General features: G+C 67.1%; 200 protein-coding genes (1 of these 200 running past the window's edge). 65 read left to right on the top strand and 135 right to left on the bottom strand.

Annotated elements, in window-relative coordinates:
• The 3 genes from G154_RS11595 to cynS form a co-directional block, all read right to left on the bottom strand.
• Positions 1 to 1296: HNH endonuclease signature motif containing protein (locus tag G154_RS11595; protein WP_036479499.1), on the bottom strand; the 1296-nt coding region annotated here is incomplete at its 3' end.
• 90 nt (positions 1297 to 1386) lie between these two features.
• Complete coding sequence (locus tag G154_RS11590; protein ID WP_019510226.1) at positions 1387 to 2238, bottom strand: formate/nitrite transporter family protein; 852 nt, start codon at positions 2236 to 2238, stop codon at positions 1387 to 1389.
• Between the two features lie 13 nt (positions 2239 to 2251).
• On the bottom strand, positions 2252 to 2698 hold the full coding sequence (cynS, locus tag G154_RS11585; protein WP_019510227.1) for a cyanase: 447 nt from the start codon (positions 2696 to 2698) through the stop codon (positions 2252 to 2254).
• A 220-nt stretch (positions 2699 to 2918) separates the two neighbouring features.
• Between cynS and G154_RS11580 the strand changes: the two genes are divergently transcribed.
• Positions 2919 to 3656, top strand: a complete 738-nt coding sequence (locus tag G154_RS11580) for a helix-turn-helix domain-containing protein (RefSeq protein ID WP_162181521.1) — start codon at positions 2919 to 2921, stop codon at positions 3654 to 3656.
• A gap of 15 nt (positions 3657 to 3671) precedes the next feature.
• Here G154_RS11580 and G154_RS11575 read toward each other — a convergent pair whose 3' ends face one another.
• Positions 3672 to 4802, bottom strand: coding sequence for an MFS transporter (locus tag G154_RS11575; protein ID WP_045546445.1), 1131 nt, complete (start codon positions 4800 to 4802; stop codon positions 3672 to 3674).
• Positions 4803 to 4918: 116 nt separating this feature from the next.
• Between G154_RS11575 and G154_RS11570 the strand changes: the two genes are divergently transcribed.
• Positions 4919 to 5374, top strand: coding sequence for a helix-turn-helix domain-containing protein (locus G154_RS11570; protein ID WP_019510230.1), 456 nt, complete (start codon positions 4919 to 4921; stop codon positions 5372 to 5374).
• Between the two features lie 22 nt (positions 5375 to 5396).
• Here G154_RS11570 and G154_RS11565 read toward each other — a convergent pair whose 3' ends face one another.
• Both G154_RS11565 and glmS read right to left on the bottom strand, forming a co-directional pair.
• Entirely contained in the window at positions 5397 to 6275 is an 879-nt protein-coding gene (locus G154_RS11565) for an alpha/beta fold hydrolase (protein WP_019510231.1), read from the bottom strand.
• Between the two features lie 4 nt (positions 6276 to 6279).
• Positions 6280 to 8142: a glutamine--fructose-6-phosphate transaminase (isomerizing) gene (glmS, locus tag G154_RS11560; protein WP_023985368.1), complete on the bottom strand. Its 1863-nt coding sequence runs from the start codon at positions 8140 to 8142 to the stop codon at positions 6280 to 6282.
• A 64-nt stretch (positions 8143 to 8206) separates the two neighbouring features.
• Between glmS and G154_RS11555 the strand changes: the two genes are divergently transcribed.
• The 3 genes from G154_RS11555 (at position 8207) to G154_RS11545 (ending at position 11693) form a co-directional block, all read left to right on the top strand.
• A complete protein-coding gene (locus tag G154_RS11555) occupies positions 8207 to 9049 on the top strand; it encodes a dienelactone hydrolase family protein (RefSeq protein WP_019511344.1) in 843 nt (280 codons plus the stop codon).
• A gap of 59 nt (positions 9050 to 9108) precedes the next feature.
• A complete protein-coding gene (locus tag G154_RS11550; protein ID WP_019511343.1) occupies positions 9109 to 10155 on the top strand; it encodes an LLM class F420-dependent oxidoreductase in 1047 nt (348 codons plus the stop codon).
• Between the two features lie 194 nt (positions 10156 to 10349).
• Positions 10350 to 11693: a DEAD/DEAH box helicase gene (locus tag G154_RS11545; RefSeq protein ID WP_019511342.1), complete on the top strand. Its 1344-nt coding sequence runs from the start codon at positions 10350 to 10352 to the stop codon at positions 11691 to 11693.
• Positions 11694 to 11799: 106 nt separating this feature from the next.
• Here the strand turns inward: G154_RS11545 and G154_RS11540 are convergent, their stop codons facing one another.
• From G154_RS11540 to G154_RS11465, 16 genes are all read right to left on the bottom strand, one after another.
• Positions 11800 to 13098, bottom strand: a complete 1299-nt coding sequence (locus G154_RS11540) for a hypothetical protein (protein ID WP_019511341.1) — start codon at positions 13096 to 13098, stop codon at positions 11800 to 11802.
• Between the two features lie 19 nt (positions 13099 to 13117).
• The gene (locus tag G154_RS11535; RefSeq protein WP_019511340.1) at positions 13118 to 13417 is read right to left on the bottom strand and encodes a type VII secretion target; all 300 of its coding nucleotides are present in this window, start codon (positions 13415 to 13417) and stop codon (positions 13118 to 13120) included.
• A gap of 48 nt (positions 13418 to 13465) precedes the next feature.
• On the bottom strand, positions 13466 to 14803 hold the full coding sequence (glmM, locus tag G154_RS11530; protein ID WP_019511339.1) for a phosphoglucosamine mutase: 1338 nt from the start codon (positions 14801 to 14803) through the stop codon (positions 13466 to 13468).
• A gap of 151 nt (positions 14804 to 14954) precedes the next feature.
• Entirely contained in the window at positions 14955 to 15440 is a 486-nt protein-coding gene (locus G154_RS11525) for a hypothetical protein (protein WP_019511338.1), read from the bottom strand.
• A 301-nt stretch (positions 15441 to 15741) separates the two neighbouring features.
• The gene (gene rpsI, locus G154_RS11520) at positions 15742 to 16257 is read right to left on the bottom strand and encodes a 30S ribosomal protein S9 (protein ID WP_019511337.1); all 516 of its coding nucleotides are present in this window, start codon (positions 16255 to 16257) and stop codon (positions 15742 to 15744) included.
• The gene (gene rplM / locus G154_RS11515) at positions 16254 to 16697 is read right to left on the bottom strand and encodes a 50S ribosomal protein L13 (protein WP_019511336.1); all 444 of its coding nucleotides are present in this window, start codon (positions 16695 to 16697) and stop codon (positions 16254 to 16256) included. The genes rpsI and rplM overlap by 4 nt, the downstream gene beginning before the upstream one ends.
• Positions 16698 to 16876: 179 nt before the next feature.
• Positions 16877 to 18217: an HAD family phosphatase gene (locus G154_RS11510; protein ID WP_019511335.1), complete on the bottom strand. Its 1341-nt coding sequence runs from the start codon at positions 18215 to 18217 to the stop codon at positions 16877 to 16879.
• Positions 18218 to 18242: 25 nt separating this feature from the next.
• Positions 18243 to 19028 (bottom strand): ethanolamine ammonia-lyase subunit EutC, encoded by a 786-nt coding sequence (eutC, locus tag G154_RS11505; RefSeq protein WP_235215552.1) that lies wholly within the window; start codon positions 19026 to 19028, stop codon positions 18243 to 18245.
• Complete coding sequence (locus tag G154_RS11500) at positions 19025 to 20434, bottom strand: ethanolamine ammonia-lyase subunit EutB (RefSeq protein WP_019512316.1); 1410 nt, start codon at positions 20432 to 20434, stop codon at positions 19025 to 19027. Before G154_RS11500 ends, eutC begins: the two co-directional genes overlap by 4 nt.
• Positions 20431 to 21843, bottom strand: a complete 1413-nt coding sequence (gene eat, locus G154_RS11495) for an ethanolamine permease (protein WP_019512317.1) — start codon at positions 21841 to 21843, stop codon at positions 20431 to 20433. The genes G154_RS11500 and eat overlap by 4 nt, the downstream gene beginning before the upstream one ends.
• Before the next feature lie 220 nt (positions 21844 to 22063).
• Entirely contained in the window at positions 22064 to 22522 is a 459-nt protein-coding gene (locus G154_RS11490) for a hypothetical protein (RefSeq protein WP_019512318.1), read from the bottom strand.
• Positions 22519 to 22881 (bottom strand): glycerol dehydratase reactivase beta/small subunit family protein, encoded by a 363-nt coding sequence (locus G154_RS11485; protein ID WP_019512319.1) that lies wholly within the window; start codon positions 22879 to 22881, stop codon positions 22519 to 22521. Before G154_RS11485 ends, G154_RS11490 begins: the two co-directional genes overlap by 4 nt.
• Positions 22874 to 24745 carry a diol dehydratase reactivase subunit alpha gene (locus G154_RS11480; RefSeq protein WP_019512320.1) on the bottom strand — a complete coding sequence of 624 codons (1872 nt, stop codon included), beginning with the start codon at positions 24743 to 24745 and terminating at the stop codon, positions 22874 to 22876. Before G154_RS11480 ends, G154_RS11485 begins: the two co-directional genes overlap by 8 nt.
• A gap of 38 nt (positions 24746 to 24783) precedes the next feature.
• Positions 24784 to 25374: a propanediol/glycerol family dehydratase medium subunit gene (locus G154_RS11475; protein WP_031601356.1), complete on the bottom strand. Its 591-nt coding sequence runs from the start codon at positions 25372 to 25374 to the stop codon at positions 24784 to 24786.
• A 2-nt stretch (positions 25375 to 25376) separates the two neighbouring features.
• Complete coding sequence (locus tag G154_RS11470; protein ID WP_019512322.1) at positions 25377 to 27104, bottom strand: propanediol/glycerol family dehydratase large subunit; 1728 nt, start codon at positions 27102 to 27104, stop codon at positions 25377 to 25379.
• Between the two features lie 13 nt (positions 27105 to 27117).
• Positions 27118 to 27546 carry a diol dehydratase small subunit gene (locus G154_RS11465; protein ID WP_019512323.1) on the bottom strand — a complete coding sequence of 143 codons (429 nt, stop codon included), beginning with the start codon at positions 27544 to 27546 and terminating at the stop codon, positions 27118 to 27120.
• A 215-nt stretch (positions 27547 to 27761) separates the two neighbouring features.
• Here G154_RS11465 and G154_RS11460 point away from each other — a divergent pair, with 215 nt between their 5' ends.
• The 3 genes from G154_RS11460 (at position 27762) to cobA (ending at position 30499) form a co-directional block, all read left to right on the top strand.
• Positions 27762 to 28478 carry a (2Fe-2S)-binding protein gene (locus tag G154_RS11460; protein ID WP_019512324.1) on the top strand — a complete coding sequence of 239 codons (717 nt, stop codon included), beginning with the start codon at positions 27762 to 27764 and terminating at the stop codon, positions 28476 to 28478.
• A 182-nt stretch (positions 28479 to 28660) separates the two neighbouring features.
• Complete coding sequence (locus G154_RS25530; RefSeq protein WP_019512325.1) at positions 28661 to 29311, top strand: response regulator transcription factor; 651 nt, start codon at positions 28661 to 28663, stop codon at positions 29309 to 29311.
• Between the two features lie 51 nt (positions 29312 to 29362).
• Entirely contained in the window at positions 29363 to 30499 is a 1137-nt protein-coding gene (cobA, locus tag G154_RS11450; RefSeq protein WP_045546375.1) for a uroporphyrinogen-III C-methyltransferase, read from the top strand.
• 14 nt (positions 30500 to 30513) lie between these two features.
• Here the strand turns inward: cobA and G154_RS11445 are convergent, their stop codons facing one another.
• Genes G154_RS11445 through G154_RS11435 form a run of 3 tightly spaced genes read right to left on the bottom strand, consistent with a single transcriptional unit; the run spans position 30514 to position 32300 of the window.
• The gene (locus G154_RS11445) at positions 30514 to 30948 is read right to left on the bottom strand and encodes an OsmC family peroxiredoxin (protein WP_019512327.1); all 435 of its coding nucleotides are present in this window, start codon (positions 30946 to 30948) and stop codon (positions 30514 to 30516) included.
• 1 nt (position 30949) lies between these two features.
• Positions 30950 to 31546 (bottom strand): cob(I)yrinic acid a,c-diamide adenosyltransferase, encoded by a 597-nt coding sequence (locus G154_RS11440; protein WP_019512328.1) that lies wholly within the window; start codon positions 31544 to 31546, stop codon positions 30950 to 30952.
• 40 nt (positions 31547 to 31586) lie between these two features.
• Entirely contained in the window at positions 31587 to 32300 is a 714-nt protein-coding gene (locus tag G154_RS11435; RefSeq protein WP_019512329.1) for an MIP/aquaporin family protein, read from the bottom strand.
• Positions 32301 to 32561: 261 nt separating this feature from the next.
• Between G154_RS11435 and G154_RS11430 the strand changes: the two genes are divergently transcribed.
• Positions 32562 to 32960 (top strand): heme-binding protein, encoded by a 399-nt coding sequence (locus G154_RS11430; protein WP_019512330.1) that lies wholly within the window; start codon positions 32562 to 32564, stop codon positions 32958 to 32960.
• 79 nt (positions 32961 to 33039) lie between these two features.
• Here G154_RS11430 and glpK read toward each other — a convergent pair whose 3' ends face one another.
• The 7 genes from glpK to eccCb form a co-directional block, all read right to left on the bottom strand.
• Positions 33040 to 34557 carry a glycerol kinase GlpK gene (glpK, locus tag G154_RS11425; protein ID WP_019512331.1) on the bottom strand — a complete coding sequence of 506 codons (1518 nt, stop codon included), beginning with the start codon at positions 34555 to 34557 and terminating at the stop codon, positions 33040 to 33042.
• Positions 34558 to 34685: 128 nt separating this feature from the next.
• The gene (locus tag G154_RS11420) at positions 34686 to 36209 is read right to left on the bottom strand and encodes an aldehyde dehydrogenase family protein (RefSeq protein WP_023985363.1); all 1524 of its coding nucleotides are present in this window, start codon (positions 36207 to 36209) and stop codon (positions 34686 to 34688) included.
• 100 nt (positions 36210 to 36309) lie between these two features.
• Positions 36310 to 37587: a GAF domain-containing protein gene (locus tag G154_RS11415; RefSeq protein ID WP_023985362.1), complete on the bottom strand. Its 1278-nt coding sequence runs from the start codon at positions 37585 to 37587 to the stop codon at positions 36310 to 36312.
• A 138-nt stretch (positions 37588 to 37725) separates the two neighbouring features.
• Complete coding sequence (locus tag G154_RS11410; RefSeq protein WP_019512334.1) at positions 37726 to 38019, bottom strand: WXG100 family type VII secretion target; 294 nt, start codon at positions 38017 to 38019, stop codon at positions 37726 to 37728.
• 10 nt (positions 38020 to 38029) lie between these two features.
• Positions 38030 to 38338 (bottom strand): WXG100 family type VII secretion target, encoded by a 309-nt coding sequence (locus G154_RS11405; RefSeq protein ID WP_019512335.1) that lies wholly within the window; start codon positions 38336 to 38338, stop codon positions 38030 to 38032.
• A 70-nt stretch (positions 38339 to 38408) separates the two neighbouring features.
• Entirely contained in the window at positions 38409 to 39509 is a 1101-nt protein-coding gene (locus G154_RS11400) for a type VII secretion-associated protein (RefSeq protein ID WP_019512336.1), read from the bottom strand.
• Positions 39506 to 43042 carry a type VII secretion protein EccCb gene (gene eccCb / locus G154_RS11395; RefSeq protein ID WP_019512337.1) on the bottom strand — a complete coding sequence of 1179 codons (3537 nt, stop codon included), beginning with the start codon at positions 43040 to 43042 and terminating at the stop codon, positions 39506 to 39508. The genes G154_RS11400 and eccCb overlap by 4 nt, the downstream gene beginning before the upstream one ends.
• A 97-nt stretch (positions 43043 to 43139) precedes the next feature.
• Between eccCb and eccD the strand changes: the two genes are divergently transcribed.
• Both eccD and mycP read left to right on the top strand, forming a co-directional pair.
• Positions 43140 to 44414 (top strand): type VII secretion integral membrane protein EccD, encoded by a 1275-nt coding sequence (eccD, locus tag G154_RS11390; protein WP_157884741.1) that lies wholly within the window; start codon positions 43140 to 43142, stop codon positions 44412 to 44414.
• 14 nt (positions 44415 to 44428) lie between these two features.
• Complete coding sequence (gene mycP, locus G154_RS11385) at positions 44429 to 45778, top strand: type VII secretion-associated serine protease mycosin (protein ID WP_019512339.1); 1350 nt, start codon at positions 44429 to 44431, stop codon at positions 45776 to 45778.
• On the opposite strand, the gene eccB is transcribed toward mycP, so the two are convergent.
• Genes eccB through G154_RS11370 form a run of 3 tightly spaced genes read right to left on the bottom strand, consistent with a single transcriptional unit; the run spans position 45710 to position 48630 of the window.
• Positions 45710 to 46846, bottom strand: a complete 1137-nt coding sequence (gene eccB / locus G154_RS11380) for a type VII secretion protein EccB (RefSeq protein WP_019512340.1) — start codon at positions 46844 to 46846, stop codon at positions 45710 to 45712. The two genes, mycP and eccB, sit on opposite strands and share 69 nt — an antisense overlap.
• 54 nt (positions 46847 to 46900) lie before the next feature.
• Entirely contained in the window at positions 46901 to 47953 is a 1053-nt protein-coding gene (locus tag G154_RS11375; RefSeq protein ID WP_019512341.1) for a polyprenyl synthetase family protein, read from the bottom strand.
• Positions 47950 to 48630, bottom strand: coding sequence for a hypothetical protein (locus G154_RS11370; RefSeq protein ID WP_019512342.1), 681 nt, complete (start codon positions 48628 to 48630; stop codon positions 47950 to 47952). The genes G154_RS11375 and G154_RS11370 overlap by 4 nt, the downstream gene beginning before the upstream one ends.
• A gap of 82 nt (positions 48631 to 48712) precedes the next feature.
• On the opposite strand from G154_RS11370, the gene G154_RS11365 reads away from it, so the two are divergent.
• The 4 genes from G154_RS11365 to G154_RS11350 are packed head-to-tail and all read left to right on the top strand — an operon-like array spanning position 48713 to position 55841.
• Entirely contained in the window at positions 48713 to 50080 is a 1368-nt protein-coding gene (locus tag G154_RS11365) for a hypothetical protein (protein ID WP_131701296.1), read from the top strand.
• Positions 50081 to 50599 (top strand): hypothetical protein, encoded by a 519-nt coding sequence (locus G154_RS11360; RefSeq protein ID WP_019512344.1) that lies wholly within the window; start codon positions 50081 to 50083, stop codon positions 50597 to 50599. It abuts the gene before it with no gap.
• Positions 50596 to 53790 carry an adenylate/guanylate cyclase domain-containing protein gene (locus G154_RS11355; RefSeq protein ID WP_019512345.1) on the top strand — a complete coding sequence of 1065 codons (3195 nt, stop codon included), beginning with the start codon at positions 50596 to 50598 and terminating at the stop codon, positions 53788 to 53790. Before G154_RS11360 ends, G154_RS11355 begins: the two co-directional genes overlap by 4 nt.
• The gene (locus G154_RS11350; RefSeq protein ID WP_019512346.1) at positions 53790 to 55841 is read left to right on the top strand and encodes an FAD-dependent oxidoreductase; all 2052 of its coding nucleotides are present in this window, start codon (positions 53790 to 53792) and stop codon (positions 55839 to 55841) included. Before G154_RS11355 ends, G154_RS11350 begins: the two co-directional genes overlap by 1 nt.
• On the opposite strand, the gene G154_RS11345 is transcribed toward G154_RS11350, so the two are convergent.
• Entirely contained in the window at positions 55829 to 57088 is a 1260-nt protein-coding gene (locus G154_RS11345; protein WP_019512347.1) for a trans-acting enoyl reductase family protein, read from the bottom strand. The two genes, G154_RS11350 and G154_RS11345, sit on opposite strands and share 13 nt — an antisense overlap.
• Before the next feature lie 11 nt (positions 57089 to 57099).
• Complete coding sequence (locus tag G154_RS11340) at positions 57100 to 57654, bottom strand: CGNR zinc finger domain-containing protein (RefSeq protein WP_023985360.1); 555 nt, start codon at positions 57652 to 57654, stop codon at positions 57100 to 57102.
• Between the two features lie 73 nt (positions 57655 to 57727).
• On the opposite strand from G154_RS11340, the gene G154_RS11335 reads away from it, so the two are divergent.
• From G154_RS11335 to G154_RS11315, 5 genes are all read left to right on the top strand, one after another.
• Entirely contained in the window at positions 57728 to 58729 is a 1002-nt protein-coding gene (locus tag G154_RS11335) for a DMT family transporter (RefSeq protein ID WP_019512349.1), read from the top strand.
• Between the two features lie 59 nt (positions 58730 to 58788).
• Positions 58789 to 59424, top strand: a complete 636-nt coding sequence (locus G154_RS11330) for a cutinase family protein (protein ID WP_045546443.1) — start codon at positions 58789 to 58791, stop codon at positions 59422 to 59424.
• Between the two features lie 39 nt (positions 59425 to 59463).
• The gene (locus G154_RS11325; protein ID WP_019512351.1) at positions 59464 to 60111 is read left to right on the top strand and encodes a cutinase family protein; all 648 of its coding nucleotides are present in this window, start codon (positions 59464 to 59466) and stop codon (positions 60109 to 60111) included.
• A gap of 23 nt (positions 60112 to 60134) precedes the next feature.
• Positions 60135 to 60845, top strand: a complete 711-nt coding sequence (locus tag G154_RS11320) for a cutinase family protein (protein WP_019512352.1) — start codon at positions 60135 to 60137, stop codon at positions 60843 to 60845.
• A gap of 91 nt (positions 60846 to 60936) precedes the next feature.
• Entirely contained in the window at positions 60937 to 61584 is a 648-nt protein-coding gene (locus tag G154_RS11315; protein ID WP_045546442.1) for a cutinase family protein, read from the top strand.
• Between the two features lie 75 nt (positions 61585 to 61659).
• On the opposite strand, the gene truA is transcribed toward G154_RS11315, so the two are convergent.
• From truA to infA, 8 genes are all read right to left on the bottom strand, one after another.
• Positions 61660 to 62529 (bottom strand): tRNA pseudouridine(38-40) synthase TruA, encoded by an 870-nt coding sequence (gene truA, locus G154_RS11310; RefSeq protein ID WP_019512354.1) that lies wholly within the window; start codon positions 62527 to 62529, stop codon positions 61660 to 61662.
• A gap of 7 nt (positions 62530 to 62536) precedes the next feature.
• Positions 62537 to 63094, bottom strand: coding sequence for a 50S ribosomal protein L17 (gene rplQ / locus G154_RS11305; RefSeq protein WP_019512355.1), 558 nt, complete (start codon positions 63092 to 63094; stop codon positions 62537 to 62539).
• Between the two features lie 89 nt (positions 63095 to 63183).
• A complete protein-coding gene (locus G154_RS11300) occupies positions 63184 to 64260 on the bottom strand; it encodes a DNA-directed RNA polymerase subunit alpha (protein WP_267885067.1) in 1077 nt (358 codons plus the stop codon).
• 61 nt (positions 64261 to 64321) lie between these two features.
• A complete protein-coding gene (gene rpsD / locus G154_RS11295; RefSeq protein WP_019512357.1) occupies positions 64322 to 64927 on the bottom strand; it encodes a 30S ribosomal protein S4 in 606 nt (201 codons plus the stop codon).
• Between the two features lie 14 nt (positions 64928 to 64941).
• Complete coding sequence (rpsK, locus tag G154_RS11290; protein WP_019512358.1) at positions 64942 to 65358, bottom strand: 30S ribosomal protein S11; 417 nt, start codon at positions 65356 to 65358, stop codon at positions 64942 to 64944.
• Positions 65359 to 65364: 6 nt separating this feature from the next.
• Positions 65365 to 65739 (bottom strand): 30S ribosomal protein S13, encoded by a 375-nt coding sequence (rpsM, locus tag G154_RS11285; protein WP_019512359.1) that lies wholly within the window; start codon positions 65737 to 65739, stop codon positions 65365 to 65367.
• 143 nt (positions 65740 to 65882) lie between these two features.
• A complete protein-coding gene (rpmJ, locus tag G154_RS25990) occupies positions 65883 to 65996 on the bottom strand; it encodes a 50S ribosomal protein L36 (protein ID WP_079925868.1) in 114 nt (37 codons plus the stop codon).
• Positions 65997 to 66040: 44 nt separating this feature from the next.
• Positions 66041 to 66262, bottom strand: coding sequence for a translation initiation factor IF-1 (gene infA / locus G154_RS11280; RefSeq protein ID WP_003418601.1), 222 nt, complete (start codon positions 66260 to 66262; stop codon positions 66041 to 66043).
• Between the two features lie 314 nt (positions 66263 to 66576).
• Here infA and G154_RS25525 point away from each other — a divergent pair, with 314 nt between their 5' ends.
• The gene (locus G154_RS25525) at positions 66577 to 67770 is read left to right on the top strand and encodes a WS/DGAT domain-containing protein (protein ID WP_019512360.1); all 1194 of its coding nucleotides are present in this window, start codon (positions 66577 to 66579) and stop codon (positions 67768 to 67770) included.
• Positions 67754 to 68623 carry a universal stress protein gene (locus tag G154_RS11265; protein WP_019512361.1) on the top strand — a complete coding sequence of 290 codons (870 nt, stop codon included), beginning with the start codon at positions 67754 to 67756 and terminating at the stop codon, positions 68621 to 68623. The genes G154_RS25525 and G154_RS11265 overlap by 17 nt, the downstream gene beginning before the upstream one ends.
• A gap of 25 nt (positions 68624 to 68648) precedes the next feature.
• Here G154_RS11265 and G154_RS11260 read toward each other — a convergent pair whose 3' ends face one another.
• Entirely contained in the window at positions 68649 to 69122 is a 474-nt protein-coding gene (locus G154_RS11260) for an SRPBCC family protein (RefSeq protein ID WP_019512362.1), read from the bottom strand.
• A gap of 90 nt (positions 69123 to 69212) precedes the next feature.
• On the opposite strand from G154_RS11260, the gene G154_RS11255 reads away from it, so the two are divergent.
• The 9 genes from G154_RS11255 to mmsB all read left to right on the top strand — a co-directional run bounded on the left by G154_RS11255 (position 69213) and on the right by mmsB (position 79562).
• Entirely contained in the window at positions 69213 to 70928 is a 1716-nt protein-coding gene (locus G154_RS11255) for an FAD-dependent oxidoreductase (RefSeq protein WP_019512363.1), read from the top strand.
• A 15-nt stretch (positions 70929 to 70943) separates the two neighbouring features.
• Entirely contained in the window at positions 70944 to 72437 is a 1494-nt protein-coding gene (locus tag G154_RS11250; RefSeq protein WP_019512364.1) for an ATP-binding protein, read from the top strand.
• 55 nt (positions 72438 to 72492) lie between these two features.
• The gene (locus tag G154_RS11245; RefSeq protein WP_023985355.1) at positions 72493 to 73338 is read left to right on the top strand and encodes an LLM class F420-dependent oxidoreductase; all 846 of its coding nucleotides are present in this window, start codon (positions 72493 to 72495) and stop codon (positions 73336 to 73338) included.
• A 66-nt stretch (positions 73339 to 73404) separates the two neighbouring features.
• Complete coding sequence (locus G154_RS11240; protein ID WP_023985354.1) at positions 73405 to 74253, top strand: LLM class F420-dependent oxidoreductase; 849 nt, start codon at positions 73405 to 73407, stop codon at positions 74251 to 74253.
• Positions 74254 to 74286: 33 nt separating this feature from the next.
• Positions 74287 to 75282: a dTDP-glucose 4,6-dehydratase gene (gene rfbB, locus G154_RS11235; RefSeq protein ID WP_019512367.1), complete on the top strand. Its 996-nt coding sequence runs from the start codon at positions 74287 to 74289 to the stop codon at positions 75280 to 75282.
• The gene (gene rfbC, locus G154_RS11230) at positions 75279 to 75881 is read left to right on the top strand and encodes a dTDP-4-dehydrorhamnose 3,5-epimerase (protein WP_019512368.1); all 603 of its coding nucleotides are present in this window, start codon (positions 75279 to 75281) and stop codon (positions 75879 to 75881) included. Before rfbB ends, rfbC begins: the two co-directional genes overlap by 4 nt.
• A gap of 95 nt (positions 75882 to 75976) precedes the next feature.
• Entirely contained in the window at positions 75977 to 77497 is a 1521-nt protein-coding gene (locus tag G154_RS11225) for a CoA-acylating methylmalonate-semialdehyde dehydrogenase (RefSeq protein ID WP_019512369.1), read from the top strand.
• Positions 77498 to 77510: 13 nt separating this feature from the next.
• Positions 77511 to 78671 carry an acyl-CoA dehydrogenase family protein gene (locus G154_RS11220; protein ID WP_192817332.1) on the top strand — a complete coding sequence of 387 codons (1161 nt, stop codon included), beginning with the start codon at positions 77511 to 77513 and terminating at the stop codon, positions 78669 to 78671.
• Between the two features lie 15 nt (positions 78672 to 78686).
• On the top strand, positions 78687 to 79562 hold the full coding sequence (gene mmsB / locus G154_RS11215; RefSeq protein ID WP_019512371.1) for a 3-hydroxyisobutyrate dehydrogenase: 876 nt from the start codon (positions 78687 to 78689) through the stop codon (positions 79560 to 79562).
• 99 nt (positions 79563 to 79661) lie between these two features.
• Here the strand turns inward: mmsB and G154_RS11210 are convergent, their stop codons facing one another.
• Positions 79662 to 80456 carry an HAD family hydrolase gene (locus G154_RS11210; protein WP_019512372.1) on the bottom strand — a complete coding sequence of 265 codons (795 nt, stop codon included), beginning with the start codon at positions 80454 to 80456 and terminating at the stop codon, positions 79662 to 79664.
• 105 nt (positions 80457 to 80561) lie between these two features.
• On the opposite strand from G154_RS11210, the gene G154_RS11205 reads away from it, so the two are divergent.
• Together G154_RS11205 and G154_RS11200 are read left to right on the top strand one after the other, a co-directional pair.
• Positions 80562 to 81224, top strand: a complete 663-nt coding sequence (locus G154_RS11205) for a response regulator transcription factor (protein WP_019512373.1) — start codon at positions 80562 to 80564, stop codon at positions 81222 to 81224.
• The gene (locus tag G154_RS11200) at positions 81221 to 82456 is read left to right on the top strand and encodes a GAF domain-containing sensor histidine kinase (protein WP_019512374.1); all 1236 of its coding nucleotides are present in this window, start codon (positions 81221 to 81223) and stop codon (positions 82454 to 82456) included. Before G154_RS11205 ends, G154_RS11200 begins: the two co-directional genes overlap by 4 nt.
• A 12-nt stretch (positions 82457 to 82468) precedes the next feature.
• Here G154_RS11200 and G154_RS11195 read toward each other — a convergent pair whose 3' ends face one another.
• Positions 82469 to 82972: a MarR family winged helix-turn-helix transcriptional regulator gene (locus tag G154_RS11195; protein WP_019512375.1), complete on the bottom strand. Its 504-nt coding sequence runs from the start codon at positions 82970 to 82972 to the stop codon at positions 82469 to 82471.
• Positions 82973 to 83092: 120 nt separating this feature from the next.
• Between G154_RS11195 and G154_RS11190 the strand changes: the two genes are divergently transcribed.
• Both G154_RS11190 and G154_RS11185 read left to right on the top strand, forming a co-directional pair.
• On the top strand, positions 83093 to 84688 hold the full coding sequence (locus G154_RS11190) for a GMC family oxidoreductase (protein WP_019512376.1): 1596 nt from the start codon (positions 83093 to 83095) through the stop codon (positions 84686 to 84688).
• A gap of 10 nt (positions 84689 to 84698) precedes the next feature.
• Positions 84699 to 85364: a GntR family transcriptional regulator gene (locus G154_RS11185; protein ID WP_019512377.1), complete on the top strand. Its 666-nt coding sequence runs from the start codon at positions 84699 to 84701 to the stop codon at positions 85362 to 85364.
• 3 nt (positions 85365 to 85367) lie between these two features.
• On the opposite strand, the gene map is transcribed toward G154_RS11185, so the two are convergent.
• The 6 genes from map to G154_RS11155 all read right to left on the bottom strand — a co-directional run bounded on the left by map (position 85368) and on the right by G154_RS11155 (position 90365).
• Complete coding sequence (gene map, locus G154_RS11180; protein ID WP_019512378.1) at positions 85368 to 86162, bottom strand: type I methionyl aminopeptidase; 795 nt, start codon at positions 86160 to 86162, stop codon at positions 85368 to 85370.
• Between the two features lie 10 nt (positions 86163 to 86172).
• Entirely contained in the window at positions 86173 to 86718 is a 546-nt protein-coding gene (locus G154_RS11175) for an adenylate kinase (protein WP_023985352.1), read from the bottom strand.
• Positions 86715 to 88043: a preprotein translocase subunit SecY gene (secY, locus tag G154_RS11170; RefSeq protein WP_019512380.1), complete on the bottom strand. Its 1329-nt coding sequence runs from the start codon at positions 88041 to 88043 to the stop codon at positions 86715 to 86717. Before secY ends, G154_RS11175 begins: the two co-directional genes overlap by 4 nt.
• A gap of 301 nt (positions 88044 to 88344) precedes the next feature.
• Positions 88345 to 88938, bottom strand: a complete 594-nt coding sequence (locus tag G154_RS26425; protein WP_023985351.1) for a hypothetical protein — start codon at positions 88936 to 88938, stop codon at positions 88345 to 88347.
• Positions 88938 to 89639 carry an MspA family porin gene (locus G154_RS11160; RefSeq protein ID WP_019510979.1) on the bottom strand — a complete coding sequence of 234 codons (702 nt, stop codon included), beginning with the start codon at positions 89637 to 89639 and terminating at the stop codon, positions 88938 to 88940. The genes G154_RS26425 and G154_RS11160 overlap by 1 nt, the downstream gene beginning before the upstream one ends.
• Positions 89640 to 89675: 36 nt before the next feature.
• The gene (locus tag G154_RS11155) at positions 89676 to 90365 is read right to left on the bottom strand and encodes an MspA family porin (protein WP_036479549.1); all 690 of its coding nucleotides are present in this window, start codon (positions 90363 to 90365) and stop codon (positions 89676 to 89678) included.
• Positions 90366 to 90858: 493 nt separating this feature from the next.
• Here G154_RS11155 and G154_RS11150 point away from each other — a divergent pair, with 493 nt between their 5' ends.
• From G154_RS11150 to G154_RS11140, 3 genes are all read left to right on the top strand, one after another.
• Positions 90859 to 91359, top strand: coding sequence for a hypothetical protein (locus G154_RS11150; RefSeq protein ID WP_019510981.1), 501 nt, complete (start codon positions 90859 to 90861; stop codon positions 91357 to 91359).
• Positions 91360 to 91476: 117 nt separating this feature from the next.
• On the top strand, positions 91477 to 92394 hold the full coding sequence (locus G154_RS11145) for a class I SAM-dependent methyltransferase (protein ID WP_019510982.1): 918 nt from the start codon (positions 91477 to 91479) through the stop codon (positions 92392 to 92394).
• Positions 92395 to 92402: 8 nt separating this feature from the next.
• The gene (locus G154_RS11140; RefSeq protein WP_019510983.1) at positions 92403 to 93314 is read left to right on the top strand and encodes an SAM-dependent methyltransferase; all 912 of its coding nucleotides are present in this window, start codon (positions 92403 to 92405) and stop codon (positions 93312 to 93314) included.
• On the opposite strand, the gene G154_RS11135 is transcribed toward G154_RS11140, so the two are convergent.
• From G154_RS11135 to G154_RS11000, 28 genes are all read right to left on the bottom strand, one after another.
• Complete coding sequence (locus tag G154_RS11135; protein WP_031601349.1) at positions 93295 to 94674, bottom strand: MFS transporter; 1380 nt, start codon at positions 94672 to 94674, stop codon at positions 93295 to 93297. The genes G154_RS11140 and G154_RS11135 overlap by 20 nt on opposite strands.
• A gap of 66 nt (positions 94675 to 94740) precedes the next feature.
• The gene (locus G154_RS11130; protein ID WP_019510985.1) at positions 94741 to 95103 is read right to left on the bottom strand and encodes an STAS domain-containing protein; all 363 of its coding nucleotides are present in this window, start codon (positions 95101 to 95103) and stop codon (positions 94741 to 94743) included.
• Positions 95096 to 96214, bottom strand: coding sequence for a glycosyltransferase (locus tag G154_RS11125; protein ID WP_019510986.1), 1119 nt, complete (start codon positions 96212 to 96214; stop codon positions 95096 to 95098). Before G154_RS11125 ends, G154_RS11130 begins: the two co-directional genes overlap by 8 nt.
• Positions 96214 to 96930 carry a glycosyltransferase family 2 protein gene (locus tag G154_RS11120; RefSeq protein WP_019510987.1) on the bottom strand — a complete coding sequence of 239 codons (717 nt, stop codon included), beginning with the start codon at positions 96928 to 96930 and terminating at the stop codon, positions 96214 to 96216. Before G154_RS11120 ends, G154_RS11125 begins: the two co-directional genes overlap by 1 nt.
• The gene (locus G154_RS11115) at positions 96927 to 98285 is read right to left on the bottom strand and encodes a PIG-L family deacetylase (RefSeq protein WP_019510988.1); all 1359 of its coding nucleotides are present in this window, start codon (positions 98283 to 98285) and stop codon (positions 96927 to 96929) included. The genes G154_RS11120 and G154_RS11115 overlap by 4 nt, the downstream gene beginning before the upstream one ends.
• Positions 98278 to 99273 carry a hypothetical protein gene (locus tag G154_RS11110; protein WP_019510989.1) on the bottom strand — a complete coding sequence of 332 codons (996 nt, stop codon included), beginning with the start codon at positions 99271 to 99273 and terminating at the stop codon, positions 98278 to 98280. Before G154_RS11110 ends, G154_RS11115 begins: the two co-directional genes overlap by 8 nt.
• A 42-nt stretch (positions 99274 to 99315) precedes the next feature.
• Complete coding sequence (locus tag G154_RS11105; RefSeq protein WP_019510990.1) at positions 99316 to 99954, bottom strand: response regulator transcription factor; 639 nt, start codon at positions 99952 to 99954, stop codon at positions 99316 to 99318.
• A gap of 83 nt (positions 99955 to 100037) precedes the next feature.
• Positions 100038 to 101816 (bottom strand): signal peptide peptidase SppA, encoded by a 1779-nt coding sequence (gene sppA, locus G154_RS11100; RefSeq protein WP_019510991.1) that lies wholly within the window; start codon positions 101814 to 101816, stop codon positions 100038 to 100040.
• A gap of 255 nt (positions 101817 to 102071) precedes the next feature.
• Positions 102072 to 102515, bottom strand: a complete 444-nt coding sequence (gene rplO / locus G154_RS11095) for a 50S ribosomal protein L15 (RefSeq protein WP_019510992.1) — start codon at positions 102513 to 102515, stop codon at positions 102072 to 102074.
• A 4-nt stretch (positions 102516 to 102519) separates the two neighbouring features.
• Complete coding sequence (rpmD, locus tag G154_RS11090) at positions 102520 to 102699, bottom strand: 50S ribosomal protein L30 (RefSeq protein ID WP_019510993.1); 180 nt, start codon at positions 102697 to 102699, stop codon at positions 102520 to 102522.
• A 2-nt stretch (positions 102700 to 102701) separates the two neighbouring features.
• A complete protein-coding gene (gene rpsE, locus G154_RS11085; protein WP_023985345.1) occupies positions 102702 to 103367 on the bottom strand; it encodes a 30S ribosomal protein S5 in 666 nt (221 codons plus the stop codon).
• Positions 103368 to 103392: 25 nt separating this feature from the next.
• Positions 103393 to 103761, bottom strand: a complete 369-nt coding sequence (gene rplR / locus G154_RS11080) for a 50S ribosomal protein L18 (protein ID WP_019510995.1) — start codon at positions 103759 to 103761, stop codon at positions 103393 to 103395.
• Between the two features lie 42 nt (positions 103762 to 103803).
• Positions 103804 to 104343 carry a 50S ribosomal protein L6 gene (rplF, locus tag G154_RS11075; RefSeq protein ID WP_019510996.1) on the bottom strand — a complete coding sequence of 180 codons (540 nt, stop codon included), beginning with the start codon at positions 104341 to 104343 and terminating at the stop codon, positions 103804 to 103806.
• 12 nt (positions 104344 to 104355) lie between these two features.
• The gene (rpsH, locus tag G154_RS11070; protein ID WP_019510997.1) at positions 104356 to 104754 is read right to left on the bottom strand and encodes a 30S ribosomal protein S8; all 399 of its coding nucleotides are present in this window, start codon (positions 104752 to 104754) and stop codon (positions 104356 to 104358) included.
• 71 nt (positions 104755 to 104825) lie between these two features.
• Positions 104826 to 105011 carry a type Z 30S ribosomal protein S14 gene (locus G154_RS11065; RefSeq protein ID WP_019510998.1) on the bottom strand — a complete coding sequence of 62 codons (186 nt, stop codon included), beginning with the start codon at positions 105009 to 105011 and terminating at the stop codon, positions 104826 to 104828.
• A 3-nt stretch (positions 105012 to 105014) separates the two neighbouring features.
• The gene (gene rplE, locus G154_RS11060; protein WP_019510999.1) at positions 105015 to 105587 is read right to left on the bottom strand and encodes a 50S ribosomal protein L5; all 573 of its coding nucleotides are present in this window, start codon (positions 105585 to 105587) and stop codon (positions 105015 to 105017) included.
• Positions 105588 to 105589: 2 nt separating this feature from the next.
• Positions 105590 to 105907 carry a 50S ribosomal protein L24 gene (gene rplX / locus G154_RS11055; protein WP_019511000.1) on the bottom strand — a complete coding sequence of 106 codons (318 nt, stop codon included), beginning with the start codon at positions 105905 to 105907 and terminating at the stop codon, positions 105590 to 105592.
• Entirely contained in the window at positions 105907 to 106275 is a 369-nt protein-coding gene (rplN, locus tag G154_RS11050) for a 50S ribosomal protein L14 (protein WP_018601827.1), read from the bottom strand. Before rplN ends, rplX begins: the two co-directional genes overlap by 1 nt.
• Before the next feature lie 237 nt (positions 106276 to 106512).
• On the bottom strand, positions 106513 to 107877 hold the full coding sequence (locus tag G154_RS11045; protein ID WP_019511001.1) for an amidase: 1365 nt from the start codon (positions 107875 to 107877) through the stop codon (positions 106513 to 106515).
• A 32-nt stretch (positions 107878 to 107909) separates the two neighbouring features.
• Complete coding sequence (locus G154_RS11040) at positions 107910 to 109388, bottom strand: hypothetical protein (protein WP_031601347.1); 1479 nt, start codon at positions 109386 to 109388, stop codon at positions 107910 to 107912.
• Between the two features lie 292 nt (positions 109389 to 109680).
• The gene (locus tag G154_RS11035) at positions 109681 to 110109 is read right to left on the bottom strand and encodes a RidA family protein (protein ID WP_023985342.1); all 429 of its coding nucleotides are present in this window, start codon (positions 110107 to 110109) and stop codon (positions 109681 to 109683) included.
• Positions 110099 to 111697: a gamma-glutamyltransferase family protein gene (locus tag G154_RS11030; RefSeq protein ID WP_023985341.1), complete on the bottom strand. Its 1599-nt coding sequence runs from the start codon at positions 111695 to 111697 to the stop codon at positions 110099 to 110101. The genes G154_RS11035 and G154_RS11030 overlap by 11 nt, the downstream gene beginning before the upstream one ends.
• Positions 111697 to 112080, bottom strand: a complete 384-nt coding sequence (locus G154_RS11025) for a non-heme iron oxygenase ferredoxin subunit (RefSeq protein ID WP_019514070.1) — start codon at positions 112078 to 112080, stop codon at positions 111697 to 111699. The genes G154_RS11030 and G154_RS11025 overlap by 1 nt, the downstream gene beginning before the upstream one ends.
• Positions 112081 to 112092: 12 nt before the next feature.
• The gene (locus G154_RS11020; RefSeq protein WP_019514069.1) at positions 112093 to 113547 is read right to left on the bottom strand and encodes an aldehyde dehydrogenase; all 1455 of its coding nucleotides are present in this window, start codon (positions 113545 to 113547) and stop codon (positions 112093 to 112095) included.
• The gene (locus G154_RS11015) at positions 113544 to 114788 is read right to left on the bottom strand and encodes an NAD(P)/FAD-dependent oxidoreductase (RefSeq protein WP_019514068.1); all 1245 of its coding nucleotides are present in this window, start codon (positions 114786 to 114788) and stop codon (positions 113544 to 113546) included. The genes G154_RS11020 and G154_RS11015 overlap by 4 nt, the downstream gene beginning before the upstream one ends.
• Entirely contained in the window at positions 114785 to 115132 is a 348-nt protein-coding gene (locus G154_RS11010; protein ID WP_031601345.1) for a Rieske 2Fe-2S domain-containing protein, read from the bottom strand. The genes G154_RS11015 and G154_RS11010 overlap by 4 nt, the downstream gene beginning before the upstream one ends.
• A gap of 60 nt (positions 115133 to 115192) precedes the next feature.
• Complete coding sequence (locus tag G154_RS11005; RefSeq protein WP_023985340.1) at positions 115193 to 115912, bottom strand: TenA family transcriptional regulator; 720 nt, start codon at positions 115910 to 115912, stop codon at positions 115193 to 115195.
• Between the two features lie 198 nt (positions 115913 to 116110).
• Positions 116111 to 116563: a heme-binding protein gene (locus tag G154_RS11000; RefSeq protein ID WP_019514065.1), complete on the bottom strand. Its 453-nt coding sequence runs from the start codon at positions 116561 to 116563 to the stop codon at positions 116111 to 116113.
• Between the two features lie 209 nt (positions 116564 to 116772).
• Here G154_RS11000 and G154_RS10995 point away from each other — a divergent pair, with 209 nt between their 5' ends.
• Positions 116773 to 118443 carry a helix-turn-helix domain-containing protein gene (locus tag G154_RS10995; protein WP_023985339.1) on the top strand — a complete coding sequence of 557 codons (1671 nt, stop codon included), beginning with the start codon at positions 116773 to 116775 and terminating at the stop codon, positions 118441 to 118443.
• 2 nt (positions 118444 to 118445) lie between these two features.
• Here the strand turns inward: G154_RS10995 and G154_RS10990 are convergent, their stop codons facing one another.
• Positions 118446 to 119840, bottom strand: coding sequence for an MFS transporter (locus G154_RS10990; protein ID WP_019514063.1), 1395 nt, complete (start codon positions 119838 to 119840; stop codon positions 118446 to 118448).
• A gap of 334 nt (positions 119841 to 120174) precedes the next feature.
• On the opposite strand from G154_RS10990, the gene G154_RS10985 reads away from it, so the two are divergent.
• Positions 120175 to 121743, top strand: coding sequence for a membrane protein (locus G154_RS10985; protein ID WP_019514062.1), 1569 nt, complete (start codon positions 120175 to 120177; stop codon positions 121741 to 121743).
• The gene (locus G154_RS10980) at positions 121743 to 122447 is read left to right on the top strand and encodes a YoaK family protein (protein WP_019514061.1); all 705 of its coding nucleotides are present in this window, start codon (positions 121743 to 121745) and stop codon (positions 122445 to 122447) included. The genes G154_RS10985 and G154_RS10980 overlap by 1 nt, the downstream gene beginning before the upstream one ends.
• On the opposite strand, the gene G154_RS10975 is transcribed toward G154_RS10980, so the two are convergent.
• Positions 122434 to 122883, bottom strand: coding sequence for a hypothetical protein (locus G154_RS10975; RefSeq protein ID WP_023985338.1), 450 nt, complete (start codon positions 122881 to 122883; stop codon positions 122434 to 122436). The genes G154_RS10980 and G154_RS10975 overlap by 14 nt on opposite strands.
• Before the next feature lie 55 nt (positions 122884 to 122938).
• On the opposite strand from G154_RS10975, the gene G154_RS26420 reads away from it, so the two are divergent.
• Positions 122939 to 123142 (top strand): hypothetical protein, encoded by a 204-nt coding sequence (locus tag G154_RS26420; protein ID WP_023985337.1) that lies wholly within the window; start codon positions 122939 to 122941, stop codon positions 123140 to 123142.
• Here the strand turns inward: G154_RS26420 and G154_RS10965 are convergent.
• The 16 genes from G154_RS10965 to rpsJ form a co-directional block, all read right to left on the bottom strand.
• A complete protein-coding gene (locus G154_RS10965) occupies positions 123139 to 125490 on the bottom strand; it encodes an arylsulfatase (RefSeq protein ID WP_019514058.1) in 2352 nt (783 codons plus the stop codon). The two genes, G154_RS26420 and G154_RS10965, sit on opposite strands and share 4 nt — an antisense overlap.
• A gap of 69 nt (positions 125491 to 125559) precedes the next feature.
• A complete protein-coding gene (locus tag G154_RS10960; protein WP_019514057.1) occupies positions 125560 to 127221 on the bottom strand; it encodes a hypothetical protein in 1662 nt (553 codons plus the stop codon).
• The gene (locus G154_RS10955; RefSeq protein ID WP_023985335.1) at positions 127218 to 128711 is read right to left on the bottom strand and encodes a glycosyltransferase; all 1494 of its coding nucleotides are present in this window, start codon (positions 128709 to 128711) and stop codon (positions 127218 to 127220) included. Before G154_RS10955 ends, G154_RS10960 begins: the two co-directional genes overlap by 4 nt.
• A 34-nt stretch (positions 128712 to 128745) precedes the next feature.
• A complete protein-coding gene (locus G154_RS10950) occupies positions 128746 to 130749 on the bottom strand; it encodes a hypothetical protein (protein ID WP_131701294.1) in 2004 nt (667 codons plus the stop codon).
• Positions 130750 to 130805: 56 nt separating this feature from the next.
• Entirely contained in the window at positions 130806 to 132323 is a 1518-nt protein-coding gene (locus G154_RS10945; protein ID WP_019514054.1) for a hypothetical protein, read from the bottom strand.
• Between the two features lie 356 nt (positions 132324 to 132679).
• Positions 132680 to 132976: a 30S ribosomal protein S17 gene (rpsQ, locus tag G154_RS10940; RefSeq protein ID WP_019514053.1), complete on the bottom strand. Its 297-nt coding sequence runs from the start codon at positions 132974 to 132976 to the stop codon at positions 132680 to 132682.
• 3 nt (positions 132977 to 132979) lie between these two features.
• Positions 132980 to 133213: a 50S ribosomal protein L29 gene (gene rpmC, locus G154_RS10935; RefSeq protein ID WP_023985334.1), complete on the bottom strand. Its 234-nt coding sequence runs from the start codon at positions 133211 to 133213 to the stop codon at positions 132980 to 132982.
• On the bottom strand, positions 133213 to 133629 hold the full coding sequence (gene rplP / locus G154_RS10930) for a 50S ribosomal protein L16 (RefSeq protein ID WP_019514051.1): 417 nt from the start codon (positions 133627 to 133629) through the stop codon (positions 133213 to 133215). The genes rpmC and rplP overlap by 1 nt, the downstream gene beginning before the upstream one ends.
• A gap of 1 nt (position 133630) precedes the next feature.
• Positions 133631 to 134464, bottom strand: coding sequence for a 30S ribosomal protein S3 (rpsC, locus tag G154_RS10925; RefSeq protein WP_019514050.1), 834 nt, complete (start codon positions 134462 to 134464; stop codon positions 133631 to 133633).
• Positions 134464 to 134925: a 50S ribosomal protein L22 gene (gene rplV, locus G154_RS10920; protein ID WP_019514049.1), complete on the bottom strand. Its 462-nt coding sequence runs from the start codon at positions 134923 to 134925 to the stop codon at positions 134464 to 134466. Before rplV ends, rpsC begins: the two co-directional genes overlap by 1 nt.
• A complete protein-coding gene (gene rpsS, locus G154_RS10915; protein WP_019514048.1) occupies positions 134925 to 135206 on the bottom strand; it encodes a 30S ribosomal protein S19 in 282 nt (93 codons plus the stop codon). Before rpsS ends, rplV begins: the two co-directional genes overlap by 1 nt.
• 12 nt (positions 135207 to 135218) lie before the next feature.
• A complete protein-coding gene (gene rplB / locus G154_RS10910; RefSeq protein ID WP_019514047.1) occupies positions 135219 to 136055 on the bottom strand; it encodes a 50S ribosomal protein L2 in 837 nt (278 codons plus the stop codon).
• Between the two features lie 30 nt (positions 136056 to 136085).
• Positions 136086 to 136388 (bottom strand): 50S ribosomal protein L23, encoded by a 303-nt coding sequence (rplW, locus tag G154_RS10905; RefSeq protein WP_019514046.1) that lies wholly within the window; start codon positions 136386 to 136388, stop codon positions 136086 to 136088.
• Positions 136388 to 137038: a 50S ribosomal protein L4 gene (gene rplD, locus G154_RS10900; RefSeq protein WP_019514045.1), complete on the bottom strand. Its 651-nt coding sequence runs from the start codon at positions 137036 to 137038 to the stop codon at positions 136388 to 136390. Before rplD ends, rplW begins: the two co-directional genes overlap by 1 nt.
• Positions 137038 to 137691: a 50S ribosomal protein L3 gene (gene rplC, locus G154_RS10895; RefSeq protein ID WP_019514044.1), complete on the bottom strand. Its 654-nt coding sequence runs from the start codon at positions 137689 to 137691 to the stop codon at positions 137038 to 137040. Before rplC ends, rplD begins: the two co-directional genes overlap by 1 nt.
• 15 nt (positions 137692 to 137706) lie before the next feature.
• Positions 137707 to 138012 (bottom strand): 30S ribosomal protein S10, encoded by a 306-nt coding sequence (gene rpsJ / locus G154_RS10890; RefSeq protein WP_003883485.1) that lies wholly within the window; start codon positions 138010 to 138012, stop codon positions 137707 to 137709.
• A 402-nt stretch (positions 138013 to 138414) separates the two neighbouring features.
• On the opposite strand from rpsJ, the gene G154_RS10885 reads away from it, so the two are divergent.
• Entirely contained in the window at positions 138415 to 138894 is a 480-nt protein-coding gene (locus G154_RS10885; RefSeq protein ID WP_019514043.1) for a hotdog fold domain-containing protein, read from the top strand.
• 22 nt (positions 138895 to 138916) lie between these two features.
• On the opposite strand, the gene G154_RS10880 is transcribed toward G154_RS10885, so the two are convergent.
• On the bottom strand, positions 138917 to 140461 hold the full coding sequence (locus G154_RS10880; RefSeq protein ID WP_045546439.1) for a carboxylesterase/lipase family protein: 1545 nt from the start codon (positions 140459 to 140461) through the stop codon (positions 138917 to 138919).
• A gap of 160 nt (positions 140462 to 140621) precedes the next feature.
• Between G154_RS10880 and G154_RS10875 the strand changes: the two genes are divergently transcribed.
• Positions 140622 to 141887 (top strand): cytochrome P450, encoded by a 1266-nt coding sequence (locus G154_RS10875; RefSeq protein WP_019514041.1) that lies wholly within the window; start codon positions 140622 to 140624, stop codon positions 141885 to 141887.
• Here G154_RS10875 and G154_RS10870 read toward each other — a convergent pair.
• Positions 141853 to 142512 carry a TetR/AcrR family transcriptional regulator gene (locus G154_RS10870; RefSeq protein ID WP_019514040.1) on the bottom strand — a complete coding sequence of 220 codons (660 nt, stop codon included), beginning with the start codon at positions 142510 to 142512 and terminating at the stop codon, positions 141853 to 141855. The genes G154_RS10875 and G154_RS10870 overlap by 35 nt on opposite strands.
• Before the next feature lie 92 nt (positions 142513 to 142604).
• Here G154_RS10870 and G154_RS10865 point away from each other — a divergent pair, with 92 nt between their 5' ends.
• Positions 142605 to 144194 carry an MFS transporter gene (locus G154_RS10865; RefSeq protein ID WP_019514039.1) on the top strand — a complete coding sequence of 530 codons (1590 nt, stop codon included), beginning with the start codon at positions 142605 to 142607 and terminating at the stop codon, positions 144192 to 144194.
• Here the strand turns inward: G154_RS10865 and mftG are convergent.
• From mftG to mftA, 7 genes are all read right to left on the bottom strand, one after another.
• A complete protein-coding gene (gene mftG / locus G154_RS10860; RefSeq protein WP_019514038.1) occupies positions 144191 to 145558 on the bottom strand; it encodes a mycofactocin system GMC family oxidoreductase MftG in 1368 nt (455 codons plus the stop codon). The genes G154_RS10865 and mftG overlap by 4 nt on opposite strands.
• Positions 145559 to 145565: 7 nt before the next feature.
• The gene (gene mftF, locus G154_RS10855; protein WP_019514037.1) at positions 145566 to 146978 is read right to left on the bottom strand and encodes a mycofactocin biosynthesis glycosyltransferase MftF; all 1413 of its coding nucleotides are present in this window, start codon (positions 146976 to 146978) and stop codon (positions 145566 to 145568) included.
• On the bottom strand, positions 146975 to 147718 hold the full coding sequence (gene mftE / locus G154_RS10850; RefSeq protein ID WP_019514036.1) for a mycofactocin biosynthesis peptidyl-dipeptidase MftE: 744 nt from the start codon (positions 147716 to 147718) through the stop codon (positions 146975 to 146977). Before mftE ends, mftF begins: the two co-directional genes overlap by 4 nt.
• A 120-nt stretch (positions 147719 to 147838) precedes the next feature.
• Positions 147839 to 149014, bottom strand: coding sequence for a pre-mycofactocin synthase MftD (gene mftD / locus G154_RS10845; RefSeq protein ID WP_019514035.1), 1176 nt, complete (start codon positions 149012 to 149014; stop codon positions 147839 to 147841).
• A gap of 5 nt (positions 149015 to 149019) precedes the next feature.
• Complete coding sequence (mftC, locus tag G154_RS10840; RefSeq protein ID WP_019514034.1) at positions 149020 to 150240, bottom strand: mycofactocin radical SAM maturase; 1221 nt, start codon at positions 150238 to 150240, stop codon at positions 149020 to 149022.
• Positions 150241 to 150555, bottom strand: a complete 315-nt coding sequence (gene mftB, locus G154_RS10835) for a mycofactocin biosynthesis chaperone MftB (protein ID WP_023985333.1) — start codon at positions 150553 to 150555, stop codon at positions 150241 to 150243.
• On the bottom strand, positions 150540 to 150635 hold the full coding sequence (gene mftA / locus G154_RS25980) for a mycofactocin precursor MftA (protein ID WP_019514032.1): 96 nt from the start codon (positions 150633 to 150635) through the stop codon (positions 150540 to 150542). Before mftA ends, mftB begins: the two co-directional genes overlap by 16 nt.
• Positions 150636 to 150701: 66 nt before the next feature.
• On the opposite strand from mftA, the gene mftR reads away from it, so the two are divergent.
• The 3 genes from mftR to G154_RS10820 all read left to right on the top strand — a co-directional run bounded on the left by mftR (position 150702) and on the right by G154_RS10820 (position 153215).
• Positions 150702 to 151316, top strand: a complete 615-nt coding sequence (mftR, locus tag G154_RS10830) for a mycofactocin system transcriptional regulator (protein WP_019514031.1) — start codon at positions 150702 to 150704, stop codon at positions 151314 to 151316.
• A gap of 91 nt (positions 151317 to 151407) precedes the next feature.
• The gene (locus tag G154_RS10825; RefSeq protein WP_019514030.1) at positions 151408 to 151935 is read left to right on the top strand and encodes an RNA polymerase sigma factor; all 528 of its coding nucleotides are present in this window, start codon (positions 151408 to 151410) and stop codon (positions 151933 to 151935) included.
• Complete coding sequence (locus tag G154_RS10820; RefSeq protein WP_019514029.1) at positions 151932 to 153215, top strand: VOC family protein; 1284 nt, start codon at positions 151932 to 151934, stop codon at positions 153213 to 153215. Before G154_RS10825 ends, G154_RS10820 begins: the two co-directional genes overlap by 4 nt.
• 4 nt (positions 153216 to 153219) lie before the next feature.
• On the opposite strand, the gene G154_RS10815 is transcribed toward G154_RS10820, so the two are convergent.
• Positions 153220 to 154410, bottom strand: a complete 1191-nt coding sequence (locus G154_RS10815; protein ID WP_019514028.1) for an NAD(P)/FAD-dependent oxidoreductase — start codon at positions 154408 to 154410, stop codon at positions 153220 to 153222.
• 35 nt (positions 154411 to 154445) lie between these two features.
• Positions 154446 to 154889 carry an Lrp/AsnC family transcriptional regulator gene (locus tag G154_RS10810; RefSeq protein WP_031601337.1) on the bottom strand — a complete coding sequence of 148 codons (444 nt, stop codon included), beginning with the start codon at positions 154887 to 154889 and terminating at the stop codon, positions 154446 to 154448.
• Positions 154890 to 155003: 114 nt separating this feature from the next.
• Here G154_RS10810 and ddaH point away from each other — a divergent pair, with 114 nt between their 5' ends.
• Positions 155004 to 155846: a dimethylargininase gene (gene ddaH / locus G154_RS10805; protein ID WP_031601336.1), complete on the top strand. Its 843-nt coding sequence runs from the start codon at positions 155004 to 155006 to the stop codon at positions 155844 to 155846.
• Positions 155843 to 157063, top strand: coding sequence for an ornithine--oxo-acid transaminase (gene rocD, locus G154_RS10800; RefSeq protein WP_019514025.1), 1221 nt, complete (start codon positions 155843 to 155845; stop codon positions 157061 to 157063). The genes ddaH and rocD overlap by 4 nt, the downstream gene beginning before the upstream one ends.
• Here the strand turns inward: rocD and G154_RS10795 are convergent.
• A complete protein-coding gene (locus G154_RS10795; protein ID WP_023985328.1) occupies positions 157050 to 157901 on the bottom strand; it encodes a mycofactocin-coupled SDR family oxidoreductase in 852 nt (283 codons plus the stop codon). The two genes, rocD and G154_RS10795, sit on opposite strands and share 14 nt — an antisense overlap.
• Positions 157902 to 157982: 81 nt before the next feature.
• Positions 157983 to 158801 carry an SHOCT domain-containing protein gene (locus tag G154_RS10790; RefSeq protein WP_019514023.1) on the bottom strand — a complete coding sequence of 273 codons (819 nt, stop codon included), beginning with the start codon at positions 158799 to 158801 and terminating at the stop codon, positions 157983 to 157985.
• Between the two features lie 145 nt (positions 158802 to 158946).
• On the opposite strand from G154_RS10790, the gene G154_RS10785 reads away from it, so the two are divergent.
• The gene (locus G154_RS10785) at positions 158947 to 161235 is read left to right on the top strand and encodes a sensor histidine kinase (RefSeq protein WP_023985327.1); all 2289 of its coding nucleotides are present in this window, start codon (positions 158947 to 158949) and stop codon (positions 161233 to 161235) included.
• A gap of 175 nt (positions 161236 to 161410) precedes the next feature.
• A complete protein-coding gene (locus G154_RS10780; protein ID WP_019514021.1) occupies positions 161411 to 162070 on the top strand; it encodes a response regulator transcription factor in 660 nt (219 codons plus the stop codon).
• 84 nt (positions 162071 to 162154) lie between these two features.
• On the opposite strand, the gene tuf is transcribed toward G154_RS10780, so the two are convergent.
• From tuf to G154_RS10755, 5 genes are all read right to left on the bottom strand, one after another.
• Entirely contained in the window at positions 162155 to 163345 is a 1191-nt protein-coding gene (gene tuf, locus G154_RS10775; protein WP_019514020.1) for an elongation factor Tu, read from the bottom strand.
• A 171-nt stretch (positions 163346 to 163516) separates the two neighbouring features.
• Complete coding sequence (gene fusA / locus G154_RS10770; protein WP_019514019.1) at positions 163517 to 165619, bottom strand: elongation factor G; 2103 nt, start codon at positions 165617 to 165619, stop codon at positions 163517 to 163519.
• 77 nt (positions 165620 to 165696) lie between these two features.
• A complete protein-coding gene (rpsG, locus tag G154_RS10765) occupies positions 165697 to 166167 on the bottom strand; it encodes a 30S ribosomal protein S7 (protein WP_018601866.1) in 471 nt (156 codons plus the stop codon).
• Entirely contained in the window at positions 166167 to 166541 is a 375-nt protein-coding gene (gene rpsL / locus G154_RS10760) for a 30S ribosomal protein S12 (protein WP_019514018.1), read from the bottom strand. The genes rpsG and rpsL overlap by 1 nt, the downstream gene beginning before the upstream one ends.
• A gap of 316 nt (positions 166542 to 166857) precedes the next feature.
• Complete coding sequence (locus G154_RS10755) at positions 166858 to 167445, bottom strand: TetR/AcrR family transcriptional regulator (RefSeq protein WP_019514017.1); 588 nt, start codon at positions 167443 to 167445, stop codon at positions 166858 to 166860.
• 161 nt (positions 167446 to 167606) lie between these two features.
• Between G154_RS10755 and G154_RS10750 the strand changes: the two genes are divergently transcribed.
• Genes G154_RS10750 through G154_RS10740 form a run of 3 tightly spaced genes read left to right on the top strand, consistent with a single transcriptional unit; the run spans position 167607 to position 169084 of the window.
• Positions 167607 to 167984 carry a DUF3060 domain-containing protein gene (locus G154_RS10750; RefSeq protein WP_023985325.1) on the top strand — a complete coding sequence of 126 codons (378 nt, stop codon included), beginning with the start codon at positions 167607 to 167609 and terminating at the stop codon, positions 167982 to 167984.
• Positions 167985 to 168041: 57 nt separating this feature from the next.
• Complete coding sequence (locus G154_RS10745; RefSeq protein WP_234713036.1) at positions 168042 to 168656, top strand: M15 family metallopeptidase; 615 nt, start codon at positions 168042 to 168044, stop codon at positions 168654 to 168656.
• A 29-nt stretch (positions 168657 to 168685) separates the two neighbouring features.
• Positions 168686 to 169084, top strand: a complete 399-nt coding sequence (locus G154_RS10740) for a DUF3060 domain-containing protein (protein WP_019514014.1) — start codon at positions 168686 to 168688, stop codon at positions 169082 to 169084.
• An 8-nt stretch (positions 169085 to 169092) separates the two neighbouring features.
• Here the strand turns inward: G154_RS10740 and G154_RS10735 are convergent, their stop codons facing one another.
• From G154_RS10735 to G154_RS10720, 4 genes are read right to left on the bottom strand one after another with little or no spacing between them, the layout of a single operon-like run.
• Positions 169093 to 169866: a crotonase/enoyl-CoA hydratase family protein gene (locus G154_RS10735; protein ID WP_019514013.1), complete on the bottom strand. Its 774-nt coding sequence runs from the start codon at positions 169864 to 169866 to the stop codon at positions 169093 to 169095.
• The gene (locus tag G154_RS10730) at positions 169863 to 170576 is read right to left on the bottom strand and encodes a PaaX family transcriptional regulator C-terminal domain-containing protein (RefSeq protein ID WP_019514012.1); all 714 of its coding nucleotides are present in this window, start codon (positions 170574 to 170576) and stop codon (positions 169863 to 169865) included. Before G154_RS10730 ends, G154_RS10735 begins: the two co-directional genes overlap by 4 nt.
• On the bottom strand, positions 170576 to 171502 hold the full coding sequence (locus G154_RS10725; protein ID WP_023985323.1) for a crotonase/enoyl-CoA hydratase family protein: 927 nt from the start codon (positions 171500 to 171502) through the stop codon (positions 170576 to 170578). The genes G154_RS10730 and G154_RS10725 overlap by 1 nt, the downstream gene beginning before the upstream one ends.
• Positions 171499 to 173118 carry an acyl-CoA dehydrogenase family protein gene (locus G154_RS10720; RefSeq protein WP_019514010.1) on the bottom strand — a complete coding sequence of 540 codons (1620 nt, stop codon included), beginning with the start codon at positions 173116 to 173118 and terminating at the stop codon, positions 171499 to 171501. Before G154_RS10720 ends, G154_RS10725 begins: the two co-directional genes overlap by 4 nt.
• Before the next feature lie 62 nt (positions 173119 to 173180).
• On the opposite strand from G154_RS10720, the gene G154_RS10715 reads away from it, so the two are divergent.
• Entirely contained in the window at positions 173181 to 173516 is a 336-nt protein-coding gene (locus tag G154_RS10715) for a cupin domain-containing protein (protein WP_023985322.1), read from the top strand.
• A gap of 2 nt (positions 173517 to 173518) precedes the next feature.
• Entirely contained in the window at positions 173519 to 174115 is a 597-nt protein-coding gene (locus G154_RS10710; protein WP_019514008.1) for a TetR/AcrR family transcriptional regulator, read from the top strand.
• A 7-nt stretch (positions 174116 to 174122) separates the two neighbouring features.
• On the opposite strand, the gene G154_RS10705 is transcribed toward G154_RS10710, so the two are convergent.
• The 11 genes from G154_RS10705 to G154_RS10655 all read right to left on the bottom strand — a co-directional run bounded on the left by G154_RS10705 (position 174123) and on the right by G154_RS10655 (position 193182).
• The gene (locus tag G154_RS10705) at positions 174123 to 175184 is read right to left on the bottom strand and encodes a phosphatase PAP2 family protein (protein ID WP_019514007.1); all 1062 of its coding nucleotides are present in this window, start codon (positions 175182 to 175184) and stop codon (positions 174123 to 174125) included.
• Between the two features lie 61 nt (positions 175185 to 175245).
• Positions 175246 to 175995: a deoxyribonuclease IV gene (locus G154_RS10700; RefSeq protein ID WP_023985321.1), complete on the bottom strand. Its 750-nt coding sequence runs from the start codon at positions 175993 to 175995 to the stop codon at positions 175246 to 175248.
• A gap of 276 nt (positions 175996 to 176271) precedes the next feature.
• On the bottom strand, positions 176272 to 180225 hold the full coding sequence (locus G154_RS10695) for a DNA-directed RNA polymerase subunit beta' (RefSeq protein ID WP_019514005.1): 3954 nt from the start codon (positions 180223 to 180225) through the stop codon (positions 176272 to 176274).
• Between the two features lie 37 nt (positions 180226 to 180262).
• A complete protein-coding gene (locus tag G154_RS10690) occupies positions 180263 to 183757 on the bottom strand; it encodes a DNA-directed RNA polymerase subunit beta (protein WP_110806929.1) in 3495 nt (1164 codons plus the stop codon).
• A gap of 453 nt (positions 183758 to 184210) precedes the next feature.
• Complete coding sequence (locus G154_RS10685) at positions 184211 to 185287, bottom strand: ABC transporter ATP-binding protein (protein ID WP_019514003.1); 1077 nt, start codon at positions 185285 to 185287, stop codon at positions 184211 to 184213.
• 170 nt (positions 185288 to 185457) lie between these two features.
• Complete coding sequence (gene rplL, locus G154_RS10680) at positions 185458 to 185844, bottom strand: 50S ribosomal protein L7/L12 (protein WP_019514002.1); 387 nt, start codon at positions 185842 to 185844, stop codon at positions 185458 to 185460.
• Positions 185845 to 185877: 33 nt separating this feature from the next.
• A complete protein-coding gene (rplJ, locus tag G154_RS10675; protein WP_019514001.1) occupies positions 185878 to 186414 on the bottom strand; it encodes a 50S ribosomal protein L10 in 537 nt (178 codons plus the stop codon).
• 238 nt (positions 186415 to 186652) lie between these two features.
• Positions 186653 to 187543 (bottom strand): ROK family protein, encoded by an 891-nt coding sequence (locus tag G154_RS10670; RefSeq protein WP_019514000.1) that lies wholly within the window; start codon positions 187541 to 187543, stop codon positions 186653 to 186655.
• Positions 187543 to 188109, bottom strand: coding sequence for a hypothetical protein (locus tag G154_RS10665; protein ID WP_019513999.1), 567 nt, complete (start codon positions 188107 to 188109; stop codon positions 187543 to 187545). Before G154_RS10665 ends, G154_RS10670 begins: the two co-directional genes overlap by 1 nt.
• Positions 188106 to 192218, bottom strand: coding sequence for an NEW3 domain-containing protein (locus G154_RS10660; protein ID WP_023985320.1), 4113 nt, complete (start codon positions 192216 to 192218; stop codon positions 188106 to 188108). The genes G154_RS10665 and G154_RS10660 overlap by 4 nt, the downstream gene beginning before the upstream one ends.
• A gap of 10 nt (positions 192219 to 192228) precedes the next feature.
• Positions 192229 to 193182 carry a YafY family protein gene (locus tag G154_RS10655; RefSeq protein WP_019513997.1) on the bottom strand — a complete coding sequence of 318 codons (954 nt, stop codon included), beginning with the start codon at positions 193180 to 193182 and terminating at the stop codon, positions 192229 to 192231.
• 63 nt (positions 193183 to 193245) lie between these two features.
• Between G154_RS10655 and G154_RS10650 the strand changes: the two genes are divergently transcribed.
• A complete protein-coding gene (locus tag G154_RS10650; protein WP_019513996.1) occupies positions 193246 to 193764 on the top strand; it encodes a DinB family protein in 519 nt (172 codons plus the stop codon).
• Position 193765: 1 nt separating this feature from the next.
• The gene (locus tag G154_RS10645) at positions 193766 to 194368 is read left to right on the top strand and encodes a DinB family protein (protein ID WP_023985319.1); all 603 of its coding nucleotides are present in this window, start codon (positions 193766 to 193768) and stop codon (positions 194366 to 194368) included.
• 54 nt (positions 194369 to 194422) lie between these two features.
• Here the strand turns inward: G154_RS10645 and G154_RS10640 are convergent, their stop codons facing one another.
• The gene (locus G154_RS10640; RefSeq protein ID WP_023985318.1) at positions 194423 to 195280 is read right to left on the bottom strand and encodes a hypothetical protein; all 858 of its coding nucleotides are present in this window, start codon (positions 195278 to 195280) and stop codon (positions 194423 to 194425) included.
• A gap of 116 nt (positions 195281 to 195396) precedes the next feature.
• The gene (locus tag G154_RS10635) at positions 195397 to 195978 is read right to left on the bottom strand and encodes a TetR/AcrR family transcriptional regulator (protein ID WP_019513993.1); all 582 of its coding nucleotides are present in this window, start codon (positions 195976 to 195978) and stop codon (positions 195397 to 195399) included.
• A gap of 77 nt (positions 195979 to 196055) precedes the next feature.
• Between G154_RS10635 and G154_RS10630 the strand changes: the two genes are divergently transcribed.
• The 6 genes from G154_RS10630 to G154_RS10605 form a co-directional block, all read left to right on the top strand.
• Positions 196056 to 197045 (top strand): oxygenase MpaB family protein, encoded by a 990-nt coding sequence (locus tag G154_RS10630; RefSeq protein WP_019513992.1) that lies wholly within the window; start codon positions 196056 to 196058, stop codon positions 197043 to 197045.
• 52 nt (positions 197046 to 197097) lie between these two features.
• Positions 197098 to 198441 (top strand): AarF/ABC1/UbiB kinase family protein, encoded by a 1344-nt coding sequence (locus G154_RS10625; RefSeq protein ID WP_023985317.1) that lies wholly within the window; start codon positions 197098 to 197100, stop codon positions 198439 to 198441.
• Between the two features lie 71 nt (positions 198442 to 198512).
• The gene (locus G154_RS10620; protein WP_019513990.1) at positions 198513 to 199409 is read left to right on the top strand and encodes an alpha/beta fold hydrolase; all 897 of its coding nucleotides are present in this window, start codon (positions 198513 to 198515) and stop codon (positions 199407 to 199409) included.
• A gap of 95 nt (positions 199410 to 199504) precedes the next feature.
• Positions 199505 to 200374 (top strand): cyclopropane mycolic acid synthase family methyltransferase, encoded by an 870-nt coding sequence (locus tag G154_RS10615; RefSeq protein WP_019513989.1) that lies wholly within the window; start codon positions 199505 to 199507, stop codon positions 200372 to 200374.
• A 496-nt stretch (positions 200375 to 200870) separates the two neighbouring features.
• On the top strand, positions 200871 to 201755 hold the full coding sequence (locus G154_RS10610) for a cyclopropane mycolic acid synthase family methyltransferase (RefSeq protein WP_019513988.1): 885 nt from the start codon (positions 200871 to 200873) through the stop codon (positions 201753 to 201755).
• A gap of 39 nt (positions 201756 to 201794) precedes the next feature.
• Positions 201795 to 202433, top strand: the 5' portion of a protein-coding gene (locus G154_RS10605; RefSeq protein WP_019513987.1) for an endonuclease/exonuclease/phosphatase family protein. It continues 297 nt past the right edge of the window; only the first 639 of its 936 coding nucleotides appear in the window; it begins with the start codon at positions 201795 to 201797; its stop codon lies beyond the right edge, outside the window.

Raw genomic sequence — 202433 nt, 5'->3', positions numbered from 1 at the left:
GGTGCCATCGAGATGCTGCTGGTCGGTCCAGCCGCCGGGCCCGCAGTGAAATGTCTTGATCAGATGGTGAATGCGGCAGTACAGCTTGGTGTTCGACGGATGCGTTGGACCGTAGGGCCAGGGTGTGGTGTGGTCGATATCGCAGCGCGCCACCGCCACGGTGCAGCCCGGCCAGCGACACGTCAGGTCGCGGCAGCGGATGAAGTCAGTCAGCCCCCGCGACGGGTGATAGCCGCGCTCGGTGCCCAGATCGGTCGCCGCGGGGACGGGCCGGATTGTGGCCTGCGGGATCAGGTCGACCAGAGCTTCGCCCGTGATCACACCGTATCCGGGGATCAGCGCGGGCGGGGTCGGTCGCGCCGGCTGGATTGCTTTAACCGGGTCCACGGTATCGCGGTCTGCATTGTCACCGTGCCGGGCGTCGGGGGTGGTGTCGGTGCGCTGCTCGTCATCAGAGGGTTCGTCAGCATGTCCGGTGTGCGCTTCGATAACGGAGTCCCGTTCGCCCAGCAGGTGAATCACGAATTGTCCTTTGGCGACCTCATTGTCGGCCGCTGGGCATTCCGGACGTCCGCACAGGCACGGGATGCTTTTCGCACCCGCTGTCAGGGCGTCCACCGAATCTGCGCGCCGCTCTTGGAAGGTGCGCGGGTCCGCTGGGCACGTGGTGCGGGCCAGCGCGTCCAACCCCTGATCGAAAACCGCGCCCTTGGCGGCATCGACGCGGCCGTAGATCTCGACCATGCCGTCCCCGACGGGCTCCACCGTGATACGCCGACCGCGCCGCGCCTCTCGGGCCCGACGGACCGCCTCGGGGTCCACATCGACCACCATCCAGTCGACCAAGTCACCGATCCGTTCATCGGACAGGGCGTTCCACGAGGTGGCCTGTTCGGCGAGCTGGGTGTCGATGACCGACATGACGTCGGGGTCCACGATCAATGCGACGCGATGGAGGATGACCCGCAGCACCCGCAGATCCACCGCCCCCTGAGCGAACACGTCGGCCAATGCCGGGAGCCGAACGATCAGGTCGCGGCCCTGGGTGATCAGCGTGCAGGCCCGACCCCGACTGATCCCTAGCTCGGCGCCCAGTTCGGCGGCAGCCAGTTCCCAGTCATCGACGATCATGTCCTCGAAGGCGTGGCCCAACTCGGCCATCCGCGCCAGCGCGAACCGGCCCGCCGCCAGAATCTTGGCCGCCACGGCGACCCGTTCGGTGCGCAGCTGATCGCGCGCGGCATCGAGGTGGTCAGCCACCACCATTCCCCGATCTTCGAACTGGTGTTCGATCATGTCTCCGAGGTTACTCCGCACCTCTGACAACAGAATCCTGTCCTACCCATCAGCGTGCGGCCGATGATGCCGGCCACCTCGGCCAACCGGTCAGGCCTTGGTCACAGCCTTGTCGACCGAGACGAGCTCGTTCGGCCGCGGACGCAACGGTCCGGTCTTGCCATGCGTGGCGTAGATGACCAATCCGACGAAGGCAAGCCCGCCGACGAGATTGCCCAGCACGGTGGGGATCTCGTTCCAGATCAGGTAATCCATGATGGTGAACTCCCCACCCAGCATCAGCCCTGACGGGAACAGGAACATGTTGACGATGGAGTGCTCGAAACCGAGGTAGAAGAACACCATGATCGGCATCCACATGGCGATCACCTTGCCGGGCAGGCTGTCCGACATCATGGCACCCACCACACCCATCGACACCATCCAGTTGCACATCACCCCGCGCAGGAACAACGTCAGCATGCCCGCGGCGCCGTGATCGGCGTAACCGACCGTCCGGCCTGCGCCGATCTCACCGATCGCCTGCCCGACGGCATCGGGGGCCACGCTGAACCCGTAGGTGAAGTACACCGCCATGAACACCGCGACCGTCAGTGCGCCGAGGAGGTTTCCGAGGAACACCAGACCCCAGTTGCGCAGCATCGGTGCGAGCGTCACGCCCGGCCGTTTGTCCAGCCAGGCCAGCGGCACCAAGGTGAATACCGCTGTCAGCAGATCGAATCCGAGCAGGTGCAGCATGCAGAAGCCGACCGGGAACAGCACCGCCCCGAGTAGCGGCTCCCCCGTCTTCGTCGAGATGGTGATCGCAAAAGCTGCCGCGAGTGCCAGGATGGCACCGGCCATGAAAGACCGGATTAGGGTGTCGCGAGTCGACATGAACACCTTCGACTCGCCGGCGTCGATGATGCGGGTCGCGAGTTCGGCTGGTTTGACGTAGGACATGTCCGGTCTCCTCCTACCAGTGGTACGGCAGGAATTTGCCGTCGATCGTCAGGACAACTCGGTCACCGTCGGGATCGGACCGACGCGCGAAGGACACACTGCAGTTGATGGCACTCATGATGCCGTCCCCGAACTCCTCGTGGATGAGGGCCTTGAACGTCGGGCCATACACGTTGACCAACTCGACGAAACGGTAGATGGTCGGATCGGTGAGCAGGGCGGGGTCTGCGGTCCGATAGGGCTGACGCTGAAGCGCAGCAACGGTTTCCGCGCTGAGACCGAGTAGCTCGCCGACCTGGCCGGCCTGCTCGGCGGGCATCGGGTGGCTGCCCAGCAGGGCCGCCACGGTCCACACCAGCGGGCGGTCGATGTGGTCGGCGATGTTCTGCCAGCTGATCCCGGTTTCGAAACGTCGTTGTTCGATCTCGGTGATGACGGGCGAGGCAACGTCGTATGCCATGCGTGGTCTCCTCACATGCGGTTGGCGGTCCCAAAAGGCTCATGTCCATATCAGCGTGTTGACACCCCACTGCCCATGGCAGAAGGCGAAGGAAATCCGGCATTTCGCGAACGCCCATGACGGCGGATGTCGTTTAACCGCAACGTAACGCCCGGCGAAACACACCCGAAACGCACGCAACCTAGTGTCGTCGCCACAATCGGAATCCAGGTGGGATGTGGTGAACGAGATTGCCCTCGATGCCGGCACGCTGTCGGCGGTCATCGACGTGGCCCCGACCCCGCTGTGGGTCATCGGGCCGGACGGCGCGGTAGCTCTGGCGAACCAGGCCGCGCTGACCATGCTGGGGTACCGATCCGTCGATGACGTGATCGGGGCGCCCAGCCACGACACCCTGCACGAATGGCATCCCGATGGATCGCGCTACCCGTCGCACGCCTGCCCGATCCTCGACGGCTGCGGCTCGACGAGTGTGACCGCCCACGAGTGGTTCATCACCCGGGCCGGTCAGCCCATCCCGGTGACATGGTCGGCAAAACCTCTGGGCACCAGCGGCGCTCGGCTACTGACCTTCGTCGACGCGACCGAACGTATCGCAGCGACAACCCGTCCGCCCGATCACCACGACCTCGCCCCGACACGTTCCGAGCTGCGCGCCCGGCTGCTCGGGTACATCCGCACGCACTTCCACGACCCGGATTTCACGGCGGCCCGGTTGGCCGCACAGTTCCATCTGTCGTTGCGTTCGGTTCAGCAGTTGCTTGCCGAGGACGGCCGGTCGCCCGCGAGTGAGATCCGGCGCCACCGACTGGAACACGCGGACAGCCTGATCGCCCGAGGTTCATCGGTCAGCCACGCGTGCCGGGTGAGCGGCTTCACCGACCAGGGAACGTTCAATCGGGCCTTCCGCCGCCAGTACGGTGTCCCGCCGAGTGAACGCGCACGCCGAGCCGGCTGACCACACCGCAGCGGATCAACGCGGCGCCGCCACCGTACGCCGGCCGAGCGCCCAGGCGAGCAGGCCGCAGAGCGCGAAGCTCGCACCGAGCACGGTAGATCCTGTCCATCCGCGGACTGCGTACGTCGTGGTGGTGGCGGTCGCGCCAAGTGCGGAGCCCAGTGAATAGAAGATCATGTAACCGCCGATGGCGCTGCTGGTCTGGTGCGGGTAGGCAGCAGTGAGAAGGGCTTGGTTGCTGACGTGCGCGGCCTGGACCGCGAAGTCCAAGACGATGACACCGACGATCACCAGCCAAAGCGACCAGCTCGCCTGCCCAGCTGCCATCCAGGACAGCGCCAACAGGGCCAGCGCTGCCCCGGTCACGATGTCGGCCCTACCGGCGTCTGCCCATCGGCCTGCCCGCGCAGCTCCCAGCGCACCGGCAAGCCCGGCGATCCCGAACACGCCGATCTGAGCCGGGCTCAGCTGCCACGGCTCGGCGGCGAGAGGTAGGGCGAGTCCGCTCCAGAGCGTGCCGAACGACGCGAAGAGGAAGAACGCAATCAGCCCGCGCGAGACGAATAGCGGTTCGCCGAAGAGGCTCCCGAGCGACACCACGACGTCGCGGTAGGACCTGCGACGCGACGGGTGCTCTGCCGGAAGCTGTGCGAGCACCGTGATCGAGAGCACGACGAGTAGCAGCATGAGCGCGGCATAGACGCTTCGCCATCCCCACTGGTCGGCGAGAATCCCCGCCAGGATGCGCGCACCCAGGATCCCGATGATGACACCGGACGTGACCATCCCGAGTGTGCGACCCCGCTGCGCGGGCGTCGACACGTCGGCGGCGAAGGCGACGGTGGTCTGCACGACCACGGCGAAGAACCCGGTCACGGCCAGACCGGTGAGCAGGACCCACAGACCGGGTGCGAGCGCGGCCACCAGCATCCCGACCGCGGCGAGGAAGAGTTGGCCGCCGATGAGCGCGCGCCGGTCCGACATGTCGCCCAACGGAACCAGGACGGCCAGGCCGACCAGGTAGCCGATCTGCCCTGCCGCCACGATCCATCCCAGGTCAGATTCGGACACACCCAACTCTCGCCCGATCTGTGCGAGCACCGGCTGGGCGACGTAGACCGTCGCGACAGCGACGGCGCAGACCATCGCGAGCAAGATCCGCCGCCTGTCGGTGAGTAGCACACCTTCCCCAATCAGTAGCAATTTGCAACCATTCCAACTATGGCAGAATAGTTTCAGATCGCAACTCATTGGGAGGCGTGATGAAGCCCGTCGTTCACGTCGACGATGTGACGTGGACCGACCCCACGTGTCCCGTCGCGCGCACACTCGACCTCGTCGGAGACCGGTGGAGCCTGCTGATCATTCGCGACGCGATGGACAACGCACGGTCCTTCACCGACTTTCAGCACCGCACCGGCGTCGCACGCAACATCCTCACCGACAGGCTTCGCCGACTCGTCGAGCACGGCATCCTCACCCGAGAGACCGCGGCATCGGGGCGCCGCCAGATCTATGTACTCACCGACGCAGGCCGCGACCTGTTCACCGTCATCGTGGCCATGCGCCAATGGGGCGAGCGACATACCTTCGCCGACGAGGAACCGCGGTCCGTCCTCGTCGACGAAAACGGCGGCACGCTGGACGAACTGCACCCGACCGACTCGCACGGTCACCGGATCGACATCGACGCCACCACCGTCCGGCGGCCCACCTGAACGGGCCGACCTCGCGAAGCAGCTACCGGTCGACGCCTGCCCAGAACTCGCTTGTCCGCGCCGCGATCTCGTCGGGAAACTCACCGGTCACCGCGTGTGACGCCCGCGGCCAGACCTCGACCTGACCCGCGGACAGCACCGAGCGGGCCGTGGCGGCCGCCCGGCTGGCGTCATGAATCACGCTGCGCCCCGCGATGATCGCCAGAACGGGAACCCGCAGCGCACGCAACTTCTCCGGGCTGAACCTGGCGGGCGTGGGCTGTTGCAGCGCGAAGTCGGCGGTACCCGCGTCGATGAGCATCAGCGCGGGATCGGATTCGTCGACATCGGCTCCCCCGGATATCCACCGCAAGATGCGGCGCCGCACCCTATCCGGGACGCCCGGCAGCCCCATCGGAAGGAATGCCAGCATGGTCCGAAGTGGGATCGGCGCGAAGGTCAGCACCGGGTCGATCAACACAAGCGAGGCCACCTTCTGCGGTCGGCGCAACGCGTAGTTCATCGCGCTCCACCCACCGAACGACACGCCCAGCACGTGGACCGACTCCTCCCCGATACCGGTCAGCACATCGTCCAGCCAGCGCGCCTGGTCATCGGCTCCGGTGATCGGCTTGCGCTGCACCGACATTCCCGGCTCACCGAGCAGGTCGATGCAGTACACCGGGCGATGCGCGAGCAGGCCGGACAGATTGTCGGCCCACATCGGTGTCGAGGCGTTACGGCCGGGCAGCAACACCACCGGCCGCCCAGGCCCGCCGGCGAACCGATACACCCGCACGGTGCCGAATGCCGTGTCCACATCCCATATCCGGTCGACAGCCGGAAGCCGCGCCAACGCCGTGGCATAGACGGCCGCGAAGTGGGCACGCGCCGCGTCGCTGCGCCAATGCCCGACTCCCACAGCGCTACTCGACGGTGACCGACTTGGCCAGGTTGCGCGGCTTGTCGACGTCATAACCACGCGCTTGCGCGACACCCGCGGCGAACACCTGCATCGGGATCGTCGACAACAACGGCTGGAACAGCGTCGATACCGCCGGGATCTCGACCAGGTGATCGGCGTACGGGGCCACCGTGTCATCACCCTCCTCGGCGATGACGATCGTGATCGCGCCGCGGGCCTGGATCTCCCGGATGTTGCTGAGCAGCTTTGCGTGCAACGTTGCCGCGCTCTTCGGCGACGGCATCACGATGATGACCGGCAGATCGTCCTCGATGAGGGCGATCGGCCCGTGCTTGAGTTCACCGGCGGCGAAACCCTCGGCGTGCATGTAGGCGAGTTCCTTGAGCTTGAGCGCACCTTCCAGCGCCACCGGATAGCCGACATGGCGGCCCAGGAACAGCACCGCCGAGGAGTTGGCGAACTTGTGTGCCAGCTCGGTGACCGGATCCATGCAGCCCAGCACCCGTTCGACCTGAGCGGCCATGGCCTCCAGGTCGTGATATTCGCGGGCGACCTCGTCGGCGTACTTGGTGCCGCGGGCCTGCGCAAGGGCAAGGCCGACAAGATAATTGGCCGTCACCTGCGCCAGGAAGGTCTTGGTGGACGCCACCCCGACCTCCGGTCCGGCCCGGGTGTAGAGCACCGCATCGGCCTCGCGAGGAATCTGGCTGCCGTTGGTGTTGCAGATGGCCAGCACCTTGGCCTTCTGCTCCTTGGCATGCCGGACCGCCTCAAGGGTGTCTGCGGTCTCACCGGACTGCGATATGGCGATCACCAGCGTGCTGCGATCGAGAACCGGGTCGCGATAACGGAATTCGCTGGCGAGTTCCACCTCGACCGGAAGCCGCGTCCAGTGCTCGATGGCGTACTTGGCCAACAACCCGGAGTGATACGCCGTACCGCAGGCGACGATGAACACCTTGTCGACCTCGCGCAACTCCTGATCGGAGAGCCGCTGCTCGTCGAGAACGATGCGACCGCCCTCGAAGTGACCGAGCAGTGTCTCGGCGACCGCGGTCGGCTGCTCGGCGATCTCCTTGAGCATGAAGTACTCGTAACCGCCCTTTTCGGCGGCGCTGAGGTCCCAGTCGACATGAAAACGGCGGGCAGGCGCATCCTCACCGGCGAAATCGGTGACCCGGTAGCCGTCGGCGGTGATCACCACGGCCTGGTCCTGCCCGAGCTCGACGGCCTCGCGGGTGTGCTCGATGAATGCGGCGACATCGGAACCGATGAACATCTCGCCGTCGCCGACACCGACCACCAGCGGGGTCGAGCGGCGGGCCGCCACGATGGTCCCCGGCTCGTCGGCGAAGGCGAACACGAGGGTGAAGTGCCCTTCCAGACGTCGCAGCACCGCGAGCACCGACGCCACGAAGTCTCCGGCGGTATCACCGTGGCGGTAGGCCTGGGCGACCAGATGCACGGCGACCTCGGAATCGGTATCGCTGGCGAACTCGACGCCGACGGCCTCCAGCTCGGCACGCAGCCCGGCGAAATTCTCGATGATGCCGTTGTGCACCACGGCGAACTTCCCGCTGCTGTCGCGGTGCGGGTGGGCATTGCGATCGGTGGGCCGCCCATGGGTGGCCCAGCGGGTGTGCCCCATCCCGGTGCTGCCGACGAGCGCGTCGCCACCGGCCTCGCCGAGCGCTTCTTCCAGATTGGCCAGCCGGCCGGCCTTACGTTCCACGGTCAGACCACCTGAACCGTCGAGCAGGGCCACACCTGACGAGTCGTATCCGCGGTACTCCATCCGGCGCAGCGCGTCGACGACGATCTCGCAGGCAGGGCGCCGTCCGACGTAGCCGACGATTCCACACATAGCGTCCCAGGGTAGTCCAGTGCCGATCCTCTGCCCGTCCACGCGCGTCGACTAGGGTCTATGCGTGGCCAAGACGAAGAAGCTCTTCGCAGCCCTGACCCGGCGCGGACCGCACCGTGTGCTGCGTGGGGACCTCGCGTTCGCCGGCCAGCCCGGCGTCGTCTATACCCCGGAATCGGGGTTCAATCTGCCGGGCATCGCCTTCGGTCACGACTGGCTGACCGGTAGCGACCGCTATGCCGGCACGTTGGAGCATCTGGCCTCGTGGGGCATCGTCGCGGCGGCCCCCGACACCGAGAAGGCCTTCGCGCCGTCGGTGCTGAACCTCGCCGTCGACCTGGGCACCACGCTGGACATCATCGCCGGGGTGCGGCTGGGGCCCGGCAAGATCAGCGTTCACCCGAGCAAGCTCGGCGTCGTCGGGCATGGTTTCGGCGGCTCTGCCGCCGTCTTCGCCGCGGCAGGCATGGGATCGCGGCTCAAGACCGCTGCGGCCCTGTTTCCCGCGGTCAGCAGCCCCCCGGCCGAGCAACCGGCTGCCGGGCTGGCGCTTCCCGGACTGATCCTGCGGGCCTCCGCGGATTCGAGTTCCCTCCGTTCCAATGCGGACGCGCTGGCGCAGGCCTGGACGTCGTCGACGTTGAGGATCGTCAACAAGGGCGAGTCCGGCGGTCTCGTGGAGGGCAGGCGGTTGGCCAAGGCCGTGGGCCTGCCCGGCGCCGATAAGGGCACCCAGAAGGCGGTACGGGCGCTGCTGACCGGTTATCTGCTGTTCGTCCTGGCCGGAGACAAGACCTACCGCGACTTCGCCGATCCCGAGGTGACGCTGCCCAAGACGGTGGCGCTGGATCCCGCAGCCGAGCAGCCGACGCTGGAAGACAAGGTCGTCGCGCTGCTGAAGGGCTGACGCCCGAAACGTCCGGCCACCAAGCGTCCAACCAACTGGTTGGTGATATAAACGCAGCCATGCGCACTGGCATCTTCCTCAGCTACGCCGGCGGTTTCAAAGAGGCCGCCGAGCAGGTCGTCCAACTGGAGAAGGTCGGCGTCGACATCGCGCTGGTCGCCGAGGCCTACTCGTTCGATGCCATCAGCCAGCTGGGCTATCTCGCGGCCAAGACCTCGACGATCGAACTCGGCACCGGCGTGGTCCCCATCTACGTGCGCACCCCGACCCTGCTGGCCATGACCGCCGCCGGACTCGATTACGTCTCCGACGGTCGCTTTCGCCTCGGCATCGGCACCTCCGGCCCGCAGGTGATGGAGGGCTTCCACGGCCTGCCGTTCGACGCGCCGATGGGGCGCACCCGCGAGGTGGTCGACATCTGCCGGCAGGTGTGGCGCCGCGAGAAGGTCGCCTACGACGGCAAGCACTACCAGATCCCGCTGCCCGCCGACCGCGGCACCGGGCTGGGCAAATCGCTGCGGCTGATCAATCACCCAGTGCGCGAGGATATCCCGATCACCATCGCGGCACTCGGACCGAAGAACGTCGAGCTGACGGCAGAGATCGCCAACGGATGGCAGCCGATCTTCTTCTACCCGGAGAGAGCCGACGACGTGTGGGGTGACTCACTGCGGGCCGGCTACGCCAAACGTGACCCCGCACTCGGCCCGCTGGACATCATGGTCAGCGCCAGCCTGGCCATCGGTGACGATGTCGAGGACCGGTTGGCATGGGCGAAACCACAGCTGGCGTTGTACATCGGCGGCATGGGCGCCAAGGGGCAGAACTTCTATCACAAACTGGCCACCCGTTACGGATTCGGCGAGGTCGCCGATCAGATCCAGGACCTGTTCCTGGCGGGCAAGAAGGAAGAGGCGATCGCGGCGGTCCCCGACGATCTGGTCCGCAACGTCTCGCTGGTCGGTCCGCGCGGATACGTCAAGGAACGCCTGGCCGCATACAAGGCGGCCGGGGTGACCACCATGCTGGTGCATCCGCTCGCCATCGACGGCGCCGAGGCACACCGCTTCACCGAGGAGCTGGTCACCCTCACCAGCGACATCTGAGAAGGGTGATGCACGCCTCATAATTGGGGCACGCATGTCTCATTGGGTAGGGTGATACCCAGCGGCATCGTCTGTTCTGCCTTTTGCCGCTTCGCCAAGGCGATTTCTACGCCGTGGCCGATCGTCACACCGAGCGCCGCGGGATCTCCCGCGCCGGGCAGGACGACCGCACTCTATCTATCTGGAGCTTTTACGTGCCCACCTTTTCCGACCTCGGGCTGCCCGAGGCCGTTGTTTCCACGCTCGCTGCCAGCGGCATCGAGTCCCCCTTCCCCATTCAGGCTGCGACGCTGCCCGACTCACTGGCCGGCCGCGATGTCCTCGGCCGCGGCAAGACCGGATCGGGTAAGACCTACGCCTTCCTGCTGCCCGTGGTCGGACGACTTGCCGCCGCGCCGCAGCCTCGCCGTTCGGGCCGGTTCCGCGCCCTGATCCTCGCCCCGACCCGCGAACTGGTCAGCCAGATCGACGCCTCGCTGGCACCGCTGGCCAAGGCCACCGGATTGAAGTCGGTGACCATCTTCGGTGGCGTCGGCGCCCAGCCGCAGATCCAAAAGCTGCGTGACGGTGTCGATATCGTCATCGCCTGCCCCGGACGGCTCGAAGATCACGTCAAGTCCGGCCACGCCGACCTGTCGGGCGTGGAGATCACGGTTCTCGACGAGGCCGACCACATGGCCGATCTCGGCTTCCTGCCGCCGGTCAAGCGCCTGCTCGACCGCACACCTCGCGACGGCCAGCGCCTGCTGTTCTCGGCCACCCTGGACAACGGCATCGACGTGCTGGTCCAGCGTTACCTGCATGACCCGGTCGTGCACAGCGTGGACTCCGAACAGTCCCCCGTCTCGGCGATGGTGCACCACGTGCTGCACGTCGAGCATGACGCCCGCTTCGAGGTGCTGGCCGACCTTGCCGCATCGCCCGGTCGGACCATCGTCTTCGCCCGCACCAAGTACGGCGCCAAAGGCCTTGCCCGCAAGCTCAATTCGCGCGGTGTACCGGCGGTCGAGTTGCACGGCAACCTGTCCCAGAATGCGCGCACCCGCAACCTCGGTGCCTTCTCCGACGGGTCGGCGACCGTGCTGGTCGCCACCGACATCGCCGCTCGCGGCATCCACGTCGACGACGTGAACCTGGTGGTGCACGCCGATCCGCCGGTCGAGCACAAGGCCTACCTGCACCGGTCCGGCCGGACCGCGCGTGCAGGCAGCGAGGGCACCGTGGTGACGCTGATGCTGGACAGCCAGGTCTCCGACGTCAAGGTGCTCACCCGCAAGGCGGGCGTGAAGGCCACCGTGACCAAGTTCCGCGGTGCCGAGCATCCGGTGCTGCAGGAGATCGCCCCCGGCGAGCGGACGTTCACCGGACCGATCGTGCTGGACGTGCCCGAGCAACCCGCCGCGCGTCCTGCCGGGCAGTCCAGCCGTCGGCGTAAGCCCGCACGGCACAGCGGATCCGGTGGCGCCGGCTCCCCTGCCGGCAATGCCGGCGCGCGCCGTGGGCGGCCGCGCCGCAGCGGCGCCGGTTCCCCGCGCTGACCCCTCTCCTCCCCCGCGAGCAGACTCATGTTCCCCCTAGAATCACGGTTCTAGGGGGAACACCTGTCTGTTCGCGGGGTCATCGGCGAGCACCGCGGCAGGTGGCTCACGGACCCGCCTGAGGGAGTGCATCGGCAGCGATCTCGCATGGTGTGGCGGGCCGCGGTGCAACCGGCGGAGCGGGATCGACAGGTGGCTCGGGCAATGCTGCGGGTACCGGGGTGGCAACCGGCGCCGCCTCGGCGGCACCGAGCGGCACCTCCTCGACCGTCACGGCCCCGGGCCCGTGCTCCTCGGGCACTTCATCTTCGGGCGCTTCTTCTTCGGTCTCGCCGCCTTCGGTTTGCTCGTCCTCGGCATCCTCTTCTTCGGCCTCATCCTCCGGGTCGGTGTCCGCCTCGTCGAGCACCTCGTCGGCTGCGTCATCCCTGGCGTCGAAGGGATCGTCCACTCCCAAAGGGTCCGACGACAAGCCGGAAGCACCCGATCCGAACAGCCCACCCAGCATGTCCGCGAACGGCTGGCCCAGACCCGACAGACCGGACAATCCGGCGGCCGGTGACGGCATGGCACCCAATCCGCCGCCCGGGGGCAGCGCTGCGGCAGGCGTTTCCGGTGGCGCCACGGGCTGTGGCACCGGCGACGGCACAGCTGCCGGGGCCGCAGACGGCACGGGTGTCGCCTGCTGCTCGGCCGAGAACCCGGCAGGTACCGTCACCGGCGGAGAATACGAGAACGGTTGCGCCGTCACGCTTCCTGCCGAAATCGTCTCCGGCAGCAGCGCGCGACCAGGGTGGGCGAACGAGGCTGCCGGGCCCACCGCGTCCGCGGCCGCGCGATACGCATCGGGAATGGACCGGTCGGTCGAACGCATCGACGTGACCCAGTCACCGGCGACATCGGTGGCGACAAACGGCGCCACCTGCTGATCCACCAGCTCACTGGCCGCCGAAAGATCGCCGGCGCCGGTGGTGACCGTCCGCGACGCACTCAGCCACATCTCGCGCACGCCACGCGCCTCGATATCGGTGGTGGTGCCGACCTTCTCCTCGACCAGGTGCCGCAGGCGATCGGCCAGATCCCGCAGTGCTGTTGCCGCGCAACGCAGATTGTCGACCGCCACGGACGACGCGTCGGCATGCCTGCGCAGAAAATCGGCGGCGACATCACCACCGACGCCGTGCCATTGCGCCAGCACCACATTGCGCGCGCCATCCTGTTCGGTCAGGGCCTCCTCGGCAGCGGCAGCGGCGGCCGACAGTGTCCGGCAGTCGGCGGCCAGCGCGCCGAGATCCAGCGACTGTTCTGCGGTGTAGGCGGTGTGCAGCAGCACCGGGTCGGGTGTGTCGTGCCCGAGCCGGCGGCACGCCCGCACATACTCGGTCAGCACCTCGACGGCGGGCATCCCCTGCTCCAACACCGTGTCATCCGATCCGTCGGGCGGCGCGGGCGTCGATATCGGCGTAATCGGCAGCCGAGATCCGCAGACTCGATGCGATCTCCCGATTCGCCGCCGCCCACGCTCGAAGCTGACCGAGGGCCTCGGTGACGGCGCGCTGCACCAGCGCACCGCCGTCGGCGTACTCGCGGCCCGCGCCGGCAGCACCGAACACCGCGTGTGCGCGGCCCACGGCACCGTCGAGGATGCCGGCGACGCTGTCGTAGCGCTGCGCGGCACTCAGTACCGCGGTGACATCCATCCGCGCCGAGTCGATGTATCCCATACGGAATAGGACGCAACGGGCACCGCTGCGGTTCCATCCAATTCGCGGCTAGGTGTGTCGGCTCACCGATTCGGCCACCTGCGCGGCCAACTGGCGGGCGGTATCAGCATCGGCAGCCTCGACCATCACCCGCACCACCTGCTCGGTTCCGGAGGGCCGCAACAGGATCCGGCCGGTATCGCCGAGCTTGGCCTCGGCTTCGGCGACGGCCTCCTGGACGGCGGGGGCCTGCGCAACCGTCGCCTTGTCTTGCACGGCGACATTGATCAGTACCTGCGGCATGGTCTGCATGGGCGCGGTCAGGTCCGCCAAGGTACTGCGGGTCTGAGCCATCCGGGACATCAGCCGCAACCCGGTGACGATCCCGTCGCCGGTGGTGCCGAAGCTGGGCAGCACGATGTGTCCGGACTGTTCACCGCCGAGCGAGAACTCCCCGGACCGCAGCTCTTCGAGGACATAGCGATCACCGACGGCGGTCGTACGCACGTCGATGCCGGCGGCACGCATCGCGACATGCAGGCCCAAATTGCTCATCACCGTCGTGACCAGCGTGTTGGACGCAAGTTCCTGTGACTCCTGCATGGCCAAGGCCAGCATCACCATGATCGCGTCACCGTCGATGATGCGGCCGCCGGCATCCACGGCCAGGCAGCGGTCGGCGTCACCGTCGTGAGCCAGACCGAGGTGCGCACCGTGTGCGACGACCGCCTCCGCGAGCGCCTCCATATGTGTGGAACCGCAGTCATCGTTGATGTTGAGACCGTTGGGCTCCGCGCTGAGGGCGATCACCTCGGCGCCCGCGGCACGATAGGCCAGCGGAGCGGCGGCGTAACCGGCGCCGTTGGCGCAGTCGACGATCACCCTGATGCCGTCCAGCGGCGTGGTGACGGCCTTGGCGACGTGGCGCAGGTAGCGATCCAGCGCGTCCTCGGCGTCCACGACGCGGCCGATACCGGCGCCGACCGGACGCTGTCCCGGCCCGGAACTGACCAATTCCTCGATGCGGTCCTCGGCGGCATCGTCGAGCTTGTGCCCACCGGGCCCGAAGATCTTGATGCCGTTATCGGGCATCGGGTTGTGCGACGCGGAGATCATGATGCCGAAGTCGGCGTCATACGCACTGGTCAGATAGGCCACCGCGGGCGTGGGCAGGACGCCGACACGCAGTGCGTCGACACCCTCGCTGGTCAGGCCGGCGATCACCGCGGCCTCGAGCATCTCGCCGCTGGCCCGTGGATCCCGTCCCACGACCGCCACCCGGCGGCCCGTTGTCGATACCGAGCCGAGCCGCCGCGCGGCCGCCGAACCGAGCGCCACCGCCAGTTCCGCGGTGAGGTCACGATTGGCGACTCCACGCACGCCATCGGTGCCGAACAGTCGAGCCATGACGTCAAATTTCTCATACGCGAGGGCTCCAGAGCGAACTGACAGCCCGGCGACCTCATGAGAATTCCCACCGATCTCTCGAAGAAACACCACTGCCCGCGTCCGATGGACGCGGGCAGTGGCTTCAGCGAGCTGAGATACGGAGATCAGATCAGCCGGCCGGCTCCGGTTGCGGGACCGGGGTCACGGTGGTGTCCGGGGCCTCATCGGTCGAACCCGCGGGGGCCTCGTCACCGACGGGCTCGTCGGTCTGAACCGGCTCCTCGGAGTACGACGCGCCCTCGGCGGTGGCCGGCGCCGGGGTGGCCGGTGTGGTGGCCGCGTCCGGCTGCTGGCCGTTCTGCCGGAAGTCGACCTGGCCCATCGTCGCGTTGGTGCAGGCGCTCTGCTGGGCGCCGGCGGTGTCCACGCTCTCGGCGGTCACGGTCACTTCGCCGAGATCGGTCTTGCACAGGTCCGAGGCAATCTGCGCGGCCGTGGTGACCGGCACGTTGGTCAGCACGCCTGCGGTACCGATCGACAGATCGACCTTGCCGTCCTCGGGCTGGGCGGCGGCAATGGCTGCGCCACCGAACAACAGCAGGGCCCCGCTCATCGCGGCGCCGGCGGTCATACGCGTCATCATGGTGTTCTTCATCGAGCATCCTTTCAGTCAGTGGGAGCGGTTCGGTCTCACTACGAGCTGACTGACTCGTACCGACGGCAGATCGGATCTGCCCGGACGCGCAAGCGCGCCCCCGCTCCTCGGTCACCGAGGTTCACCGTCGCGTCGAGCAATCAAACCCGGAAGAGACCTGGATCACTCTCGACGTGGGCGGCCGGCTACCTTCTGCGGGGCCGTGTGACCAGCGCAGATGGCGACAGAGCAAAGAAGGTCACGATAAAAAGAAACCGCCGGGTGTGGATTGCTCCACACCCGGCGGCCGAAAGACGACAGATCAGCGCTTGCTGTACTGAGGCGCCTTGCGGGCCTTCTTCAGGCCGTACTTCTTGCGCTCGATGGCACGCGGGTCGCGGGTCAGGAACCCGGCCTTCTTCAGTGCCGGGCGATCCTCGGGCTGCACCAGGATCAGCGCACGAGCGATCGCCAGCCGCAGCGCGCCGGCCTGGCCGGACGGGCCGCCACCATCGAGGTGGGCGTAGATGTCGAAGCTGTCCACCCGATCAACGGTCACCAGCGGAGCCTTGATCAGCTGCTGGTGCACCTTGTTCGGGAAGTACGCCTCCAGCGAGCGCCCGTCCAGATTGAACTTTCCGGTTCCGGGAACCAGGCGCACGCGAACCACGGCCTCCTTGCGGCGGCCGACGGTCTGGATGGGGCGATCGATGTAGACGGGCTCGCGCGGGGCGGCCTCTTCGACACCTTCTTCGACGACGACGGTTTCTTCGACGTACTCACCGGTCGGGGTCTCGACGACCTCTTCGGTCACTTCGGTCACTTCGGCTTCGGTCACTGCGCCACCTGCTTGATCTCGAACGGAATCGGCTGCTGCGCGGCATGCGGATGCTCCGGGCCGGCGTACACCTTCAGCTTCTTCTGCACCTGACGGCTCAGCTTGTTGTGCGGGAGCATCCCGACGATGGCGTTCTCGACCACGCGCGTGGGGTGCGTGTCCAGCAGCTCGCCGATGGTGCGCCGACGCAGGCCACCGGGGTAACCCGAGTGGCGGTAAGCGAACTTCTTGGTGAGCTTGTCTCCGCTGAGGGAGACCTTCTCGGCGTTGATGACGATGACGAAATCGCCACCGTCGACGTTGGGCGTGAATGTCGGCTTGTGCTTGCCGCGCAGCAGCTTTGCTGCTTCGACGGCGAGCCGGCCGAGCACCACGTCTTGGGCGTCGATGACGTACCACGAACGCGTGGTGTCACCCGCCTTCGGCGTGTAAGTAGGCACAGTGCTTACCTTCTCTTCTCTCGGGTTACGTGCCGGTCCGGCGCATGCGATGAGGCTCCCGGCGACCGACATTGACCCGGGGCCCGTATGCCCTCGAAAGGGCAGCACACGCCGACGGTGGAGCTTACCGGCAGACATCTGCCCAGGTCAAAACGCGTCCCAGCGGGCGAACTGCACCGTCAGTGGACGGAATCGGTCTGGTCGGGCACCAGGGTGCCATCGGCGCGGCGCAACGGGCCCGTACCGCCGTCGGGTTCGATATAGCCCTCGGTCGCACATGAGTACGGTTCGGCCTGCTCGGCGGGGTCGATGAACATCGGATTGATGATCCAGCGCCCGTCGGCGTTGTCGTAGGCCGTGCACATCAACTCGTCCTTGTTCCGGTTGATCGCCAGCCGCAGGGCGGTCGCGTCATCGAGGAAGCTGATATCGGTATCGGAGTCCCCGGCGCCGAACGCGGCCCGGCGAGGTTCGGGCTGCTGCTGATAGGCGGCAGGCCCGCTCACCCCGAACACCTGCTCGTTGACCCGGCAGCGCTTGCCCTCGATGTACGGGATGGAGAGCTCGCCGCCGCACGGGACCAGACGCGAGGTCACCACGTCCCCGTCGCGTTCGGTGCGGACGCCCATCACCTTGTCCGCGGGGATACCCAACTCGGCGGCCCACACCCGGACCACCGGCTCGGCCGAGGCCGAGATGATCCGGACGTCGAAGCCGTTGGCCTGCAGAGCACCGATCAGATCGCGCATCTGCGGGTAGTAGCGCACCCACCCGGTCTGCTCGGTGGTCCCGACCTTCTGCTCGGTGCCCTCGGCGGCATCCAGGTTCTCCCGGCGGGCCTGTTCGACGAACCCTTCGAGCTCCTTTTCCGGCCAGCCCGCGAGCATCTGCGCCGCCCAGGCATAGCCGGGTTCGATCCGGCGGGCGTTGTACCCGGCGAACGCCGGCTCATCGGCCGTGGTCTCGGCCTCGCTGTAGACCGACACCAACTCGTCGGCGCAGCGGGTATCGGTATCGGTGGGCATCGGCTGCCCGGGACCGGCGGCACCGCAGGCCCGGGACAAGGCTCCCGCAGCGGCGGGGGTGAGATAGGGGCTCGTGGTGGACCAGTCCCCGCCCTTCGGCGCGCGCAGCTTCCCGTTGCGGACCATCCAGAAGAAAGTGGCATCGCCGATGTCGTTCTTGACGACGGTGTTGTCCCAGTCGAACAGCGCCAGCGGAGCGCCGTCGGCGATGTCGCCGGGGGCACCGCAGCGTCCGATCTCCGCCAGCATGGCGTCGATACGCGCGCGATTGTCGCCGTACCAGCCGGGGTCGTCGGCCAGCACCCGGCAGTCCGGCGCCGAGGCCGCACCGGTGGTGCTCGCGGCGCCCGTGCTCTCGGGTGCGGTGCTGTCGGCACGTTGGCCGTCAGCACGTTGGCCGTTGTCGGAGCTACACCCCGACAGCGCCAGGGTCACCACCGCCGAGGCGGCGAAGACGGGCAGGACCATCCTGCGGACATGGGTGAACACGGTCATCTCCTGAGTGGGGGGGGGGGACGGATCAGGTCAGTTCGTCGGGGTCGGCCGCGGCCAGTGCGCGCGAGGTGTCCTTGAGATCCACCCCGGAACGTCCGAGCGCCACGGCTCCGCCGACCAGACCGGCGGCGACCCGGGCCGCCTCGGTGTAGCCGAGCCCGTCGGGTGGATGGATATTGGATATGCAGTTGCGGTCGGCGTCGGTGCGCCCCGGTCGCGGCAGATGGGTCAGGTAGATGCCGAGGCTGTCGGCCACGCTCAGACCGGGCCGCTCACCGATGATCACCAACAGCGTGCGTACCCCCTGGGCCGCGGCGATGTGATCGCCTAGGGCGACTCTGGCCTGTGTCGCGATCACCGGCGGCGCCATGGAGTAGCGGTCGCCGAGCGCCGAGACCAAGGCGGCCAGCAGTTTGGCACCGTGATGGCTCAACGCCGTCGGCGAGAGTCCGTCGGCCAGCACGAAACCGATATCGGCGGGACAGGCCGGGACCTGGAGGGACTCGGCGGGCATCCGGCCGAGGTCGGGCCGGCGCAGGTACTCCTCGCGGGAACCGGCCCGGCTGGTCACCACCGCAGGCTCCCCTATTCCCACCGCGCGCACGGTGTCGGCGAGTTCTGCGGTGTCCAGCGGTATGTGGACCGCGTCCCGTGCGGCGGCGTGCGCGGCAGCCAGCTCCAGCACCTGTCGGGTGGGCAGTGCGGTGCCGGCCCGGCCCAGTCCGATCCTGGCCTGGGTCGTCTTGCGCAGCTCGTCCCAGAACTCTTGAACGGCAACATCTGTCGGCTTGTCGCGCATGGCACTCCTCATGGTGCGGAGGTCAGCGCACGCAGCGGTGAGTGCGTCAGGTCGAAGGGGGTCAGCCGGCCGGTGTCGTCGACCATTCCGACGCGTTTGAGCCAGGCCTCGAACTCCGGGGCGGGCCGCAGCCCCAGGGTCCGGCGGGTGGTCAGCACATCATGGAAGGACAGGCTCTGGTAGCCGAGCATCACATCATCGGCGCCGGGCACGGTGATCACGAACGCCGCCCGGGCCGCCGCCAACAGCGTCAGCAGGGTGTCCATATCGTTCTGGTCGGCCTCGGCGTGATTGGTGTAGCAGACGTCGACGCCCATGGGCAGGCCCATCAGCTTGCCGCAGAAGTGATCCTCCAGCCCGGCGCGGATGATCTGCTTGCCGTCGTAGAGGTACTCCGGTCCGATGAATCCGACGACGGTGTTCACCAGCAGCGGATCGAGGTCGCGCGCGACGGCGTAGGCGCGGGTCTCCAGCGTCTGCTGGTCGACCGGCTTGCCACCGACACCGAGATGGGTGTGGGAACTCAGCGCGGACCCCTGCCCCGTCTCCAGGTACATGACATTGCTGCCGACGGTGCCGCGCTGCAGGCCCAGCGCCGCCTCACGCCCCTCGCGCAGCAACGAAATATTCACCCCGAAAGCGGAATTCGCGCCCTCGGTACCCGCGATGGACTGGAAAACCAGGTCCACCGGCGCACCCGCTTCGATCAGTCCGATGGTCGTCGTGATGTGCGAGAGCACGCACGACTGCACCGGGATGTCGTAGCGGGTGCGGATCGAATCCAGCAGATCCAACAGATCCGCGGTGGCCTGCGGGGAATCGGTGGCCGGGTTGATCCCGATGACCGCGTCACCGCACCCCAACAGCAGACCGTCGAGGACCGCGGCGGCGATACCGCGCGGGTCGTCGGTCGGATGGTTGGGCTGCAGTCGGGTGGCCAGCGTGCCCGGTAGGCCGACGGTGGTGCGGAACGCCGCGGTGACGGTGCATGCCGCCGCCACCGCGATCAGGTCCTGGTTGCGCATGATCTTGCTGACCGCGGCGACCATCTCCGGGGTCAACCCCGCAGAGATCGCCGCGATGTGCGCCGCGGCATCGTCCCGCGACGCCGTCTCCAGCAGCCAGTCCCGCAGACCGCCCACCGTCAGCCCCGACACCGGGGCGAAGGCCCGGCGGTCATGGCTGTCCATGATCAGCCGGGTCACCTCGTCGGTCTCATACGGCACGACGTCGGTGTTGAGGAAGGTCTCCAGCGGCAGGTCCGCCAACACCCACGCGGCGGCCGCGCGTTCGGCGTCGTGTTCGGCGGCGCATCCGGCAAGCTGGTCACCCGAGCGCAGTGGCGTTGCCTTGGCCAACAGCTCCACGAGTCCGTCGAAGGCGTAGTTCACGCCCGAGACCTGCTGCCGGTAGATCACTTGAGTTCGCTCTCCGCCTTCGCGAGCATCGCGAATTCTTCGTCGGGCGAGTTGGCCACCAGCTTGTGCCGGCTGTAGACCGCGAAATACAGCATGAACGCGGCGAACACACCCAGGCAGATGCCGGCGGCGACCGGATCGACAAGGAAGGTGGCGATGACGGCGAAGACACCGATCACCAGGGCGAAGCCGGTGGTCATCACGCCGCCGGGGGTGCGGTAGGGCCGCGGCATGTCCGGCTCGCGGCGGCGCAGCACGATGTGGCTGATCATCATCAGCACATAGCTCAGCGCGGCGCCGAAGACGGCCATGTTCAGCAGGGTCGCACCCTGTCCGGTCAGCGACAGCCCGAAGCCGATCAGTCCCGGAACGATCAGGGCCAGCGTCGGCGTCTTGCGAGAGTTGGTGACCGACAACGCCTTGGGCAGGTAGCCGGCCCGAGACAGCGCGAACAGCTGTCGCGAGTAGGCGTAGATGATCGAGAAGAAGCTGGCGATCAGACCGGCCAGGCCGATGTAGTTGACGACCCTGGCCGCGGTGCCGTCGCCGAGCGCCTCGACCAGAGGGTTGCCCGAGCCGGACATCGCATCGGCACCACCGGCGCCGGTGGTCAGGATCAGGACCGTCGCGCAGGTGACCAGCAGGACACCCATTCCGGCGATGATGCCGCGCGGGACGTTGCGCTCCGGATTGGCGGTCTCCTCGGCCGCCAGCGGCACGCCCTCGATGGCCAGGAAGAACCAGATGGCGAACGGGAAGGCCGCCCAGATTCCGAGGTAGCCGTTGGGCAGCCAGCTCGACGCGCCCGCCGCGGTCTCGTCGACCGCCATGTTGGTCAGGTTGGCGATGTCGAAATGCGGAACAGCGGCGATCGCGAAGACGATGAGACCCACCAGGGCGATCGCGGTGATCACGAACATCACCTTCAGCGCCTCGCCCACACCGGCCAGGTGGATGCCGATGAACACGGCGTAGGCGGCCAGATAGACCCACCAGCCGTCGGTGATACCGAACAGGCCGAGCGACTCGACATAGGCACCGATGAAGGTGGCGATGGCCGCGGGGGCGATGGCGTACTCGATGAGAATGGCTGTGCCGGTGGCGAAACCGCCCCAGGGCCCCATGGCCCGCCTGGCGAAGGTGTAGCCGCCGCCGGCCGCAGGCAGCGCCGAGGACAGTTCGGCCATCCCCAGGACCAGCGCCAGGTACATCCCGGCGATGATCACCGCGGCGATGGCCAGGCCACCGAATCCACCCTGCTCCAACCCGAAGTTCCATCCCGAGTAGTCGCCGGAGATGACATAGCTGACGCCGAGGCCGGCCAGCAGCACCCAGCCCGCGGTGCCCGATTTGAGCTGTCGTTTTTGCAGATAGTCTGCGCTCTCGAGGTGTTCTTCGACACCGGCCACTTGAAAACTCCTTCATTGACAGTGCAATTGCGCTCGATCGACGGTGATCGGGGGCGCCGGAACGGGCGTCTCCGCATCTGCCAGCCATCGGCTGACCGGGAAGCGTTCGACTGCCTTGTACGAGTCAGCCTAAAGGTCGGTTACCCGACCTTTGGTTAAGTAGTATCGCCCGTTACCGGCGCGCTGTCCAGCCCAACATGGCCTCGAAAGCGCACCGAATCTATGCAGTTCGCCGGGATACCGGGGTCCACTGGCGCGCGGTGTCCGGCATCGGGTCCGTCGGACAACCCTTTTGGGCTTCATGCAGATTGGCCGCCGCCAAGTCGGCCATATCGCGCCAGAAGCTCACCCTGTCGATCGCCAGTGAACCCACCGCTACCGACCGCCACCGCGCGATATGCGGTGCGAAGAACCGGTTTTCGTCCAACAACTCGTTCGTCGCCATCACCAGCGCGCCGTCCACCGGATCGGCGACGGACAGTGTCCGCCACAACCGGATGGCGCGGCGCAACCTGCGGCGGTGTTCGCGCAGCGCAGACAACAGCCAGCGCACCGCGATCCGGCCGTTCTCGTCGATCCAGTCCGCATCGCAACAACTGCTGACGAAGGCACTGTGCGACTTGACCGACGCCTCCAGTGCCGTCAACACGTCGACCGCCTGCGCGGGCACATCGGTCATATCGGCTCGTCCATCAGGGGCACGCCCACCACGATGCGCGCGGCGTTGTGCCCGGCGACCCGACCGGCGCGCGGGGATGCCGGTCGCTCGCCGGACAGACCCTCGACCCCATCGGGCAGCTTGTCGTGCAAGATGGCGACCCGGCCCTGGGCATCGATACCCACGCCCACATCCAATGACGAGCGCCCCGCAGCACGCCGCGCCAGCCGTTGCGCATCGCTGTCGGCGTCCGGTGCCACCCGCTCGACGACATAGGGCACGCCCTCTTCCTCGATACCGGCGAGCACCTCGCTCTCCAGTGCGCCGCCCGAGCTCAGCACCAGGATCGCGGGCTTCTCGGGCTGGCCCCCCTCAAGCATCGACCTGTGCCCTGTCGCGCTCCCGCGAACGGGCGGCATAGGAGGCCACCAGACCGGACGCCACGGCATTTCGCGGCCCCTCGGTACCGCGCACATTGCCGGTACCGCAGACGATTCCGTACGGCGCGACCGCATCGGCGATCAGCTCGGGAATCTCGAAATCCAGTGCGCACCCGCCCAGCAGCACCACGAAGCCGATCTGGCGGAGATCACCGTGCGGCGCGACCGCGCGCAACGCGCGCAGGGCGTTGACGACGAAGACCCGTTCCTTGGCGGTCCGGCGCACCGTGCGGATTCGATCCAACGAGTGCCGGGTGGGGATGGGACTCATCCCCATCTCCGAGAGCGTCACCACCCGCGCAAACGCGTTGGGCGGCAGTGGCTTGTCGAAGAACTGCACGGTGCCGTTCTCCAGCCGGACGTGAAAGAAGCTCTCCGCCTTGCCCAATGGCAACCGCTTGATGTCCTCGGCCAGTTCCAGGTTGTCCAAGCCCAGTTCGGCGTCGATGAGCTTGGTCACCAGGTCGCCGGCGCCTGCCAGGTGGACGGCCTGCACATCACCGGAGCGCTCGATCACCGCGGCATCGGTCGACCCGCCACCCATATCGAGGACGACCAGTGGCTTCTCGGTGCCCGGTGTGGTCAGCGCACCGAGCACGGCCATCTCGGCCTCCACCCCGCCCACCACCGCCGAGATGCGGGTGGCACCCGCGTCGCGCAATGCCGTGGCCACCGCGTCGGCGACGGCCTGCATCCCGCTCTCCTTGGTGCGCACCATGGCCGCCAGTGCGACCGCATTCTCCAAGGCCACCTCACCGGCCACCCCGCCGCGCACCTCCTGGGGAACCAGGGTGTCGATCGCCAGCAGATCCTTGATGCGCACATCGGCCAGCGCGTGTTTGGACAGATCCGCCATGCTCTGCCGGACGTTGGCGATCATGCCGCCGGTGTTGGTGCCCGACTCCCCGAGCACGTCCTGGAGTGGGCTGACGCGCTCGACCTCGGCCATGATCTCGGCCGCGCCACGCGAGACGTCGATGAGGCCCCGCTTGGACGCCCCGATGAACTCCAGCGAACCCGCCGGGATCGTGCGGTCTTCCACATCACCGGACGGGGTGCGCACCACCACCGCCGACCGGTTACCGGTCAGCGCTCTGGCCACCGGGGAGACCACCCGGGTCTGGTCCGGATCGAGCTCGAAAATGGTGGCCAATCCATAGGCATTCGACAGCGTGCGGATGGATTGTCCCGGTGCGACGACCTCGACGGCGGCGAGCATGCCTACCGGGACGGCGTCCACGCGGGATACCTCGTCGATGATCGGGATCTTGATGACCAACCGATTCGCGACCAGGACCGCATCATCGTTGCCGAGGATCGCGCCGTTCACGTCGACACCACGCTCGACGGCGTTGTTGATGGTGGTGGCGGTCCATTCGAAGTCGGCGCCACCGGGCACCAGGACGATCACGGGATCGCCCGGGTTCACCTCGTCGAGCGACCCGATATCGACGATGACACCGACACCGAGCCCGCGGCCCCCGGGAGTGCGCGGGTCGTGCCCGATCATCGTCGACTCGGTGATGATGGTCTCGGTGATGGTCTCCATCGCCAATCCGCTGATCACCGGGGTGGCCTCGTTGAGCAGGATCAGATCCAGCTCGCCCACCGTGATCCCGGCGTTCTGCACGGCGCGGGTGACCGCCTTGACCACACCCTCGGCGTTGCGGACGGTGCCCTTGATCCCCGAGGTGCGGGTCAACGCGCCGCCGAGATAGACCACCGAGCCGGTCTCGTCTATCCGGGCGACGCTGCCCTCGGTTGTCGAGTTACCGATATCGACCCCGACCACCGTGACACTCACCAAAGACCTACCTCTCTGCTGCGAGCACGCGCCGGCGGTCAGACCGCGGCGGCGACGGTGAACTTCGGCGTCACCTCGACGGGCTTGCTGCCCTTGCGGATCTGCTCGGTCTCCTTGAGGTGCAACAGTGCCGCCTTGGCCTGCCAGCGCGGGCGGGCCATCTGATCGTTGAGCGTCGGAACCGGCTCCGGGGATTCACCCTTGGCGTACTGCGCGGCGTTGGCACCGATACTGCGGTAGGTGTCCAACGTGAGCAGCGGACACTGGGGGAACAACTCCAGACTCGACAACCGGGGCAGATCGCGCTGGTGGATCATCGCGGTACCGCGGGAGAGGATGCCGATCCCGATACCCGAACCGGAGAGTTTGGCCGCGGTGTGCGCCAGCACGGCCAGATCGGCGCTGTGCCAGACCCGGATGCAGCGCGCGGTCACCTCCTGCTCCTCGATACCGGCCAGGATCTGCCGGATCACCTCGGCGTGTGGCGTGTCGACGATGGTCTTGCTGAAGAAGTCGGCGAAGGCCGGCGAGATCGCCAGCACCACTTCGTCACTGCGCGATCCGCGCTGCGCCGGGCCGACCTCTTCGAATGACAGTGAACGCTGTTCTTCGCCGATCGTGGTCGACATGGTCACTCCACCTCCATTTCCGGGTTGGCAGCGCTGGTCACATGGCGCAGTCGCTTCATTTCCTCCCACCGCGCCCCCGAGGGTCGGTAGCCGGTGTCCGGGCCGTTGTAATCGTTGGCATCGTTGACCGCCGACAACGGTTGCAGGTCACGCGTCATGATCGCCGATGTCTGCAACAGATCACCGGAAATACGCTGCCGCAGAACGGTGAACAGGTTCCGCGCGATATCGGAGAATCCGGTGGCCTCAAGCGCCTTGACCAGATCCAGGCCGGTGATACCGCGGTCCATCACCTGCTGGGCACCCTTGAGATCCTCCAGCACATCACGCGGGATGCACTCGCGACTGCCGTTGGCGTACACCGCGGCATCGATCTCGGCATCGCTGATCGGCGGCAGGTCGAGGTGGGCGAACACCGCCTGCAATGCCTTCGCCGCGCGGGTGCGCACGGCCAGGATGTCGGCTTCCTTGACGTGGCGCAGACCCCCGTCGATCTGCAGGTCACGCTGGATGGTGTTGAAATCGTCGAAGTCGTCGCTGTCGAGGTTCGATCCGGCGAACATGTTGTCGTAGTTCGGGACCGCCGAGTAGCCCGAGCAGACGAAGTCCGTCCCCGGCATCATCTGGGGCATCAGCCGCGCGGTCCGGCGCATCGGCGAATGCGAGAACGACTGGTCGTTGCCCGAAGCACATTCCAGGTCCACCGCCGAGGCGATCAGGTTCTCGGCGGCCACCGCACGGATGCCACCCGGCACCGCGCCGGGCACACCGATACAGGAGATCGATCCGTTCTGCAGACCCTGTACGCCGGCACCCTTGGTCACCAGGATGCAACGAATCTCCAAGTACAGCATGGACTTACCCTGCGCATTGCCCATCTGGACCTCCGAGCCGGTGCCCGAGGTGAAGCGCATCTTTATCCCGCGCGACGCGTAGGCCGAGGCCAGGAACGCCTTGGAGTACGGCGTGTCATCACCGTCGACGAACACCGGCTCGGTGCCGTACACCGAGATCGTCTCGGCGTAGGCGGTGATCCCGCGCATACCGAGATCCAGTTCGGTGGCCTCTTCGAGCGCGCACTGGGTCAATGGTCCGCCGGTGCCCACCTGGCTGCCGATCTGCTGTGCCATGGCCACCAGCGGCGCGTAGCGCACCACGCCCAAAGTCGTTTCCATCTCCGCGAATCCGCGAATGGATGCCTCGGCCGCCTCGCAGACCACCTGCACCGGGTTGTCCCGCGCGCTCGTGCAGTGGGCCTGGTTGGCCGGCGTGCGGCGGGCCCGCATCTTCTGCATCGCCATCATGATCTCGACGATGTTCAACGTCTTGGCCACCGCCAGCAGCTTCGCCGGTGTCAGACCCTTGGTCACCGCGATGACCTCGGCGCGGGTGACGGTGGGGTTGACCAACATCATCGCGATCTCGGCCGCCGGAATCGCCATCGAGGCCTCGGTGGTCTCGACGTCGATCGCCTTATCGGCGATGAACTGGTCGATGAAGTCGAAATCGGCTCGCGCCACCCCGTCCATCTCGACAATGACGCCGCCTTCGACCCGGACGCTGGGCTCCGGATCAAAGGCGCTTTCCATGGCGACCATGCCGACCTCGGGCCATTCCTCCACGAAGCCGTCGAGGTTGACCGGGCGGTCCCCCAACAACATCGTGCGGTGCGAGTGGCGGACACCATCCTTGCCGGTGGCGGGATCGTGCGGGACTGCTGAAGCGGTCATTGTCCAGGGGCTCCTATTCGCTTTCGGCCAAGATGTCGCGGCGTTCGTAGACGTCGGCGGCCTCACGCACCAAGGTGGCGAGATGCTCGGCGTTGTAGGTGTCGAGCAGTTCGTCGGCGATGGCATCGAGTTCGGCCTTCGTCGATGCGTTGGGACGCAGCGCGTTGTAGATCTGCAAGACCCGCTCATCGGAGATGACCGTCATCTCGGCGGCCCGCCGCATGTTCGCCCCGATCTGGGTACGCCCGGCCTTCTCGGCGATCTGCGCCTGCAGGCGCAGCGCTTCCGGGGTGATGCGCAGATCGGCGGCCTCGATGTCACCGGCGATCACCGCATCCATGGTGACCGCGTCGAACGGCTTACCGGTCGGGGTGAACAGCAGATCACTTCGGTGCACGCTCAGCGGGTAGTCCACCGCCGGGTCCAGGTTTGGTTCCGTCATGAACTCTCCCAAAGGTTCGGGGCGGGAGGCGCTCCGCCGCGGGGTGTGTGACGTGTCGCCCTGCACGTGTCGCCCATTGTGTCGCCCGTCACGTTGCACGAGGGTTGCACCGTCCACCCGGAGGGCATCGCACTGACCGTTCGGCTAGTTGTCGGCACCGGAATGCGTGGACGCGATCACGGGCGGTGGCCGGTTGTGGCTAGGGTCGGTGCCTGATGGACAGTCGCCACACAGTCGTCGATGCCCTTTCCGAGCTGCCGCGGCTCGGCGGGTACTTCGCACTGAAGACCCTGGATGACCCCGACTCTGTGGAGCTCGCGCGGTTGGCCGACCCGGAGACGACGCGCTGGTTCGTCTCCGCAACCAGGGCGGCGATCGCGGCATCGATGGCGGTCGACGTCGAGTCGATCCCGGTGCGCGTGGCCGCATCATCGTTCCAGTTGGGCGTCGCCGCGCGGCTGCTGTCCCCGCTGGTCGGTTCGGCACTGTGTCATCAACGCATTCCGATCCTGGTGGCGGACAACGTGTTCTACCGGGTCAGCGCGCACCACCCGGATTTCGGCACCACCGTCGACGAACTACGAGCCACCGAGGATCCGGCAGCTGCCGGCGCGGCGATCTGCGCGCTGCTGCCCGATCTCTTCGACCCCTTGCACGACACGCTCCGCGCGGTGACCGGGCTGCCGACGCGGGTGGCGCTGGGAAATCTGACATCAGCGGCCAACGGCGCGGTCACCGTCCTGGCGATGACCCGCCCGGACCTCGAAGCCGCGGGCAGGGACCTGGTCGCTGCGCTGACCCGGCATACGCCGCTACGTGACACCGGCGATTTCGGGCGGGGCACCTTCACCCGGAACAGTTGCTGCCTGTTTTATCAGGCACCCGGCGGCGGGCTCTGCGGAGACTGCGTCCTACCCGCCGCCCGATCATGAGCCGGTGCGGCTCGCAGATCCGTGCAACGTTGCTGCAACGCCATCATCGCTATCCTTCGGCCGCCAATGGCAGGACGGAGTCAGTCATGAGTTTGTCACCCCACCGATACGTCCCGATTCCACCGCCACGACGCCGTAGTGGCACCAGCAACGCATATGAAATAGCCAGTGTCCGTGGCACTTTGACCGATCACCAGCGACTGCGAACCACCCTGGTCATCGACGATGAACTGGTCCGGCACGGTTTGACCCATGTGATGTCCTGTATCGAAGAGATCCACTTCGTCGGTGATCTTCGACACGGTCCCGAGCTCGCCGAACGCATCCGGCTGCTGCAACCAGAGCTGCTGGTCCTGGGAATGCCGCCGACGGGCACGTTGACCGATTTGCTGACCGAACTGGACAGCACGGTGAAGGTGGTCGTGGTGACCGACAGTGAGCACGCCGATATCAACACCGTCGAGCTGCTGCGTGCCGGCGCCGACGCGCTGGTGGACCGCCGCTCACCGGCCACCGACCTGCGAGCCACCTTCGCCAAGGTCGTCAGCGGGCAGCCCGCCCTCGACGCCCTCAGCGTGCAGTCGCTGATCACCGAGTTGCGCTCCCCTCCGGTGTCCCGCACCGCGGGCGACACCAGACTGCTCACCGCCCGCGAACGGGATGTCCTCAACGAACTGGTCGAGGGCCTGGACAATCGCACCATCGCCGGTCGATTGTTCGTTTCGGAGGCGACGGTCAAGTTCCATCTGCACAACATCATGAACAAGTTCGGGGTGCACAAACGCGCCGCGCTGATCGCGGCGGCCCTGCGCGGTGCGGACGCCACCGGGTGAAGGCATCCCCGACGCGACACCGGCCGACCACCACGACCCGAGGAATCCACGATGACCACGAGCTCTCCCCCGACGCGGGTGCCGTGCACGCTGCCGGTCGAACTGGCGCTACGCGGACATCGCGTGACGGTCGTCGGAGCCACCGCCCGTGCGGCCGTCACCGTGGCCGAACTGTTGGAGGCGGGCGCGTTGGTCACGGTGATCGGCACACACGCCACGCCGTATCTGAGCGACCTCGCCGAGCGCGGCCTGGCCACCGTCCTGTATCGGAGCATCCAGCCCGGCGATATCGACTCGGCGGCAATGATTTTCGCCTCCACCGATGACGAAGACCACAACCGGTGGATCGCCGAGACGGCACGCGAGCTTGCGGTGCTCTGCGTCATCGACAACGGGCCGAGCGGACAGCGCGCCGGGCGACCGGGCATGGGCCGGGTGATCCTGGTCGGTGGCGGTCCTGGGGACCCCAGCCTGCTCACCGTCGCCGGCCGGGACGCCATCGTCGCCGCCGATACCGTCGTCACCGATCGACTCGCCCCGGTCAGCGCGTTGAAACGGCTTGCCCCGCATGCCGACATCATCGACGTTTCGAAGATCCCCGGTGGGCGGCGCACCGAACAATGGGACATCAATGCGCTGCTGGTCTCCCGGGCGCTCGACGGCCAGGTGGTGGTGCGCCTCAAAGGGGGTGACGGGTTCGTCTTCGGCCGCGGCGGCGAGGAGCTCGACCATTGCGTCCAGGCCGGTGTGCCGGTCGAGGTGATCCCCGGTGTCAGCTCGGCGATCGCCGCACCGGCATCGGCCCTGATCCCGGTTACCCATCGCGGGCTCACCCAAGGTTTCACCGTGGTGTCCGGCCATGTGCCTCCCGGGCATCCCGAGTGCACCGTCGACTACGCCGCGCTCGCACATGCCAATACGACCTTGGTGTTGATGATGGCGGTCGCCAACCTGGCGTCCATCGCCGCGGCGTTGACCGCGGCGGGGATGGACCCGGCCACCCCGGCCGCGGTCATCGCCGACGGCAGCCTGTCCAGCCAGCACGAGGTGCGCGGCACGCTGGGCACGATCGCCGGGCTGGCCCGCGCGGCAGGTATCGAACCGCCCGCGACAACGGTCATCGGCGCGGTCGCCGGGTTCGTACCCGGCCGGGCGCCTGCGCAGCGGGTCGCACAGACACACGCCTGACCCGCTCTCGCGGTTCAGCTCTGCAGGGCGGCGTCCACGGTCTTGGGCACCGTGGCCAGTGCGCGGCCGACCGGGCAGACCTGGGCTGCCTGCTGTGCGAGTCCGACGAATTCTTCTGCGCTGCGGCCGATACCGCGGCCGCGTACCGTTAGCGCCACGTCGGCGATGCCGAAGTCGACCTCCGGGCCGCCCTGGGTCACCACCACTTCGACGTGCAGGCCGACCGGCTCATCGGGGCCCGCGTCGAGCAAGGCGGTCAACTGCATGGCATAACAGGACGCGTATGCCGCAGCCAACAATTCCTCGGGAGAGGTCATCGTGGCGGCGTCTGCGGCCCGTGCCGGCAGCGAGTAGGGGAACTGCCCCTGCCCGGAGGTGGCCAGCTGAATCGTGCCGGAACCGGTCACCAATGCGCCGTTCCACTCCGCGATCGCCTGTCGTGCGCTCATGTCATCTCTCCTCGTCACGCGGAACCGACGCGGCACGCTCGCCGCCGGGCTGCCAGAGCACATCGCCCCCGGGATTCTCCACACGGGCGAGGATGAACAACAGATCGGACAGCCGGTTCAGGTACCGCAGGGCCGCATCGTTGACCTCTGCCTGTCCTGCCAACATCCAGGCGCTGCGTTCGGCGCGGCGGGCGACCGTGCGAGCGTGATGCAGATGGGCCGAGGCCGTACTGCCGCCAGGCAGGATGAAGCTACTCAGCTTGGCCAGGCCCGCGTTGAACTCGTCGCACCAGGATTCCAGCTGCGACACCTGTTCGTCGGTGACCCGCAACGGCGGGTACTCCGGGTCCGGTGTGATCGGGGTGCACAGATCCGCGCCCACATCGAACAGGTCGTTCTGGATGTGCTGCAGCACCGCCCCCGTGGCCGGACCCACACCGCCTGCGGCGATGGCCATTCCGATCACCGCGTTGGTCTCGTCGCAGTCGGCGTAGGCGCCGACACGCACATCGGCCTTCGCGACCCGCGACATGTCCCCCAGTGCGGTCGTCCCGGCATCACCGGTTCTGGTGTAGATCCTGGTCAAATGCACTGCCATGGTGTGTACCTCGCACTCCCTTCGTTCAGACTGTGCCAGTTCAGACGATCGCCAGGGCGAGGCCCGCGGCAAGTCCTGCGCCGATCAGCGGCGCGACCACCGGCACCCACGCGTAATCCCATCCGGCATCGGATTTGCCCTTGATCGGCAGGATGGCATAGGCGATCCGCGGACCGAGGTCGCGGGCGGGGTTGATCGCGTAACCGGTCGGCCCACCGAGCCCGAAGCCGATCGCCATGACCACGAATGTGACCGCCGCATAACCCAATCCGCTGTTGACATCCGCAGGATTGGTCAGCACCCAGAAGATCAGCACGAAGGTCGCGATGACTTCGGTGACGATGTTCCACGGGATGTTGCGCACCGCCGGATATGTGCAGAAGATTCCGCGGGTGCCGCTGTTGTCGTCGTTGTTGTCATACTGCAGCTTGAAGACCGCCCAGCCCAGTACCGCACCGACGAAGCCGCCGGCGAGCTGTGCGGCCCAGTAGACCGGCACACTCGACCACGGCACGTCGCCGGATATCGCCACCGCCAGTGTCACCGCCGGGTTGATATGCCCACCGGCCGGGCTGGCGATACTGGCACCGGTGAACACACCGAAGCCCCAACCCAATACGATGACCAACCAGTCTCCCCCGCCGCCGTGCGAGTAGGAGTTCTTCAGGACGACGGCGGCAACCGAACCGTTACCGATGAGGCACAGCACCGCCGTGCCGAGGAACTCCCAAATGAAGATGTCGATATTGGACACTGACAGCAATCCTCCTGACGGGCCCCGATCGCGATGACGATTCAACGAAAAGTATTCGCGCCCCGGCAGCGGATGTGATGATTCACCCGAGCTACCAACCGATTTACTGTCCGCGATACTGAACTTTCGGTTAGGACCGGTCAGCAGCCGGTGGCGAACCTGTCCCCCACCGGCTGCCGCGCCCTAGAATCGGCAGTGCCATCAACACTGCCTACTGCTGCCCGATTTCCCTGCAGCCGAACCATTTCCGAAAGGCCCTAGATGACCTCGCTACCTCTACAGAAAGCGCAGGCGGTCCTGGCGGCCGCCATCGCCAAAGCCGACGAGATCGGCCAACCGATGAACATCGCCATCGTCGACGACGGAGGGCATCTGATCGCCTTCGCCAGGATGGACGGCGCCATCAAGGCGAGCATCGACATCTCGACCCGCAAGGCGCGGACGTCGATCCTGATGAACGCTCCGACCAGTGCCCTGATGCCGCTCGCCCAGCCCGGGGCCGAGCTCTACGGTCTGGAGCAGACCAGCGGCGGTCTGGTGATCTTCGGTGGCGGTATCCCGCTGGTCGTCGACGACGTGGTCGTCGGCGCGATCGGGGTGAGTGCGGGCAGCGTCGAACAGGACGTCACGGTGGCCGAGGCCGGCGTCGCCGCGCTCTGAGCGCTCAACACATTTCAGCCCTGCGGATCCGCGGATCCGCAGGGCTGAAATGTTTTCGCCTGACTGTCGCCGTCACCGGCTAGGAGACGTCGACCCAATCGAGGGTGCGCTTGACGGCCTTCTGCCAGCCGGCGTATCCGTCGTTACGCTGCTGCTCGGACCACTGCGCGCTCCAGCGCTCGCCCTCCTGCCAGTTCGCGCGCAGGTCGTCGGGGTTGTCCCAGAACCCGACCGCCAACCCGGCCGCATACGCCGCACCCAGCGCGGTGGTCTCCGCGACGACCGGCTTGACCACGTCGACACCGAGGACATCGGCCTGGATCTGCATGCACAACGAGTTCGCGGTGATCCCGCCGTCGACCTTCAACACATCGAGGTGCACACCGGAATCGGCTTCCATCGCGTCGATGACATCGCGACTCTGGTAACAGATCGCCTCCAGAGTCGCCCTGGCCAGGTGGGCGTTGGTGTTGAAGCGGCTGAGGCCCACCACCGCTCCGCGCGCGTCCGAGCGCCAGTACGGGGCGAACAGACCGGAGAAGGCCGGAACGAAGTAGACCCCGCCGTTGTCCTCCACCTGCCGCGCCAGCGATTCGCTCTGTGCCGCGCCGCTGATGATGCCCAGTTGGTCGCGCAACCACTGCACGGCCGAACCGGTCACCGCGATCGAACCTTCCAATGCGTAAACCGGTTTCGCGTCACCGAACTGGTAACACACCGTGGTCAGCAGACCGTTCTCGGAGCGGACGATCTTCTCACCGGTGTTGAGCAGCAGGAAGTTGCCCGTGCCGTAGGTGTTCTTGGCCTCACCGGCCTTCAGGCACACCTGGCCCACCATCGCCGCCTGCTGATCGCCGAGGATGCCGGTGACCGGCACCTCGCCGCCCATCGGACCGGAGGCCAACGTCATCCCGTAGGGTTCCGGCGAGGACGACGGCCGGATCTGCGGCAGCATCTGGCGCGGAATCCCGAAGAACGACAACAGTTCGTCGTCCCAGTCCAGGGTCTCCAGGTTCATCAGCATGGTGCGACTGGCGTTGGTGACATCGGTGACGTGCACGCCGCCGCGCGGACCACCGGTCAGATTCCACACCACCCAGCTGTCGCTGTTACCGAAGATCGCATCCCCATTCTCGGCGGCCTCGCGTACCCCGTCGACGTTATCGAGGATCCACTGGATCTTGCCGCCCGAGAAGTAGGTCGCCGGTGGCAGACCCGCCTTCTGCCGGATCACATCGCCCCGGCCGTCGCGGTCCAGTGCGGTGGCGATGCGGTCGGTTCGGGTGTCCTGCCAGACGATCGCGTTGTAGTACGGACGCCCGGTATGGCGATTCCACACCAGCGTGGTCTCACGCTGGTTCGTGATGCCCAGTGCCGCAATATCTTCGGCTTGCAGATTGGTCTTGTTGAGCGCTGACGTGAGCACCGACGCGGTGCGCTCCCAGATCTCCACCGGGTTGTGCTCGACCCAGCCCGCCTGCGGCATGATTTGTTCGTGCTCGAGTTGGTGGCGTCCCACCTCCGCGCCGGCGTGATCGAAGATCATCGCACGGGTGCTGGTGGTGCCTTGGTCGATGGCCGCGACGAATTTGGGCAACGCTGCTCCTGACGCCGAGATGGGTTCTTGTGCAGTTGAGGGTGGTGCAGCCGCGGACGTGAGCTTGAGCCGGAGATCGGGGGGAGTTTCGAACCCAAGCTCACGCCCGCGGAGATCGTGGGTGCAGTTTAGAAGAAACCCTGCGCCTTGCTGCTGTAAGACACCAGCAGGTTCTTGGTCTGCTGGTAATGATCGAGCATCATCAGGTGGTTCTCGCGTCCGATGCCGGACTGCTTGTACCCGCCGAACGCCGCGTGCGCCGGGTACTGGTGGTAGCAGTTGGTCCACACCCGGCCCGCCTTGATATCGCGCCCGGCACGATAGGCGGTATTGCCGTCGCGGCTCCACACTCCGGCGCCGAGGCCGTAGAGGGTGTCGTTGGCCAGATCGATGGCATCGTCGTAATCCTTGAACGAGGTCACCGCGACAACCGGTCCGAAGATCTCCTCCTGGAAGATCCGCATCTTGTTGTGACCGGTGAAGATCGTCGGGGCGACGTAGTAACCGCCGTTGAGGTCACCGCCGAGGTCGGCCCGCTCACCGCCGGTGATCACCTGTGCACCTTCGCTCTTGCCGATTTCGATGTAGGACAGGATCTTCTCCAGCTGGTCGTTGGAGGCCTGCGCGCCGATCATCGTCTCGGTGTCCAGCGGGTCGCCCTGGCGGACTGCCTTGGTGCGGATCGCGGCCATCGCGAGGAACTCGTCGAAGATATCGGCCTGGACCAGGCTGCGCGACGGGCAGGTGCACACCTCGCCCTGGTTGAGGGCGAACATCGTGAAGCCCTCCAATGCCTTGTCCTGGTAGTCGTCGTTGGCGGCCAGCACATCGTTGAAGAAGATGTTGGGGCTCTTGCCGCCGAGTTCCAGGGTGACCGGGATCAGGTTCTGGCTGGCGTACTGCATGATCAGCCGGCCGGTGGTGGTCTCGCCGGTGAAGGCGATCTTGGCGATCCGGTTGGACGAGGCCAGCGGCTTGCCCGCCTCGACGCCGAAACCGTTGACCACGTTGAGCACACCGGCGGGCAGCAGGTCACCGATGATCGACATCAAGTAGAGCACCGAGACCGGCGTCTGCTCGGCCGGCTTGAGGACGATGGCGTTGCCTGCGGCCAACGCGGGTGCCAGCTTCCAGACCGCCATCAGGATGGGGAAGTTCCAGGGGATGATCTGTCCGACGACGCCGAGCGGCTCGTGGAAGTGGTAGGCCACCGTCTCGGGATCGATCTCCGAGAGGGAGCCCTCCTGCGCCCGGATGGCGCCGGCGTAGTAGCGGAAGTGGTCGACGGCCAGCGGGATATCGGCGTTGAGCGTCTCGCGGATCGGCTTGCCGTTGTCCCACGATTCGGCCAGCGCGATCGCTTCGAGGTTCTCCTCGATCCGGTCGGCGATCTTGTTGAGGATGATCGCGCGCTCGGCGGCGGTGCTCTTACCCCAGGCCGGCGCGGCGGCGTGCGCGGCGTCGAGAGCCTTCTCGATATCGGACTCGTCGGAGCGGGCGACCTCGCAGAACACCTCACCGGTGACGGGAGTGCGGTTCTCGAAGTAGCGGCCCGCGTTCGGGGCCACCCACTGGCCGCCGATGTAGTTGTCATAGCGGGCGTCGAACGACATCAGGGCGCCCTCTGCGCCCGGACGTGCGTAAACAGTCATGGCATTCTCCTGCGTTCGGACACTTTCGAGTGTGTCGGTCGTCACTCAACCTAGGGGTTGCAACGTTGCATGACGGTTGCAATTGGCAACGCAGTTTCGTTCAGCCGAGTTCGGCGTCGAGTCCGATCAGGTGGGCCCGGGCGCGAGCCCGCTCCACGGGGTCGACGGCACCGTGCTCGGCGAGCAACTGCCAGCCCCGGCGATCATCCCGACCGTCCGGAAGACCCAGCCAATGCCGCAACAGCGCCAGGTTGCCGCGCGCGGATTCGGCGAGCACCGCACCGCGCAGGCTGGTGGTCAATTCGGTGCGCAACCGCGCGATGGCCGGCGACACCGACTGCGGCAACAGCGAACCGGCGTATGCGGACAGCGCACCCGCGACATCCCCGGCCTCAAGGGCATCGAGCACATCACCCATGTCACTGGCCACCGTTCCGACGAGTCGGTACGGGCGCGATGCGATGTGGTCACCGCCGATGACCCGGCGCAGCCGCGACATCTCGGCGCGGATGGTGACGACGTCGAGATCCTTGTCGTCGAGCAGCATCGCCAGATGGTCGGCGCTCAACCCCTCCGGGTGACGGATCAGTAGCACCAAGATGTCGGCATGGCGACCGGTGAGCACGACCGGGCCTGCCGCACCCGCCTGCCAGCGCGGCCGGTCGGCGCCGAGTACCGAGAGCAGTGCCCCCTCCCGCGCGCCGTCGTCGGGGCCGGCGAGACGCAGCAGTGCGAGTTGGTTCTCGACGGCCACCGCGGTGGCTCGGACCAACGCCAGCGTCTGCGGCGTGGCCACCGACAGATCGCCGGTCAGGTCGATCGCTCCCAGCAGCGCACCGCTGCGCGGATCGTGGACCGGTACCGCAGTGCAACTCCACGGATGGACGATCCGGGAGAAGTGTTCGGTGCCGCAGATCTGTAGTTCGCGGTCCAGCGCGAGGGCTGTCCCCGGCGCATTCGTCCCGGCGGCGTGCTCGCTCCAGTCGGTACCCGGCACGAAGTTCATCGCCTCGGCCTTGCGGATGGCCCGGCGGTCACCCTCGACCCACAGCAGCGTGCCGTCCGCTGCGGTGATGGCCACCACGACGCCGGCGTCGACGGCATCCTCGACCAGCAGCCGCCGGATCAGCGGCAGGGTCGGCGCCAGCGGATGGGATCTGCGTAGATCATCGAGGGCCTTGGCCGCCTCGGTCGCCCGCCCGCCGGTGTCCGGGTCCACCCCGGTCGCCAGACTGCGCTGCCAGCTCTCGGCGACGATCCGGCGCAGCGGAGACGAGTCGAGATAGGCCGCATCGACCTGACCTGCGACGAAAAGGTCGTGGACGGCACGCACCTTCGCCGGCTGCGCTCGGCTGCCGGACGTCCTCGCTACCACCATGCTCACACTCCCCGCGGTGCGCCGATCGCCGGACGCACCGCACTCTCAAGCCAGGATAGTGGACCGCGTCACAGTGCAGCGGTGTTCGTCGACTCCGGGCGTCGCAATCGTGTCCCGCTCAGCCCTCGGCCGGCCCGATCAGCCCCAGGCGCCGGCGGCCCGCCGGTCGGTGGCCGACACCTCGTCGGCGCCGTCGCGGACGGCATTGCCGAGCCGGAGCAGGATGTCGTTGAGTCCGGCGGCGGACTGGTTCCACCGCACCTGCTCGGCCCGGTAGGCCTCCGCCGCCTGGGCGGTCCAGGTGTGTTCCAACGGTGCAATCTGCGCCCGCAGCTCCTCCAGCGCGGCATTGAGCCGGGCCGAGACGGTGTGGATCTCCCGCCGCACGGTGTGCTCGATCTCGTCGAAGTTGTAAGTCAGCATCATGTCCATGGCGAATCCTTCACAGCTCGTTGGCGACGGCGGCAAGCTGATGTGAGTGGCTCTCGGCGGCTTCCCGCAGGGTCTGTTCGTTGAGGCGGATGGTCTCGGCGATCCGCCCCAGGGAGGCATACAGCGCGATCGATTCGGTGTTCCAGCGATCCACCACCTCGCGGAAGCGCACCGCCGCCGCGCCGCCCCACACCGAGGCAGGCACGCTGCACATCCGTCCGATGAACGAGCCGAGCATCGCCCGGATCTCGTCATTGCGGGCGTCGATCTGACCCGAGACCGCATGCATGAGGTCCAGGTCGGTGGTCAAAGCGGGCATTCGGGTGTCCTCCTCGTGAAGTGCCGTCCGGTGTCAGACGCGCTCTATCTGTCTTGGACGCAGCCGGCGGTCATTCGGTTCCACCTTCTTTCGGAGCTCCGTCAGCCGGCACCGCATGCGCCGAGCGCACCGCCAGATCGCAGTGGCTGCGGATCTGCCGAGGGCGCTGACAGCCGATCGCGATCCGCACCGGTCCGTCGGCGAACACCACCCACTCGATGGTCCGACCCGGCCTATTCTCGGTATAGCTGATGACATCGCGCTCCCCGCGCCGGTCATGCTCCCGAAAGTCGGTGAAGACCCCGGTGGGTTGAACCGCGAGCGCCGCCGCCAGCACGGCGACCGGGTCCGGACCGGCCGGTGATTGGGTGAGCAGGATCGCCGCATCCGGATGCTCCGCCGAGATCGACTGCAGCCGTGGTGAACCCGGTCCGTCGATGAGGCGCTTGCGCTCCCAGTTCGCGGGCAGCAGCACGGCAACCCGCCCCTCGACCACCAGCTGGTCCTGCGCCGCTGATGGGCGGTCAACCTGCCAGAACAACCCTGTCCCACACATTGCCACCGCCGTCACGCCGGCCAAGATCGGCGACATGCGCATCCGGCGTGGCCGAGCACAGCCGGCGGTCTCGCGGACCAACACATGGTCGTCCACGATCGCGGCATCGCGGCCACCGGCCAGCACATCGCCGGCGATGGTCTCGGCAAGTCCTCGCGCACCGGACACCCCGACCGGCGCGTCGAGCAGAACCGTCGTGCCCACCGTGATCTGCGCCGTGACCTGCTCGGCGACGGTGTCACCGACCCTCGGTATCGAGGCCACCACCCGGTCGTCGACGCGGACGAGGACGAACTCCTCGGCGATCTCGACGATCACATCCGCCGCCCGGCGATACACGGTGTGCCGTTGCCGGACAACGGGTTCACCGCCGACGGCGCGGCAGACGCGATCGACGCGGCGCGGATGCCACCACCCTGGGCAGACCAGCAGCACCGGACCCGAGCGTTCGACATCGACCTGCAGAACGGTGCGCCACAAATCGTCGACATCCACCGGCCCGTCATCGACAACTGTGTACCGATCATCGATCGCCGCGCACGCCGCCGCGGCCAGATCGGCGCGAACCGGCACAGATCCGTGCACGGTGGCCGGGCCGACCACCAGCACCGTCACGGCGGCTCGGTCCAGGCGATCTGGACACGTTCGACGGCATGTCCGCGCAGCACCAGCGTCGCCCGACCCGGCGGCAACACCGCCGGGCGGGTGGCGCCAAGCAACGGGCCCTCGTCGGTGGCAGTGCTCATCACCAACCCCGCGCTGCCGAGCTCGCGCATCATCGCGGGCACCGGATCGTAGAGAGCGCGTGCCGCTCCCCCGGCACGACGAGCGACGACGAGGTGCAGCCCGATATCCCTGGCATAGGGCAGGAACTCCAGCAGTGGGTTCAGCGGATCGGTGCCGGCGGTCAGCAGCTCGTGATCGTCGACGACGAGGTAGATTTCCGGGCCCGACCACCAGGACCGGTCACGCAGCTCCTGCTGGGAGACCGAGGCCCCGGGCAGGCGCCCGCGGAGCATGTCGGCCAGCCCCCGCAGCTGCTCACCGAGGATGGCCGCAGAGATGGCATATCCGCCGAGGTGCGCATCATCGACGACACCGAGCAGTGTTCGTCGCGCGTCGGCGAGGTAGAGCCGCACCTCACCGGGCTCACAGGCCTTGGTCAACTGCACGCACAGGGTCCGCAACAGGGCGGTCTTCCCGCAACCGCTGTCGCCGAGCACGATCAGATGCGCCGAGTCGGTGAAATCGACCGTCACCGCGCCGAGTTCGGTCTCACCGATACCCATGACGACATGTGTCCGGGGGCGCACCGACCGGGGCAACCGCTCGCGGTCCAGTCGCGCCGGCAGCAACCGCACCGGTGGCGCCGTGGGGCCGGGGTGACGGGTCAGGACGGCCCGCACGGAGCCGGCGACATCGGAAGAGTCCAGGTGTGGCAGGGCCAATGCGGCCAGATTTCCGTCGCGGGTGAGCGCGGTTCCCGGCGGGCTGCCCGTCAGTTGGCGGGCCGCCGTCCGGTGGATCTCGGACTCCCCCGGTTCGCCGAGGCGCAGCTCCACCCGGCTGCCGAGTTGGTCCTTGAGCGCCGGCCGCAGTTCGGCCCACCGTGCCGCCGAGATCATGACGTGTACCCCGTGCGCCAGACCGTGTGCCGCGATGTCGGTGACCGCGTCCTGGAAGACACCCCCATCCTCGCGCAGTGCCGCCCAGCCATCAATGACGAGGAAGACCTCGCCATAGCCGTCGGATCTCGCAGGCTGGGCCGCCCGCCGCCGGATCAGCGTCTGGACCGTCGCGATCGTGCGGGCGACGAGCTCGGGTTCATCACGTCCGGCCAGCACCCCGATATGAGGGAGCCCGCGCAGCGCTGCCAGAGTGCCCCCGCCGAGATCCAGGCAGTAGAACTGGATGTCGCCGGGGCCGTGCCGCATCGCGAGCGCCAGCAGCAGGGTGCACAACGCGGTGGACTTGCCCGACCGGGTCGCCCCCACCACCGCCACATGCCCACCGGCGCCGGTCAGATCGACCGTGAACGGGTCCCGACGCTGGTCGAAGGCGTTGTCCACCAAACCGATCGGCGCCGTCAGTCTCGGACCGTCGTGTTCTGTCAGCAGATCGGTCAGCGTCGGCGGTGCGGACAACGGCGGCAACCAGATGCGGTGCGCGGGACGTCCATGACCGGCCAACCGATCGAGCATCGTCTCGAGCACAGTGGGTACCTGCCGCGCACTGCCGGTCGGCGCGGCCGGAGGCGGGAACAAGGTGAACAACGCGACGCCTGCCGGCTCCTCGGCGACCCGTCGCGCCGGCCCGGAGACATAGGTGGTGCGCAGTTTCACGAGCTCGCCGTCGACGGTTTTCAGGTAGGCAGACCCCGGCTCGGCCGACAAATCATAGGCGTCGGGAACGCCGATGACAGCACGAGAGTCACTGGTGGAGAACGTCTTCAGGCATATCCGATAGGAAAGGTGGGCCTCAAGGCCGCGCAGTCTGCCCTCATCGAGGCGCTGACTGGCCAGCAGCAGATGCATACCCAGCGAGCGTCCGAGCCTGCCGACGGCAAGGAACACCTCGGCGAAGTCCGGATGTCGGCTGAGCAGTTCGGAGAACTCGTCGATGACGAGGAAGAGCACCGGGAGCACGGTCAGATCCCGACCGGCCGCCCGCGCACGCCGGTACTCGGTGATGTTGCCGGTACCGCTCGCGCGCAGCAGCTGCTGGCGGCGCTGCATCTCTCCGGTCAGCGCGGCCTGCATCCGGCTGACCAGATGCGCCTCCTCGGCGAGATTGGTGATCACCGCTGCGACATGAGACAACCGTTCGAATCCGAGGAACGTCGCCCCACCCTTGAAATCGATCAGCGCCAGGTTCAATTCGTCGGAGGTGTGCATGGCGGCCAGACCGAGAACGAGGGTGCGCAGGAACTCCGACTTGCCCGACCCGGTGGCGCCGACACACAGACCGTGCGGACCCATCCCACCCTCGGCGGCCTCTTTGATGTCCAGATACACCGGCATGCCCCGGTTGTCGGGTCCGTCGCCGGTGCCGATCGGTACGCGCAACCGGACCCGAGAGTCCGGTGAGCGCAGTGGCGGACCATCCATTCCCACCAGCTCTGCCCAGCCGGGCACCGCCGCGCCGGAGCGCGCCGCGCCCGGTCGCCACCGCGCCACCCGGCGCGCGCACAGCAGCGCCTGCTCGGCTGACACCGCATCGGACCCCGGACCTGCCTCGATCCGTCGGTCGCCGTGCCCGCCGAGTTCCAACACGATATCGGCCGCACCCGCCGCGACCGGTCGGTCGTCGTCGACGATCAGCACGGTGCGCGCCGCGCTCGACGCGTACGCGTGGTGCGGCAGCCACTTCAGCCAATCCCAGCACCGGTCGCCCGCCCCGGCCCCGGCCCCGGCCCGCGCGACGATCCGGATATCGGCGGGACTGTGCCACACCGCGAGTTGACACACGATGGCCCGCACCAGATCACGGGCCGCCGCCGCGGCCCCGCCGAAGCCGAGATGACCGGACAGCTCGGTGACCACCGGCAGTCCCGGCACGATGGCGTGCGATGTCAGCAGCGCGTCCAAGGCGGCCTGGGTGACCGGGTCGGTCTCACCGACCGGCGAACTGTCCTCGACGGTCAGCGGTGTCGCGAGAATAGCCGGGCCGATGCCGACGCGGACCAGGCAGAAATCCGGGTCCGTCGCACGGCGCTCCCACATCCGCGCGGTCCCGGCGACGGTCCACAGCGCGGCGGGGTCCGGGTGCGTCCAGAGCAGGTTGGCGTGTTGGGCATCGGCGGTGGCAGCCGCATCCTGGCCCACCCCGTCCAGGTAGCGAAGGTAATCGCGACGTCCCGCGTCGATTTCGGTGGTGCGGCCCCGCATACCGTGGGCTGCCGTCGCCAGCACGGACACGAGCATCATCACCGGCAGCACCAGGTACATGGGGCTGCGCGCGGTGGGCAGTCGGTCACCGGACAGATAGAGGACCACCATGCCGCCGGCCGCCACGAGCATGACGACCGGCAACAACCGGATCAGCGGATTGGCCTGCGGCACGGCAGGCACCTCCGGTGGTGGACGCACCCGCACCGCACCCGAGGGCACCTGCGGTGCCGGTGCCCGGTGGTCCCTGACGAACTCCATGCCACCACTGACGCAGCGCGGTGGCGTTCGGTTCCGCCGAATTCTGGTGCGCGGACGACACATGCGCACCGATTACGGTGAGACGCAGGGGGCTGTCATGGATGATCCGTTGTGCCGGGTGACGATTCAGTGCGCACACACACCGCATGCCGTCGACCTGTCGTTGCCACGGCATGCCAGGCTCGGTTTGCTCATCCCCGATATCGTCGGGTTGGCGGCCGATACCGACCCACCGCAGGCCGGCTGGCGTCTGGACCGGGTCAACGGCGACCGCTGTGACGAGTCGATGAGCCTGCACGACAACGGGGTTCATGACGGGGATCTCATCGTGCTGTCGCCCGCCCAGTCCCCGGCGCCGGGACCGGTGCCCGCCGATGCCTGCGCAACCCTGGCCGATGCCGGACCGGATCGGCCGCCGCCGGCACCATCGGCGGCCGGTTGGACCATCGCGGGCATGGCCACCGCAGCCATCCTCGTACTCTGCGGGGTGACCGGCGCGAACCCACCGGCCACGGCGGGGCTCGCGGCCATGGTCGCGGTGGGCGCACTGCTCGTCGGGATGCGGACCGAGCAGCGCTGGGCGATGCTGCTGTGTGTTGTGTTCGGCGGTACGGCAGCATTTCTCGCCACACCGGGCCGGCCCGGTCCCGGTCACCTGTTACTGGCATCCGCGGTCTGCGCGTCGGTGTCGGTGATGCTGCTGCGGATCACCGCGTCCGGAAACCTGTTGTTCACCGCCATCGCCGCGGGGGCCGGCTCCATCACCGTGGTGACCGCTGCCGTGATGGCATTGTCGGCCGATCTGGCCGCCCAGGGTGCCGCGCAGGCCGTGGTGGCGCTCGGCGAGCTGGCCGTGGCGGGACGACTGGCCCTGTTCATCGGCGGCATCCGGCCCGGCCGGCCGATCTCCGGCGTGCATGCCGACCAGACCAGGGACCGCCTGGCCGGTCTGGTGGCCGGCTTCGCGGCGACCGCCGCCGTGGCCGCGATATCCCTGGCAGCGGGCGCCGCGCTGGGACAGCGACCATGGCCGGCCACGGCGGCGCTCGTCGCGGTGATCGCGACGGTACTCTCGCTGCGGGTGCGGTCGTACGCCGATCCGCGTTGCCGGCGCGCGGCGGGATGGTCCGGATTGATCTGCGCGGCAGCTGGTTTCACACTGTTGGCGATATCCGTTCCGACCCATGTCGGCTGGCCGATGGTCGCCGCCTTCGCGGTGGCCGCCTGGTACCGGGACCGGCACGCACCCGGCAACCCGGTGCTGACCAGGGTTGTCGATGCGGTCGAGTGCGTGGCATCGGCGGCGGTCATCCCGCTGGCCTGTTGGGTCGGTGGCGTATTCGATCTCGTCCGATCGACGAGCCTACTGTGAGACGCGTGGGTGGGATGGCCGCCGTGCTCATGGTGGTGATCGCACCGGTGGTCGTCGCCGCCCCGGCCGCCGCAGTGGGACCGCCGGCCATCGACATGACGCGCGTTCCCGCCCCGGGACCCGCCGCGCCCCGCAGCCCGACCGAGCAGACCCAGCCGTGCGTGGCGATACCCGCCACCCCGCCGCCGGTGCGTCCTGCGCGACCCGATCTGCAGGCAGCCTGGGCACGGACTCGCGGGTCGGGCCAGGTCGTCGCCGTGATCGACACCGGCGTGAACCCGCATCGCCTGCTGCCGCGTCTGCTGCCGGGTGGTGATTACGTATCGACCGGGGACGGTACCCAGGATTGCGACGGGCACGGCACCATCGTGGCCGGACTGGTCGGCGCGACCTACGACCCGGTGTCCGGTTTCGGCGGTATCGCACCCGAGGCAGCGATCCTGGCGATCCGGCAATCGTCGATGACGTTCCGCACCAGCGATGGTGCCGCACCCGAGGGTATCGGCGATGTCGATTCGCTCGCGGCCGCGGTGCGCAGCGCCGCCGACCAGGGCGCAACGGTCATCAACATCGCCTCGGTGGCATGCCTGGACGCCGCAACCGACCTCGACGATCGGGCACTCGGTGCGGCCTTGGCCTACGCGGTCGATGTGCGCAATGCGGTGGTGGTCGCGGCGGCCGGCAACGTCGGTGGCCGCGGCACCTGCCCGAAGCAGAACCCCGCCCCGGATCCGGGTCACCGGCATGAACCCGATTGGAATCGGGTAGATGTGGTGGTCAGTCCGAGCTGGTATGACGACCTGGTGCTCACTGTGGGCTCGGTCGACGCCGAGGGCAGGCCGTCGCGGTTCACCCTCGGCGGCCCGTGGGTGGATGTCGCCGCCCCCGGCGAAGGGGTGGTGTCGTTGAGCCCGGCCGGCGACGGGACCGTCGATGTGATGCCAGGACACGGCGGGCCACAACCGATTTCCGGAACCAGTTATGCCACCCCGGTGGTATCGGGGGTGGTCGCACTGCTGCGGTCGGTGGCACCGCAGTTGACCGCCAGACAGGTGATGCACCGCATCGAGAGCACCGCGCGGCGAACGGGTGCGGGCTGGGATCCACTGGTGGGCAGCGGAGTCGTCGATGTGCTCGCCGCGCTGGACGGCATCGGTGAAGCGCCGGCGGGCACCGCCCGCGCGGTGGATTCACCGGTGCCGGCTCATTCCGTGCCCGGCAACCGATTCGCGGTGATCGGTGCGGCCCTGTGCGCTGTGCTGGCCGTTGCTGCGGCGGTGATCCCACCACTGCGGTCACGGCGGGGTGAGGACATCGCGCATCAGGAGGGCGCTGTCGATGGCCAGTTCGGGTCCGTGCGGTAGCACGGCGAGGACCGGCCATGGCGCGGCACCGGGCGCCTGCGGCAACCCGAGTGCGGCCGCCGACTCGTCGTCACGTATACCGAACGCCGCCCCGGTCCCGGTGATCAGATAGCACGGGCCGGTCGTCGACCCGTCCCCGGCCGAGCCGGCGGCACGGACATAGACACTGCGACCCGGCGGGATCGACACCGCGTCGATATGCGGACCGGGGCCGTCGGCCTGGGCGAGGGCGACCGATGACGGCCCCGCGGGTGCGGCGGTCGCGGTGAAGGTCGTGGTCTCGGGTGACTGCCCGATCCCGGTCCATCGCCATTGCGCGCACAGCACATCGCCGAACTCCGCACCCACCGGCGCGGCCGCCGGAACCGTGGTGTGCGCGGCGGTCGACTCGGGCAGCATGTCGAGCAGCACTCGCGACACATTGAGTGGGACAACACCTTCCAATCTCATCTCGCCGACGGCGGAACGATCGCGCAGGTCGACAGCGCGCTTACGCCCGTCGTGCAGCAGGTAGGTGCGCGCCGATCCTCGGGCGGTGACCAGCATCGGCGGGGCGACCGATGGCGCGACGGGGACGCCGACGATCAGGGTGGTGGCGCGTTCGGGGGCGCCGTCGCAGAGCGTCCAGACCGTCGGGGCTGCGTCCAGTACCACGCCGATGCTGTTCGGGGCGCCCGCTATTCCCATCGCGGGACCGAGTTCGGCTTCGTCGAGCATCGCGGCACCGACCACGCGGGGCTGGGCCGGGGTGCCCGCGATCAACCGGGCCGACGCCAGGTTGGGGGTGGGGTGCACGGTGTCGCCGACCCGGACATACATCGCCCCGGACTCCCTGACCACCACGATGGGGTCATCACCCAGCGGACCGTGCGGGCGCAGCAGCGCCAGCACGGCGCACACCGCCAGCACGATCGCGGCGACGGCGAGCCCGGAGGCCAGCGAAAGGCGCTGGATACGAAGCGGATCGTCGAGCATCCGGGTGTCCCGGCAGACCAACGCATATTCGATCCTGCGAGTCAGGAAGCGGTATCCACTGACCTCCAACCGTGAAACCGAACGCCGCGCCATCTGACCCCCGGTTCGACCCTAACGGAATTCCGGACCACCCGAACACGGGAGTTTCTAGCGCCGGCGTGCCCACACATACGGAACCAGCGCACGCAGGAAATCCAGATCCGGGCCCTGGCGGGCGCCGGCGAACGCCTGCTCGAAATACTCTTCGGCCACCACCAGGATGCCCTCGGCGTACTCACGGGTGAAGGCGATGCTGCCGTAGTCGTCCATCAGCGAGCGCACCTTGTGCACCATGGCCTCGTCCCGGTCGGCCCGGTCACATCGCAGATAATGACGCAGTACCGCACGATCCTTTCCGCGTGCCACGTCCATCAGGTGCACCAGCGTCAGGGTCCGCTTTCCCTCGTACAGATCGCCGAGAATCTCCTTACCGTAGGTCTTTTCCTCACCGATGAGGTTCAGCAGGTCATCGCGGATCTGGAATGCCGCCCCGAAGTGGAAACCGAACCGGATCATCGGTGCCAACTCGGCGGTGCCGTTCGATCCGACCAGCGCCCCGACGCGCAACGGGTAGATGGTGGTGTACCAACAGGTCTTGTGCATGATCAAGTCGAGATAGTCTGACGGCGTGAGGTTTTCGACATTGTCGAGCTGCCATCCGACCTCGGTGGCCTGGCCCTCCAGGGTGCGCAGCGCCATCGTGTCGAACTCCGCCATCACCTGCTCTGCCAGGCTTCGGTCCAGCTGCCGGGTGGCCCGCCGTAAGACCTGACTGGCCACGATGGCGAGGGCGTCGCCGGCGTTGAGTGCCGCTGCCGTGCCGTAGGAGGCCGTCAGCGTGGGCCTGCCGCGGCGCATCTCGCTGCCGTCGGCGATATCGTCGTGGACGAGAAAGGCATTGTGCAGCAATTCGATCGCCACGGCGATACCCGTCAGCGCCGATGAATCCGCGCCGAAGGATCGCCCACTGGACAGGCACAACGCCGGACGCAAGGCCTTGCTGGGCCGCATCGGATACTCCCGCATCGGGGCGTAGAGCCACTGGACCGGCTCACCGTCGGGGATCGCGTCGAGCATCGCGCGGCGGACATCGCGGCCGACCAGGCGCAACCGGTTCTCGACATCCTCGACGAGTTCGGGCCGGTCGGCCGTGGCGGTCACGCCGGTTGATCCTGCACGCTGAGCTCGATCGGCAACCACAGCTCGGGGTGTCCCTGCGTGAACAGGATCCCGCGATACACCCCGGCCGGCACGCCGGCGCGGATCCGCAGCACGATCCCGCGACCCGAGCGCGGCGGCATCGCGACCGTGGCGGGAAGCAGGTCGACGTCGACGGCCGGTACGACGCTCCCCCCGTCTGATTCCAGGGCACCGATCCGCAGCCGGATCTCACCGGCGTCGTCGACGCCGCGATTGTCGAGCCAGATCTCCGCGGTGACGGTGTCGCCGGGGGCTGCCTCGATGGCGACCCGACCGGTGGCCGACCCGGCGGCGATGTCCAGCGTGGGCGGTCCGTCGCTGGAGCGGCCGGACTCGCGGTTTCCGGCGGCGGCGAATCCGCGGCCGAACTGGTCGATCAACGTCCACCAGGAAGCGAGCAAGGGTTCGATATCGGTGGCGCCCCAGAGGTCGGCGCGTTGGTCCTCCGAGAGCGCCGACCGCGAACCCGCCGTCCCGCCAAAGGTGTTCACGCTGTCGGAGGCCGCCGTGATGAAACGGTCGACGAGTTTGCTCGCAGCGCGCAGACCCTCGGCCTGAATCGCGGTCAGCGCCCGCATGTTGGCGGCCGAATCGAACACCGACGCCCAGGGAAGCCCGTTGCCAGTACCGTTTTCCACCGAAGTTCTCCTCCCGTCAACCCGCCCGCAAGCGGGTCCCCTGAGCGGTATGCTAACGGCGCCAACACCGCCAGGAGGGGTGATGTCGTCCAGCAGACAAGGCGTGCGACACCTGCTCGCGGTGTATGGCGGAATTTCGGCGGCGATAAGAGATTTCGATGGAAACGAATTCGGGGCGACGGTCGACGAGTTCCTGCCCGGATATTCGGCCCACCCCGACTGGTACTCCGAGGTCGACCACTTCCTGTATCCCACCGATCCCGGCGGACGACCCGATACCGAACAGGCCCTGACCGCGCTCGCCACCGAGGCCGCCGCCGATATCCGGCTGCCCCAGCCGCAGAAGGCCCGGCTGCTGCTCGCGCTGGCCGTGATCGCCAGGGTGAACAGGTTGCAACCCGACAACCCGCTGCCGGCCCTGTGCGCAGACGAGCATCGCGACCTCACCATCGAGGCACTGGCGGCGGCCGGCCCCGGTTCGTCGGGCCCGGGGCGGCGCCGCGATATGGCCCGGGCGTTCTTCGACGATCAGTTCGCCCGCACAGTTCCGGAATCGTTCGTCACACGCGATGCGTTCGACGACCTGCGCGCGGCGGCACTGCGGGCGGGCGCCATCGGCGAACAGACCGCGACGACACCGCTGTGCGCGACCGGGGTGGTGAACTATCGGGGGTTCGACTCGGTCGTGGTCGACACCGAGTTCAGTTCGGACTCGGTATCGCTGAACAATCTGAAACGGGTCGTCAACCCGTACAACTGGCACGATAACTACCCGGAATTCTTCCTCCGGATGTCGCACAACGGCCCGACCTACGCCCCCGACGGTTGGCGGCGGGTCCTGGAGACGGTGGGTTTGGTCGAGGGATTCGAACTCAACACCCCGCTGACGTTCAACCCGACGTCCGGTGCCACGGCGGCACGCCTCGATTACGACCTGGACCTCTCGCGCTTCGACACCGGCGACGGCCGGGTGCGGGTGGACCACGGCTACATCAACATGACCGCCATCGGGGATCCGGACAGCGGCGGGGTCCACATCCGCACCCGCAAGGTGGTGCACATCGAGGGCATCAGTCCGTTCGCCCAACAGCGCCTGGTCTGTATCTGCGGCTACGGCACCGCATCGTCGGACTTTCTGCTCGGCAGGGCCGATCCGCCGTATCCGACCGCCGAACCGTTCGACTACCCGGACACCGATGACACTGCCGGTGACATCGACGACACCCCGGCCGCCCCGCCGCGGCACGCCGTGCCCGCCGCCGTGCAGATCTGGACCGACACCATGATCGGCGTCACCGGTGATTACGCCGAACTCGCCGGCAAGTGGTGGGACCGGGGCCTCACTGCCGCCGATGTCACCGAGTTCGGCGGTCGGGTCGGCGGCCGAATGGCGGCCGCTCCACTGACGTTTCTGGATGCCATGTACCGATCCCGCCACCGGAGCCGGTAGATGCCGGACAAGGAATCACCGGTGGACCACGCGGCGACCGCCGCGCATCGGTACCTGGGTCAGCTGAACAGCATCGTCGAGAAGGCCGCCCGCACCGACGAACGCGGCGTGTGGGGAATCGACCCGTGGATCACCATCATCCATGATCTGATCGACCTGCAGATCCGGACGGCCGCCAACGGCGTCGCGCTGAGCCTGGCAGGTCCGTGGTGGTGCCGACCGGTCGAACGGTTCAGCGCCCTTTCGGAGGAGATCATCATCGCCGCAGCCCCCTACGAGCGGGTACTCACCGTGGCAGGCCCGTTCCGGCGCGTCGGTCGCGAGGGCGAAACCATCCCGGACCGGGCCATCGAGTTCGTGCCCGCCACCCTGCGTGCGGACGAGACCACGTTCCGGATAAAACTGACGGATGCGGATTACATCGGCGCCAACTATCTCGGCACGGTCGGATTCCGGCACCGTGAGCCCGGCGGGCGTGGTGCCGACCGACCACCGGTCACCATCGAAGTAGGCCTGTGAACGAATACACCGCCGGTCCGACGATCGAGGAACTGCTCGACAGCGCCGTCGCGGCCATCAATCGCCACGACCATGGCAGCGCGAGATCGCTGGCCCGCCAGGTGCTCGCGGTCGATCGCGATAATCTCGAGGCCGAGGAGCTGATGGCGGTCTCGGACAACGGATCCGTCGTGCAGCGGTTGACGCTGCTGTTCGTCGACGTGGTGGACTCGGTGGGTCTGTCGACCCGACTGGAACCCGAGATGTACAGCACGGTGATCCGCCGCTATCGCGACGAGGTGCACCGCATCGTCGCCACCTATGAGGGCCACATCGGCGCGGCCCAGGGCGACGGGCTGCTGATCACCTTCGGACATCCGACACCTCACGAGAACGATGCGCACCGCGCGGTGTCGGCCGGCTTGGACATCGCCGCGGAGGTGGCTGCACTCAGCAGGCGGTTGCGCCGCAAGTTCGGGTTCGGCATCGAGGTCAGGGTGGGTGTCCACCGCGGGGTGGTGACGATCGATCCGGTGCGCGACGAGGTCATCGGGGTCGGCGCCAACCTGGCCTCGCGAGTCTGTGACCTGGCCGAACCGGGCACGGTGGCAATCTCCGAGGCGGTGCGGCGGGTGTTGCGCGAGGACTTCACGCTGGAGCCGTTACCGCCCCGGTCGGTGAAGGGTTTCGACAAGCCCCTCGAGCATTTCCGGGTGCTGGCCGAACGCACCGAGGCACCGTTGCTGTCGGGTCCGCTGATCGGGCGCGATGACGAGATGGCCTATCTGCGGCGTTGCTGGGACGCCGCGCAGGCAGGCACCCTGACGGTGCCGGGGGTGGTGTTCAAGGGCGAGGGTGGCATCGGCAAGACCCGGCTGGCCGACGCGGCCATCGCGATGGCCCGCCAGTCCGGAGCCGTGGTGCTCGGCATCTACGGGTCGTCCTTCCACACCGATATCGGTCTGCGCCCGATCCGCCGCCTGCTGGAGGCGACGAGCGGTATCGCCCGCGACTCCGATCCGGCCCAGGGCCTGCGGCAGCTGCGATCCGAGGTCGTCCGCCACGGTCTCGATCCGGAGCAGGCAGTGCCCCTGCTCGCGCCCGTGCTCGGCATTGCACCGGGTGTCGACCACCAGCCACCGAGTGCGACGGCGGGGCGACTCTACGACCAGATCGCCGACACCGTCCGCAGATATCTGATCGCGGCAACCGGTGACGGGCCGGCGATGATGGTGTTCGAGGATGTGCACTGGTACGACGAGGACACCGTGGAGATCCTGCAGGCGGTGCTGAGCGAGGCGCCCGGGCGACTCATGGTGGTCGTCACCGGCCGCGAGGTCCCGGCGCTGGCCCACTGCAGAACCTTCGAGCTCACCCCGTTCGAGGAGCACCACTCCGATCTGTTGATCACCGCACTGCATCCAGATCTCGACGACGCCGCCCGCCGGGCAGTGGTGGATCGTTGCGATGGAATGCCGCTCTACATCGAAGAAGTCGTGGCGAAGATGCAATCCGCGCCCGCCGAGTCGACGGAGACCGGCAAGGTGCCGGACACCCTCTACGAGGCCCTGGTGGCGCGGTTACGACTCAACGAGCGCTCATGGCAGGTGATCGAGGCCGCCGCGCTGATCGGCAGTCAGGTCGACCAGGCCCTGCTCGCCGCCGTGGTCGAACTCGACCGCCGGGCGATCGAGGACATCCTCGACGAGCTGACCCGCAACCGGGTGATGAAGCCGTTCGGCAACGGCGGCTGGCGTTTCCGGCACGAGTTGCTGCGCGAGGTGGCTGCCGAGTTGCTGCCGCCCAGCGCACGCAAGCGGCTGCACAACCGGATCGGGACCGCACTGGTCAGCTCGGCGGCCGATGGCACACCCGAATGGCCCTTGGTCGCACACCATTACGAACAGGGTGAGCAATTCGACGAGGCCGCCGACAGTTATGAGAAGGCCGCGGCCGACGCACGGCGACGCGGCGCGCTCAACGAGGCCAGATCCCTGTTGAGCCGAGCACTGGACAGTACCGCCGAGCTGCCACCCGATACCGAGGCACGCGATGCCCGCGAGGTGGCGATACGGCTCGAGCGCGGCTTTCTCGGGTTCGCGGCCGCCGGCCACGCCAGCGTGGAAGCGGCCGCCGACTTCGAGCGCTGCCTGCAGATCATCGACAACCACCCGGGCGTGGAGATGTTCGCGACGTTCAGCGCCCTGTGGAGTTTCTTCGCCTCGCGCGGCGATCTGCGCAGGTCCGCCCAGTTGGTGGACGCGTTGCGCACCAACATCGCCGATATGCCGCAGTGGTACCAGGCGGTGATGGATGCGGTCGTCGGTTCACTGGCGCTGTTCCGCGGTGAGCTGAACAGCGCACGCAGTTGGTTGGAGTCGGCCGCGGCGGCCATCGCAGAGATGGAATCGCCGGAGATCGACGGGGATTGGTATGCACCCAACGATCCGGTCGGCGGGATGTATGCGTTGCTCGGTCTGACCCGCTATCTGCAGGGCGATCTCGAATCGGCCGTCGAATCGTTCGCCGATCTGGAAAAGCGTTGTCAGGCATTGATCTTCCCGCACGGCCCGTTCACCGAGTGTTACGGCAGGGTGCAGGAGGCCGTGGTGCGCACCCATGCCGGGCATTGCGCGCAGGCGATCGATCTCGCGGGACGCATCGCCGAGATCGCCACCGAGAACGGCCTCGACGAGTGGGTGATGATCTCGGCCACCGCGGCGGCCAACGCCGGCGCGAAGGCCGCGCTGACGGGGCCGGAACCGGACCTGGCGGCGCTGCGCGAGAGCACTGCCACGCTGGCGGCCCTGGTGCAGGTCTGGCGAGATTACGAGCTCAAGGCATTTCTGTGCTGGTATGACGCCGGGCTGACGGCCGCGTTGCTCGGAGCCGGCGATATCCAGGGCGCGCGCCGGCAGATCGACATGGCATTGCAGATGTCGGCGGAGACCTCGTGGCATCTTTTCGACGCCGATCTGCTGCGGCTGCGTGCCCACACCCAGGACTCGGCCGATGATCGGGACGCCGACCTGGAGAACGCGCTGGCGTTGGCCCGCACCCAGGGTGCCGTGGTGCTGGAACTGGCGGTGGCCGCCGATCGCTTCCGGATCCACGGGGATCGCTGCCGAGCCGATCTGGAGCAGGTGATCGCCCGGCTACCCGCCGATCAGGAGTGGCCGGCACTCGCCGAGGCGCGCGCGTTGTTGCACTGATGCCGAGTCGGGGGAAGGTCGCGATACTCGGCGGCGGGATGGCGGGCCTCAGCGCGGCGTGGCGACTGAGTTCGCCGGGTTGGCGGGACCGTTTCGACTCCATCACCGTCTATCAGCGCGGTTGGCGGCTCGGCGGTAAGGGTGCCTCCAGCCGCGGGGTGCATGACCGCATCGAGGAGCACGGCCTGCACGTATGGCTGGGGTCCTATGAGAACGCCTTCGCGCTGTTGCGCGAATGCTATGCCGAGATCGACCGTGCGACAACGGATCCCGACTGTCCGATCCTGACCTGGGACCAGGCGCTGGCACCGGCCGACGAACTGGGGATGGCCGACCACTGGGCAGGTAGCTGGTCGGTGTGGCCTGGCCGATTCTCCCGAAACGCCGACGTACCCGGCGAACCGGACTCCGACGGACGGGAGCTGACCGTCGTCGGGTTCCTGCGCAGGGTGCTGCAGCTGCTGTCGGATTTCGCCGCCTCACTCGACGCCGACGACGAGCCGGACACCGATCCGGACAGCGCGGCCCGCGTGATCCGCATCTCGACCCTGATCGGCGAGAGTGTCCGCGATGTGCTGAGCGGACTGGTCCAGCGACCGGCATCTGAGTCGGTCGGCAGGCCGTTCGACGAACCGCTGCAGGCGCTTCGCGATGCGCTCGACCATGAGCGCCGGCCGCGACACCGCCGCTTCTGGCTGTTGTTGTCACTGGTGACGGCGACCGCGCGCGGCCTGATCGCCGATGACCTACTGACCGACCCGGCCGGGTTCCGGGCGATCAACGACGAGGAATACCGCGATTGGCTGCGCCGCCACGGTGCTCACCCCGATGTACTGGACTTCGCTCTGGTCCGGGGTCTGTACGACATGGTCTTCGGATACGAGGACGGCGACTGCACCCGGCCGTCGTTCGCCGCAGGCCTGGCCGTGCTGCTGACCGGAATCGCGCTGTTCCAGTACAAGGGTGCGTTCTTCTGGAAGATGTCCGCCGGCATGGGTGATGTGGTGATCGCCCCGATCTACCAGGCGTTGCGCGCCCGCGGCGTGCGATTCGAGTTCTTCCATCGGGTGGATGCGTTGCATCTGGACGCCACCAGATCTCGGGTGGAGTCCATCTCGATGGGACGCCAGGTCGACCTCGTCGACCCGCGGACGCCCTACGATCCGTTGATCCGGGTCGGCGGGCTGCCGGTTTTCCCCGCCGCGCCCCTGCGCGACCAGATCGTCGACGCCGACCGGCCGATGCGCGATCTGGAGTCGCATTTCGCCGAGCGGAGCGACGCCGGGCAGCGCATCCTGCGGTGCGGAACGGACTTCGACCACGTGGTGCTGGCCGCGTCGGCGGGGATGGTGGAGATCATCTGCGGCGAACTGATCGCCGACCGACCCGAGTGGCGGGACATGACGCATCATGTGAAGACGGTGGCCACCCAGGCCTTTCAGCTCTGGCTCTCCCCCGACGAATCGAGTCTCGGTTGGTTCCGGCCGGGCGTGACCACCAGCGGCTACGTCGCACCATTCGACACCTGGGCGTCGATGCCGCAGACGCTGTGGGCCGAGAACTGGCCCGCCGAGGACGATCCGAAGACGGTGGCCTACTTCTGTGGCGTGTTCGACGCCCCATGGCCGCCGGATGTCGAGGACCGCGAGTACCTACGCCGGTCTCGTGAGCGGGTGCTGGCGACCGCGGCCGAGTATCTGGACCGACACGTCGCGCTGTACCTGCCGGGGGCGGTCCACACGGACGGCTTCGCTTGGGAAATGCTCTGCGGCACAGAAGGTCTGCGGGGCACCGCTGCGTTAGAGACCCAGCATGTCAGCGTCAACATCGACCCCTCGGACCGGTATGTGCAGTCGGTCCCGGGCTCGGACAAGTACCGACTGCGTCCGGACGAGAGTGGTTATGACAACCTGGTGTTGGCCGGCGACTGGACCGATTGCGGGATGAACGCCGGCTGTATCGAAGCCGCCGTCATGTCGGGCCTACAAGCGGCGAATGCGCTGCTCGGCCGGAGCAGGTTCTATCGAATCCGTGGTTTCTACCTGCCCTGACCGCGACCCAGCGGTGTCACCGTCAGCGTGACTCCCTGCGCGGGAAGCTTTTCCAGCAACAGGTCACCCATTGCCGCGACCGGGGTGAGGACACCGCGCAGCGCGGACAGCCGGTCGGAGTCGGTGACCATCGCCATCGCCGCCGCGGCGATCAGTGTCGCCGTCGCCGAGTATCCGGGATCGCCGCGCTGCGCCATGGTCGCCACGTAACGGTGTCCCGCCGCGGTCCTGGTGTAGGTCTCGACCACGTACCGGCCGCGTTCACCGTGATCGTGGCCGGCGGTCGAATCCTTCACCAGCCGATCCATCACCGGCGAGGGCACCCTCGCCAGATAGGCCCCGCCGAGGCGCGCAGCCGCGGTGATGGTCGGACCGCTCATCGCCGCGAGAAACGGTGCCATCGGCGAGGATCCGTAACTCAGCGTCTCGGTGTAGCGCAGTCCACGACCGTACGGCCAGCCGAGCAGCGCGTTGGTCCGCCGCACACAGCGGGTGTTGTACAACGCCATCAGGTAGCCCCCGGTCCACAGCCCGGCCAGCTCGGGGGCGATCTCGGACCCACTGAACACCGGAACGTCGGGCTGGGCACCGAGATCGGGTTCGCCGGCCCGGTCCGGGGACAGGCTGTAGGGATCGTCGAGTACCGCGCGCAGGGACGGATCGGCGTGTGCCGCGCGCATCAGTTCGACCATCGTGCGCAGCGAGCCGCCCGAGCATCCGCCGGAGTAGGCGCGCAGCACCATGGTCGTGCGGCCGAGCTCGCCGGCGCCGTCGTCGACGGCTCGACGGTGCAGGGCATGGACGGTGAGATCGGATGGGATGGAATCGAATCCGCAGGAATGCACGATGCGTGCTCCGGTGGACGCCGCGATGCGGTGATAGTCATGGATGCTGGCGCGTACGAACGGGATCTCGCCTGCCAGATCCAGATAGTCGGTGCCGGCGTACGCGCAGGCGGCCACCAGGGGCATGCCGACCGCCGAATAGGGGCCGACCGTACTGACCAGAACCCGGGTCCGGCCGGCCAGGTTCGCCAGCGCGCCGGGTTCGTCGAGGCCGGTGACGAGCACCGGCCAGTCCCGCGCACCGGGACCGAGCGAATCACGCAGCGCGGTCATCCGGTCGGTGGACCTGCCGGCCAGGGCGATGTGCACACCGCCGTAGGCGGCGAGAGCACGCGCGACGTATCGACCGACGAAACCCGTCGCGCCGTAGAGCACGATGTCCAGATCACGCCGGGCGCGCATGCTGATCGACGCTACCCGTCCCGGCCTCGCCGTTCCCGATAAGCGGCAACATGCTGACGGTTACCGCAGTTTCCGGTGTCGCAGAAGATCTTCGACCGGTTGCGCGAGATGTCGAACAGTGCCGCCGTGCAGTCCGGTGCCGCGCACACCTTGAGCCTGCGCAGCTCACCACCGCGGATCAGGTCGGCCAGCGCCATCGCCATCTCCGCACCCATCCGCTGAGCCAGCGGATCCCGGACGGAGGCCAGATGAAGATGCCATTCCGGCATCTCGGCATGCCGGGTCAGCCAGGGTGAGGCATGGGTGTCGGCCAGCAGGGCGTTGACCTGATTCACCGTGCGCTCCTCGTCGTCGGCACCCTCCCAGAGCCTGCCGAGCCGTTCACGCAGTCGGTGCACGGCGGCCAGTTCTTCGTCGTCGCGATCACGGCGGCCGGTCCAGCCGAATTCGCCCAGATAGCTCTCCAAACCGGCCAGATCGGCGAGCTCGTCACCGTCGACGCGGTCGCTGTTGATCAGCACGCAGGCAGCGCGGAGTGTGAGTTCCGTGTCATGAGTAAAAATCATTTGACGCGTGACTCCCGTCGCCGTTAGTGTCATGAGCAACTTCCATTTTACTCATTACAGTCCGGAGTGTTCCATGACGACGATCGACGCGCGCGCGACGACCAGGTTTCGGGTCGGTCTGATCTTCGCGATCACCTCGGCCTTCACCTTCGGCATGTCCGGCCCGCTCGCCAAGGCACTGATGGAGGCCGGTTGGACTCCGACCGCGGCCGTGACCGCCCGGTTGGCCGGCGGCGCGCTGGCGATGGCCGCGTTCGCGACCTACTACCGTCCTGGCTGGGTCCGTGAGGCCCTGCGGCACCGCACAACGGTCATCGCCTACGGCCTGATCCCCATTGCGGGCGCGCAGCTGTGCTACTACAACGCCGTCTCCCACCTTTCGGTGGGCGTGGCACTGCTGCTGGAGTACACCGCCCCGATCCTGGTGGTCGGCTGGTTGTGGGCCACCACGCGGCGACGGCCCGCTGCGCTCACACTGGCCGGCGCGGCACTGGCGGTCGCGGGCATCGTGCTGGTGCTCGACGTCGTCGCCGGTGCCCACATCAATTCGACCGGGGTGGCCTGGGGCCTGGCCGCGGCGATCTGCGCCGCCTGCTATTTCATGATGTCGGAGAAGGCCAGCTCCGACGGCACCGGCCTGAGCCCGGTGACCCTGGCCGCCGCCGGTCTCGTCATCGGCGCCCTCGCGGTGGCGGGACTCGGCGCGAGCGGTGTGCTGCCGCTGCGCTTCACCGCCACCGACACCATCGTCGCCGGTCTCACCCTGCCCTGGTACGTCCCGGTGATCGCGCTTGCGCTCATCCCGACGGCCATCGCCTACACCCTGGGCATCATGGGCATCGCCCGGTTACAGCCCCGGTTCGCCTCGCTGGTCGGGCTGTCCGAGGTCCTGTTCGCGGTGCTGATCGCCTGGGTCGTCCTCGGCGAATCGGTCTCGGTGACCCAAGCAATCGGCGGTGCGGTGGTGTTGATGGGCCTGGCCCTGGCCCGCCATGGCGACCGGTCCGATCGGGTGGCGCAGGCCAATTGGCCGGACGTGCCACCGCCTGCCGAACGACCGATTGCTCATACCTGACCATCAGATGTGAAGATGGGCTCGTGAAGTTGCGCAAGATGGCGGCCCGGTGGGCTGCGATGAGCTCGGCGTTGGTCTCTTCCTTTGTCGTGCTGGCGGCTCCGGCGCCGGTCGCCTCGGCCGAACCGGCATGTTCGGACGTCGAATTGATCTTCGCCAGGGGCACCAGCGAGCCGCCGGGTATCGGTCGGGTCGGGTTTGCTCTGGAGAATGCGCTACGCCCGCAGCTCGGTGGCCGCACGCTGAGCACCTACGGCGTCAACTACCCGGCGACCTACGATTTCCTGCGCGCCGCCGACGGTGCATTCGATGCCAGCGCGCGAGTCGCCTACCTTGCCGACGCTTGCCCGAACACCCGCGTCGTGCTCGGCGGCTACTCCCAAGGCGCCGCCATCGTCAACATGCTGGTGGGCCTTCCGCCGGTCGGCGACCGCATCGGCGATATCGGTTCGGCTCCCCCATTGGCCTCCAACCTGGCGGGCAATGTGGCCGCCGTCGCCGCGTTCGGCAACGCGGGCGCCAAGTTCGGCTATCCCGTCAGTGCCGCGGGACCGCCGTTCAGTGGTCGCGGTATCGACCTGTGCGCCGACGGCGACCCGATCTGCTCGGGCGGCCGCAACCCGTTTGCGCACACCCGATACGAGTCCTCCGGGTTCATTCCGCAGGCAGCCGGGTTCATCGCCGGCCGCGTGTGACTCCAGGCCTGCTCGCACCCCGTCGCGTTACGATGTGGCGTGCGCATTGATCTTGTCCGTCGCTGCTCGGCACTGCTCGTCGCCGCCACCGCGGCCGTCGGTTCGCTGCTCCTGACACCGGCGGCACCCGCCGGGGCGGAGTCCTGTCCCGATATCGAGGTCGTCTTCGCCCGTGGCACCAACGAGGATCCCGGCCTCGGCCGGATCGGCGCCGCGTTCGTGAACTCGCTTCGCAGCAAGGTCGGTGGCCGCACGGTGGGCACCTACGCGGTGAACTATCCGGCCGACTACGACTTCCTGGCCGCCGCCACCGGCGCCAACGACGCCAGTGGTCACATCCAGTGGATGATCAACAACTGCCCCGGCACCCGGCTGGTACTCGGCGGCTACTCCCAGGGCGCGGCCGTCATCGACGTCATCGCCGCGGTGCCGGTGCCCGCCATCGGATTCACCGCCCCGCTGCCGCCGAACACCCCCGAGCACGTCGCCGCGCTGGCCGTGTTCGGCAACCCGTCGGCGAAGGTCGGCCTGCCGCTGACGGTCAGCCCGGTCTGGGGGTCTCGCTCGATCGACCTGTGCAATCCCGGCGATCCGATCTGCACCAGCGGCGATGACGTCGCCGCCCACCGCGCCTACGACGGCGGCCCCGCCGATCAGGCGGCCGGCTTCGTCGCGGGACTGCTCTGACGCAGGCCCCGTACACTCGTCTGGTGTCCAGCCGAACGCTTCCAGCAAAGCACCGCGCGCGCAGGTTCCTGGCGATCGTGGTCGCCGCCGCGGCCGCCGCAGGGGGGTTCGTCGCCTCCGTCGTGGTGACCCCGGCAGCCCAGTTGCCCACCGCATCGGCCGAACCCTGCGCTCCCGTCGAGCTGATCTTCGCGCGCGGGCGCGGTGAGGCTCCCGGCATCGGCCGCATCGGTGACGCGCTCGTCGGCGCCCTGAACGCACGGCTGCCCCAGCCCGTCGGCGTTTACGCCGTGAACTATCCCGCCGATTTCGAGGTGCCGGTGGGCGCCAACGACATCAGCGACCGGATCCAGTACATGGCCGGGTCATGCCCGAACACCAGGTTGATCGTCGGTGGATACTCCCTCGGTGCCGCCTCGGCTGCGCTGGCACTGTCGGCGACGCAATCCGGGTTGGGTTTCGACCGACCGCTGCCGCCGGAGATGTCCGGCCATGTGGCGGCTGTCGTGCTGGTCGCGAACATCACCCGCCGGATGGTGGGAAACGAGATCGGTCCGCCCTACCGTGACCGGACCATCAACGTGTGTGTCCCGACCGATCCGGTCTGCGGCGATTCCCTGCCCACGGGCTTCGAGGATCTGCAGAATGTATGGCCCAACCACTGGCAGGACGCCTATATCGGTTCGGGCCTGATCGAGCAGGCCGCCGACTTCGCCGCCGCCCGCGTGCGCTGATCGGCCTGCTTCGGCTACACCGGCGTCAAAAACCGCCGCTACAATCGGCACGGTGATCTTGACGCCGAGGGGTCCGGTCCGCCGCTTCACCATGCTCACCGTTGCCGCGCTGCTCGCGCTGGCCACGGTGGCCATACCCACGCTGACCGCGCCGATGCTGCCAGTCGCCTCGGCGGCGAATTGCCCGGATGCCGAACTGATCTTCGCCCGCGGGCGCATGGAGTCCCCCGGCGCGGGTCAGATCGGCAACGCACTCGTAGCGTCGTTGCGCTCCAAGACCGGCAAGAACGTGGCCCTGTATGCGGTGAAGTACCCCGCCGACACCCAGATCGATATCGGCGCGAACGATATGAGCGCACGCGTCCAATACATGGCCTCGTCCTGCCCGGACACCCGCCTGGTGCTCGGCGGCTACTCGCTCGGCGCCGCGGTCACCGATGTGGTGCTGGCGGTGCCGTTCGGTTTCTTCGGCTTCAAGAATCCGCTGCCACCGGGCCTAGATCAGAAGGTCGCCGCCGTCGCGCTGTTCGGCAACGGCATCGCCTGGGTGGGTCCCATCTCCAACTTCAATCCGATCTACAAGGAACGCACCATCGAGCTGTGCCACGGTGACGATCCGATATGCAACCCGACCGATCCCGAGAACTGGCAGGACTACTGGGCCGACCATCTGGCGCCGGCCTATATCAAGGCGGGGATGGTCACCCAGGCAGCCGACTTCGTCGCACCACGGATCTGACTCTCTGCCGAGACAACGCTTTCTGGCCTTCTCAGGCCCGATCGACGGGACAACCCGTAGCCTCGCCGGGCAGCTTCAGAGCGTGCGCAGATCCCGGGTGATCTCGATCCGCGCGGCGAGTTCGTCATCGGGCGGGTAGTCGACACCGACCAGGCTCAGGCCGCGGGCAGGGGCGACGGGGAAGTCGCTGGAGCGCTTCGTCGAATCCAACAGTCCCGCACACCAATCCGGGTCGCGGCGACCCTCCCCGACTGCCAGCAGCGCGCCGACCAACGAGCGCACCATCGACCAGCAGAACGCATCGGCGCTGACATGCGCGGTGACGACCTCACCGGTGCGCTCCCAGTCGAGGCGCTGCAGATCGCGAATCGTGGTGGCGCCCTCGCGGTACCGACAGAAGGCGGCGAAATCATGCAGCCCCAACAGGTGTCGCGATGCGGCCACCATGGCCTCGACATCCAGCGGTCGCGGCCACGGTGTGACGAACCGGGCATGTTGAGGCAGCACCCCATACGGCGCTGTGCCCAACCGATACGCGTAGTGCCTGCGCAGCGCCGAGAACCGCGCGTCGAATCCCTGCGGTGCCCGCTCGATGCGCAGCACCCGGACCTCCTCAGGCACGAAACGACTCAGCCGCCGCGTCAACGGGAGGAACTCCGGTTCGCCGACCGGGCGCGGACTGCGCGGAAATGCCTGTGCCAGCGCATCATCGGGGATGTCCACATGGGCCACCTGACCGGTGGCATGCACGCCGGCATCGGTGCGGCCCGCGGCCCGCAGTACCACCGGAGTGCGGAACACCGTGGACAGCGCCTCCTCCAGGACACCGGCGACGGTCCGCTGCCCTGCCTGCGCGGCCCAGCCCGCGAAATCGGTGCCGTCGTAAGCGATATCGAGCCGCAGACGAACAAACCCGCCACCGGTGGAGGTGGCGGGTTCGTTCACAGCGTGACTACTTGTCGTCAGACTTCGCGTCCTCGGCAGGGGCCTCGGTGGCCTCCTCAGCAGCAGCCTCGGTGGTCTCCTCGGTCACGGCTTCCTCGGCCGGGGCCTCGGTGGTGTCCTCGGTGACCTCTTCGGCAGGTGCCTCGGCGGCGGCAGCCTTCTGCGACGCATCCGCACGTCGGGCACGGTTGGCCTCAGAGGTCACCGTCTTCTCCCGCACCAGCTCGATGACCGCCATGGGGGCGTTGTCGCCCTTGCGGTTCTCGATCTTGATGATGCGGGTGTAGCCACCGTTGCGGTCGGCGAAGAACGGGCCGATCTCAGCGAACAGGGTGTGCACCACATCCTTGTCGCGGATCTTCTTCATGACCTCGCGCCGGTTGTGCAGCTCACCCTTCTTGGCATGGGTGATCAGCTTCTCGGCGTACGGACGCAGCGCCCGGGCCTTCGGCTCGGTGGTCTTGATCCGGCCGTGCTCGAACAGCGCGGTGGCCAGGTTGGCCAGCAGCGCCTTCTGATGCGAGGACGACCCGCCGAGACGGGGACCCTTGGTGGGTTTGGGCATTGCGACTATCTCCTTGTGGGGCCGGCCCCCGTATCAGGTAGGGCCGGGACGGTTCTCTTTCGAGAATTGGGCGGGAATGTGCCCTGGGGTCAGAGCTGCTCGGTCTCGGCGAAGTCCTGGTCGGTGTCCAGGTCATAGCCGGTGTCGCCGGTCCAGGTGCCGGTGGCCACGTCGTAGCCGGCCACCTCGGACGGATCGAAGGTGGCGGGCGAGTCCTTGAGCGACAGGCCGAGCTGATGCAGCTTGATCTTCACCTCGTCGATGGACTTCTGCCCGAAGTTACGGATGTCGAGCAGATCCGACTCGGTGCGCGAGACGAGCTCACCGACGGTGTGCACACCCTCGCGCTTGAGGCAGTTGTACGAACGGACGGTCAGGTCCAGGTCGTCGATCGGCAGCGCGAAGCTGGCGATGTGATCGGCCTCGGCAGGTGACGGGCCGATCTCGATGCCCTCGGCCGCTTCGTTGAGCTCGCGGGCCAGACCGAACAACTCGACCAGGGTCTTACCGGCGGACGCCAGGGCGTCGCGCGGGCTGATCGAGTTCTTGGTCTCGACATCGAGGATGAGCTTGTCGAAGTCGGTGCGCTGCTCGACGCGGGTGGCCTCCACCTTGTAGGTCACCTTGAGCACCGGCGAGTAGATCGAGTCGACCGGGATGCGGCCGATCTCGGCACCGGAGGCCTTGTTCATCACGGCAGGGACGTAACCGCGGCCCCGCTCGACGACGAGCTCGACCTCGAGCTTGCCCTTGTCGTTCAGCGCCGCGATGTGCAGATCGGGGTTGTGCACGGTCACACCGGCGGGCGGCACGATGTCACCGGCGGTGACCGCGCCCGGCCCCTGCTTGCGCAGGTACATGGTGACCGGCTCGTCCTCTTCCGAGGACACGACCAGGCCCTTGAGGTTCAGGATGATGTCGGTGACGTCTTCCTTCACACCGGGAACGGTGGTGAACTCGTGCAGCACACCGTCGATGCGGATGCTGGTGACCGCTGCGCCGGGGATGGACGACAGCAGCGTGCGCCGCAACGAGTTACCGAGGGTGTAACCGAAGCCGGGCTCCAGCGGTTCGATGGTGAACCGGGACCGGTTCTCGGCCAACGACTCTTCGGACAGGGTGGGACGCTGTGAGATCAGCATTGTTTTCCATCTCCTTCTCGGCACCCACTATTTGATGCCGTATTGGTGACCGGGCCCCCAAAGCTGTGGGGGCCCGGCGTCCTCATTACTTCGAGTAGAACTCGACGATGAGCTGTTCGGTGAGCGGCACCTGGATCTGCGCCCGCTCGGGGAGCTGGTGCACCAGGATGCGCTGACGCTCGCCCACGACCTGCAACCAGGACGGGATCGGGCGCTCGCCCGCGGCCTGACGTGCGGCCTCGAACGGCAGCGTGTTGATCGACTTGTCCTTGATGTCGATGATGTCGTACTGCGACACCCGGTAGCTCGGGATGTTCACCTTCACACCGTTGACCAGGAAGTGCCCGTGGCTGACGAGCTGACGCGCCATCCGACGGGTGCGGGCCAGGCCGGCCCGGTAGACGACATTGTCCAGCCGGCTCTCCAGGATCTGGAGCAGGTTCTCACCGGTCTTGCCGGTCTGCCGGTTGGCCTCTTCGTAGTACTTGCGGAACTGCTTCTCCATGACGCCGTAGGTGAAGCGAGCCTTCTGCTTCTCCTGCAGCTGGGTGCGGTATTCGCTCTCCTTGATCCGCGCGCGACCGTGCTGGCCGGGCGGGTAGGGGCGCTTTTCGAACGACTGATCGCCGCCGACGAGGTCGACGCCGAGGCGACGCGACTTGCGGGTCGCGGGGCCGGTATAACGAGCCATTTTCTAGATCCTCCCTAGACCCGGCGCCGCTTGGGCGGACGGCAGCCGTTGTGCGGCTGCGGAGTGACATCGGAGATCGCGCCGACCTCGAGGCCTGCGGCCTGAAGCGAGCGGATCGCGGTCTCGCGGCCCGAACCCGGGCCCTTCACGAAGACATCGACCTTCTTGACACCGTGCTCCTGCGCCTTGCGGGCAGCGTTCTCGGCGGCCAGCTGCGCGGCGAACGGGGTCGACTTACGCGAACCCTTGAAGCCGACGTGACCCGACGAGGCCCAGGCGATGACGTTGCCCTGGGGATCGGTGATCGAGACGATGGTGTTGTTGAAGGTGCTCTTGATGTGAGCAGCGCCGTGCGGGACGTTCTTCTTTTCCCTGCGGCGGGTCTTCTGACCCTTCTTGGCGGCGGTGCCGCCCTTCTTAGCCTGTGCCATCCGGGGTTACCTGGCCTTCTTCTTGCCGGCGATGGTGCGCTTGGGGCCCTTGCGGGTGCGCGCGTTGGTCTTGGTGCGCTGTCCGCGCACGGGCAGGCCACGACGGTGGCGCAGGCCCTGGTAGCAGCCGATCTCGATCTTGCGACGGATATCGGCCTGCACCTCGCGACGGAGGTCACCCTCGACCTTGAGGTTGCCTTCGATGTAATCGCGCAGCTGCGAGACCTGATCATCGGTCAGGTCCTTGGTGCGCAGGTCCCGGCTGATGCCGGTCGCGTCCAGGATCTCCTGGGAGCGGGTACGGCCGACGCCGTAGATATAGGTCAGCGCGATCTCCATGCGCTTGTCGCGCGGGAGATCAACGCCCATGAGACGTGCCATCAGGCAGTGTTCCTTTTCGTTGCGGAGGTCTGTTCCCAGTCCGTTCCCCGTTCGGGGTCCGGCCTCCGTGCCGGACGTGGTGAGCAGCCAATCTGCTCAGTGGTACTGGGATGTCTGCATTCAGTTGTGGGTGGTGCTGGTCTCTAGCCCTGCCGCTGCTTGTGGCGCGGGTCGGAGCAGATCACCATGACTCGCCGATGCCGGCGGATCACCCTGCACTTGTCGCAGATCGGCTTGACGCTCGGGTTCACCTTCACGGCTTCGCGATCCTGTTCTCTCGGATGGTCTGGATGGTGGGCAGTTACTTGTACCGGTACACGATGCGGCCCCGGGACAGGTCGTAGGGAGAGAGCTCCACCACGACGCGGTCCTCGGGCAGGATGCGGATGTAGTGCTGCCGCATCTTGCCGCTGATGTGGGCCAGAACCTTGTGTCCGTTCTCCAGCTCAATGCGGAACATCGCATTGGGCAGAGGCTCGACCACGCGGCCCTCGACCTCGATGGCACCGTCTTTCTTGGCCATACTGTCTTAGCGATCCTTGTCTTCGATTTCGTATCTCTACGCCCCGGCACGACCGATTCACCGACTACGTGACGTGAGCCGGACCCGAAATCGTTATGGTTCTCAGACGAGGCACGCAAAGAGTCGGTGCGCAGGCCGCACCGTCGATCCATACTACCCGCACCGCGCCGTACCCCAAAATCAACGAAATTGCAGCTCGACGCGCCCACCGCGGCGGCCGGAACCCGGCGCCCGGTCTCGTTGCCCGGTGCCTGGATCACATCGAGGACCTACGGCCCTGTCGCAGGGTTGTTCCCGCACCGGATAGTCGAGGGGTGAATCACCCCGGTGCCGCTTACTCCGACTCCCACGATGGTGCGCATTCCGATGCCGACCTGGTGCCCTACGTCGGCGTCATCGCCATCATGACCGGCCCGATGCCCGCACACGACGAACTGGCGACAGCCCTCGACGACCGGCTCGGCCGGCCCGTCGACCTCCTTGCGGTCGAGCTGGCCGAACCCGGTGACGACGAGACCCTGTTCGCGTTCGTCACACAGGCCATCCGCCCCAGCCCCGAACCCGGTCCGCAATGGCGGTGCTGGGCCGTGGCGGGTCTGAGCGATCACCGCTGGGCCGTGCTGTTGGCGGCGCGGCACGATATCGCCGATGCCGGCATCGTCACCGACGTCCTTGCCGGGCTCGGTACGGACAGTGCCGTATCGGCAACGGTCGGTGCGCCCCACCCGAGCACGCTTCCGCCGGGCCGACCGACCGGCTTCAGCGCCGTCCAGGTGGCACTGGCCGATGCGGTATCGGTCTGCCAGACCTTCGACGTCACGCTCACCGAGCTGGCACTGACGGCGGTCACCAACGGCCTGCGGTCCGCGCTGCGACATCGCGGCCGGGATCCGCGGCGGATCTCGGTGCGCACCCGGCAGCCGCTTTCGGCCCGGACGGGTGCTGTGGCGGCCAGGATGAGCCGGCGGATACCGGTCCTACGACGGGCGCTACCGGTCGAGGAACCGGATGTGCTGCGGCAGCTACAGACCGTGCACCGCACGCTGGCCGATTTCAAGGCCGACGCGCGACACCGCTCCCCTTGGTCGGTGCCCGCCACCGCGCTGATGCCCGTCGCGCTGGCACGGCGGGCGCTCAAGATGGTGACCGAACCGTCCCGGGACGATCTCCTGGTGGCGATGACCAGCGTCACCGGCCCACGTCGTCCTTGCGACATGCTGGGCCGTCCGATCGTGGCGATGGTGGGTGTTCCACCGGTCCCTCCGCCGGGCCAGGTCGCCGTCATGCTGCTCACCTACGGTCCGGATCTGTTCTTCGGGCTGGCCGCAGACTGCGATACGTTCCCTGAGGCGGACGATGTCACCCACGGGATCGCCCGAACGATCGAGCATCTCGCCGCTGCCGCCAGGCATCCGCACCCCGGGCGGCCGGCCCTGGCGTTGATCGGGCCCAGAGCTACCGGGGACCAGCGCCTCGGCGAAAGGAACACAGATGACCGAGCCGGTTGACATCACCAAAATCGTTGTCGGAGTGGATGATTCGCCGTCTGCTCGGATCGCCGTGCAGTGGGCGGCCGCCGAGGCGGGGTTGCGGGGCATCCCGTTGGTGCTGTTGCACGCGAACACCATGCCGGTCGGCGCCTGGCCCGCGGTACCTGCGCCTGCGGACTACCTGGATTGGCAGATGCAGCTCGGGCGCGATCTGCTCGAGGAAACCGCCGACTCGGTCCGCACTCTCACCGACACCACGGTGACCACCGATCTGGTCGTCGCGACACCCACCGCGGCATTGGTCGACGCGTCCCGCACGGCGGGCATGGTCGTCACGGGAAGCCGTGGCAGGGGCGCGCTTTCGCGTCACCTGCTGGGCAGCGTCAGCACGGGGCTGCTCCATCGGGCCCACTGCCCGGTGGTGGTGATCAGCGATGACGACGGACTACCGGCACCTGCTGCGCCGGTCTTGCTCGGCTTCGACGGATCGCAGGCATCGGCGTCCGCGACGGCCCTGGCCTTCGAGGAGGCGTCCCGACGCGGTGTGGGCCTGGACGTCCTGCATGCCTGGTGGTCCCCCGGCGCATTCGAGATGCCGGGTTTCGACTGGGAGTCATTGCGCCCCGAGGTCGACCGGCAACTGCGCGAGATGCTCGTCCCCTGGCAGAACCGATATCCGCACGTGGACGTCAACCGCATCGTGGTTCCCGACCGGCCCGCCGCCCGGCTCGTCGAGCACTCGACGGCGGCGCAGTTGGTCGTCGTGGGCAGTCATGGCCACGGCGCCGTGGCCTCGGTGCTGCTGGGCTCGGTCAGCAATGCCGTGGTCCAGGCGGCACGGGTGCCGGTCCTGGTGGCCCGCCCGCGGTGAGCGGGCGGTGGGCCGGCCTTGCCGACTAGGCGGACTGCGCCTCGGCAGTGGCCTTGATGGCCGCCAGGGTCTGCGGGATCCCACTGAGTGCCAATTCCGAGCGCGTCGCGATCTGCGCGTCCGCATCGGCGCCGAAGCGCTCCCGGAATCCCTCGATGCCCTTGGGCAGGAACCGCCAGTACTGAGTCAGCGTGGTGCCCTCGCCTGCCGGTTCCATGGTGAAGCCCCACCGGACCCAACCATCGTTGACCTCCCAGGCGAACTCGCGACCCGGCGTGGCCGCGACGACCTGGCTGCGGGTTTCCCAGGTGCGCTCGGGCAGCACATTCCGCCCGGTGAACCACGCCCCGGCCACCGCACCGGCGGCCGGGTCGTCCCACCAGCACTCCTTGCACACCGGACTCCACCGGCCCATCCGGGTGATATCGGAGACCAGGTCGTAGGTCGCCTGCGTGCCCAGGGCGAGGTGGATGGAATCGGAGTACTCGAGCGCCGTCACACGCGGCAGTCTAGGCCGACGATGCGCGACGTTCGCCGTCAGCGATCAGGTGGGGATAAGAAGTGGACGTCCAGCGCATAATCATCAGTGATGCCTGACGCCGAGCGCCAACCCCGCAAGCCCGTGATCCTGTCGGTCGACGATGATCCGGCCGTGTCCCGCGCCGTGGCACGCGATCTGCGCCGCCACTATGGCGAGCGATATCGGATCGTGCGTGCCGAATCCGGTCCCGATGCCCTTGACACGTTGCACGAACTGAAGCTGCGCGGTGACACCGTCGCCGTGTTCGTGGCCGACTACCGGATGCCGCAGATGAGCGGTATCGAGTTCCTCGAGGCCGCGATGGACCTGTACCCGATGGCACGACGGGTCCTGCTCACCGCATATGCCGATACGACGGCCGCCATCGACGCCATCAACGTCGTCGATCTCGACCACTATTTGCTCAAGCCGTGGGATCCGCCCCAGGAGAAGCTCTACCCGGTGATCGACGGCCTGCTCGAGTCCTGGCATGCCGCCGGCGATCACGCCATCCCGTACACCAAGGTGATCGGCCACCAGTGGAATCCGCGGTCCTGGGATGTGCGTCAGTTCCTCGCCCGCAACGGTTATCCCTTCAAGGCCTTCACCGCCGAGGAACCCAAGGGTCGCCAACTGCTCGAGGCAGCCGGGCTGGACGGCAGGCAGCTGCCGGTGGTGATCACCGAGGACGGCAAGCCCATGGTCGAACCCACCGACACCGAGCTGGCCACCATGCTCGGCCTGTCCACCAACCCGTCCCTGGAGATGTACGACCTGGCGGTCATCGGCGGCGGGCCTGCCGGATTGGCCGCCGCGGTCTACGGCGCGTCCGAGGGTCTCAACACCGTCCTGATCGAGCGCGCGATGACGGGTGGTCAGGCCAGCCGCAGCTCCCGGATCGAGAACTATCTCGGCTTTGAGAACGGCATCTCCGGGGTCGATCTGACCACCACGGCACGCCGGCAGGCCGAGCGCTTCGGCGCCGAGGTGATCACCACCCGCCAGGCCCTGCATCTGCAGGCCGGTGAGATCGGAACGGCACGCATGATCACCTTCTCCGATGACGATTCCGCCGACGGCAACGGCCGGCGCACCATCGGCGCCCGGGCGGTCATCCTCGCCACCGGTGTCGACTACCGGGAGTTGACGGTGACGGGCTGTTCGGCGGCCGAGGAGTCCAACTTGATCGGGCGCGGCGTCTATTACGGCGCCTCGGTGTCCGATGCCGCCGAATGCGCCGGTGAAGAGGTCTACATCGTCGGCGGCGCCAACTCAGCAGGCCAGGCGGCGATGTTCATGTCCAGGACCGCCAAGAGGGTCACCATGCTGGTGCGTGGCCCCTCGCTGGAGGCATCCATGTCCTACTACCTGATCCAGCAGATCGAGGCCAACGACAAGATCGAGGTCCGCACCTGCACCGAGGTGGTCGGCACCACCGCCGCCGACGACCACCTTGTCGGGCTCACACTGGCCGACCGCAAGTCCGGTGAGACCGAGGATGTGCCGGCCAACCGGCTGTGCTGTTTCATCGGCGCCACCCCGCGCACCGACTGGCTCGACGGCGTGGTGGCCCGCGACGACCGCGGTTTCATCCTGGCCGGCCCCGATCTGCGCGATGTGTGCGGCTGGAGCCTGGACCGTCCTCCGCACCACCTGGAAACAAGTGTGCCCGGTGTGTTTGTTGCAGGAGATGTGCGTTCGGAATCCGCCAAGCGGGTTGCCGCGGCCGTCGGCGAAGGGTCGATGGCGGTGATGTTCGTGCACCGGTACCTGGCTGAGGCATAGAGGGGCTTGAGACATATGGGCGAGACGTGTGTACGCGACGAACTGCGGACCCTGTTCCTGTTCGAGCATCTGACCGACGAGCAGCTCGACACGCTCTGCCAAGCGGGCTCCATCGAGACGTTTCCGGCCGGCCCGATCGTGCAGGAGGGCGAGCAGGCGACGTGCTTCTACGTGCTGATCGATGGTGAACTGATCATGTCGAAGCGCTCCGGCGGCGTCGACATCCAGACCAACCGGACCTCGCAGCGCGGCGTCTACTTCGGCGCCTGGTCGGCGTACATCCCCGGTGAAGAGCAGCTCTACCAGGCCTCGGTACGCCTGGTGTCCGAGTCACGGGTGTTCGTGCTGGAGGCGCGGGCGTTCGCGGAGTTCATGCGTGCGCAGTTCCCGATGGCCGTGCACCTCATGGAAGGCCAGCTCGTCGGTGGCCGCCGGCAGAGCCAGATCATCGGCCAGCGTGAGAAGTTGCTGGCACTGGGCACCATCACCGCCGGGCTGACCCACCAGCTGAACAATCCGGCGGCGGCCACCGCGCGCGCCGTATCCGACCTTCGCGAGAGCGTCGGTCACATGCGACACAAACTCGCCATGGTGGCCGAGGCCAAGTTCAGCCCCGAATCGCTGCGCGCCCTGGTCAACATCCAGGATCAGGTGGCCGAACAGGTCGCCAAGAACAAGGACCTGGAACTCACCGCGCTGGAAGCCTCCGATCGCGAGGACGAGCTCGGTGACTGGCTCGAGGATCACGGTATCGCCGGCGCCTGGGATTACGCTCCGACGTTCGTGGAGGCGGGCCTGGACACCGACTGGCTGGAGCGGGTGTCGGCGCTGGTCGACGATCTGGATTCGACCGCCTCGCTGCAGGGCGCCATCGGCTGGCTGAAGTACACCATTGACAACGAGTTGCGGATGAACGAGATCGCCGAGGCGAGCAAGCGCATCTCGGCGCTGCTGGCCGGGGCCAAGCAGTACTCGCAGATGGACCGCGGCTCCTACGGCAGTGCCGACGTGCACGAACTGATCCGCAGCACCGTGATGATGTTCGGCGACAAGATCGGCGGACCGGGGAAGGACCGACCGGTCACGATCGTCAAGGACTTGGACAAGACGCTGCCCGAACTGCAGTGCTATCCCGGCGACCTGAACCAGGTGTGGACGAACATCATCGACAACGCCATCCAGGCGATGGGCGGCCACGGCACCTTGACCATCCGGACCAGCCGCGAGAACGAACAGATGATCCGTGTCGAGATCTGTGATGACGGCCCCGGCATCCCCGAGGATGTCATCGACCGCATCTTCACGCCGTTCTTCACCACCAAACCCTTCGGCGAGGGCACCGGCCTCGGACTGGACCTGGCTTGGCGCATCGTGGTGGAAAAGCACGGGGGCAACATCTCGGTGCAGTCCAAGCCCGGCGACACCCGGTTCGCGGTCTGCCTGCCGCTGGTGGCGCCGGCTCCGGTCATCCCCACCCCGGGTGAGTTGTCGGCGGCGGGGACCGAGTAGCGAGGCCCGTGCGTCGGTCGGAATGCGCAGCGCCCTTGCGGAGGTTGTGCCGACCATGACGAAACCAGCTCTGGGCAAGTTCGGCGTGTTCGGTCACTACGAGCAGTGGCGGCAGCTCCCCGAACCACAGCTCCGGGAGATCGAATCGCTCGGTTACGGTGCGATCTGGGCGGGCGGCTCACCGCCCGCCGAACTGGATTGGGTCGATCCGATCCTGGACGCGACCGAAACCTTGCAGGTGGCCACCGGCATCGTCAACATCTGGTCGGCACCGGCGGCGCCGGTGGCCGACTCCTTCCACCGCATCGAAAAGCGCTACCCCGGCCGCTTCCTGCTCGGTATCGGCGTCGGCCATCCCGAGGCGCACACCGAATACAAGAAGCCCTACGACGCGCTCACCGAGTATCTCGACGCGCTCGATCAGCACGGTGTGCCCAAGGATCGGATCGTGGTGGCCGCACTCGGTCCGCAGGTGCTCAAGCTTTCGGCCCGGCGCAGCGCCGGCGCGCATCCGTACCTCACGACACCCGAGCACACCGCGCAGGCGCGGGAGCTGATCGGACCCGACGCGTTCTTGGCGCCCGAACACAAAGTCGTGCTCACCACCGATGCGGCACACGCCCGCGAGGTAGGCCGCAAGGCACTGGAGATCTACCTGGGTCTGGCGAACTACCTGAACAACTGGAAACGGCTCGGGTTCACGGACGCGGACGTGGCCAAGCCCGGCAGCGACGTCCTCGTCGACTCCGTCGTCGCCCACGGCACCACCGATGCCATCGCGGCCCGGCTCAAAGAACACCTGACCGCCGGCGCCGATCATGTTCCGGTTCAGGTGCTGACGGGTACAGACAACCTGTTACCCGCGCTCACCGAGTTGGCCGGCCCGCTGGGCCTGCGGTGAGATGAGCCGGGCAGAGACACACCGATCAGAAACACATCGACGAGAACGACGAGGATGGAGATCGCCATGACCGACGCCGTGACCCTCAAACCCGATTTCGGTCGCTACGGCGTCTGGACCTTCGGTGTGCCGAAGCCCGAGCAGGCTGCCGAGATCGAGAAGCTGGGTTATGGCGCGCTGTGGATCGGTGGGTCGCCCAAGGGTGACCTGAACTATGTCGAGCCGCTGTTGGAGGCCACCGACAATCTGCAGGTGGCCACAGGCATCATCAACGTCTGGCAGGCGGATGCCGGTGAGGTGTCCGAGGCCTACCACCGGGTGGAGAAGGCTCATCCGGGTCGCTTCCTGCTCGGTATCGGCATCGGCCATCCCGAGCACACCGAGGAATACCGCAAACCATATGACGTGCTGGTCGAGTACCTGGATTCGCTGGATGCCGCCCATGTGCCCACCAGCCGGCGGGTCATCGCCGCGCTGGGGCCCAAGGTGCTCAAGCTGGCGGCCGCCCGCAGCGCGGGCGCCCATCCCTACCTGACCACCCCGCAGCACACCGGCCAGGCCCACAACCTGATCGGTAACACCGTGTTCCTGGCGCCCGAGCACAAGGTCGTCCTCAGCACCGATGTCGAGCACGCCCGGGAGATCGGTCGGCAGGCGGTGGACTTCTATCTGAACCTGAGCAACTACCTGAACAACTGGCGCCGGCTTGGCTTCACCGAGGACGATATCGCCAAGCCGGGAAGTGACCGGCTGATCGACGCCGTCGTCGCCCATGGCACCGCAGCCGATGTCGCCGCGCGCCTGAACCAGCATCTGGATGCCGGTGCCGATCATGTGGCGATCCAGGTGCTCGGCGGCTGGGATGAGCTGTTGCCGACGTTGACCGAGTTGGCCGGCCCGCTCGGCCTCACCTAGAGCGGCGGGGCGGTGCACCTCTAGGGTTGGGCCATGCGGTTGCTGGTCACCGGTGGTGCCGGATTCATCGGGTCCAACTTCGTGCACCTCACCCTCCGGGAACGACCGGAGACCCAGGTGACGGTCCTGGATGCGCTGACCTACGCGGGAAGCCGTGAATCGCTGGCGCCGGTGGCCGGCCGCATCCGGCTGGTCGAAGGCGATATCACCGATACCGATCTGGTCTCCGATCTCGTCGCGGCGGCCGATGCGGTGGTGCACTTCGCCGCGGAAACCCATGTCGACAACGGCCTCGCCGACCCGACGCCGTTTGTGCAGTCCAATGTCGTGGGCACGTTCACGCTGTTGGAGGCGGTGCGCAGACACGGGACCCGGTTTCACCATGTGTCGACCGATGAGGTCTACGGGGACCTGGCCCTCGACGATCCCGCGCGTTTCACCGAGTCCACCCCGTACAACCCTTCGAGTCCGTACTCGTCGACGAAGGCAGCCGCCGATCTGCTGGTGCGAGCCTGGGTTCGCTCCTACGGTGTGGCCGCCACGATCTCCAACTGCTCCAACAACTATGGGCCCTACCAACACGTCGAGAAGTTCATCCCTCGGCAGATCACCAACATCCTGACCGGCAGGCGCGCCAAGCTGTACGGCACCGGCGCCAATGTGCGCGACTGGATCCACGTCGACGATCACAATGCGGCGGTGTGGCGCATCCTTGTCGACGGCACGCCCGGCCGGACCTACCTCATCGGGGCGGACGGTGAGCGGGACAACCGCAGCGTGTTGCGGACACTGCTGACTCTGATGGGGCACGATCCCGACGATTTCGACCAGGTGACCGACCGGGTGGGGCATGATCTGCGCTACGCCATCGATGCGTCGGTGCTGCGCGAGGAGCTGGGGTGGGCTCCGGTGCACACCGATTTCGAGGCGGGCCTGCTGGCCACGATCGACTGGTATCGGAACAACGAAAAGTGGTGGGGGCCCTTGAAATCGACGATCGAGGCACGGTACGCGGAGCGCGGCCAGTGAGCGCACGGGAACTCGCGGTTCCCGGCGCGTGGGAGATCACTCCGACGGTGCACAGCGACGCCCGCGGCGCATTCTTCGAGTGGTTCACCAATGCGTCCTTCGAGGCGATGACCGGCCACCGCTTCGAGCTCCACCAGGCGAACTGTTCAATCTCGGCGGCCGGCGTGCTGCGCGGTGTGCATTTTGCCGACGTCCCGCCGAGCCAGGCCAAGTACGTCACCTGCCTGCGTGGCGCGGTGTACGACGTGGTCGTCGACATCCGGGTCGGCTCGCCCACCTTCGGGCACTGGGACGGGGTGCTGCTCGACGACCGGCAGCGACGATCGGTCTACCTCTCCGAGGGACTGGGCCACGCTTTCCTTGCGCTGGAAGATGATTCGACGGTGATGTACCTGTGCTCGGCTGGTTACGCCCCGGATCGCGAGCGCACCATCTCACCGACCTCCCTGGGCATCGACTGGCCCCTGGAACATCGGCTGATCCTCTCCGAGCGCGATGCGGCCGCACCGACGCTGGCCGAGGCACTCGCCCAGGGCGTGCTGCCGGCATGGGCGGACACCCAGGCCTACGTCGAGCAGCTGCGCGCTCGGATTCACTGAGCCTTCCCAACCCGTCCTTGCGTGCAACCCAGCACATTACTAGGATATCCAAGTATCTCGGATCACATCGGGCACGCTCACTTCGGACGGATCTCATGACCACCAAAATTCAGCACTTCATCGACGGCAAGCGCAGCGACCTCGCCTCCACCCGCACCGCGGATGTCCTCAACCCCAGCACCGGCGAGGTGCAGGCACAGGTCTTGTTGGCCAGCAAGGCCGACGTGGACACCGCGGTCGCCTCCGCGGTGACCGCGCAGCAGGAATGGGCGGCGTGGAACCCGCAACGGCGGGCCCGTGTGCTGATGAAGTTCATCGCGCTGGTCAACGAGAACGTCGACGAGCTGGCCGAGCTGCTCTCCATCGAACACGGCAAGACCGTGCCCGATGCCAAGGGCGACATCCAGCGCGGCGTCGAGGTCATCGAGTTCGCGATCGGCATCCCGCACCTGCTCAAAGGTGAGTTCACCGAGGGCGCCGGCGGCGGTATCGACGTGTACTCGATCCGTCAGCCGCTCGGTGTGGTCGCCGGGATCACCCCGTTCAACTTCCCGGCGATGATCCCGCTGTGGAAGGCGGGTCCGGCGCTCGCGTGTGGAAATGCCTTCATCCTCAAGCCCTCCGAGCGCGACCCCTCGGTGCCGCTGCGGCTGGCCGAGCTCTTCTTGGAGGCCGGCCTGCCCGCAGGCGTGTTCCAGGTCGTCCACGGCGACAAGGAGGCTGTCGACGCGATCCTGAGCCATCCCGACATCCAGGCCGTCGGCTTCGTCGGCAGCTCGGACATCGCGCAGTACATCTACTCCACGGCCGCGGCCAACGGAAAGCGCAGCCAGTGCTTCGGCGGTGCCAAGAACCACATGATCGTGATGCCCGATGCCGATCTCGACCAGGCCGTCGACGCACTCATCGGCGCCGGCTACGGCAGCGCCGGCGAGCGGTGCATGGCCATCAGCGTCGCGGTCCCGGTGGGCGAAGAAACAGCGCAACGGCTTCGCAACAGGCTGGTCGAGCGCGTCAACCAGCTCCGTGTCGGGCACAGCCTGGATCCCAAGGCCGACTACGGGCCCCTGGTGACCGGTGCCGCCCTGGAGCGGGTGCGTGACTACATCGGCCAAGGTGTGGAAGCCGGCGCCGAACTGGTGGTCGACGGGCGCGAGCGCGCCACCGACGAACTGAGCTTCGATGGTCAGGATCTGTCCGGGGGATTCTTCATCGGCCCCACCCTGTTCGACCATGTCACCACCGACATGTCGATCTACACCGACGAGATCTTCGGCCCGGTGCTGTGCATCGTAAGAGCCAAGGACTATGAGGACGCGTTGAGGCTCCCTACAGAGCACGAATACGGCAACGGTGTCGCGATCTTCACCCGCGACGGCGACGCCGCCCGCGACTTCGTCTCGCGCGTGCAGGTCGGCATGGTCGGCGTCAACGTGCCGATCCCGGTCCCGGTGGCCTATCACACCTTCGGCGGCTGGAAGCGTTCCGGCTTCGGCGATCTCAACCAGCACGGCCCGGCCTCGATCCAGTTCTACACCAAGGTCAAGACCGTCACCGAGCGCTGGCCGTCGGGCATCAAGGATGGCGCCGAGTTCTCCATTCCCACGATGCAATAGCGCCGACATGTCGATCTTCGAGCTGACCGACGACGAACGGGTGATTGCCGAGACGGCAGCCGCGTTCGCCGCCAAACGCCTTGCGCCGCACGCTTTGGAGTGGGACCACAGCAAGCACTTCCCCACCGATGTGCTGCGTGCGGCCGCCGAACTGGGCATGGCCGCGATCTACTGCGGCGAGGATGTCGGTGGCAGCGGGTTGCGCCGCATCGACGCGGTGCGGATCTTCGAGGAATTGGCCGCGGCCGATCCGGCGCTGGCCTCGTTCATCTCCATCCACAACATGTGTGCGTGGATGGTCGACACCTATGGCAACCTGGAACAGCGCAAGACCTGGGTGCCCCGGCTGGCGAGCATGGAGACCATCGCGAGCTACTGCCTGACCGAGCCCGGGGCCGGCTCGGATGCCGCGGCATTGCGCACCAAGGCGGTTCGCGACTCCGACGGCTGGGTGCTCGACGGTGTCAAGCAGTTCATCTCCGGCGCAGGAGTTTCCGACGTCTATGTCGTGATGGCCCGCACCGGCGCGGACGGACCGAAGGGAATCTCGGCATTCCTGGTCGAAAAGGGCACCCCTGGGCTGAGTTTCGGGCCGAATGAAGCCAAGATGGGGTGGAACACCCAGCCGACCGCGCAGGTCGTCCTCGAGCAGGTACGGGTGCCTGCCGATGCGCTGCTCGGCGGGCCCGAGGGCGAGGGCACCGGGTTCGGTATCGCCATGAACGGGCTCAACGGCGGCCGCATCAACATCGCCGCCTGCTCGCTCGGCGGGGCCCGCACCGCACACCAGAAGGCGGCCGCCTATCTGCGTGATCGGGAGGCCTTCGGTGGCGCCCTCCTCGACGAGCCCACCATCCGGTTCGCCCTGGCCGATATGGCCACCGCTCTGGAGACATCTCGGATCATGTTGTGGCGCGCCGCGTCTGCACTCGACGCGAACGCACCGGACAAGGTCGAACTGTGCGCGATGGCAAAGCGCTACGTCACCGACTCCTGCTTCGACGTGGCCGACTCCGCGCTGCAGTTGCACGGCGGCTACGGCTATCTCAACGAGTACGGCCTGGAGAAGATCGTCCGGGACCTACGGGTGCACCGAATCCTGGAGGGCACCAACGAAATCATGCGGGTGGTCATCGGCCGGGCGGAAGCCGCGCGGGCCCGGGCCGCCGGATAGAAGGGACGACAGCAGATGAGCACCATCGCTTTTCTCGGCCTCGGGAACATGGGCGGTCCGATGGCCGCCAACCTGGTGTCGGGCGGTTTCACCGTGCACGGATACGACCCCGTTGCCGACCTGCGGGATACCGCGGCAGGCACGGGCATCACGACCTTCGACACCGGCGCCGCGGCGGTGGCCGAGGCCGATATCGTCATCACCTCGCTGCCCAACGGTGCCATCGTGAAGTCCGTGTATGCCGAGGTGCTGCCGGCGGCAAAGGCCGGTGCGCTGTTCATCGACACCTCCACCATTTCCGTCGATGACGCCCGCGAGATCCACCGGCAGGCCCTCGATGCCGGCTTCGCCCAGCTCGATGCCCCGGTGTCCGGCGGCATCAAGGGTGCCGCGGCGGGCACGCTGGCATTCATGGTCGGCGGCGAGGAGGAGGCATTCGCCAGGGCCACCGCGGCGCTGGAACCGATGGCAGGCAAGGTCATCCACTGTGGTGGCGCGGGCGCCGGTCAGGCCGCCAAGGTGTGCAACAACATGGTCCTTGCGGTGCAGCAGATCGCCATCGGTGAGGCGTTCGTCCTGGCCGAGAAGCTGGGTCTGGACAAGCAGAAGCTGTTCGACGTGATCACCGGGGCGACCGGGAACTGCTGGGCCGTGAGTACCAATTGCCCGGTGCCCGGGCCGGTTCCGACCTCACCGGCGAACAACGATTTCAAGCCCGGCTTCGCTACCGCCCTGATGCACAAGGACCTCGGGCTGGCGATGGCGGCGGTCGAATCGACCGGCTCGAACGCGCCGCTGGGTACCCATGCGGCGCAGATCTACGCGGATTTCAACGCCGAGCACAGCGGGTTGGATTTCAGCGCCGTCATCGAGGCGTTGCGCGCGGGATAGTCACAGCCCGCTTGCAGGTTCGAGGGCGACCGTGGAGGTTCTTCGGGATCTGGGTGCCGCTGTGATCGCAGGCACCGGTGATACGCGGCGTCGGCGCGGTCAGGCCGCCGGAACGCTGTGTTCGGCCCACCACTGCGCGTGCAGTCGGCGGAATTGGGCCAGCCGCAGGCCGCCGTCGGTCCCGCTGTAATCGCGACGCACCGCGGCCGCGGCGGACGGAACCCCGGCCGCGGTGTCGGCGTCGCCGTCGACGAGGACGGTGGCCAGGCCTGCGGCATCGGCGCCACGCAGACCGGTAGCCGACCCGACGATGGCCAATGCGTCATGCGGCGCCACGCCCAGTTCGGCCAATGCCTGCCGGAACAGGGCATCCCCGCGCGGCGGCACACCGATATCGTCGGCGGTCACCACGGCTTCGACCAGACCCGCCCCCACCAGCTGGCTCACCAGCGGCTGCGCCCAGCGCCGCCGACCATCGGTGATCACCGCGATCGGCACCTGCGCGACGAAAGCATCGGTCACCAGATCATTGAGGCCGGGCCGCGGGCTGAACCCCGCGTCGAGCATCACCCGCTGCAGCAGGGCCTCCTTGGTGTCGCACACCTGCTCGACCAGGACACGCACCAGCACATCGCAGTCGGTGCCGATACATCGTTTGCGCAGTTCGGCGGCCACCCGCAGCCGTTCGTCGGGCAGCGCCAGGAGCTGCCGGTAGCGCTCCACGCTCCACTGCACGGGAAGGCCGAGGGCGGCGAACGCGGCGTTGAACACGACGCGGTAGCCGTCGAACCGGAGGTCGGCCAGGGCATCGAGATCGAGCACCAGCGCGCGCAACGGGTCGGTACGGCGGAACAAGTAGGTGGCGGCGGGTCCGGCACTATCCAGCGGCGTCATCGGATAAGAGTGGCCCAGATCACATCGGCGCCGCGTCCCCCGGAAGGGGGATTGGGTGGGCCAAGTTGGGTCTGCGGGCCGTCCGGCAGCCCTATGGTTGTCCGCATGGCGCCGTCCAGCCCGATGCGCCTTGTGCTGGTCGACGACCACGAGATGGTCATCGAGGGGCTCAAGGCCATGCTCGTGAGCTTCGAGGATCGTGTGCAGGTCGTCGGGCAGGCCGTCGGCGCCGAACGTGCCCTCACGGTGGTCGCCGAACTGGACCCGGACATCGTGCTGTGCGATGTCCGGATGCAGGGGGCCAGCGGCTTGGATCTGTGCCTGGCGCTGCGGGAGCGCGATCCCGACCGCAAGATCGTCATGCTGTCGGTGTACGAGGACGAGCAGTACCTGTTCCAAGCACTGCGGGTCGGCGCATCGGGCTATCTGCTCAAGAGCATCAGCAGCGACGAATTGGTCCGCCAGCTCGAACTGGCACACCGCGGCGAGACGGCCATCGACCCCGGCATGGCGGCACGCGCCGCCGACACCGCGGCCCGCCTGCAGCGCGACGAGTTCTGGCCGGGCGCCCGGCAGGGGCTCACCCAACGCGAGAGCGAGATCTTGTCGTATGTGGTCAGCGGGCTGTCCAACCGCGGTATCGCCGCCAAGCTGGTGATCGGTGAGGAAACGGTCAAGACCCACCTGAGTTCGATCTATCGCAAGCTCGGCGTCAGCGATCGCACCGGCGCGGTGGCCACTGCGCTACGGGAGGGCATCTATCGATGACCAGCCCCATCCTGACCGCTGACCGCGAGCTGGCCCTGCTGCGCGAACTGATCCAGGCGACCTCCAGCGGTCCCGGTGTGGAGCCGTTGGCGGCCGCCGCCGCCCGGATGATCACCGACGCCACCGCCACCGATGTCTGCTTCGTGCACGTGCTCGACGACACCGAACGGTCACTGACACTGACCGGCGCCACCCCTCCGTTCGACAGTGAGGTCGGCAAGATCCGCCTCCCCCTCGGCCACGGCATCTCCGGTTGGGTCGCCAGTAACCGGCAGGCCGTGGTGATCAGTCATGACAAGGAATCCGATCCGCGGTATCTGCCCTTCGAGTCGCTGCGCGGTTCGGACTTCACCTCGATGGTCTCGGTGCCCATGCAGACCGATCCTGGCGGTCTGGTCGGCGTGCTGAATGTCCACACCGTGCAGCGCCGTGAGTTCACCGACCGCGATGTCGAGCTGCTGCTGGTCATCGGGCGACTCATCGCCGGCGCGCTGCACCAGGCCCGCCTGCACCGCCAGCTGGTGGCCCGCGAACGCGCCCACGAGAACTTCGTCGAGCAGGTCATCGAGGCTCAGGAATTGGAACGGCGGCGGCTGGCCGGCGATATCCACGACGGCATCTCCCAGCGCCTGGTGACGTTGTCCTACTGGCTCGACGCGGCGGGGCGCGCGGTGGCCGACAATCCGGTGACGGCGGCCGACCAGCTGGTCAAGGCCCGCGAACTGGCCGACCTGACGCTGCAGGAGGCACGCGCCGCGATCAGCGGGCTGCGCCCACCGGTGCTCGATGATCTCGGTCTCGCCGGCGGACTGGCCAGCCTGGCGCGCTCGATCCCCCAGCTCGAACTGGCCGTCGAGCTCGCCGACCGGCGGTTGCCCGACCATATCGAGCTGGCGTTGTACCGGATCGCCCAGGAGTGCCTGCAGAACGTCGTCAAACACGCCCGCGCCACCAGCGCCAAACTCACATTCTCGGTGTCCGGCGAGCAGGCCCGACTCGAAATCACCGATGACGGAATCGGATTCGACACGTTCGAGCATCCCCTCGGCGGTGACGAGATGGGCGGTTACGGGTTGTTGTCGATGGCCGAGCGTGCCGAGATCGTCGGCGGTCGCCTGCATATCCGTTCGCGGCCGGGCGCCGGCACCACGGTCACCGCAAGCATCCCGATACCGACCGGCGACACGACGGGCTCTGTCCTGAAATCCGCTGCCGAGCAGCAGAACCCGTAGTCTCCTGGGCCGCTAGAAGTCCCCGCTGTGACGCCGTAGGGCCTCGATCGCCGCGGCGAGCGAGCGCGAATCCTCATCGGGGATACCGATATCGGCGAACACCTCGGTGTTGAGCGTCTCGGTGGCGTCCTCGACCGTCGAGCGGCCCAGATCGGTCAGTCGCACCAACGTGGTGCGGCCATCGGTCGGGTGCGGCAACCGCTCCACCAGCCCGTCGGCCTCGAGCCGCCGGATGGCATGGGTGACGCTGGTGACGTGCACCTGGAGCCGGTCCGAGGCCTTGGTGATCGGCAGTTCGCCGTTCCTGGTGAACGCCAGCAGGCGCAGCAACTCGAAGCGGGAGAAGCTCAGATCGTAGGGCCGCAGGGCGTTCTCCACGCGCGCCAGCAGGATCTGGTGGGCCCGCATCACCGAGGTGACCGCCACCATGCCGTCGGCCACATCGGACCAACCGGCGCGCTCCCAGTTGTCGCGCGCCAGAGCTATCGGGTCGCGCTTACCGGGGTGTGAGGGCATCCCTTTTTTTACCGTCTGACCACCTGAGGAGACAAAACCGCGTGGATCCATCAAACGGGAACAAAGTTCGACGGCCATGCGATATCCAATATATTGGATTTTACGGCCCGAGAGGATCCCATGACCATCCGCACCACCGACACGGCCATCAACGACCGTGCCGACACCTACGACTTCGTCGTGATCGGCGCCGGCTCGGCAGGCAGCGTCATCGCCGGCCGGCTCTCCGAAGATCGCACCACCAGGGTTCTCCTCTTGGAATCCGGCCCACCGGACACCGACCCGGCCGTGGCAACGCCGCCGGCCTGGCCGACACTATGGGGTAGCGCGGTCGATCACAACTACACCACCGTGGCACAAGCAGGAACCGCTGGGCTGCAACATAATTGGCCGCGGGGGAACACCCTCGGCGGCAGCAGCAGCATCAACGCCATGGTGCACCTGCGGGGACACCCCAACGATTTCGACAGCTGGGCGTCGGCCGGTTGCACCGGCTGGGATCACGCGTCGTTACTGCCCTACTTCCGACGCATGGAAACCGTGCCGGGGGGCGATCCCCGCTACCGCGGAACCGACGGCCCGATGTCACCGGCGCCGGCCGCGGCCGACACCGCCAACCCGTTGTCCCAGGTGTTCCTCGACGGCGCGCGGCAGGCGGGCTTCGCGTTGACCGATGACTTCAACGGCGCCGACCCCGAGGGCGCGGGCTGGCACGATCTGGCGATTGCGCACGGCCGTCGGCAGAGTACCGCCGTGGCCTATCTGCCGCCGGCGGTGCGCGCCCGACCGAACCTGACCATCTCCACCGGATCCCGAGCCGGACGACTGCTCTTCTCCGACACCCGTTGCATCGGTGTCGAATTCACGAGGGACGGGCGTCTGCGTCGCGGCTTCGCCGAGACCGAGGTGATCTTGAGCGCGGGCGCGGTCGACACCCCGCGCCTGCTCCTGCTGTCCGGGGTGGGCCCGGCCTCCGAGCTGGAGTCGGTCGGCATACCCGTACACCACCACCTCCCCGGTGTGGGCCGCAACCTCCACGATCATCCGCTGTGCCCGGTGGTCTTCGAGGCGTCCCAACCCATCCCGCCCGGGCTGACCAATCACGCCGAAACATCGCTGGCGTGGCGCAGCAACGCGGCATCGACCGGGCCGGACATGCAGCTGATGTTCATCCATGTCCCGTTCCATCCACCGCATCTGAGCGCGCCGGCCAACAGCTTTACGATCGCCGTCGCGGCCGTCCCCCACGCCCGCGGCACCGTCCGGCTGGCCGGACCGGATCCGACCACCGCCCCGCTGATCGATCCTAACTATCTGGGCACCGAATCCGACGTGCGCAGGTTGGTCCAGGGCGTCCGACTGGCCCGCGAGATCGCGGCCACCGATGTCTTCGCGCCGTGGTACGGCCGCGAAGTACTGCCCGGCCCGGACATCGTCGACGCGGCCGGGTTGCGCCACCATGTCATGCGGGCGACCAGCACCTACTACCACCCGGTGGGCAGCGCGGCGATGGGCACCGGCCCGGACGCGGTCGTCGACGCCGAGCTCCGGGTGCACGGCCTGCAGGGCTTACGGGTGGCGGATGCGTCGGTGATGCCCACCATCGTGTCGGTGAACACCAACGCGGCGACCATCATGATCGGCGAGAAAGCCGTCGACCTGATCCGGGGCATCCGCACCACGGCGCACCCGGGCGGCGATCCCGGCTCGACATAGGATTCGGTGCATGCCGGTGCCGGGTGAACAGGGTAGACACAAACGGTCGCTGCTGCGTGAGCAGGCCTACCTGTCACTGCGGGACGCCATCGTCAACGGCACGCTGGCACCCGGGGAGAAGCTGCGCGATCCCGAGCTGGAACGCTGGCTCGGGATCAGCCGCACTCCGATCCGGGAGGCCATCGCCCGGCTCGAGACGGCCGGTCTTGTCCAGACGATGCCGGGTCGTTCGACGGTGGTCTCCACCATCGAACGCAAGGCGGCGCTGGACGCCCAGGCCGTCGCGGCCGTGATGCACGCGCTGGCCGTCCGGCTCGCCGTACCGGTGTTGACCGAGTCCGATATCGACGCCATGGTCGCCGCCAACGCCGACTTCGCCGACGCACTGGACCGCGACGATCCGGCTGCTGCCATGCGCGCCGACGCACGCTTTCACAATGTCGCCGTCGAGGCGAGTGGCAATCACGCGATCTCGGTGGCCCTGGAAACGGTGACCCCGGTGCTCCGGCGCCTGGAGTATCAGCGATTCTCCTCGCTGTCGGGGCGGCAGTCGATCGACCAACACGAAAGGATCATCGAGTGCTGCCGCCGCCGCGATGCCGAGGCGGCAGCCACGGCGACTCAGCAGAACTGGGAGACCCTGACGCTGCTCGACGGGTCGAGTGATCCGGACTGAGCGCTACAGCGTGAGGATGCGTGGGCCGTCGGCGGTCACGGCGACGGTGTGCTCCCAGTGCGCCGCCCGCGAGCCGTCGGTGGTGACGACGGTCCAGTCGTCGTCGAGCACCTTGGTGTTGGTGGTACCGAGGGTGAGCATCGGCTCGATCGCCAGCACCGAACCGATCTCCAGGTAGGGGCCCCGCCCCGGCGAACCCTCGTTGGGCAGGAACGGGTCCATGTGCATCTCGCGGCCGATCGCATGTCCGCCGTAGCCGGCCACGATGCCATAGCGACGGTCATCGCGGGCCTCGGCGGCGTGGGTGCCCTTCTCGATGGCATGGGAGACATCGGTCAGCCGGTTGCCCGGGACCATCGCCGCGATGCCGGCCTCCATCGAGAACCGGGTGGCCGCGGAAAGCTTCTCGTCGGCCTCGATCAAGGTGCCCACCCCGAAGGTGACGGCCGAATCTCCGTGCCAGTCGTCGAGGATCGCCCCGCAGTCGATGGAGACCAGGTCGCCGTCGACCAAGATCTCGGCGTCCGACGGGATGCCGTGCACGACGCGGTCGTTGACCGACGCGCAGACGGTGGCCGGGAAACCGTGATACCCCAGGAAGGACGGCACACCGCCACCGTCGCGGATCACCGATTCGGCGACTCGGTCGAGCTCACCGGTGGACACCCCTGGCGCGGCGGCCTGCTGCACGGCGCGCAACGCCGCGGCGACCAGCGCGCCGGCCGCGGCCATTGCGTCCAGTTCCGCTGGGCTGCGCTGCGGGACGACCTTGCGACGCAGGCCGGGCACGTTGATCACCGGCGGCCGGTTACTTGCCGAGGGCGGCCAGCGCCCGAGCGAACACCTCGTCGAGGCTGCCGACGGCGTCGACGGTCTTCAGCTCACCGGCGTAGTAGTCCAGCAGTGGCGCAGTCTCGTCGCGGTAGACCTTGAAGCGGTTGCGGATGACTTCCTCGGTGTCGTCGGCGCGACCACGGCCTTTGAGACGCTCCACCAACTCGTCCTCCGGCACCCGGAACTCGACCACGGCGTCCAGCTTCAGACCGCGCTTGGCCAGCATCTCCTTGAGCGCCTCGGCCTGCTCGACCGAACGGGGGAACCCGTCGAGGATGAACCCGCCTGCCGCGTCGTCATGGTCGATACGGTCGTCGACCAGCGCGTTGGTCAACGTGGCCGGGACCAGGTCTCCGGCATCGAGATACTTCTTGGCCTCCACGCCGAGGGGGGTGCCATTGCTGATGTTGTGGCGGAACAGGTCGCCGGTCGAGATCTGCGGGATGCCGAGCTGAGCCGCGAGCTTCTCCGCCTGGGTTCCTTTTCCGGCGCCGGGGGGACCGAGCAAAACAATTCTCACTTGAGGAACCCTTCGTAGTTGCGCTGCATCAGCTGGCTCTCGATCTGCTTCACGGTGTCCAGGCCCACGCCGATCATGATCAGCACCGCGACACCACCGAACGGCAGGTTCTGCAGGGTGGCACCACCGCTACCGGCCTGCAGGAACACGTTCGGAAGAACGGCGATGGCGCCCAGGTAGATCGACCCCGGCAGGGTGATCCGGCTCAGCACGTAGCGCAGGTAATCGGCGGTCGGCTTGCCTGGGCGGATGCCCGGGATGAAGCCGCCGAACTTCTTCATCTCGTCGGCACGTTCCTCGGGATTGAACGTGATCGACACGTAGAAGTACGTGAAGAAGACGATCAACCCGAAGTAGATGGCGATGTGGGTGATGCTGGTCGGGTTCGACAGGTGATTGGCGACGAACGAACTCCACCAGCCGGTGCCCGGATTGCTGCGGCCGCTGTCGATCAGCTGTGTGATCAGCTGCGGTATGTAGATCAGCGATGACGCGAAGATGACGGGGATGACGCCGGCCTGGTTGACCTTCAGCGGCAGGTAGGTCGACGTTCCGCCGTACATGCGCCTGCCGACCATGCGCTTGGCGTACTGGACCGGGATGCGGCGCTGGCCCTGCTCGACGAAGACGACACCGACCAGGATGGCCAGCGCACCGATGCAGACGAAGGTGAAGACCAGGCCACCGCGGGCGTCCAGGATCATCTTGCCCTCGGACGGGATGCGGGCGGCGATACCGGCGAAGATCAACAGCGACATACCGTTGCCGATGCCGCGCTCGGTGACCAGCTCGCCCATCCACATGACCAGCGAAGCGCCTGCGGTCATGACCAGGACGATGACGACCAGGCCCCAGATCGAGGAGTCGTCGATGATCTCCAACGAGCAGCCCTGCAGCAGGGCGCCGTTGGCGGCCATCGCAACGATGCTGGTGGCCTGCAGAATTGCCAGCGCAACCGACAGATAGCGGGTGTACTGGGTCATCTTGGCCTGACCGGCCTGACCCTCCTTGCGCAGCTGTTCGAAACGCGGGATGACCACCGTCAGCAGCTGGACGATGATGCTCGCGGTGATGTAGGGCATGACGCCCACCGCGAAGATCGACAGCTGCAGCAGTGCGCCACCGGAGAACAGGTTGATCAGCGAGTAGATCTGCGCCGAGTCACCACCGGAGACCTGCTCGATGCACTGCTGGACGTTCGGGTAGTTCACGCCGGGCGACGGGACCGCCGCGCCGACGCGGTACAGCACGACCAAACCGAGAGTGAAGAGAATCTTCTTTCGGAGGTCGGCAGTCCGCAGCGACGAGATGAAAGCCGAAAGCACTCTTCCTCCTGCGCAGGCCGGCTTCGTTACGCGGCGTGCCGATGGGGCTGGGTCGTTACCAGCGTCTGGTTAAAGTCTCGCGCCGCCTAGCTGCGGTTTTGCAACCTACGCAGGCGTGCGTCAAACAGTCTACGAGAGTAACAGCTGTGCGCCGTCTGCCCGGTACCGATCATCGCCGGCATCGACGGTTCGACAGGAATCGACCGGCAGAGACTGCGGTCGCGAAATCCAGCCCCGCCCGGCGTTCGCGGGTGCGGCGATCAGCGGTCGCGACGACTCACGACAGACGGCGTGCAGAGTCCTAAGGCAGCGGAGCCTCGGGCACGGCGGGGCCGGGCAGAAACTGAACCGGTCCCGGCGGGATGTTCGTCCCCTCCGGCGGGGCGGTACCGGGCAGCGGCTGGCCGAGGTCGGCGATGTTCATCCGGCCCAGCGCGCCGTGCACCATCGCGTGGGTGGCGCGCAGTTCGTTCACGCGGTCGAACGGACCCGGTTGCATGGGATCGAGGGGGTACGGCGAGGTCGGCGCCGCGTCCGGACCGGGATTCTGGACCTGGAAGTTCAATGGGTTCAGGAACTGGCTTATGGCGAGCACCGAGGCATCGGGGGCCAGGGCCGGGGCAGATCCAGGTACCGAGGGCACCGCGTACTGACCGAGCATCAGCTCCTGTGTGTTCTGGGTGAGTGCGGCCACCGGCCCCTGCAGCGCCGGGCCGAGTGCCGATGCCGGCCCTGGGGGCGCCGGCACAGGATCGGCCGGGGGCGGCGCGGCCGGTGCCGGTGGCACCGGCGGGGCGGGCGGTCCGCCTGCGCCCGGGTCGGCGGAAGCGGTGGCCGAGGTGCACAGGGTGGCCGCGACAGCCGCGGCCACGGCCAGCGGCACGATGGCGCGCATCAGAAGACCTTCGCGACGCCGTAGTAGGCGACGATATCGTCGGCGTCGGTACCGGAGCTGGTCAGTACCGCATAGGACCGCAGCGACGACGCACCCACGCAGTTGTCCACCTTGATGTGCACGTCCTTCACGGTCACGCGGACTTCGTTGCCCTTGTAGGACTTCTTGTCCACCTGCACGTTGGTGACGGTGCCCGGTCGGGGTTCGACCTCGATCTGACCCGAGATGGGAAAGCTCAGCGCTCCGAAGTCGGAGAATCGGCCGCCGTTGTCGACGGCGATGTTGCCGCCGCTGACGCCGATGGAGCCGTTGAGCTTGACCTTGTCCATCTCGATACCGCAGCCGATCTGGTAGCCGACCTCCAAGGTGCCGCCCTTGACCGATCCCATGCCGCTGCCGGTGAAGGTGCCGCCGACCAGCCACTCCCGAGACGACAGCGATGTGGTCAGCGGTGCCACCGGCAGCTGGGTTTCCTCCTTGGCCAACACCGTCAGGGTCCGACCGTCCGGGGTGTGTGCGATTCCGGGAACCTCGGAGGCAACGGCGCCGGTATCGGGTGCCGGCCCGGGTACCGCCGGCGCGGACAGCGGATCGGCGCCCGGCGCCGCGGGATCGTCGGCCGGGTCGGCCGTCGCAACGGGGGTGATCGCCAGGGGTAGCGCGAGCGTCACGGCGATCGCGGCGAAACGGTGCAGGTTCATCAGACAGCCTCCATGTCGAAGTTCGAGTAGTTGCCGTCAGACGGCTTTGGTCACGCCGAGATAGGTGATGACGTCATCGGTGTTGTCGGTCGAGCTGGTGAGCGTGGCGTAGGACCTGATGAAGGACTGCCCGGCGCATCCGTCGATCTTGATCCGGAAACCGGTGATCGAGACGCGCGGGTTCTCACCCTTGAAGGACTTCTTGCCCACCGGCACGATGTTGACCGTCCCGGGCTTGAGGTCGATCTTCATCTGTTGGCTCAGGTTGGCCGTGACACCGATCGGAAAGAGGAACTCGGGTCGCAGGCCCGACTTGAAGCCGAACGGCGGGGTGATGAACGGCGAGATCCCGCCGCCGGTGATCGACTCGATATCGTCCTGGGCGATACCGCACCCGATCTGGTAACCGGCCTCCAACGTGCCGCCGGCCAACGCGGTGCTACCTGAGCCGGTGATCGCTCCGGTGAAGGTTCCGTTCACCAGGTACTCGCGTGAGGTGGGGGCGCCGGTCAGCGGGGCCACCGGCGCCAGCGACTCGTCCTTGCCGACGACATTGAGCACCCACCCGTCCGGTGTGGTGAGAACCCCGGGTGGAGCCGAGGGCATGGCGCCTGCCGGCGGCGGCGGGGCGTCCGTGGCGTCCGAACTCGCCGCAACGGGAGAGATCGCGGGGTCGGTCGACGGGTCTGCGAGAGCCGACCCGGCCCCGGTGACAGCGGCGACCATGCAGGCGGCCACCACCGCGGGAATACGCTGCCATTTCTTCGGTGTATTTGTCGCCAAGTAATGCATGAAATTCCCTCACTTTTGTCTGAAAAGACCGGCAATCTGATCCGAGATCTTTTCTTCATCGCGTGTCGGATCGGTAGATTGACGGTGAACAGTACAAGTCGTGATCACACCGCAGAAATGGCCATCAGCTGTTTATCTTCTGTCGAAAATCTGTGTAAAACCGGCATTTTCACAGTTTCGACGCGGAACGCGAGTTCACGACATGACCCCGCTCACAGCTGCTTGACCCGCGACGCCCGGACAGGATAAAAATCGCGCCGCACAGAAATGGGAATGAATATCCGAGCGTTTGCCCGATCGGCGCGCACTGCTTATATTGTCACTGCATTCGGCGCATTCACATCGGCGCATTCACATCAATGTCGGGAGAATTTCCGTGCTGAGCAGACCTGCCGCGAGGGCCGTTATCGCCCTTTCCATGACACTCATGCCGGCGACACTCGTCCCGGCGGTCGCGGGTGTCGCGACTGCCGAGCCCGCCCCCGCCGCTCCATCGGCACCGATTGATGCGCCGGCACCCGATACCGACCCGGCAAGCCCGACGTCGGCGGACCCCGCGGCCGCAGCCTGCCGACAGTTCACCTCGGCGCTGAACTACGCCACCACCAACTACGAGGACTTCGCCTACGCCACCGCAGGCACCGGCGACCATGTCGACTACAGCAAGCCCGATGTCGTCGACTCGAACACGACCGGGCGCACTGCACTGCGAGAAGCCGCCGCCACCGCCTTGACGGCCGGCCGCACGCCCGGGCTTCCACCAGATATCGGCGACCCGATGCAGGCCTGGTCGCTGCATGCCACGAAACTCCTCCTGGACATGGGTTTGCACCGTGGCGGCGACGCGCTCAACACTGCCGCCTCGCAGATGAACACCGACGCGCAGAACGCTCAGCTGGCCTGTGCAAGGACTGTCGCGCAACCGTGACCCGGTCGCCTGCGGGAGATCAGCGCGTTGGGCACGGTATGGGGACCGGCGTACAGTCGGTGGTGATATTTACGTCATCTAATCAATTGGCTCGACAAAGCCATTCGAGGAGGATCCATGGCACGCACCGACGGTGACACCTGGGACCTGGCCTCCAGCGTGGGCGCCACCGCGACGATGGTGGCCGCCGCCCGCGCCATGGCCTCGTCGGGACCCGCACCCGTGATCGACGACCCGTACGCCGCTCCCCTGGTACGCGCCGTCGGCGTCGACTTCTTCACCAAACTCGTCGACGGTGAGATCACCGAGTCCGAGCTTGGCGACGACCCACAGATGAACATCGCCCGCTTCGCCAACGGTATGGCAGCGCGCACCCGGTTCTTCGACGACTTCTACGCCGACGCGGTCGGTGCCGGCGTGCGGCAGGCGGTGATCCTGGCCGCCGGCCTGGATGCGCGCGCGTATCGGCTGGACTGGCCCGCAGGCACCGTGGTCTTCGAGGTCGACCAGCCAGAGGTCATCGAGTTCAAGACCCGCACCCTGGCCGACCTGGGGGCCAAGCCCACCGCAGACCGCCGCACGGTGGCCGTCGACCTGCGCGACGACTGGGTCGCCGCGTTGCGCTCGGCAGGTTTCGATCCGTCGGCTCCGACCGCATGGATCGCCGAGGGCCTGTTCGGTTATCTGCCGCCCGAGGCACAAGATCGGCTCCTGGAAGTCATCACCGAGCACAGCGCACCGGGCAGCCGACTCGCCGCCGAGGCCGTGCCGGGAATTTCCGAGGAGCAGCAGGAGCAGGCGCGTGAGCGCATGCAGGCCGTTCGCGACCAGTGGTCCGATCACGGCTTCGACCTGGACTTCAGCGAATTGGTCTATCTCGGCGACCGCACCGATGCCGACACCCATCTGGTCGAGCTCGGCTGGCAGACCTCCGCGATGACCACCAATGCGCTGCTGGAGCGCTACGGTCTGCCCGTTCTCGACGAGCAGGCGCAGTTCGGGCACCCGTCCTACATCACTGCGATCAAGCAGTAGGACCGGCGATGGTGCGTACCGAGGGCGACAGCTGGGACCTGGCATCCAGCGTGGGTGCCACGGCCACCATGGTGGCGGCCGGGCGGGCCATCGCCAGTGCGGCCGAGAATCCCCTCATCGACGATCCGTTCGCGGCGCCACTGGTGCGCGCGGTCGGCATCCCGGCCTTCACCATGATGGTCGACGGTTCGGTCGATCTGGCCGAGATCGCCCCCGAGTCCGCGAGTCAGGTGCGGTCGAACATCGATGAGATGGCCGTGCGGACGAAGTTCTTCGACGACTACTTCATGGCCGCCGGCGAACTCGGTATCCGCCAGGCGGTCATTCTCGCCGCGGGCTTGGATGCGCGTGCCTATCGGCTCCCGTGGGCCGACGGCACCACCGTCTATGAGGTCGACCAACCGGAGGTCATCGAGTTCAAGACCCGCACCCTGGCCGATCTCGGTGCCGCACCGACCGCCGAGCGGCGCACGGTGCCGGTGGACCTGCGCGACGACTGGCCCGCCGCGATGCGGGCCGCCGGACTCGATCCCGACCAGCCGACGGCATGGTGCGCCGAGGGGCTGTTGATCTACCTACCCCCCGAGGCTCAGGACCGGCTGTTCGACAACATCCACGCGCTCAGCGCATCCGGAAGCACCGTGGCCACCGAATTCGTGCCAGGTATGAAGGATTTCGATCCGGAAAAGGCGCGCGCCGCGGCCGCAACATTCAGCAAGCTGGGCCTTGAGATGGACATGCCGTCCTTGGTCTATCGGGGTGAACGCACCTCAGCCGCAGACTATCTGGGGGCGCGCGGCTGGCGGATGACGCAAACACCCAGAGCCGACCTGTTCACTCGCTACGGCCTTGCCAAGCCTGATCTCGGTGCCGGCGATGTCTTGGGCGAGATCGTCTACATCAGCGGGCGGTTGAGCTGACCTGGTAGTCCAGCGGCGCCGGTGCCGCCGCGGTCCCGGGAGTCTGGCTGCCGTCGATGGGGCACCGCGCGGTTTCGGGCATCCCCGCCAAGGCGGCCGCACCGATCGCACACGCCGCCATCATGTAGAACGCCGGGACGAGGTTGGTGCCGGTCGCACCGATGAGCCACTCGTTGACCGCGGGCGCCGTTCCGCCGAAGATCGACGTCGACACGTTGTAGGCGATGGCGAAGCCGGCGAACCGTACCCGGGTCGGGAACATCGCCGGGAAGGTGGCCGAAATCGTGGCCAGCTGTGGCACATACAGCAGACCGAGCACTGCGAATCCGATGATAGCTCCGACCGGACCGGTGCCCATCAACATGAACATCGGCACCCCGGCCACGAACAACCCGGCGAGCGAGAACCACCATAGTGGCTTGCGGCCCCATCGGTCGGAGAGCATGCCGGCAAGCGGTAGGAAAACCATCATCGACACCATCCCGATGATGGGAACCACCAGCGACACATCCTTCGACAGACCGATCGTGCCTTCCAGATACGTTGGCATATAGGTCAACAGCGTGTAGTTGACGACATTCAACGCCACCACCAGCGCGCCGAGACGCACAATGGGTCGCCAGTAGTCGGAGATCAGTTCCCGAAACTGAGTCGTGGTATCGGCGGCCGTGTCGTCGGATTCGGCCGCCTGTTTGAACACCGGTGTCTCGTCGAGGCGCGAGCGCAGATACACCCCGATCAGGCCGAGCGGTGCCGCGACCAGGAAAGGCAGCCGCCACCCCCATGCGCTCATCTGATCCTCACTGAGCACCAACGAGCAGCCGAGCATCAGCGATGCTCCCAACGAAAACCCGGCAAGCGTCCCGAATTCGAGATAGCTGCCGAAATACCCGCGTCGACGCGACGGCGCATACTCGGCCATGAAGGTCGCCGCCCCGCCGTACTCGCCGCCGGTCGAGAAACCCTGCACCATCCGCAGGAACACCAACAGCACCGGGGCCCACATCCCGATCGCAGCGTAAGACGGGACGAGGCCGACACCAAGGGTGGCGCCTGCCATCAGCAGAATCGTCAGCGCCAGAACATGTTTGCGCCCGATCCGGTCACCCAGCGGCCCCCAGACGAAGCCGCCCAGCGGACGAACCAGGAACGACACCGCGAAGGTCATCAGCGCCAGGAGGGTGGCCTGCTGGGTGTCCCCGGGAAAGATCGCCATCGAAATATAGGTGACGCCAAAGGCGTAGATACCGTAATCGAACCACTCGGTGGCATTTCCGATGGCTGAGGCGGCCACTGCGCGCCTGACTTCCCCTGGCGACGGGTCGGTAGCGGCGGTGGACGTGTCCACTGGTGAAATCACCCCTTCGTCGGACGCACGGGCCCGGCGCCCCCGCGTCCCTAGGCCTGTGCCCGACACTTCGGGGCGCTAAACATCACCTCCGCTGACCGCGCCGAGCGCCTCATCCAGAGTGGCGAAGAGGCCCACGACGTCGGCGATACCGACGAGCCTGAGCGGCCGGCTGGTGGCCGGTCCGTCGGCGACCACGGCGAAGCGGGCTGCCGGGGTGATATCGGCGTGGGCGGCCATCAACACGCCCATCCCCGCCGAGGAGAGAAAATCCACGCCGCCCAGGTCGACGACCACCGCGTGCGGAGACGCGGCCGCGGCGTCGGCGATGGCCGCCGCCAGCTGCGGAGCAGTCACCGAGTCCACGGTCCCGGCGACTGCCACCACCGTGACGGTGCCGACCTGCCGCTTCCCGATATCGCAGTGGGATCCGCTAACCATCCGGACCTCCGACAGATGCATCTGTGTAACGCATAGCTGACACCTCCACTGTGTTGGATCGGATTGCTGCGCAGAGCAACTGCTCGTAGCTGTCCACGGTGCGCGCGCAGTCGAGACGTTCCCGCGCCGACTCGGCCACCGCGCGCCGGTCGACTGCACCCATCGAGGTGACCGCTGTCGCGAGCCGATCGACCACCCCCGCGCCCGGGTCGACCAGCACGCCACCGACACCACTGACGACCTCGGCCAGACCACCTCGACGCACACCGGCCACCGGCGTCCCGCACATCTGGGATTCGGCGGCCACCAGGCAGAACGGCTCCTCCCAGCATGGCGTCACCAGCGTTGCCAGACTGGCACCGTACATCTGCGCGAGCTCCGAATCATCTAGTTGCCCAAGGTATTCGACCTGACCGCCGAGCATCGGCCTGATGACCTCGGCGAACCATCGGGGATCTGCGACGGGTCCGGCCAGCCGCAACGGTAGGCCGGCTGCCCGCGCCGCGGCAATGGCGATATCGGCACCCTTCTCCGGGGTGAGGCGGCCGGCCCAGGCCAGGCTGTCGCCGCCGGGACCGGCCGGGAAGGCCTGCGAATCGGCGCCATTGGGGATCACCTCCACCCGAGTCAGGGTCTCCCACTGCGCACGCAGCGCCGCGCTGACGGCCACCATGTGCGCGTCCGGGCCGGCCAACCAGGCGCCGATCTCCATCCACGGAAAGGGCGGGGTGTGCAATGTGGTGACCACCGGCACCGGCAGTGCGGGCGTGAGCGCCAACGGCAACTGATGCAGGCTCTGATTCAACACGATATCGATATCGTTCCTGCCCAGCAGATCTCGCATCACGGCCAGATAGGCGACCTGGTCGTCGAGAAAGCCAGGCTCCGGCAGGTTCGGATCCTGCGACGCCACGACCGACAGGTCCGGCCTGTCGGGCATGACATGAACCCGGTCGGCCAGCAGTCGGTCGGTACCGGCGCGGGCCCACAACTCGACCCGGTGACCACGAGCCCGCAGACCGCCGGCCAGGATCGCGGTGAAGCGCTCCTGGCCACCGGCATAGGGCGCGGAGACAGGGTTACGCGACGGGCCGATGACGGCGATGCGCATCAGATCACCTCCTCCCCCAGTTCGGCATCCAGTTCAGCCAGGAATGAGGCGTAGCCACCCTCGACGCGTGAGTCGATGCGGCCGGAGGTGCGCACGCTGGTGCGATGGGTCGCCACCCATCGCGGGGTGATCGCACGAATACGCTGCACCAGTTTCACGTCCTCCCCGGTCGTGCATTCGGGGAATCCGCCTGCGCGCAGATAGATGTCGGCGCGAAATCCGAGGTTGGCGCCATGCACATGAGGGTGGCCTTCGGTCAAGTCGTGGCGACGCACCCAGCGGCGGTACATGTCCGGCCCAAGCCCGGCCGGAACGGCCGTCCCGATGACCGCGTCGATGCCTTCGCCGGCCATGGTGAGCTGACGCGTCAGCCAGTGTTCGGGCACCACGGTGTCGGCATCGGTGCAGGCGACCCAGATCGTGTCGAGATCACACCCGCGGCCGACGGCGCGGTTGATCGCCGCCGCGGTACCCACCCTCCGCGCCGTACCGACCACACAGGTATCGGTGCTCAACAGCTGAACACCGAATCGCGCGGCCAGCGGTCCGGTGTCATCGGTGCAACAGTCGAGCACGACCGTGATCGACCACGTGGTCCCCGGAATCTCGGCACCGAGAATCGCACCGGCGCGCACGATGCTGTGCAGGCAATCGGTGATGTGCTGCTGCTCGTTTCGGGCGGGTATCACCACCTCGACATGGCGGATGACGGTCATGATGCGCCGCGGTACTCCCGGTACACCGACACCGGTTCACCCCAGACTTCGACGATCAGGTCGACGTCCTCGTAGCGTGCGCGCAGGGGAAGATCCATCAGCGCGGCCGCTTGCCGGTGCACTGCCCGACCGTCGAGCGGGATACCACGGGTGGGTCCACGCCAGTGTGCCAACACGATCTCACCACGGACGGTGAGCCGCCGCCGAGCGGCCCGCAGCGTGGCGACCAGTTCCGGTCCGTCGAGGAAGTATCCGACCTCGGAAAGGATGATCGCATCGAAGCGTTCGTTCGGAAGGTCCGCCGGGACCGCGCCGCAGATCCAGCGCACGGCATCGGTTTTCTGGCGGGCCACCTGGAGGGCGCGCGCACTGGCGTCGAGTGCCACCACGGTGTCGGCGCGCCCGATCAGTTCCTCCGACAGCTGTCCCGTCGCGCATCCGATCTCCAACACACGCTGGTAGCGCTCCCTGCCGAGGCAGGCCAGCACCAAGCCCAGTCGGCGTCGCTCATAGACGAAATCATCCAGATGCCAGGGATCCTCGGTCCCGGTGAGCATGGCATCGAACGGCTCGGCCACATCATCTCGGGCGCGAGGACCGATGACGTGACCGGCCACCCGACGTGCGAGATCGGGGTCTGCCGGCAGCAGCACCGTCTCGAACGCCCGATGGGCACGGCGCAGCATGGAGGGTCCGACGATCGGCGCATCTTCGGATGCATCCAATTGGCTTGTGTAGCAGCCGATGGCCGACTCCTTGGCCCGCAGGCCGGCGAGTGTGGGCGACAGCGTGCGCACCCGACTCCACTGCAGGTCCTCCGGCGTGGCCCAGTGCCACAACCAGACCGGGTAGTTCAGCAGGGTGGCCGAGCAAGCCCGGGCTACCGCCTCGGCCGCGCGGGCGGCAGCATCGTGATCGGAGTGCCCGTCGCATTCGGCTGGGGCGAGCAGCACGGTGTGCGAGTCGACCAGCTCGGCCAGCCGACGGGCCAGCTCCTGTTCTGCGGCGGGTAGACCACCGTCGGGCAGATCCCACCACACGGCCTGCACGTGTGCGCCCAGCGTGGCCATGGCGCGCTCGGCCTCGATGCGTCGCGGCGTCGACCCCGGACCCCGACCGCCGTGGGTCGCGAAAACAACGATGACCTCGACATCCTCGGCGCCCAGGTCGGCCAGCGTCGCCCCCAGCGCCAGCGTCTCGTCGTCGGGATGCGGTGCCAGCACGACGACCCGGGCACAGCGGCGGGTGAGCGTGTCGAGATCCAGTCGCGCAACATCGTCCCAGCCGGCGGCCAGTAGCCAGGTCGGCTCGTCGGTACCTGCCTCCCGATGGGTGAACGGGCGGGCCTCAACCACGGCGGGCCTGCCCCGCCGCCACCACGAGTTCACCGAGATAGGCAAGATCGCGCGGCCCGTGGTGCTGACGCAGGTAGACGGTCAGGTCGGCGACGCGCCGGGCGTAGGACTCCTCGCCGACCAACGGGCCCGGTCCGAGCACGTATCCGGCATCGCGCACGGTGTTCTCACATGTTCGTGCCACGACTGCCCGGACTCGCTGGGCCAGCAGCGCCGCCGAGCCGGTCGCATCGTCGATGGCCGCCGCGGCGTGCAGTAGGCAGGCCTGTGCGGCGAACATCTCTTCGTCGATGCTGCCCAGCTGGGAGAGCGCGATCGGCGAGGCGTGGTGTTCCTCGACATGCCGTTGCACCCGCTCCCGCACGCCGAGCGCGATGCCGAACCATACTGCCGCGACACCGATTCCACCCCAACCGAACCCCGGTCGGTCCAGATACCATCCCGGACCGCCGAGCGGTGTCGCAGGAAGGTCGTTCACGGCGATCGGCCCACTCGGGATGGCCACCAGACCACGAGAAACCCACTGCGTCGGAAGCACTTCGACGTGTCGCGGGTCCAAGCGCACCGCGAATGCCTGCTGGCCGGCGCCCGGGACCTCCGCGGTGACCACGGCGTGCGACAGCCGGCCGGCCAGCGAGCACCACGCTTTCGTTCCGCTGAGCACCCACCCCTGCGCGCCACGGTGGGCGGTGAGCCCGAAACCTCGCGCGCCGGCGGCGTATACGCCCCAGGTGGAACCCTCCTCAGCGGGCACACCCGCCTGGTGCAGGATGGCGCGTGCGTCCAGATGCGGTTCCACGATGCGGGCCAATGACGCGTCGACCACGCCGAGGGTCACCAGCACCCGCAGATAGTCCAGCGTGTGTCCGTCACCGGGGCGGTGCCCGGACAGCTCCGTGGCGATCCCCAGCGCGGCGGACACGTCGACCGGCCCATCGGTGGGGACCGACAGGCGCGTTCTCAGTTTTTCGTCGACAAGCTGATGCACTGAGTCGATTGAACGGGGCGGACCGCCCTGCGGACTACACCCCTAGGGGTGGATCCGGACCACATCGGGCTGGAAATCATGTGTCATCCCCCACGCGACGGCCTGCGACCGACGGGTCACGCCCAGTTTGCGGTAGGTGGATCGGACGATGGATTTCACGGTGTTGATCGACAGGTAACACCGCTCGGCGATCTCGTTGTTGGTGCGACCCTGCGTGATCAGCGCCAGCACCTCGGCTTCCCTGGCGGACAGACCCACGTCCCGCCCCGGCCACGCCATCGGCATGGACATGCTGCCGTCACCGCGCTCGACGATGGTCTCCCCGGCGTGGATGCGTTCCAGGCAGCTGACGAGCCGTTCCACCGGTAGGGATTTCGCCAGGTAGCCGTGCACACCGCCGGCCAGCGAGCGGTCTATCAGCAACTGGTCGATGTTCCAGGAATAGACGACCACCCGGCCGATGTGGTTGTTGCCCACCAGATCGGTGACGTCGGTGCGGTCACCCTGCGCTGCGGCGAAGGTGTCCCAGATGATCACGTCGACGGGGATCTGTACCTCGGTGCGGGAGTCGAGTTCGACGATGCGCACGCGGTCGGCATAGGGCTGCAACAACGCGGCAAGGCCCGCGACGATCAACTCGTAATCGTTGACGATCGCCAATGTCACCGGCGAACTGCTCATGGAGTCCGCCTTTCGCCCGACCGGTTCCGCCGCGATAACGATAGACCCATTCCCTTCGGGTCTTCAGCCGGTAGGCCTACCGATCAGAACCGGTAACCACCCAACCAGAGGGCATGCGCTCCGGTCAGGTCCCGTTCGGCCTGGTCGAAGGCGCCCACCACCGACCGGCCCAGCACCGCGCCGACCGCCTGGGGCAGCGTCGCGGCGACAGGCTGCGAAGAAGGCTTGGGCCGCAACATATCCAGCACAGATGAGCCCGGATAGGTGAGCACCCGCACCTGCTCGTCGGCATCGAACCCGGCACGCGCCTTGGCCCGGTCGATCGCGGTGTGCAACCCGCCGAGGGTGTCCACCAGACCCCGCTCTCTGGCGTCGGCGCCGGTCCACACCCGGCCGCGCGCCACGGCGTCGACCGCATCGACGCTCATCTTGCGGCCCTGGGCAACCCGCTCGACGAAGTCCGTGTAGAACAGGTCTGCTTCGGCTTCCACCTGTGCATACTGTTGCGGCGTGAACGCCGCGTCGGCCGACCATGCGTCGGCATTGGCGTTCGTGCGCACCGAGTCCGACCCGACGCCCAGCTTGTCCTTGAGCCCCCGCGTGACGAGCTTGCCGGTCACCACGCCGATCGACCCGGTGATGGTGCCCGCGTTCGCGACGATCTCATCGGCCGCCATCGAGACGTAGTAGCCACCGGAGGCCGCCACCGAACCCATCGAGGCCACCACCGGTTTACCCGCCTCACGCGCCCGCACGACCTCGCGCCATATCGTCTCCGAGCCCGTCACCGAGCCACCGGGGCTGTCGACACGCAGCACGATCGCGGACACCTCGTCATCAGCGGCCGCTTCCCGAATCGCCGCCGCGATGGTGTCCCCGCCGGCACTGGAGTTGCCGAACGGCAGCACCTGCGGTCCCCCGCGCCCGCTGACGATCGGGCCGTGCAAGGTGACCACCGCGATGGTGGGCTTCTTGCGCCCGGGCATCGACGGTCCCGGCTTGGCAGAGGTGGCGCGCGCATAGCGCGACAGGTACAGCCGCGGCGCGGTGTCCGGTCCGTCTGCCGTCGCTGCCGCCCCAGCCAACTCGCTGATCCGCGCATAGGCCTCATCCCGGAAGCCGATCCGGTCGATCAGACCGCCGGTGACGGCGTCGGCCCGCAGCAGCGGCGCCCTGTCGGCGAGCGCGTCGACCGCAGCGACCTCCAGGCCACGGGCGTCGGCCACTGCCGCAGTGACCTGCGTGTGCAGACTGCCGATCAGCGCCTCATCGGCTTCGCGGTGCGCGTCGGTGTAACTGTCCTGCGTGAAGAGGTTTGCTGCCGACTTGTATTCGCCGCGCGCGACGAACTGCGCCTCGACGCCGGCCTTGCCGAGTGCGTCGCGCAGGAACAGCGCGTTGGTGGCGAACCCGATCAGCCCGACGGTGCCCGACGGCTGCATCCACACCTCACCGAACGCCGAGGCCAGGTAGTACGACAGCGTGCCGGGGTAGGTCTCTGCCCAGGCCAGGGTGGGCTTGGCCGCAGTGAAGGCCAGGACCGCATCGCGCAGCTCCTGGATCGGTCCTGGCGGGGCGGCGGACAGTTGGATCCGGCCGATGAGCCCGGCGACCCTGTCATCCTCGGCGGCGCGGTGGATGGCCGCGACGGCCTGGCGCAGTGTCAGGGGTTTGCCGCCCAGGTTGATGAGCATCAATGGGTCGAACCCGACGGTCTCCGGCGGGGCGAGCTGGAGGTCGAGTTCGAGCACACAGCCGCGCGGAACTCCGTTGTGGCGGGCCGTGTCGACCTTGCGGATCAGGTCGCGGACATCCTCCGCGTCAGGCAGGAGGCCGGGCAGATTGGTCAGCAGTCCGAACATCTATCGAGCCTACCGGCGGGCGCGGGGCCGGCCCGTTCGCCGAGTGTGAAACGTCGACGGCGCCGGCTACCTGGCTTCAGCCGACCAACGCCCTACCGCGATCTTGCTGAACCCACGTACCCACACAGGCCCACCGAGCTACCTGGCTTCAGCCGACCAACGCCCTACCGCAGCCTGACTGAACCCACGCACAGATCGGCCGACAACGCAAAAGGCCCCTGCCGAAGCAGGGGCCTTCTGACGTGGAGCGTGGTCTTACAGTTCGGTGGCCGAACCGCCTGCGGCGGTGATGGCCTCGCGGGCGCTGCCGCTGAACTTGTTGGCGGTGACGTCGACCTTGACGGTCAGCTTGCCGTCGCCGAGCACCTTCACCAGGGTGTTCTTGCGAACCAGGCCCTTGGCTACCAGCTCGTCGACACCGATGGTGCCCCCCTGCGGGAACGCCTTGGCAATATCGCCGACGTTGACGACCTCGTAGGCCACCCGGAAGCGGTTCTTGAAGCCCTTGAGCTTCGGCAGCCGCATGTGGATCGGCATCTGGCCACCCTCGAACGTCGCGGGGACGTTCTTACGGGCCTTGGTGCCCTTGGTACCGCGGCCGGCGGTCTTGCCCTTGGAGCCTTCACCGCGACCGACGCGGGTCTTGGCGGTCTTGCTGCCCGGGGCCGGCTTCAGGTCGTGAAGCTTGATAACACTCATCGTCCTAGACCTCCTCAACCGTGACGAGGTGATGCACGGTCTTGATCAGACCGCGCGTCTGTGCGTTGTCCTCACGGACGACGGACTGGCGGATCTTCCGCAGGCCGAGGGTCCGCAGGCTTTCGCGCTGCTTCCAGCGTGCACCGATGGTGCCGCGCACCTGGGTGATCTTGAGCTCTGCCATGACTATGCGCTTCCTTCACGAGCCGCGGCGGAAGCCACGGCCTCGGCCTCGCGGCGGGCCTTGAGCATGCCGGCCGGGGCGACGTCCTCGATGGACAGACCGCGACGGGCCGCCACCTCTTCGGGACGCTGGATCATCTTCAGCGCGGCAACGGTGGCGTGCACCACGTTGATCGCGTTGTCGCTGCCCAGCGACTTGGCCAGGATGTCGTGCACGCCGGCGCATTCCAGCACCGCACGCGCCGCACCGCCGGCGATCACACCGGTACCGGGGCTGGCCGGACGCAGCATGACGACACCCGCTGCGGCCTCACCCTGAACCGGATGGACGATGGTGCCGCCGATCAGCGGAACCCGGAAGAAGTTCTTGCGAGCCTCTTCGACGCCCTTGGCGATGGCGGCCGGAACTTCCTTGGCCTTGCCGTAGCCGACACCGACCATGCCGTTGCCGTCGCCGACGATGACCAGCGCGGTGAAGCTGAAGCGCCGACCACCCTTGACCACCTTGGAGACGCGGTTGATGGTGACGACGCGCTCGATGTAGTTGCTCTTCTCGCCACGGTCGTCGCCGCGACCGCGGCCACCGCGGTCGTCGCGTCCTCGGCCGCCACGATCGCCGCGGCCACCGCGATTGTCCTGCGCCGAACCGGCGCCAGCCTGGTCGGCCATCATGCAGTCCTCTCGTTGTCAGTCATCAGAATTTCAGCCCGCCTTCGCGCGCGGCATCGGCCAGCGCGGCGATCCGGCCACCGTAGGTGTAGCCGCCACGGTCGAAGACGACCGTCTCGACTCCGGCAGCCTTGGCGCGCTCGGCGATCAGCTGACCGACCCGCACGCTCTGTGCCTTCTTGTCGCCGTCGACCGCACGGACATCGGGCTCGATGGACGAGGCCGCCGCGACGGTGACGCCGGCGTGGTCGTCGATCAGCTGCACGTGGATGTGGCGTGCCGACCGGTTGACCATGAGACGCGGGGTGTCCGCGGTGCCTTCGACCTTCTTGCGCAGACGCGCATGACGGCGGATGCGGGCGTTCCGACGGGTCTCGGAGATGTTCTGCCCCACCGGCTTCCGGGTGGGAGCTTCAGTCTTCGTGGTAGCCATGGGTTACTTACCTGTCTTTCCGACCTTGCGGCGGATCTGCTCACCCTCGTAACGCACGCCCTTGCCCTTGTACGGGTCGGGGCGACGCAGACGACGGATCACCGCGGCGATCTGGCCGACCTTCTGCTTGTCGATGCCCGTGATCGAGAACTTCGTGGGTGTCTCGACCGCGAACGTGATGCCCTCGGGCGCTTCGATGAGGACCGGGTGGCTGTAGCCGAGCGCGAACTCCAGGTTCGAGCCCTTGAGCGCGACGCGGTAGCCGACACCGAAGATTTCCATCTTGCGGGTGTAGCCCTCGGTCACACCGGTGACCAGATTGGCCACCAGCGTGCGGGACAGCCCGTGCAACGAACGGCTGCGCCGCTCGTCGTCCGGACGGGCCACCACGATGGCGCCATCGTCGTTACGCGAGACCTCGATCGGCTCGGCGATGTCCAGGGTCAGGGTGCCCTTGGGGCCCTTCACCGAGACGTTCCGACCGTCGATGGTGACGTCGACTCCGGCAGGAACCGGAACCGGCTGCTTTCCAATACGCGACATGTTCTCGTCCCCCTACCAGACGTACGCGAGGACTTCGCCGCCCACGCCCGATCGAGCTGCCTGGCGGTCGGTGAGCAAACCTGAGGACGTGGAGATGATCGCCACGCCCAGGCCGCCGAGCACCCGGGGCAGATTGGTGGATTTTGCATAGACCCGCAGGCCGGGCTTGCTGACCCGGCGCAGGCCTGCGATGGAGCGCTCACGGCTGGGGCCGTACTTGAGCTGCACCACAAGTGCCTTGCCGACCCGAGCATCCTCGGTGCGGTAATCGGAGATGTAGCCCTCGGTCTTGAGGATCTCGGCGATGTTGGCCTTGATCTTCGAGTGGGGCAGAGTCACCTCGTCGTGATACGCCGAATTGGCGTTACGCAGACGCGTCAAGAAGTCTGCGATGGGATCGGTCATCGTCATGACAGCCGGTACACCTTCCTCGCGGCGGTTCCCAGTCAGGGCCTACCGTGTTAATCAGTAATGAATGCTGGTTACCAGCTGGACTTCTGCACACCGGGCAGTTCGCCCGCATGCGCCATCTCCCGCAAGCAGATACGGCACAGGCCGAACTTGCGGAACACCGCGTGGGGACGACCGCACCGGTTGCACCGGGTGTAGGCGCGCACTGCGAACTTGGGCTTCTTGTTGGCCTTGTTGACCAGAGCCTTCTTTGCCATTGCTCAGTTCTCCTTGAACGGGAAGCCCAGAGCGCGCAGCAGCGCACGGCCTTCGTCGTCGTTCGTCGCCGAGGTGACGACGGTGATGTCCATGCCACGGGGGCGATCGATGGAGTCCACGTCGATCTCGTGGAACACCGACTGCTCGGAAAGGCCGAAGGTGTAGTTGCCGCTGCCGTCGAACTGCTTGGGGCTCAGGCCGCGGAAGTCGCGGATACGCGGGAGGGCGATCGAGACCAGGCGGTCCAGGAACTCCCACATCCGGTCGCCGCGCAACGTGACGCGGGCGCCGATCGGCATGCCCTCGCGCAGCTTGAACTGGGCGATGGACTTACGCGCCTTGCGGATTTCCGGCTTCTGACCGGTGATCAGCGCGAGGTCGTTGACCGCACCGTTGATCAGCTTGGCGTCGCGGGCGGCGTCACCGACACCCATGTTCACGACGACCTTGACCACGCCCGGGATCTGCATCACGTTGGCGTAATCGAACTCTTTGTTGAGCGCGTCCTTGATCTCTTCGCGGTAGCGCTGCTTCAGCCGGGGCTGAACCTTGGCGGAGTTTTCTACTGTGGTCATTCTCAGATGTCCTTGCCGTTGCGCTTGGAGACCCGGACCTTCTTGCCGGACTCCTCGTCGACGCGGTAGCCGATGCGGGTCGGGTTGCCATCGGAGTCGATGACCATGACGTTGGAGACGTGGATCGGCGCTTCCTGCGTGACGATGCCGCCCGAGGAGGCGCCCCGCTCGTTCTGCGACTGCGCGGTGTGCTTCTTGATCCGGTTCACACCTTCGACCAGAACCTTCTCGCGGGTCGGGTAGGCCTCGATGACCTTGCCCTTGGCGCCCTTGTCCTTACCGGAGATGACGAGCACGGTGTCGCCCTTGTGCACCTTCATTACAAAACCTCCGGGGCCAGCGAAACGATCTTCATGAACTTCTTCTCGCGCAGCTCACGACCGACGGGCCCGAAGATGCGGGTACCGCGCGGGTCGTTGTCGTTCTTGATGATGACGGCGGCGTTCTCGTCGAACTTGATGTAGCTGCCGTCGGCGCGGCGGCGTTCCTTGACGGTGCGCACCACCACTGCCTTGACGACGTCGCCACGCTTGACGTTGCCGCCGGGGATGGCGTCCTTGACGGTCGCGACGATGATGTCGCCGATACCCGCATAGCGCCGCGACGAGCCACCGAGCACCCGGATGCACAAGATTTCCTTGGCACCCGTGTTGTCGGCGACCTTGAGCCGCGATTCCTGCTGAATCACTCGATCTCCTGACCTGGTTTTGTATGCACGCCAGATACCGACCTGGACGTACGCGGTCTTTGTCACTTCAGGGCACGCAGGGCTGACAGTAAAACTGCACACGCCAGCCGAGGTCTGCCCGAGGCAACCCCTACATAGTAGGTGAGCACGTGCTTTGCACCAAATCGTCGCCGATACCCCGGCGACTTCGGTCGGATTCCGTGCGCCGACGGCACCGAACCTCACCCGAAACGCACGTCAGCGGCCGTTGCTGCGCTCGGCAGCGGCGGCAGCGGCCAGCACCAAGGCGTCGGCGTGTCGGGCACCCACGATCTGCAGACCGCACGGCGCGCCGCCGGCCCATCCGGCGGGCACCGAGATGGCCGGCTGGCCGGTCAGGTTGAAAGGGTAGGTCACCGCGAGCGCACCCCAGTGGTCCACCTCGTGGCCGTCGATCTCGGTCGGCATCGGTCCCTCGGCATCGAATGCGGGTACCTGCGTGGACGGTGTCAGCAGCAGGTCCATCTGCTCGAACGCGTCGGCGGTGGCCGCCACCAGCCTGGCCCGTGTCTCGTGTGCCTGCAACAGCGTCGACACGGTCAACTCACGCGCGGCGTCGACATAGCGGCGCACCGACGCGTCGACCTCGACATCGCCGGGGCCACCGGAGCCCGCCGCGGCAACGGCGGCGTACACATCTGGTGCCGACAGCACCCGAAAAGCCGCGGCACAGTCTGGATCTATCGGGACCTCGACGCTCACCCGCACCGCACCGGTGGTCGCGAGAAACCGCTGCGCGGCCACCTCCGCCACCGCCGCAACCTCGGGATCGCACGGCGCACCGCCCAGCGTGGGCAGGAACGCCACCCGCAGGCCACGCAGGTCGATCTCGTCCAATGCGGCCTCCAACAGCGGAGCGGGAACCGACGCGCGGTCGGCGGGATCGAGACCGGTCACACTGTCGAGCACCCGGGCGGTATCGCGCACCGTGGTGGTCAGCACCCCGTAGTGATCGTTGTCGGCGACCCCGCTATGTCGGGGCCCGCGCGGGACCACACCGTAGGTCGCCTTGAACCCGACGAGCCCGCAATAGGCGGCTGGAATCCGTAACGACCCCGCTCCATCGGTGCCGGTGGAGAAAGGCACCATCCCGGCTGCCACGGCCGCCGCCGATCCGCCACTGGAGCCACCAGGTGTCAACCGTGGATTCCACGGGTTGCGGGTCACCCCGTGCAACGGGGAGGCAGTGAACGACGCCCGGCCGAACTCCGGCGAGGTGGTCAACCCGACGGGGACCGCGCCGGCGCCCACCGCACGGTTAACCAACGTGCTCGTGTGATCGGCGATCCGCCCTTCATAGAGCCGACTCCCCATCGCGTAGGGCCAGCCGAACACCGCGTGCAGCTCTTTCACGCCCATCGGCACGCCGGCAAGCGGACCGGGATCCTGACCGGCAGCCACGATCCGGTCGATCTCGGTGGCCCTGGTCATGGCGCCGTCGCGATCCACGTGCACGAACGCATTGAGCTCGGGGTCGGCGGTCTCGATGGCACACAGCGCCTCGGCGACCACCTCGCGGGCGCTGAGCCGTCCGGATCGGACCCGCTCCGCGGTGTCCACCACCGGTGAACCAACTGTCCGGGAAAATGCCGCGGTCACAACATCACCACTGCCGCAACGGATGTCGCCACCAATAGTCCGGTCACGACCGGTATGAACAGGCGTCGGGCGAGATCGATCACCGATACTCCGGTGAGGCCTGCCACCACGATCAGCGAGGACCAGATCACCAACGTTCCGCCACCCGTCCAGCTCGCCCCGTTCTGCGCGATCGCGGCCAGGGTCGCCACATCGGCTCCCGAGTTCTCCCCCAGTGAGGCGGCCAGCGATCCGGTGAACGGTAGGCCAGGCCAACCGCTGCCGTCGAGACCTATCACCATGCCGATGACCAACATCGCAAACGCCGCGATGACCGGTATCGCCGGGATCAGCGGTTGCACCCTGGACACCGCGTCGAGGAGAAATGCCGGCGCCGCGACGTCCTCGGGCAGGCCGAGGATGGTCCCCGAGTAGTCCGACAGCCCGATGTAGACGAAGCCGGCGACCGGAATGACCATTCCCATGGTGCGGAACGAGAAGGCGATGCCGTCGGTGAAGTGGTCACCCACCTCGGCCAGCCACCCGTGCCGCACAGAGATGACGGACACCGCCACCAATGCCAGCGCCGCCGTGCCACCCACCAGCGGGGCGCCCAATCCTTCGTCGATATTGGGCAACCAATTGGTGAACCGGCCGAGCAGCATGAACAGCAGCAGCGCTGCGAACAGTGTCGGAATCGCCACCGCGATGACGCGCGCGGCCCCCGAAACCCGCTGGGAATCCGATGTTTCGGTGGCGACGCGGACCGCGGAGGGGTCGGTAGCGGCGGCCGCGGCATCGTCGGGTCCACCGCCCTCGGCGACCGCCTGGACCGGAAGGACCACGGCCGCCGCGGCCGCGGGGGTGAGCATTTTGGTTCGGACGTCGCGGAGATAGGCGACGGTCAGGGCCACCACCCCGGCGATCAGCGCGATGATGGTGGCGCGGATCGCGATCGATCCGGCTGACACATCGGCACCGTCGGCCGACAACGAGGGGGCCACGCCCATGATGAGGTCCGAGCTGAGCGCCATGCCCTGACCGGTGATGGCGATCGCCAATGCCGCACCGAAAGGCGGCAATCCCACCCGTACCGCCGCGGGCAGCAGGATCGCCGCGATCAACGGCAGGACCGGGGTCGGCCAGAAGGACAGCGACAGCAGGAAGGTCACGACCGCCAGCACGACGTAGGCAGTGTGCCCGTTGCGAAACAGCGAGCGCAGGGGTGCGATCATCAGCGCGTCGGCACCGGCGCGGCGTACCGCTCCCAGCATTGCGGTGACCAGAGCGATCACCAGGAAGATCGGTAGCAGCTCACGGGTGCCGACGATGGCGGCGTTGAACAACGCCGCCAGTCCGGTGGTGACACTGCCCCCGAAGGCCGTCGCGGTGAGGAAGGTGGCCAGCAGTGCCGGCGCCACGACATTCTTCTTCGCTATGACGGTGATGATGAGTGCGACGAGTCCGAGCAGATAGCAGTAGTGGGCGAGAGTCACCTGGAGAACCTTCCTGGAACCGAGCGCCATGGTGTGGCGATCCGAAAAGCTTTCAACAGCAGTCGAACCCGCCGGGACCACATTGCGGTGCTGTTGTCACCGCGGTGGGTCGTGCGGTTGCGCCGCTACGCCCCGGCGTCGTGCAGACCCTGATTCTGTACAGCGCCGGCCCCTGCGGCAATCCCGAAAAGGCACACCGCACAACCGGTCAGCCGTGCACAGTGTCCAGATGTGCAGCCAGAATCTCATTTCGCTGCGCACCGTGCACGGTTGTGCGATCATGAGCAACCCGCTAGCCCACCGCGGCGACGAGTTGCACTTCGACCGGAGCGCCCGACGGTAACGACGCCACTCCAATCGCACTGCGGGCCGGAATGTTTCCCGGACCGAGAACCTCGGTGAGTGCTGCCGTGGCGCCGTCGGCCACCGCGGTCAACGACGTGAAGTCGGCGGTGCATGCCACGTATACCGTCATCTGCAGACAGCGAACGTCGCCGGTACCGCCCGGCTGCACCGACCGCACCGCGGCCACCGCATTACGCGCAGCCAACCCGGCGGCTCGGTAGGCGGTTTCGACGTCGACGTCGGCACCGACCGTACCTACCACGTCAAGCACGCCATTGCGGCGTGGCGTCATCCCAGCGGTGTGCACGATGCCGGCGTGCAGTACCGCCGGCGCATAGTCGCCCTGCGGGGGTGGCGCACAGCGGTCAGTCGACACCGAGCGCCACACCTTCCTGCCGGGGGTCGGCCGCGCCGCTGAGGATGCCGCGGTCATCCAGCGAGATCAATTGGGCGCTGCCGCCGGCACCCCTTCGCGGTTGGACGGTGACCCGGTGTCCCCATTGCGCGAGTTCCTCCCGAACAGTGACCGGCACCGAATCCTCGATGCGCAGTTCGTCGGCCGCGCCGATGACGTCGGCGTCCGAACCGGGGAACACGGTGAACCGAGGTGCGGCGACCGCCTCGGCGGGATCGAGCCCGTGATCGAGAATGTGCGAGAGCAGCTGCATGTTCCACTGCACCTGACCATCCCCGCCCGGGGTGTTTCCGACGTGCAGCAGCCCCCCGCGATCGTCGGTCACGATCCAGGCGTTGAGGGTGTGCAGGGGTTTACGGCGTGGGGCGACCTCGTTGGGATGGCCCGGTAGGAGATAGGCGCCGCGGGCGAGACGGTTGTTGAGGACCACACCCGTGCCCGGCACCGTGAACTTCGCACCGAAGGTGAAGGCCAGGGAGTGGATGAAACTGACGGCCCTACCGTCGGCGTCCACGGCCACCGTCGAGGTGGTATCACCCGCACCGACCGAGATCGGGCCGCGAACCTCGATGCGATCATCGAGGTCGCGGCGTTGCATCGCGACCCGCTCCTGCCCCAGCACATAAGCGGCGCCGGCGTTGTCGCTGCCGCACAACTCGAGCCGGTCGGCGAAGGACAGTCTCGCGGCGCGGGCCAACCGGTCGATGGCCGCGCTACTGAGCCAGCGCTGGAATCCGACCACACCGTCACACAGCGCCGCCTGGTGCAGCACCATCCAGCCGGGCGTGGGAAGCGGCGTCTGGTGCACCGTGGCACCTGCGTAGCGGCCGGTGAGCGCCGGTTCGATATCCAATGCGGCACCGGCGGCCCATTCGTCACCGCTGAACGGCGCGCCGCCCGCCCGCAACGCGGAGATCGCGCGTTCGCCGAACGAACCGCGATAGAAGCCCGCTGGGTCGTGTGCCAGCAAGCGGATGGTCGCGGCCAGATCCGGCTGAACGAGTCGATGCCCGACACGCGCCGCACCTCCGCCGCTCGTGTAGACCGCGGACAGACCCGCGTCATCACCGATGGCCGTCAGTGCGGTGCCGACATCACCGGCGGTGCGCGCCGAGCACGGCACTCCCTTCTCTGCGATTCGCGCCGCCTGCGCCCACAGCGCGGGAAGCTCGCGCGTGGCGCCGTTGCGATGTAACACCGCCAGTGCCGCCGGTGCACCCGGCACCGCCACCGCCAGCGGTCCGTCCAGCGGGATGGACGAAAAGCCTTGTTCGGCATAGAAGTCCGGAGTGCCCCCGTCCGGTCCGAATCCCGACCCGTTGACCGTCCACACCCGGCCGTCGGGTTCACGAACCACGGCGAACGCATCACCACCGATACCGCATTGTCCAGGTAGGGTCAGCCAGCACATCGATGCCATCGCCAGCGTCGCATCGACGGCATTGCCCCCGTCGGCCAGTACCCGCGCCCCGGCCAGGCTGACCGCGGGATGGCTGGAGCTGACCATGCCCGCTCCGGACAGGGCAGGCGGGCGAGCCGCATCGGACATCAGACGCTCCGGCGCGCGCGGCGGGTCGGGCCTGCGGGCGTATCACCCGGCGTCACCCCGACGAAGATCTCGCCGTCGCGCTCCTGGCAGGGATAGGTCTTGATCGGCTCGGTTGCCGGTGGACTGATCGGTTCACCGGTCTCCAGATCGAATGCGCTTCCGTGACAGGAGCATCCGATACCGTCGTCACGAAGTTTGCCAGAAGACAGCAGGCAGTCCAGGTGCGTACAGTAGTTGGACGTGGCATAGGCCTTGCCGTTGAGTCTGGCCACCGCGAACTCGTGTTCTCCGGCGTAGAACCGTCTGACGATGCCTTCGGGCACCTGACCCGATCGGGCAATCCGGACGAATTCCGTTGTGGCGTGCTGCATCTGTTCTGTCATGACACTCCTGTCCTAGGGTGTGCTGGGGTTCAGGTAGACGGTCTTCTCATTGAGGTAGAACTCCATCATCGATGCGCCGGCCTGTTCCTTGAAGGTGCCGGCCGACGAGGCCTTGTAGCCACCGAAGGGCGCGTTCATCGCCATCCCCGTGGTGGGCTGGTTGATCTTCACCAGACCGGTCCGCGACCTGCGGGCGAACCGCTGCGCCACACTCAGATCGTTGGTGACGATGGCCGCCGACAGCCCGAAGTCGGTGGCATTGGCCAGCTCGATCGCCTCGTCCATGTCTGCCGCGCGTTGGACGGCCACCAAGGGTCCGAAGACCTCCTCGTCGACGATGCGCATCCCGGGCGTGGCCCCGGTGAAGATCGCGGGACGGACGAAGTACCCGCCCGGTGCGCCACCGGGAGTGACGGATCCACCACCGCAGCGCAGGGTGGCACCGTCCTCGATGCCCGCCTGCAGATAAGACCGGAACTTCGCGTACTGGGCGGCGCTGGCCAGCGCGCCCATATCGATGCCGGGTTCTGCACCCGGACCCACCTTGATCGCCTCGGCCCGCGTGACCAGGGCATCGACCACCGCATCGTGGTTGGCGTCCGTGACGATCACCCTGCTGGTACCGGTACACGCCTGGCCGGACAGTCCGAAGGCCCCTTTGGCGATCAGCGCCGCCGCGTGTTCGGGATCGGCGTCCGCCGCGACGATCACCGGGTTCTTGCCGCCCATCTCCAACTGCACCCGACGGTGCGGGCCGATCTGGGCGTGGATGGTTCGGCCGACGTCGGTGGACCCGGTGAACGTGATCGCCGCGATTCGTGGGTCGGTGGTGACGGCGGCTCCCGCGATACCGTCACCCTGCACCAATGCGATCACGCCCGGCGGCAGGCCACCGGCCAACAACGCTTCGACCAGTCGCTGCCCCATCAGCGGGGTCAGTTCGGAGGGCTTGAACAGCACCGGATCTCCGACGGCCAGCGCCGGCCCGAGCTTGCGGGAAGGGATGTTGAGCGGGAAGTTCCACGGGGTGATGGCCCCGACGATGCCGATCGGTTCGCGCAGTGTGTAGACCAGGGCATCGCCGGCCGTGGGCAGGGTGACTCCGCCAACGCGGGTCGCCTCGGCGGCATAGAAGCGCAGATTCGACGGGGTGCGGCCGACCTCCATGGTGGCCTCGGCGACGGTCTTGCCCTCCTCACGCACCAATTCGGCGATCAACGCGGCACTGCGCGATTCCAGCTGTGCGGCTGCGGCTTCCAGGATTGCTGCTCGGCGTTCCGGGGACGTGTCAGCCCACTCCGGCGCCGCGTGAACCAGGCCGTCGACGGCACGCGCGACATCCTGGGGTTCCGATGCCGGGAATGTACCGATGACATCGGTCGGGTCGGCCGGGTTCACCCTGGTGAACGTTGCCCCGGATTGCGCGGGCACCCAGGTCCCGCCGATGAAGTTCAGACCCTCGATCATGCCGTCACCTCCGTGTGCTCTTCGTTTTCCTGGTCGCTGTAGGCCAGGTCCCACAGGTCCACATCCTCGTCACCGAGTGCCGTGGGCTCGACATGCCTGCCGAGCAGTTCGCGTGCTATCGAGATGTCCTCGCCCCGTTCGATACTGAGCGCACCGCACAGAACGGGACCGTCGAAGTAGAAGGCGGTGAAGTCCAGGCCGTCCCGGTCGCCGCGCAGTACCGGGGTGCCACGGATGGTGCCCAAGCTCTGGATGTTCCGGCCGAACTGGTCCGACCAGAACCAGTGCGGGTCGTCGTTGACGGCGTCGCGCCCCAGCATCGCGCCGGCCACCGCCACGCCCTGCCGACTGGCATTGTCGAAGTGTTCGACCCGGACATGGCAACCCGCCCGTGCCGAGTAGCGGCGCGCCACATCACCGGCAGCGTAGACGTGGGGTATCGCGGTGCGTCCCGCATCGTCGACGACGATGCCGTCATCGACGTCGAGGCCTGAGGCTGCCGCGGAGGCGACGTTGGGGGTGATACCGATGCCGATCACCGCGATATCGAATTCCTCAGCTGCGGTGCCGCTGCCGATCAGGACGGAGTTGCCGGTGGTACGTAGGTCGGTGACCGATGCCGAGGTGCGGACGTCGACACCGTTGTCGCGGTGCAACGCTGTGATCAGCATGCCCATATCGGCACCGAGCGCCGCGGCCAGCGGTGTCGGCGCGGTCTCCAGCACCGTCACCGCGACACCGGCCGTCGCGGCCGTGGCGGCGAGCTCCAGTCCGATGAAACCGGCACCGATGATGGCCAGCCGACAACCGGGCTGCAGGTGCGGCACCAGTCGGGTGGCGTCGTCGAGGCTGCGCAGATAGTGCACGAGGTCCGGACGCGGCCCCGGCACCGTGAGTCGCCGCGGACTGCCGCCGGTGGCGAACAAGACAGCGTCGGCGACGATCGGGGTGCGACCGGCGAGTTCCACGGTGCGGGTTGCCGGGTCGACACGTGCCACGGTGGTATCGGTGAGCACCTCGACATCATTGGCGGCGCGCCACTTTTCGGGCAGAATCCACAGTGATTCCGCGGTCTCGGCACCGGAAAGGTATTCCTTGGACAGCGGCGGTCGCTGATACGGCGGATGCGGTTCGTCACCGATCAGCAGGATCCGGCCGTCGAAGCCGTGCCGGCGCAGATTGCGCGCGGCGACGGCGGCGGCCTGGCCGGCGCCGACGGTGACGATGGTGCGCGGTGTCATGCCCTCGCTCCCTCTCCGGTGCCCGCCTCGGCGTGCCGTGTGGGCATCGTGTCGATGTAGACGGTGCCGTCGTCGTCGACACGCACCGGGTAGGTGGGTTGGCAGAGGTCCTGGTCGGCCTCGTAGCCTGTCTCCAGATCGAACTGCCACTGGTGGCCGGGACAGATCACCTTGCCGTGCAGCAGTGTGCCCTTGAACAGCGAACGATCCTGGTGCACACAGAGATCGGCGAAGGCATACACCCCACCGTCGGCCTGGAACAAGGCGACGGCCAAGCCGTCGATCTCGACTCGCAGCTTGCGTCGCCTGCCGAGGTCTTTCATGGTGGCCACAGCTGTCCACATGTGCTCTCCCTTTCGGTCGGTTCGGCGCGGCCCGCGCGGGGCGGACCGCGCCGAGACCGGTCAGACCGCTGCCGGCTCCAGTTCCGGTGCGACGTAGGTGTCGTAGAGACCCTTGGTGTACGAGAAGCGCATTTCGGCACCCCAGCGCACCATCTGGAGACAACGCTGCTGCAACTGCGGGGTGTCGGCGTGGTCCAGCACTATCTGGTAACCACGCTCACCGTGCACGACGTCGGAGGTGATGTGCAGATCGAAGAACTCGATCTCGTCCTCGGTGAACTTGTAGACCTCGCGCAGGGGCACGATCTGCTTGGTGTAGATGCTGGGCACCTGCGACTCCAGACCGACCACCAGCGCCGCGGTGGCCACCACGAAGTGCTCACGCGCAGATACCGCGTAGCACCAGGACTGCAGACCCCGCGTGATCGCGTTCATGTTGTTGGGGTCTTCGATGCGTTCCTTGGTGGTGCCGCATGCCTCGCCGAATTTGATCAGCAGGTCGGTGTGCCGAATATCGGCCAGTTCCTCCTCATACATGTTCTGCAGCGTGAAATCTTTTGCGCCGGTGAACTCGTCGGGAGTGTTGGAGTAGATGTTGGCCAGATAATCGGCAAAGGGCCCCACATAGTGAAAGTGATTCTCGGCCCAGCGGGCAAAGTGATGGCGCTTCAACTGGCCATCGGCCCAGGCCTTGGAGAACGAGGCGTTCTTCGCCTCGCGCCCTTTGATGGCGTTCTCCAGTTCGGTCCGGAACGCGGCGCGATCCAACAGTTCGGTCATGGTGAGATCCTTTCGATTCGGCTGGGTACGGAGCGAACAGCCGCCGGCGTGCGACGATTCGCATTCGAACAGGGCTGCACACGCAATCGGCATGCGAAATATGCTCTGCGACAGTGAGATTAACTAGGCTCGTAGCTTTTCGACATGGACAACATCAACGCCGGTACAGTCGGTGGCGAGTCATGCTGCACAGTACTTTCAGCGGGACCCGACGGCCGCAGTCAGCGCCTCGAACTCGGCAAGGATTGCGCCACCGACCGCTTTGTCCTGGGCTCCGTTGCCACCGCTGATTCCGACGCCGCCCACGATCTGACCTTCGAACACCAGCGGAAAGCCGCCGACGAAGACGGCGAACTTGCCCGGCAGCATCTGACTGATACCGAAGGCCTCGTTACCGGGCAAGGCGGGGCCGTTCGGCGGCTCGTTGAACAGGTGCGTGGCCCGTTCGTGCCCGGCTGCGGTAAAGGCCTTGGCGATCGAGATGTCCACACCGGTCAACCTCGCACCCGGAAGCCGATGCAGCGCAAGAACATTGCCGCCGTCATCGCAGATGCACAGCGTCTGCTTGACACCGATCTCTTCAGCCTTGGCCCGGCCGGCGGCGAGCAGGGGCAGGGCGTCGTCGAGGGTGATTCGGTAAACCTGATGCATATCGGCTGACTCCTGTGGTCGTCGGTGACTGGCTGTGCGCCTGGTCAATGTCTACCGAGCTTGCCCACCGAATGCGCTGGTCACTATGTCCGGCATTGACCCGACATTCGGGACAAACTGCACATAGGGTTGCGCTGGCCGACGATGTGATCGTGGCGGTGCACGCCGCCGCAGCCCGGCAGACGCGTCGCACACACGAGGTGAGGGATATGACACCAGCGCACACCCAGGGTGATCGCATGACGGTCGCCGGCATGCTCGACGAATCGTTGATGTCCGCCGCCCGCGTCGTGGCTGGGCACGATCATCTCGATCGCGAATTACACTGGGTACTACCGCTTTCTGAAGTCCTGTCCGGACACGAGACGCTCGACGGCGTCGCCGTCTACGCTCGCCCAGAGGCGTTGCTGGGCAATACCGGCGCGTTGGGTGCGCTGTCCGCACGGGGCGCCACCACGCTGCTGGTCGACGGATCCATACCGACAGGTTTTCCGGCGAGCCTGCCTGTCGGGCTGGTGGTCGTCGAGATGGCCTTCCCGGTGGGGTTCACCGCCCTGAACCGACTACTGGCCGAGCGCGCACTCAATCAGGAAGTGCATGTGATGCGTTATGCGACCCATGTGCACGCGTCTCTGGCCGGGCTTTTCCATCGCGGTGCCGGGCTGCAGATGCTGGTTCGCGAGGTGTCCAACCTGGCTCGCAACCCGGCGATCGCGTTGGACGCACGCGGGCAGATCGTGGCCGTCAACGGCCTCGGCGCCGAGACGGCCACCGCACTCAACACGGTGCTCCTACCGAGACTGACCGTCGACCTTCCCACCGCCGCACGGTTGTCCGCACATCACGACACGCGGATCGAGCACCTCGACGACCCCACCGGCACCTCCTGGACCGCCATCAGCACAGCGATCCGGCTCGGGAAGGCGTTCGAGGGGTGGGTTGCCATCCTGGTCGCCGATCCAGCACCGGGTGGTCACGATGTGGCGCGCCACATCGTCGTCACCGAGCAGGCGACTGCCATCATCGGCTCGGAGATGCTGCGTCAGCACAGTATCGACGAGGCCGAGGAACGCGCCCGTGGGGATTTCGTCCAGGCCCTGGTGCATGGACACTTCTCCAGCGAGCACGATATGCGCACGCGCGCCGAGTACCACGATATCGACATCGACTCACACTTCGGGGTTTTCGTCGCACCGGGCGTGGTGCCGCACGGGGTCGACAATCCGGCCGCAAGCATGGTCCGGCTGGCCCGCTACGCCGCCAACGTGGCACCTGATCCGGCCGTCCGTTCCTATGTGACCGTTCTCGGCGACGTCCTGGTGGTCGTGCGGACATTGCGCGGGCCGGATGGCGATGCCCGCCGCCAGGAGATGGCGCACTACGCCGGAGCGATGTCCGAGGAATTGGAGAACCGCCGGGGCGCCGCGGTCGCGGTGTCCTACAGCAGACCGGCACCGGGTGCCCAGGCGGTCTCGGGCAGTTATCGCGAGGCGCGCATCGCACTGGGCATAGCGCGCCGGCTCAACATGACCGGCGCCGTCTCCTATCAGGACCTGCGCAGTTTCACCGTGCTCGCCGACGTCGCCGAGACCGAGCAGAGCCGCGCGCTGGTCACCGACGTTCTCGGCCCGCTGCGCGCCACTCCGGATCTCCGGGATTTCGTGACCGGGTACCTCGCCAACGGGGGCAACGTCAACGCGACCGCCAGAGCACTCAACGTGCACCGCAACACGATGCTGACCAAACTGGACCGGGTATCTCGAGCGATCGGATTGGACATCCGGCTGCCGGACAATCAATTCACCGTGTGGCTGGCCATCCGGCTGGACCTGTTGACCGAGGTGCACGCCGCCGTGGACCGCGAGGCAAGCTTCCGCTGAAGCTACCGCTCTGCGACCGGGTCGGTCCCCACGAAAGACCCCAGCAGCCCGAGCACCGCCACCACCGCCACCACCGCGAATGCCAGCGCGAAACCGGTTGCGGTCGGTAGCCCGAGGGCGATGGCGACCCAGGCCGCACCCATCGCCGACCCGCCGAACCGCACCAGGTTGAACAGGCCGAGTCCGGTGCCCTGCGCGCCGGCCGGTGAACGCGTCGCGCCGGTGGCCGCCGGCGTCTGCACGAACGCCGTGCCGATACCGATCACCACCAGGATCGCCGTGAAACCCGGCAGTCCATAGGATCTTTCGATCAGATCGGTGGCCACCGCCGCGGCCAGCAGCGCCTGCCCGACGATCAGCAGGCTCAATCCGGTGCGCAACACCCGGCGTGCCCCGAGCCGGTCCAGGTAGCGCCCGACCACCGGCCCCAGAACGACCATCGAGACCGGGATCGCCAGCAGGACCATCCCCGCCACCGAACCCGAATAGCCGCCGGCAACCACATACAGCGGTACTGCCAGCAGCGTCGCGCCAAGACTGAACATGAACGCGAAGGCGCCGAGGGTGCTGCGCATGAATCGCGCCTCGGCCACCAACCGCACGTCGACGAACGGCTCTGGCACTCGCCGGCAGTGCCAGGCGAAGAACACCAGGACCAGCACGGCGGTACCCACCGCCGCACCGACGAGCACCGAGATCCCCTGTGCCGGGATCAAGGCGACGCCCAGGATCAGCAGTCCCGCTCCGAATGTGAGAGCCAGCGCACCCACCGTGTCGAAGTGCATCCTGGTACCCGGGTGCCGCGGGATGTGCAACAGCGTCCCGATGAGCCCGGCGAGGGCCACCGGCACCAGCGGCACGAAAACCCACCGCCACCCCCAGCCGTCGGCGATGAACCCACCCATCGTGGGGCCTATCGCTTGTCCGATTCCGTTGACCGACGCCCACAGCCCGACCGCCTTCCCGCGCCGTTCACCGGCGAACAGCCAGGTCAGCAGTCCGAGCACGGCGGGGCCGAGGGCCGAGGCGGCCGCGCCACCCAGACAGCGCCAGACGATCAGCAGCTCCAGGGATGGGGCCGTCGCGGCACCGACGGCGCATATCGCCGTGCCGACCATCGACGCGCAGTACACGCGACGCCGGCCGAATCGGTCCCCGATCCAGCCGACCAGTGGCATCGTCGCGGTGAAGGTGAGCAGAAACCCGACTACGACGAAAACACCGCTGCCGAGCGGCGCATCGAAGTCTGCCAGGATCGCGGCCATCGGCACATTGACGACGTTGTTGCTCACGGTACCGACCAGGGTCCCGGACAACAGCGCGGCCAGTGCCAGCGGTGTACCGCTGGCATCGGGGCCGGGCGGTCGGGCGACCGAGCGGCTATCGGTATCAGTCATCGCCACCACTGTCTCACTCCGGAACGACGGCCGGCGCCGCCTCCGGCGGTCACGGTGCCCAGTCCGGCCCTCCCGAAATGGACATCATGCACAATGCGCGCGGCGGCGCGTCTGCGCCACCCGCGCCGCCGCCCAGCGCCGCGACGCGAAATGTGGCGCCGATCTTTACGTCGCCGAAACACCGCGACACCAGGATGACAAGGTCAGAACACGTTGCACAGCGGCGGGCGCACAGCGGTGTGCACTCTGTTCGTTGACCCAGCCGCATAACACGCCGAGCATTCCCCCATCAAACTGCACAGCCCACGAGCAGTTGTGAGTGAAAAGACCCGCGATGGACATTCATCTCAGCGCAGCCCACTGGATCTATCTCGCCGGCATCGTCGTCATCCTGCTCACGATGGCACTGCGCAAGAACATCCTCGTCCCCTCGGTGGTCGCGACTTTGCTTACTGCGTGGGTGTTTTCGGGCAGCATCGTGACCGGGTTGGCATCGATATTCAACGCCAGCCTGGTGGCCGCGCACGAGTTGTTCAACATCTTCTTGATCATCGCCTTCGTCACGGCCATGCTGGGGGCGCTGCGCGAGATGGGCGCCGACCGTCTGATGGTCACCCCATTTCGACGAGTGATGCGTTCGGGCACAAGTAGTTTCGTTGTACTGGCGATCGTCACCTATGTGATATCGCTGTTCTTCTGGCCGACGCCTGCCGTTCCGCTGGTGGGGGCAGTGCTCATCCCGGTGGCGATCCGAGCCGGCTTGAGCCCGTTGTCGGTCGGCATGGTGATCGCGATTGCCGGCCAGGGCATGGCATTGTCGTCGGATTACATCATCAAGGTGGCTCCCGGCATTTCGGCAACAGCGGCCGGCGCCGATACCGACACCGTCGCCGACAAGGCGATGATCCTGTCCCTCATCGTGGGTTTCGTCGCACTGGCCATCACCTACCTGACCCAGCGCCGCACCTGGCGCCGGCCCGCACCGGAGTTGCTGGTGGCCTGGGAGAACAAGGCCGACAAGCTCGGGGTGAGCACCGCAGAGCAGGACGCGGACGGGGGCACGGCGGGACGCCCGCAACCCAGCGGCACCGGCGGCACCGGCGTTGCCCCGGTACCCGCCGGCGCCGGCGCCGGGTCACCCACCGCGACGGCGGTACTCGAACCGGTCGCCACGGAGTCTGCCGATGCCCCTAAGCCACTGTCAGCCAAGGCGTTCGCCCTGCTGGTCCCACTGGCCTACCTGGCATTCATCGTCTACCTGTTGCTGGGCAAGTTCACCTCCATCGTGCCACCACTTCAGGGTGGTGACGCCGCGGGCATCGTCGGCGGAATCGCCGCGATGCTGTTGTTCGCCGCCTGTATCACCAACGACAAACGCGCTTTTCTCGAAAGCTCCTCGACGCATATCGTCGACGGCCTTGTCTTCGCCTTCAAAGCGATGGGCATCGTGCTACCCATCGCCGGCTTCTTCTTCATCGGCAACGGTGACTTCTCGGCCCAGATTCTCGGAATGCCGGCCGACGCAAAGGGTCCGGCACTGCTGTTCGACCTCATCAACGCGGCGCTGGCCAATGTCGCACCCAATGCCTTCCTCGTTGCCTTCACCGTGCTGTTCGTGGGCGTCATCGCCGGACTCGAGGGGTCGGGCTTCAGCGGTCTGCCACTCACCGGATCGCTGTCGGGCGCACTCGGCGGAGCAGCCGGAATAGACCCGTCCACGCTGGCCGCCATCGGCCAGATGGGCAACATCTGGTCCGGCGGTGGCACATTGGTCGCGTGGTCGTCGCTGGTGGCGGTGGCCGGCTTTGCGCGGGTGCCGGTGCTCACGCTGGCCCGCAAATGCTTCGTACCCGTCATGTCCGGCCTCGTGCTCTGCACGGTCGCGGCCGTCCTGCTGTTCTGATGGTGGGCGCGGACCCACGCCGGCGACTGGCACTCATCGCGACGATCGTGTTGACGTATGTGACCGGGATCGTCGATGCCGTCGGCTTTCTGGCGTTGGATCGGGTGTTCACAGGCAACATGACCGGCAACATCGTGATCCTCGGTATGGGTGTGGCCGGTGCCGACGACCTACCGGTCCTGGGCCCGGCCATCGCGCTCGGGGCCTTCACCGCTGCGGCATTCCTGGCCGGGTTGGTCCTGAGGGCGAGCCAGAAGGGATGGCAACACCGGGTCACCGTGCTGTTGACTGTCGGCGCGGTGACGCTGGCGGCACTGAGTGTGCTGGCCGGACTGGACGATCACAGCGGCCCGGTGTTGCCGATAGTCATGGCAGCCACCACCGCCGCGGTGATGGGGTCGCAGGCGATGGTGGCCCGGACCGTCGCGGTGGCCGATATGACGACCGTCGTGGTGACCTCGACGCTGGCGTCGTTGGCCGGTGAGACGTGGACCACCCCCGGCTCCGGTGTGCTGTGGAACCGTCGATTCGCGGCAATCGCCACCATCTTCGCAGGCGCCGTGACCGGTGCACTGCTGTTGCGATGGCATATCGCCGCGCCGTTCGCCCTGTCGGCAGCGCTGACCGGTGCGGTCGCTCTGATCGGACATCTGCGGCTGGTGCGCCGAACCGAGGCCGACGGCCCGCGGATCAGGGAATCCTGACCTCGATCTCGCCGGTCAGCTCGGCACTGGCGGCATCGAATGCGGCGACACCGTTGGGCGCCTCGGTGTGCACGGAGACCAGATAGTTTCCGCTACCGGTGGGGATGTGCACCACCCGATCGGCGAACTCGATGGCCTGCCGCGCACCGTCGGAGAGCACGCCCGTCATCTTCTGCCCGCTGTAGTCGCAGAGTTCGGCAGGCAGCACATTCAACGAACTCACCGAGGAACCTGAGGTGAGCCGGTCGGCGTAGTCGGCGAAGGCGGCCTGCGGGGTCGATGTCGTCGCCACGATGGTGACGGTCGCCGACATCCCCTCGGGCCCGCTCACGCGCGCACCGATGTCGCCGGCCCCACCCTGCATCGACCACCCGTCGGGCACCGCGAGGGTCAGCACCGGCGCACCAGGATCGGCAACCTGCGAATTCACCCCCACCGGCGGACGCTGGGAGGGTTGGCAGGTCACCTCGCCGGTACGGATCGGTTCGCGGGTGGGGACCACCCCGAAGTCGGGGTGGTCGGGTGCCGAAGACGGTGTCGGCGGCACCCTCGTCGTAGTACCGCTGCCGGTCGTCGTGGCCGTGTACGAGCTGTCCGCGACCGGTGTGCCGCCGCCGGGGCGCGTGCATCCCGCCACCGGTACCGTCGCCGCCACCGCCACGCACATGACGGCCATTCCCCGGCGCACCGGCTAGTCCCTGGCGAAGGCGCGGGCGAGCTCGCGCTCGGCGTCCAGATAGGGAGTGCCCGAAATGTCCACCACCGCCTTGGCGATCGTTCCGCCGGTGAAGGCGAACGGTGCCGAGTAGGCGCCGGACACCGCCTGGCCGGTATTGCTGCCGACTTTGATCCCTCCCCCGGACAGCCCGAAGCTGCCAGGGTGGGTGCGCACACCGTCGGCCTGACCGACGATGCTGTCGTCGATGTAGAGCGATACCTGCCCCACCGGGGTGTGGCTGCCCTCGACCGTGCCGGTCCGCTCGTATCGGACGCCGAACACATGACTGCCCAACGGGATCGGTGTCCGCGCGGTCACCCGTTGTTCGTCCTCGCCCATGAAGTTGTACACGTACTCCAGATGGCCGTTCTGGACGAAGAGCACATGTCCGCCGTGACCGGCGCCCTGCTTGAAGAGCACTCCTTCAGCATCGGCGGTGTCGATCGTGACCTCGGCCAGCACCGAGAACGACTGACCGCGCAGTTCGGCGGCCGCGCCGAGACCGACCTCGGCGTTGTCGGGGTAGTAGACGAACGTGGTGCGGCCCACCACGAGAAGCGGCCGCCATCGCCCGAACGTCTCGAAGATGTTCAGATCCCCGAGCGGCAGGCCGTTGTACTTCGCCGCCTCGGATAACCACAGCTCCTGCAGTTCGGCCAACTTCTCCGGGTTCTCGGCCGCCAGGTCACGGCACTGGCTGCGATCGGAGTCGATATGGAACAACTCCCAACGGTCATCGTCGAAATGCCCCCACCCCGCCGGCGAGGCCGCGTGCACGGTGTTGGCGAACCACCCCTCGTGCCAGATCCCCCTGGTACCCAACATCGCGTAGAACTGTGTGCGTTTGTCGGTGACGGCATTCGGATCCTCGAGGGCGGACTTGAAACTCACACCGTCGAGCGGTTTCTGCGCGATACCGCCGACCTCGGACGGTTCGGGAATGCCGAGCAGGTCGTAGACGGTAGGGGTGACATCGCAGACGTTGATGTACTGATCGCGAACCGCGCCGTGTGCGTCGATTCCCTTGGGCCAGGAGATGATTGCGCTGTCGGCGATACCGCCTTCGTGGGAGGCGTAGCGTTTGAACAGCTTGTAGGGCGTGTTGAAGGCCATCGCCCAACCGATCGGGTAATGGTTGTAGGTCTGCGGCCCGCCCAGCTGATCGTAGAAGCGCAGGCTTTCGGCCACGGTATCGATGTAGCCGTTGAAGAACTTCACCTCGTTGACCGATCCGTTCGGCCCGCCCTCGCCGCTGGCCCCGTTGTCGGAGATGACGACGATGATGGTGTTGTCCAGCTGACCGGATTCTTCGAGATAGTCCAGCACGCGGCCGATCTGGGCGTCCGTGTAGGACAGGAAGCCGGCGAACACCTCGGCCATCCGGGAGAACAACCGCTTCTCCTCGTCGTCGAGGCTGTCCCACGGGCGCACCGTGTCCTGCGCCGGCCAGGCCGCTCCCCCGGGTCCGGTGACATCGAGGTAGGGATTCATCGGCGAAAGCTCGGTGTCCGGCGGAACGATGCCGAGCCGCTTCTGGTTGGCCAGCACGATATCCCGGTACTTCTCGTACCCCATGTCGAAGGTGCCCGCGTATCTGTCCGCCCACTCCTCGAACACATGGTGCGGTGCGTGCCCGGCGCCGGGGCACAGATAGGTGAACCACGGCTTGTCCGGGGCGATGGCCTTGGAGTCCCTGATGAATTCGATGGTCTTGTCCGCCAGGTCCTTCGACAGGTGATAACCCTGCTCCGGGGTGGCCGGCGGGGTGACAGGGTGGTTGTCGTACACCAGATCCGGATACCACTGGTCGGTCTCGCCGCCCATGAACCCGTAAAAGCGTTCGAAGCCGCGCCCCAGCGGCCAATGCCGTTTGGTGGCGGCCAGGTTGGATTCCTCCAACGGTGTCAGATGCCACTTCCCGACGGCGTAGGTGTTGTAACCGTGTTCGGCCAACACCTCCGACAACAACGCGGTGTCGCGGGGGATGCGGCCGTTACAGTTGGGGAATCCGTCGGTGAACTCCTCGATGGTGGCCATGCCGACCGTGGTCGCATTGCGACCGGTGAGCAGTGCGGCGCGCGTCGGCGAACACAATGCGGTCGTGTGGAACTGCGACAACCGCACGCCCTTGTCCGCGATCCGGCTCATGGCGGGCATCTCGACAAGACCGCCGAAGCAATCCCAGGTCGCAATGCCGATATCGTCCCAGACCAGATACATGACGTTGGGCGCATCCGCGGGTGCGGTGGGTGCGGCGTACGGGCCCCAGTCCGGTTCCGAATCGCGAATGTCGAGTGCGATCTTGCCCTTGAATTCAGCGGTCATCGGCCCTCCTGGGGATCGGCATCGACCGGAGAGTACACCCGCGCCGCACGCATCGCGCCGCAATCGGTCTCAGGCCGGTTCGTTCACCCGGTACAACCGCCAATCGGGCTGCCCGTCGCCGTCATTGGGAATCTCCAGCTCCAATGTCGCCACTTCGGCACCGGTGTCATACAGCGTCGGATACCGCAGATTGAGCGCATCCGAGGCACCTCGGCCGATCGGTGGCACCGTCAACAGATACTTGATGCCGCGGCCGGACGGATCGTTGAGCAGTTCGGTGAAATCCGGGTCGGACGGGATGACGAAAACCTTGGGCCGGTCGGTGGCGGCCAGCACGCCGAATCCGTAGACGGTATCGGTGATGACCGAGCTGTCGGGCAAGCCGAGGGAATCCAGATATTCGGCGATCCGCCGCTCGGTGCGGAAGGTTCGGGCGATGCGGTGCTCGACGGCCTTGTGCGCGCTGACATCGTCGGGTTGAGGGTTCAGCACAGCCCCGAGACCGTATTCCTGCGGCGCGTAATCCGCTTGACCCATCCCGAACACCGTGACCGGGATGCCGACGGCCAGCGTCGCGGCGACCGCGACATACACTGCCGGAGACCGACGACGGGTGACCGCCACGGGAGCAGGGTGCGGGGCGTAGCGCCCGCGCCGTTTCGGCGGTGCGAGCGCGCCATCGGGCACGCCGAGCAAGGCCAGCGTCGCCGCCATCGGGATCGCGATGATGAAGAAGCGCAGGAACGGGAACGTCGATCCGTTCGCATAACTGAATGCCTGGAATCCCAACACCGCACCGAACATCCCCAGCGGCACCACCAGCATCGTCCATCGTGGCGTGCCCCAGCGTTGCATGGTCGCCCACAGCAGCAGCGGAATCAGCGTCGGGGCGAGCAGCATGACGCATACGGCGGCGAACCCGATGCCCTCGGCGAAGTTCGGTGCGGTCTGGCCGGACTGTTCCAGGATCGCGGTGTTCCCGTACTGCGAGGTGAATTGGGCAAACGCTTCCCCGGTGATCAACCAGCCCGCCGCGGCCCAGCCCAGGAATGCCGCCACGCCGGGTCCGCTGACGATCAACACGTCCAGCACGGCCCGCCGCACCCGCGGTGAGGTCCGAGCCCGCAGATAGGTCGTGACACCGACGATCACGCCGGCCGCGCCGATCGATGCCAATGCGTCGTAGCGCGTCAGATAGGCCAACCCCATCGCGACACCGCCCGCCGCGACCAGATGGTGCACGTCGTCGTCGACCATCCACATGATGAGCCGGCGCACCGCCCAGGTCATGAAGAAGATGAACGGAGCCTCGCTCATCCCGTTGGATCCGTAGAACACGATCATCGGGTTCAGGGCGAACAGCGCGGTGATCGTCAGCGAATACCACCGCGGCAGACTGCGATCGGAGCCCATGCTGAAGATCTGTACCGCCGCTCCCGCCATGAACACGCTCGACATCAGGGTGCCGGAGTACGCGTGTTCGGCGAGCTCGGTCCAGACGTCGCTGAAGAGCATGGCCGGGATCTGCACCATCGCCGCCACCGGGGTGAAGATGAATCCGATGGCCGCCAGGTGCGGATCGCGGCTGAACAACACTGCCTGTGTCGATGCCACCCGGGACAACGTGTCGCCCATGATGTAGCCGTGCCGGATCTGCAGCCACCAGCCGACTCCGAGATACACGATCCCGGTCAAGGCGAAGATGGCGAATTTCAGCCGACGGTTCGTCACGCCGACCCGACCACGTTTTCGTGGGCGGTCTTCTCGTCGGGCTTCTCGGCAAGTCCGTGGAAGGTCTTCTCCCAGAACGACGGTTGCCGGATCATCTGATAGCAGCCCTTGGCGGCGGCGATACTCATCATCACCCAGAAGATCGGCACCGTGAGCGCCGCGTGGAGCAGGTCGGCCCGGTCGTCCTCGCGCAGCGCGATCATGTTCATGTACATCACGGTGAAGTTGCCGATGATCATGGCGACGAGCGCCGGAAAGTAGATCAGCGGAGGGAAGACACTGCCGACCACCGCTGGCTGCCCGAGGAACCACAACGCCGTGATGAACCAGAACAACAGGTTGAGCACCGCGATGATCGGTGTGCCCGCGAGCACCAGCGTGAACCGGATGAAGGCGCGCAGTCCCAGCGTGCGGTACAGCTGCACCGGTCTGCGGATGTGCACCAGCCAGGTCTGCAGATAGCCCTTGTACCAACGGGACCGCTGCCGGATCCAGTTGATCGGGTCGCTGTTGGCCTCCTCCAGCGTGTAGGAGTCGATGACCGCGGTGCGCATCCCGTGCGCCGCGATGCGCAATCCCAGATCGGCATCCTCGGTGACGTTGAAGGGATCCCATGCCCCGATGTCGACCAGCACATCGCGGCGCAGATGATTGGAGGTGCCGCCCAACGGTATCGGCGAGGTGCTGACCATCATGCCGGGCAGCAGATAACCGAACCAGAGACCGTACTCGGCGGTGAACCACGCGGTCAGCAGATTCTGCTGCCCGTTGTGATAGACCAACTTGGCCTGTATGCAGGCCACGTCGTCGGGCAGATCGCGGAACGCCGCGACGACCCGGCGCAACTGCAGCGGTTCCGGCAAGTCTTCGGCGTCGAAGATGGTGACGATGTCCCCGGTGGCGAAGTGCAGGCCGTAGTTGCACGCCTTCGGCTTGGTCCGCGGGTCGGCCGGGGGAACGAGAAGGATGGTGATGATCTCCGATTCGCCGCAAGCCTCGGCGGCATCGATCGTCACCTGATCGTCCGCCTCCAACAGCAGCAGTACCTGCAACTTGTCCCGCGGGTACTCCAGCGCATCCATCGCCCCGATCAGGTCGGCGACCACCTCCGGCTCGTTGTAGGCGGGCACCAGGATGGTGTAGCGCGGTAGCTCGCTGTCGGGGATGGCGCGGGCGACATCGTCGGGAACCGCGATGGGGCGCGAGGCCAAACCCCGCCGGAAGATCAGCACCCGGTCGCCCAGCGTCACCAGGTAGGCGGCCGTGCACAACCCGATCAGCACGATGGTGGTCTGCATCGGCCACCAGATCGCCAGCGCCACGACCAGGGCGAGCAGCGTGAGGAGCACCGGCTTCTGCCAGCCGAGCAATGGTTTGGACGCCGATGCGCGCGGGTCGTCATCGCGCAGGCCGTTGATCGCCGTGTCCAGCGCGTACTGGCGCTGCTCCTCGGTCACGGTCTGCGCGTCGAGGAGCTCCCGAACTTTCATGGCCGGGTCCAATCGCCCGGCCGTGGCGACGTCGTCACGACGGGTCCGCGGGGCCCCGGGATCGGCGCGCACGTAACAACAGCAACGCCGCCCCGATCACCACCACCGCCGTCGCGCCCGCACCCGCAATCAGGTACCGCGAGCTGTGATCGGCGTCGGCCGCAGCGTCCGGCTGTGCGGACTCGGGTGTGGTCAGTTGGATGACGTCCCGGCCGGGCACCGCGATCAGGGCATTACCACGCACCCCGGACCAGCGCATGACGTCGGTATCCAGCCATTGCAGCAACCGATCCAGCTCTCCAGGTGCATCCGATGATGTGGCGACCAGCAGCGTCCGTCCCCCGCTGTAGAGAGCCTGCAGCGAACCGAAACCGACCTGGGGGTCGAGCGCCAGGGTGGTGGATTTTCCTGTGCCGTCGACGTTCTCGACGGTGATCACACCATCGGAACTCACGGCCACGGGCAACGTCACGTTGGCGGCGTCCCACCCGTCGGCGCTCACCACGACCGCCGGGTTGGCCGACGCGATGGCGGCATCGGTCGATACCACCGCGGTGTCGAACGGCAACCCGCTGAGTCGCTGCAGACCGGTCAGGATCGACACCGCCCGCCGCAGGTCGGCGAACTCCACCGAGGATCCGTCGCCGATACCGATCTCGATGCGTGGCATCAGCGCCTGTGGCAACGACTGAAATCCCAGCGGTGCGGGCGGATCGGCGGGTGCACTTTCCACCGCGCTCTCACCGTCGATCGTCAGCGTGATGGGCTGGAACTCACCGCACCGGCCGGTGTTGCCCGCGGCGTTCACCTCCACGTCCAGGTTCGTGTACCGCTCCAGCAGCCGGTTGGGCACATTCACCCAGCGATCGATCGCACCGGCGGACTCGGTCGGCCACCGGTCGAGCACCTCCCCGCGCACACTGACCACGACCTGGCCGGCGAGGCCGGACGGGAGCGGGGTGTAGGAGCCCTGCAGATGCACCCGCACATCCTGGACCGCGCGGCCCAGCCGGGTCTGGTCCAGCGGGATGGTCACCTTGGGGTTGACCAACGCGGTGGCGTTGACGCCGGGCTGGCCGAGCCCCCGGATGGTGGTGTGATCGCTGGGCAGGACGGGTGCGGCGGACAGCGGGCCGACGACCGCGGCGGACTGGACGGCCAGCCGGGCCAGGTCGCTGGACAACAACCGAGTCTGGTTGGCCAGATCGCCCGCGCTACCCGAGACCGACAGCGCGCGCACCGCGTTGGTCCCGGTCAGCGCGAGCCGCGCCTCGCCACCTTCGCGCACGACGATCTGACGCTCAAGAGGCTGGGGCGCGGGCACCGCGGCGCCGTCGTTCTCCACGAGCTCGACCTCGATACGCTGGGTGCCGTACCGGGCGACGGTGGCCGTGGCAAGTTTCAGCGCCGCATCGGATTCGGCCGAAGACGGCTCGCGCGGAACGAAGATCGTCAGTTTGCGCAGTATCGGTGGCAGGAAGTCCGCCACCGCGACCGGCGCCACCTCTTGGCCTGCATACCGGACTTCGGCATCGCCCAGGCGCAGCGGATTGTCGGCCTCGAAAACGCAATTGCCTTCCGGCAGGGTGAGGAAACTGTGTAGTTGCACGGTCACCGCGCTGTCGACGACCCGGGCGCCGATCAGCGGGATCGCGAACCGGCCGTCATCGGCGGGAAGCGGCACCCGCGAGACGACGCGGTCGTCCTGGACGACCTCGATCGTGCCGCCCAGCGCGTTGACCGGCAGGCGCGCGGTCACGTTCAATTCGGTGGGTAGCAGCCCGGCCTGCACCGGGATCGACACCGTCTGCATGCCTTCGGCGCCGTACAGCGTGATGGTGGGATCACCACCGAGTACGCGCAGGCTCAGCGATGGTGAGTTCGCCAATGATGTCTGGGCATCGGGTTCGGGTTCGGCCGATGCGATCGCCGGTAACGCCAGCCCGCCGGCGAGCAGGACGGCGGTGGTCATCGCCAGAAGGCGCGGCATCCCACGAACACCGTGGCCGGCCGTGGCGTCGGCCCCTGTTGAACTCATCGAACTCCCCATCATGCGTGGATATCTGTCGGACACCCGAGAATCGTCGGGTCTGGTCATGGGAATTGCGCCGTCACCAGCGACCTCGTGAAGCTCAGCAGCATGTCCTCGTCCTTGAAGACGGGCGTGCGCTGGTCCAGGACGCCGTTGCCACGGAACAACAGGGTGAACAGCGCCCCGATATTGGACGCCACACTGGTCGATGGCGTCGGGAAGGGGGCATCGGCATCGTGATTATCGACCGCGAACACCGATACGCGCTGCGCGAGATCCTTGTCTCCCCAGGCGAATTGGATCGAGTTCCAGGTCACCAGCAGCCTGTCGTCGACGACTGAGACCAACCGGCCCTGCACCCCGTGCCCAAGGTCGAAGTATCGCGGCTCGCTGATGCGCGCGCTGGTCAACCTGTACAGCACCCGGCCCGGATAGACATCGAGGCTGAACGGTCGCCGGGTCACTGTGCTGTCCACCACGAGGGTGCGGGGCCGCGAGAGCTTGTCCCACCGGGCCGTACCGACATTCGCGACGAGGTACTGGCGGACCAGCGTGGCGCCGTCGCCGTAAAGCCGGTCGACATCGGGGAACTCCTGCTGTTCGGTGACAGTCCACCCGTAGGGCGCCGCCATACCCCGACCCGGCTCCAGCCGGTCCGGCGCCGCGACAGCAACCGGTGACGTCGAGGTCCCACTCGGCAGGTGGCACAGCGCCAGTGCCACCGCCGTCACCACCACCACCGGGACGCCCACCCAGACCTGCCGGGAGGCCAGCGGTTCCACCTTGCGGTCGAGGATTTTCTTCGGCGCGCCGCGGCGGGCCTGCAGGAACATCAGCGTCCCCACCACGCAGATGGCGGTCACCGCGGGCACTTGCTGGTAGACGACCAACGGCGCGTCCGGGAAGGCGACCTTGATGGTGATGAGTACCGCGAAGCCGACCACCCAGGCGCGCAGCGACCCGATCACGCCGCGCCGCCAGGTCCGACCCACCGCGACAGCGGTGCCGATCGCGGCGACCAGGAGGCTCGCCGCTCCGGCTGCGAAGGCACCGCCGCCAAGCAGCACCACCACGATGTAGTACGGCAAGGGCAACGCCATCAACAGGATGCCCCACACCCAGGCGAACCGGGTGACCGGTCGCAGACCGAAAAGCACGACGCACGAACCGGATAGGAACAGCCAGGCCGCGACGACGTCGAGACGCAGCAGGTGGAAGTACAGCGCATAACGATCGAGCAGTTGGGCCTCGATCACGACCGCCAGCACCAATGCCATGCCGCCGGTGATGATGTCGGTCTGCCGATCGTGGATGGGTAGTTCGGTGCGGTGCCGTCGGGCGACGGCAATGGCCACCAGTGCGGAGATGATCGGCACCGTCCACATGTAGCCGCCGAGACCGCCTGCGGCCGTGGTGTGCGCAAGGCTGATCATCGAGTCGTGGAACGCCAGGATGAACAATGCCAGGATCAGTCCCCAGCGCAGTGTCGCCCGGAATGCCGGATGCAGATCGTAGTAGCGCTCCAGGAACGGCTTGGGTTCGGGCGCGGCGACTTCCGCGGCCACTGACGCGGTGTCCATCGGCCGGTCAGCCCGGAGATGACGTGCGCGTACCGGCCTGTTTGTCGCTACGGCGACACCGCCGCATCGACCAAGTGGCCACCTCGAAACTGCACGTCATGAGCGCGATGCTAGGTCAGATCGCCCGGGTAGACACCGATTTCGTTGATCCCAAAACAACACGACATGCATATGCAGTCGCAGCAAACCAGCGTTGAGCGCAGATATCCACTCATAGAACGCATAATCACCACGCAGCGCATGTCGGGCAAACGGTGCGCGACACGCCGGATGCCGAATGCTCGCGCAAACGCAAAGATCCCCGGCACCGCACTGCGGTGCCGGGGATCTGGATGCCAAAAGCGTTGGCGTCGAGGTTACTTGGCCTTCTCGAGGACCTCGACCAGGCGCCAGCGCTTGGTCGCCGAGAGCGGGCGGGTCTCCATCAGCGAGACGCGGTCACCGATGCCGGCATCCCCGTTCTCGTCGTGGGCCTTGACCTTGCTCGTGGTCCGGATGATCTTGCCGTAGAGCGGGTGGCTCTTGCGCGACTCGAGCTCGACGACGATGGTCTTTTCCATCTTGTCGCTCACCACGTAGCCGATCGCGGTCTTGCGACGGCCACGCGGTGTCTCGGTGGCCGGCGTGTGGTTGGGGCCTTTAGTGTCTGCCATGTCTTACGAATCCTCACCAACAGGTCCGGAAGCCAGACCCAGTTCACGTTCACGCAGCACGGTGTAGACCCGTGCAATCTCCTGGCGCACCACGCGCAGCCGACGGTTGTTGGTCAGCTGGCCGGTGGCCATCTGGAAGCGCAGGTTGAACAGCTCTTCCTTCGACTCACGCAGGCGCGTGGTGAGCTCCTCCTCGGTGAGCTCACGCAGTTCGCCCGGCGAAACTCCCACTGCCATCAGAACTGCTCCTCTCGGGTCACGATGCGTGCCTTGATCGGCAGCTTGTGGATCGCGCGGGTCAGCGCGTCCCTGGCGATCTTCTCGTCGGGGTAGCTCAGCTCGAACAGCACGCGACCCGGCTTGACGTTGGCGACCCACCACTCCGGCGAACCCTTACCCGAACCCATGCGGGTCTCGGCGGGCTTCTTGGTCAGCGGGCGGTCCGGGAAGATGTTGATCCAGACCTTGCCGCCACGCTTGATGTGCCGGTTGATGGCGATACGAGCGGACTCGATCTGCCGGTTGGTGATGTAGGCGTGCTCCAGAGCCTGGATGCCGTAGTCACCGAAGCTCACCGAGGTACCGCCGCTGGCGGTACCGCGCTGCTTGGGGTGATGCTGCTTGCGGTGCTTGACCCTGCGGGGGATAAGCATGTCAGCTCCCTGAATTTTCTGGGGTGGTTTCTGCGGGCGCCTCGGCTGCTGCCGGGGTGCCCGCCGTGTCATCGCTTGCGGCCCGGCCGGCCTCGGTGCTCGTCGCCGTGGTGCCCGACGCGCCACTGCGGCGCGGACGGGTGCCCGACGGACGATCACGACGCGGACGGTCAGCGGCCGGCGCCGCGGCGGTCAGCTCGCGCTTACCACCGACGATGTCGCCCTTGTAGATCCAGACCTTCACGCCGATCCGGCCGAAGGTGGTCTTCGCCTCGTAGAGGCCGTAGTCGATATCGGCACGCAGCGTGTGCAGCGGGACTCGACCCTCGCGGTAGAACTCCGAGCGGCTCATCTCAGCACCGCCGAGGCGACCCGAGCACTGCACCCGGATGCCCTTGACGTTGGGCTGCCGCATGGCCGACTGGATGGCCTTGCGCATCGCGCGACGGAACGCCACACGGTTGGACAGCTGCTCGGCGACACCCTGAGCGACCAGCTGGGCGACGGCCTCGGGCTGCTTGACCTCGAGGATGTTGAGCTGGACCTGCTTGCCGGTCAGCTTCTCCAGGTCGGTGCGGATGCGGTCGGCCTCGGTGCCGCGGCGACCGATCACGATGCCCGGACGCGCGGTGTGGATGTCCACGCGGACGCGGTCGCGGGTGCGTTCGATCTCCACGTCGGCGATGCCGGCGCGCTCAAGACCGGTGGCCAGCAGGCGACGGATGGCGACGTCTTCCTTGACGTAGTCCGCGTACTGCTTGTCGGCGTACCAGCGGGACTTCCAATCGGTGGTGATACCGAGCCGGAAGCCGTGCGGGTTGATCTTCTGGCCCACTACTCCGAGCCCTCCTTCGAATCGGTGGCCTTCGCAGCAGCAGCCTTACTGCCCTGCGCACGACGGGTACGCGCGGTCGATGTCGACGCGCCACCCTTCTGCTTGGGCGGACGGCTTTCCACGATCACGGTGATGTGGCTGGAGCGCTTGCGGATCCGGAAGGCACGCCCCTGGGCGCGCGGACGGATGCGCTTGGCGGTCGGACCGCCGTCGGCGAAGATCGTCGCGACCACGAGGGTCGACGGGTCCAGGCCGTCGTTGTTCTGCGCGTTGGCAGCTGCGCTGGCGATCACCTTGGCCACCGTGGTGCTGGCGTCCTGCGGTGCCCACCGCAGGATGTCGAGCGCCTCGGCCACGGACTTGCCGCGGACCAGGTCGATGACCCGGCGAGCCTTGGTCGGCGAGAACGGCACGAAGCGTGCCACCGCCTTCGCGGACGGATACTCAATTGCAGTAGTCATTACCGGCGCTTCGCCTTCCGGTCATCCTTGATGTGACCCTTGAACGTGCGGGTGGGGGCGAACTCGCCCAGCTTGTGCCCGACCATCGACTCGGTAACGAACACCGGCACGTGCTTGCGACCGTCGTGGACGGCGAAGGTGTGACCGATGAAGTCCGGGATGATGGTGGACCGGCGCGACCAGGTCTTGATGACCTGCTTGCTGTTCTTCTCGTTCTGGACGTCGACCTTCTTGAGAAGGTGGTCGTCGACGAACGGGCCCTTCTTGAGGCTGCGTGGCATCGCTATTTACTCCTAGCGCTTCTTGCCGGTGCGCCGGCGACGGACGATGAGCTTGTCGCTCGCCTTGTTGGGCTTGCGGGTGCGGCCCTCGGGTTTACCCCAGGGGCTCACCGGGTGGCGGCCACCGGAGGTCTTACCCTCACCACCGCCGTGCGGGTGGTCGACCGGGTTCATGACGACACCACGGACGGTGGGGCGCTTGCCCTTCCACCGCATACGACCGGCCTTGCCCCAGTTGATGTTGGCCTGCTCGGCGTTGCCGACCTCGCCGACGGTGGCGCGGCAGCGCACGTCGACGCGACGGATCTCGCCGGAGGGCATACGCAGCGATGCGTAGCTGCCTTCCTTACCGAGCAGCTGGATGCTGACACCGGCAGAGCGGGCCAGCTTGGCGCCGCCGCCGGGCCGCAGCTCCACGGCGTGGATGACGGTACCGGCCGGGATGTTGCGCAGCGGCAGGTTGTTGCCGGGCTTGATATCGGCGTTCGGCCCCTGCTCGATGACGTCGCCCTGCTTCAGATCCTTGGGGGCGATGATGTAGCGCTTCTCGCCGTCCAAGTAGTGCAGCAGCGCGATGTTCGCGGTGCGGTTGGGGTCGTACTCGATGTGCGCAACCTTGGCGTTGACACCGTCTTTGTCGTGACGACGGAAGTCGATAAGCCGGTAGGCGCGCTTGTGGCCGCCACCCTTGTGACGAGTGGTGATGCGGCCGTGCGCGTTACGTCCACCCGTGCTGTGCAGCGGACGGACCAGCGACTTCTCCGGAGTCGAACGAGTGATCTCGGCGAAATCGGAGACGCTCGAACCGCGACGACCCGGGGTCGTCGGCTTGTACTTGCGAATTGCCATTTCTAAGTTCCTGAGTCTCTCTGCCTGCCGCTAGGCCGGCGCTCCGAACAAGTCGATCGGCTTGCTGCCTGCGGCCAGGGTCACGATGGCGCGCTTGGTGCTCTTGCGCGTGCCGTAGCCACTGCGGGTCCGCTTGCGCTTGCCGTTGCGGTTCAACGTGTTCACCGAATCGACCTTGACGGAGAAGATCTTCTCGATGGCGATCTTGATCTGCGTCTTGTTCGAATCCGGGTGCACGACGAACGTGTACACGTTGTCCTCGATCAGCCCGTAGGACTTCTCGGAGATGACCGGCGCGAGGATGATGTCGCGAGGGTCGGTGATCGTGGCCATCAGGCAGACACCTCTTCCTTCTTGGTGTGCGCGGTGATGTAGGCGTTCAGGGCCTCGACCGAGAACACCACGTCGTCGGCGTGCAGCACGTCGTACGCGTTGAGCTGGTCCGCCGAGATGACATGCACGCCGGGCAGGTTCCGCACGCTCTTCGCGCCGACCTCATCGCTGCGACCGATGACGATCAACACGTTCTTGTTCGTGGTGAGGCTGGCCAGGAACGACTTCGCCGACTTGGTCGACGGAGTCTGACCGGCCACCAGTTCGGTGACAGCGTGGATCCGATCGTTGCGAGCCCGGTCCGAGAGCGCCCCGCGGGTGGCGGCGGCGATCATCTTCTTGGGGGTCCGCTGGCTGTAGTCACGCGGCTTCGGTCCGTGCACGATGCCACCACCGGTGAACTGCGGTGCGCGGGTCGAGCCCTGACGGGCGCGGCCGGTGCCCTTCTGGCGGTACGGCTTCTTGCCACCACCGGAGACCTCGGCGCGGGTCTTGGCCGAATGCGTTCCCTGACGCTTCGCGGCCAGCTGTGCATTCACCACCTGGTGCAGCAGAGCGATGTTGGGTTCCACATCGAACAGGGCAGCGGGAAGTTCCACGGAACCGTCCGTCTTGCCGTCCGGAGTGTGAACGTCAAGCTTGAGAGCCATTACTTCTCACCTCGTTTGATCGCGGTGCGGACCACGACGAGTCCACCATTGCGTCCGGGGACGGCACCCTTGATCAGCAGTACGCCGTTCTCGGCATCGACCTTGTGCACCTTCAGGTTCTGGGTGGTGACGCGGTCACTGCCCATACGGCCCGACATGCGGGTGCCCTTGAAGACGCGGCCCGGGGTGGCGCAGCCACCGATCGAGCCCGGACGGCGGTGCACAGCCTGGGCACCGTGCGCGGCGCCCTGGCCGGCGAAGCCGTGCCGCTTCATGGTGCCTGCGAAGCCCTTGCCCTTGCTGGTGCCGGTCACGTCGACGTAAGCACCGTCGGCGAAGATCTCGGCGGTCAGCTCTTGGCCGACCTCGTAATCGGCGGCGGCGGCCTCATCATCGAGACGTAGCTCGGCGAGGTGGCGGCGCGGGTTCACACCGGCGGCGGCGAACTGACCGGTGACCGGCTTGTTCACCTTGCGCGGGCTGATCTCGCCGTAAGCGAGCTGCACGGCGCTGTAGCCGTCACGCTCGGTGGTACGGATGCGGGTCACCACATTGGGGCCGGCCTTGACGACCGTCACCGGGACGACTTTGTTGTTCTCGTCGAACACCTGCGTCATGCCCAGTTTGGTGCCCAGAATTCCTTTTCGTGCCATGAGTTCTGGAATCTCCTACTGGATATTGACGTCGACACTGGCCGGCAGATCGATGCGCATCAAAGCGTCAACGGTCTTCGGCGTGGGGTCGAGGATGTCGATAAGGCGCTTGTGGGTACGCATCTCGAAATGCTCCCGCGAGTCCTTGTACTTATGGGGAGACCGAATGACGCAGTACACGTTCTTCTCGGTCGGCAGCGGCACCGGGCCAACCACACTGGCGCCCGTACGGGTGACAGTCTCGACGATCTTGCGCGCCGAGGCGTCAATCGCCTCATGGTCGTAGGCCTTGAGCCTGATGCGGATCTTCTGTCCCGCCACGCTTCTCCTACCTCACTACTAACGGGCCCATGGTTGGGCCTTGTCTCTGGTCTGGCCCCGGTGTGCGCGCTCCGTGACCGGGGCGCGCGCAGCCTGTTGCCGCCGCTGTTTACCTGTCTCTGGTTCACCGACCCCCGCGCTCGGGTGTGTCGCCCTTACGCACATTCTTTCGCGTCGTATTCGTCGCGATCGAGGTGGGACCGGATGCATCCGCAAAGGACGCTGGTCGGTTGCCTCCATCCGGGCGAACCCGGCTCAAGGCAACCCGAACAGTATGCCTCAGATCCCGGCGTCCTACAAATCTCCATTTGACCAGGTCGGCCACTCCCCCGCCGGGCGCCGGGCCGGGGTGCTCGACGCACCGCGATCAGGCGATCTTACCGACGAGTAAGGTAGCGCAGCATGACGAGTCCCACCTACCGCGCGTGGCAGCAGTTGGCCGACAAACCGCTGGGTAGCCGGTTGTTCTCCGCGGCGGCGATGGTCCGAGTCCCCTATTTCGCCTCGGTACTCCCGCACATCCGCCGGATGGAGCCGGGACTGGCCGAGGTCGACGTGCCGAAGTGGTTCTACGTCTACAACCACCTGCACACCGTGCACGCGATCGCCTCGTGCAATGCCGCCGAGGTGGCGATGGGGATGGCCATGGAGGCGACCGTGCCGGCCACCCACCGGTGGATCCCGAAAGGGATGACGGTGCAGTACCTGGCCAAGGCGACGACATCGCTGCGCGCCACGGCCCGATTCAGCCCCCCGGACTTCGCCGTCATCACCGACGGCACCGAGATCGTGGTGCCGGTGCGCATCACCGACCGCGCAGGCACCGAGGTGGTGCACGCCGAGATCACGACCTGGGTGACTCCGGTCAGCTCGACGTCCTGACCGCACGGAAGCCGCCGGTGCGCTATCGACCCGGCAGCCCTGCCCAGAAATCGCATTGGTGCTCGGATCCGAAACTGGTGACCATCCGCGACCCGTCAGGCCGCAGGGACATCCAGGAAGCCGAGCCGCTGACCGCCGGCCAGTCCGGTGCGCCATCGACATCGGGTGCACCGGAACGGACGAATGCCGTCCAATAGTCGATCATCTGGTTCGACAACTGCTGCTGGTCAGGGCTCAGCGGCGGCGCCCCACCGACGTCGAACAGATAGCGCAGTTCCAGCGAGTGGCTGGCGCCGACCGGAAACGGCAACGTACGCATCGGTTCTGGAGTCGGCGGGCGGGGATCGTCGAACTGATAGCCGAAAACCGACCGACTCGATGCCAGTTGGTCGGCCATCCGTTCGGCGACACAGGCGAAGACGCCATCGGTCACCGCCGCCGAGTACGCCAGTGCCGCGCTGCCGCCGTACCTGTCCAGCGGATACCGGGCACCGACCGCCGCGGCGTCCGCGCCGAAGGTGTCGGCAAGCAGGTCGGGATATTCGCCGGCGTCGTACTGCCTGGCCCCGCGCAGGTACTGCAGGGCGGCGAAGAGGGTGAACTCGTCGCGATTGGTGCCGATCAGCACCGGCACCTCGGCCGCCCGACCGTCCCGGAACGCGACCATCGGGTCTTCGGGCAGGGTCGTGGTGCCGTAGACCGGTCCGCTGAGGGTGTCCTCGCCGATTCGGCCGTACCACACCGGTTTATCCACCTGATGGGCCGGCAGCCCGCGTAGACAGGCGGCAACGGCGGCCGGATCGGCACACCCCATATCGCGGGCGAAGTCGCTGCTGATCTTCTCGGCCCGGGGTAGCCCCACCTGCGCCTGGCACGGTCCGCTCTGGATGATCGCGGCCCGGAACAAGCCCTGCGACTCCGGCGCGACCAGGTGATCGCACACCGACATCCCGCCCGCCGACTCCCCGGCGATGGTCACCTTGTCCGGGTCACCACCGAACGCCGCGATGTTCTCGTGCACCCAGCGCAGCGCCGCCTGCTGGTCGGCCAGGCCGTAGTTGCCGACGCCGCCCGACTCCCCCAGCGCCGGATGGGCGAGAAATCCCAAGGCACCCAACCGGTAATTGAGGGTGACCACCACGATGTCACCACGGTCGACGAGCCAGCGGGCGTCGTACATGGCGCCGTTGCCGTTGATGAAAGAGCCACCGTGGATCCACACCATCACCGGCCGAAGGGTGTTCTCGGGTGCCGGCGTCCACACGTTGAGCGTCAGGCAGTCCTCATCGGTCTGCTTGCCGAACTCCACATCGCCGCTTTCGCCCTGCAGGCACCGCGGGCCGGTCTTGGTCGCGTCGCGGACGCCCTGCCATGGGGCGACCGGCTGCGGAGGCCGCCAACGCAGTGGACCGACCGGCGGTGCCGCATAAGGGATTCCCGCAAAATTGCGCTTGTCCAGGGTGGCCACCCCACGGACGAAGCCGTCGGCGGTCCGCACCACCGACGGGTCCGGCGGCAGCGATGCCCGCCCGCCGTCGCCGCCCAGTCCACACCCCGCGGCGAGCATCACGACCACCAGCAGCGCCAGCGTGCGGAGGACGGATCGCGACGACAGAAGCACGGATCGAGCCTACTGACGACGATTCGGACAATCTGGCCGTGTCGTCGACGGGGCCCGCCTAGACTCGGACTTGACAGCCGTCAAGACAGCACGAAGGAGCCCCGTGATGAGCACTCCGACCAAAGACGGCCGGGCCAGTGAGTACGCAAAGGTCTTCGTCGAGCCGAAGGCCTACGCCGACGATGCGCGGCTGCACGAGGCGATGGCCTACCTGCGCCGCCACGAACCCGTGGTCAAGGTGGAGTCTCGGCTGTATCGACCGTTCTGGGCCATAACCAAGCACGCCGACATCATGGCCGTCGAACGGGAGAACAACCTGTTCATCAGCGAACCGCGGCCACTGCTGGCCACCGCGGCCGCCGACGACCTGGCCAAGCAACAGCTGGAGGCAGGCATGGGCCTGCGCACCCTGATCCACATGGATGACCCACACCATCGCAAGGTGCGCGCCATCGGCGCGGATTGGTTCCGCCCCAAGGCCATGCGTGACCTCAAGGTTCGCGTCGACGAGCTGGCCAAGCGTTACGTCGACCGGATGCGCGATATTGGACCCGAATGCGATTTCGTCACCGCCATCGCGGTGCAGTTCCCGCTCTACGTCATCATGTCGCTGCTCGGGCTGCCTGAAGAGGACTACGAGCGCATGCACATGTTGACCCAGGAGATGTTCGGCGGTGACGACGACGAGTACAAGCGCGAAGGCGGATCCCTGGAGGACCAACTCGCCGTGCTGATGGACTTCTTCGCCTACTTCTCCACCCTGACCGCGTCACGACGGGCCAATCCCACCGAGGATCTGGCCTCGGCCATCGCCAACGGCCGCATCGACGGTGAACCGCTCTCGGATGTGGACACCGCCTCCTACTACGTGATCGTCGCCAGCGCCGGGCATGACACCACCAAGGACGCCATCTCGGGCGGCCTGCTGGCACTGATCGAAAACCCCGACCAACTCGACCGGCTGCGCACCCAACCAGATCTGATGGGCACCGCGGTCGAGGAGATGATCCGCTGGACCACACCGGTCAAGGAATTCATGCGCACCGCCACCGCCGACACCGAGGTGCGCGGGGTGCGCATCGCCGAGGGCGAATCCGTCTATCTTGCTTACGCTTCGGGCAATCGAGACGAGGACGTGTTCGACGAGCCGTTCCGCTTCGACGTCGGGCGCGAGAACAACAAGCACGTGTCTTTCGGCTACGGGGTGCACTTCTGCCTGGGGGCCGCTTTGGCGCGGATGGAGATGAACAGTCTGTTCACCGAGCTCATCCCGCGCCTGGACTCGATCGAACTGGCCGGCACCCCGGAGTTGTCGGCGACGACATTCGTCGGCGGGCTCAAGCACCTGCCGATCCGGTACTCGCTGCGCTAGCTTTTCCACCCCTGCCATGGGTGGCCAGGAAGCCGTCGACGGCGACCCTGGCCACCTGGTGGTAGTCGAAATCGGCCAGTGTGCTGAGCTTCCCGAGCACGATCGGGCCCAACAGCAGTGCCACGGCCTGCGCGCGGTCCACATCGCCGATTTGGGCGACCGCATCAGGGCTGGCAAAGATGGCGTCGAAGGGGGCCGCATACTGCTCGGCCACCCGCTCGCGCAGCGTCCGCACCTCATCGCTTTCCGCTTCATGGTCTCCCCTGGGCCACCAAGAGGGCTCCAGCCCGCCGCCGAGGGCAAGCCATGACGTCGCCGCCAGGCTGATCGGTGCCTCGACGACCAACGTCGCGAAACCGTCGAGCGCGGCGATCAACCGATCGCGCAGCGAGCCGCCCTCCGGCGGCAGCGGCACGGGCGGGATGAGTGCATGAAACGCCGCCGCCAACAGGTCGTTCCCGCTGGGAAAGTGCCGGTACAGGGTGGCTCGGGCGACATTGGAGGCACGGATGACGGCGTCGACGGTGACCGCGCTGGGCCCGCCGGTACGCAGCAATGTGGTCGCAGCGTCCAACAACCGCGCCCGCGAGCGCGCCGGCCGTGGGTCGGTGTGCACCGTCGACATCGCGATTCTCCCTCCCACCAGCCGTACGAGACTGTTAGTCTCGAAACAAGACGATCAGTACCAAAAATAACGCACTCGTCGAAAGCGGGGACATGGTCGATACGCTCAGCGAGGCCGACCACGCCACCGGCTCGATGCCGCAGCCGTCTGCCGCCGCGCGCCGCTGGACCCTCACCGTAGCGTGTCTCGGTGTCCTCCTTGTCATCTCGTCGATGATCGGGTTGAACACCGCGTTGCCGGATCTGGCGACGTCGACGTCGGCCACCCAAACCGAGCTCACCTGGATCGTCGACAGCTACACGTTGGTGCTGGCCTGCCTGTTGCTGCCCGCCGGCGCGCTCGGGGACCGCTACGGCCGCCGCGGTGCCCTACTGGTGGGGTTGTCCGTGTTCGGGATCGCCTCGATCGCGCCGGCCATCTGGTCGGATCCACTACACCTCATCATCGCGCGTGGCGCCGCCGGAGCCGGTGCCGCACTGGTCATGCCGGCGACCCTGTCGCTGATCACCACGGCGTACCCGAAAGACCAGCGCAACAAGGCCGTCGGCATCTGGGCCGGCGCCGCCGGTTCCGGCGCGATCATCGGAATGCTCGGGTCGGGCGCCATCCTGCACTTCTGGTCCTGGCAGATGATCTTCTGGGCCTTCACCGCCGCCGCCGCGGCGTTGTTCCTCCTCGCCCTGACGATCGCCACGTCCAAGGAGTCCGTGGCCACCCCGCTGGACTGGGTCGGTGCGGTGTTGATCGGCAGCGGGGTCGCGGCGGTGGTGTTCGCCATCCTCGAGGTACCCGCCCGGGGGTGGTCCGATGCACTGGTGATCGGGTGCCTGTCCGCCGGCGTGGCACTGGTGGTGGCCTTCGCGGTATGGGAACTGCGCTGCGGGCACCCGCTTCTGGACATCCGACTGTTCGCCGACCCCGCCTTCGCCACCGGAGCGGCCACGATCACCGTCTTCTTCCTGTCGATGTTCGGCTACTTCTTCATCATCGTGCAGCACATGCAACTGATCCTCGGCTACACCCCGATCAAGACCGCCATGGCGTTGACACCACTGGTCGGCCCGGTGCTGCTGCTGTCGACCACGGCGTTCTGGTACCTGCCCCGAGTCGGTCTGCGGGCGGTGGTGTTCACCGGGTCCACCCTCGTCGCCATCGGATTCGCCTTGATGAGCGGTGTTTCGCTCGGAGACGGTTACGGCGCCATCGGATGGCCCATGCTGGTGATGAGCGCCGGCATCGGATTACTCACCACGCCGGCCACTTCGGCGATCATGAGCACGGTGTCCGATGACAAGCAGGGCGTGGCATCGGCGGTCAACGACACCACCCGCGAGGTGGGCGCCGCGCTGGGCATCGCCTTGGCCGGATCACTGCTCGCCGCGAAGTACACCGATGCACTTGCCCCGGCGCTGCCCGCCGATCTCCCGCTACCGGTGCGCGAGGCGGTGACCGGATCTCTGGGCCAGGCCTTGGAGGTCTCGGCCACCCTCGGGCCACGGGGCGCCTCGGTAGCCGAACTGGCCGAGTCGGCATTCGTCGAATCGATGAGCTCGGCGCTACTGGTGATGGCGCTCGTGGTGGGAATCAGCGCGGTGGTCCTCGGATTCTGGGCCCCCGGGCGCGACGGCCGCCAACTGGCAGTCCTGCGCGGCCTGCGTGGTACCGGCAAGCATCGCCGCTAACCGGCGACGAACGGCGCGACCCGGTGGCCGATCATCGCGATGCTCGCGTGCGGACCTCGTGAGGTGATGGTGGGCATCACCGAACCATCGGCGACCCACAGCCCGTCGACCCCGAGCACCCGGCACTGCGCGTCGAGAACCGAGCCCATCGGGGCGGTACCGCAAAGATGTTGGGTGGTAGACCAATTGGCTTCGACGTCACCGAGACCGGCGAGATCACGCGCCAGCTCGGCGCCGTCCCGCAAGGCGGCGACATCTGCGGCCACCGAGTCGTAATGGTGTTCGATCGTGGGCGCGACCAGCGGATCGGCCGACACCAATGTCAGCTTGCCGCGAACCCGGGGGCGCATCAGCGCCACGCCCAGATGCGGCGGATCCGACGGCAGCTCACCGACCATCTCAGCGAAACCTGATGTGTAGAGCCGGATGTCGACATCCCCGACCGACAGCGATGCCTCCAGGGGGGTACGTCCGGACGTCGCGGGCCACCGCGTCGGCAGCAGCCACTCAGGATGGTCGGCGAAGTTCTGTCCGACCGGGAGGTCGACCCGCACCGGCACCCCTGCCCGCGACAGCGCCTCGGCAGGTCCGCACCCCGAGAGCATCAGCAGTTGTGCGGTGGAGATGGCACCCGCGCACAGTACGATCCGGTCGGCTTCCCACACCGCCGCCCCATCGGGCCCGACCACCTGAACACCGACCGCCCGGTGCCCGGTGAACCGGACCGCCAGCACGCGGGTTCCGGACTGCAGATCCAGGTTGGGACGGTCCAACGCCGGTGACAGCGCCATCGCACCCGGTCCACACCGCTGACCGTCGACGACGTTGAGCGGGACGGCCCCGACCCCGTCCCCGGTATGTGTCCCGTTGAGGTCATCGATCCAGCCGAAGCCATGAGCCAACGCGGATTCGACGAATCGCTCTGTGCCGGCGCTGAATCGGCGGGTACGGACAACCGGGATCGGACCATCGGCACCGTGCAGCGGCCCGGTGAAGTCATGATCGGTCTCGATGGCGCGGAAATCCGGCAGGACATCGTCCCAGGACCATCCCGGCAGCTTCCACCCGTCGAAATCTGTCGACCGGCCCCGGCAGAAGTAACCGCCGTTGATGGCCCCCGATCCCCCCACCACCGCGCCCCGCACCAGGCTCACCGGTCTGGCCGGGTGATCGGTCAGCACGGCCGAGAAGCGGGCCGCGACCGGACTGGCCGGCTCGATCGGTAGTCGATGGGCTGCCCGCAGCTCCGTACCGTCGGCGAGAGGCCCCGCCTCGAAGAGCGTCACCTGGCAATCGGGGTCGCGGGAAAGCCGCTCGGCCAGAAGAGAACCGGCGCTACCGGCTCCGACGATGACGACGCGCACGGGCCGCTCAGGTACGGATCTGCGGTTTGAGCGCACCGAGGTGTCGCTCGCGGACCACACCTGTCCACAGCCCCAGCCCGTAGGCGATGTCGTCGAGACGCTTGAGCACCAGATAACCCAGGAATCCGACCCGCCGGGTGTCCTCGGGGATGCTGTTGTTCCGGCTCACCCAGTCGACCAGGCCGTCCAGAACCGCCGCGGTCAACACCACCCGCCGGCAACGCCGGAACAACACCCCCGCCACGAGGGCGACAGGCCAGTAATGCCGACAGATCGCCGAGGCGACCTGCAGCGCCGCGCCCCACAGTCCGTGCACCGTCATGGTAGCGACATCGCGGGGAGCCGTCTCGACGGTCTCCAGTGAGGTGGCCACCCGACGGCCGAACAGCACCGCGATCACCGCGGCCGCACAGTACCCCAGCGGTGATCCCGTCGCCGCCAGCATCCACAACAACAACACCCAGCGCGAAACCACCATCGGCGCCGTCTTGCCAGGGTGCCGCACCGACAACGGCGCGGCAGACTCTCCGTAGAAGGCCTTGCGCGCGAACCATTCCCGCAAGTGTGTCCGGTGGTCGTGCCCGACGAGCGCGATGGGCTCGTAGCGCAGCCGCGCGCCCGCCTCCACCAGCCGCCAGCACAGGTCGACATCCTCGCCGGAGCGTAACGTCTCGTCGAATCCGCCCACGTCGATCAACGCCGAGCGACGGCAGATGATCGCCGCGCTCGGCACGTAGGCCACCGATCCCAGCGGGACGACGGGCGCCTCACGCATACCGAGATCGAGCGAGGAACGCACGGCCTCGTAGCGGGCGAGCAGATTCTCCGGTTCGCGCAGACTCACGATGCGCGGCGCCACCAGGGCGACGGCCGGGTCGCAGAAGTGGCCGAGCAGGGCCTCCAGCCAGCCGCGCCGGGGCACCACATCGGAGTCCAGGAAGGCCACGAAATCGGTGTCACAGACCCGCAGGCCGGTGTTACGGGCGGCGGCGGGACCCCGGCTCTGCTGGTGGCGCACGACCCGTACCGGGCAGTGCGCCCCGGCGAAGTCCACTTCCGAGATCGGCACCGTCGATCCGTCGTCGACCACCACGATCTGCATGTCACGCAGTGACCTGACCAGTCGGCTGACCCCGAAGATGTTGTTGCGCACCGGAATCACCACGGTGACATCGTGATGCGATGGGCCCGTCGCCGGGCGCGGATGGGCCACGGTGGCGTCGAGTAGTGCGCGCGCCAACTGCGCCGACAGCGCGTCGTGGACTTCCAGGCGGCCTTCGTCGAGCATCGTCTGGGCCACCGGAGCCAGCCTCAGCAGCCGCGTGGGGGAACCACCGAGCAAGGCCGAGCCGGCGCCGAGCACCTTGACCCGCCGATCGACCTGGACGACGAATCCGTCCGGCAGCCGCGGCCCCGTCATGTCAGCATCCCCCGTTCGTTCGGTGCCCACGCCGACAGTTTGCGGGCACACTCGTCGACCATAGCGGCAACGTATCTGGCGCCGTCGGCCTCCGTGGCGGTGGTGGCGTCGCCCAGCACGCCGACCGCGCTCACCGCGGCGATCCCGCCCGCCCGCATGGCAGGCAGCAATTCCGGCAGCGGGGCGCTGTTTCCGGGCACCACGGCGTCCCTACGCACGTCAGCGGGTGAAATATGCAGCAGTATCGAGGTTTCGGTGTGCCCGGCGTGCGCATCGGCGCCGCGCACCGCGCAGGAACACCACCCGGCATCGCGACCCTCGTAGCGCAGCGTGGTGACCGCCCCGGCCAGCGCGTCGACATTCCCCCCGTGGCCGTTGACGAAGACCATCCGGCCTGCCCAGATCCCGGCCGACCGGCCGTACTCGATCAACACCTGCCGCAGGGCGGCGGTGCCGATCGAGATGGTGCCCACGAAGCCCTCGTGCTCACCGCTGGCGCCATAGTTGAGCGCGGGTGCCAGCAGCCAGCCGTCGCCCAGCCTGGCCGCCAGCGCCCGTCCGACGACCTCGGCGATGCGGGTGTCGGTGTCCAACGGAAGGTGCGGTCCGTGCTGTTCGAGGGACCCGACCGGAATGATCAGCGCCGGCCTGTCGCCGGATGTGCCACCGACGAGTCCGGTCGACGTCTCGCTACCGAGCTCGGCGGGTAAAGCCACCCGCCGATGGTAGGCCCAGTTCACCTGTGATGCATCGATTGTTGGCGCATGCGACGGAAATCGTGGTGGACCTGTCGCCCAGTCGGCGGACATTCGGTCACGTCCGTAACGGCAGCCACGCCCGTCTCATCCAGGCCGCGACCGTCAGACGCCCAGGGTGCGGGTGAAGCCCTCCGGGATCAGCACATCCTCACGGGTGAGGTCGTGGATGGACGACTTGCCCAGGCCCCGCATCGCGGAGTCGATACCCCCGGACAGGATGTCCAGGACGTTCTCGACACCGGCCTGGCCGTTGGCCGCCAGACCCCACAGATAGGCCCGCCCGATCAGCACCGCGCGCGCACCCAGAGCGACGGCCTTGACGACATCGCTACCGCGGCGGATACCACCGTCGAGCAGGACCTCGACCTGGTCGCCGACGGCATCGGCGATGGCAGGCAGGCAGCGGATGGCGGCCGGAGTGCTGTCCAGGTTGTTGCCGCCGTGGTTGGACACCGTGATCGCCGAAACCCCGGCGTCCACAGCGCGTTTGGCATCGTCGACCCGGACCATGCCCTTGAGCAGGAACGGACCGCCCCACTGTTCACGCAGCCAGGCGACATCCTCCCAGGTGGGCGGCGGGGTGCCCATCCATTGGCCGTAGGCCTCGAAGAAGGTCGGGCCGGGCTCGCCGGGCCGCCCCTGGTTGGGGACCCGCAGGTCCGGCGGACGCAGGTGCTTGGCGAAGCTGAAGAACCAACGGGGTTTGGTGATGACCTCCGGGCTCATCTTGATCATGGTCTTCAGATCCATCTGCTCGGGGATCTTGGGGCTACCCCAGTCCCGGCCGTGGCTGAAGCTCCAGTCCGTGGTGAGGATCAGGCCCTTGGCTCCGGCAGTGCGGGCGCGCTCCATCCGGGCCAGGATGTCGTCGCGGCTACCCAACCAGTAGATCTGGAAGAAGATCTTGTCGTTGACGGCGGTGACTTCCTCCATCGGCTTGCTGGCGAACGACGACAGTCCCATGGCGGTGCCGCGGGCGGCGGCGGCACGGGCGACGGCCACCTCTCCGTCGGGGTCGACGGCCTGCACGCCAGTCGGCGAGATGATGACAGGCATCGAAATGTCCTGTCCCATAACGGTGGTGGACATCTCCCGCTTCTCGGTGGCACCGATCACATGGGGCGCGAAGCCCAGTTCGGAGAACGCCTCGACATTGTCGGAGACCGAGACGCCCTTCTCGCTGGCCGAGATCAGCGAGGAGTAGGCAGAGCGCGGTAGCCGCTTTTTCGCACGCTGTTGGGCGATGGCAACGGTCTCGAACCAGGTATCACGGGCCATGATCTCTACACAGGACTTTCGTTACAGAACTTCTTGGGCGGGACGGTCAACAACTTCAACGGAATCGGACCTTTCCTCCCGCCGGCGCGGGAGTGGTCGACACTGGACTTGGGCTTGTCGCGCTCGGCGGCCAGGGCGGGCTCGCCGTAGCCTTGGACGCATTCGGGGTCTGGCCCGTCCATCGGCAGACCGGTGAAGAACTTGGCGGCCATGCAGCCACCCCGGCACGCGTCGTAATGGTTACAGCTGGCGCAGGCACCGGCCGACTGCGGCTCGCGCAGTTCGTTGAACAGCACCGAGTTCTGCCACACATCTTTGAAACCGTTGCTGGTCAAGACATTTCCGGCCAGGAACTTGTCGTGGATCGCGAACGGGCAGGCGTACACGTCACCCACCGGGTCGATCAGGCAGACCACCCGGCCGGCGCCGCACAGGTTCAGCCCGGCCAGTGCGCCCGGTTCCCCGAGACCCGACAGGTGGAAGAAGGAGTCACCGGTGAGCACGCGCTCGCCGTGGGCCACCAGCCAGTTGTAGAGCTCGACCTGCTGGGCCGGGGTCGGGTGCAGCTCGTCCCAGACGTCGGCCCCTCGACCGGAGGGACGCAGCCGGGTGATACGCAGAGTCGCGCCGTAAGTGTCTGCCAGCGCCTTGAATTCGTCGAGCTGGCCGACATTGTGGCGGGTCACCACCACCGAGATCTTGGCGTCCTTGAAGCCCGCCTCGCGCAGGTTTTCCAGGGCGCGGATCGCCATCGCGAACGAGCCGGGTCCGCGGACCTCGTCGTTGACCTCGGCGGTCGCGCCGTCCAGCGAGATCTGCACGTCGACGTAATCGCTGGCGGCCAGCTTCGCGGCCACCAACTCATCGATGCGCACACCGTTGGTGGAGAACTTGACCCCGACGTGATGCTCGGTCGCGTAGTCGACGAGCTCCCAGAAGTCCGATCGGACAGTCGGTTCGCCGCCGCCGATGTTCACATAGAACACCTGCATGCGTTCCAGCTCGTCGATGATGTCCTTGCACTGTTGGGTCGACAGCTCACGCGGGTCGCGCTTGCCCGAGGACGACAGGCAGTGCACACACGACAGGTTGCACGCGTACGTCAGTTCCCAGGTCAGGCAGATCGGCGCGTCGAGGCCGTGCTCGAACTGCTCGACGAGCTTGGGAACCTTGGTCGGCTCGGCGACCTTGACGGGAGCAAGCGCCGGGGGCAGGACGGCGGTCATTTAAGTCTCCTTGGCGACGAGCATGTTGGACTTCACCAGCACACTGAGCGCATGTAGATAGGGGCCTTGGGCGGCGTCGTCGATACCGGCGGCGCGACAGGCGGATCGGACATCGGGGTGCTCGGGCAGCGAGTTGACCACCGCGACGATCGTCCGGTTCTTCAGGAAAGACAGCTTGCGGGTACCGAAGTGGTACAGCAGCGCCCCGAACGGCTCCGGCCGCACCGCCACCTGGTGGTGCAGCCGCCAGCCGCGATCGGGATCGAACGCCACTGCATCAGCAGTGGGTGCGGTCACGATCAGTAGACCCCGCACATACCGTCGATGGAGACCTCTTCGACGAGCGATTCGGTGACGAGTTCGGTGGTGTTCTCGGCCTGCTGGTTCTGGTCCATGTCATACCTTTCTAGGCTGTTACCAGGTCACCATGTTCGATGAGTGTGACCTGTGTCGCACACAATATGGCATCCAGTGCACAAATGGAAGGGGTGGTTCACGTGGCGTCTCGCGTCGGCCGGCGCCCGTCGACCAATCAGGACCACATCACCGACGTCGCACTCGAGTTGTTCACCACCCATGGCTTCGACGAGGTCAGCGTCGACGATGTCGCCAAGGCCGCCGGCATCGCCCGTCGGACCCTGTTCCGCTACTACCCGTCCAAGAACGCGATCCCCTGGGGAGATTTCGACGCCTATCTCAACCACATGCGCCAACTGCTCGACGACGCCGACCCGACCGCGGGCGTCGGCGAGGCGTTGCGCACCGCACTGCTGGCGTTCAACGAGTTCGACGATAAGGACCGGCACCGTCGCCGTATGCGTTTGATTCTCAAAACCGATGCCCTACAGGCACATTCGATGACGATGTATGCAGGCTGGCGCGCCGTGGTCGCGGACTACGTCGCCCGCCGCCGCGGTGAGCAAGCCGACGGTCTGGTTCCCCAGACAGCCGCGTGGACCCTGCTGGGTGTCGCGCTGACCGCCTACGAGCAGTGGCTGGGTGACGAGTCGGTGTCACTGGCCCGGCTGCTCGGCGACTCCTTCGATGTGGTGGGCCGCGGGCTGACCGAACTGTGATTTGTGGAGTCTCGCCCGCGCTGGTTGCGGGCGAGACTCCACAAACCGCGAGAAATTGGGGTGTCGGAGTTGAGGCCCCGGCGGCGACGATATGGGTGTGAGCGTCCACACCGAACCGCGCGACGCGCCCCGGGAGCTCCTGGAGCTCTATGACGAGGCGCTACCTGTGGTGTACGGATACTTCACCCGGCGCTGCGGTGATCGCGCAACCGCCGAAGATCTGACGTCGGAGACGTTCCTGGCGGCCATGGATGCCGCCCGCCGGTCAGCGCCGCCGCCGATCACGATGCCCTGGCTGGTGGGGGTGGCCAGACACAAACTGGCCGACCACTACCGCCGCAGGCACGACAGATTCACCGTGCCGGTCGCCGATCTGCCGGACACCGACCCGGTGGACGACTGGGACATCGAGCTGGACCGCATCGTCGCCGAGTCGGTGCTCGCACACCTGCCCGAACATCACCGCACCGTGCTGGCATTGCGTTATCTCGACGACTGCTCGGTACCCGAATGCGCACAGCTGCTCGGGCGGACCGTGCACGCGACCGAAGCCCTGCTGGTGCGCGCCCGCCGCGCTTTTCGAACGCACTACCCGACACCGGAAGGAGGCACCCCATGATCGATGAACCAGATCCGTTGACCGCACTGCGCGGTGACGAGCTTCCGGTGGCTCCCGATCCGGCGTTCGCGGCCCGGCTGCGCGGCCGCCTGGAATCGGCCCTCACCCTCCCCCACCACACCCGAGGAGTCCAGATGAGTGGCACCGATACCGCCATCGGCGACCTGAACAACGCCGAGGCCGCCGTCGCCGGTATGCCCCGCCCCGCAGCGCTGCCCTATCTGTCGGTCCGCGATGCGCGCACTGCCATCGACTGGTACGTCCACGCACTGGGCGCCACACTGCTGGGCGACCCGATCGTGATGGACGACGGTCGGGTCGGGCACGCCGAACTCAGCATCGGCGCGGGCGTGCTCTACCTGGCCGACGAATTCCCCGAGATGGGCCTGAAAGCACCCGCCCCGCAGTCGGTCTCGGTGAGCCTGATGCTGCAGGTGCCGGACACCGATGCGGCGCTGCTGCGCGCGGCCGGTCGCGGCGCGACCGTCGAGCGGCAACCCTACGAGGCGCACGGGTCGCGCACCGCGACCATCATCGATCCCTCCGGGCACCGGTGGATGCTGACCGGACCGGTGACCGGTGCCGCGGTCAGCATCCAGCACGGCGATGTCGGCGTCGTGTCGATATGCACCCCCGACACCGAGCGCGCCGCAACCTTCTACGGTCGGGTGCTCGGCTGGGAGTTCGACGCGGCGGCCGACCGGGTGACCAACACCGCCACCCGAATCACGCTGTCCCGCAGCGCGGGAACCACGACGATGCGCTGCTGCTATGCCGTCGACGACCTGGCCGGCACCCGTCAGGCGATCATCTCCGGCGGCGGGGCGGTGGGAGTCGAAGCCGAGTCCGGGTACGGCACGACGCTCGACGCGACCGATCCTTCCGGTGCGCCGTTCGCGGTGTACCGCCCCGCGCCCGGCACCCCGCGCCCGGAACTCAACGGCACGGGCCCGGGCGACCTTTCGTACATCACCTACCACGCGCAGGACTCCGCGGCATTCCGGGCGTTCTACAGCCGATTCCTGTTCTGGACCTTCGACACCGGCCGCGTTGCGGACGGCTGGGAGATCCAGGGCGCCCACCCGATGGCGGGCATGGTGGGCGGCCAGGATCGACCTGCGGCCGTGCCGATGTGGACCGTCACGGACATCGACGCGGCGACCGAGCGGGTCCGTGCCGCCGGCGGCACGATCGTCGATGAACCGTCGACGCAGTCCTACGGGCGCTCGGCGCTGTGCACCGACGACCAGGGCAGCGTGTTCTACCTCGGCGAGCTCTGAGCGATCAGTCGAGGACGTCGGCGATGGGAGCGCCCGCGGCGATCTTGCCGCGGGCCTTCATCACCTTGCCGGGCATGCCGCCGCCGACCACCGCGGTCAGCACACCATCGCGCTCGTAGTAGGCGAGGAACTTACGGCCGTCGTCACTGACCAGGTGCACGACATCATCGGCGGCCGGCTCACCGAGACACTGGATCTTGACGTCGTACTGGTCGCTCCAGAAATAGGGAACGGAGACGGCCGCCGACGCGGGCTCCCGGCCCAGCAGCGCGGGCACCAGCACGCGCGCCTGCTCGGCGACGTTGCTCCAGTGCTCGACGCGCTCCTGATGGCCCGCCTCGGTTCGCCAGGAGGCCACATCGCCGATGGCCCACACGTGTTCGACTCCTGTGCGGCCGGCCGAGTCGCACACCACACCGTTGTCCACCTCGACACCGCTGCCGTCGAGGAAGCCGGTGACCGGACGCGATCCGATACCGACGACGACGATGTCGGCGTCCAGTTCGGTGCCGTCGGAGAGCACCACCTTCTCGACCTTGCCGTCACCGGACACCGAATCGACGCCGACACCGCAGCGCACCTGCACACCCTCGGCCTCGTGCAGCCGGGTGACCAACGCGCCGATCGTCTCGCCGAGCACCGAGGCCAGCGGGGTGGGCTGCGGCTCGACGATCACCACGTCGACGCCGAGCTGGCGCAGGCTGGCCGCGACCTCGCAGCCGATGAACCCGGCGCCGATGATCACCGCATTGCGGGCGCGCGCGGCATGCTCACGCAGTTCGGCACTCTCGCCGAGCGAACGCAGCACCCGGATGCCCTCGAGGTCGGGAAAGGACGGAATCCGCTTCGGCTCAAGGCCGGTCGCGATGACGAGCTCGTCGTATCCGAGCGTCGAGCCATCGGCCAGCGTCAGGGTCTTGGCCGCGGTGTCGACAGCGGTGACACCGTTGCCGAGCCGCAGCGTGATACGTGCCTCGTCGTAGAACTCCTGAGGCTTGAGCACGACATCGTGCTCGGCATTGCGCAGCACCTCTTTGGACAGCGGCGGCCGGTCATACGGCAGGTGCTGCTCATTGCTGACAATGGTGATCGGGCCGTCGTACTCGGCGCGACGGAGCTGTTCGGCGGTGCGGGCACCCGCCAGGCCGCCGCCGACGATGACGATTCCACCAGTATTTGCCACGTGGGACTTCATACACCACCAGCGGCCCGGGTGGTCCGCCTACCCCGTCAGGATCTGCCGCGTTCGATGAGGTTGGACAACACCACGATGCTCTCACTTCGCTCGATATCGGCGCTGGCCCTGATCCGTTCCAGCGCGTCCTCCAGATGTCGCATATCGCGCGCCAGCACATGCAGAATCGCGTCCGCCGTTCCGGTGACCGTCGCCGCGCTCACCACTTCTGGGATGTTCACCCACGCCTGCCGCAACTCCGCGGGCGCGATGGTGCCGTGGCAGTACACCTGCACATAGGCCTCGGTGGTCCAGCCCAGCGCCTGCCGATCGACCACCGCGGTGAAACCACGGATCACCCCCGTGTCGAGCATCCGGTCCACCCGGCGCTTGACCGCGGGAGCGGACAGATTCACCCGCTCGCCGATCTCGGCGAATGTCGCGCGGGCGTGGTCGGTCAGCTCGGCGATGATGCGCTCGTCGACCTCGTCCATCCACATCCCCTCGTCGGCGCAACGAATGTGCATCTTGCCCTGTAATCCGCAATCAATCTCCATACTATACGCAATACATGGCGATTGATTGTGTCCTTCGAGGTCAATATCGTCATGATCATGACGGTTTCCGACCTCAGCACCGAAACCACCCGCCGAGCCCGCACCCGCCGATTTGTCATGACCGCACCCGCGCACTTCGCGGTGGAATACGCGATCAACCCGTGGATGAACCCCGCCATCGGAGTCGATGTCGACCGGGCCGTCGCGCAGTGGGAGGTCTTGCGGCGCACCTATACCGACCTCGGACACACCGTCGAACTGGTCGACCCGGTCCCCGGCCTGCCGGACATGGTCTACGCCGCCAACGGCGGACTGGTGATCAATGGTCACGCGATCGTCGCCAATTTCACCTATCCCGAGCGCGCGGCCGAGGCCGACGCCTACTGCGCATGGATGAGCGCTGCCGGCCTGCAGCCGCGGCGGACTCGACACCACAACGAGGGACAGGGCGATCTCCTGGTAGCCGGGACGACGGTGCTGGCGGGTTACGGTTTCCGCACCGACCGCCGGGCCCACGACGAGATCGCCGCGATCACCGGCCTGTCGGTGCTGAGCCTGGAACTGATCGATCCGCGCTTCTACCATCTCGATACCGCACTCACGGTGCTCACCGACGGCCCGTCCCCGCTGATCGCCTATTACCCGCCGGCATTCAGCGATGACGCACTTGCCCTGCTGCGCAGCCGCTTTCCCGACGCGCTCACGGTCGGTTCCGCCGACGCGTTCGTGCTGGGCCTCAACGCGGTGTCAGACGGTCGTCATGTGGTGCTGCCGGCGGCCGCGACGGGATTCGCCGCGCAGCTGCAGGACGCGGGATTCCACCCCGTCGGTATCGAGCTCTCCGAGCTGCTCAAGGGCGGCGGGTCGGTGAAGTGCTGCACGCTGGAGATCTTTTCGTGAACGTGATCGCCGACCACCGCGCCACCGCGGCGGCCATCGAACTGGACGGTCGCCACGTGGCACACAACTATGCACCGCTACCGGTGGTTGCCGCCTCGGCGACGGGCGCCTGGATCACCGATGTGGAGGGCAACCGCTACCTGGATTTTCTGGCCGCGTACTCGGCAGTGAATTTCGGCCACCGCCATCCGCTGATCATCGCCGCCGCGCACGCCCAGCTCGACCGACTCACCCTGGTGAGCCGGGCCTTCCACTCCGACCGGCTCGGTCCGTTCTGCGCGGCCCTGGCACAACTGTGCGACAAGGACATGGTGCTGCCGATGAACAGCGGTGCCGAAGCGGTCGAGAGCGCCATCAAGGTTGCCCGCAAATGGGGCACCGACGTCAAGGGCGTTCCGCCGGGTCGGGCCGAGATCGTGGTGGCACACAACAATTTCCACGGTCGAACCACCACGATCGTCAGCTTCTCCGACGACCCGGCCGCGCGCGACGGATTCGGACCCTTCACCCCGGGCTTCCGTGCCGTCCCATTCGGCGACGCCGATGCGGTGGCCGACGCGATCGGCGAGAACACCGTCGCGGTCCTCGTGGAGCCCATCCAGGGCGAGGCGGGCATCATCGTGCCACCCGACGATTTTCTGCCGAGGGTCCGGCAACTGTGCACGCAGAACAACGTGCTGCTGATCGCCGACGAGATCCAGTCGGGCCTGGCCAGGACGGGGCAGACCTTCGCCTGCGCACACTGGGATGTGGTGCCCGACGTGTACCTGCTCGGCAAGGCGCTCGGTGGCGGCGTGCTTCCACTGTCGGCGGTGGTGGCCGACTCAGATGTCCTCGGCGTGCTGCACCCCGGTGAGCATGGTTCGACCTTCGGTGGGAACCCGCTGGCGGCAGCGGTCGGCTCGACCGTGGTCTCGATGCTGCGCACCGGCGAATACCAGTCCCGGTCAACCGAACTCGGTGCACGGCTGCATGCAAGGTTGCCCGAGATCCCCGGGGTCACCGCGGTCCGCGGTAAGGGCTTGTGGGCCGGGGTGGACATCGATCCGGCACTGGGAACCGGCAAGCAGGTGAGCCGGCGGCTGGCCGAACGGGGCGTTCTGGTCAAGGACACGCACGGCCATACCCTGCGGCTGGCTCCGCCGCTGGTGGTCACCGCCGACGAGATCGATTGGGCGCTGGACAGATTCGCCGACGCGCTGGCTAGTACTTCATGACGCCACGGTCGACGGCGATCTGACTGCCCGACAGGGTCGCCGAACCGTCGCCGGCCAGCCATGCGACCACATTGGACACCTCCTCGGGCGCCATGAAGGCGGCCAACCCTTCGCTCTTACCGTCGGTGACCCGGTGATACGGCATCGGCGCGAAACTGTGCAGGAAGCTGGGATGCTTGGCGAACATCGCCCCCATCGCCTCCGGCTCGATCATCGGTGTGTCGATCGAGTACGGATGGATCGAGTTGACCCGGATACCGAATTCGCCTACCTCGAGGGCCAGCGAGTTGGTCAGCGCCGTGAGGCCGTGCTTGGAGGCGGCGTAGTGGGCGTTGCCGGGGGTGGCTTTCACGCCGGCCGAGGAGCTGACGATGATGATCGATCCGCCGTTACCCGCCTCGATCATGGCGGGCACGGTCGCCCGGATGGTGCGCCAGGTGCCGTTGAGGTTGACGTCGACGACGGTGTCCCACTGTTCGGGGGTCAGCTCCCAGATCCGGCCCCAGCTCAACACTCCGGCGTTGGCGACCACCACATCGAGGCGACCGAACTGTTCGATGGTGTCGGCGACGAGCTGTTGCTGGGCTTCCAGATCACGGATGTCGACGGCCCGCGAGAGCACCTTTCGTCCGGTGGCTTCGACCGCGCGCACCGTCTCGGCGAGATCCTCGGGAGTGGCGGCCGGGTAGGTGACCGTCGGAGAAGCGGGCGCACAGATGTCGGAGGCGACGATGTCGGCACCCTCGTTGGCCAGCCGCACCGCGTGCGCTCGGCCCTGACCGCGCGCGGCCCCGGTCACGTATGCCACTCGGCCTTCGAGTGCCTTCTCTGCCGCCATGACCGGTCCTTCCTCGTACGCCGAACTCACGAGGGCCAAGGCTAGCAGCCAAACTGGAACGTGTTCTAGTATTTCCGCGCGCTACAGCTCGGCGATGATCTGCTGGCGTTTGGCGGTGTACTCCTGATCGGTGATCGCACCGGTGGCCCGCAGCGTCTCCAACTCCTGCAACCGCTGCGCGGTACTGATCGAGGGAGCCGCCTGCGCCGCCGCGGCGGGCGTTTCGGGTGCGGCCGCACGCCGGCCGGCCGCACGCCGCACCACGGCCTGCACCTGTGCGCGCGCGACAGGGTTGTCACGCAAGTCCACCATGCTGTTCATCCCGATGCCGTTGGCCTTGAGGATCTGCAGGATCTCCATCAGCGGCTCCACCTGACCGGACAGATCGTAGGTCCGGTTGTCCTCGGCGACCGAGAACGTCGCCGGCATCAGACCGGTGATCAAACCCGACCTGTTCCAGTCGATCTGGAACTTGCGCGTCGCAGGATCGACCAGCACCACCAGCCGCCGTGCGGTCAGCATCGGCAACCGCTCCACTCCGGCGATCACCTGATCCTCGGCCGCGAACGGTGCCATGCCGGGCCCGGCGATGTTCAACTGCAGTCGCACCAGCGGTCGATCGTTGATGCGGGTGTTCGTCTCGGCCAGACCGGTGATGGTGGCCAGCGCGAGTACCCCGTCGGCTTCCAGCGCCTCGGCGCGGGCCTGCGCGTTGGCCCCGTAGGCCGCCAGGCCAAGGGCGGCCAGCACGTCCACCGCGGTGATCAACAGACCCACCCAGAACATCCACTTCATCAGCTCGCTCTGGCCGGTGGCGAAGTAGACAGCCAGGAATATCGGACCCACGAGCCCACCGCACAGCAGAACCCACGCTTGGGCCTTGACATAACGCCACACCATGGCGCGCTCCTCACCTCGACGGGCACAGAGTAGCGGGGACGAATGCCAGTCCAAGCCCGCTGCTCAGGACAGGCCATGCGAATGCGCCTAACATATGGCGATGTCCGCCATCTGGCTGACCTAGACGTGAATGTTTGGTAAGAACATGCCTGTGCCCAGGAGCGGCCACGATCTCGCGGCCGACGTGTCCGAGCGGCAGGTCGTCAACGGCGCACAGGAAATTGCAGTCATCCTGCTCAACTGCGCCACCCTGGTCGCCTGCGGGAGCGCATTACTGCTGCCCGGCACCCCGGAGAACTCGGTCGGTGTCATCGGACTTGCCCTGCTGGTGTGGTGGGCGATCTACCGGTTGCTGACCCGCTCCACGGCACCACTGCAACTGTCCATCGACTTCGGGTACGTGCTGGCTGTCTCGGCCACCGTCCCGGTGTTCGGCGTCGACCCGCAGTTGCTCTACACCAACTCCGTCCCGCAGGTGATCGCCGGCACCGGGGTCATCTGTGCAGCCCTCGCGGCGCCGCCGAAATGGAGTCTGCCTGCGGCACTGGCCATCACGGCGGCCTACGCCGCGGGGTGCGCGCAGGTGATCGGCTGGGACCGCGTTCTCTACCTTCCGACGATCTACTATGTGCTGCCCATCCAGTGGGTGGCCACCACGGTACTGGTGCTGACCGCGCGCGCCGTCGCGCGCCGAGTCGACCGGGTACGCAGCGACAACAACGAAGCGGCCCTGCGCGACGCCTTGACCGCCGCGATGCGCGACAACGAACTCGAGCACATGGCGCTCGTGCACGACACCGCGGCCTCCACCCTGCACCTCGTCGGCGAGGGCGCCAAGATCTCCCCCGACCGCATCGCCGCGCAGGCACAACGCGATCTGGCGCTGTTGGCGCAGGACAACCCGGGCAATCCTCCGCACGCCGAGATGGACATCGTCGCGGCGTTGCGGGCCGAGATGGGCCATGTCAGCACCCCGGTGGACATCACCGGGGTGCCCGAACTGGTGCTGGCGGGCAGAGCCGCTCATGCCGTCGTCGCGGTGGTACGCGAGTCACTGAACAACGCCGAACGGCACGCGCGCGCAACACGAATCACCATCGACATCACGCCGTCGCGCATCACCGTCACCGATGACGGCATCGGTTTCGACACCATGCGCACCAGCCTGGGCCATGGGGTTGCCGAGTCGATCGTCGGCCGGATGCGTCGCGCAGGGGGCACTGCCTCGGTACGGTCGGCACCCGGCGCCGGCACCGTCATCACGCTCACCTGGGATCGCGCACGCACACCGGCCGACCACTCGCTACCCGCTGATGTCGACCAGCTGACCGAACGCATCCTGGTCCGATTCGGCATCGCGATCGTCGCGATCGCCGTGCTGCAGCTCGCGGTGGCCGTCCCGAACACCGCATTCCGTACCCCGAATCCGGGTGTGCACCTAATCCTCGGCGCGATCGCGGTCCTGGTGGCCCTCGGCGCACTACCCACGGTGCTCGGTCGGGGGCCCGACCTGACGATTCCCGCCATCGCCACCATGGGGGTGGTGGTCTGCGCCCAGTCCCTGCTGCTGCCCCACGATCAACTCGGCAGCCCCATCCAGTGGACGCTGTCGGCGACCACGCTGTGCGTCCTGCCCTACCTGCTGCGCAGACCGTGGCAGGTCTCGGTATCGGTGATGGTGCTGTTCTGGCTGACCACCGGGATCCTCAACTATGTCCAGCATCCCGGCATGGCAGCGGCATTCAACCTCGCTCTACATACCGCCGGGGTTTTCGTCGTGCAGCTGCTGGTGCTGGCATTCCCGGCGTGGATGCGTCGCGCCCACGCCACCGCAGTGCAGGAGAGCCGGGAACGCTGGGCCCAGGATGCCCAGCGGCGCATCGCCGAAGCGTTGCACGAGAACTACATCCGGCGTAACTCAGAGCTGGTCCAGGGCGTCTTTCCGCTGCTGCAGACGCTCAGCACCGGCACCATCGACGCCGATATCCGGTGGCGCGCGCGCATCGAGTCACGCCGGCTCCGGCTCTACATCTACCAGGCCCGCACGGCCGGTAATCCGCTGGTCTCCGACCTGCGCCCCGCCATCGATGCCGCCGACCAGCGCGGGGTGGTGGTATCGCTGAGCACCGACCACGAGCTACCCGAGCTCGGAGCCGAGGAACGCCGCCGGCTGTTGGAACCGGTGGCGACCACGCTGGCGACGGCCACCCGGCACGCCAGGGTGGGGCTGGTGGCGGCACCCGATGAGATCGTCGCGAGCATCATCTGCGACAGCAGCGGCGCCGATGTCACATCGCGTCCCGGTGGCCCGGGCTCACCGCGGGTCGAGGTCACCGAGATCGACGACACGATCTGGGTCAGCGTCCACCACCGGCTTCATGACGCAGACCGCGACGCGGTCGCCACCGACGACGTGCGCGTCGACATCGCCTGAACGTCCGGATATCTACCGAGGCGACAATTCAGTTAGCCATAACTTCATCTTGGGCAACAAACAGCCCGCTCGAGTAGTACAGTCCTCCTACGGGGACGGGGCGCGGACCACTTGCTGGAACGCTGATTTGTGGGTGAAATGCATGATGGAGACGGTAATTCGCGGGGCGGGGAGCATGACAGACGCCGTGTCGGTGGTCTTGATCGACGACCATGACGTGATCCACGCCGGAGTGCGGGCGTGGTTTGCCGAAATGGATCCGCCGATCGAACTCGTCGCCGAATACTCCCATCCGAAGACATTCCTGACCGATCACCCCGAGGGTGGGCAGGATATCGAGGTCGTGCTGTTCGACCTGCAATACGACCGGTTCCAGCCGGAGTTCGACACTCTGCGCGAGGTCTGCGAGGCCGGGCATCGGGTGATCGTCTACTCGCATATGGCCACCGACGAAGTGATCCTGACCAGCCTCGATGCCGGTGCCAGCACCTTCCTGGCCAAGAGTGAGGACAAGCAGCACCTCTTCGACGCGATCTACGCCGCACGGGCCAACTCCCCCTATGTGGGGCCGCGAATGGCCAAGGCTCTGTTCAACGACCGGACCGTCGGACGACCCGGCCTGAGCACCCGCGAACGCGAAGTCCTGATCGCCTGGTTCCAGACCGAGAACAAGGAGTTCGTCGCCAAGCGACTGTTCATCGAACCGTCCACGGTACGAACGCATCTGCAGCGCGCCCGGGCGAAGTACGCCGCGGTCGGACGGCCCGCACCCACCAAGGCGGCGCTCATCGCACGCGCGGTGCAAGACGGGATCCTCAGCATCGAGGATCTCTAGTCGCCCTCGCCGTCCTTCAGGACAACACGAAAAGCAAAGCGGCGCCCACCCTTTCGGGTGAGCGCCGCTCTGGACTAGCTGAAACTACTTGATGATCTTGGTGACACGGCCGGCGCCGACGGTGCGTCCACCCTCACGGATGGCGAACCGCAGGCCCTCGTCCATGGCGACCGGCTGGATCAGCTTGACGGAGATGTCGGTGTTGTCACCGGGCATCACCATCTCGGTGCCCTCGGCGAGGGTCACCACGCCGGTCACGTCCGTGGTACGGAAGTAGAACTGCGGACGGTAGTTGTTGAAGAACGGCGTGTGGCGGCCACCCTCGTCCTTGGACAGGATGTAGACGCTGCCCTCGAACTCGGTGTGCGGGGTGGTGGTGCCGGGCTTCACGACGACCTGACCGCGCTCGACGTCCTCGCGCTTGATGCCACGAACCAGCAGACCGACGTTGTCACCGGCCTGGCCCTGATCGAGCAGCTTGCGGAACATCTCGACACCGGTGACGGTGGTCTTGGTGGTCTCCGGGCGGATGCCGACGATCTCGACTTCCTCGTTGACGTTGATCACGCCACGCTCGACGCGACCGGTCACCACGGTGCCACGACCGGTGATGGTGAAGACGTCCTCGACGGGCATGAGGAACGGCTTCTCGGTCTCGCGGACCGGATCCGGGATCGACTCGTCGACAGCAGCCATGAGCTCCTGGACCGACTTGACCCACTTCTCGTCGCCCTCGAGCGCCTTGAGCGCCGAGACGCGGACCACGGGGGCCTCCTCGTCGAAGTCCTGAGCGGCCAGCAGTTCGCGGACCTCCATCTCGACGAGCTCGAGCAGCTCTTCGTCGTCGACCATGTCGGACTTGTTCAGCGCGACCAGGATGTAGGGCACGCCGACCTGGCGGGCGAGCAGCACGTGCTCGCGCGTCTGGGGCATCGGGCCGTCGGTGGCGGCGACCACGAGGATGGCGCCGTCCATCTGCGCGGCACCGGTGATCATGTTCTTGATGTAGTCAGCGTGACCGGGGGCGTCGACGTGCGCGTAGTGACGCTTCTCGGTCTGGTACTCCACGTGGGAGATGTTGATGGTGATACCGCGCTGACGCTCCTCGGGCGCATTGTCGATCTGGTCGAATGCGCGCGACTCGTTCAAATCGGGGTACTGGTCGTGCAGCACCTTGGTGATTGCTGCGGTCAGTGTGGTCTTGCCGTGGTCAACGTGACCGATGGTCCCGATGTTGACGTGCGGCTTCGTCCGCTCGAACTTCGCCTTCGCCACTTCTGTGTCCTCCTGGACTTGTTGGTGCTCTTACAAAGCAGTTGTGTGTGTGTTCAGTTGTGAAAACGCCGTGCCAAGCCGGCGGGAGAGATTACTCGCCCGTCGCCTTCGCGTGGCCGTCTGCTCGGCACCCGGATCGCTCCGAGCCTCGGCCGCGGGCGGCCTCGATTCTCACTCTCCGGTCGCCTTCGCGATGATCTCCTTCGACACGTTCGCCGGAACTTCAGCGTACGAGTCGAACACCATGGAGTAGTTAGCCCGGCCCTGGGTCTTCGACCGGAGGTCGCCGACGTAGCCGAACATCTCCGACAGCGGCACCTGCGCCTTGACGACACGCGCACCGCTGCGCTCCTCCATGGCCTGGATCTGACCACGGCGGGAGTTCAGGTCGCCGATCACGTCGCCCATGTAATCCTCGGGCGTGGTGACCTCGACGGCCATGATCGGTTCCAGGATGACCGGCTGTGCCTGTCCGGCAGCCTTCTTCAGTGCCTGGGAACCGGCCACCTTGAAGGCCATTTCCGACGAGTCGACGTCGTGGTACGCGCCGTCGAGCAGGGTGACCTTCACGTTCACCAGCGGGTAGCCGGCGAGCACGCCGTACTGCATGGCGTCCTGCGCACCGGCATCCACCGAGGGGATGTACTCGCGCGGGATGCGGCCACCGGTGACCTTGTTCTCGAACTCGTAGGTCGCGCCGTCCTCGCCCTCGAAGGGCTCCAGGCTGATGATGACCTTGGCGAACTGGCCCGAGCCACCCGTCTGCTTCTTGTGGGTGTACTCGACGTTCTGGACCGGACGCTTGATCGTCTCGCGGTAGGCCACCTGCGGCTTGCCGACGTTGGCCTCGACCTTGAACTCGCGACGCATGCGGTCCACCAGGATGTCCAGGTGCAGCTCGCCCATGCCGCCGATGACGGTCTGGCCGGTGTCCTGGTCCAGGTGCACCTTGAAGGTGGGATCCTCTTCGGCCAGCTTCTGGATGGCCGTACCCAGCTTCTCCTGGTCGCTCTTGGTCTTGGGCTCGATGGCGACCTCGATGACCGGATCCGGGAACGTCATCGACTCCAGAACGACCTGGTCGTTCGGATCGCACAGGGTGTCACCGGTGGTGGTGTCCTTGAGTCCGATCACGGCGTAGATGTGGCCCGCGGAAGCCCGTTCGACCGGGTTCTCCTTGTTCGCGTGCATCTGGAAGAGCTTGCCGAGCCGTTCCTTCTTGCCCTTGGTGGAGTTGATCACCTGGGCGCCGGACTCGACCTTGCCCGAGTACACCCGGACGTAGGTCAGCTTGCCGAAGAAGGGATGGACTGCGATCTTGAACGCCAGCGCCGAGAACGGTTCTTCCACCGACGGCTTGCGCGAGATGATCTCGTCTTCCTTGCCCGGCAGATGTCCCTGCACGGACTCGACGTCCAGCGGCGAGGGCAGGTAGTCGATGACGGCGTCGAGCATGGGCTGCACGCCCTTGTTCTTGAACGCGCTGCCACACAGCACCGGGTAGATCTCGCTGTTGACGGTCAGTTTGCGGATCGCACCCTTGACCTCGTCGATGGAAAGCTCTTCGCCACCGAAGAACTTCTCCATCAACGCGTCGTCGGTCTCGGCGACGGCCTCGAGCAGTTCGTTGCGGTACTGCTCGGCCTTCTCGGCCAGGTCGGCCGGGATCTCTACGACCTCGTACTGCTCACCCATCTTGGTCTCGCCACGCCACACCTTGGCGTTCATCTCGACCAGGTCGATGATGCCCTCGAAGTCGTTCTCGGCACCGATCGGCAGCTGGATCACCAGCGGCTTGGCACCGAGGCGGTCCTTGATGGTCTGCACGGTGAAGTAGAAGTCCGCGCCCAGCTTGTCCATCTTGTTGACGAAGCAGATGCGGGGAACGTCGTATTTGTCGGCCTGGCGCCACACCTGCTCGGACTGCGGCTCCACACCCTCTTTGCCGTCGAAGACGGCGACGGCACCGTCGAGCACGCGCAGCGAGCGCTCCACCTCGACGGTGAAGTCGACGTGTCCCGGGGTGTCGATGATGTTGATCTGGTTGTTGTTCCAGAAGCACGTGACGGCCGCGGAGGTGATGGTGATACCCCGCTCCTGCTCCTGCTCCATCCAGTCGGTGGTCGACGCACCGTCGTGCGTCTCGCCGATCTTGTAGTTGACACCGGTGTAGAAGAGGATGCGCTCGGTCGTCGTCGTCTTGCCGGCGTCGATGTGCGCCATGATGCCGATGTTGCGGACCTTCGTGAGGTCGGTCAACACGTCCTGTGCCACGGCTAAATTCCCACTCTTTCGCTTGCTTGATTGCTATCCGGTGTTCGACCCGCGCAGGGTGCTGCGCAGGGACAAGATCACCAGCGGTAGTGCGCGAAGGCCCGGTTTGCTTCGGCCATCTTGTGCGTGTCCTCGCGACGCTTGACCGCGGCGCCGAGGCCGTTGCTCGCGTCCAGGATCTCGTTGGCGAGGCGCTCGACCATGGTCTTCTCGCGACGAGCCTTGGAGAAGCTCACCAGCCAGCGCAGCGCCAGCGTGGTGGAGCGGTCCGGGCGAACCTCGACGGGCACCTGGTAGGTGGCGCCACCGACACGGCGGCTGCGCACCTCGAGGGCGGGCTTGACGTTGTCGAGCGCGCGCTTGAGGGTGACGACGGGATCGGTGCCGGTCTTGTCCCGAGCCTGCTCGAGAGCGCCGTAGACGATGCGCTCGGCGAGCGACTTCTTGCCGTCCAGCAGCACCTTGTTGACCAGCTGGGTGACCAGCTGCGACCCGTAGACGGGGTCGTTGACCAACGGACGCTTCGGCGCGGGGCCCTTGCGCGGCATCAGCTCTTCTCCTTCTTGGCGCCGTAACGGCTGCGTGCTTGCTTGCGGTTCTTGACACCCTGGGTGTCCAGCGAACCGCGGATGATCTTGTAGCGCACACCCGGGAGGTCCTTCACACGACCGCCGCGCACCAGCACCATCGAGTGCTCCTGCAGGTTGTGGCCCTCACCGGGGATGTAGGCCGTGACCTCGACCGCGCTGGTCAGGCGAACGCGAGCGACCTTGCGAAGCGCCGAGTTCGGCTTCTTCGGAGTGGTGGTGTACACGCGAGTGCACACGCCGCGACGCTGCGGACTGCCCTTGAGGGCCGCGGTCTTGACCTTGGCGACCTTGTCGCGGCGACCCTTGCGGACCAGCTGGTTGATGGTTGGCATGTACCGGCTTTCTGTGTTGCTATTCGAACTTCTAAGTCTCTGTACTGCAGTTTTCACCCGATCGCGTCCCCCGCGTTCGGGCGTGTCGCACGCGCCTGCACCGCGGCTTTCACCCCGATGCATCCGACAGACGTACGAAGACACACGAATTCGCCCGACCTGCAGGGGATACGGTCCACGAGGTGAACACATGTGCCCCCTGACAGCCAGGCACGAGGTCCCACGATACCAGGGGTGGGCGCGCCGAACCAAACCCGTGCGTAACGGCCTTATCGCAGGTCAGACGCTACGCCCGTCACAGCACCCAACTTCGAGCCTACCGGAGACCCGGCTGTGGCTCCCGCTGTTGCATGCCTGCCGCGAGTCGCAGAACCATGTCAGTGAAGACCGCGTCGGTGTCGATATCGTCCATCACCCCGGTCATCTCCAGCAGGACGAAACCGTGCAGCGCCGACCAGAACTCCAGGGCCGCATAGAACGCGTTATCGCCGGCCAGCCCGTAGGACGCCAGCGCGGCGAGCACCGGGCCGGCGGCCTCCCTTGCTGCCGCGGTGTACTCCGGGTCGTCACCGCCGAGCGGCATCCTGGTGAACGCCGAATAGCGACCCGGATGGTGGTGGGCGTAACTGCGGTAGGCGCTGGCCATGGTGACCACCGCGTCATCGCGGGTGCGCCCCTCCCCGACCGCCCGCAACATGCCGATGATGTCTCCGATCACGTGCATACGCACTGTTCGACGCAGGTCCTCAAGGCTTTGCACGTGGTTGTACAGCGACGGGCCCTTGGTGCCGAGTTGGGTCGCCAGGGCGTTGATGGTCAGCGCGTCCCAGCCCTCACGGTCCAGGAATGCCAGCGCGGCGCTGACGATGGCGTCGCGGCTCAGTTTGGTCGCCCGCGTTGCCATCGCTACCCCTTCCGAAGTCCCACCCGTCCCCGGCTACATCTTTGGCGAGGCTGACGAATGACTCTAGTTCACCGGGTCCGGATTCAGCTCGGTCACACGATCCGACGGTGATTACGTCAGACCTGCCACGACCGCGGCGCCGCACCGTACGCTGTTGACCCATGGCGAGCCTCTCAGTCCGTAGCCGGTCCGCGACCGCGGGTGTCCTTGCCGCAGCCATGGCGCTGGCCGGCGCCCCGGCGGCCGAGGCCAAGAACGGTGACACCCACATCACCGGTCAGGGCATCACCCAGACGCTGGACTGCAACAACGCCACGTTGCTGGTCAACGGCACCAGCAACACCATCTACGCCAAGGGCAGCTGCTGGGCGGTGACGCTGCAGGGTTCGTCGAACATCGTCGTCGCCGACAATGTCGTCAACGACATCACCGTCTACGGGTACGACCAGACCGTCATCTATCACAACGGCGCCCCCGCATTGATCGACCGCGGCCGCGAGCTGGGGATGACCAACCGGATCAACTGGGCACCTGCCTGACCCGTGCGCCGACTCCTCACCCTGTTCGCCCTGCTGTGCGGAATAGGTGGCCTCGCTGTGAATCCCGATCTCTCGCCGGTGGCCAGCGCGCAACCTGCTCCCCCGGTGTCGGCGGCGGCCCGCGCCGTCGGGTTCATCGATGTCCGCGCCGCGGTGCCCGATGCCCTGATAGATCTGCGCTACGCCACCGCGAACAATTTCGTGGGCACACCGCTGTACCCGCCGGGGGCCCGCTGCCTGGTGCACGAGTCGCTGGCACAGGGGTTGGCCGTCGCCGCCGCGCAACTTCGCGCGCAGGGCCTGCGGCTGGTGTTCTGGGACTGCTACCGACCGCATGACGTGCAGGTACGGATGTTCGAAGTGGTCTCCAATCCGGCATGGGTGGCCCGCCCCGGCGACTATTCCAAGAGCCACGAATCCGGCCGCTCGGTGGATGTCACGACCTACGGCGCGACGGGCCTGACCGATATGGGCACCGATTTCGATTCCTTCACCCCCGATGCGATGGCCTATGCCACCGACGGGGTGAGCCCGGCCGCACAGCAGAACCGGGCCGTCCTGCGCGCGGCCATGGCCGCCGGCGGATTGTCGGTGTACGACGGTGAGTGGTGGCATTTCGACGGGCCCGGAGCCGGAGCGCCGCGACCGATCATCAATGTGCCGCTCGGTTAGCCGCACACCAGAAAGAGAATCGAGGAAGCATGCGCACTCAGGTCGTCGGGTTATCGGCGGTGGTTCTGCTCGCACTCGGATTGACCGCCTGCGGGTCCGGCGACGAGTCGGGCCGGACGTCGGTCACGGCGGGCACCTCGGGTGCACAGGTCCAGATCGGCAACACCATCAACTACGGGTCGGTGGGCACCACCGCCGATATCGACTGCGCCGAGGGCAAGGCGCTGAACATCGGTGGATCCAACAACGTGCTGACGGTCAAGGGAACGTGCTCGAGCGTCAACGTGGGTGGTGCGGACAACAAGATCACGCTGGACAACGTGGAGACCAAGATCAGCGTGGTGGGTCTGGACAACACCGTCGTCTACCTCGCCGGGGATCCGAAGATCGAGGATCTGGGCAGCGGCAACAAGGTCGACAAGGGCTAGTCGACAGCTCAGCTCTGTGCGCCGTGCCGGCCCGCGCCGTCGGCGAACCGTTTCGCACCGGCCAGCAATTCGGCTGACGACTTCTGCAAGCTGTCGAATTCGAAAGCCATTGCCTCGTCTTCGGTTTCGCCCCACTGGTGCAGCGCCGAGAGCCGGTCGGCGCGCATGCAGCCCTGCGGGAGCGCGGCGAGTTGAGCCGCCAACTCCTCGGCCGCCGTGCGCGCCTGGCCGGCGGGCACCACCCGGTTGGCCAACCCGATCTGCAGTGCCTCGTCGGCATCGACCGCGCGTCCGGTCAGGATCAGGTCCATCGCCCGACTGTGCCCGATCAGGCGGGGCAACCGCACCGTGCCGCCGTCGATGAGCGGGACCCCCCACCGCCGGCAGAACACCCCGAACACGGCATCGTCCTCGACCACCCGCAGGTCACACCACAGCGCCAGTTCCAGACCGCCCGCCACGGCATATCCGCTGACCGCCGCGATCACCGGCTTGGACAGCACCATCCGCGTCGGGCCCATCGGCCCTGGCCCGTCGGGGCGTACCCGGTTGCTTTGCGGCGTGCCCATCGCCTTGAGATCGGCTCCGGCACAGAATGTTCCGTTGTCACCACAGAGCACAGCCACCGCGGCGTCCGGATCGGCGTCGAACTCCTCGAAGGCCGCATAGAGTTCGGCGGCGGTCGGCCCATCGACGGCATTGCGCGCGGCGGGTCTGTTCATGATCACCGTCGTCACCGGTCCGTTGCGCTCCACCCGTACCGAGCCGGCCTGCGCGCTCATATCGCCTCCACTTTCTCGTCACGTCGCGCGACCAATTCGGCCGCGAAGGTCCGGTAGGCGCGGCGAAGCCGCTCCCCCGGCCAGCCCGCCGGCAACAGTTCGACGGGCAGCACCGGATCGGTCAGCAGCTGGCGCACGATCGCCGCCGCGGCGACGAATCGCATGGGAACGTCCTCCGCGCTCTCGATCTCGTCGAGCAGGCGGGCACCTTCGGCTGCCCAGCCATCCAGATCCCACAACTGGGCCACCAATCCGGCGGGATCATCATCGCGGCTGTGCAGCACTCTCGTCCGTGCCAGCACATCGGCCGGGAGCGCCACCTGCAAGTTGTCCGGCCGCAGCCACACCCCGTCACGCAGCTCACCGAATCTGTGTTGTGACAGTGTGTTCCGCAGTTCGGACCGGCTGCGGGCATCGGCGCCGACGCGGGTGATCACCAGCGTCGTCCACACCCCGCGCCAATCACGTTCCTGCGGTTCGATCGCCGCATCCTGCCTGCGCTGCCGGGCCAGCAGGCGATCCGAGAGCCGATACCCGTCGGCCGAGCGCACCAGGTCCCCGGCACCGACCATCCGGGTCAGCGCCACCCGCAACGTCGACTCACGGATGCCGAAATCGGAGGTCAGCGTGATCAACTCGGCCGCCGATGCCCACGCCGGGTGCGCGCCGAGCAGCACGCTGAGCACCACCGAACGCGCGGTCAGCCGCATCAGACTCCGGAGGCTCGGCGACCATGGTCGCCGAGCGGCTCGTCACGGTGGCGGACCGCTTCGCGGAATCCGTGCTCGACGGCATCGGCGACGAAGGCATGCCCCTCCGGGGTGTGCCTGGCGATACCGTCGAAGACGGTGCTCACCATCCTGCTGGTGGCGACACCTTGCTGCAGCAGTGCGGTGTTGCAGGCCAGCTTGGCCATGATGAGCTGGTTGATCGGCATGGCCGCGATGCGCGCGACGAGTCGTTCGGTCCGCTCATCGAGATCCTCGGGCTCGGGCGCCTCCACCGCCAACCCCCATTCGGCGGCCTGCGCCCCGGTGATGCAATCCCCGGTGAACAGCAGCCTTTTCGCGCGCTGATCGCCGAGGCGGTGCGCCCAAAGCCCGGCCGCCGGGACACCCCACACCCGCATCGGTGGGTAGCCGATCTTGGCATCCGATGCCGCGATGACCTGATCGGCGTGCAACGCGATATCGGTCCCGCCGGCCACGCAGTAGCCGTGGATCTTGACGACGGTCGGTTTGTCGCAGTGCATCAGGCTGGCGAAACCGCGGACGAACCGGCTCATCATCTGATAGTCGATCATCGGATCCCAGGGCCGGTCGGGGAGGTGGTTGACGGCCTGGGTCTTCCCGTCCAGCACCGTGCCGCGGTAGTCGTTGCCCGGCGACGACGATCCGTCGGCGTAGGCGCCCAGGTCGAATCCCGCGCAGAACCCTTCGCCGGCACCGGAAACCAGGATCACGTGCACGTTCGGGTCGAGGTCGGCGCGCTCGACGCAGGCTGCCAACTCCACCGGGGTGTCGGCGACGATGGCATTGCCCTTGTCGGGGCGATTGAAGGTGATCCGGGCGATGCGATCGGTCACCTCGTAGGTCATCGTTTTCAAGGGCCTGGAGGACAGCGTGTCGGCGCTCATCCCTTGACCATCGCGCGCTCGATCACCGGTGCCAGGTCCAGACCGGTCGGCAGGGTGCCGAACGCTCCACCCCATTGTCCGCCGAGGCGGCTGGTCAGGAAGGCCTCGGCGACGGCCGGATGGCCGTGCCGCACCAGCAGCGCGCCCTGCAGGGCCAGCGCGATGTCCTCGGTGATCTTGCGGGCCCGGTGCTCGATATCGGTGAAATCGCCAAGGGCGGTCTTCAGCTGTGCCACATGGGCGTCCAGGCGTGGGTCCGACGCCGGCGCCAGTTCCTCGAACAGGACGTCGACGCATTCCGGCCGGGTGACCATGGCACGCAGTGTGTCCAGCGCGCTGACGTTTCCCGATCCTTCCCAGATGCCCATCAGCGGGGCCTCCCGGTAGAGCCGCGGCATGCCGGAGTCCTCGACGTAGCCGTTGCCGCCGAGGCATTCCATCGCCTCGGCGGCGTGCGGGGTGGCGCGCTTACATACCCAGTACTTCGCGGCGGCCAGCCCGATGCGCCGCAACAGCGACTCCCTTTCGTCACCGCGCACCGCGGCGTCGGTGGCACCGGCCATCCGCATGGCCAGCATGGTGGCGGCCTCGGCCTCGATGGCGAGGTCGGCCAGCACATTGCGCATCTGGGGTTGGTCGATCAGGTAGGCGCCGAAGGCCTTTCGGTACTGCGCGTGGTGCACGGCGCGGGCCAGGCCGGCGCGCATGCTGGTGGCGCTGCCCAGGGTGCAATCCAGCCGGGTCAGGTTGACCATCTCGATGATGGTCTTGACCCCGCGACCCTCCTCGCCGACCAGCCACGCCGTCGCGCCGTCGTACTCGACCTCGCTGGAGGCATTGGCATGGTTGCCGAGCTTGTTCTTCAGCCGTTGCAGGAACATCCGGTTGCGGGTGCCGTCGGGCAACACGCGGGGCAGGAAGAAACAACTCACGCCCTGCGCGGTCTGGGCGAGCACCAGGAAGACATCGCTCATCGGGGCCGAGGTGAACCACTTGTGCCCGCGCAGCGAGTAGGTGCCGTCGCCGTTTGGGGTCGCCTCGGTGGTGCCCGCCCGGACATCGGAGCCGCCCTGCTTCTCGGTCATCGACATGCCCGCGGTGATGCCGGCTTTCGTGGTCGGCACGGCGAGCTCGGGATCGTAGACGCGGCTGGTCAGCAGGGGCTCGTAGACCGCGGTCAGCTCGGCGTTGAACCGCAACGCGGGGACGACGGCGTAGGTCATCGAGATCGGGCAGATATGTCCCGGCTCGGGGGTCCACACCGAGGTTTTGGCCGCGCGCACCACATGGGATCCCGCGCGGTCGTCGGCCCACGGCGCGGCGTGCAGACCGTGGCCCACCGCGACGTTCATCAGCTCGTGGTAGGCCGGGTCGTATTCGACCTCGTCGACGCGGTATCCGTACCGGTCGTGGGTGTGTAGAACGGGGCGGTGCCGATCGGCGAGCTCGCCCCAGCGTTGGGCCTTGTCCGATCCGCTGAGCGCGCCGAGCTCGGTGATCTCATCGGCGCCCCACCCGCCGCCCTCCCGGATGAGCGCTTCCATCAGTACCGGTGAGGAGGCGGGATTGTGGTCGCGCAGCGGCGGAACCTGATTGGTGACGACATGGGTGGCCATCCGACCACTGTTACACTTTTTCGACAACTGCACAAGATACGTAACAGGTGCATACTCGTGCGGTGCAACCCAACACCGTCGTCCATGCCGCCGACCTCACCCTCGACCATGAGCGGGTGCCCGCCGGCCAGTCGGTTGCGGGCGATCCGAGCACCGCGGCGTCGACACTGACCCTGGTCGGCGGCCTGGAGGTCGGCGTCTGGGAGATGTCCGTCGGCACCATGACCGACGTCGAGGCCGACGAGATCTTCGTCGTGCTCAGCGGCGCGGCCACCGTCGACTTCGCCGACGGCTCCCCCACCATGGAGCTGCGGGCCGGCGACGTCGGGCGCCTTGCCGCGGGCGCGCAGACCACCTGGACGGTCACCGAGACCCTGCGCAAGATCTACCTCACCTAGCCATGCCCTACGTCGAGGCGTCGATACGCAGTAAGCAGTTCGTGGCCGCGGCCCGCGCCGTGATGTCACGTCAGGGTGTCGCGGCCACCGCGCTGCGCGCCGTCGCCGCCGAAGCCGAGGTGCCGCTCGGCACATTGCAATACGTGTTCCCGAGCAAGGAACTACTGCTGCGGGCCGTCATCGAGGACGTCATCGAGGAGATCTCGACCGTCCTGACCGCCAGCGTCGACGTCGACCGCGGACTGGCCCATGCCGTCCGGCAGGGCCTGACGGTCTTCTGGTCCGAGCTGGTCGTCGGGCAGGTCGACTCCCAGCTGATGCAATTCGAACTGGTCAACTACGCACTGCGGCAGCCGGGCCTTGAGCACCTGGCGCAGTGGGAGTACCAGCGCTACGCCGACGCCATCGCGCAGTGGTGCCGGAGTGCGGCCACCAACGCCGGTGAGAACAGCGCCGTCGGCTATGACCAGCTGGCCCGGCTCATCCTGGCCGGCGTCGACGGCCTGACGATGCAATACGCCTGCGACCCCGACGACGAGCGCGCGCAGGCCGATCTGGCCGTGCTGGCCGACATGGTCATCGCCGCGGCCGGCGTCTGAGGTCCGGTCAGCCGGCCGTGGTCGCCGCAGCGCGGCGCGATTCGTATAACGACAGGCCGTAGAACACCACCGCGGCCAGACCCCAGCCGAGCAGGACGTCGATGACATAGTGCTCGGCGGTGTAGACCAACGTGAACGCCATCACCAGCGGGTAGGCGATCAGGACCGGCCGCCAGCGCCGGCTCAGCCGCGTCCACAGGAAGGCGGCGAGCGCGGCGGACATGCCGGCATGCAGCGACGGGATGGCCGCGACGAGGTTGACGCTGGCCTGACCCTGGTCGAGCAGAGCAGTGGCGGTATGCAGATCCAGCGCCCGCCAGCCCCTGGCGACGATGCGCTCGATCCACTCGTTGGCGCCCTCCATGCTGGTGCCCATCGCGCCGAGCACCCCGCCGTCGGGCACGCCGCGCGCGGTACCGAACATGCACTCCGGTCCCGACGGCCCCCCGGCCACATCGGCGGCGGTGCACCGTGCCGCCGCCCACGGCGGTGCCGCGGGCACCAGCGCGTAGATGAGCAGACCGGCGAAGTTCAAGCTCACGAACAGTTTGACGAAGCTCTTCCACTCATCGCGGTTGCGCAGCCAGAGCACACCGGCGATGACATACGGGAGGATGAAAAAGGACATGTACACCGAGCTGATCAGCACTTCCCACAGCGGCGGCTCGGGCAGTTTGAGCCGCTCCTGAAGCCACACCGTCGGCATGGTCCCGAAGAACAGCCACCGGTCGGCATCGGCCTGCCAGTGCCACAGCGTCGGTCTGCCGACCAGATCGGCCGCGCCGCGGCTCAGGTCGTAGGCGATCAGCAGCAAGGCGAACGGCAGCCAGTCGCGGATGACGTAGAGCATCGCGCGCCCCTGGCCGATGCTGGCCGCCATCAGGCCGGTGCCGATATAGACCAGCAGTAGCTCGCGGTTGAAGGCGAAACCGTCGGTCACCGTGCGATAGATGACGACGCCCGCCCAGGTCGCGATCGCGGCGTAACGCAGATAGCGCAGGCGCTGGGCTCGGCGGTCGGGACTTGCGGGTGGCGAAACGATCGACTGTTCCTCGTCGATCGTGGCCACGTTACGGGAGCCTAGTTCACCCGTTGGCCACCTACCGTTTGCTCAAGGTTGCGGTGTGGTGTCAGATGTTGTCGCGCAGGAAGGCGATGTCGTCCTTGCGGCCGTCCTCGGACGTCTCGCAGATCACCGGGGCACCGGCGGCCTTGACGACGGCCACCAGCAGGTCGGGATCGATCTGGCCGGTGCCGAAGTTGGCGTGCCGGTCGGCGCCGGAGCCCGCCGCGTCCCGCGAGTCGTTGCAGTGCACCAGATCGATGCGCCCGGTGATGGCCTTGATCCGGTCGACCGCGTCGATGAGGGCTTCGCCGGCCGCCCACGCATGGCAGGTGTCCAGGCAGAACCCGATCCCCTTGTCGCCGATGCGCTCCCACAGCCGGCCGATGGTGTCGAAATGCCGCGCCATCGCGTGGTCGCCGCCCGCGGTGTTCTCCAGGTACACCGGGACGTCGGTCTCCAGGTAGTCCAGCGCCTTGGCCCAGCGCTCGAACCCGGCTTCCATATCGTTGTCGTCGGCGTGCCCGCCGTGCACGATCACCGCCGTCGCGTTGATCTCGGCGGCGGCGTCGCAGGTGTCCTGCAGGATCTTGCGGGACGGGATGCGCACCCGGTTGTTCGCCGATGCCACGTTGATCAGGTACGGCGCGTGCACGTAGAGCGGGACGGCCGCGGCCTTGAGTGTTTCGGCGTCCTCGCGGGGCTTGGGCTTCTTCCAGCTCTGCGGGTTGCCGAGGAAGAACTGCACCACGTCGGCGTTCTCTGCGGCGGCCGCGGCCAGCGGGTCGTCGGGGTTCACATGAGATCCGATGAGCACGCGGCCAGTCTAGGCGCGCGCACCGAGGGGCCCTGCGGGGTGCCGGGCAGGAATGTGCCCAGCCCGCAGACCAGCACGACCACGTTTCAGTGTCGCGAGCCCAATCGGCCGGCGGGCTGAAGCCAGGTAGCTCCAGACAGCCGGATGCCTACCTGGATTCAGCCGGAACGGGTTGATCCCCGGCGAGACTGAAACCGCGCACACACCGAGCGCACGGCGCACCCGGGCACGAAAAAGGCCCCCGGGACGAATCCCGAGGGCCTTTTCCGAAACGAACTACCGGTAGTCCGAGTAACCGTAATCGTCCAGCGGCACGGCAGCGCCGGTGCTCTGGCCGAAGTCCGGGCTGTAGTACTGATCCTCGTAGGACGGGATCGTGTACGCCGCAGCGCGGGCCTCCTCGGTCGGGTTGACCTGGATGTCGCGGTAACGGGCGATGCCGGTACCGGCCGGGATCAACTTACCGATGATCACGTTCTCCTTCAGACCCATCAGCTTGTCGCTGCGGCAGTTGATCGCCGCATCGGTCAGCACGCGAGTGGTCTCCTGGAACGACGCCGCCGACAGCCACGAATCGGTGGCCAGCGATGCCTTCGTGATACCCATCAGCACCGGACGTCCCGCCGCGGGCTCGTTGCCCTCGGCGACGACCCGACGGTTCTCCGACTCGAATTCGCTGCGCTCGGTCAGCGATCCGGGCAGGAACTCCGTGGCACCGGAATCGATGATCGTCACGCGACGCAGCATCTGCCGCACGATGACCTCGATGTGCTTGTCGTGGATCGACACACCCTGGGCGCGGTAGACCTCCTGGACCTCGCGGACCAGGTGGATCTGCACCTCGCGCGGGCCCTGCACACGCAGCACCTCGTGCGGATCGGCAGCACCTTCCATGAGCTGCTGGCCGACCTCGACGTGGTCACCGTCGGAGAGCAGGCGCTCGGAACCGTCGTCGTGCTTGAACACCTTCAGGCGCTGGCGACGGGTCAGCTTGTCGTAGACGACTTCCTCGCCACCATCGTCGGGAACGATGGTGATCTTGTAGAACTTGTCGGTCTCCTCCAGCTGCACCCGGCCGGTGACATCGGCGATCGGGGCCTTGTTCCGCGGAACGCGGGCCTCGAACAGCTCCTGCACACGCGGCAGACCACCGACGATGTCGGCGCCACCGGTGACACCACCCTGGTGGAAGGTACGCATGGTCAGCTGCGTGCCGGGCTCACCGATCGACTGCGCGGCGACAATACCGACGGCCTCGCCGATGTCGACGAGCTTGCCGGTGGCCATCGAGCGGCCATAGCACATGGCGCAGACGCCGGTGCCCGTGGTGCAGGTCAGCACGGAGCGGACCTTCACCTCGGTGATGCCGGCGGCCAGCAGCGCGTCGATGGCCGGGTCGCCCAGGTCATGTCCGCGCTCGATGACGACGTTGCCGTCAGCGTCCACCGCGTCGGTGGCCAGCGTCCGGGCGTACGCCGACGTCTCGATGTGCTGATCGCGGACCAGCGTGCCGTCCTCTGCCTTCTCGGCCAGCGTGACGTTGATGCCGCGCTCGGTCTGGCAATCGGTCTCGCGCACGATGACGTCCTGGCTCACGTCCACCAGACGACGGGTCAGGTAACCCGAGTCGGCGGTACGCAGCGCGGTGTCGGCCAGACCCTTACGGGCACCGTGGGTGTTGATGAAGTACTCCAGCACGGTCAGGCCCTCGCGGAACGAGGACTTGATCGGACGCGGGATGTACTCACCCTTCGGGTTGGTCACCAGACCCTTCATGCCCGCGAGCGTGCGGGTCTGGGTGATGTTGCCCGTGGCGCCGGACTTCACGATCGTGATGATCGGGTTGTCCGACGGGTAGTACTCCTCCAGCGCCTTACCGACCTCTTCGGTGGCCTGCTGCCAGATCTTCACCAGCTCGCCGTTGCGCTCGTCATGGTTGAGCTTGCCGCGCTGGTACTGCTTCTCGATCGCGTCGGCTTCGCCCTCGTAGCGCTCCAGGATCTCGGTCTTCTGCGGCGGCACGAGCACGTCGGCCATGGAGACCGTCACGCCCGAGCGGGTCGCCCAGTGGAAGCCCGCGTCCTTGAGCTTGTCGACGGTCTGCGCGACGACGATCATCGGGTAGCGCTCGGCGAGATCGTTGATGATCGACGCCTGCGCCTTCTTGAACATCTGCGCGTTCACGAACGGGTAGCCCTTGGGCAGCAGCTCGTTGAACAGCACCCGACCCAGCGTGGTCGACGCGGTCCAGGCATCCCCGTGCTTCCAGCCCTCGGGGAACAGCTGTGCCTCGATGTCGGCCGGCGGACGCAGGGTGGTCAGCCGCACCTTGATCTTGGCGCGCACGCTCAGCGCGCCGCGGTCCATCGCCATGATCGCCTCGGCCGGCGAGCTGTACACACCGGTCTCCGGGGTGTCCGTGGCGGCCGGGGTGTATTCGCCCTTGTCACCGTCGATCTCGGTGGTCAGGAAGAACAGACCGGTCACCATGTCCAGACGCGGCATGGCCAGCGGACGACCCGACGCGGGCGACAGGATGTTGTTCGAGGACAGCATCAGGATGCGTGCCTCGGCCTGCGCCTCCGCCGACAGCGGAAGGTGCACGGCCATCTGGTCACCGTCGAAGTCGGCGTTGAACGCCTCACACACCAGCGGGTGCAGCTGGATGGCCTTGCCCTCGACCAGCTGCGGCTCGAAGGCCTGGATACCGAGGCGGTGCAGGGTAGGTGCACGGTTCAGCAGCACCGGGTGCTCGGCGATGACCTCTTCGAGGACATCCCACACCTGGGGACGCTGGCGTTCCACCATGCGCTTGGCGCTCTTGATGTTCTGCGCGTGGTTCAGGTCGACCAGACGCTTCATCACGAACGGCTTGAACAGCTCGAGGGCCATCAGCTTGGGCAGACCGCACTGGTGCAGCTTCAGCTGCGGGCCGACGACGATGACCGAACGGCCCGAGTAGTCGACGCGCTTACCGAGCAGGTTCTGACGGAAGCGGCCCTGCTTGCCCTTGAGCAGATCGGACAGCGACTTGAGCGGACGGTTGCCCGGCCCGGTGACGGGCCGGCCACGACGGCCGTTGTCGAACAGCGCGTCCACCGACTCCTGAAGCATGCGCTTCTCGTTGTTGACGATGATCTCGGGCGCACCGAGGTCGATCAGTCGCTTGAGCCGGTTGTTGCGGTTGATGACTCGGCGGTACAGATCGTTGAGGTCGGAGGTCGCGAAGCGGCCACCGTCGAGCTGAACCATCGGGCGCAGCTCCGGCGGGATCACCGGAACGGCGTCGAGCACCATGCCCATGGGCGAGTTGCCGGACTGCTGGAACGCGGCGACGACCTTCAGTCGCTTGAGCGCACGCAGCTTCTTCTGGCCCTTGCCGTTCTTGATGGTGTCGCGCAGGCTCTCGGCCTCGGCGTCGATGTCGAAGGTCTCGATGAGCTTCTTGATCGACTCGGCACCCATCGCACCGGTGAAGTACTCGCCGTAGCGGTCGACGAGCTCGCGGTAGAGCACCTCGTCGACGATGAGCTGCTTGACGGCCAGCTTGGTGAAGGTGGTCCAGATCTCGTCGAGCCGGTCCAGCTCACGCTGGGCCCGATCGCGCAGCTGGCGCATCTCGCGCTCGCCACCGTCGCGCACCTTGCGGCGCACGTCGGACTTGGCGCCTTCCTTCTCCAGCTCGGCCAGGTCGGCTTCGAGCTTCTGGGCCCGGGCCTCCAGGTCGGCGTCGCGCTGATCCTCGACGGCCTTCTTCTCGACGACCATCTCGGCCTCGAGCGTCGAGAGCTCGTTGTGCCGCATCTCGGTGTCGACGGCGACGATGACGTAGGCCGCGAAGTAGATGATCTTTTCCAGATCCTTCGGGGCCAGGTCCAGCAGGTAGCCCAAGCGCGACGGGACGCCCTTGAAGTACCAGATGTGCGTGACGGGTGCGGCCAGCTCGATGTGGCCCATCCGCTCACGACGCACCTTGGCGCGGGTCACCTCGACGCCGCAGCGCTCACAGATGATGCCCTTGAAGCGCACGCGCTTGTACTTGCCGCAGTAGCACTCCCAGTCGCGAGTAGGTCCGAAGATCTTCTCGCAGAACAGGCCGTCCTTCTCGGGCTTGAGCGTGCGGTAGTTGATGGTCTCCGGCTTCTTGACCTCGCCGAAGGACCAGTTGCGGATGTCGTCCGCGGTCGCCAGACCGATGCGGAGTTCATCGAAGAAGTTGACGTCTAGCACGTAACTCCCTTTCCCCTTGCGGGACTAGAAATACTTATTAGGCCAGATCTTCGACAGAGGCGGATTCGTTGCGCGACAGGTTGATTCCGAGGTTGGCAGCGGCGCGCTCCAGGTCCTCGTCGTCTCCGTCACGCATCTCGATCGCCGCGCCGTCCGAAGACAGCACCTCGACGTTCAGGCAGAGCGACTGCAGCTCCTTGAGAAGCACCTTGAACGACTCCGGGATGCCCGGCTCGGGGATGTTCTCGCCCTTGACGATTGCCTCGTACACCTTGACGCGACCCACCGTGTCGTCGGACTTGATGGTGAGCAGCTCCTGCAGCGTGTACGCCGCGCCGTAGGCCTGCATGGCCCAGCACTCCATCTCACCGAACCGCTGACCACCGAACTGCGCCTTACCACCGAGCGGCTGCTGGGTGATCATCGAGTACGGACCGGTCGAACGGGCGTGGATCTTGTCGTCGACCAGGTGGTGCAGCTTCAGGATGTACATGTAGCCGACCGTCACCGGGTACGGGAACGGTTCGCCACTGCGGCCGTCGAACAGCTCGGACTTGCCCTGCGCGTTGACCATGACGTCACCGTCGCGGTTGGGCAGCGTCGAGCCGAGCAGGCCTTCGAGCTCCTTCTCCTGCGCGCCGTCGAACACCGGGGTGGCCACGATGCTGTCGGCCGGAGCCGACTGCATCCCCTCGGGCAGCTTCGCCGCCCATTCGGGTGAACCCTCAATGTTCCAGCCGGCCTTGGCGACCCACCCGAGGTGGGTTTCCAGGATCTGGCCGATGTTCATACGACGCGGCACACCGTGGGTGTTCAGGATGATGTCCACCGGGGTGCCATCGGGCATGAAGGGCATGTCCTCGATCGGCAGGATCTTGCCGATGACGCCCTTGTTGCCGTGGCGTCCGGCGAGCTTGTCGCCGTCGGAGATCTTGCGCTTCTGGGCCACGTAGACGCGGACCAGTTCGTTGACACCGGCGGGCAGCTCGTCGTCATCCTCGCGGGAGAACACGCGGATACCGATGACCTTGCCGGACTCGCCGTGGGGCACCTTGAGCGACGTGTCGCGGACCTCACGGGCCTTTTCACCGAAGATGGCACGCAGCAGGCGCTCTTCCGGGGTCAGCTCGGTCTCGCCCTTCGGGGTGACCTTGCCGACCAGGATGTCGCCGTCGCGGACCTCGGCGCCGATGCGGATGATGCCGCGCTCGTCGAGATCGGCCAGCACTTCATCGGAGACGTTCGGGATATCCCGGGTGATCTCCTCGGCGCCCAGCTTGGTGTCGCGGGCATCGATCTCGTGCTCTTCGATGTGAATCGAGGTGAGCACGTCTTCTTCAACCAGACGGCTGGAGAGGATGATCGCGTCCTCGTAGTTGTGCCCCTCCCACGGCATGACGGCGACGAGCAGGTTCTTGCCCAGCGCCATCTCACCGTTCTCGGTGCACGGACCGTCGGCCAGAACCTGGCCGGCCTCGACACGCTGTCCGGTGTCCACGATCGGGCGCTGGTTGGCGCACGTGCCGTGGTTGGACCGGGCGAACTTGCGCATCCGGTAGGTCTGGCGGCTGCCGTCATCGGCCATCACGGTGATGTAGTCGGCCGAGACCTCTTCGATGACACCGGTCTTGTCGGCGACGACAACGTCACCGGCGTCGATGGCGGCACGCAATTCCATGCCGGTACCGACCAGCGGGGCCTCGCTGCGGACCAGCGGAACGGCCTGGCGCTGCATGTTGGCACCCATCAGGGCACGGTTGGCGTCGTCATGCTCGAGGAACGGGATCATCGCCGTCGCGACCGACACCATCTGGCGCGGCGAGACGTCCATGTAATCCACGTCTTCGGCGGCGACGAACTCGACCTCGCCACCCTTACGGCGGACCAGGATGCGGTCCTCCTCGAAGCGGCCGTTGGCGTCCAGCGGCGAGTTGGCCTGCGCCACGATGTGGCGGTCCTCCTCGTCGGCGGTCAGGTAGTCGATCTGGTCGGTGACCACACCGTCGGTGACCTTGCGGTACGGCGTCTCGATGAAGCCGAACGGGTTGACCCGTGCGTACACCGACAGCGAACCGATCAGGCCGATGTTCGGGCCTTCCGGGGTCTCGATCGGGCACATCCGGCCGTAGTGGCTGGAGTGCACGTCACGGACCTCGAGGCCGGCACGCTCACGGGACAGACCGCCGGGGCCCAGCGCCGACAGACGGCGCTTGTGGGTCAGACCCGACAGCGGGTTGTTCTGGTCCATGAACTGCGACAGCTGGCTGGTCCCGAAGAACTCCTTGATCGCCGCCACGACGGGACGGATGTTGATCAGGGTCTGCGGGGTGATCGCCTCGACGTCCTGGGTGGTCATGCGCTCACGCACGACACGCTCCATACGCGACAGGCCGACCCGGATCTGGTTCTGGATCAGCTCGCCGACGGTGCGCAGACGACGGTTACCGAAGTGGTCGATGTCGTCGACCTCGACGGGCACCTCGACACCACCGGGCGCGGTCATCACCTTGTCGCCCTGGTGCAGACGCACCAGGTACTCGATGGTGGCGACGACGTCCTCTTCGGTCAGCGTCGAGTTGGTGATCGGCTGGCCCGCGTTCAGGCCGAGCTTCTTGTTCACCTTGTACCGGCCCACGCGGGCCAGGTCGTAGCGCTTGTCCTTGAAGAACAGGTTCTCCAGCAGGGTCTGCGCCGACTCCTTGGTCGGGGGCTCGCCCGGGCGCAGCTTCCGGTAGATGTCCAGCAGCGCCTCGTCGGTACCGGCGGTGTTGTCCTTCTCCAGCGTGCTCATCATGATCTCGGAGAAGCCGAAGCGCTCGGTGATCTGCTCGTTGGTCCAGCCGAGCGCCTTGAGCAGCACGGTGACGGGCTGGCGGCGCTTGCGGTCGATGCGCACACCGACGGTGTCGCGCTTGTCGACGTCGAACTCCAGCCACGCGCCGCGGCCCGGGATGACCTTGACGCTGTGCAGGTCCTTCTCGGTCGCCTTGTCGATCGACGAGTCGAAGTACACACCCGGCGAACGGACCAGCTGGCTCACCACGACACGCTCGGTGCCGTTGATGATGAAGGTGCCCTTCTCGGTCATCATCGGGAAGTCACCCATGAAGACCGTCTGGCTCTTGATCTCGCCGGTGTTGTTGTTGATGAACTCGGCCGTGACGAACAGCGGGGCCGCGTACGTCATGTCCTTGTCTTTGCACTCGTCGACCGGGGCCTTGACCTCGTCGAAGCGCGGATCCGAGAAGCTCAGCGACATGGAGCCGGAGAAGTCCTCGATCGGGGAGAGTTCGGCAAGGACCTCTTCCAGACCGCCAACGGGGTTCACATCGCCGCGGTCGACTGCCTTGGTGCGCCACTTGTCCGAACCGACCAGCCACTCGAACGAGTCGGTCTGAACGTCGAGCAGCCCCGGAACCTCAAGAGGCTCGCGGAGCTTGGCGAAGGAAATACGATTGGGCGCTCCCGGAACGGAGCTATTAGTGGAATCTGACTTGCTCTGGCTCGAGACTGCCAAGATGCACCCTTCCAGCTATATCTGCATCGGTTCGGCTGGCTCTCAAGCCCGAATCTTCGAGCAATGGCACGCGACCTAGATCACTGAGCAGGGGCTCAGGCTAGGTCCACGATGTCAGGTGCACAGAAGGGTGGGCAGGATGCAGCCAGCGCAACGTCCAACAATAGCGGAACATGGCGCATTCCTCAACCACGGCATGTATGGGGTGCGTCCGGCGCTGGCTGGCGACTGGATCCTGCACTTTGCCTCATACATTGCTGCCCAACAGACTGGCCCGTTTGCCGCCGTCCGTCAAGAGATAAGGCCGTGTCGGCTGTGGAGTTTTCAGATTTGCTCGGCGCAATGTTCCGCTGACAGCCGCGTCGTGCCTATATATCCATGACGGAGCTGTCAGCGGAACATTGCGATCCGGCCCCGACAAGAAACCGCCCGGGCTGTCGCCCGGGCGGTTTCTTGTCGGATCAGGTTCTACTGGTTGCTCACCGGGATGGACTGCGTCGGAGCGTCGTCCTCCTGGTTGTGCGGACGGGCGGGGGCGTGGCCGGGCTCGTGCGAGGCGTACTGGTGGGTGCCCTCCAGATCGTCGCGGATCGCCTCCTGGGCGGCCGGCGGCAGCGTGTGCAGGATCTCGCGCACCCGAGCCTGACGACGACCCACAGCCTTACGCTCGGGCATACCGGGAGTGGCCATCAGCTGCGGGGGCACACCCTCGATCTCCTCGACGCCACCGTCGTGCTGACCGGCCTCCATCATGGCCTGCTCGGCCGCAGCGGTGGCCTCGTCCTTCTCCTCCGACATACCGATCGGCCCGATACGCCGACCGTTGAGGAACTGCTTGACCACCGGCTCTTCGCTGGTCAGCAGCACCTCGCGGGGGCCGAACATGATCAGCTGCTTGCGGAACAGCATGCCGATGTTGTCGGGCACCGTGCGAGCGATGTTGATGTTGTGCGTCACGATCAGCACCGTCGCGTCGATCTGGGCGTTGATATCGATCAGCAACTGCGACAGATACGCGGTACGGACCGGATCCAGACCGGAGTCCGGCTCGTCACACAGGATGATCTGCGGGTCCAGCACCAACGCGCGGGCCAGGCCCGCACGCTTGCGCATACCACCGGAGATCTCACCGGGGAACTTGTGCCCGTCATTGGGCATACCGACCAGCTCGAGCTTTTCCATCACGATGTTGCGAATCTCGGACTCGGACTTCTTCGTGTGCTCGCGCAGCGGGAAGGCCGTGTTGTCGTAGATGTTCATCGAGCCGAACAGCGCGCCGTCCTGGAACAGCACACCGAACAGCGTGCGGATCTCGTAGAGCTCCTTGGCCGAGCACTCCAGGATGTTGGTGCCATCGATGATGATCGAGCCGCGCTCAGGCCGCAGCAGGCCGATCAGTGACTTCAGGAACACCGACTTACCGGTACCCGAGGGGCCCAGCAGCACGCTGACCTCACCTGCGGGAATCGACATCGTGACGTCTTCCCAGATCTTCGACGACCCGAACGACTTGCTCAGGTTGTTCACGTCGATTTGGACGCCCATACATGTTCCTTCCGATTGCAGCCCGGGTACTGCCACTCGCCAGGGGCACCTGTGGCTTGAGTCACTGTAACGTACGCCCATTTCCAGCAACGACGAACGGTTGCCCTACGGGCGGGAGAAACGACTGCGGGCCGGGTCGAATGATCGACCCGGCCCGCAGTGCGAGTGAACTACTTGACGGTGACGCTGGCGCCGGCGGCCTCGAGCTTGGCCTTGGCATCCTCAGCGGCTTCCTTGCTGACCTTCTCCAGCAGCGGCTTGGGCGCGCCGTCGACCAGATCCTTGGCTTCCTTCAGGCCCAGGCCGGAGACGATCTCGCGGACGACCTTGATGACGCCGATCTTCTTGTCGCCGGCACCCTCGAGGATGACGTCGAATTCGCTCTGCTCTTCGGCGGCCTCGGCGGGCGCACCGGCGGCGGGGCCGGCGGCCACGGCGACCGGAGCGGCGGCGGTGACGTCGAAGGTCTCCTCGAACTGCTTCACGAACTCAGAGAGCTCCAGCAGGGTCATTTCCTTGAACGCGTCGAGCAGTTCTTCGGTGGACAGCTTTGCCATGGTGATTCCTTATCTCTGTGGGTGGTGGTGTGCTTAAGCGGCGTCGGTGTTTTCCGAGCCGGCCTTCTTCTCTTGCAGAGCTGCGGCCAGACGGGCGATCTGGGACGCGGGCGCAACGAACAGCGCCGCGGCCTGGGACTGCTTCGCCTTCAGCGCGCCGGCCAGCTTGGACAGCAGGACCTCGCGCGATTCCAGATCGGCGATCCGGTTGACCTCATCGACGGAAAGAGCCTTTCCGTCCATGTAGCCGCCCTTGACGACCAGTGCCTTGTTGTCCTTGGCGAACTTCTTGATCGCCTTCGCGGCGTCAACGGGCTCACCGCTGATGAACGCGATGGCGGTCGGGCCGGCGAACAGATCGTCCAGACCCTCGATGCCGGCTTCGGCAGCCGCACGCTTGACCAAGGTGTTCTTGGCAACCGTGTAGGTGGTTCCGTCGCCCAGCGACCTGCGCAGCTCGGCAAGATTGGACACCGTCAGGCCGCGGTACTCGGTGACGACGGTGGCCGTCGCCTCCTTGAACTTCTCGGCGATGTCGGCGACCGCGGTGGCCTTTTCAGCCTTGGCCATGCTTGCCTCCTCGTGATGGTTGGGTCGTCCACCGCATGAGGGGCCAGAAATCACAAACGCCCCGACACAGAAAGGTCGGGGCGCGCAAGAATGCTTCTACCTCGTCCTCCTGCGTGGGCCGCCGGGAAATCCCGGACCTTCAACCGACTGCTCATCGGTGACCTACGGTCTTCGGTGGAACTGCAGAAGAATAGCCTGCCGGGCGGCCCCAGCCCAAATCCGCGAAGAACGTCTCGGATCAGGTGGTCGCCAGCACCCCCGCTCCGATCAGCCCGGCATCCGACCCCAACTCGGCGGGCACCACTCGCAGGCTGCGCAGGAAGGCCAGTCCGGCGTAGTCGGCCAGTGCCGCACGCAGCGGGTCGAACAGCACCGGCCCGGCCTTGGCCACCCCACCGCCGATGACCGCCAGATCCAGATCGCATACCGCCGCGGTGGAGGCGATCATCGCGGCCACCGCCGTCGCGCCCCGGCGGAACGCCTCGACGGCGATCGGGTCATCGCGTTGCACATCCGCGGCAAGCTGTTTGGCATCGGTACCCGCCCAGCCCTGCGCGCGGGCCCAGCGGGTCATCGCCGGGCCGGAAGCCACCGTCTCCACGCAGCCGCGGCCCCCGCACGGACAGCGCTGCCCGTCGAGTTCGATCACCGTGTGCCCGACATGTCCGGCGTTGCCGGTGCGGCCGTCATAGGGCACGCCGCCGAGCACCAGTCCGCCGCCGATACCGGTCGAGACCACCATGCCCAGCAGGAACTGTGCGCCGCGTCCCGCGCCGTACCGGTGCTCGCCGAGCGCCATGCACAGCCCGTCACCGCCGAGACGCACGGGCAGCCCGGTCTGCTGCGCCACCCGGGCCACGATCGGGAAGTCCCGCCACACGGCGATGTTGACCGGGCTGATCGTCCCGGCGCCGAGGTCCACCGGTCCGGCCGAGGAGATGCCGATGGCCTCGACGCCCCCGGTCGGCTCGGCGGCAAGGGTCGCGGTGATCAGTTCCGCCGTCGCACCCCAGGCATCCTCGGCCGAGGTCTGCGGTGTGGGTACCTCGGTCCGGTGCACCAGGGTGCCGCCGTCGACCAGTGCGGCGGCGATCTTGGTGCCGCCGATGTCGATCGCGAGGACCGTCATCAGTGTCGGTGGGTGTTGTCGGGTTGACGCGGATCGCCGGGGTGCTCGTAGCCCGGTGCCAGCTGCACCAGTTCGGCGGTGCGGGCGTCGAGCCATTGCCGGAACGCCCGCCGCTGCGCCGCCGACCGCAGGTGTTCGGCGATCAGCAGATAGGCCTCGTCGAGTGCCAGCGGCACCGATCGACGCGGCCCGAACCGGCCGGGGTTGCGCCGGTGGTAGTCGGCGATCTCGATATCGGTGACGTCGACCCCTGCGGTGACGGCGGCGAAGGCGGCGCGGCCCGCGGGCGTGCTCAGGACGGCCGCGGCGATGCTGCCGATCTCCAGGCGCGCGGTCATATCGGGCAGTATCTCCTCCTGCGTCGGGACATGGCCCGCGGTGCCCGCCTCGAGTTCGACGACACGTTCGGCGGCCAGCAGCTGGGTCAGCCAGCGTCGCAACTGACGGCCCTCACCGGTGCCCGGCCGGGGCAGCGCGGCGGCCGAATTACCCTCCCGCAGGACCCTTTCCCGCTCGTCGACCTGGGCGACGGTGATCGGGACACCACCCACCAGCGCGGCGGTCACGTCACCACCACCGCGACGGCGGGCGAGTACACCAGCGTGCCCGCGGCGGCCACCCGGACCAGCGCCCACCATCGGCCCGGTGAAACCCAGCGCGGCGGGCTGACGTCGAAGTCCAGCGTGACCCGGCCCTCGGCGGGCAGCTCTGCGCCGATCACCGCGGGCCCCAACCACTCCCAGGTCCCCCACGGGCTGATCAGATGGGCCTCCACCGAGAGATCGGCGCGGGCGTCGGTGCCGACGGTGACGCTCAGCCGAGCTTGGCCGCCCGGTCGCACGCGCACCTCTGCGGGCCCGTCGACCAGCCGCAGAACCTGCCCTTCGGCCGCCCGATCCGTCTGGCCCACCTGCACCAGACAGACATCCTCGACCACCTGACGCCACGTGGCCGGCAGACCTCGTCCGCCGGTGAGCGCCAGCTCCACCCGCACCGGGTACAGGCCCGGCGGCGCCGCGGCGGGTACCGCCACGGCGACCTCGGCGTCGAGATACTCCCCCGGCGGTAGCACGAAGGCCACCTCGTCGGGGTCGGCGGACCATTGCGGCGGGCAGATCAGCCGGACCCGCCCGCGCAGTGCGGCGTCGGTGCAATCGCTGGCGGCGGTCAGCCGCAGCGGCAGCGGCGTACCCGGCTGCACCTGCGCCTGCCTGGGATGCACGTGCGCGACAGCGGGCAACCCGCCCAGCGGAGCGGGCCCCCGGTTGTGCAGCCAGTAGCGCGCGTAGACCGGTTGCGCCGCTTCGGCTTCGGGGCCGATGCTGTCGTTGTCGGCGTGCAGGATCTGCACCGCGTCCAGATGCGCCAGCAGGGTGGCGATCTGGTAGCCGTGCAGCGCATCGGCGGCCGGGCCGGCATCGTTTTCCAACAGGTCGACGTGGCGCATCCCGGACACCGCGCAGATACCCGAGCGGATGACGAACGGCGTATGCCTGCCATGCGTCTCGACCAGCCGCATGGCCACCGAACCCGCGTCAACGCCAGCGAGCGCGCCGGCCGTCATCGGGTTACCGGCGGCCTTGAGCGCTCCGAGCTGGACACCCTCGGCGTCCACGTCGAGCAGTGCGCCGTGTGCGGGGAGCAGATCCGCTCCTGCCCGCCGATTCACCACCGCGATCAGCGGGTGGCCGAATTCGGCGCTGCAGCGCGGTATTCCACGATCCCGCCAGTCGCCGGAACCGGCGACCAGCGCATAGTCGAAGGTGTGCGTCCAGTGCTGCAGGCCGAAGTTGGAGCCGTCCGGCGCGGTGCGCCGCGGCGGGTCGATCCAGGTCCCCGACGGCCACCCCGTGCACGACCGCATCAGGGACGTGTGCAGTGAACCGTCGGGTTCGACGGCGAAGCCGGGCACACCGCGGTTGAGCAACGCCACCGTCGCCGATTCGAAGGGCTCCATCCCGGCCGGCGTCTGCTGCGACACCGCGATCTCGGCGTCGGCGATATCGTCGATCAGCGCGGTGAGACCACCGGCGATGACCAGAACCGGCAAGGTGCGCTCGCCGCGCAGGTCGGCCCCCGGCACCCATTCCTGTCCCAGCGGGGCGACCGCGGGAACCCAGACGCGGGCCGCACCGGTCGCCGAAAGCTGACGGTCGAACTCCTGGCGGTATTCCGGCGCGCACGCCAATACCGCTGCGGTGAAACCGTTCTCGTCGGGGCCTCCGATGGCAAGCCGGGCATCGGGCAGGTTGGAATCCACGGCCAGATCCCCATAGCGCGGCTGTCCGGCTACGGTGCAGGTGGCGGTGACACCCGTGCGCACCAGCGCCACCATCACCTCGCGGGCATCGAAATCGTCGTCGCCGACCACGACCTCGGCCACCGAGATCGCCCTGGTGTGCTCCCCGACGCGGACCCGCAGCGTCGCCGACAGACCGAACCAGCCGTAGGCGGGGTTGTCCAGGGTGGACGGGTGCACGGCGGCGTCCACCGCTTCGTCTCCGTCGTGGAACAGTCCGAACCCGCGACCGATGACGGCGTCGCCGACCTCGCTGACGGGCATGGCGCCGGGCACCGGGCACGGCCAGCGCAGCCGCAGCAGATCGTCCGAGCCGGTGAATTCGTCTATCACGGTGCGGTATTCGATGCGCTCGACACCGTGCCAGACGGTGATGGTCTGGGTGTAGCTCACCACGTCCCCGATATGCCCGGTGACGACCAGCCGTTCACCGAGCGCGCAGCGCCACAGCTGCACCGCAGCGGGATGTTCGGCCGACGTGGTCACCGGCCCGCGCGGCAGCAGATGCCAGGGCCCCTCGCCGGCCTGCGGATGGGCGGAATACTCGGCGTAGACGGCGAGTTCGTTGCCGACGCACCCGGGGGCGATCCATTCCCGACCGTCGGTGATCAACGAGCTGACCCCGCCGCCGCGGTCGGGATCCACGGTCACGCGATGCCGGGCGGTGGCGATGGCAACCCCGTCGTGGGGTTCCCAGCGCGACCCGCGGACGTCGCCGTCGAGGCGATATCCCTGCCAGCCCAACGAGCCGACCCCCTCGGCCAGCCAGCTGACCCGCCCGTCCTCGATCAGGGTCGGCAACTCGGCGCCGTCGACATCGCGGACCACACCGGTGAAGTCGTGGTCGAACTCGGCGGTGACGATATCGGTTCGGTTGTGCGCCAGTGGGTTCCATACCACCATCGGTACGTTCACCGCACCGGAGAGCAGTCGTAGCGCGTTGTCACGGGTACCGCGGCCGATCTCCCAGGCGTCGCGCCAGCCGGTCAGCAGGTCCAGGTACACCTGGTCGGACTCGGACCCGGTGATGGCGTCGTGGTGGGCACCATATGCCAGCTGCACCCAGGCCTTGGCCAACGCGGCCTGCGGATACCGGACGCCGCCGAGCACACCGGCGAACACCGCGAAGCGCTCGGCCTCCAGCACCGCGTTCTCGGCGGCGCGGTTGGCCTGTTTGGTGTCGATATAGGAGACGTCCTTGCCGGTGTAGATGGGATTCATATCCCTGGTCTGCACCGACGCCCGACGCCCGGTCTGGTCGAGTTCGTCCCGGACCGCGGCAAAGAATTCGCGCGGCAGCGCGCAGACGAACCGCGGCCAGGTGTAGCGAGCGTTCCAGTCCCGGTGGATCTCGGTGACCCATTTGTTCGGCGGCGTGTAGTCGGTGCCGACAGGAAGGAGCACGTTGCGGGTCAGCGCGACCTTCTTCAGTTCGGTGAAAAGCCGGTAGGTTTCGGCCTCGGCGTCGGCCAGCGTCGGCGCGGAGTCCATCCACCAGCCCGCGGCATAGTGCGCGGGCATGTAGTGGGTCAGCAACCCGCGCCCCGACGGCGCGGTCCACTCGAATTCGCTGGCGAACTGCATGCGCTCGGGGTCACCGTGATCGGCCATCGGTCCCCACTGGTGGTGCGGTCCCCGCGCCCATGAACTCGATGTCAGTCCGGCGTCGGCGGCCATTCCGGGAAACTGCGGATCATGGCCGAACACGTCGAGCTGCCAGGCCGTCGCCGGGTCACCACCGAGCACGTGGCGTTGAAAACCGATGCCGGCCACGAAATTCCGGATCGCCGTCTCAGGGCTAGTGAGGTTGGTGTTCGGTTCGTTGTACGTGCCACCCATGATCTCGATGCGGCCTTCGTCGATGAGTCGGCGCAGATCGGTGCGTTCCTCGGGGTGGGTGTCCCAGAACGGTTTGAGGTAGTCCACCTCGGCCAGCACGAACTTGTATTCGGGCACCCTGCGGGCCATCTCGAGGTGGGCGGTGACGAGGTCGAAACCGTTGGTCTGGCGGCACGCGCCGGGCGGATCCTCGGTCCACAGGCTGGTGTAGGCCGCCTGGGTGTTCCACCACACCGGGTCGTAGTGGAAGTGGCTGATCATGTGCATGGTCCAGCCCGGTTCGGCGACCACGAACTCGAAGGCGGTGTCACCGATCCGGGCGTTGTGACGCTGCCCGGGGGTGGGGTCGTCGACATAGACCGGGATCTCGACGTAGGTATCCCCCGGTTGGGCGACGGCCTCGCCGTGGATGCCGTAGCCGCTCACCCGCACCGGCGTGGGGACCGTGCAGGCGGTGTGGTGGGCGCGGACGAGTTGCAGCGGGGCGGCCGGCGGCCCGACGAACAACTCCGTCGATTCCGCAGCTGTCACTCGCATGCTCCGCACCCTACGTTCGGGTGCCCGCCCGCTGCAGCAGTTCGGCCGCGGTCCGCACGGCGTCGGCGACTTCCGGCGGTTCGAGCACCTCGAACTCACATCCGGGCATGGCCAGATAGAGCGCCATCACCCGCGGATCGTCGGCGCCGGTGGTCAGGATGCAGGCGTGTTCACCGTCGGGTTCGATATGCACCGAGGCCGACGAGAAGGTCTGTGCCACAACATCACGCGACGCGTGGTAGCGCACCCTGGCGATATAGCGGTAGGGCGAGCTGGTGATGGCGCGTTGGACGTACTGGGCGGCGTCGGGGGCAGGACGCGCGGTGAAGGTGCTGCCCACCGCCCGAACGGTGTCCATCCGGTCCAGGCGCAGGCTGCGCCACTCCTGCTTGTCCCTGTCGAAGGCCAGCAGGTACCACCGCCGTCCGGTGGTCACCAGTTGGTAGGGCTCGAGGCGGCGTTGCGAGGTGGCGCCGCGGATATCGGTGTACCCGCAGCCGATGTGTTCGTGGTCGCGGCAGGCCCGGGCCAGCGTCATCAGCACCTCGGGATCGACGGGGGCGTCGCTCTGCGTCGGGGTCAGGGTGACGGTGCTTTCGTGTACCGCGGCGACCTGCGAGCGCAGCCGCGACGGCATGACCTGGTCGAGCTTGGAGAGCGCACGCAACGCGGACTCCCCCACGCCGGCCACGCTCCCGCCGGCAGCCAACCGCAGGCAGACGGCCATCGCGACGGCCTCGTCGGGATCCAGCAGCAGCGGTGGCATCGCGGCGCCTGCAGCCAGTTGGTAGCCCCCGCCGTGGCCCTTGCTGGCGTGCACCGGGTAGCCGAGTTCACGCAGCCGCTCGACATCTCGGCGCACACTGCGGGTGGTGACCTCGAGGCGTTCGGCCAGCTCCTCGGAGGTCCAGACACGACGTGACTGCAGCAGGCCGAGCAGCTGCAGGACGCGGGCGGTACTCATGCCCCTCATGCTGCCGCATTCATAGGACCGAAACTGTCCTATACGGGTGAGAGTCTTTGAGCCATGAACACCGAACTGCTGGCCGACCAGCTGGACTTCCACTGGGATCACCAGCTGCGACCGAGGCTGACCGGCCTCACCGACGAGGAATACTTCTGGGCGCCGGTACCGGACTGCTGGACGGTCCATCCGGACGGCCGGGTTGATTTCGTATATCCGCAACCCGAGCCGGCGCCGTTCACGACGATCGCGTGGCGGATGGCCCATGTGATCATCGGCGTACTGGCCATGCGAAGTCATTCTCACTTCGGCGGCCCACTCGCCGATTACCAAACCTGGCCGTATGCCACCGATGCGGCGACTGCCCTGGACCAGCTCGACGAGGAGAAAGCGCGGTGGACGGCCGGGGTGCGGGCCCTCTCCGATGCAGACCTGCAGCGCCCCTGCGGGCCCGCCGAGGGGCCGTACGCCGAGTACCCGATGGCCGCGCTGGTGCTGCACATCAACCGCGAGCTGATCCATCACGGCGCCGAAATCTGTCTGCTGAGAGACCTTTTCACCCACACCCAGAAGGAGAACTGAGATGCCCGCTATGCCCCCTCCCGTCGCCGACGAGCGCGCCGGCTTCAAGGAGTACGTCGCCGCCCAGCAATACGCCTTCCGGGCGATCGCCTTCGGCCTGACCGACGAGCAGGCGCGATCCACGCCCAGTGTCAGCGCGTTGTCGATCGGCGGGCTGATCAAGCACGTCACCAGTTGCCAGAAGGGGTGGATGGAGCGGGTCGCGTCGGCCCCGCAACTGCCCGCGGCCGACGACCGCCCGATGGAGGAGGTGCAGGCCGAGTACACCGAGCAGTTCGTCATGCGCGAGGACGAGACCCTTGCCGGGATCCTGGCGGCGTTCGACGAGCAGAATGCCGAGACCATCCGCCTCATCGAGACCGCGGATCTGGCTGCGGCGGTGCCGGTTCCGCAGGGGGTGCCGTGGTTCCCCAAGGATGTCGCGGCATGGTCGGTGCGCTGGGTGATCTTCCACATGATCGAGGAACTGGCCCGCCACGCCGGGCAGGGCGACATCATCCGGGAAAGTATCGACGGTGCCACCCTCTACGAGCTGCTGGCCGGCCTTGAGGATTGGGAGCCGACGCCGTGGCTGACCCCGTGGGGCAAGGAAGCGGTCTCCTAGTGTGCCGAGAGTGACGCTATGGTCGTACCCGCGCGGTCGAACGCGACCACAGCGTCACTCTCGCGCCGCGGTGCCGGACCAACCGCGAGACTCCAGGGCGGCCCTGGCGTGGCCGACGATGTCGCTCGGCCGGTCCTCTTTGATGACGCGGATGAGGCGCCACCCCGCGCGCTGCAGCTCGCGGCCCACCCACACGTCGCGGGCATAGACCGTGCGGTCACTCAGATGCTGCTCACCGTCGTACTCGGCGCCGACCCGGTAGTCCTCCCAGACCATGTCGAGTCGCCTGATGTAGCACCCTTCGACGGTGCGCACGACGAATTGCGTTCTCGGCCATGGCAGCCCGGCATCGATGAAGAGCAGCCGGAGCCAGCTCTCCCGCGGCGATTCGGCACCACCGTCGACGTACGGCAGGATCTCGCGGAGTTGCACGAGGCCTCGGACGCCGGGATGCGACTCGGCCAATGCCAGGACGTCCTCGATCCGGTAGGGGGCATCCCGCATGAGGGCATCCAGCCGGGCGATCGCGACACTGCGCCGAAACCGGCGTGCGAGGTCAAAAGCGGTGCGCTCACGCGTCGTGACCGGGACGCCGCCGACGGTCGTGGTCTCGGCGGCGGGCAGGAGGTCCTTGCGGATCACCAGGCCGGCTTGGTGCCGACACTGAGCGAACACCTCGACCGGCTCGGCGTCGGAGACCCATCGCGCACCGTGCAGAGCGGCGGCCGCGACCCCGCCGATCACACCGTCAGGGACGGCGAGCAGCGCGGCGTCGATGCGCTCGCGCAGCGTCGGGAGATGACCGCGCGGGATGTGGACGCCACGCAGTAGCGGCCGATAGCGGTGCCGAAGTTGCCCGCGGGTCAGCGCGCCGCTTGCCATCGCGACGCCCCCGTCGAATGGAATGTGCACACCTGCTTGGACGCAGCGGCGACTCGGACGGATCCATACCGGCACGAGAGTGACGTAATGGTCGCGGATGCCATCCCCGGAGCAACCATTGCGTCACTCTCGGCGGACAAGAGGGCTCAGAAGAACCGGACCGCGGCGTCGACGACGACGTCCAGATCCTCGCCGAGCGTGCCGGAGAGCCACTGCTGGGCGAGCTCGGCCATCGCGCCGGTGTACATGGCCGCGCCGACGCGGGCGGCGACGGGATCAGAGCCCGGGTGCAGCCGCGCGCCCTCGGCGAGCACGGCATCGAGAAGTTGGTCCTGCAGGGCGGCGCGCCGTTCGGCGAGCACCGGATTGGCGCGGGCGTCGGTGAACAGCACGCGGCCGCGGCGCGGGTCGGCGGAGCTGAAGCCGAGCACCGCCGCGACACCCGCCCGGGTGCGGGCACTCAACGAGCCGCCGGCCGAGGTCATCGCGGTGTCGACGGCCGCGCCGAGCTCCCCGGCGACCTTGTCGAACACCGCGCCCAGCAGCTCGCCGATATCGGCGAAGCTCTCGTAGAAGTAACGGGTGTTCAGCGCGCTTTCCCGGCATACCGAGCGCACTGTCAGCGCGGCCTCACCGCCCGTCCCGAACAGCGCGTAGGCGGCGTCGATCAACAGCGCGCGACGTTCCGCGCGCCGATCGGTCAGTGCGACGCCAGCCCACCGAGTCATCGCATCAGACTAAATCTGGTCACGCCCGTATCCAAAATGTATTCTGGCTACAGCCGTGACCAGAAAGGGGCTCACCCGTGGACATGCCGCACCAGGTGCTGGAGCAAGGCCTGCAGGGCCGGTACGACAAGACCTTTCGCAGGCACTTCTTCAAGGGCCTGGAGTTCGCCGGCCCCGAGGGCGATCCGGGCTGGTTCGGTCCCGGCAGCGCCGTCTGGCACGTGCACTCCCATACCGAGGCACTGATCTTCGGCCTGCAGTGCGCGGCCTATCTGGAACGGCTCGACCCGTCCATCTACTGGATGGGCATGCACCACTCACGCCTGGTCAAGCGCGAGGCCGACGGCACCGCCGTCCCTGTCATCGACCCCAAGGGCGCCGCGATCCGGCTCGGCCACTCGATCGCCTTCTTCATCGGCACCGCCTACGGCAACACCGAGACCGCCGAACGCGTCTCGCGGACCGTGCGCGCCATGCACCACACCATCAAGGGCACCCGGCCCGACGGCGCCACCTACGACGCCGACGATCCCGAGTGGTTGCGCTGGAACTACGCCACCGTGGTGTGGGGGTTGGCCACCGCCCACGAGCTCTATCATCCGAATCCGTTGCGGGGCAAGAAGCTCGACCGCTACTACGGCGAGTTCACCAGGGTCGGGCACGCACTGGGTGGCACCGACCTGCCCACCACGAAGGCCGAGACGCTGGAATGCCTGCACTCCTATCTCCCCCGGCTGGCCCTCACCCACGGCGCGGCGATGGCCACCGGACCCAATCTGCCGATGCCGCAGAGCGCGGTCGACTGGGCCATCCGCGACACCATGCCGCGGTGGGCCAAACAGCTCATCGGGCACACCGACCCCAACCCCATCGAGCGGGCGGGGCGGCGCGCCATCGTCTGGTCGGTGATCAACGGTCTGCACACCGCGGCCGGCGCCGCCCCCGAGTTCCGTCAGGCCCAGCGACGGGTGGCCGGTGGCACCACCGTGGCCCACACCGAGCCCCGTTATGTGCCGGGCAGCGATCCCGAGCTCAGCCGTGACCAGGTGGAGCGTGCCTTCGTGTGACGTGGACCACCCGTGTTTTTACCGCTACCGCCGGTTTTGAGACACTGCAGAGATGAGTACCCAACACCGAGAAGGAGCCCGGCTGGACCGGGTGCCGTTGCCGGTGGAGGCCGCCCGCGTCGGCGCGACGGGCTGGCAGGTCACCCGCACCGGCGCCCGCGTCGCCCGCAGCCTGCTGCGTAAAGGGTCGCTGCAACAAAAGGTCATCACGCAGATTCCGCAGACATTCGCCGACCTGGGCCCCACCTATGTCAAGTTCGGTCAGATCATCGCCTCCAGCCCGGGCGCCTTCGGCGAGCACCTCAGCCGGGAGTTCCGCGGCCTGCTGGATCGGGTCCCGCCCGCCGATGCGGCGGCGGTGCACAAGCTGGTCAAGGAAGAACTGGGCGACGAGCCGCAGAACCTGTTCAAGTCCTTCGACGAGAAGCCGTTCGCGTCGGCCTCGATAGCCCAGGTGCACTATGCGACGTTGCACAGCGGCGAGGAGGTCGTGGTCAAGATCCAGCGCCCGGGGATCCGGCGCCGGGTCGCCGCGGATCTGCAGATCCTCAAGCGCGGGGCCCGGTTGGTGGAGTTCGCCAAGCTCGGCCAGCGGTTGTCCGCACAAGACGTGGTCGCCGACTTCGCCGACAACCTTGCCGAGGAGCTCGACTTCCGGCTGGAGGCCCAGTCGATGGACGCCTGGGTGGCCCACATGCACGCCTCCCCGCTGGGTGAGAACATCCGCGTCGCGCAGGTCTACTGGGATCTGACCAGCGAGCGAGTGCTCACCATGGAGCGCATCCAGGGCACCCGCATCGATGATGTCGCGGCCATCCGCAAACAGGGCTTCGACGGTGAACAGCTGGTCAAGGCGCTGCTGTTCAGCGTGTTCGAGGGTGGTTTGCGGCACGGCCTGTTCCACGGCGACCTGCACGCCGGCAACCTCTACGTCGACGATGCCGGCAAGATCGTGTTCTTCGACTTCGGCATCATGGGCCGCATCGATCCGCGGACCCGGTGGCTGCTGCGCGAGCTGGTCTACGCGCTGCTGGTCAAGAAGGACCATGCCGCGGCGGGAAAGATCGTCGTGTTGATGGGCGCGGTCGGCACCGTCAAACCCGAGGCGCAGGCGGCCAAGGATCTGGAAAAGTTCGCCACCCCGCTGACCATGTCCTCGCTGGGCGATCTGAGCTACGCCGAGATCGGCAAGCAGCTCTCCACGCTGGCCGACGCCTATGACGTGAAGCTGCCGCGGGAGTTGGTGCTGATCGGCAAGCAGTTCCTCTACGTCGAGCGCTACATGAAACTGCTGGCGCCACGCTGGCAGATGATGAGCGACCCGCAGCTGACCGGTTACTTCGCCAACTTCATGGTCGAGGTCAGCCGCGAGCATTCCGACGAGCTGGACAGCTAGCACCGAAATCCCACCGCCGAAACGGCACTGACGCTCGCCGCTTTGCGCGCGGGGCGAACTGGAGGTCAGGTATGCAAATCCGTACGGGTGTCGCGCGCGCGGGTGAACTGGACATCGTCTACGACGACATGGGCGATCCGGACCACCCCGCGGTGCTGTTGATCATGGGCCTCGGCGCACAGATGGTGTTGTGGCGCAAAGAGTTCTGCCAGAAGTTGGTGGATCAGGGGCTGCGCGTCATCCGGTTCGACAACCGCGATGTGGGGCTCTCGTCGAAGCTGCCGCACGCCCGCAGCGGTGCGCCGCTGGTCCCGCGGATGGCCCGTTCACTGGCGGGGATGAAGAGCCCGGCCGGTTACACCCTTGAGGACATGGCCGATGATGCGGCCGCGCTGCTGGATCAACTCGGCATCGAGCGCGCCAATATCGTCGGGGCATCCATGGGCGGCATGATCGCCCAGGTGTTCGCCGCACGGCATGCCGCGCGTACCCGGTCGCTGGCTGTCATCTTCTCCAGCAACAACCAGGCATTCCTGCCGCCGCCGGGCCCCCGCCAACTGCTGACACTGCTGTCGAAGCCCGCCGACACCAGCCGCGAGGGCGTGATCGCCAATACCGTTCGCGTTTCCAAGATCATCGGCAGCCCCGGGTATCCCAAATCCGACGAACAGCTACGGGCCGAGGCCGCCGAAAGCTACGAACGTTCCTACTACCCGGCCGGGATCGGCAGGCAGTTCGCGGCGATCATGGGCAGCGGCAGCCTGCTGGACTATGACCGACAGATCACCGCGCCCACGGTGGTCATCCACGGCAAGGCAGACAAATTGATGCGACCGTCCGGCGGCCGGGCCATCGCACGGGCAATTCCCGGAGCAAGGCTGGTGCTTTTCGACGGGATGGGTCACGAACTGCCCGAACCGCTCTGGGACGACATCGTCGGTACACTCAAGGCAAACTTTTCCGCATAAGTTCAGCCATCTCACCTCCAGCGCGTAGAGTCGCCGCAAGGGCCGGATCAACGATGATCCGGGGGGACGTAGCAGGTCGCGGTGGGGATACAACATTGACCGGACGTAAGAAGCTCGAACCGCATTTCTCGGATGTACAGGCGCATTACGACCTGTCTGACGATTTTTTCGCGCTGTTTCTGGATCCGACCAGGACATACAGCTGCGCGTATTTCGAGCGCGACGATATGACGTTGCACGAGGCCCAGTTGGCCAAGATCGATTTGTCGTTGGGCAAATTGGGACTCGAGCCGGGCATGACGCTGCTCGACATCGGCTGTGGCTGGGGCGCGACCATGACGCGCGCACTGGAGCGCTACGACGTCAACGTCATCGGGTTGACGCTCAGCGAGAACCAGAAAGCCCATGTGGAGGCCGAGTTCGACAAATCGGATTCCACTAGGGACAAGCGGGTGTACCTCAAGGGTTGGGAAGAGTTCGACGAGCCCGTCGACCGCATCGTGTCGATCGGGGCGTTCGAGCATTTCGGCTTCGAACGCTATGACGCCTTCTTCGAGATGGCCTACAACGTGCTGCCCGACGCTGGCGTCATGCTGCTACACACCATCTGCGGCAAGCGATTTGACCAGCTCAGCGCCGAGGGTATCCCGCTGACCTTCGAGATCGCCCGGTTCGTGAAGTTCATCCTCACCGAGATCTTTCCCGGCGGACGGCTCCCCTCGATCGAGAAGGTCGAGGAGCATGCGCTGCCCGCCGGCTTCACGGTGACCAGACGCCAGTCGCTGCAGCCGCACTACGCCCGCACGCTGGACCTGTGGGCGGAGGCGCTCGAGGCGCATCATGATCAAGCGGTCGAGATCCAGTCCGAAGAGGTCTACCAGCGCTATATGAAGTACCTCACCGGCTGCGCGAACGGTTTTCGGACCGGCTACATCGACGTCAACCAGTTCACGATGGTCAAGTAAGACGTGCGCAAAGCGCGCGCACGGTGAAAGCCGTTGAAAATCAAGATCAATCGCACACTGAGCAAATATGTCCGACACCCGGCCGGGCATCGCGACCACCGAATAGCGAAACGTGGCAGAGCAGGTCAGCAGGCTCGCACCGTTGATCAGGTGTGGATTCAGCAAAGGCACTGACAGCCCGGACAATTTGCTCCCCACCTGCATTGCAGGCGCGAAAACGGCGCGCGACAACCCTTTTCCGCAATGACGTCCGCACAACGCACCACAGGACACATATCCACCATCCGCACGGGATCGGCCGTCGCGGACGATAGAGTCGAGTAAAGCAGGATCGCCATGAGCAACGGCGCGATGGCGATCACATCCGTTTTGAAGAGACACGCTGCGGAGTTCCTGGGGGACCGGATTCGCGGCGAGTAGGGTGCCCACACAAGTGGGCACCCGTGATGTGGTGGACGGCGTAGTCGGAACCCACCGAGAAGGGCAGGCCACCTCTATGTCTGACAAGTCGAGCGGCACCACGGACATGCGGCCGCATTTCGAGGACATCCAGGCTCATTACGATTTGTCCGATGATTTCTTCGGCGTCTTCCAGGACCCGACGCGCAAGTACAGCAGCGCCTTCTTCACCGGACCCAGCGTCACGCTGTCCGAGGCCCAGATCGCCAATGTCGACCAGCACCTGGACCGGTTGAACCTCCAGCCCGGCCAGACGTTGTTGGAGGTCGGCTGCGGATGGGGGCTCACGCTGCAGCGCGCCATGGAGAAGTACGACGTCAACGTCATCGGTCTGACGCTCAGCAAGAATCAGCAGGCGTACTGCAATCAGCTGCTCAGCTCCATCGATTCCGAGCGCACCTTCGATGTGCGGTTGGAAGGCTGGGAGCAGTTCCACTCTCCCGTCGACGCCATCGTGTCGATCGAGGCCATCGAACACTTCGGGTTCGAGCGCTTCGACGAGTTCTTCAAGAACAGCTTCGACATTCTGCCCTCCGGCGGCCGGATGACCATCCAGAGCAGCTGCGGCTACCACCCCGACGATCTGCGCGCGCGCGGCAAGAAGCTCACTTTCGAGCTGGCCCGGTTCGCGAAGTTCATGGCCGAGGTGATCTTCCCCGGCGGCCGGATCCCGAGCACCAAGATGCTGGTGGAACACGGCGAGAAGGCCGGCTTCACCGTTCCCGAGGTGCTGTCGCTGCGTAACCACTACATCAAGACCCTCGGCATCTGGGCCGCGCGCCTGGAGCACAACAAGGATCAAGCCATCGCCGCAGCCGGCGAGCAGCACTACAACGACTACATGCGCTACCTCACCGGTTGCCAGTACTACTACGTCGACGAGGCCCTCGACGTCAGCCTGGTCACCTACGTCAAGCCGTAGTCCCGCCTGCCCCGCGACGGCGACATCAGTCCGTAGTCAATGACGCTGTTACTCGGCTCGCTGTTGCTGTTGTGCGCGGTGATCGCCGCGGTCGCACGGTCGGTGCCCGCTGCAGCTCGGCTGCTGCTCGCGACGGCGGCATTGTCGCCATATCTGATGCTCGGTGCGCCGGCGGCGGCTGTCATGTTCACGCTCGGCAGGCACTGGGTGCCGGCCGCCGTCGCCGCCGTTGCGACCGCAGCGGCCATCGCCTTCCTGCTTCCGCTGCGGGGACGCAGCCCGCGGCCGGCCGGCGGTGTGCCGGTGCGCTTCGTCTCGGCAAACCTGCTGATGGGCAAGGCCGACCCGGAGGCCGTGGCCCGGCTGGCCCGTGAGCATGCCGATGTGATCGCCGTGCAGGAGCTGACGCCGGAACTGGCCGAGGCGCTCTCGAGCGCACTGGCACAACACTTTCCGCACTGCGAGCAGCGCCCCAAGGAGCGTGCGTCCGGGGTGGGATTGTGGAGCCGCTATCCGATCACGGCGTCCGGCGCCGACGGGAGCTTCACCCGTGGGTTCTTATGGGCGCGGGTTCGGCTGCCGGGCACCGATGCCGAACCGACGTTCATCTCCACCCACATGCCGCCGCCGCGCTCGGCGTTCCCGTCGTGGCGCGCGGATATCGTGCGGCTCGGCCCG

This window comes from Mycobacterium sp. VKM Ac-1816D (genome assembly GCF_000416385.1).
GTDB classification, from domain to species: Bacteria; Actinomycetota; Actinomycetes; order Mycobacteriales; family Mycobacteriaceae; genus Mycobacterium; species Mycobacterium neoaurum_A.
Note: the sequence above shows the minus strand (reverse complement) of the source record. Positions and strands in the feature narration are given on the sequence as shown.

Coding starts and splice junctions, on each gene's coding strand:
- G154_RS11590 (WP_019510226.1), bottom strand. CDS start 2,238: ATGTCCTACGTCAAACCAGCCGAACTCGCGACCCGCATCATCGACGCC.
- cynS (WP_019510227.1), bottom strand. CDS start 2,698: ATGGCATACGACGTTGCCTCGCCCGTCATCACCGAGATCGAACAACGA.
- G154_RS11575 (WP_045546445.1), bottom strand. CDS start 4,802: ATGGTCTGCGCCGTCGCTGTCGCGACGGTCTACGTCGCCCAGCCGGTG.
- G154_RS11570 (WP_019510230.1), top strand. CDS start 4,919: ATGAAGCCCGTCGTTCACGTCGACGATGTGACGTGGACCGACCCCACG.
- glmS (WP_023985368.1), bottom strand. CDS start 8,142: ATGTGTGGAATCGTCGGCTACGTCGGACGGCGCCCTGCCTGCGAGATC.
- G154_RS11550 (WP_019511343.1), top strand. CDS start 9,109: ATGCGCACTGGCATCTTCCTCAGCTACGCCGGCGGTTTCAAAGAGGCC.
- G154_RS11540 (WP_019511341.1), bottom strand. CDS start 13,098: ATGCCCGCCGTCGAGGTGCTGACCGAGTATGTGCGGGCGTGCCGCCGG.
- G154_RS11535 (WP_019511340.1), bottom strand. CDS start 13,417: ATGGGATACATCGACTCGGCGCGGATGGATGTCACCGCGGTACTGAGT.
- glmM (WP_019511339.1), bottom strand. CDS start 14,803: ATGGCTCGACTGTTCGGCACCGATGGCGTGCGTGGAGTCGCCAATCGT.
- G154_RS11525 (WP_019511338.1), bottom strand. CDS start 15,440: ATGAAGAACACCATGATGACGCGTATGACCGCCGGCGCCGCGATGAGC.
- G154_RS11510 (WP_019511335.1), bottom strand. CDS start 18,217: ATGACCGTGTTCACCCATGTCCGCAGGATGGTCCTGCCCGTCTTCGCC.
- eutC (WP_235215552.1), bottom strand. CDS start 19,028: ATGAGGAGTGCCATGCGCGACAAGCCGACAGATGTTGCCGTTCAAGAG.
- G154_RS11490 (WP_019512318.1), bottom strand. CDS start 22,522: ATGACCGATGTGCCCGCGCAGGCGGTCGACGTGTTGACGGCACTGGAG.
- G154_RS11485 (WP_019512319.1), bottom strand. CDS start 22,881: ATGCTTGAGGGGGGCCAGCCCGAGAAGCCCGCGATCCTGGTGCTGAGC.
- G154_RS11475 (WP_031601356.1), bottom strand. CDS start 25,374: ATGTCGACCACGATCGGCGAAGAACAGCGTTCACTGTCATTCGAAGAG.
- G154_RS11470 (WP_019512322.1), bottom strand. CDS start 27,104: ATGACCGCTTCAGCAGTCCCGCACGATCCCGCCACCGGCAAGGATGGT.
- G154_RS11465 (WP_019512323.1), bottom strand. CDS start 27,546: ATGACGGAACCAAACCTGGACCCGGCGGTGGACTACCCGCTGAGCGTG.
- G154_RS11460 (WP_019512324.1), top strand. CDS start 27,762: ATGGACAGTCGCCACACAGTCGTCGATGCCCTTTCCGAGCTGCCGCGG.
- cobA (WP_045546375.1), top strand. CDS start 29,363: ATGACCACGAGCTCTCCCCCGACGCGGGTGCCGTGCACGCTGCCGGTC.
- G154_RS11445 (WP_019512327.1), bottom strand. CDS start 30,948: ATGAGCGCACGACAGGCGATCGCGGAGTGGAACGGCGCATTGGTGACC.
- G154_RS11440 (WP_019512328.1), bottom strand. CDS start 31,546: ATGGCAGTGCATTTGACCAGGATCTACACCAGAACCGGTGATGCCGGG.
- G154_RS11430 (WP_019512330.1), top strand. CDS start 32,562: ATGACCTCGCTACCTCTACAGAAAGCGCAGGCGGTCCTGGCGGCCGCC.
- G154_RS11420 (WP_023985363.1), bottom strand. CDS start 36,209: ATGACTGTTTACGCACGTCCGGGCGCAGAGGGCGCCCTGATGTCGTTC.
- G154_RS11415 (WP_023985362.1), bottom strand. CDS start 37,587: ATGGTGGTAGCGAGGACGTCCGGCAGCCGAGCGCAGCCGGCGAAGGTG.
- G154_RS11410 (WP_019512334.1), bottom strand. CDS start 38,019: ATGGACATGATGCTGACTTACAACTTCGACGAGATCGAGCACACCGTG.
- G154_RS11405 (WP_019512335.1), bottom strand. CDS start 38,338: ATGCCCGCTTTGACCACCGACCTGGACCTCATGCATGCGGTCTCGGGT.
- eccCb (WP_019512337.1), bottom strand. CDS start 43,042: ATGGAGTTCGTCAGGGACCACCGGGCACCGGCACCGCAGGTGCCCTCG.
- eccD (WP_157884741.1), top strand. CDS start 43,140: ATGGATGATCCGTTGTGCCGGGTGACGATTCAGTGCGCACACACACCG.
- mycP (WP_019512339.1), top strand. CDS start 44,429: ATGGCCGCCGTGCTCATGGTGGTGATCGCACCGGTGGTCGTCGCCGCC.
- eccB (WP_019512340.1), bottom strand. CDS start 46,846: ATGGCGCGGCGTTCGGTTTCACGGTTGGAGGTCAGTGGATACCGCTTC.
- G154_RS11365 (WP_131701296.1), top strand. CDS start 48,713: ATGTCGTCCAGCAGACAAGGCGTGCGACACCTGCTCGCGGTGTATGGC.
- G154_RS11360 (WP_019512344.1), top strand. CDS start 50,081: ATGCCGGACAAGGAATCACCGGTGGACCACGCGGCGACCGCCGCGCAT.
- G154_RS11350 (WP_019512346.1), top strand. CDS start 53,790: ATGCCGAGTCGGGGGAAGGTCGCGATACTCGGCGGCGGGATGGCGGGC.
- G154_RS11345 (WP_019512347.1), bottom strand. CDS start 57,088: ATGCGCGCCCGGCGTGATCTGGACATCGTGCTCTACGGCGCGACGGGT.
- G154_RS11340 (WP_023985360.1), bottom strand. CDS start 57,654: ATGATTTTTACTCATGACACGGAACTCACACTCCGCGCTGCCTGCGTG.
- G154_RS11335 (WP_019512349.1), top strand. CDS start 57,728: ATGACGACGATCGACGCGCGCGCGACGACCAGGTTTCGGGTCGGTCTG.
- G154_RS11330 (WP_045546443.1), top strand. CDS start 58,789: ATGAGCTCGGCGTTGGTCTCTTCCTTTGTCGTGCTGGCGGCTCCGGCG.
- G154_RS11315 (WP_045546442.1), top strand. CDS start 60,937: ATGCTCACCGTTGCCGCGCTGCTCGCGCTGGCCACGGTGGCCATACCC.
- rplQ (WP_019512355.1), bottom strand. CDS start 63,094: ATGCCCAAACCCACCAAGGGTCCCCGTCTCGGCGGGTCGTCCTCGCAT.
- rpsD (WP_019512357.1), bottom strand. CDS start 64,927: ATGGCTCGTTATACCGGCCCCGCGACCCGCAAGTCGCGTCGCCTCGGC.
- rpsK (WP_019512358.1), bottom strand. CDS start 65,358: ATGGCACAGGCTAAGAAGGGCGGCACCGCCGCCAAGAAGGGTCAGAAG.
- rpsM (WP_019512359.1), bottom strand. CDS start 65,739: ATGGCACGTCTCATGGGCGTTGATCTCCCGCGCGACAAGCGCATGGAG.
- infA (WP_003418601.1), bottom strand. CDS start 66,262: ATGGCCAAGAAAGACGGTGCCATCGAGGTCGAGGGCCGCGTGGTCGAG.
- G154_RS11265 (WP_019512361.1), top strand. CDS start 67,754: ATGACCGAGCCGGTTGACATCACCAAAATCGTTGTCGGAGTGGATGAT.
- G154_RS11255 (WP_019512363.1), top strand. CDS start 69,213: ATGCCTGACGCCGAGCGCCAACCCCGCAAGCCCGTGATCCTGTCGGTC.
- G154_RS11250 (WP_019512364.1), top strand. CDS start 70,944: ATGGGCGAGACGTGTGTACGCGACGAACTGCGGACCCTGTTCCTGTTC.
- G154_RS11245 (WP_023985355.1), top strand. CDS start 72,493: ATGACGAAACCAGCTCTGGGCAAGTTCGGCGTGTTCGGTCACTACGAG.
- G154_RS11240 (WP_023985354.1), top strand. CDS start 73,405: ATGACCGACGCCGTGACCCTCAAACCCGATTTCGGTCGCTACGGCGTC.
- rfbB (WP_019512367.1), top strand. CDS start 74,287: ATGCGGTTGCTGGTCACCGGTGGTGCCGGATTCATCGGGTCCAACTTC.
- G154_RS11225 (WP_019512369.1), top strand. CDS start 75,977: ATGACCACCAAAATTCAGCACTTCATCGACGGCAAGCGCAGCGACCTC.
- mmsB (WP_019512371.1), top strand. CDS start 78,687: ATGAGCACCATCGCTTTTCTCGGCCTCGGGAACATGGGCGGTCCGATG.
- G154_RS11210 (WP_019512372.1), bottom strand. CDS start 80,456: ATGACGCCGCTGGATAGTGCCGGACCCGCCGCCACCTACTTGTTCCGC.
- G154_RS11205 (WP_019512373.1), top strand. CDS start 80,562: ATGGCGCCGTCCAGCCCGATGCGCCTTGTGCTGGTCGACGACCACGAG.
- G154_RS11200 (WP_019512374.1), top strand. CDS start 81,221: ATGACCAGCCCCATCCTGACCGCTGACCGCGAGCTGGCCCTGCTGCGC.
- G154_RS11195 (WP_019512375.1), bottom strand. CDS start 82,972: ATGCCCTCACACCCCGGTAAGCGCGACCCGATAGCTCTGGCGCGCGAC.
- G154_RS11190 (WP_019512376.1), top strand. CDS start 83,093: ATGACCATCCGCACCACCGACACGGCCATCAACGACCGTGCCGACACC.
- G154_RS11185 (WP_019512377.1), top strand. CDS start 84,699: ATGCCGGTGCCGGGTGAACAGGGTAGACACAAACGGTCGCTGCTGCGT.
- G154_RS26425 (WP_023985351.1), bottom strand. CDS start 88,938: ATGCGCGCCATCGTGCCGCTGGCCGTGGCCGCGGCTGTCGCGGCCACC.
- G154_RS11160 (WP_019510979.1), bottom strand. CDS start 89,639: ATGAACCTGCACCGTTTCGCCGCGATCGCCGTGACGCTCGCGCTACCC.
- G154_RS11155 (WP_036479549.1), bottom strand. CDS start 90,365: ATGGTCGCCGCTGTCACCGGGGCCGGGTCGGCTCTCGCAGACCCGTCG.
- G154_RS11150 (WP_019510981.1), top strand. CDS start 90,859: ATGCCGGCGACACTCGTCCCGGCGGTCGCGGGTGTCGCGACTGCCGAG.
- G154_RS11145 (WP_019510982.1), top strand. CDS start 91,477: ATGGCACGCACCGACGGTGACACCTGGGACCTGGCCTCCAGCGTGGGC.
- G154_RS11140 (WP_019510983.1), top strand. CDS start 92,403: ATGGTGCGTACCGAGGGCGACAGCTGGGACCTGGCATCCAGCGTGGGT.
- G154_RS11130 (WP_019510985.1), bottom strand. CDS start 95,103: ATGGTTAGCGGATCCCACTGCGATATCGGGAAGCGGCAGGTCGGCACC.
- G154_RS11125 (WP_019510986.1), bottom strand. CDS start 96,214: ATGCGCATCGCCGTCATCGGCCCGTCGCGTAACCCTGTCTCCGCGCCC.
- G154_RS11120 (WP_019510987.1), bottom strand. CDS start 96,930: ATGACCGTCATCCGCCATGTCGAGGTGGTGATACCCGCCCGAAACGAG.
- G154_RS11105 (WP_019510990.1), bottom strand. CDS start 99,954: ATGAGCAGTTCGCCGGTGACATTGGCGATCGTCAACGATTACGAGTTG.
- sppA (WP_019510991.1), bottom strand. CDS start 101,816: ATGTTCGGACTGCTGACCAATCTGCCCGGCCTCCTGCCTGACGCGGAG.
- rplO (WP_019510992.1), bottom strand. CDS start 102,515: ATGAGTGTTATCAAGCTTCACGACCTGAAGCCGGCCCCGGGCAGCAAG.
- rpmD (WP_019510993.1), bottom strand. CDS start 102,699: ATGGCAGAGCTCAAGATCACCCAGGTGCGCGGCACCATCGGTGCACGC.
- rpsE (WP_023985345.1), bottom strand. CDS start 103,367: ATGGCCGACCAGGCTGGCGCCGGTTCGGCGCAGGACAATCGCGGTGGC.
- rplF (WP_019510996.1), bottom strand. CDS start 104,343: ATGTCGCGTATTGGAAAGCAGCCGGTTCCGGTTCCTGCCGGAGTCGAC.
- rpsH (WP_019510997.1), bottom strand. CDS start 104,754: ATGACGATGACCGATCCCATCGCAGACTTCTTGACGCGTCTGCGTAAC.
- G154_RS11065 (WP_019510998.1), bottom strand. CDS start 105,011: ATGGCAAAGAAGGCTCTGGTCAACAAGGCCAACAAGAAGCCCAAGTTC.
- rplE (WP_019510999.1), bottom strand. CDS start 105,587: ATGACCACAGTAGAAAACTCCGCCAAGGTTCAGCCCCGGCTGAAGCAG.
- rplX (WP_019511000.1), bottom strand. CDS start 105,907: ATGAAGGTGCACAAGGGCGACACCGTGCTCGTCATCTCCGGTAAGGAC.
- G154_RS11030 (WP_023985341.1), bottom strand. CDS start 111,697: ATGTCCGATGCGGCTCGCCCGCCTGCCCTGTCCGGAGCGGGCATGGTC.
- G154_RS11025 (WP_019514070.1), bottom strand. CDS start 112,080: ATGACAGAACAGATGCAGCACGCCACAACGGAATTCGTCCGGATTGCC.
- G154_RS11020 (WP_019514069.1), bottom strand. CDS start 113,547: ATGATCGAGGGTCTGAACTTCATCGGCGGGACCTGGGTGCCCGCGCAA.
- G154_RS11015 (WP_019514068.1), bottom strand. CDS start 114,788: ATGACACCGCGCACCATCGTCACCGTCGGCGCCGGCCAGGCCGCCGCC.
- G154_RS11010 (WP_031601345.1), bottom strand. CDS start 115,132: ATGTGGACAGCTGTGGCCACCATGAAAGACCTCGGCAGGCGACGCAAG.
- G154_RS11005 (WP_023985340.1), bottom strand. CDS start 115,912: ATGACCGAACTGTTGGATCGCGCCGCGTTCCGGACCGAACTGGAGAAC.
- G154_RS11000 (WP_019514065.1), bottom strand. CDS start 116,563: ATGCATCAGGTTTACCGAATCACCCTCGACGACGCCCTGCCCCTGCTC.
- G154_RS10995 (WP_023985339.1), top strand. CDS start 116,773: ATGACACCAGCGCACACCCAGGGTGATCGCATGACGGTCGCCGGCATG.
- G154_RS10990 (WP_019514063.1), bottom strand. CDS start 119,840: ATGACTGATACCGATAGCCGCTCGGTCGCCCGACCGCCCGGCCCCGAT.
- G154_RS10985 (WP_019514062.1), top strand. CDS start 120,175: ATGGACATTCATCTCAGCGCAGCCCACTGGATCTATCTCGCCGGCATC.
- G154_RS10980 (WP_019514061.1), top strand. CDS start 121,743: ATGGTGGGCGCGGACCCACGCCGGCGACTGGCACTCATCGCGACGATC.
- G154_RS10965 (WP_019514058.1), bottom strand. CDS start 125,490: ATGACCGCTGAATTCAAGGGCAAGATCGCACTCGACATTCGCGATTCG.
- G154_RS10955 (WP_023985335.1), bottom strand. CDS start 128,711: ATGAAAGTTCGGGAGCTCCTCGACGCGCAGACCGTGACCGAGGAGCAG.
- G154_RS10950 (WP_131701294.1), bottom strand. CDS start 130,749: ATGAGTTCAACAGGGGCCGACGCCACGGCCGGCCACGGTGTTCGTGGG.
- G154_RS10945 (WP_019514054.1), bottom strand. CDS start 132,323: ATGGACACCGCGTCAGTGGCCGCGGAAGTCGCCGCGCCCGAACCCAAG.
- rpsQ (WP_019514053.1), bottom strand. CDS start 132,976: ATGGCAGACACTAAAGGCCCCAACCACACGCCGGCCACCGAGACACCG.
- rpmC (WP_023985334.1), bottom strand. CDS start 133,213: ATGGCAGTGGGAGTTTCGCCGGGCGAACTGCGTGAGCTCACCGAGGAG.
- rplP (WP_019514051.1), bottom strand. CDS start 133,629: ATGCTTATCCCCCGCAGGGTCAAGCACCGCAAGCAGCATCACCCCAAG.
- rplV (WP_019514049.1), bottom strand. CDS start 134,925: ATGACTACTGCAATTGAGTATCCGTCCGCGAAGGCGGTGGCACGCTTC.
- rpsS (WP_019514048.1), bottom strand. CDS start 135,206: ATGCCACGCAGCCTCAAGAAGGGCCCGTTCGTCGACGACCACCTTCTC.
- rplB (WP_019514047.1), bottom strand. CDS start 136,055: ATGGCAATTCGCAAGTACAAGCCGACGACCCCGGGTCGTCGCGGTTCG.
- rplW (WP_019514046.1), bottom strand. CDS start 136,388: ATGGCCACGATCACCGACCCTCGCGACATCATCCTCGCGCCGGTCATC.
- rplD (WP_019514045.1), bottom strand. CDS start 137,038: ATGGCTCTCAAGCTTGACGTTCACACTCCGGACGGCAAGACGGACGGT.
- rplC (WP_019514044.1), bottom strand. CDS start 137,691: ATGGCACGAAAAGGAATTCTGGGCACCAAACTGGGCATGACGCAGGTG.
- G154_RS10885 (WP_019514043.1), top strand. CDS start 138,415: ATGACGAGTCCCACCTACCGCGCGTGGCAGCAGTTGGCCGACAAACCG.
- G154_RS10880 (WP_045546439.1), bottom strand. CDS start 140,461: ATGCTCGCCGCGGGGTGTGGACTGGGCGGCGACGGCGGGCGGGCATCG.
- G154_RS10875 (WP_019514041.1), top strand. CDS start 140,622: ATGAGCACTCCGACCAAAGACGGCCGGGCCAGTGAGTACGCAAAGGTC.
- G154_RS10870 (WP_019514040.1), bottom strand. CDS start 142,512: ATGTCGACGGTGCACACCGACCCACGGCCGGCGCGCTCGCGGGCGCGG.
- G154_RS10865 (WP_019514039.1), top strand. CDS start 142,605: ATGGTCGATACGCTCAGCGAGGCCGACCACGCCACCGGCTCGATGCCG.
- mftF (WP_019514037.1), bottom strand. CDS start 146,978: ATGACGGGGCCGCGGCTGCCGGACGGATTCGTCGTCCAGGTCGATCGG.
- mftD (WP_019514035.1), bottom strand. CDS start 149,014: ATGGCCCGTGATACCTGGTTCGAGACCGTTGCCATCGCCCAACAGCGT.
- mftC (WP_019514034.1), bottom strand. CDS start 150,240: ATGACCGCCGTCCTGCCCCCGGCGCTTGCTCCCGTCAAGGTCGCCGAG.
- mftA (WP_019514032.1), bottom strand. CDS start 150,635: ATGGACCAGAACCAGCAGGCCGAGAACACCACCGAACTCGTCACCGAA.
- mftR (WP_019514031.1), top strand. CDS start 150,702: ATGGCATCCAGTGCACAAATGGAAGGGGTGGTTCACGTGGCGTCTCGC.
- G154_RS10825 (WP_019514030.1), top strand. CDS start 151,408: ATGGGTGTGAGCGTCCACACCGAACCGCGCGACGCGCCCCGGGAGCTC.
- G154_RS10820 (WP_019514029.1), top strand. CDS start 151,932: ATGATCGATGAACCAGATCCGTTGACCGCACTGCGCGGTGACGAGCTT.
- G154_RS10815 (WP_019514028.1), bottom strand. CDS start 154,410: ATGAAGTCCCACGTGGCAAATACTGGTGGAATCGTCATCGTCGGCGGC.
- G154_RS10810 (WP_031601337.1), bottom strand. CDS start 154,889: ATGTGGATGGACGAGGTCGACGAGCGCATCATCGCCGAGCTGACCGAC.
- ddaH (WP_031601336.1), top strand. CDS start 155,004: ATGACGGTTTCCGACCTCAGCACCGAAACCACCCGCCGAGCCCGCACC.
- G154_RS10795 (WP_023985328.1), bottom strand. CDS start 157,901: ATGGCGGCAGAGAAGGCACTCGAAGGCCGAGTGGCATACGTGACCGGG.
- G154_RS10790 (WP_019514023.1), bottom strand. CDS start 158,801: ATGGTGTGGCGTTATGTCAAGGCCCAAGCGTGGGTTCTGCTGTGCGGT.
- G154_RS10785 (WP_023985327.1), top strand. CDS start 158,947: ATGCCTGTGCCCAGGAGCGGCCACGATCTCGCGGCCGACGTGTCCGAG.
- G154_RS10780 (WP_019514021.1), top strand. CDS start 161,411: ATGACAGACGCCGTGTCGGTGGTCTTGATCGACGACCATGACGTGATC.
- rpsG (WP_018601866.1), bottom strand. CDS start 166,167: ATGCCGCGCAAGGGCCCCGCGCCGAAGCGTCCGTTGGTCAACGACCCC.
- rpsL (WP_019514018.1), bottom strand. CDS start 166,541: ATGCCAACCATCAACCAGCTGGTCCGCAAGGGTCGCCGCGACAAGGTC.
- G154_RS10755 (WP_019514017.1), bottom strand. CDS start 167,445: ATGGCAACGCGGGCGACCAAACTGAGCCGCGACGCCATCGTCAGCGCC.
- G154_RS10750 (WP_023985325.1), top strand. CDS start 167,607: ATGGCGAGCCTCTCAGTCCGTAGCCGGTCCGCGACCGCGGGTGTCCTT.
- G154_RS10740 (WP_019514014.1), top strand. CDS start 168,686: ATGCGCACTCAGGTCGTCGGGTTATCGGCGGTGGTTCTGCTCGCACTC.
- G154_RS10735 (WP_019514013.1), bottom strand. CDS start 169,866: ATGAGCGCGCAGGCCGGCTCGGTACGGGTGGAGCGCAACGGACCGGTG.
- G154_RS10730 (WP_019514012.1), bottom strand. CDS start 170,576: ATGCGGCTGACCGCGCGTTCGGTGGTGCTCAGCGTGCTGCTCGGCGCG.
- G154_RS10725 (WP_023985323.1), bottom strand. CDS start 171,502: ATGAGCGCCGACACGCTGTCCTCCAGGCCCTTGAAAACGATGACCTAC.
- G154_RS10720 (WP_019514010.1), bottom strand. CDS start 173,118: ATGGCCACCCATGTCGTCACCAATCAGGTTCCGCCGCTGCGCGACCAC.
- G154_RS10710 (WP_019514008.1), top strand. CDS start 173,519: ATGCCCTACGTCGAGGCGTCGATACGCAGTAAGCAGTTCGTGGCCGCG.
- G154_RS10685 (WP_019514003.1), bottom strand. CDS start 185,287: ATGGGCGTCCAAATCGACGTGAACAACCTGAGCAAGTCGTTCGGGTCG.
- rplL (WP_019514002.1), bottom strand. CDS start 185,844: ATGGCAAAGCTGTCCACCGAAGAACTGCTCGACGCGTTCAAGGAAATG.
- rplJ (WP_019514001.1), bottom strand. CDS start 186,414: ATGGCCAAGGCTGAAAAGGCCACCGCGGTCGCCGACATCGCCGAGAAG.
- G154_RS10670 (WP_019514000.1), bottom strand. CDS start 187,543: ATGACGGTCCTCGCGATCGACATCGGCGGCACCAAGATCGCCGCCGCA.
- G154_RS10660 (WP_023985320.1), bottom strand. CDS start 192,218: ATGCGAGTGACAGCTGCGGAATCGACGGAGTTGTTCGTCGGGCCGCCG.
- G154_RS10655 (WP_019513997.1), bottom strand. CDS start 193,182: ATGAGTACCGCCCGCGTCCTGCAGCTGCTCGGCCTGCTGCAGTCACGT.
- G154_RS10650 (WP_019513996.1), top strand. CDS start 193,246: ATGAACACCGAACTGCTGGCCGACCAGCTGGACTTCCACTGGGATCAC.
- G154_RS10645 (WP_023985319.1), top strand. CDS start 193,766: ATGCCCGCTATGCCCCCTCCCGTCGCCGACGAGCGCGCCGGCTTCAAG.
- G154_RS10635 (WP_019513993.1), bottom strand. CDS start 195,978: ATGACTCGGTGGGCTGGCGTCGCACTGACCGATCGGCGCGCGGAACGT.
- G154_RS10625 (WP_023985317.1), top strand. CDS start 197,098: ATGAGTACCCAACACCGAGAAGGAGCCCGGCTGGACCGGGTGCCGTTG.
- G154_RS10620 (WP_019513990.1), top strand. CDS start 198,513: ATGCAAATCCGTACGGGTGTCGCGCGCGCGGGTGAACTGGACATCGTC.
- G154_RS10610 (WP_019513988.1), top strand. CDS start 200,871: ATGTCTGACAAGTCGAGCGGCACCACGGACATGCGGCCGCATTTCGAG.